This window comes from Pseudomonas sp. ArH3a (genome assembly GCF_022648765.1).
Taxonomy (GTDB): Bacteria; Pseudomonadota; Gammaproteobacteria; order Pseudomonadales; family Pseudomonadaceae; genus Aquipseudomonas.
The window spans coordinates 4,980,111-5,208,060 of sequence record NZ_CP080330.1 but is presented as its reverse complement, the minus strand read 5'-3'; the positions used below and the strand labels follow the sequence as shown (position 1 = coordinate 5,208,060).

The following is a 227,950-nucleotide window of genomic DNA, read 5'->3' as shown; positions in this document are numbered from 1 at the left end:
CTCAAGGTCCTCGACGAAGAAGCGTTCGTCGCGTTCCTGGCCCAGCACAACATCACCGTCTGACGGCGCGCGTGGGCAGAGAGCTTAGTGTGGCGAGCGGGCTTGCCCCGCGTTGGGCTGTGCAGCAGCCCCATCACACGTTGAACGATTGCGGGCGGAATATGATCTAGTCTTGGTCACCCAGGGAGAGATCGCCATGTTCCGCTACTTCGAGCAACTCAGTTCGCGCATCGCCGCACCGTTCATGGCCGAGTCTTCGCGCAACAGCAAGGTGTGGCAATGCCGTTGCGGCCAAGCCCTGTTCTTTCGCAACAGCCAGTGCCTGGCCTGCCAGGCGCTGCTGGGCTACCAGCCACAACAGAGCCGATTATCGTCCCTGCAACCTGGCCCGGTCGCCGACACCTGGCTGGCGGACGACAACCTTGCTGCCGGCGCCTTCCGTCGCTGTGCCAACCTCGACACCCCGGCAGCCTGCAATTGGCTGATTCCGGCCCATAGCACCGCACCGCTGTGCGTGGCCTGCAGCCTCAATCGCACCATCCCCGACCTGTCCGTCCCGGAAAACCCCGATCGCTGGCGCAAAGTCGAAACCGCCAAGCGCCGGCTGGTGGCGCAACTGATCAGCCTGGGCCTGCAAGTGGTGCCCAAAAGCGTTGACGAAGACACTGGCCTGGCCTTCGACTTCGTCGGCATTGACCTTGAGGGCAACGCGCCCACCACTGGGCATGCCAACGGCTTGATCACCCTCGACATCAAGGAAGCCGATGACGCCCACCGCGAAAAAATCCGTGTGCAAATGCGCGAACCCTACCGCACCTTGCTGGGGCATTTTCGGCATGAAGTTGGGCATTACTACTGGGACCGGCTAATTGCCAATAGCCATTGGCTTGAGCCCTTTCGCAACCTGTTCGGCGACGAATGCGCCAGTTATGCCGAGGCGCTCGAGCGCCACTACCAGAACGGCCCGCGCCCGGATTGGCAGCAAACCTGTGTCAGCGCCTACGCCACCATGCACCCGTGGGAAGACTGGGCCGAAACCTGGGCCCACTACCTGCACATGATGGACGCCGTCGACACCGCCCTGGGCTTTGGCATGAGCGCCCGCGAGATGGACCTGGATTACCAGCCGTTTCCCCTCAGCACCCTTTACGATCCCGAACACCCCGGTGGCGCGGCGTTCCTGTCATTCGTCAATGCGTGGATCGAACTGGCCGGCATGCTCAACGAGCTGTCGCGCAGCATGGGCCAGCCGGATTTCTATCCCTTTGTGTTGCCGCCGGCGGTGATTGCCAAGCTGCACTTCATTCACTTGGTGATCCAGGAAGAGGGCGGCAGGGCGGATGAGGTATTACAGGCCCAGTGATCAAAATGTGGGAGGGGTGACATTCAAGGCTATGGCAAGTGCTTGAGCCCCTTCATATTTTAATCCGGCATCAACGGTTGTAACTTCCGATCAGATCGGTACAATGGCGCGGCTTGCCGAGAGGCTAGCGTCGTTATGGTGACCCCATCGGTCCCCCCGCAACGATTACCCGTGAACCTGGTCAGAGCCGGAAGGCAGCAGCCACAGCGGGAACATTGTGTGCCGGGGTGTGGCTGGTGGGGTTGCCTCCATAACGCTCTCCTTGCAGATCCCCCTATTCCATTTCTTATAGTTTTTGCCGGCATTCACTGCCTGCGAATCGATTTGTGCTGTGCGCTCAAGAACGATCACCTGCGCTGAAGGGTGGCATACTTCGGGTTCGGTCTCTGAAACGACGTATGCGTCAGATGAAAATCTCTAAATGAATGAAGCGTGGCCCCGTCTTCACTGGCTTTCGAGGATGTATGCACCCTGAACATTTTGATTTAGCCAGCCCCGTTTTCCTGCCCATCACTGTTGAAACCGCCAAGGGGGTGCTGGAAGCCGCTGATGCAAAAGCCCTCGTCACCCTGACCGACCCCGAGTTGGCAGCGCTGCTGGTCATCCAGAACCTGGCGCAAGTGGCTGAAACAGAGCTTACCGCGCAGGCTGCCGAGAAGGTGCTGGCCAAACTGATTGGCTGGGCTGTCGACAACCGCAAGGCCGGGGGTGAAGGTTTACAGTCAGAAGCACGGCGTCTGTTCGACCCGCGCAAGGTGTACTTCGGCCTGGAAGTGGTCAAGAAGTTGAAGCTGCGTTTTCTGCTGTCGGACGAAGTCCTGGCGCAGGAGTATCTGTTGCCTGATGGCAAGTGGGACGCGCAGTACAAGCTGCGACACCTTCAGGGAAACAACCCGTTCAGTCAGCAAATGGTCACGCCCAGGCATCGCGAGCGCTGGTTGAGCGCCGAGCAAGACAAACTGGTCAGAACCTTTCGTGCCAACCTGGACGAGAACCTGCATGTGCAAGGCTATGCAGGGATCGGCAAGAGCCATGTGCTGGTTGCCTTGATGGAACATCTACAGCCGGCCAAGACACTGCTGCTGGCGCGTACAGAGGAAAAGTTGGAAACGCTGCGCCGGCGCATGGTGACGCCGTCTGAGAAGCGAGCGGGCCAGACGTTCGAAGGCTTTGCGAGAACCCTGTTGTACGGTCCAAGGCCACAACCGGCGAAGGCGCCGTTGAGGGGGCCGAGCAGGGAAGCGCTGGCGCAGGAACTGACTATCCTGGGGTTTCGTCACCTCGATGCACCCGCCGCCTTGGAGGTTTGCCTCAAGGTGCTCGAGTGCTATTGCCGCTCCCGGGATTACAGCCTGTCGGAACGCCACCTACCGTTTTTCAAACTGCCTCTGACTGGCGTCGATATCAGGGTGCTGCTTGAGTATGCGAGCCGAGTGTGGCGCTACCTTGAAGCGAACCCGCTGTGGGCCAGCCAGACGGGGTTTGAAGCGTTGCTGATGATAAAGCGCGCAAGTTTGGCGGGTTATGTGGTGCCCCCTCGTTATACGCACGTACTGATTGACGAGAGCCAGGATGTTCCCGAGTCGCTGTTGCACATCATCGAGGGTGGCCGCCAAGTGCTGATCACCCTTGGCGATCAGTATCAGCAAACGCGTGGGGGCCTGCCCAACCGAACGCGTGATGTTCGACAAAGTAATATCAGCTATTCCGTGCGCTCAGGCCGCAATGTCGAGCAACTGGTCAATCCGTTGATTTACCGGCACTCGCAAAATATCAAGGTGCCCTTCGAAGGGGCCCGTGACGCTGACGTCGGGATTGAGTTTTACCCGATAGGCTTCGTGCCACCACTCGGTTGTGTGGTCCTGACTGCGTCCAAATGGGACATGATGAAGTGGGCCCTGCAACTGCACGATGCCCAGTGTGCGTTCAGTTTTGCGCAGCCACGGGCGCATCGGGATCTGGTCTATTTCATGACCACCGCCATCGAGTTGTTCAAGTCGGACTTCTACAGCCCAGGCCAGAGCACCCAGGGCGTGCACGCCTACTTCAGCGACCTGCCAGACTGGAAACAGGTGCGTGAGGCCAACCAATTCGATGAGTCGTTTCTGTGGGTTGAAGCCAAGTTGGAAAGCGGCTTCAAAGTAGCCGATCTGACCCAATTGAACAGGATGATTGGCCCGCCCGGCCAGAGCTGCTTGCTGATGCTGGCAGAGGAGGCCGGGGGGATGGAGTTTGACCAGGTTCTGCTGACCACCGAACTGCTCACCAACGTGAAATTCAAGAATGCTTATGCGCTGGACGAGCGGATCTGTGCGGTGTACATCGCCATTTCTCGTGCCAAGCAGCAGCTTTATCTTCCTTACGATGTGGTTGAGTGGATTGAGTACCAAAGCCAACAGCAGTACCGCGAAACCCTTGGTTTTTGAGTCCTACAAAGCCAATACGTTGTGGAAACCTTGGCGCTTTTCACAACGTTCAATCTCATTGCTGGACAACGCCGAGCCACCTGCTAGCGTCAGTCATGCGTATTTTTTAAAAATGACTGTGATGCTGGAGTAGTAAAGAAGTGATGGCACTCACTTTCCTTAACAAGGATGATTGCCATGCCCAGCCTCCAAGCTTTACCCAGTCTTATCAGTGCTTCCGTTGGCACGCCAGGCAAGGCCCGCAATGTGCCTGCTGATGTTCAAAACATTCAACGCCTGTTTAATCTGATCACGCCCCAATCCGCTTCGCGGTTAGTGGAGGACGGCAAGTGCGGCCCCTTGTTGGTCCAGCGCATCAGCGAATATCAGTTAAATCGTATCAAGGTTGCCAAACCCGATGGGGTGATTGACCCGGCAGGCCGAACGTTCAACAGCTTGGTTGAGGATGCGCGCAAGGCGAGTCTTGATACCCAAACCAGTGAAACGCCCGCTGCCAAGGTTAATCAGGGCCTTGAGCGCACCTCGGCGCCGATCCAAGCTGTTCCAGACAAACAGCAGTTGGTAACGCAGGCCACGTGCGATGGTGGCGTGAACCTGACTGACGCTGACTATCAGAACGCTGCCACTCAGTTGGGTGGGGCTATTGCTGTGAATATCATCAAGGCTTTCGCCAGCGTTGAGTCCGGTGGGCGTTCCGGGTTCGGGCCAGCGGGAATGCCGATGATCGCGTATGAGCGGCACATCTTTCACAAGTACACCAAGAATAAATACGACAGGAGCCATCCCCATTTGTCGGCCCCTTATCTGACCAAGGCCGACATGCAATGGCGGACCAATAACAAGGACCAGGCGACAGCATGGCGGACACTGGTCGATGCGTTTAAGTTGGATCAGCAGGCGGCGCTGATGTCGGCCTCCTATGGCATGTTTCAGATCATGGGTTTTAACTATGCCGCTTGTGGTTACAAGAACGTGTTCGATTTTGTCGCCGCGATGAAGCTCAATGCCAGCCAGCAATTGAAGGCGTTCGTCGGGTTTTGCAGCAAGAACCCGGCCTTGTTCAAAGCCATGAAGAGTAAGGACTTTGCTGGCATGGCCAGCAACTACAATGGGAGCGACTATGGCGATTACGACAAGCGAATCCAAAAAGCTTTTGAGGCGTTTGAACGAAAAAAATAGCCGCGCATGCTGGCTGTCTCACAACGCTCGACACCCCTACTGGACAACTTAAAAGCATCTTGTTAGCGTGCGCCGGCCACTTGTTTCAAGGTGTAACAAGTGTGCTGGCTTGATATTGAAGTGCCATCACTTCTTTAACTAACAAGGATGTCTGTGATGAAAAGCCTGCAAGGGTTGCCCCGTCTTATCAGTGCATCGGTAGGCGCGCCCGGTAAAGCGCGCAACTTGCCTGCCGATGTTCAGTGCATCCAGTATTTATTCAATTTGATCATTCCCAAGATGGGCTTTACGCTCGCCGAAAACGGCAAGTGCGACGGCCAGTTGGTGCAATGCATCAGCCAATATCAGTTTCGCCATCTCAAGTACGCGCACCCCGATGGGGTGATCGACCCCACGGGTCGGACCTTCAACAGCCTGATCGAAGAAGCGGTGAAGGTGCCGGTGAAAGCCTTCCCGACGATGCGCATCCCGAGCTTTCTCAACGTGTTCGGCAATAACAATGGCGACGCCGTGCAGGCCACGGTCAATGTGTACCTGGACCGCATGCGCGCGATGGTCGAGGCCGAGCGGCGTAACCGGCAATTGATGCTCCAGGCCACGTGTGACGGGGGGATGACGCTCACCGAGAGCGACTTCCAGAACGCTGCCACGCAGTTGGGCAGCGGTATTTCGGTGAATATCATCAAGGCCTTCGCGACCGTGGAATCCGGCGGGCGCTCCGGTTTCGGGCCGGCCAAGTTGCCGGTGATCGCTTTTGAAGGGCACCTGTTTCGCAAATACACCAAGCATATCTACGACCAGGCGCACCCGTTGCTGTCCTACCCTTACGTGAAAAAGGCCGGCCCGCAGTGGCAGGCGAATAACAAGGATCAGACCAAGGCGTGGGAAACCATGGCTACCGCGTTTGCCCTGGACCAGGAAGCGGCGTTGATGTCGGCGTCCTGGGGTATGTTTCAAATCATGGGGTTCAACTACACCTCCTGTGGTTACAAGACGGTGTTTGAGTTCGCGGCGGCATTAAAGATTAATGCCGGTAATCAACTAAAGGCTTTCCTCGGTTTTTGCAGCAAAAGCCCGGCGTTGATAAAGGCCATGAAAGACAAAGACTATGTCGCCATGGCGCGTAACTATAACGGCAAGGATTACGGCGACTATGACAGCCGTATCAAAAAGGCCTACGAAGCACTGGAAGGGAAGAAATAAGATGACCCGTTTTTTAGCGATTGGTGTGTTGTCGTTATGTGCCGTGGCGCCCGTGTTTGCCGACGCCACCGCGTTGCACTCGGGTAAGTACGAAGGGTTGATGCTGGCGGTCACGCCGCAGCATCAGGTCGAAGGTTATTACGCCGAAGAGCTGGGCGAGGGCGTGACTCGCAGCTGCGCGTTCTACCTGCAAGGCCCGCCCGAAGCGCTCACCACCTGGCTCGATGAGGCTTACCCCGGCAGCGTCGCGCCTTCATCCGACGGTGTGATCCTGACCGTGGAGCAGGGCCGTCAGCATCCGGGCTGCCTGAGCGTGCTGATGCCGGAAATCGCCACCGGCCTGGACCTGACTCAAACCGCCAGCAACCCATGGATCGGCCTGGTGACGGTGACTGCCGAAAAGGCCTCCCTGCTGGAAAAGCCTGGCGAGACTGCGGGCAAACACCCGTACATCGTCAAGGATGATGTGGTCGGGGTGCTGGCCTTCAAGGATGGCTGGGCTCAGGTTGAGTTCACCAATGCCAAGGACCATACGTTTACCGGCTGGATCAGCCAGGATCAATACAGTCGCTTGTCTGCACCAAAAAACTGAGCCAACCCTCTACGCCGCAACGTGTTATGCACGTTGCGGCGTTTTTATATCCGGGGTTCAGGCCTTGTTGCGGTTGAACAGCTTGCGGATCACAGCGAGCAGCGCCACCACGCCGATCACCAGAAACTTCTTCGCCGCCAGCAGGAATATGCCGATCTTGGCAAACAACCCGGCCTTGGCCGCTATCCCGCCCGCGACCAAAGCCGCCAGACCGTAAGTGGCAAGTTTGTCGGTCTTCGGGTTGAAGTCCGTGTACAGGTTGCCATCGGTAAAGTTGGTAAAGGCCAAGACCTTGGGCATTTCCTGCTGGATGGTGGCCAGGTCGGCCATGGCGGCGACGGCGTTGAGTTCCAACACGCCTTCACGGCCCAGCACGCGGATGCTGTAGTTGAGGGTGGTCTGCTGGGCGTCGTCGGCCTTAAGCTCGCGTGCCCAATACATCTTGTGAGTGGTGTCGTCGTAGCGCGGCGGCTCGGCCCAGCCGAGCAGGTGCAGGCCCGCGTAGCCTTGTTTCTGGCGCTGTTTATTGTCTTCTTCGTCTTCTTCCTGCATTTGCTGGAGCAGTTCGGCGTAGTCGATTTTCGCCGCGTCCTCGTCGGAAACGTGCCCGTCAGCCTTATAGCTGACGATCACACCCCAGCCGCGTTCCGACAACGGGCTGACGGCTTTTGGCACGATCATGCCCAAGGTCTTGAAGCCGGGCGGGTTACCCCAGCCATCGGTCAGCAAGCGCTCGGTGTCGGCGGGGTCGAGGTAGTAGAACTCATTGTTGAGCTTGAGGGTTGCAATGCCACTGGGCAGCGTGACTGTGCCGGTCTTCTGCTTGAGAGAGGCGAGGAAGTGTTCGGCCGTTTCGGCGGGTCCGCTGGCTTCTTCGGGCACAGGCGTGGGGGCAGCCAAAGCGGGTATGACAGACAGGCTCAGCGCGGCCGCCGCCATCAACGTGCGGAGGTAATTCATGGTAGTCCCTTACATTTTGAATTAATTTCGCGGGAGAATATCTGAAATTCGCTGCGTGAGTTAGCCAAACGTCTCGCGCAGCAGCCCGGCAAACGCATCCCGTGCCAAGTGCCGCTGGGTGTCCTTGTGCCAGAACAGCAGGTTATCCACGGCCTGCAGTTCCTCAAATCGATAAGATGCCAACTGATTCGCCTGCTCATAGCGGGCCAGGATGCCTTCCGGCGCCAACGCCACGCCAATCCCGGCGCTGACGCAGCCGATGATCGTGCCCCAGCTGGCATAGCTGGCGATGCTGGGCTTGAAGTCATGGGGCTTGACCCAGTTTTCCAGCGCTGCGCGATAGGGGCAGCCGGGCGGCCAGACCAGCAACGTGCGCCCGGCCAGGTCTTCGGCGTTGTTGATCGGTGCACTGGACGCGCTGGCGATCAGCACCAGGCGTTCGCTGTAGACCACGCTGTGTTCGAGTTTGGCGCGTTTGCCACCCGAGGCCACCAGCGCCACGTCGAGGCGGTGATGTTGCAAGTCGTCCAGCAGTTGCGCCCAGGCGCCGGTGACCAGTTCGAGCGAGACGTCCGGGTAACGCCGATGGTATTCCGCCAGCAGCGGCGGCAGGCGGCCGCTGGCGCTGGACTCGACGGCGCCGATGCGCAAGGTGCCACGGGGAATGGCGTTGGCGTCCACGGCGCGTTTGGATTCGTCCACCAGCGCCAGGATGCGTTCGCAATAATCCAGGAAGATCTCACCGGCGGCACTGATCGCCAGCCCGCGGCCCGCACGAATAAACAGCGGCGTGCCCAACTCACTTTCCAGCTGCTTGATCCGCGTGGTGATGTTGGACGGCACGCAATGCAAGTGCAGGGCGGCCTGGGCCACGCTGCCGGTTTGCGCCACGGCTCGCACCATTTTCAGTTGGGCCAGTTCCATTGCTCAGTTCCAGTGATTTCAGAAGTCAGAAACGCTTAATTGTCCTGCGCCGTGCCCGGGCCAAGACTGGCGGCATTCCTTCTCAGTTGCCGGACGCCGTCGATGAATACCCCGTCACCCGTAAAGCTTACGCTAGTCATCGCCAGCGTCATCCTCTGTTGGGCCTATTCGCCGATTGGCGTGCACATGGGCTTGCACAGCTACAGCCCCGGCCAGCTGGCGCTGCTGCGGTTTCTGATTGCGTCGGTATTCATGGGCGGCGTGGCCTTGGTGGTGGGCATCGGCCGGCCGCGCTGGCGGGACATGCCGTGGCTGCTGGTGCTGGGTTTCTTCGGCGTTTTTTTGCACCACACCAGCCTCAATTACGGGCAGCAGTGGGTGACGGCGGCGGCGTCGAGTGTGCTGGCGCAGTCGGCGCCGCTGTTCAGCGTATTAATCGCGTTTTTCTGCTTGAAGGAGCAGGTCAGTGCCTGGCGTTGGGGTTGTGTGTTGCTGGGCCTGCTCGGCGTGTTGGTGGTGATCTGGGGCGATCATGGCGTGGCGGATATGGACCCGCGCGGTCTGCTGATTCTGGTGGCGGCAGTGTCGTGGAGCCTGTACTTCGTGATCCAGAAACACTACGCCCATCGCTATAGCCCGCTGACCATGGCGTGTTACATGGTGTGGGCGGGCACGCTGATGCTGTGTGTGAACCTGCCAGGCTTGCCAGCCGCCGTAGCGCGGGCACCGCTGCCGGAAAACCTGTCTGTGTTGGTGCTCGGTATCTTTCCCAGCGCCTTGGCGTATGTGGCCTGGGGGTATGTGTTGAAGCATGTCGAGGTCAGCCGCGCATCGGTGGCGATGTACCTGATTCCGCCAGTGGCGATGGTGATGGCTGCGACACTGTTGGGTGAGCACATTGCCGTGCAGGTGATGCTCGGCGGTGTGATGGTGCTGGCCAGCGTCGCGGCCATCAGCCTGGAAGGCCGTTGGCGGTCAATCGCTCAGGCTGAACGCGCGCAGCCGGTGGCCGTCGAGGTCCTGGGCGACAAAGGTGTAGCCGAAATCCACAGGGGCCGGTGACTGAATAATCGTCGCGCCGCATGCTGCCCATTGATCATGCAGCGCATCGACACCAGCCTGGTCTGGCAGTGAGAAGCCCACTTCGCTACCGCCGCCGGTCATTTGCGCCGCCGGCTCCACGGTGTGCCGCGACCACAGCCCCAGCTTCACGCCGTTGTCGAGGATGAACAGGGCAAACGTCGGGTTGAGCTCCACCGGCGGCTTGCCCAGCAGGCGGCTGTAGAAGTTGGCGCTGGTGGCCGGGCTGTCGACATACAGCAGGAAGTAGTGGGCGACGGTGTTCATGCAGGCTCCTTGAGAACAGGCGGTTAAGTGCGCCCAGTCTATAAGGCGGTGCTGTCAGTTCTTGTCAGGAGTCGGCAGGGGTTGCGGATCTTCCCCGGTGTAAAGCTTGATGATGTCATCGATTTCGCCGGACATTTTCATCCGCAACAGCGTGCGCAAGATCCGCTGCACCGGCACGTTCGGGTCATTGCGCACGATGCAGCCCAGGCTTTGCTCGTCGATCACTGCAACCTTGTGCAGCCGCTTATCCTGGGGCATCTTCAGGTTGAAGCGGTCCAATATCCATTCGTTGATCACCGCGTATTCGAAACGCCCGGCCACCAGCTTGTGCAGCACCAGCTCTTCGCTGCGCGAGTCGTCGCGGGTCAGTTGGCCTTGGGCGAAGAGGGGGGCGAGGGCGGCGTAGTGGTAATTGAGCACGGTGCCGATTGGCTGAGGGGCCAGCAAGGTGACCTCTACTGGCTGCTCACGAGCGCTGACCAGCACATTACGCAGCACCATCAGCGGCACGCTCCAGGTGTAATCACCGGACAGGTTGTCGACCCAGGCCTGGGCGACATAACAGCGCACATCAATGTCGCCGTGCTCCATGGCATTGGCGATCCGCGCGCGGGCCAGGACGTGGAACTCGGCCGGGCGCTCGACCTGAGTGGCCAGGCTTAACATCACGTCATACAAAATGCCCTGGGTCGGCCGGTTGTCCTCAATCTGGGCCATGGGCATCCCCCAGCTGTCGGAAACCGAGAAGCGCAACGGCGCGGGTGCCGCGAGGCTGGCAAGGGAAATCATCCATAAGGCGCCCAGGACTACGCGCATACACTCTCCGGGTTCAGGCCTTTGTGGGGCCATTCAGGCAAGCTTAGTCAGATTAGACGAGCGTGCCGGATGCAATTTCCCCCTTGCTCCGCTAGCATTACCGGCTTCCGCTTCCCAGTTGCGACGGTTTTCGATGAGTTATCAGGTTCTTGCACGTAAATGGCGTCCGCGCTCGTTCCGCGAAATGGTCGGCCAGACCCATGTGCTCAAGGCTCTGATCAATGCCTTGGACAGCCAACGGCTGCACCACGCCTACCTGTTCACCGGTACTCGGGGGGTGGGCAAGACCACCATTGCACGCATCATCGCCAAATGCCTGAACTGTGAAACCGGCATCACCTCCACGCCTTGCGGCACCTGTTCGGTGTGCCGGGAAATCGATGAAGGGCGTTTCGTCGACCTGATCGAGATCGACGCCGCCAGCCGCACCAAGGTCGAAGACACCCGCGAGCTGCTCGACAACGTGCAGTACGCGCCGAGCCGTGGCCGCTTCAAGGTCTACCTGATCGACGAAGTGCACATGCTCTCCAGCCATTCCTTCAACGCCTTGTTGAAAACCCTGGAAGAGCCGCCGCCCTACGTCAAATTCATCCTGGCCACCACTGATCCGCAGAAACTTCCTGCAACGATTTTGTCGCGGTGCCTGCAGTTCTCCCTGAAAAATATGACCCCCGAGCGTGTGGTCGAGCATTTGACCCACGTGCTGGGTGTCGAGAACGTGCCGTTCGAAGACGACGCCCTGTGGTTGCTCGGCCGCGCTGCCGATGGTTCGATGCGCGATGCCATGAGCCTCACCGACCAGGCCATCGCCTTTGGTGAAGGCAAGGTCATGGCCGCCGATGTGCGCGCTATGCTCGGCACCCTCGACCACGGGCAAGTCTTCGACGTGCTGCACGCGCTGATCGAAGGCGACGCCAAGGCGTTGCTCGAGGCCGTGCGCCACTTGTCGGAGCAAGGCCCGGACTGGAACGGCGTGCTCTCGGAAATTCTCAATGTGCTGCACCGCGTCGCCATCGCCCAGGCCTTGCCTGAGGGTGTCGACAACGGCCATGGCGACCGCGATCGCGTATTGGCGTTGGCCCAGGCATTGCCGGCCGAAGACGTGCAGTTCTACTACCAAATGGGCCTGATCGGTCGCAGGGACTTGCCCCTGGCACCGGACCCGCGCGGTGGCTTTGAAATGGTCCTGCTGCGAATGCTGGCGTTCCGGCCGGCTGATACGGCAGACGCACCGAGACAGCCGCTAAAGCCAGTGGGGATCAGCCAGGCCACAGTTGATTCCGCCAAACCAGTGGCTGGCGCGGCGGTGGTTGCGCCAGTAGTGGCTGCGCCTGCGCCTGCGCCGGTTGTGCCTGAGCCTGAGCCCGAGCCCGAGCCTGTAGCTGTCGCGCCTGTGGTCGCACCGGAACCGGTGATCGAGCCCGAGCCCGAGCTGGCCGCGGTGGTCGATTTGCCGTGGAACGAGCCTGTAGAGGCCGAAGCCGAACTGCAGCCTTTCGTTGAGCCGGTGCTTGAGACAGCCGGTGAACAGCCCGACTTGACGCCAATGCCAACGCCGACGCCGGACAGTGTGGTGCCCGCCGCGCCCGAGTGGGTGTCCGCCCCAGTGCCGGAGCCGACCGTTGCCCAAGTCGAAGCCGCCACCCCAGGTATTGACCTCGACGACGAGCCACCGCTGGACGAAGACTACATCGAGCCGGACATAGATTCGGCCTACAGCTACCTGGACGACCTGGCCAGCGAGCACACCGCTGAACCGGCGCCTGAGCCCGAAGCCGAACCCGCTGCGGCCCCGGCCACCGGCCTGGCGTTGCAGTGGCTGGAGTTGTTCCCGAAACTGCCGATCTCCGGCATGACCGGCAGCATCGCGGCCAACTGCACCTTGATAGCCATCGATGGCGACCACTGGCTGTTGCACCTGGACCCGGCTCACAGCGCACTGTTCAACGCGACCCAGCAGCGCCGGCTCAACGACGCGCTGAACCAGTACCATGAGCGCACGCTGACCGTCGCCATCGAGTTGATCAAGCCTGAGCAGGAAACCCCGGCCCAGGCCGCGTCACGCCGACGCATCAACCGCCAGCGTGACGCAGAAAATTCGATCCAGGCGGATCCGCTTATCCAGCAAATGATGCAACAGTTCGGTGCGGTCGTCCGTCACGATACTATTGAACCTGTCGAAGCCCCGGTGGCAGCGTCATAACACCGGGCTACTAACTTGATCCACGTACTTTTGAGGTGATTCCCATGATGAAAGGTGGCATGGCCGGCCTGATGAAGCAGGCACAGCAGATGCAGGAAAAGATGGCCAAGATGCAGGAAGAACTGGCCAACGCCGAAGTCACCGGTAAAGCCGGTGGCGATATGGTCAGCGTGGTGATGACCGGCCGTCACGACATCAAGCGCGTGAGCATCGACCCAAGCGTGTTGCCAGGCACCAGCGAAGATGACCTGGAAATGCTTGAAGCGCTGTTCGCCGCGGCCGTCAACGATGCCGTGCGCAAGATCGAAGCCAACAGCCAGGACAAAATGTCCGGCGTGACCGCTGGCATGCAACTGCCGCCGGGCATGAAGCTGCCGTTCTGATCGGCAGCCAATAGCTAGACTCAAATGCCAGGCGTCGCGCCTGGCATTTTTGTCTGTGGCGAGCGGGCTTGTCGAATCGGCGCACCGCCCGCGTTGGGCTGCGAAGCGGCCCCAGTACGTCACTCGAGCTGAACCTCGGTCGAGTCAGCGTGGTCTGCACCCTATACCGATGGATTCGATAAAGGAGCCTCCTCATGCCTCAAGAACCAATTCTCAACCAGCGCATCGTCCTGGTCTCGCGCCCGCAAGGTGCGCCGACCCCGGAAAACTTTCGCCTGGAGCGTGTGAATCTGCCGGAGCTGGCAGACGGTCAGGTCCTCTTGAAAACGCTGTACTTGTCCCTCGACCCGTACATGCGCGGCCGTATGAGCGACGCACCGTCCTACGCCGCGCCGGTGGAAATCGACGAAGTGATGACCGGTGGCGCTGTCAGCCGTGTCGAGCAGTCGCGGTCTCCGAAATTTGCAGTGGGCGACCTGGTGGTCGGCTCCACCGGCTGGCAAAGCCACAGCATTTGCGATGGCCGCAACCTGATGCCGGTGCCCAAGGGCCTGCTCAGCCCGTCGATGGCGTTGGGTGTGCTGGGTATGCCGGGCATGACCGCGTACATGGGCCTGATGGACATCGGCCAGCCCAAGGCCGGGGAAACCCTGGTGGTCGCGGCGGCGTCTGGTGCAGTGGGTTCAGTGGTGGGTCAGGTGGCCAAGCTCAAGGGCTTGCGTGTGGTAGGGATCGCCGGTGGCGCGGACAAGTGCCGCTACGTGGTGGACGAGCTGGGGTTTGACGCCTGCATCGATCACAAGAGCGCCAACTTCGCCAATGAGCTGGCCCTGGCGTGCTTCGAAGGCGTGGATATCTATTTCGAAAACGTCGGCGGCAAGGTGTTCGACGCGGTGCTGCCGCTGCTTAACCCCAAGGCTCGGGTGCCCCTGTGCGGCTTGATCGCCGGCTACAACGCCCATGAAGCGCCCAGCGGGCCTGACCGCTTGCCGGCGCTGCAACGCACCTTGCTGACCAAGCGCGTGCGCATCCAGGGCTTTATCGTGTTTGACGACTATGGCGATCGCCAGCCGGAATTCCTCAGCGCCATGGCGCCATGGGTGCGCGATGGCAAGATCAAGTTCCGCGAAGACGTGGTCGACGGCCTGGAGCAGGCGCCCGAGGCCTTTATCGGTTTGCTCGAGGGGCGCAACTTCGGCAAGTTGGTGGTACGCGTCGCGCAGGATTGACCATTTGACGCTAATCCGAGGCGCGGGTATAAACCGCGTCTCGTTGTTTTGTCGGACCATTCGCTCATGAGCTTCAGCCCCCTGATTCGCCAACTGATCGACGCCCTGCGCACCTTGCCAGGCGTGGGCCAGAAAACCGCCCAGCGCATGGCGCTGCAACTGCTGGAGCGTGATCGCAGTGGCGGCACACGGTTGGCCCAGGCCTTGAGCCAGGCCATGACCGGTGTGGGCCACTGCCGCCAGTGCCGCACCCTCACCGAAGAAGACCTTTGCCCGCAATGCGCTGACACACGCCGCGATGACACGCTGCTGTGTGTGGTCGAAGGGCCGATGGACGTGTACGCGGTGGAGCAAACGGGTTATCGCGGGCGCTACTTTGTGCTCAAAGGGCACCTGTCGCCGCTGGACGGCCTGGGGCCAGAGGCGATCGGCATTCCGCAACTGGTGGCGCGTATCGAAGAACAGGGCACGTTCACCGAAGTGATCCTGGCGACCAACCCGACCGTGGAAGGTGAAGCAACCGCGCATTACATCGCCCAGTTGCTGAGCAATAAAGGCTTGATCACCTCGCGTATCGCCCATGGCGTGCCGTTGGGTGGTGAGCTGGAGTTGGTGGATGGCGGGACGTTGGCGCATTCGTTTGCGGGTCGCAAACCGATCGCGCTTTAAAGAACAGCACAGTCCAAAATGTGGGAGCTGGCTTGCCTGCGATGGCGGTGGATCAGGGACAGTGATGTCGCCTGACACGCCGTTATCGCAGGCAAGCCAGCTCCCACATTGGTTTTGTGTTGCAAGTGAGCTCTTGAAAACCAAGCAAGCGCTTGGTAAGTTCGCTCCACCTCACCGTGGAGCTTGCCGATGTCTGCCTATCAGGACTACTTCGACCCCAGCCACCAATTGGTCCGCGACAGCGTGCGCCGTTTTGTCGAGCGCGAGATGTTGCCGGGCATCGAGCAATGGGAGGAGGCCGAAAGCTTTCCCCGTGAGCTGTACCTCAAGGCCGGTGCGGCGGGGATCCTGGGCATCGGTTACCCCGAAAGCCTGGGCGGCAGCCATGAAGGTGATCTGTTCGCCAAGGTCGCCGCCAGCGAAGAATTGATGCGCTGCGGTTCCGGCGGTGTGGTAGCCGGCCTGGGTTCGCTGGATATCGGCCTGCCGCCGGTCGTCAAATGGGCGCGCCCCGAGGTGCGTGAGCGTGTTGCGCCCCAGGTCTTGGCCGGCGAAAAGATCATCGCCCTGGCCGTGACCGAACCCGGTGGCGGCTCCGATGTGGCCAACCTGCAAACCCGCGCCACCCGTGACGGTGAGCATTACCGCGTGAGTGGCAGTAAAACCTTTATCACCAGCGGCATCCGTGCCGATTTCTACACCGTGGCTGTACGCACCGGCGGGCCGGGCTTTGGCGGCATCAGCTTATTGCTCATCGAAAAAGACACGCCGGGTTTTACTGTCGGCCAACCGCTGAAGAAAATGGGCTGGTGGGCGTCGGACACGGCTGAACTGTTCTTCGATAATTGCAAGGTGCCAGTGGGCAACCTGATCGGCGTCGAGAACATGGGCTTTGCCTGCATCATGGGCAACTTCCAGAGCGAGCGCCTGGCCCTGGCGTTGATGGCCAATATGACCGCGCAGCTGGCGCTGGAGGAAAGCCTCACGTGGGCCGCCCAGCGCGAAGCCTTCGGCAAGCCCATCGGCAAATTTCAGGTACTCAAGCATCGGTTGGCGGAAATGGCCACTGCGGTGGAGGTCTCGCGGGAATTTACCTACCGCCAGGCGGCGAAGATGGCGGCCGGCAAGAGTGTGATCAAGGAAATTTCCATGGCCAAGAACCTGGCCACCGACACCGCTGACCGCGTGACCTACGACGCCGTGCAGATTCTCGGCGGCCAGGGCTATATGCGCGGCAGTCTGGTGGAGCGGCTGTACCGCGACAACCGCATCCTCTCCATCGGCGGCGGGACGCGTGAGGTGATGAATGAAATCATCAGTAAGCAGATGGGGCTTTGATCGGTGGTGCTCTTTCGAACGCTATCGCAGGCAAGTCGAATCGTCGCACCTCAGCTCCCACAGGTGGCCGCGTTCCAATGTGGGAGCCGGGCTTGCCCGCGATGAGGCCCTAACAGACGACCTTTAACGCTCAGTCAGCGCAAACTGCGTCAGGCAAAACGTTGGAATCCCCATGTCTTCCAGGCGCTGCGAGCCACCCAGCTCCGGCAAATCGATAATTGCCGCCGCTTCGAAGATCTTCGCCCCCATGCGCCGCACCAGATTAGCCGCGGCGATCAAGGTGCCGCCCGTGGCGATCAGGTCATCGAACATCAATACCGAGTCGCCTTCACACAAGCTGTCTGCGTGCACTTCAAGGAAGGCTTCGCCGTATTCGGTCTGGTAACCCTCGGCCAGCACGTCAGCTGGCAACTTGCCCTGTTTGCGGAACAGGATCAGCGGTTTGTTCAGTTGGTAGGCGATGATCGAACCGATCAGGAAGCCACGCGCATCCACCGCGCCGATATGGGTGAAGTCGGCTTCGACATAACGCTGGGCAAAACTGTCAGCGACCAGGCGCAGGGCGCGCGGCGATTGGAACAGCGGCGTGATATCGCGAAAGATCACCCCTGGCTTGGGGAAGTCGATGACAGGGCGGATCAGGGATTTGATGTCGAACGAATCGAAGGTCATCGTCGAAGAGTCCTGGAAGCGGAAAACGGACTCGAAGTATACCTGCGGCCTCGCCGATTGGCGCGGCCGCAAGCGTCTGGATCAGACCTCCAGCGAGCCCCCGGCCAGCGCACACAGCTGGATCGGGTCGAGGATGTGTACTTCCTTGCCTTCGGCGGCAATCAGCTCGTTCTGCTGAAAACGGGTGAATACGCGGGACACGGTTTCCACCGCGAGGCCCAGGTAATTACCGATTTCATTGCGCGACATGCTCAAGCGGAACTGGTTGGCCGAGAACCCACGGGCACGGAAACGTGCCGACAGGTTGACCAGGAACGTGGCGATGCGCTCGTCGGCGGTTTTCTTCGATAACAGCAGCATCATCTGCTGGTCGTCGCGAATTTCGCGGCTCATCACGCGCATCAGTTGGCGACGCAACTGTGGCAATTGCAGGGCCAGTTCATCCAGGCGCTCGAAGGGGATTTCGCACACCGAAGTCGTCTCCAGCGCTTGGGCCGACACCGGGTGAATCTCGGTGTCCATGCCCGACAGCCCAACCAGTTCGCTGGGCAGGTGGAAACCGGTGATCTGCTCTTCGCCGCTGTCGCTCAGGCTGAACGTCTTTAATGCCCCCGAACGCACTGCATAAACGGAATCGAATTTGTCGCCCTGGCGGAACAGAAACTCGCCTTTTTTCAGCGGGCGGCCGCGTTTAACGATGTCGTCCAGCGCTTCCATGTCTTCCAAATTCAACGAAAGTGGCAGGCAGAGGGGAGCCAGGCTGCAATCCTTGCAGTGAACCTGGCTGTGAGCGCGCAGTTTAGCTGGCTCGGACATTTCTTAAATCCTTGTGGGAAAACACACATAAGACGTAAGGGTAACGCACTGGGGGGCGATCAGGCCAGCGTGTACAAAAAAGCAGCAGGGTATAAAGATTTTGAGAAAATAGTCGATAAGGAGCTATCGATCATGAACTCGGAGGTTCAAGAGATGCTTCCCCTTAGTACTGAACTCGCCTCTCGCACTTTGATTCAGAAGCTGCCCGAGACGACCAAAAAAGAGCCAGCTCAGAGCGACGCGATCAAGCCCGCTGCTGAAGAGTCCAACCCCGCAGTGTCGGTGACCATTTCCGGTGCGGCGATGAAAGCGGCAGCGGCTGAAAAAACGTCTAACAGTGATATTGACGACAGCGGCCTGTCTGACACCGTCAAAAATCTGCTGAAGATGATTCGCGAGATCAAAAAACAGATTGCCGAGAAACAAGCCGAAATGGCTGCGGTGATGGCTGACAGAAGTCTTAGCCCTGAGCAGGCCCAGGCCAAGGCGGCCAGCCTGCAATCTGCCTTGGCTGGGCTGCAGAGCGCGCTGGGCACTGCCCAGGCGTCCCTGTCCAAGGCGATGAAAGACATGAGCGCTGAGACTGCGGCCAAGACCGCCAGCCTGGCAATGAAGTAACTGCCCTCAGATCACCCGCGAGAATCGCTGCCTGTTCTGATGCTCCAGGTAGGCATCGAACACCATGCACACCGAGCGCACTAACAAGCGCCCGGCGGGCAGTACGCGAATGCCCTGTGCGTCCAGTTCGATCAGCCCGTCTGCGGCCATTGTCTCCAGTTGCGGCCATAGTTCGTCGAAATAGCCGCGAAAATCGATATTGAAAGTCTGTTCGACCTGCTCGAATCTCAGGCTGAAATTGCAGATCAACTGCTGAATGACCTCACGCCGTAACCGATCGTCCGTGGTGCACACCAGGCCACGGCTGGTAGCCAGTTGCGCGCCGGCCAAGGCGTTCTGGTAGTGGTTGAGGTCGCTGCTGTTCTGGCAGTACAGGTCGCCGATCTGGCTGATCGCCGACACGCCCAGGCCAATCAAGTCGCAATGCCCGTGGGTGGTATAGCCCTGGAAGTTGCGTTGCAGCGTGCCTTCTTCCTGGGCGATGGCCAGCTCATCATCCGGCAGGGCGAAATGGTCCATGCCGATGTAGCGATAGCCGGCGCGGGTCAACTGCTCGATGGTGGTTTGCAGCATCAACAGTTTTTCCGCCGGGGAGGGCAGGTCGTCGGTGTTGATGCGCCGCTGCGGCATGAAACGTTCCGGCAGGTGTGCGTAGTTAAATACCGACAAACGATCCGGTTGCAGGTTGATCACTTCTTCAACGGTGCGCGCGAAGTTGATCGGCGTTTGCTTGGGCAAGCCGTAGATCAGGTCGATGTTGATCGAGCGAAATTGCAGGGTGCGCGCCGCATCAATCACTGCGCGGGTTTCTTCCAGGCTTTGCAAGCGGTTGACCGCGCGCTGGACCTCGGGGTCGAGGTCCTGCAGGCCGATGCTCACGCGGTTGAAGCCTAGCTCGCGCAGCAGGCCCATGGTTGCCCAGTCGGCTTCACGTGGGTCGATCTCGATGCCGTAGTCGCCCGAGTCATCGTCGAGTAAGTTGAAATGCTGACGCAGGCTTGCCATCAACTGGCGCAGTTCGTCGTGGCTGAGAAAGGTCGGCGTACCACCGCCGAAGTGCAACTGCTCCACCGGTTGTTTCGGGTCGAGGTGGCAGGCTACCAGCTGGATTTCCTGCTCCAGGCGTTGCAGATAGGCCTGGGCGCGGCCACGGTCCTTGGTGATGACCTTGTTGCAGGCGCAGTAGTAGCAAATGTTCGCGCAGAACGGCACGTGCACATACAGCGACAAGGGACGCACGGCCTTGCGGCTGTCGCGCAGGGCATGGAGCAGGTCGAAAGTGCCGACCTGGCTGTCGAATTGTACGGCGGTGGGGTAGGACGTGTAGCGCGGCCCCGCCAAGTCGTAACGGTGAATAAGATCTGTGTCCCAACGAATGGCGTCGAGCATGCGGGCGGTCCCCGGGATTGGCTAGTGGGCCGAGTCTAGGGGCGTGGCGGGTATGGCATCTTGATTTGCATCAACGGGGAGCGGCGCTATGCCACATGGCCTTTTAGTGGCCCATTAGCCAGTGCTGGTGTGGACCTGGCAACGTCCAGATACCGAACAGGATCACCAACAGTCCCCCGGCCACGCGCACACTGCGTTTGCGCAACAACGCCGTAACGCGCTCGGCGGCCAGCCCGGTAGCCAGCAACACCGGCCACGTGCCCAGCCCAAACGCCAGCATCAGCAATGCACTGTCCAACGCATTCCCCTGGCTCGCGGCCCACAGCAGCGTGCTGTAGACCAACCCGCACGGCAGCCAGCCCCACAGCGCGCCCAGCAGTAACGCGCGCGGCAGGCTGGACACCGGCAGCAAACGGTTGGCGACGGGCTGTATGTAGCGCCACAGGCCGCGCCCGAGGCTTTCAATACGGGTGAGCCCGCTCCACCAGCCGGCCAGGTACAGGCCCATGCTGATCAGCAGCAAGCCGGCGAGCACGCGCATGAACATCGCCGCTGGGCTGTTGGCCACCGCCCAGCCGGCCAAGCCGATCAATAACCCGGCAGCGGCATAGCTGAGGATGCGACCCAGGTTGTACGCCAGCAGCAGGCGAAAGCGGCGGCTGCGTTGCTCCTTGGGGATCGCCAGGGTCAGCGCGCCCATCAGCCCACCGCACATGCCCAAGCAGTGGCCGCCGCCCAGCAGGCCGAGGATGAGTGCGGAGACCAGCAGCGGCGCCAGTTCAAGCATGGGGCGGGTCTTTGGGCGGTTGCTCTGGCCCGTTGGCTTCGTCGACAGCCGCCAAGTGATTCGGGTCCTGGTCGTCGAACAGCACGCTGTGGGCAGGGCCGTCGAGGTCGTCGTACTGGCCGCTGTCCACTGCCCAGAAGAAGATGTAAATGGCCACGCCCACTAATAGCAGCGCCGCCGGAATCATCACGTATAGAGCTGGCATCTGCACTCCATGCCCGCGCGGCTCAAGCCGGCAACGGGCGGTTTACTAAAGTGGCGCTTTTAGCCGGCGCGCTCGGCAGGCGAGTCAGGCGTAAGGCGTTGAGCACCACGGTCAACGAGCTGAGGGACATGCCGATCGCCGCCCAGATCGGAGTGATCCAACCGAGCGCCGCAAACGGCAGCATAAGGCCATTGTACAGCCCGGCCCACAGCAGGTTTTCGATGATTACCCGCCGCGTGCGCCGCGCCAGGGTAAACGCCTGCACCAGCGCGTCGAGGCGGTTGGACAGCAGCACGGCATCGGCGTTGGTTTTTGCCAGGTCGGTGGCCGAACCCATCGCCACGCTGATATCGGCGGCGGCGAGCACCGGCACATCGTTGACGCCATCGCCGAGCATCAGCACCTTGCGGCCTTCCTTGTGCAGTTGTTGCAGCACCTGCAGCTTGTCGTCGGGGCGCAGGCCGCCGTGAGCTTCGTCGATGCCCAATTCGGCGGCGACACTGGCGACCATCGGCGAGCTGTCCCCCGACAGCAGCAACGTGCGCCAGCCCCGCGCCTTGCACGCGGCCAGCAGGGCAGGCGCGTCGCTGCGCAGGCGGTCATCGAGCACAAACCAGGCGAGGGCGCCGTTACGGTCGCCGAGCAGCAGCAATTGGCCGGCCTCGTCCGGTGACGCGGGGATCGGGCAACCGCTCAGTTCGCAGACAAAACCGGGCTGGCCGATACGCAACGGGCGCTCACCCACGCAGCCTTCCAGGCCCAGGCCGGGGAAACTCAGGACTTCTTCGGCCGCCAGCGGCGCTCGGCCGAAGGCGCGGGCAATCGGGTGTTCGGAGCGGTTTTCGAGGGCGGCGGCGAGGCCCAGGCATTCATCGCTGTTCAGTGCGCTCAAGGGCCGGATCGCACGTAACGCCAGGCGACCTTCCGTCAGCGTGCCAGTCTTGTCGAAAATCACCGTATCGATCTGGTTCAAGCCTTCCAGCACATGGCCACGGGTCAGCAATAGCCCGAGTGTGTGCAGGGTGCCGGTGGCGGCGGTGAGGGCGGTCGGCGTGGCCAGCGACAGCGCGCACGGGCAGGTCGCTACCAGCATCGCCAGCACAATCCAAAATGCCCGCGACGCGTCCAGCTCCCACCACAACAGGCCGATCAATACGGCGGCGATCAGCGAACACAACAGGAACCACTGCGCGGCACGGTCGGCGATTTGCGCCAGGCGCGGTTTCTCGGCCTGGGCGCGTTCCAGCAGGCGCACGATGGCGGACAGGCGTGTGTCATGGCCCAAGGCGCGCACCTCGACGGTCAGCGCGCCTTCGACATTGAGCGTGCCGGCGGTGACCGCATCGCCCACGTGGCGTGGTTGCGGCAGGTACTCGCCGGTGAGCAGCGATTCATCAACGCTCGACTGGCCATCGAGGATCACCCCGTCCGCAGGCAATACCGCGCCGGGATGCACCAATACGCGGTCACCCACGGCCAATTCGCTGAGCAGAATGCGTTCGCTCTGGCCATCCTGTTTGAGGCGCAGGCACGAGGCGGGTAACAGGTTGACCAACTGCGCGGTGGCGGCGGCCGTGCGTTCCCGCGCTCGGCGCTCCAGGTAGCGGCCGGCCAGCAGGAACAGCGCGAACATGCCCACTGCGTCGAAATACAACTCGCCGACGCCAGTGATGGCGGTCCAAATGCCCGCCAGGTACGCGCCGCCAATCGCCAAGGACACCGACACATCCATGGTCAGGTGGCGCGTGCGCAAGTCACGCAGGGCACCTTTGAAGAAGGGTGCACAGCTGTAGAAGACGATGGGCGTGGTCAGAAACATCGCCACCCAGCGCAGGATCACGTGCAGCTCGGGGCTCAGGTCGACATTGAATTCCGGCCAAGTGGCCATGGTCGCCATCATCGCCTGGAACCACAGCAACCCTGCCACACCCAGTTGGCGCAGGGCCAGACGGTTCTCGCCAGCCAGTTGCTCGGCGGCGCGATCCGCCTGGTAAGGGTGGGCGGCATAGCCGATGTGGCGCAGCTCGCTGAGCAGTTGGCTCAACGGCAATTGCCCGTCGGCCCAGCGCACGTGCAGGCGGTGGTTGGACAGGTTCAGCCGCGCCTCGGCCACAGCGGGCAGGCTGCGCAGGTGTTTCTCGATCAGCCAGCCACAGGCGGCGCAACTGATGCCTTCCATCAACAGGATGGTTTCGGCAAGGTCGCCGTCGTGGCGCACAAAGGGTTTTTGCACATCGGCGCGGTCGTACAGCGCCAGTTCATCGACCAGTTGCACCGGCAGCGCCTCGGGGTTGGCTGAGGCTTCGCTGCGGTGTTGGTAATAGCTTTCCAGGCCACCGGCCACGATGGCCTCGGCCACCGCCTGGCAACCCGGGCAGCAGAGTTCGCGGCGCTCGCCGAGGATTACGGCGGTAAACCGGCTGCCGGGCGGCACGGGCAGGGCGCAGTGGTAGCAGGGGGTTGGGGTGCTCATGGGTATAGATCTTAGTCGGCTGTCCGATGATCGCTCCCACGCTCTGCGTGGTAACGCCTCGCTGGACGCTCCGCGTCCGCTGTTGTGACGCAGAGCGTCACGGGCTGCATTCCCACGCAGAGCGTGGGAACGATCTAAGCGCAGGCTGTTTAATTCTTCAGGTCTTCAGCGCCCTGCAACGGCTCATCACCCAGCAGCAAGTCCTTGTCGTGGCTGACCTGTTCTTCTTCGAACATGCGCCAGGTTCTATCGCCCTCGACACCGAGCAGTTCCACGAAGCGCCGACCTTCGACTTTGTCGGTGACCTGGCCGATGTAGCGGCCGGGTTCGCTGTCACTGCGGGCCAGGTTGATCTTGCGATCCTTCTCTGGCTGGGTCGGGGAAATCAGGTTCAGCTCCAGGGTCGACGGGTTGCTGTTGCCGGTCAGGTGCAATTCGACTTCACCGGTCAACTCGTCCAGGTGCACCTTGGCGCGCAGTTGCAGGGTCTGGGCCAACAGCTCGCGGTCCAGAGAGCGGTTGATACCTTTGCCGGCCTCGTAGTAGTTGTCGTTGACCAGGTTGTCCGGGTTCTTCACTGCAATGGTCACCATGGACAAGGTCAAGGTCACCGAGCAGGCCAGGATCCCAATGATGATCCAAGGCCAGAGGTGTTTGTACCAAGGGCTTTCGGCAGTGGCTGCGGGCATTGTTGTGCTCTCTAGTTAACGGAGTTTTTTATTAACGAACCTGGGGGCCGATGAATCGGCTCTTGGCTTCAATGTGGACGCTGTCGTCGTCGGCATCCCTGAGGATGAATTGCACCTCGTTGGTGCTCGACGGTAATTGTTCCGGTGCGCTGGAAAGCTCCACCGGCATGCTGAAGATTTCTCCGGCGGCGACCTTGATCTCGCGACGGCCTTGCAGCTTGAGGTCCGGCAGGCCCGAGGCGTCTAGCACGTAGGTGTGGTCGCGCTGGTCCTTGTTCATGATCTTCAGGCTGTAGACGTTTTCGATCCGGCCTTCGGCGTTTTCGCGGTACAGCACACGGTCCTTGCTCACATCAAAGCCCACCAGTGAGCGCATGAAAAATGCGCCGGCCAACAAGCTGATCATCGCCAGCAACACCAACGCATAACCGATCAGGCGCGGGCGTAGCTTGTGGGTTTTCTGCCCGGAAAGGTTGTGCTCGGTGGTGTAGCTGATCAGGCCGCGCGGGTAGTCCATCTTGTCCATGATGTTGTCGCAGGCGTCGATACACGCGGCGCAGCCAATGCACTCGATTTGCAGGCCGTCGCGGATGTCGATACCGGTGGGGCACACCTGCACGCACATCGTGCAATCGATGCAATCGCCCAGGCCTTGGGCTTTGTAGTCGATGCCTTTTTTGCGCGGGCCCCGCACCTCACCACGGCGCGGGTCGTAGGACACGATCAAGGTGTCTTTGTCGAACATCACGCTTTGGAACCGGGCATACGGGCACATGTAGATGCACACCTGTTCGCGCAGCCAGCCGGCGTTGCCATAGGTGGCGAGGGTGAAAAAACCGACCCAGAAATACGACCAGCCATCGGCCTGGCCGGTGAAGAAATCGAACACCAATTCACGGATCGGCGAGAAGTAGCCGACGAAGGTCATGCCGGTGACAAACCCGATCAACAACCACAGCGTGTGCTTGCTGAATTTGCGCAGGAATTTATTCGCGCCCATCGGCGCTTTATCCAGCTTGATGCGCTGGTTACGGTCGCCTTCGGTGACCTTTTCGCACCACATGAAGATCCAGGTCCACACGCTTTGTGGGCAGGTATAGCCACACCATACGCGCCCGGCGTACACCGTGATAAAGAACAGGCCAAAGGCAGCGACGATGAGAATGCCCGACAGCAGAATGAAATCCTGGGGCCAGAAAGTCGCGCCAAAAATAAAGAATTTACGCTCCGGCAGGTTCCACCACACGGCCTGATGGCCACCCCAGTTCAGCCACACAGTGCCGAAGTAGAGCAGGAATAAGCCAGCGCCACCGAGCATGCGTAAATTGCGGAACAGGCCGGTGAAGGCACGGGTGTAGATCTTCTCTCGCGACGCATAGAGGTCGACGGATTGGCTCGAGTTTTTGGCAGGCGGGGTAACGTCATGTACCGGTATTTGGTTGCTCATCATTGCATCCCACGGCGGTGGAGATTTGCCTCGGCCAGTACGTGCCAACCGGGGTCAAAAATAGGCTGTTGCAGTGGCGTAATGATACGCCCCTGATACTGCTGAAAGGGTGCGACCTTTGGTCGCGTTGGGGGAAATCAATTGATGGTGTAGGTGACGTGGATCAATTGACTTGTGAAGTATGGCTGGTTTTTGCGCGCAGGCTGGTCATTCGCCCCACGGATTAAGCAATGGAACGCCGCTCGATTTGAAGTCACTGACATTGCGCGTGACGACAGTAAGTCCATGAACCAGAGCAGTGGCAGCAATCAGCGCATCACGTTCATTCGCCTGGTCTGGCACATGCAGATGGGCGCAACGCAAAGCGACTGCGGCATCGACCGGCAGGATTCTGGCATCGAATGCCGGCAGGACATGACGCTTGAGCCAGGTACGCAAAACCTTTCCCTGGGCCGGGTCTTTGCGCTCCATGCGCAGTACCCCGGTTTCCAATTCTTTAAGCGTAATCGCGGAGATAAACATACGCAGCGCAATGACGCTTTTGGCCCAGGCGACCACGTTTGCGTCGGCCTGGGGTTTACGAAGTTCAGAGATTACGTTGGTGTCGAGTAGATACATCAAGAGAGGTCCACGGGTCGATGAGTGATCACGGCGCGTTCGGTTTCGAAGTCGATTTCGGCCGCTTCTGGCATCACCAACAGGTCAACGATGTCGGCGTTGAGGCCTGTCAGTTTCTGGTAGTCCTCAATGCTTAGCAGTACATGGGCAGGCTTGCCGCGGTCGGTGATAAAAACCGGCCCCTGACGGGCGGCTTTTTTGGCACCGCTTGTGTCTTGATTGAATTCACGGCTGGAAATGGTGGTGATGGTCATGGGGAATCCCCCTTCGGCAGGCTATATGTAGTTACGTTACTACTTGCCGATGGCAGGCATCAAGCTCGTCGTTACCAGCGGTCATGCGTCCATTGAATCGCTCAGGCGTTAGAAACGAAAAAGCCCCGCAATGCGGGGCTTTTTCGTTGCCGAGGCCTTACTGCTCCTCAGCTTGCTTATCGCCATGGGACAAGCTGTAAACATACGCCGCCAGCAAGTGCACCTTGTCATTGCCCTGCAACAACTCCTGCGCAGGCATCTGACCCTGACGGCCGTAACGAATGGTCTGCTGCAGTTGCGCGAAGCTCGAGCCGTAGATGAATGCGCCCGGGTGTGTCAGGTCGGGTGCGCCCATCGCGGGTGTGCCTTTACCGGCAGGGCGGTGGCAGGCCACGCAGTTGGCGGCGAAGAGTTTCGCGCCGTTGGCCACATCGGCCTTGGCACCTTCCGGCAGTTTGCGGCCGTCGAGGTTGGTCAGCACAAAGGCTGACACGTCGGCCACGCCTTGCTCGCCAATGACTTCGGCCCAGGCCGGCATCACCGCGTGGCGGCCTTTCATGATGGTTTCCTTGATGGTCGCGGGTTCACCGCCCCAGCGCCAGTCGGCATCGGTCAGGTTGGGGAAGCCGTAGGCGCCCTTGGCGTCGGAACCGTGGCACACCGAGCAGTTGGAGGCGAACAGGCGGCCACCCATCTTCAAGGCTTTCGGGTCCTTGGCGACTTCTTCAATCGGCATCGAGGCGAACTTGGCGAAGATCGGCCCGAACTTGGCGTCCGACTTGGCCATTTCCTTTTCCCACTCGTGCACGCCGGTCCAGCCGGTCCAGCCGGTCTGGCCGTTGGCGAAGGCCGTTTGCTTGTCATTGTCGAGGTAGTTGTAGCCCGGCAGCAGGCCTTTCCAGTTGCCCAAGCCTGGGTACAGCACCAGGTAGCCGAGGGCGAAAATGATGGTGCCGACGAACAGCATGAACCACCATTTTGGCAGCGGGTTGTCGTACTCCTCGATGCCGTCGAACGAGTGGCCGACGGTCTCGTCCGTTTGTTCGGTGCGCTGGCCCTTGCGGGTCGACAGCAGCAGCCAGGTCAGGGCGAAGATGGTACCCAGACTGAGGACTGTGACGTACAGACTCCAGAACGTAGTCATTCTTTGTTACTCCTAGACGCTTGCTCGACGTGCTTGATGGCTTCGGGGTCATCCGCAAAGGGCAACAGGGTTGCGTCGTCAAACTCCGACTTGCGCTTTGGGCTGAACACCCACAGTGCCAGGCCGATAAAGGCCACCATCACCACAACGGTGCCCAGGCCACGAATCATCCCGATATCCATGTAGGTCACCGTTTGCTTTTGATGATGGTGCCAAGGCCTTGCAGGTAGGCCACCAATGCGTCCATTTCGGTCTTGCCCTTGACGGCTGCGGCTGCACCGGCGATGTCTTCGTCGGTGTAGGGCACGCCCAGCGTGCGCAAGACTTCCATCTTCTTCGCGGTGTCCTTGCCGTCGAGCTTGTTTTCCACGAGGAACGGGTACGCCGGCATTTTCGACTCCGGCACCACGTTGCGCGGGTTGTACAAGTGCGCACGCTGCCAGTCATCGGAATAACGCCCGCCGACACGGGCCAAGTCCGGGCCGGTACGTTTGGAACCCCACAGGAACGGGTGGTCCCACACACTTTCACCGGCGACCGAGTAGTGGCCGTAGCGTTCGGTTTCGGCGCGGAACGGGCGGATCATCTGCGAGTGGCAGCCCACGCAACCGTTGGCGATGTAGACGTCGCGGCCTTCCAGTTCAAGCGCGGTGCGCGGCTTCATGCCTTCGACCGGCTTGTTGGTCACGTCCTGGAAAAACAGCGGAACGATCTGGGTCAGGCCGCCGATACTCACGGCGATAACCATGAAGAAGGCCAGCAGGCCGATATTCTTCTCGACTACTTCATGCTTCATCAGTGAGCTCCCACAACGGCGATCTTGGCGGCGGCTTCAGCCTCTACAGGGTCGGAGGCACGCACGGTGCGCCACACGTTGTAGGCCATGAACAGCATGCCGCTGGCAAAGAATGCACCACCGATGGCGCGGACGATGTAGCCCGGGTGACTGGCTTGCAGCGCTTCGACGAAGGAGTAGGTGAGGGTGCCGTCATCGTTGATCGCACGCCACATCAGGCCTTGGGTGATGCCGTTGACCCACATCGAGGCGATGTAGAGCACGGTGCCGATGGTGGCCAGCCAGAAGTGCGCATTGATCAGCCCGACGCTGTGCATCTGCGCACGGCCGAACAGTTTAGGGATCATGTGGTACAGCGCGCCGATGGAGATCATCGCCACCCAACCCAGAGCGCCGGCGTGGACGTGGCCGATGGTCCAGTCGGTGTAGTGGGACAGCGAGTTGACGGTCTTGATCGCCATCATCGGCCCTTCAAAGGTCGACATGCCGTAGAACGCCAGCGACACCACCAGGAAACGCAGGATCGGGTCGGTGCGCAATTTATGCCAGGCGCCCGACAGGGTCATCATGCCGTTGATCATGCCGCCCCAGCTTGGGGCCAGCAGGATGATCGACATCGCCATGCCCAGCGACTGGGCCCAATCGGGCAGCGCGGTGTAGTGCAAGTGGTGAGGGCCGGCCCAGATGTACAGGGTGATCAGCGCCCAGAAGTGCACGATGGACAGGCGATACGAGTAGATCGGACGCTCGGCCTGTTTGGGCACGAAGTAATACATCATCCCCAGGAAGCCGGTGGTGAGGAAGAAGCCCACGGCGTTGTGGCCGTACCACCACTGAATCATTGCGTCCGTCGCCCCGGCGTAGGCCGAGTAGGACTTGAATAGGCTGACCGGCAACGACGCGTGGTTGACGATGTGCAGCATCGCCGTGACCAGGATGAAGGCACCGTAGAACCAGTTGCCCACATAAATGTGCTTGGTCTTGCGCTTGACGATAGTGCCGAAGAACACCACGGCGTAGGTCACCCAGACGATAGCGAGCAAAATCGCGATCGGCCATTCCAGCTCGGCGTATTCCTTGGTGGTGGTGTAGCCCAGCGGCAGGGTGATGATGGCGCCGAGGATCACGGCTTGCCAGCCCCAGAAGGTGAAGGCGGCCAGGCCATCGGAGATCAGTCGCGTCTGGCAGGTTCGCTGCACGACATAGTAGGAGGTGGCAAACAACGCACAGCCACCGAAGGCAAAAATCACCAGGTTGGTGTGCAGCGGGCGCAGGCGGCCGAAGGTCGTCCATGGCAAACCGAAATTCAACTCCGGCCAAACCAATTGCGAGGCGATGAACACCCCGAGCCCCATGCCAAGGATCCCCCAGACCACCGTCATGATGGCGAACTGGCGGACTACCTTATAGTTATAAGCAGTCGGACTGATTGCTGTGCTCATTCTAAGGTTCCACGGTTTAGGTTTTTTTATAGGTAAAATCGGCCGCAAGTATGTAGAAAGCGAGGGGTCATTGCAACGCAATGGCTGACCTGTATCAATACGTTCCACGCCAGATTCTGCGCCCTTTCCATGTTTGGTGTAAGGACAAAACCAGAAATAAAAAGCTGATCGAGTAGACAGGAAAAATTTCAGGTCGCAACGCCAGCAGCTACGTGCGCCAAAACCGGCCCGCTGTTGGGCAAGCGTAGACCCGAATGGCAGGAGGGGAAAGTGGATGTCGGGAAGGGTGCGACACTTGGTCGCTTAGAAAGGTAGTGCTGCCGCCCCACATTGGGGCGGCAGTCACCGGTTACTGCGGTTGGCTTTCTGGCGTTGCGCCATCAGCGTTGTGGGACAGGCTGTAAACATAGGCTGCGAGCAGGTGCACCTTGTCATTGCCTTGCAGCACTTCCTGCGCTGGCATCTGGCCTTGGCGGCCGTGGCGGATGGTCTGCTGCAGTTGCGCCAGGCTGGTGCCGTAAATGAAACCGGCGGGCTCGGTCAGGTTCGGCGAGCCCATCGCTTCCATGCCGTGGCCTTGTGGGCCGTGGCAGGCGACGCAGGTGGTGTTGAAAGCGGCTTGACCGGCCGCCAGATCGGCGGTGCTGTCGGCGGGTAATGGCAGCTTGGCCAGGTCGTGACGCACAAAGGCGGCGACGTTCTTCACACCGTCTTCGCCCAGTATTTCACCCCAGGCGGGCATTGCCGCGTGGCGACCATTGAGGATGGTCGTCTTGATTGCTTGCGCCGAACCGCCCCAGCGCCAGATGTTGTCCGCCAGGTTTGGGAAACCGTAGGCGCCCTTGGCATCCGAGCCGTGGCACACCGCGCAGTTGGAGGCAAACAGGCGGCCACCCATTTTCAGCGCTTGCGGGTCTTTGGCGACTTCTTCCACCGGCATGGCCGCGAATTTGGCGAAGATCGGCCCGAACTTGGTATCGGCCTTGGCCATTTCCTTGTCCCATTCCTTGGCCGAGGTCCAGCCGTCTTCATAGCCCGGCAACACGCCTTTCCAGTTGCCCAGGCCCGGGTAGAGGATCAGGTAGCCAACGGCAAACACCAACGTGCCGGCGAACAACATGAACCACCACTGCGGCAGCGGGTTGTCGTATTCCTCAATGCCATCGAAGGCGTGGCCCATGGTCTGGTCGACGCTGCCCTTGGTCTCGCCCTTGCGGGTGCCGACCAATAGCCAGGTCAGGCCGATCAGGCTGCCGAGGGTCAATACGCAGATCCATGTACTCCAGAAGGTAGTCATGGGCGAGTGCTCCTTGTTACAGGCTCTTCTTGAGCGTCGGATGGAGAAGGTTCATCGGCGAAGGGCAGCAGGCGGGCCTGCTCGAATTCCTCATTGCGCCGGTTGTTGAACACCCACAGCGACAGGCCGATAAAAGCGATGGCGACCACCAGCGTGCCAAGGCCGCGGATGGTGCCTGCATCGAATTCAAATCCCATGGCTCACCTCTTGCTCTTGATGGCAGTGCCGAGCACTTGCAGGTACGCAACCAGCGCGTCCATCTCGGTCTTGCCCTTGAGGCTGGCGACGGCGCCACTGATGTCGTCGTCGGTGTACGGCACGCCGAGGGTACGCATCACTTTCAACTTGGTCTCGGTGTGGCTGTTGTCGACCTGCGCGGTGACCAGCCATGGGTACGCCGGCATTTTCGACTCCGGCACCACGTTGCGCGGGTTGTACAAATGCGCGCGGTGCCAGTCGTCCGAGTAGCGCGCGCCGACGCGGGCCAGGTCCGGCCCAGTGCGCTTGGAGCCCCACAGGAATGGGTGGTCCCACACGCTTTCGCCGGCGACCGAGTAGTGGCCGTAGCGTTCGGTTTCGGCGCGGAACGGGCGGATCATCTGCGAGTGGCACTGTACGCAGCCTTCGCGGATGTAGATGTCGCGGCCTTCCAGTTGCAGCGCGGTGTAGGGCTTCATGCCTTCGACCGGTTTGTTGGTCACGTCCTGGAAGAACAGCGGGACGATCTGGGTCAGGCCGCCGATGCTCACGGCGAGCACCATCAGCAGCATCAGCAGGCCGACGTTCTTTTCAATCGTTTCGTGTTTCATCACAGACTCCTCAGGCCATCTGCGCGGCGGTGGCGACTTCAGCGGGTTGCGCCGAACGCACGGTGCGCCAAGTGTTGTAAGCCATCAGGAACATGCCGCTGAGGAAGATCGCTCCGCCCACCAGCCGCACGATGAAGCCTGGGTGGCTGGCCACCAGGGTTTCGACGAAGGAGTAGGTCAAGGTGCCGTCCTCGTTGACCGCACGCCACATCAGGCCCTGGGCGATGCCGTTGACCCACATCGAGGCGATGTAGAGCACGGTGCCGATGGTGGCCAGCCAGAAGTGCGCGTTGATCAGGCCGAGGCTGTACATCTGCTCGCGGCCGAAGATTTTCGGGATCATGTGGTACAGCGCGCCGATGGAAATCATCGCCACCCAACCGAGCGCCCCGGCGTGTACGTGGCCGATGGTCCAGTCGGTGTAGTGGGAGAGGGCGTTGACCGTCTTGATCGCCATCATCGGCCCTTCGAAGGTCGACATGCCGTAGAAGGCCAGGGACACGACGAGAAAGCGCAGGATCGGGTCGCTGCGCAACTTATGCCAGGCGCCCGAGAGCGTCATCATGCCGTTGATCATGCCGCCCCAGCTTGGCGCCAGCAGTACCAGCGACATCACCATGCCCAGCGACTGTGCCCAATCGGGCAGCGCGGTGTAGTGCAGGTGGTGAGGGCCGGCCCAGATGTACAGGGTGATCAGCGCCCAGAAGTGCACGATGGACAAGCGATAGGAATACACCGGCCGCTCGGCCTGTTTCGGCACGAAGTAATACATCATGCCAAGGAAGCCGGCGGTGAGGAAAAAGCCTACCGCGTTATGCCCATACCACCACTGCACCATGGCATCTGTCGCACCACCGTAGAGGGAGTAGGACTTGGTCAGGCTGACCGGGATTTCCAAGTTGTTGACGATGTGCAGGATGGCCACGGTGATGATGAACGCACCGAAGAACCAGTTGCCGACGTAGATGTGCTTGGTGTTGCGCTTCATGATCGTGCCGAAGAACACGATGGCGTAGGCAACCCAGACGATGGTGATCAGGATGTCGATCGGCCATTCCAGCTCGGCGTATTCCTTGGAACTGGTGTAGCCCAGCGGCAAGCTGATCGCGGCCAACAGGATGACCAACTGCCAGCCCCAGAAGCAGAACGCGGCGATTTTCGGCGCGAACAGCTGTGTTTGGCAGGTACGCTGCACCGAGTAAAACGAGCTGGCGAACAGCGCGCAGCCGCCGAAGGCGAAGATCACCGCGTTGGTGTGCAGCGGGCGCAAGCGGCCGAAGCTGGTCCAAGGCAAATCGAAGTTGAGTGCAGGCCAAACCAATTGAGCGGCGAGAAAAACCCCGAGCCCCATGCCGACGATGCCCCACACCACCGTCATAATGGCGAATTGGCGGACCACCTTGTAGTTATAGGCGGTACTTAAAGTAGTGTTCATGGTTCCCCATCCACGGTTCAACCCAAGCAAATGCGGCACTTGGGCTGGAGTTATAGGCAGACTAAAAAGCGAGGCAAGCATGGGCAAAGAGCACAAGGCCAGTATTGACGGGGATCAATGGGCGCAGTGTGTGCGGGAACGTGGCTGGTTGTGGGATGCGGCGACGGGGTCTATCGCGCGCGAACCTGTGACGTTGATCCTGGCCCACGGTGCAGGCGCACCGATGGACTCAGCCTTTATGAACGACATGGCTGCACGCCTTGCCGGGCATGGCGTGAACGTGTTGCGCTTCGAGTTTCCATACATGGCTCAACGCCGTTTGGACGGTGGCAAACGCCCACCGAACCCGGCGCCGAAACTGCTGGAATACTGGCGTGAGGTGTATGCCGAGGTGCGACGTCATGTCGCGGGTAGACTGGCCGTTGGCGGCAAGTCCATGGGCGGGCGGATGGCGAGCATTTTGGCTGATGAGTTAGGCGCTGATGGGCTGGTGTGCCTGGGTTATCCGTTTTACGCGGTGGGCAAACCGGAAAAGCCACGGGTCGAGCACTTGGCCGGGCTGAAGACGCCGACGTTGATTGTACAGGGCGAGCGCGATGCCCTGGGTAATCGGGCGGCGGTGCAGGGCTATGACTTGTCGCCGAGCATCGAGGTGATGTGGCTGGTGGCGGGGGATCATGACTTGAAACCGTTGAAGGCTTCGGGGTTCACGCATGAGCAGCATTTGGAGGCGGCGGCGGTGGAAGTGGCTGGGTTTCTCCACTGATCATTCCCACGCTCCGCGTTGGAATGCAGCCTGGACGCTCTGCGTCCGCTTCTAAAGTCGTAACGCAGGGCGTCACGGGAGGCGTTCCCACGCAGAGCGTGGGAACGATCTGTATCAGCGGTTAAAACGTTCCACCAGCGAATACTGGGTATTCGCCGTATGCGTCAGCTCTTCACTCAACTGCGCCGAGTTCATCGCCTGTTCCGAGGTCTGGTCCGCCAACAGCGCAATCGTGCTGATATTGCGGCTGATCTCTTCGGCCACCGCGCTTTGCTCTTCGGTGGCAGCGGCAATCTGCGTGGTCATGTCGGTGATATTGGCCACTGCTTCACTGATGCCTACCAACGCCTGATCCGCCTCCAGCACCCGCGCCACACCTTCTTCGGCCTGGCGATGCCCGGCGTCCATGGCTTGCACGGCAACGGAGGCCGTCTGCTGCAGCTTGGCGATCAAGGCATGGATCTGCCCGGTCGATTCGGCCGTGCGCTGCGCCAGTTGGCGAACTTCGTCAGCCACCACCGCAAAACCACGGCCCATCTCCCCGGCACGGGCCGCTTCGATGGCGGCGTTCAGTGCCAGCAGGTTGGTCTGGTCGGCGATGCCCTTGATCACATCCACCACGCCGCCGATTTCGTCGCTGTCTTTGGCCAGTTGGGTCACGGTCACACCGGTTTCACCCACGGCAACCGACAGCCGCTGGATCGCTTCGCGGGTTTCCCCGGCGATATCGCGGCCACGGCCCGTCAGGCGATTGGCTTCCTGGGTGGCGTCAGCCGTGCGCTGCACATGGCTGGCCACTTCCTGGGTTGTCGCCGCCATCTGGTTGACGGCGGTGGCCACCTGCTCGGTTTCCACGCGCTGGCGTTCCAGGCCGCTGGAGCTGTTATGCGCCAGGGTATTGGACTGCGCCGCTTGGGCGTTGAGGTGTTCAGCAGTGTCCTGCAAGCGCGTAAGGCAGGTCTTCAAGCGCGCTTCCTGGCTGAGAATCGACATCTCCAAGCGTGCTTGTGCACCCCGGCTGTCGGTGTACATCTGCGCGATCAGCGGGTCGGAAGTGGTCTGCTCGGCCAAGCGCAGCAAACGCTTGAGCCCACGCTGCTGCCAGCTCAGGCCCAGCAGGCCCAACGGCACCGACAACCCTGCAGCCAGGGCAAAGCCCCAGTGAGAGTTGAGTGACGCACCGATCATGAAGCTCAACTGGCTGACCAAGATAAACGGCAGCCAGTCCTGCAACACCGGCAGCCACTTATCACGCCGAGGAACAGCCGACTTGCCTTGGTTGATACGTTGATAAAGCGCTTCGGCCCGGCGGATCTGCTCGGCGGTGGGCTTGATGCGCACCGATTCATAGCCGACCACCTGGGTGCCATCGAAAACCGGCGTCACATAGGCGTTAACCCAATAGTGATCGCCGGTCTTGCAGCGGTTCTTAACGATGCCCATCCATGGCAAGCCTTGTTTGAGCGTGGACCACATATGCGCGAACACCGCCGGCGGCACATCCGGGTGACGCACCAAGTTGTGCGGTGCCCGGATCAGTTCTTCACGGGTGAACCCACTGATATCGACAAACGCGTCGTTGCAGTAGGTGATGACCCCTTTGGCATCTGTGGTGGAGATCAACCGTTGCTGAGCGGGGAAGGTACGTTCGCGCTGGGTAACGGGTTGGTTATTACGCATGGTTGTTCAATCCGCAAGGCTTTCAGGGGTTGTCGGCCGTAGCGGGCTTTTATTTAGCTTAATTTTGTAATAATCAGCTGGCCAGCATCGGGTAGGTAAACAACCCGAAGTGAAGCAGGTTCAGGCCAAAGTGCGTGGCAATGGCTGCACCCAGTCCGCCAAAGCGATAAGCCAGGCCATAACCGACGCCTGCAATGCTCGCCAGTAGCACCCACTGCCAACCTGCGCCAAGGTGCACCAAGCCGAATAACAGCGAAGCCAGCAGTAACGCGAGGTTCTCGCCGTAGGGCAGGTGCTTCAAGCGTTGGCTCAGCCCCCCTTGGATGTAACCGCGGAACAGCGCTTCTTCCACCAGTGTCACCAACAGCAGGTTATTCAGCACCCATAGCCAGGCCTGCTCCGGCCATTTCGGCGCCCAACTGATAATCCCCATCAAGGCTGCGCCGCCTAGCGCAGCGATCGCCGTCAGAGTTAACGCCAGCGCCGTGACGCAGATTGCCAGGCGCCACGAACGCCGCGCCACGATCCATGGGCAAGCCAGCAGTAGCCAGAAGCCAATCAGTGGCTTGTCCTGGTTCAGGTACATTGAAAATGGCACTGAATCAGGCGTGAAGCGCTTGGGCGCAATGCCACGCCCGTTGTAGAAGCCCGGCAGCCAGTGCATTGCCAACCCCAAGGCCAAAACGATGAACAACCCGTGGCCGAGATAGCGTGTCCACGGGTTGCGTTGCTGGCGTACGGCATACCCGGCGATCAGCAGCATGGCTACAGAGACTGCCGCCAGCAAGCCGAGTTGACCGTAAGTCAAGGCAACCACATAGCCAATGGAAAGAAGGGTCAGGTACAGCCAGGGCAGAGCGATCATGTGAAATCCTTGGAAAAAACTGGTCGGCATTATAGCGACCAGTGTGATTCGCAGGCATGAAAACTCCGCTACGCAAAACACCTGAGTGAAGCGATTGCAAAATTTGATCTCGGCTGGTTATAGTCGTCGCTTGTTCATCCCTTCACACAAGATCAGCCCATGCCAGCTTCCCCTCGCATAGCGGTATTCGATTCAGCGCTCAACGCTGTGGTCGTGCCGTGCGGGAATCAGCAGCCTGCGCAGATCAGTCACTACCCCCCACCTGTCAGTAGCACGCCGGTGTACGCAGTCGTATCACCGCCGGGTGTTGGCATTACGGGCTGATCAGCGAATCGCTGTTCCCTCCTGCCCGCCTGAAAAAAACCTACTGAGTTTCAGCCTTGGCTGAATTGGCTTTTTTGCCTGATTACAGGTGGTATCCATGTCTGTTCTTTCGAAACAATCCGTGGCCGCGGCGGCCTCGACGAGCCTGTTTGTCCTGCTGTGGAGCAGTGGCGCGATTTTCTCCAAGTTGGGCCTGGCCCATGCTTCGCCCTTTGCTTTTCTGTTGATCCGTTTTGCCATTGCCCTGGCGGGGTTAGTGGTTCTGGTACCGATGCTCAAGCTCAAACTTCCACGCCCCGGCAGGCCGATGCTGTATGCGGCAGCAACCGGGCTAGTGCTGTTGGGGGGTTATCAGATTTTCTATTTGCTGGCCCTGGACCTCAAAGTGACGCCCGGTGTGATGGCAACCATCATGGGCGTGCAGCCGATCCTCACCGTGGTGCTGATGGAGCGCCAGCGTTCCTGGAACCGGATGTTCGGCCTGGGCCTGGGGTTGGCAGGTTTGATCATGGTGGTTTACCAAGGCATCGGACTGTCCGGCATGTCGATGGCCGGGATGTTGTTTGGGCTGCTGGCGCTGGCGAGCATGACCTTTGGTTCTATCATGCAGAAGCGCATTACTGACAACCCTTTGGGCACGCTGCCGGTGCAGTACCTCGCCGGGCTATTACTGTGCTCAGTGTTTGTGCCGTTCCAGCCATTTCACTTTGAAAACAACGCCAGCTTTTACCTGCCGGTGCTGTGGATGGGGTTAGTGGTGTCATTGCTGGCGACACTGTTGCTGTACCGCCTGATCGCTCGGGGCAATCTGGTGAATGTCACCAGTCTGTTTTACTTGGTGCCGGCGGTGACGGCGGTGATGGATTACCTGATTTTTGGTAATCGGCTTGCATTTATGAGCGTGCTGGGAATGGGGCTGATCATTGTTGGGTTGGTGTTCGTGTTCCGTAAAAACTAGAGATCTGCGCCTCCCTCCTTCGCTTTGGGGCGAGGGGGGCTCAATAAGTGCACGGCGAGGTGTAGCCACAGCTGCCAGCGTCAATAATTTTTAATGGCCTTCATTCATGCTCCAATTTGATGCAATGACTTTATGATTTAATCACTGGCGTATTTGATCGCACCAAGACGGGGATTAAGTGCATGAAAATTTCGTTTGTTTAAATGAAGTGCGGTGACGCATTGGGCAGGATGATGAGGGTGAACCTATGCGTTACTCGAGTGTTTGGTTAGGTTCTTTGAGTGTTTCTGGTTTGGAGCACTCAGCCGTGCCGCAGGGGAGGGTGCCTTCACAATTGCAATAATATGACGCACCACTATGTGGATATTTCGAACTCCGTTACTGAATATGTTTAATGAACTTTCGCATGAGTGGAGTGTCTTCGGCGCTCATCAGGGTTTGATAGGCAGGGCCACCTCAGTGGTTGGCTCGCAGCGGTTGCGGGGTGTAGCACAATGACATTTATCTTTCGCGACGAATATATTCAAGCCTGTCAGTAAGGCTCGGCTCTAGGTAGTGCTGTGCGCGCTGGTCAAAGTGTGCGCGGTTTTGAGGCCCGACAACTGGTTGTAATGTAAGATTGTTCCTGCGGAAAAAAGCTGCAATAATTCCGTCTTTCTCAGGGCCCGTATCCGTGTTTCCTACATGGTATTAAGTTCGCCGCGAAGGAATATTGGTGTCTATTTATACATTGCGTAGTCCTTCTGCTGTGGAATCGCACGATTTTTGCACCGCAAAAGTGGCGGTATTGATGTGCACGTACAACGGCGAATCCTATCTGGCCGAGCAGCTCGACTCGTTTGAGCGGCAGACATATGCTAATTGGGCCTTGGTGGTCTCTGACGACGGCTCCCATGACGCAACGCTGTCGCTTCTTAACGATTACAGCGCTCGCTGGGGAGCTGAACGGCTTAAGGTTGTCGGCGGGCCGAAGAGGGGCTTTGCAGCCAATTTTCTCTCCCTGACGTGCCGTGATGATATCGAAGCCGACTTTTTTGCATGGTCAGACCAAGACGACATCTGGACTGACGACAAGCTTGAGGTTGCGCTTGCTTGGCTGCAGACTATTCCCACGGATGTTCCTGCTCTCTATTGCGGGCGTACCCAATTGATCAGTGAGCTGGGTGAGCCTATAGGGTTTTCACCTCGGTTCCTTCTGCCGCCTGGTTTCCCCAATGCGCTTGTTCAGAGTATCGCCGGTGGCAACACCATGGTGTTCAATCAGGCTGCTCGCGACCTGCTGCGCGAGGCAGGGGCGGACCTGGTTCTTCCTGCTCATGATTGGTGGGCCTATCAGTTGGTCTCGGGGGCGGGGGGCGTCATACACTATGACCCTGAACCCAAGATGCTCTACCGACAGCACAGTGAGAACCTGATCGGCAGTAACTCGGGCTGGACTGCACGCTTGGTTCGCCTGCGCATGGTCTTTCAAGGCCGATTCTATGAATGGAATGAGCAGAATATTCGCGCACTTGAGTCCATGGAGCATCGGCTTTGTGAGGAGCATCTGGCGACTCTTGTGCGGTTCAAGGTAGCAAGGGGCCAAACATTCATTCGACGCGTCCTGGGTATCCGGTTGGCTGGTCTGTATCGGCAAACTTTTATGGGAAACCTTGGGCTGACTCTCGCAACATTACTAAAAAAGATCTGACTTAATGACCATCTTAGTAACCGGCGGTGCTGGCTTTATCGGTTCGAACTTTGTATTGGATTGGGTCGCCCAGACGGACGAGCCGGTCATCAATTTGGATAAGCTGACGTATGCTGGCAACGTTGAAAACCTCAGCTCGCTCGAGGGTGATAAGCGCCACGTGTTCGTGCAAGGCGATATTGCCGACACCCAGTTGGTCGAGCGTTTGCTTGCAGAGCACACACCACGCGCCATCCTGAACTTCGCTGCCGAGTCGCACGTTGATCGTTCGATCCACGGCCCGGAAGATTTTATCGAGACCAACGTTGTCGGTACCTTTCGCTTGTTGGAGGCTGTGCGCGCTTACTGGAAAAAACTACCTGGCGAAGCGCAACAGACTTTCCGTTTTCTGCATGTGTCGACTGACGAAGTCTACGGCTCTCTGGCCAAGGATGATCCTGCGTTCACCGAGCATCACCAGTACGAACCCAATAGCCCTTACTCGGCGAGCAAAGCAGCGAGTGACCATTTGGTGAGGGCCTATCACCATACGTATGGCCTGCCGGTACTGACTACCAATTGCTCGAACAACTACGGTCCGTATCACTTCCCGGAAAAGCTGATTCCGTTGATGATCGTCAACGCATTGGCAGGCAAGGCGTTGCCTGTGTATGGCGATGGCCAGCAGATCCGCGACTGGCTCTACGTTAAAGACCATTGCAGTGCTATTCGCCGTGTCCTGGAGGTGGGTACCGTCGCAGAGGTCTACAATGTCGGTGGTTGGAACGAGAAGCCCAATTTGGATATCGTCCACACTGTTTGCGCCTTGCTCGATGAGCTGCGTCCGCGCTTAGACGGTAAACCCTACAGCGAACAAATCGCCTATGTGACGGATCGCCCGGGGCATGACCGCCGCTACGCCATCGACGCTCGAAAGCTTGAGCGCGAACTGGGTTGGAAGCCGACAGAAACGTTCGAAACCGGTATCCGCAAAACGGTCACTTGGTACCTGGAAAACCAGGAGTGGGTCAGCAACATACAATCCGGATCTTATCGCGAATGGGTAGAGAAAAATTACACCGAGCGCACGGTATGAGGATCCTTCTACTGGGTAAAAATGGTCAGGTGGGATGGGAGCTTCAGCGAAGTCTGGCGCCTTTGGGGCAAGTACTTGCGTTGGACTCCAGAAACCAGGATTACTGCGGTGACCTTAACGACCTCCAAGGGCTGGCTACGACTGTGCAGCGCTTTGCGCCAGACATTATTGTCAACGCTGCCGCCTACACTGCGGTAGACAAGGCCGAAAGCGAGCCGGACCAAGCACTGCGTGTGAACGCAGAGGCGCCGGCGGTGTTGGCCGCAGAGGCGCTGAAGCTGAATGCTTTGCTGGTGCACTACTCCACTGATTACGTCTTTGCGGGTGATGGCGATACGGCGTGGCAGGAAAGTGACCCGGTCGGTCCCCTCAGCGTTTATGGTTCCACCAAGCTCGCAGGCGAGCAGGCTATCCAGGCGTCCGGTTGCGCGCACCTGATCTTTCGTACCAGTTGGGTGTATGCCGCCAAAGGTAATAATTTCGCCAAGACCATGCTTCGCCTGGCACAGGAGCGAGACAGCCTGAATGTTATTGACGATCAGTTTGGTACGCCCACCGGCGCCGACCTGCTCGCCGATGTGACCGCACACGCTATTCGGGCGATGCGCCAGCAGCCGCAGCTGGAGGGTATCTACCACCTTGCGGCAGCGGGTGAAACCACCTGGTATCGCTATACGTGTTTCGTGCTGGAGCAGGCGCAGGCGGCTGGAGTGCAACTCAATGTCGCTCCAGCTTCCGTGGGGGCGATCGCGACCGCGGCATACCCCACACCTGCCAAGCGGCCCAGTAACTCCCGACTCAACACCCAAAAACTGCAGAATGCCTTTTCATTGCGCTTGCCTGAATGGCAAGCAGGTGTGGCACGGATGCTCATAGAAACACTAGAGAAATGAACATGCTTAAACGTAAAGGAATTATTCTGGCTGGCGGCTCAGGCACGCGTCTGCACCCTGCAACTTTGGCTATCTCCAAGCAATTGCTGCCGGTCTATGACAAACCGATGATCTACTACCCGCTGACCACGCTGATGCTGGCCGGGATCCGTGACATCCTGATCATCTCGACGCCGCAGGATACGCCGCGTTTTGAGCAATTGTTGGGCGATGGCAGCAATTGGGGGTTGAATATCTCTTATGCGGTGCAGGCCTCTCCAGATGGCTTGGCCCAGGCATTCATCATTGGTGAAGACTTTATCGGTAACGATCTGTCGGCACTGGTGCTGGGTGACAATATCTACCACGGCCATCATTTCAATGAGCTGCTCAAAAGCGCGATGCAACGCCAGGATGGTGCCAGCGTCTTTGCTTATCATGTGAATGACCCAGAGCGTTACGGCGTCGTTGAGTTTGATGCCCAAGGCAAGGCAATCAGCCTGGAAGAGAAGCCGCTTCAGCCCAAGTCGAACTACGCGGTAACGGGGCTCTACTTCTATGACCAGGACGTGGTCGAGATTGCCAAGAGCATCAAGCCTTCGCCACGCGGCGAGCTGGAAATCACCGATCTCAACCGTATTTATATGGAGCGCGGCAAGCTTTCTGTAGAAATCATGGGGCGCGGTTATGCTTGGCTGGATACGGGTACGCATGAGTCTCTGCTTGAGGCCAGTCATTTCATTGCTACACTTGAGCATCGTCAGGGGCTTAAAGTTGCCTGCCCTGAGGAGATAGCGTTTCGACAGAAGTGGATTGATGCTGAGCAGTTAGAGAGATTAGCGGCGCCTCTTTCTAAAAATGGATATGGTCAATATTTAAAGCGCCTCTTGCATGAGAAGATTTATTGATGAAAGCCACACCTTTAGAGATAGCTGAAGTTGTACTGCTCGAGCCCAAGGTGTTTGGAGATGAGCGTGGTTACTTTTATGAAAGCTTTAATCGGCGTGGTTTTGAAAGTGCCATAGGTCGTTCGGTTCAATTTGTTCAGGATAACCATTCATGCTCGGCTAAAGGTGTTCTGCGTGGTTTGCACTACCAGATCAAGCAAACACAAGGGAAACTTGTGCGGGTTGTGCGTGGTGAAGTATTTGATGTCGCAGTTGATATTCGTCATAGCTCCAAGACCTTTGGGAAATGGGTGGGTGTTTATCTTTCGGCAGAAAACAAGAAGCAACTGTGGGTGCCTGAAGGGTTCGCTCATGGATTTGTTGTGCTGTCGGAAACGGCAGAATTTCTGTATAAAACTACTGATTACTATGCGTCTGAACATGAGCGAAGCATTCGTTGGGATGATCCGGAAATCGGCATAAAGTGGCCATTCTATGGGGAAGTCACTTTGGCTTCGAAAGACCGTACGGCACCTCTGCTAAAAAATGCTGAGTTGTTTGATTAGCCCTAGCAAAAAAAGACCTTAGGCCGATTAATGTTTTTTAATCGGCCAGCGGTTGAATTAAATTCGGCGTCATCACCCCAAACACTCGTTTACCTGCGGCATGATTTTTATAAGCAGTTGAGTCCTGCTGTTTGCTTTAGGTTTATCTCCCCCCCCCGTCCTCAAGAATACCTATATCCAATCATCAGAATACCTTTTGCGTCTCGATGCGTCGAAATATAGGCGTTTCTATAGGGCGTGTGTCAAATTTTAGAGGCCCAGGCATAACCCATGAAGTGAGTCTTGGGTGTATGAGGCTGTAGCATCGTAACCGCTCCATGAGCTCCACATTCCAAGCCGAAATTTGATGTTCGATGCTGTGCTCCCGATCTCTTTCTGGAGCCAGCCCCTCATGATGCGACCCGACGCTAAAGTCGAAAAAGTCTATCTCTGCCCCAAACCCGTGGACTTTCGAAAATCCATTGACGGCTTGGTCGCTCTGGTTGAGTTGGATATTAAAGTCGCGGTATTCGATCCCGTGCTTTTCGTTTTCCTGAATCGCCCACGTAATCGTGTGAAAATCCTCTATTAAGAGCGCAACGGCTTTTGCCTTTGGCTCAAACGCCTCGAATCCGAACGGTTCAAAACATCGCCCGATAAAAGTGACTAAGCCATTGTGTTGAGCGTTCAAGAGCTGAACTGGCTGCTCGACGGCAATCATCCGCATCAGGTTTTAACGCCTCGCTTCGTGGCCTGAGCCGGTATAATCCTGGGCATGATTTCCCGGCCCGATGACCTCCCAGATGATCCTGCTTTGCTCAAGGAGTTGCTGCTTGAGGCGCTGGCTCGTCAGGCAAAAACAGCCGAAGTGTTGCAAGCGCATGAGGGCCATATCGTCTACCTGAAAGAGCAGATCGAGCTGCTGCGTGGCAGTTTGTTCGGGCGCAAATCCGAACAAACTGCCGAATCCAACACCCCGCAACTAGCCCTGTTCAACCAGCCGGAAAGCGACCAGATGTTGGCGGTCGAGCACGCGGAAGAAGAAGTGGTGGCGCCCACTGCGCGCCGTGGCAAGCGCAAGCCGTTGTCGGCAGACCTGCCGCATATCGAAGTCATTCATGAGCTGCCCGAGCACGAACTGACCTGCGCCTGCGGTTGCCGCAAACATGCCGTCGGCGAAGAAACTAGCGAGCAGTTGGACATCGTGCCGATGCAGATCTTGGTCATTAAGCACATTCGCAAAGTCTACGGTTGCCGTGACTGTGAAACCGCCCCGGTCCCCGCCGACAAACTCGCGCAGTTGATCGAAAAGAGCATCGCTAGCCCCAGCGTATTGGCGATGCTGCTGACCATCAAGTATGTCGATGGCTTGCCGTTGCATCGCTTTGAAACAGTACTTTGCCGACACGGTATCGACATGCCGCGTCAGACCCTGGCGCGTTGAGTGATCCAGTGCAGTGAACACTTCCAGCTGTTGCTGAACCCGATGCGCGACCGGTTACTGGAAAACCCAGTGATTCAGTGCGATGAAACGCGGGCGCAGGTGCTGAAAGAACCGGATCGCGACTCGACCAGCCAATCCTGGATGCGAGTACAGGCCAGTGGGCCGCCGGACAGAAAAGTTGTGTTGTTCGACTACACCTCCAGCCGTGCGCAGGAATTACCGTTGTGCCTGCTGGACAGTTATCGCGGCTACGTGATGGCCGAGGATTACGCGGGTTATAACACTTTGGCGTTGCAATCGGGCGTGGAGCGACTGGCGTGCATGGCGCATGTGCGCATGCAAGTTTGTTGATGCGCAAAAAGTCCAGCCCAAGGGTAAGATAGGGCGTGCAGATATCGCCCTGAACTTGATCAACAAGTTGTATGACATTAATCGTGAACTCAAGGACGCCAGTGATGAACAACGCTTTATCGGGCGTCAGGAAAAAAGCCTACCAATCCTGACCCAGTTGAAAAGCTGGCTGGAGAAAACCCAGCCACAGGTCACGGCGCAAAGCGCTCTGGGTAAAGCGGTACATTATCTGGCGAACAACTGGAGTCGGCTGGAACGTTACGTGGAGGTCGGTTTTTTACCGGTCGACAACAACGCCGCCGAACGAGCGATCAAGCCATTTGTCATCGGCCGCAAGGCTTGGCTGTTCAGCGATACGCTCAAGGGCGCCACGGCCAGTGCGCAGATCTATAGCCTGGTCAAAACCGCCAAGATCAACGGCCAGGAGCCCTATACGTGGCTGCGCCACGTACTGGAACGGTTGCAGCATGCCTCTCGGTCGAAGACTATGAAGCCTTACTGCTGTGGAACTGCTCGCCAGAGATGCCACGGTAAGCCGTTGCTCCGTCTTGCGGTAGGTGGGGTTCATGGATCGTATACGTAGCATCTAGAGTTCAAGATGGTATGATTGGAAGCGAGTCGTAACTCAATAATTTGTGTCTCAAGTGAAATGAGCTAAAAATCGGATGGGTTTATTATGCTAGGGAGAAGAGTGTCGATTGTTGCGCCTTTTTATAATGAGGCTGACAACGTAATGCTGTTCTACAATGCTGTCAAGGAAGTGATTGATAGTATTAAGTCGGTAACATTTGAACTGATTTGCGTTGATGATGGAAGCAGGGATGATACCCTAATTAGATTGATTGAGCTTTCCAATCAAGATGCTCGTGTACATGTTATCGAGCTGTCTAGAAATTTTGGGAAAGAGGCAGCACTGACGGCCGGGATTAGCGAAGCAATAGGTGATGCAGTAATTCCAATTGATGCTGATTTACAAGACCCTCCTGAGTTAATCGAGGCAATGATTAAGGAGTGGCAGTCAGGTTTTGAAGTTGTTTTGGCGAGGCGCGTTGATCGGAGCTCCGATACGTTCTTAAAACGAAAGACTGCTGAAATGTTCTACAGCTTTCACAACAAGCTGTCGAATGTTAAAATTCCAGAGAATGTCGGCGACTTCAGGTTGATGGACAGGGTTGTCGTTGATGCTGTTTTGCAGCTTTCGGAGCAGCAGCGGTTTATGAAAGGTTTGTTTGCCTGGGTAGGATATAAAACCACAACAATTGACTATGTAAGGAGCTCGCGCGCTGCGGGAGATACAAAGTTTTCAGGGTGGAAGTTATGGAATTTTGCACTTGAGGGTATAACAAGTTTTACATCCGTCCCGTTAAAACTATGGACCTATATTGGGAGCGCGGGGGCGCTAGGTTCGTTATTGTATACTGTGTTCATTGTCGTTAGAACACTGGTGCATGGGGTTGATATTCCCGGTTATGCTTCTCTCTTAGTAGCTGTTCTGTTTATGGGCAGTCTGCAGTTAATTAGTATTGGTGTCTTGGGTGAATATGTCGGGCGGGTATACGCAGAATCCAAACATCGGCCCATCTACTTCATTAGAAAAAAATATAGAAAATAATCTGGTTGGATAGCATGACGCTATCCAAGTTACACAACAACATTTTGGGGCGAAACGTAAATGATTAAGGGTGATGAGTTGGGGCAAGCTCAGAAGGGAGGGGCGACAGACGAAGATAAAAATACTCCGATACCCCTAGCAAAACTATTGCTATTGGTTTCCATTATCGTCGTCTTAGGTATTGCTGCGTCCTTTGCTAAGGCACCGTTTGCATTCGGTGCTGCCGGAGACCATGCGTTATTTCACGCGTTTGGGCACTGGATTGCAAATGGTGATGTCTTTATCAGGGATTTTATCCATTTCCGAACGCCTGGCCCCTATTACTATTATGCATTGGTGCAGAGTGTGTTGGGGCAAACTTACTATGCTACAAGCTTCGCTCTTCTATTTGAAGCGCATGTAGGGCAAGCGGTGGCTAGTTTTTTTCTTGCGCTTGCCGCATCTAGAGTTTTTTGGGGGCGCGCATCATTGCTGCTGGCGTTTGTCGTAGGGCTATTGGTCGTCGCCTTACCACCTATTTATCAATTCAGAACTGCCATCCCCGCATTAGCGCTTGCACTCTATCTATTTTCTTTATTCAAGAGTGATAAGGATCATTTCGATAAGCCCGCAGCGCTTTTTGGTACAGGTTGTTTATTGGGGCTGAGCTATTGGTTTGGGCAGGAAGTTTTTGTCTTTCTGGCTCTGTCAATTGGAGTTGCAGAACTTTCCGTCTATGAGCGTAAGAAGACAAAGTCCGTCGCAGTGCGTGCACTGTTTCTGGTAGTTGGGGTGGCGATAGTCATCGTACCGGGTCTCTTATACTTTGCTAGCGTTGGCGTAAATCTGAAGGAATATTTTTATATAACGTTCTATTATGCTTTTTTTGTTCAGCCTAAAGGCATGGATATACCTTTTCCTACGCTGAGTATTCAGAATTCTATTTTTTATGTTTGGCTCGCTGTATATGTACTCGGAGCATCGCTATTTGCGTTGAGAGGAAAGTTGTTCACTCCCGCAGGTATCGTATTTTTTAGCTATATTGGGCTAAGATTGATATCGATGTTGGGTCGCGCAGACACGCTACATCTTCTATTTGCGATTTCTGAACTATTCATCTTGTTGCCTGTTGGTGTGCTGCTTTATTGGCAGAAACGAAAAGAAGTGCAGCGCTATCATTCGGCAATTATCGTGCTAGTGATGCTGTCTGTAATAATCGCCTTTGGCGTGAATGGTAAGTCCAGTGCACTGCTGCTAATACCTTTTGTGTTGTTGGCTATTGGCGTCTTTCAAAACAGAAAAGAAGTGCTCTTACTGGAATCCCATCTGAAGTATCCTGCTACTGGTTATTCAGGTTATATGGGGATGGCGAGTGTGCTAGGCGGCGCATTGGTCGTAATATTTACCTACCCATTCTCGTTTGACTCTCCGAATACGACGCTTCATGCGTTTAAGCAATTGCCGCAAAATAAGGTGCTTGGAGTTCAGGTCCCCATTGAGCGGAGAAACGAACTTGAGGCGGTTAGGGATATAATTCAACAGCGTAAAGCTTCTAGCATATTTAGCTATCCTGTGCGTGCTGAGTTTTATAGCTTTGCCTCGAAGCATGGGACCCGGTACGTTGAGTTTGCCCCTCAGACGACTGAAAGTGATGTAGAAGCTGCTATACGCGATCTCAAAAAGAACAAGCCAGAAATTGTGATCAAAGACCTTGATCAAGCTGCTTCACTTTCACCTATTTTGCATAAGCTCTCAGACTATATAAGCTCCGCTTACATACCAATCACTATACTTGAGATAAACAGTAAAATTGAGATACTGGTTCCGCGAGATATGCCGCAATCGGTCTCTCGGTTTTTTGACAGTGCGTACACCTATAACTTAGACCGAACACAAGTGACGGCTGGACTTCGTAGTTATGGGGGGGGACGTTCAGTACTCGTTCTCGCCGTCAATCGTGGAGTGGGGAGTTTTGTATTTAACCCTCCGTCTGCGGAGTATGTTGAGATCAAGGTTTATCCGGAGCCAGGAGCAGCAACAATAGGCCTGGTAGAAGTGATTCGCGGAGAAGCGGTGACTCGCAGGGTAGTCAGTGTGTTGGATGGGATAGTCCAAGTACCCGTGCCTTTAGGGACCGGGGAGGTGCGGGTGGAGCTGCAGAGTGCTGAGCCCGGAAAAGCTGTCTTGTGGGAGGACCCCAAGCTCGTGGGGGCGTCATTAAATGAATAAGCGATGGGCCTATCTTTTTGAGCTGTTCGTTAAGTTCGCGAGCGCAGGGCTGGTGGGCACCTGTGCCCATTATTCGCTACTTATACTGCTTGTGCAGGGTTTTTCTTTTAGCCCGGTGACTGCTTCGCTGGTAGGTGCAATAGTAGGGGCTTCAATTAACTATTGCCTGTCCTATTGGTTTGTTTTCAAAAGTGTTCGTAGGCATCGAGAGACGCTGTTGAAGTTTGCAATTATTGCAAGCGGTGCAGTCGTATTTAATACTTTGTTGATGTATGTATTGGTTAAGGCGGTAGGGCTACCTTATGTCTTTGCTCAGATACTCACAACGCTGACTACGTTAATTTACGGGTTTGTTGCAAACACGATTTGGACATTCGGGCACAAGGCGAAGTAAGGGTTTATTTATTGGTGCGCCGACGAATGTTGGCGCACTTTTTATATGAGGCGGGTTATTGTAGCTCGCAGCGTTAGAGGTTTGAACCTTTAACCCATAGTAACGTTTGAGCAATCGCTTCATTGAAAGGGGTATGGGGTGACCATCCCAAGTGGGTATGAGCTCTTGTAATATCCAATATGCTTATAGGTACATCCATGTTGCGACTTGGTAAGTAGTTGACGGAAATTGACTTTCCGAGGCTTGACTCAAGTGTGGATATGATCTGATTAATGCTTAATCCAACGCCTGAACCGATGTTAAAGATTTTCTGTTCCCCGGAGTGTGCTATAGCAAGATCAATCGCGTTGATCACATCATCTATAAATATATAGTCACGCACAACTGATCCATCTCCCCATACATCTATTGGCTCGTTATGAATCGCATGTTGCAAAAATGCGGCGATCGCCCCTTGATTTTTCTTATTTGTTTGATAAGGGCCGAATGGGTTTGCTACACGCAAAACGCAATAATCCAATTTATATAGGTGGTGATAAAGAGAAAGATACTTTTCGATCGTAAGTTTGCTTACTCCGTACGCGGTTATGGGGTTGTTTTCAGCGGTTTCTGGGGTGGGAATTATAGACGGAGCACCATACACCGTACCGCCAGAAGATATGAATATTATTTTCTTTACGCCAGAGTTAACGCATGCATCCAGCAGGTTTAATGTTGATACGACATTTGCCTTTAGGTCTGCAACTCTATTGATGTTTGCGCTCGCGGGCGTCGTTGCGTTGACTAAGTGTATTACTGTGTCGCAGTCAGTTATAGCGTTTGCAATTTGGTTGACGTCGGAAAAGTCACCTTCTACCCATTTGCACTTGCTGAACGCAGATGGATACATGGGGTTACGACCAAAAGCTTTTAGGTTTTGGTATTTGTTTCCCAGCTTTTCGCACAGGCGAGAACCTATGAAACCGCTGGCGCCGAAAACTATGCATCGCTGACTAGTGGGCATTGGGAAATCCTATTTCTCAGCTGTCTATTTCAATCAAGGCATTTTTTAGTTTCATCGCTTCTGCATCCCAACTGGAGAGGTTGGCTGTTTTTAACCCTTGCTCTCGGATGGTCGCACTCAATTCGACGTCGGTTAAAATACTGCAAATGGCGGACGCTAAGTCTTCTGGAGTCGCCTTGGTAAGCACCGAGTTTTCGTCATTTAAGAGCCATTCAGTGCAAGGGCTTTTGTTGCTGACGACGGGTACGCCGCATGCCATTAGCTCAAGTGGTAGTAGTGATAAGTTCGTAAAGGAAAGCACAAGTGCCACGTCACATTGGTTGTACAGGTCGGGTAGCTCATTTACGTTTAACGTGCCCGCATTGAGATGCTCAAAGGGTATCTCGTAAGTGGATACGTCCCAGCCGGCAAAGATGACTTTGACGTCGGGCAGCTTCTTAACGACCTCATTGAGGGTGAGAAGTCCTAATTCAAACGCGCGCCTTGGCGTAGGCGGACGCGCATAGAAAAACACCCTTTTAATTTGAGGTTCTCTACGCGTCATCAGGCGATAGTGATCGCGATCAAATGAGAAACTGAGAGCATACGCCTTAGCTTGGTGTTTTTGCTCAAGCTTTTCGGCTAACCAGCCGCCCGCAGTGATGCACGTGAAACCAAATGAGTACGTTGCTTCTGCCATCGCAGACTCTGCGCCCGCAGCATAGAAGTAAGGCTCATAATCCTGTACGAAATAACACTTGTGATGGGTGTTGGAAAAATTTCGGACGTAATACGCCGTTTGCCAAGATGTGGCCATTGTATAATACGCAGCCGGAGCACTTTCTAAGTTGTCGTATATGTCTGCCTTGATAGGAAAGAACCATTCGGTAATTTGGTTCTTTGCTTCCACTAGATCATATTTCGAGTGCGCACCCACAATAATGACTCGGCAGTCATAGCCAAGCTGTTCAAGTTGGTATACAAACCTGAATATATTTAAGTGGCCGCCTGAGCCCCTTCCGTACGGAGGGATGACCCAGTTGATTGTGTTGCTCTTAGCGTTCCCATCTTTATATTTTTCTGTTGTGGGCTTGTACAGAACGAAATCGTAAAAACCTAATACGTCAGTTTTTTGGAAAAGCGAGACCGACGTTTTTTGAATATTATCAGATGTCTTTCTAAGCAGTGAAAGAAAGCCATGTGTTCGATAGTAGGCAGTTGCCTGTTTTAGTTTCTGCTTTAACATTTTGATGCTCATAACCACTCCCTATTGAGCAAAAAGTTTTTTGTCGCGTGAGATTCTATTTCTTATAAACGCAGGGATACGCTCTCCCCTGGCCCCGAGGTAGTGTCCGACAACACGCATAACATTATCCAGTACAGCAAAAATAATGACGCTAGGCGATTTTCTCAGCAGTCCCAAACTGCGTCCATAGGCGATATCACGCTGGCTTAATGCAGCAATTGATTTGCACATGGATGATAAGTTTGGACACAGGATATAGCCAAAGAATCGCTTGAATGCATAGCTTTCATCGAAGCTGCGTTGAAGGCGCTCATAAAGGGTGTAGTCGTGGGAATGATATACCACGCCTTCTTCGGAATACGCTTTGTAGTAACCGGCTTCTATAATTTGCTTGGCCCAAGACTGATCTTCAGCGAAGTCGACGTCAGGGTAGGGTATAAGTGCCCATACCGATCTGCGAATCAGTGCATTATTGTCGGAAAAGAAGTGAAGGAACTGCCGGTAGCCTACGTCAGTTGAGTAGCGTGCCGGATCATCCATGAACACGATGGGCGCAGCTTTGAAGCCACTGAAATGCATCTCCAATTCTCTAGTAGTAAAGAGTGAGGCATGGGGGTAGGCAATGTGGCGACCGAACACGCCGGCAATTTTTTCATCGCTTTCGGCAATGTCAACAAGATGCTGCAGCCATTGGCTCGTTGCTGGTTTTGCATCATGTGTTATAACCGCAATGTACTCACCTGACGATTGAGATATTGCGAAATTCCTGGATCTTCCATGACCGAACTCGTGGGCAGGAATTTCCAGCAATGTCACTTCAGGGTACTGTTTTACAAAGTCGACTGTTCCATCTTTGGAGCCTGAATCGATTACGACTATTTCAAATGGCCAATTAGTCTTCTGCGCGAGCACGGCATGTAATACCTCCTTGAATATAGCTCCAGGATTTTTGGTGGGTATTATCACCGATGCTTTAATAGTGCTCATATGTTGCTCGCTTGAAATGAAACGTTATTCATATGGTTTCTGGTTTTCTTGAAGCTTTTGAATAAGAGAATCTTTAGCTTGTATTTGCTCAGCGGCATTTTCTTTTTCTTTTACGTTGATGAGTTTAAGCTCGTCAATTAATTTTTCGCGATACTGTATTTGTTGTTGGGCATTTTCTTTTTCTTTGCTGAGCAATTCATTGAGATCGTCAATCATTGCTTGGCGATAATTGATCTGCGCGACTGCGTTCTCTTTCTCTGCACCTAGCATCTTTTGAAGGTCTGCCAGTTGTGCTCTGACGATACCCTCTCGATAGCAGGCTTTGCCATGGCCAAGCTTATAGAGGTTATCTATAGATGAAGAAAATTCAGTCGTTTCTTGAGGCGAATGGCTGAATAAACTTCTTAGGAAGGAAAATATTTTATCATGCTTGCCGCTGTCGAGCGTCGATACAGAAGTGGGAGCAGTTAGAATTTCTACTATCTTGCCGACGTCTTGGGAGCACGTTGCAAAATTATTAAACAGAACACCGTTTTCGGGGTCTGAGAAGTATTCTGTTATTTTATGTGAATAGTCGCCCACATAGGAGATATTATTAATACCATAGGAATTGGAGATGATGTTTCCGTGGAGGCTAGAACCAATAAAGCCTTCGCAGCCCGCGATGATAGACACTTTTTGTTCCAGCGTGATATTGCTGTATCTTTGTTGGCTGACGACGATATAGCCTGTGAGTTCGCTTAGTGCATGTAAGAATTCAGTGTCACCCAGGCACCCACCGATCTCAATCAGAACGAAGCGTTTCCCCGTCAACGCTTCCACTTCTTTTAGCGTCTGTGCGACTTCTGAAAGTGTACCGCACACGTCAGCATGGCCTTGAAAGCAGAAGTACCCGGGTTGGTGGTCTGGTAATAACGACAGTGCGTTATTTTTGCACTCGTCTCTGCTTAGGAATATCGGCAAGCAGTGAACGAAGTCAGGCACTATCTGCAGGTCAATAGTGGGTGCTGTGCTTCTTAACAGTTGTGCGCTACGCTCATCTCTGACGCCTACAGAAATGGCACGAGATAAGCTGTTAGCTATAAAAATAGAGAAGTCTTCCTCAATGACGTAGGGCAGACCCACTCCCAGCAGCGCCAGGCGCCGTTGCGATGTGGCGGTAGGCGACAATATATGGCTGAATGTGAGCTGTGGCGAGTGGGTACCGTATATAGGGTACAGTGAATAATCATCGTCGCGGATCAGGTCGCCTCCGCCGATGAGGATAAGATCGAAGCTGCCCTCGCTGTCATCTTTATCTAGCTTGTTGAGCGCGTTATAGGGGACTTGGTCGGAGTAAAGTAATGCTGTCGGTTCGGTAGGGCTATAGGCCTTGAAAACCAATTCTGTGTCGCTCGGCAATAAATGCTTTAGTATCCGAACAGTGACCCAGGGAAAAAGTAAGTCACCAAGATTGTCTAGGTCGAATGTACCAATCTGTGCGATTTTCATCTACTTTAAGTACTCAAGTTGGACTTTTGATTTCAGATCAAATAAACCAATAATCACTTGATCTGAGAGTATTGTCAGTTTTGCCGCCTCATAGCGCCGATCGAGAGGCGTACTGACTCCATCTATGTAGTTAGAGAGGCCGAGTGATAAGGAATATTCTGCCGGAGCAAGGCTGATGACCTGCCGAAATGAAACCTGGATAGAGTTGCCTTTGGACTGTTTGCCAAGAGGATATCCAAGGTAATGTGTATTGCCACTGTACAGTTCTATACCGCGTCTATCTTTAATGTAGAAACCCGCGACAGGGTTCTCAATATCATCGAAGAATTTTATCGTCAGTCTGATCTCAACGGGTTCGTCATTGTGAATACTGCCGTCGAGCAATACCCCTTGCTCGTTGTACACTGCAAATTTTTCGATAATCGCCGATTTGTTGCCGTATCGATATTCCGATTCCTCGTCCGTGCTCGAGCTTACAGGTCCATTCAGTGTGGGGGGGGGGGCGACCGTGCTGGATGGATTTTGTACCTCGTTAACCGGCTCTTCAGGTGCGGCAAGCAACTCATCGTCTTTTGAGTTGATTTTTATGTATTCGTTGACGACGTCTTTTGGGTCGCCAATTTTAATCAAATTGCCTTTGTGAAGGAGGATCGCTTTATCACACAGTAGTTTTACTGAGGTGACATCATGCGAAACGAACAGTAATGTAATTCCCGCTTCTTTAAGTTGCTTGAGTCGTTCAAAGCACTTTTGTTGAAAAAAAACATCCCCGACTGCAAGTGCCTCATCGATAATGAGTATTTCCGGATTACTGTGAATGGCAACAGAAAACGCCAAGCGGATGAACATGCCACTAGAATAAGTTTTGACTTGTTGGTCTATGTATTGTTCGATTTCAGAAAAATCAACGATGGCTGAAAAGCGCTCGTCAATTTCTTTTTTACTCAGGCCCAGTATCGATCCATTTAGGTATATGTTTTCACGGCCAGTGAAATCGGGGTTAAAGCCTGCACCTAATTCCAAAAGCGCTGCGATTCGGCCATTTTTTTGGATGGTGCCAGTGCTTGGCGTCAACGTACCGCAGATCATTTGAAGAAGTGTGGATTTCCCCGACCCATTTCGACCGACAATTCCGACAGAGTCGCCTTTGTTTACGTCAAAACTAACAGGGTTGAGGGCCCAGAAGTCTTTATAAAAAAGATGCTTTTTGTCGCCAAAAACGCGAGAGAATATAAATTGTTTTAGGCGGTCTTCTGGTTTTGCGTAGATATGATAGTTTTTGGATACGCCAATAACTGAAATGGAAGGCATATTTTTATCTACTGTAATATTAGAGGACATCTGCGAAACCCTTCCGTGCTTTTTGGAATAGTGCATATCCCACTACAAACAATATTATGCTAGGCCCAAACGAAATTATATAGGTCTGCCAGTCGATAGTATGGCCTTCAATAAGCACCGCTCTGGTTTGTTCGATTATGTTTGTCAGGGGGTTAAGTCGCAGCCAGGATTGAAAGGCGATAGGTAGGGCGCTGACAGGGTAAAAAATAGGGCTTAAAAACATTAACACGCTGGTCAGTACGGCGATAAGTTGTCCTATGTCTCGCAGGTATACACCCGCGGCAGCAAGGATCCATAGAATGCCGGCAGTTGAGAGCAGCAGGGGGAGGATAATCAAGGGGAACAACAGTGCTGTAACGTGAATGCTCTCGTTGACGAAAAGCTGGGCGGCGAGCAGTACGCAGCAGCTAATCGCTAGCTGGAATAGCGCAGACCCGATGGCAACAAATGGTAGGATTTCGAGGGGGAAAACGATTTTTTTAACATAGTTAACGTTTGATGTGATTATTTGTGGGCCTCGCAATAGGCATTCTGCGAAAAAAGTGTAAATCATCAGGCCTGCAAATAACATGATTGCAAAATCTGCTTTGCTGGTGGGAATAACATTGTTCCAGCGTGACTTGAATACTTCTGAAAAGACAAATGTATAGATGCCCAGCATAAATAAGGGAGTAAAGAATGCCCAGCCGAGCCCGATGAGTGATTCTTTGTATTTAACTTGGATCTCTCGCCTCACCATTCCGTAGATGAGTTGTCGATGGGTTGACAAGGTTTTCACGATCGCAAGCATTACAATTCCTACTTGATTAAAAGCTAAATAATTTGATGTATAGGTTTAATGTGGAAGCTTTAAGACGATTGGCGTCATCATATTTATGTTTTTTCAAAGATTTTTGCATTGTCTACACTAAATTTCATTATTATTCACTTTGTGCAAATCTGTCAAATTGTTTCTTTCGTCTGAATTCATGTGACGGCATTCAAAATCATCAGGCAACGATTGGCCGCCGACTCCTATTTTGATTGATGGAGCTTTATGATTTAGCCTGCTCCGCACTGTGTTTGTATAGACCTGCTGCAGGGGGGTCGAGGGTTAGAGGTTGGCAGTGACCATAGTTTCAAAGTCCGTGTTGTTGTTCGGGTTTTTTGCAACTTATATTTGTCAATTCGACAGTTTACGGCGCTTGATTGATCCTAAGTGTGTATTCCCCCTAGCACTGTTGGGGCGATGGGCTAACGCTAAACTCGGATTGGGTGCTGGGCATTCATTTTTTGCATTTTCTTAGGCATCACGTTCCATGCTGCGCTTTTCATAACCAGTGGACCGGGTTTTCACTTCGGACATAGCCAATTGTTTAAAGTTTCGTGTCTGATATAGGTCGAGAGCAAGGATTGGCGGCTTGCCGTGGGGGATTTAGCAGTGGCCACGCTTTCTGAGGGGAGTGTAATGTTTACGAAAATGCTTTCTTTAGCCTGTTTAGGTTCTAATCGGCGCGCCCATGAAAAATCCGACACTTTTCTCTTAAGTCCATAGAGACCTCCCATCTCCCTACAACGCTTTAGCCAATTTCCCAGGCCGCAACACCAACCACAACGCCCCCGCAATCAACACCCCGCCATACACATGCGCCATCGACAACGGCTCATCCAACAGCAACGCCCCCCACAGCACCCCAAACGGCGGAATCATAAACGTCACCGTCATCGACTTAACCGGCCCTATGGACGACAGCAAGCGGAAGTACAGAATGTAGGCAAACGCCGTACACACCAATCCCAATCCCAGCAAAGACGCCCACACCTGCCAGCCACCCCAGCTCGCTGGCGGATGGCTGATGGCGCTATAGGCGAAGAAGGGCAGCAGAAACAAGGTGGCGCCGAGCATGCTGCCCAGCGCCGCGAGTCGGCTGTCCAGCCCGCCGCGTTGATCCAGCCAGCGCCGCGCCAGGAACCCGGCAAAGCCATAGCAGGTGGTCGCCAGCAAGCAGGCCAGCGCGCCCATCAACAGTTGCAGGTCAAACGCCACTGGCCCGGCGCGAGTCAGTACGCCCACGCCGAACAGGCCCAGGCTCACCCCGGCGATTTTCGACGGCGTCAGGCGTTCGCTGAAGAACAGCCCGCCGATCAGCACGCCCATCAGCGGCGTGGTGGCGTTGAAGATGGCCGAGTAGCCCGCCGGCAGTACTTGGGCCGCCACCGAGTACATGGTCGCGGGGATGCCGGAGTTGATCACGCCTAGCAGCAGTACGGTCTTGAATTTGCCCTGGAAGTCCCAGTTCACGCGCATTGCGGTCAGGATCACCAGCAAACCGGCGGCGGCGATCGACACGCGGAAAAACGCCGTCGGTACGCTGCCGATTTCTGGCGCGATGATGCGCATGAACAGGAAGCTTGCGCCCCAGATGGCAGCCAGCCCCAGTAGGTACAGGGTGTCGACAGGTCTCACGGAATACTCCTACATCAATAAGGCGGCGAGTGTTGCGCAGAGGCCTGTTCGACACAATTGCTAATTACAGGACAAACCGCGTCACCATGCCGTTGAGGTCCACGGCCAGGCGCGAGAGTTCCTGGCTGGCCGCTGAGGTCTGGGTGGCGCCGGCGGCGGTTTGGGTGGACAGGTCGCGGATGTTGACCAGGCTGCGGTCGACGTCACGCGCCACCAGTGCCTGTTGCTCGGCGGCACTGGCGATCACCAGGTTGCGCTCGCTGATCTGCGAGATTGCGGCGGTGATTTTCTCCAGGGCGCTGCCCGCGCTGTTGGCGCGTTGCAGGGTTTGGCCGGCATGTTCGGCGCTGCTGTTGAGGGCGTCGACGGTGTCTTGGGTGCCTTGTTGGATGCCGGTGATCATCTGCTCGATTTCTTCGGTGGAGTCCTGAGTGCGTTGCGCCAGCGAACGCACCTCATCGGCCACCACCGCAAACCCACGCCCGGCTTCGCCTGCACGCGCAGCTTCGATGGCGGCGTTGAGGGCCAACAGGTTGGTTTGCCCGGCGATGCCGCGGATCACTTCCAGTACCTTGCTGATGTCCTGGGCCTGCACCGCCAGGCCTTCGGCTTTGTTCGAGGCGCCGAGCACTTCGTCCACCAGGTTCTGGATCGAACTGATGGTTTCGCTGATCTGATAGTGGCCGTGCTTGCTGTCTTCGTCGGATGCCTTGGACGCCTCGGCGCTGGACACCGCATTGCCTGCCACTTCGTCCACCGCTGCGCTCATTTCGGTCACGGCAGTCGCGGCTTGTTCGATTTCATCGTTCTGCGCTTGCAGGCCACGGGTGCTCTGTTCCATCACCGAGCTCATCTCTTCGGTGGCGCAGGCCAGTTGCTGCGCTGACTCGCTGATGCCGCGGACTGTGGTCTGCAGTTGCGCTTGCATGGTGGCCAGGGCGCTGAGCAATTGCGCCGCTTCGTCGCTGCCGTGCACCTTGATCGGTTGGCTCAAGTCGCCACCGGCGATGGTGCGCGCTACGGCCAGGGCCTGGCTGATGGGGGTTGTGATGCTGCGGGTCAGCAGCCAGGCCAGTAGTAAGGTGGCGATCAACGCGCAAGCGATGATCAGGCCGACCACCCATTGCGCGCGGGAATACATCTGTGCGGCTGAGCTGGCTGCGTCTTCCACGCCTTTTTGATTGAAGGTGATCATGTCCTCCAAGCGCTTGTTGAGGACGCTACCTTGTGGCGCAAGGCGGCTGGTGAGCAGGTCGATGGCGTCTTGCTGCTGATCCTTGTCCACCAGGGCAACCATCTGGCCAACGATCGTGAGGTAGGTGGCTACGTCGCCTTTGAGCTTTTTCAGCAGGTCGGCTTCTGCCTCGCCACTGGTCAGGCCTTCGTGATGGGTCAGCAGCGTTTGCAGCTCGTTGCTCTGGCGGCTGATCAGGTTTTTGCTGTTGTCGCGAATACGCGACTCGTCGGTGCTCGCCAGGCGCAAGGCTTCCAGGCGAATACTGGCCACAGAGGCTGCGGCGTCGTGGATATTCTCGATGCTCGGCATCCACGATTCCTCGATAACCAGCGCGCTTTCGCGCAACTTGGCCATCTGCCCCAGGCCAAACAATCCGACAACGACCAACATACTGGCCAAAACCGAAAAACTCAGACTGGCACGCAGTCCGATCGGCATATTCCTCAATGACATCTCAATGCTCCTTAGGCGATTAGAACCTGTTCCCGGATCGGTCTTCAGACCTTGTTAGGATGGGAGGGGGCGCGCTGTATATCAAAGTGCCACTAAGGTGGTAATCAGGGTTTCCCCTACGCTGTATCAATTCGGTTGCACATGTTGTGAAAGGTCGGTTTCGCAGGTTTTTTCGGCGTAAAGCGCCAGGCCACGCGGTTGCAGGCCTGTAAGTGATGGCAGTGCGACGTGTTGCTGTGTTTATTGACCGTACGGTCGAATTATGGAATCTGAAAATAAATCTGCGATGTGTACACACTTGTACAAAGTGACCCGAAAAATCCTCCTTCTCCTGCCCCCGTTCACTGGCTAAGCTCAGGGCTTCCAGATGCCCGCTAGAGGTTTCCCGCATGTCGCAATCCGCCCTCGCTATCGCCCGTATGATCCTCGACGGCTTCGACGATTACCGTGAGCACTTCCGCCAGATCACCGACGGCGCCCGTGAACGGTTCGAAAAGGCCCAGTGGCAGCAGGGGCAGGCGGCTTCGGCGGCGCGCATCAACTTGTATGAGGAAAAAGTCGCTGAAGTGACGGCGCGCCTCCAGGCCAGCTTCGATGAGGCTGCGTTGCTGGAGATCGACATGTGGCCGGTGGTCAAGAGCGCCTATATAAGCCTGATTGACCTGCGCTTCGACGATGAACTCTCCGAGACTTGGTACAACTCGATCTTCTGCGGCCTGTTCAGCCATGACTTGATCAGCGACGGCTGCATGTTCATCCACACCACCCGGCCGAGCCTGCGCCGCGCGCGGGCGGCGCAAACCCGCACCTATAAACCAGCCGGCGACCTCGCAGCGATGCTGGCGCAGGTCTTCGCCGATTACGCGTTCAGCGAGCCCTACGCCGACCTGGCGGCCGACCTGCGCCGCCTCGAAACCCAACTGCGCGAGAACCTGCCCGACTGGGTGTGCAAAGACCCGGACCTCAACGTCGAGCTGTTTTCCTCGGTGCTCTACCGCAATAAAGGTGCCTATCTGGTAGGGCGCATCTACACCCGCGACGAACAATGGCCCTTGGTGATTCCGCTGCTGCACCGTGAAGGGCGCGGCATCCAGATCGATGCGCTGATCACTGACGAAGCCGATGTGTCGATCATCTTCTCGTTCACCCGTTCCTATTTCATGGTCGACGTGCCGGTGCCGGCGGAGTTCATTGGCTTTCTCAAGCGCATCCTGCCGGGCAAGCACATCGCTGAGCTCTACACGTCCATCGGCTTCTACAAGCACGGCAAGTCGGAGTTCTACCGCGCGCTGATCAACCACCTGGCGACCACCGATGATCAGTTCATCATGGCGCCCGGCGTACGCGGCATGGTCATGAGCGTGTTCACGCTGCCGGGCTTCAACACGGTGTTCAAGATCATCAAGGACCGTTTTTCGCCGTCGAAAAACGTCAACCGCGCCACGGTGATCGAGAAGTATCGCCTGGTCAAAAGTGTCGACCGCGTAGGGCGCATGGCCGACACCCAGGAGTTCGCCGACTTCCGCTTCCCCTTGAGCAAGTTTGAACCCGAGTGCCTGGCCGAGCTGTTGGAAGTCGCCGCCGGCACCGTCGAAGTGGAAGGCGACACGGTGCTGATCCGCCACTGCTGGACCGAGCGGCGCATGACCCCGCTCAACCTCTACCTCGAGAACGCCAACGACGCTCAGGTGCGCGAAGCCTTGGACGACTACGGCCTGGCCATCAAGCAACTGGCGGCGGCGAATATCTTCCCAGGCGACATGTTGCTGAAGAACTTCGGCGTCACCCGCCACGGCCGCGTGGTGTTCTACGACTATGACGAAATCTGCTTTCTCACCGAGGCCAACTTCCGCCACATCCCCGCACCGCGCACGCCGGAGGATGAAATGGCGTCGGAGCCCTGGTATTCCATCGGCCCGCTGGATGTGTTCCCCGAAGAATTCCCGCCGTTCCTGTTTGCTGACGCCGGCCAGCGCAAGCTGTTCAATGAACTGCATGGCGAGTTGTACAACGCCGACTACTGGAAAGGCCTGCAGGAAGCGATTCGCGCCGGCAAGGTCATCGACGTGTTCCCGTACCGGCGCAAAGACCGCGATAACGAATGAGGGGCGCGCGCGTTGGCGGTTTTCTGCGACAATCCGCCCCCTGCATAAATAGACGACCCATACGTACCTGATGACTGACCAAGCGCCCGCTATCGACCCACTGCTGAAAAACCTCGATCACGCCATGCTCGCCGACCGCCACCGCTTGCGGCGCCAGTTGCTCGAGCTGCGCAAGAAGCCCGATGAGGAGAAGCTGGCGCAGTGGGTTACGCGCATGCAGGCGTCCTGCGCCCAGGTCACGGCGCGGCGTGCCAGCCTGCCGGTGATCCGCTATGACGACAGCCTGCCGATTGCCGCCAAGCGCGACGAGATCAAAGAAGCGTTGCTCAAGCATCAGGTGCTGATCATTGCCGGCGAAACCGGCTCGGGTAAAACCACCCAGCTGCCGAAAATCTGCCTGGAAATCGGCCGTGGCCAGTACGGCCTGATCGGCCACACCCAGCCGCGCCGAATTGCCGCGCGCAGCGTCGCCAGCCGCGTCGCCGAAGAACTGGCCACGCCGTTGGGCGCATTGGTCGGCTATCAGGTGCGTTTCGAAGACCAGAGTGACTCCAACACCCTGATCAAGTTGATGACCGACGGCATCCTGCTGGCGGAAACCCAGAACGACCGTTACCTGGAACGCTACGACACGATCATCGTCGACGAAGCCCACGAACGCAGCCTGAACATCGACTTCCTGCTCGGCTACTTGAAAACCCTGCTGCCGCGTCGCCCGGACCTGAAAGTCATCATCACCTCGGCGACCATCGACCTGGAGCGTTTTTCCAAGCACTTCGACGATGCGCCGATTGTCGAGGTCTCGGGCCGCACGTTCCCGGTGGACACGTGGTATCGCCCGCTGACCCTGGAGCAGGACGAGGAGGGCAACCGCGTCGAAGACGACTTGACCGTCGACCAGGCGATCCTCGCCACCCTCGATGAAATCGCCGCTTACGAGCGCAGCGAACGCCGCAGCCCCGGCGATGTGCTGGTGTTCTTGCCGGGTGAGCGCGAGATTCGCGACGCCGCCGAAATGCTGCGCAAGGCCCAGCTCAAGCACACTGAAATTCTGCCGCTGTACGCGCGCCTGTCACCGGCCGAACAGCAGCGTATTTTCCAGTCCCACCCAGGCCGTCGCGTGGTGCTGGCGACCAACGTCGCGGAAACCTCGCTGACCGTGCCGGGCATTCGTTATGTGATCGACAGCGGCACTGCGCGCATCAGCCGCTACAGCTACCGCGCCAAGGTGCAGCGCCTGCCGATCGAGGCGATTTCCCAGGCCAGCGCCAACCAGCGTAAAGGTCGGTGCGGGCGGGTCGAACCGGGCATTTGCATCCGCTTGTACAGCGAAGAAGACTTTATCGGCCGCCCGGAATTTACCGACCCGGAAATCCTGCGCACCAACCTTGCCGCCGTGATCCTGCAGATGCTGCACCTGCGTCTGGGTGAGATCACCGATTTCCCGTTTATCGAACCGCCGGACGGCAAGGCCATCAGCGACGGTTTCAACTTGCTGCAAGAGCTCTCGGCGGTGGACCGCAACAGCCAGCTCACGCCGTTGGGCCGCCAGCTGGCGCGCCTGCCGGTGGACCCGCGCATGGGCCGCATGCTGCTCGAAGCCGCCAAGCTCGGCAGTTTGCAGGAAGTGCTGATCGTCGCCAGCGCGATGTCGATCCAAGACCCGCGCGAGCGCCCGCCCGAGCGTCAGCAGGCAGCCGATCAGGCTCACGCCCAGTGGAAGGATGCGGATTCCGACTTCGCCGGTTTGGTTAACCTATGGCGCGGTTTTGAAGAGCAGCGCCAGGAACTGACGGCCAGCCCGTTGCGTAACTGGTGTCGTAAGAACTTCCTGAATTACTTGCGGCTGCGCGAGTGGCGCGACTCGCATCGCCAGTTGAGCCTGATTTGCCGCGACATGCAGTTGACCGTCAATAAAGAGCCGGCGGACTTTGCCAAGCTGCACAAGGCCGTGTTGTCCGGCCTGCTCAGTCAGACCGGGCAGAAAACCGAAGACGGTGATTACCTTGGCGCGCGGCAGCGGCGCTTCTGGATTCATCCGTCCTCGGGCATCGGCAAAAAGCGCCCGCAATGGCTGATGGCCGCCGAACTGGTGGAAACCACCAAGCTGTATGCGCGCATGGTGGCGAAGATTGATGCCGACTGGATCGAGCCGTTGGCTGGGCACCTGATCAAGAAAAACCATTTCGAACCGCACTGGGAAAAGAAGCGCGGCCAAGTGGTGGCGTTTGAGCAGATCACCCTGTTCGGGTTGATTGTGGTCGGGCGCCGCCCTGTGCATTACGGGCCGATTGACCCGGTGGTGTCCCGCGAGCTGTTTATCCGCGAAGGCTTGGTGCGTGGCGAGATTCAGTCCCGGGCCAAGTGCCTGACGGCCAACCAGCAACTGCTGGAGCAGCTCGACGAACTGGAAGCCAAGGCGCGCCGCCGCGACATCCTGGCGGACGAAGAAACCCTGTACGCCTTCTACGATGCGCGCCTGCCGGCAGAGATCCACCAGACCGCCACGTTCGACAGCTGGTACAAGGTCAACAGCCAGAAAGACCCGCAACTGCTGATCATGCGCGAGGAAGACGTGCTGGCCCGCGAGGCCAGCGAAGTCACCGCCGCGCATTACCCGGACACCTTGCACTTGGGCGATTTGGCCCTGGCCTTGAGTTACCACTTCGAACCCAACCACCCGCGCGACGGCGTGACCCTGCGCGTGCCGGCGCCACTGCTGCCGGCATTGCCGCCGGAGCGCCTGGAATGGCTGGTGCCGGGTGTGATCGAGGCCAAGTGCATCGCGCTGGTGCGCAACCTGCCCAAAGCGTTGCGCAAAAACTTTGTACCGGTGCCGGATTTCATCAAGGCGGCGCTGCAACGCATCGAATTCGGCCAGGGCTCGCTGCCCCAGGCGCTGGGGCGCGAACTGTTGCGCATGACCGGCGCGCGGGTCAGCGATGAAGCCTGGGCGGAAGCGGCGCAGCAGGTGGAAAACCACCTGAAGATGAACCTGGAAGTGGTCGACGGTCAGGGCAAGTTCCTCGGCGAAGGCCGTGACCTGGCCGAGCTGACGGCACGTTTTGCCGAGGCCAGCCAGGCCGCATTGGCCGTACCGCAGACCGCGAAAAGCCAGCAGCCGGTGGAGGCTAAGGTGTTTGCGGCGGTGGCCGAGAAGACCCAGCAAAAGATCGCCGGCCTGTCGATGACGGTCTATCCGGCGCTGGTCGAAGAGAATGGCACGGTCAAGGAAGGGCGGTTCTCGACGGCCGCCGAGGCCGAGTTCCAGCACCGCCGCGCCTTGCAGCGTCTGCTGATGCAGCAATTGGCCGAACCGGCGAAATTCCTGCGCGGCAAATTGCCCGGCCTGACTGAGCTGGGCCTGATGTACCGCGAATTGGGGCGCATCGATGCGCTGGTCGAAGACATTCTGCTAGCCAGCCTGGACACCTGCGTGCTGGAAGGCGAAGCCAGCTTGCCGCGTGACGGTGCGGGTCTGGCCGCTTTGGCCGAACGTAAGCGCGGCAGCTGGACCGAGCACGCCGAACGCCTGGCACGCTTGACCCTGGAAGTGCTGAAGCTGTGGCATGGCTTGCAAAAACGCTTCAAAGGTAAGATCGATCTGGCCCAGGCCGTGGCCTTGAATGACATCAAGCAGCAGCTGAGTCATTTGGTGTACCCGGGTTTTGTGCGCGAAACCCCGGCGCAGTGGTTCAAGGAACTGCCGCGTTTCCTCAAGGCCATCGAGTTGCGCCTGGAGAAACTGCCAAGCCAGGTGCAAAAAGATCGGGTGTGGAGCACCGAGCTGAGCGGCCTGTGGGCGCAGTACCAGAACCGCCTGAACAAACATACCCAGGAAGGCAAGCGCGACCCGCAGTTGGAGCTGTATCGCTGGTGGTTGGAGGAATATCGCGTGTCACTGTTTGGCCAGCAATTGGGCACCAAAGTGCCGATTTCTGACAAGCGATTGAGCAAGCAGTGGAGCCTGGTGGAGGCCTGACGTGGTGCTTGGCTCCCCAGACAAACCCCATCCAATGTGGGAGCTGGCTTGCCCGCGATGGCATCACAGTGGTTTGACTGATACACCGCGGTGTCTGCATCGCAGGCAAGCCAGCTCCCACAGGTGTACGGGGTTTATCCGGGAAATGGCGCCAAATCCTTGGGGTTGTGGCAAACTTCGCGGTTATAAATGCCGGGATCGCCGTGAAGGGCTGTTGCAACCACGGTGCGATGGAATAAAGCGTTGCCAGTTTGATGCCCGCTGGACGGAATCGAACGACTTAAAGTTTGGTACGACGGTACCAATATCTTCTGCCTGACAGATTTAGAGGAACGACCGTGCATAACGTCGTCATCAGCGGCACTGGCCTGTACACCCCGGCCAACAGCATTTCCAACGAAGAGCTGGTGCAGTCTTTCAATGCCTATGTGCAGCAGTTCAATACCGATAACGCCGCCGCCATTGAGTGCGGTGACGTGCAGGCACTGACCGAGTCCAGTGCGGCCTTTATTGAAAAGGCGTCGGGCATCAAGAGCCGTTTTGTCATGGACAAAGACGGCATTCTCGACCCGCAGCGCATGGCTCCGCGCCTGCCCGAGCGCAGCAATGATGAATGGTCGGTACTCTGCCAGATGGCCATCGGCGCTGCCGAACAAGCCCTGCAGCGCGCCGGCAAGACCGCCGCCGACATCGATGGCGTGATCGTCGCCTGCTCCAACCTGCAGCGCGCCTACCCGGCCATCGCCATTGAAGTCCAGGAAGCCCTGGGCATCGAAGGTTTCGGTTTTGACATGAACGTGGCCTGCTCGTCGGCGACCTTCGGTATCCAGAACGCCGCCAACAGCATCAAGCTGGGCCAGGCGCGGGCGATCCTGATGGTCAACCCGGAAGTCTGCACCGGCCACCTGAATTTCCGCGACCGTGACAGCCACTTCATCTTCGGTGATGCGGCCACGGCGGTGATTCTTGAGCGCGCTGACCTGGCGACCTCCGAGCACCAGTTCGATGTGGTGAGCACCAAGCTGCTGACCAAGTTCTCCAACACCATCCGCAACAACTTCGGCTTCCTCAACCGCGCGGCGGAAGAGGGCATCGGCGCGCCGGACAAACTGTTCGTGCAGGAAGGCCGCAAGGTATTCCGTGATGTTTGCCCGATGGTTGCCGAACTGATCGGTGTGCACCTGGAAGAAAATCAGTTGAATGTGGCCGATGTGAAGCGCTTCTGGCTGCACCAGGCCAACCTGAGCATGAACCACCTGATCGTGAAAAAACTGCTCGGCCGCGAAGCCTCGGTGGAAGAGGCTCCGGTGATTCTCGACACCTACGCCAACACCAGCTCGGCGGGCTCGGTGATTGCGTTCCACACCTACCAGGACGATCTGCCCAAGGGCTCTGTGGCGGTGCTCAGTTCGTTCGGTGCGGGTTACTCAATCGGCAGCGTAATCCTGCGCAAACGCTAAACGCGGTCAATGTGGGCGCTGGCTTGCCTGCGATAGCATCACCTCGGCGCATCATAACTACCGAGGTGCCTGCATCGCAGGCAAGCCAGCTCCCATAGGAGTCGGTTTGCCACATTGATTGGGTTTGCATTTTGAAATCGAGGTTCTGAATGGCAGTAGCGGACGACGCGCACCTGCTCGAACGGCTGCTCAAGGGCGAGCAGCGGGCTTATAAAGAATTGGTTACCACCTACCAGAGCGCCATGCGCGCGGTGGCCTATGCCATCGTCGGCCAGCGCCACGCCGACGAAGTGGTGCAGGACGCCTGGCTGTCGGTGGTGCGCAACTTGGCCAAGTTCGAAGGGCGCTCCAGCCTCAAGACCTGGCTGCTGACTATCACCGCCAACTCTGCCAAGGGCCGCTATAAACGCAATCGCCGAGAAGTATTGCTCGACGATTTGCCCTCACCCCACGGCACCATTGGCGATGACCGCTTCGTGCCCGACGATGGCCATTGGGCCGTCGCGCCGTACGCCTGGCACCAAGACACCCCGGAAGCCTTGCTGACCGAAGATGAATTGCGCAAATGCCTGGAGCATACGTTGCTGAGTTTGTCGGAGTTGCAAAGCAGCGTGCTGGTGTTGCGTGAACGCCAAGGATTGGAGTTGGAAGAGATCTGTAATCTTCTGACGCTCTCGCTCTCCAATGTTCGTGTGCTGTTGCATCGAGCACGGCTTAAAGTCTTCGCGACGGTGGAGCATTTTGAGGAAACGGGCGAATGTTGACCTGTAAAGAGCAAGTGGCGCGTTCCAGTGATTACCTCGACGGGCAATTGACCTTTCGTGAGCGCCTGCTGGTGCGTCATCACCTGATGTTTTGCCCTAACTGCCGGCGATTTATCCGTCAGATGCGCCTGATGCAGGCGACATTGAAGCTCATGCCGGAGGAACCGGTAAGCGACGCTGATGATTTGGCTACACGGTTGGCAGCCGAGCGGTTGAAGGATCAGTAAAGTCTGCGAAGGGCAGGCTCGCGTGGGGGAGTCGAACGGATGATGGGGATCGAACCACCCACGCAAGGCTGTTAAAAACGACCTCGGGCCGTCCTGGCCCAAGGCTTATTGCATGCACATTTAGAACTTGGCTTCGGCATCCAACTGCAGGGTGTTGGTGTTGGCATCACGCTGCGTGCGGCTGGCGTAGTCAGCCTTGGTCAGGAAGTACGTGGCGCCGAGGGCGAAGTTCTTGTCGATGTCGTAGCTGACCTTCATCTTATGACCGCGCGAACCGGTGGTGCCGTTGGCGAAGTCCGAGTCAGTGAAGGCGCCAACCACAGCGTTACGCTGGATATCGCGGTAGTTGTAGTCGAGGTTGAAGCCAAACACTTTGGACTTGGCACCGATCAACCAGGCCGTGTCCTGGTCGGTCACAGCATCGTTGTTTTTCACGTACTGGCCGTAGAACGCCAGCGGTACCGCCAGGCCACCGATGTCAGCCTGGGCAAACCCTTCATACAGGCGGAATTGGTTGTCGGCCGAGTTGCCGTTAACCGCCAATGCGCAAGGCGTGGTGGTGGTTGTGCAGCGGCTGTCTTTGTCGTTCTGGTAGGCGTAGACACTGCCGCCCAGGGTCATTTTCAGGTTGTCGGTCACCGAGAAACGCGTGCCCAACTGGCCGGACGTCAGGCGCAGGTCGTGGCGAAATTGCACGCCGTCGCCGTCAACGTTGTCCTTGAGGTTGTAGTTACCCAGGCTACCAAACAGCTCCGCGCTGCTACCCAGTGGGTATTTGTAGGTCAGGGCCAGACCTTCCGGGTTGATGTCGCTATCCCAGATCACGTCGCCCATGTTGACCCACGGCTGGAGCATCTTGCCCCCGATCACGTGCAGGTTTTTGATCTGGTCCGGGTGGTAGTCGATGTAGCCGAGGTCCAGCCAGATCGACTTCTTGTCGAAGTAGTTGTCCTGGTCCTGGTTGGTGGAGCGCGCGTCGTCGCTGCTGCCGGTGGCGATACGAATGCCGGTGTCGACTTGCGAGTTGATCTCGGTGTAGGCACCCAGGCGGGCACGGATGCGCTGACGGTCTTTGTCACGGCCGCCGTTGTTGGATTCGCCCTGGATCTTCACGGTTTCCTGACGGAAGCGTACGTCACCCTTGAACTGGGTCTTGGCAGCCCAGGCCAGCTTCTGGTCGAACACGCTCAAGTCATTGGTTTTTTTCGCGGTGGCCGCGATCTGCTCGTTGGTCTCTTGTTGAGCTTGCCGTGCGATCTGCTTTTCTTTCTGGTCCTTGGCCAATTCCGCTTGCAGTTCGGTGTACTGCGCAGCGGTGATCTGGCCGTTGGCCTTGAGCATGTCGAGCAACTTAGCGTCGACTGCGGCGCTGGCCGGAACGCTCAGGGCCAGCAACAGGCCGCCACACAGGAGCGCCGCAGTTTTAGTGGAAGCAAGACGCATATCAATCTCCGAAAGTGAGGAGGGATGGCAAACCATCCAGGACACAACCGACCGATGACGGACGGAAAATAGCTGCCTGGTAGAACCTGGCGCTCTAAAAACAAGCGTCAGTATCGCGATCACTTATGACGAAAGAGTGGCTAAGTGATGTCATCTAGATGACAAAACATTTAGAAACGGAACTATTGGTTTTAGCCCTTGTCCCGCGATTTGAAGATGTGTAAAGCCCGTCGATAAGCGATACTCGCCAGGCTTTCACGCCCCGAAGTAGTGAGGATGCCGATGCCGTTGCAACGCCTGGATAACCTGTCCGAAATCGCCCCCGAGGTATGGGACGCCCTCGTGCCGCAGGCCCAACCGTTTGTGCGGCATGCGTTCCTGAGCGCGCTGGAAGACAGCGCCAGCCTGGGCCCGCACTCGGGTTGGCAGCCGGAGCATTTGCTGCATTGGGAAGGCGATCGTCTGGTGGCGGCGTTGCCCAGTTATCGCAAATGGCATTCCTACGGCGAGTACGTGTTTGATCACGGCTGGGCGGATGCCTGTGAGCGCGCCGGTATCGATTACTACCCCAAGTTGCTGACGGCGGTGCCGTTCAGCCCGGTCAGTGGGCCGCGCTTGCTGGCGAGAACGGTTGAGGACGGTTTCGAGTTGCTGAACAGCTTGCCGGGCTACCTGGAAATCGAAGGGCTCTCCAGCGCTCATATCAATTTCACTGACCCTTTGGCCGATGCGGCGCTGGCGGAGCAAGCGGGCTGGCTGCAGCGCTTGGGCTGCCAGTTTCATTGGCAGAACCGCGGTTATCGCGACTTTCAGGACTTTCTCGACGCCTTGAGCTCACGCAAGCGCAAACAGATGCGCAAAGAGCGCGAACAAGTGGCGGGGCAGGGCATCGAGTTCGAATGGCTGCAAGGCCATGAGCTGAGTGAAGCGCAGTGGGATTTTGTCTACGCCTGCTACGCCAACACCTACGCCGTGCGTCGCCAGTCACCCTACCTGACCCGCACCTTTTTCAGCCTGCTGGCCGAGCGCATGCCCGAGGCGATCCGCGTGGTACTGGCCAAACAAGGCACACGCCCGGTGGCCATGGCCTTCAGCCTGATCGGTGGCGATAGCTTCTACGGGCGTTATTGGGGCTGCCTGGCGGAGTTCGACCGCCTGCATTTCGAAACCTGCTTCTACCAAGGCATGGACTACGCCATCGCCCATGGCCTGCAACGCTTCGACGCCGGCGCCCAGGGCGAGCACAAATTGATTCGTGGGTTTGAGCCGGTGATTACCCGTTCATGGCATTACCTGCGCCATCCAGGGTTAAAGAGTGCCGTGGAGGACTTCCTGCAGCGCGAGCGCGTGGGGATTCTGGCGTATGCCGAAGAGGCGAGGGCAGCCCTGCCTTATCGGCAGGGCTGAACCATCGGTCTGGCGAGCCCACCCAAAAGTAACGAAATCTTTTATGCTGTATGTACAAAAGTACATACAGGATGTGCCATGCTTTTTGAGTGGGATGACTCCAAAAATAAAGCCAATATTGCCAAGCACGGCATCGATTTTAATGACGTTCCAGATATCTTTCGGCATCCAATGCTGGCCTTACGCGATGATCGGGCAGATTATGGCGAAGAGCGTTGGATCAGTATTGGCTGGATAAAACTGTTAATGGGTGTGGTCGTATACACCGAACGGTGTGGTGATGTGATCCGAATCATCTCTGCCCGAAAAGCAACCAAGAAGGAGGCCAAATACTATGACGCAAACATCGAAAACTGATTGGGAGCGCCTGGCCAAGATGAGTGATGAAGAAATCGATACCAGCGATATTCCTGAGCTGGACGCCGAGTTTTTCCGGCGTGCGGAGCTACGTGTGCCGGTGAAGCAGGCGGTTACTATTAGACTGGATGCTGATGTTCTGGAGTGGTTCAAAGGTCAGGGTACTGGCTACCAGACGCGCATAAACCAGCTATTGCGCCAGTACATGCAGGCCCATCAAGGCTGACGACAGCTTATTTAACTCAGCCCTGCCTTATCGGCAGGGCTGAACCCGTTTGCCTCAGGCCGGTTCCTCCTTGCCCAGCCATCGATAGGTCACGCCGCCGATTACCGCGCCAAGGATCGGCGCGAGCCAGAACAGCCATAACTGCTGAAGCGCCCACCCGCCGACGATCAGTGCCGGGCCGGTACTGCGCGCCGGGTTGACCGAAGTGTTGGTCACGGGAATGGAGATCAAGTGGATCAGGGTCAAGGCCAGGCCAATGGCGATGGGCGCCAGGCCCGGCGGGGCACGACGGTCGGTGGCGCCGAGGATGATCAGCACGAACATCGCCGTCATCACCAGTTCACAGACAAACCCTGCTGCCAGTGAGTAACCACCGGGCGAATGCTCGCCATAGCCATTGGAAGCCAGGCCCGACGCCAGTTCGAACCCCGGTTTGCCGCTGGCAATGAAGTACAACAGCGCAGCGGCGACGGTGCCGCCGATCACCTGCGCGATGATGTAAGCCGGTAACTCCTTGGCCGGAAACCGCCCGCCCACGACCAGCCCCACTGACACTGCCGGGTTGAGATGGCAGCCGCTGATATGCCCGATGGCGAACGCCATGGTCAACACCGTGAGCCCGAATGCCAAGGCTACACCCAGCAGGCCTATCTCGACGGCGGGAAACGCTGCGGCCAACACCGCACTCCCGCAACCGCCCAACACCAGCCAAAACGTACCTAACCCCTCTGTGACTGAACGTTTGAACAAAGACATGCAGCACGTCCTTGATAGATCGCTCTACCCAATCAGTAAATCAGTGATGCTCCCTGCAGATTTACTTCAGCGCCCCTCTGGGCACTGCTTTGATTGAAGCAGGCTTTGTAGGCAAGTCCAGGCCATAAAAAAGCGCCAGGGCCCATGAATAGGGAACCTGGCGCTGATTGAGTGTGGGAGCTGGCTTGCCTGCGATTGCGGTTATTGAGCGACAATGATGTCGCCTGATGCACCTTCATCGCAGGCAAGCCAGCTCCCACATTGTTCATCGGTGTACTTTTAATCGATGCCGACAAAACCCCCGGTCTGGTGTTGCCACAACCTTGCATACAACCCGCCATGGGCCAGCAACTCAGCGTGGTTGCCGGTCTCGGCGATTTGCCCTTTCTCCAGCACCACCAATCGGTCCATCCGCGCAATCGTCGACAACCGGTGCGCGATCGCAATCACCGTCTTGCCCTGCATCAGCGTTTCCAGGCTTTCCTGGATCGCCGCTTCCACTTCCGAGTCCAGCGCCGAGGTGGCCTCGTCCATGATCAGGATCGGCGCGTCCTTGAGCAGCACCCGCGCGATGGCGATGCGCTGGCGTTGTCCGCCGGACAGTTTTACCCCGCGCTCACCCACATGGGCATCCAGCCCGGTACGCCCTTCGGCGTCCGACAGCAACGGAATGAACTCATCGGCGCGTGCCTTGCGGATGGCGGCGGTGAGTTCCTTGTCGGTGGCATCCGGCTTGCCGTACAGCAGGTTGTCACGGATCGAACGGTGCAGCAGCGAGGTGTCCTGGGTGATCATGCCGATCTGTGCGCGCAGGCTTTCCTGGGCAACCTCGGCGATGTTCTGGCCATCGATCAGGATGCGTCCGCCTTGCAGGTCATACAGGCGCAACAGCAGGTTGACCAGGGTCGACTTGCCCGCGCCGGACGGGCCGATCAGGCCGATCTTTTCCCCAGCCTTGATGTTCAGGTTCAAGCCGCCAATGATCCCGCTTTTCTTGCCGTAGTGAAAATCCACCTGCTCGAAGCGCACTTCGCCATGCGGCACGTTCAGGCGCGGGGCATTCTCGCGGTCGGTGACCGCCAGCGGCGCAGCGATGGTTTTCAGGCCGTCTTGCACGATGCCGATGTTTTCGAAAATGCCGTTGACCACCCACATGATCCAGCCGGACATGTTGACGATGCGAATCACCAGGCCGGTGGCCAGGGCAATCGCGCCCACGGAGATCAGTGACTGCGTCCACAACCACAACGCCAGGCCGGTGGTGGTGACGATCAGCAGGCCGTTCAAGATGGCAATCGTCACGTCCATGCTGGTCAGCACGCGGGCGGCCAGTTGGGTTTTTTCGGTCTGCTCGATGATCGCTTCCTTGGCGTATTCCTGCTCATTCTGCGTATGGGCGAACAGCTTCAAGGTGGTGATGTTGGTGTAGCCGTCGACAATGCGGCCCATCAGCTTGGAACGCGCTTCGGAGGAGATCACCGAACGTTCTTTCACCCTTGGCACGAAGTAGCGCAGGGCCAGGCTGTAGAAGATGATCCAGGTGATCAGCGGGATCATCAGGCGCCAGTCGGCCTCGGCAAACAAAACCAGGGCGCTGATCGCGTAGATCGACACGTGCCAGATGGCTTCCGCCGTCGCCACCGCCGAGTCACGCAGTGAGTTGCCGGTTTGCATGATGCGCTGGGCGATACGCCCGGCGAAATCGTTCTGGAAGAAATTCAGGCTCTGCTTGAGCACGTAGCTGTGGTTCTGCCAGCGAATCAGGCTGGTCATGCCGGGGTTGATGGTCTGGTGCACCAACAAGTCATGCAGGCCGTTGAAAATTGGGCGCAGCAGCAGGGCCACCACGGCCATCCAGATCAGCTCGGTGCTGTGAATTTGGAAAAAGTTGGCGGGCGGCGTGCCTTGTGCCAGGTCGATGATGCGGCTCAGGTAGCTGAACAACGCCACTTCGATCAACGCACCGATCAGGCCCACCACCAGCAAGGCGGCAAAGCTTGGCCACACCTGGCGCAGGTAGTAGAGGTAGAAGGGCAGGACTTTGTCGGGAGGGGCGTCGCTGGGGGCGGCGCGGAAAATATCGATCAGTTGTTCAAAACGACGATAGAGCATTAGGTTGACGCCCGCCTGGCGGGCTCTCCTGTTCAAATGCGCGCGGTGCCTTGTGGGCGCCGCGCGGGGCTACCTGAAGAACGCCCTGCAGACCTCAGTCGATGCGCTTGGCCGACTTGATCAGAACAGGATCGATAGGCACGTTCTGCATGCCCTGCTTTGTGGTGGTTTGCGAGTTGACGATGACGTCGACCACGTCCATGCCTTTGACTACTTTGGCGAACACGGCATAACCGGCGTCACGGCCTGGGTCGAGGAAAGCATTGTCGGCGACGTTGATGAAGAACTGGCTGGTGGCCGAGTTCGGGTCATTGGTGCGTGCCATCGACAGGGTGCCACGCACGTTATGCAGGCCGTTGCTGGCTTCGTTCTTGATCGGTGCTTCGGTTGGCTTCTGCGACATCTGCGCGTTGAACCCGCCGCCCTGGACCATGAAGCCCGGAATGACGCGGTGGAAAATCGTGTTGGTGTAGAAACCTTTGTCGACATAGGCCAGGAAGTTCTTGGTGCTGATCGGCGCCTTGACCGGGTCCAGTTCGATTTCAATGTCGCCGTTGGTGGTGGTGATCAGTACGTGAGGCGCCTTGACGGGCTCGGCGGCCATCAGGTTGGCAGCGAACAAAACAGAACCGGCAAAGAAGGCGATTTTTTTCAACATAGGTCAGTGATCCTGGGTAGTGGTTTCGACTGTCTTTAGAAAATCGAGCAAGGTAGCGTTAAAGACTTCGGGTTGATCCAAGGGCGTGGCATGGCGGGAATCTTCGATCACCACCAGTCGCGCATCGGGCAGCAGTTTTACATAGTTTTCTTTCTGCGCCACGGGCGTGTAGTCGTGGTCGGCGCTGATGACCAGCGTAGGACAGGTAATCCTGGAAAGTTGTCCCTGCACGCCCCAGCCTACAATCGCGTCGAAGCTGGCGAGATAAGCACGTTTGTCGTTTTTTGCCCAGCGTTCTGCCATCTTGCGACGCAGGTCGGCCTGATGCGGTTTGGGGAACAATCGCTCGCCCAACGCCTTGCCGATGGTGGCCAGGCTGAGCAATCGCGCCAGGCTCCAGCGCTTGGCCCACTGCCAATAGTCATCGGCACTGCGCACCTTGACCTCGGGCGCGCTGTTGACGATGCACAGACTCTTGACCAGGCCGGGCTCGTCCACCGCCAACTGAAAGGCGATCATGCCGCCCATGGACAAGCCCACCACATGGGCGGGCGGCAGGTTCAGGTGTTCGATCAGGGCCAGCAGGTCGAAGGTGAAGCCCTGGATGCTGTAGCGCTCGCGGGGTTTGTCCGAGCGCCCATGGCCGCGTACATCCACCACGATCAGGCGGTAGTGACGGGCCAGCACCGGGATCTGCAACTCCCAATCCTGGCTACTGGAGCCCAGGCCATGGATCAGGATCAGCGGAATACCGTGGCCGTATTCCTCGTAATGCAGGTTGCAGCCTTCATGGTCGAACCAGGCCATGCATGAACTCCGTTTCAGGCTTGCTCGGGGGCGGCGAAAGGCGCGTCCAAGGGAGCGGTGTCAAAGGTGCGCAGCAATTCCACGAGGATCTGTGTGGCTGGGCCCAGGGGTTTGTCCTTGTTCGCGTACAGGTAGAACGTCGGGTTGCGGCTGCCGCCCTTTTCCAAGGGTAGCTGCTTGAGCAGACCTTCGTTGAGTTCGCGTTCGATCATGTGCCGGGGCAACCACGCAAAGCCCAGGCCGCTGCTGACGAAGGTCGCGGCGGTGGGCAGGCTGCCGACGGTCCAACGCTGTTCGGCGCCCAGCCAGCCCACGTCCCGCGGCTGCTGGCGGCCGGAGTCGCGGATCACCACCTGCATCTGGCTTTCCAGGTCCTGGAAGCTCAGCTCGCGGTTGAGGCGATGCAGCGAATGGTCGGGATGGGCCACGGCGATAAACTCCACGTCGCTCATTTCCGTGCCCAGGTAGCCGGGTATGATGAAGCCGCTGATGGCGAGGTCGGCCATGCCATCAATCAACAACTCTTCTACGCCCGACAACACTTCTTCGCGCAGGCGCACGCGGCAACCACGGCTTTGCGGCATAAAGGCGGTGAGGGCACGCACCAGGCGCGCATTCGGGTAGGCGGCATCCACCACCAGCCGCACTTCGGCTTCCCAGCCCTGTTCCATATGGTGGGCGAGGTCTTCCAGTTGGCTGGCGTTTTTCACCAGTTGCCGGGAGCGGCGCAACAGCACTTCACCGGCGTCGGTGAGCACCGCCTTGCGCCCGTCGATGCGCAGCAGCGGCACGCCGAGCTGGTCTTGCATGCGCGCCACGGTGTAACTCACCGAGGACTGCGAGCGGTGCAGCGCTTCAGCCGCCTGGGCGAAGCCGCCATGGTCGACTACCGCTTGCAGCGTGCGCCATTGATCGAGGGTAACGCGGGGCGCTTTCAAGATGAGCTCCTCTTGTCCTAAGCTGGCGGTCCTTATTGGAGACTGCCGAATGAGAAAATTCTGTTGTGTGTTGCTGGCGCTGCTGCCGATGAGCGCGTTTGCCTACCCCATCGACGTGACGAAAAAGATCGACGGCGTGAAAGTGGACTACATCGCTTCCGACGTGGACGGCGACATCAGTTCGATCCGACTAAACAACTACGGCACCAACGACGCGCAGTGTTCGGTAACCTTCAGCAATGGCCCGGAATCGCCGCGTACTCGCAAGGTCACGGTCCAAGCGGGCAAAAGTACCAACACCACGGTCAAGTTCAGCCGCGCCATTATCAAGATGCGTATCGCGCTGGCGTGTGCCCCAAAATAAAGCGGTAGCGGAGCATGCCTACAGCAATACTCCGCTTATAAACAAATTTCTAGATGGGTTGTAGCAGTTTTTTGCGCTTTTTTATCGAATGAGCCATGGTTAATCTTTTCTCCATCGTCTTACAGCACTTACAGATGGAGCCTACCTAGCCATGTCCAACGTTCTGATCATTGAAAGCAGCGCCCGCCAGCAGGATTCGATCTCCCGCCAGCTGACTCAACAGTTCATCAGCCAATGGCAGGCCGCCCATCCGCTGGATCAAATCACCGTGCGCGACGTGGCCCTTAACCCGGTCCCGCACCTGGATGCCAACCTGCTCGGTGGCTGGATGAAGCCCGCCGAACAGCGCAGCGGCATTGAACAGGCTTCTTTGGACCGCTCCAACGAATTGACTGACGAACTGCTGGCTGCCGACGTGCTGGTGATGGCCGCGCCGATGTACAACTTCGCCATCCCCAGCACCCTCAAAGCCTGGCTGGACCACGTGTTGCGTGCCGGTGTGACCTTCAAGTACACACCCACCGGCCCTCAAGGGTTGCTCACCGGCAAGCGCGCTATCGTGCTGACCGCGCGTGGCGGTATACACACCGGCGCGACCTCTGATCACCAGGAACCCTACCTGCGTCAGGTCATGGCGTTTATCGGGATTCACGATGTCACCTTCATTCACGCCGAAGGGGTGAACCTGAGCGGGGACTTCCAGGAGAAGGGCATCAATCACGCGAAAGCGCTGCTGGCCCAGGTTGCTTGATCGTTTAATCGCCACATAATCGCGTGGTGTTTATATCGCCCCACGCAAACCCTTCAAGTACGCGTATCGAACCTCCCTTTGCACTTGTTGCTCCTGAGTGCTCCTGCCCGACTGCCGCTTTAGCGAGGTCGGGTTTTTTTTGCCTCGAGTTTCGTCAAACACCGAAAACCCTTAAAGTCGCGCCCATTCGAAATGAGGCGCGCATGGGCTATCTACTGGTTGTCACCCTGATTCAGGCATTTTCTTTCAGCTTGATCGGCGAATACCTCGCCGGTCACGTCGACAGCTACTTCGCCGTGCTGGTGCGCGTGGTGCTGGCCGGGCTGGTCTTTATCCCGCTGACGCGCTGGCGCTCGGTAGAGCCACGGTTCATGCGTGGCATGCTGGTGATCGGCGCGCTGCAGTTCGGTGTGACCTACGTGTGCCTGTACCTGAGTTTTCGTGTGCTCACCGTGCCGGAAGTGCTGCTGTTCACCATTCTCACACCGTTGCACGTGACCCTGATCGAAGACGCGCTCAATCGACGCTTCAACCCTTGGGCGCTGATCGCTGCACTGGTGGCGGTGGGCGGCGCGGCGGTGATCCGCTTCGACCAGATTACCCCGCACTTCCTCGGCGGCTTTTTGCTGCTGCAACTGGCCAACTTCACCTACGCGGCCGGGCAGGTGATGTACAAGCACCTGGTGGCGCGTTATCCGAGTGATTTGCCGCATTACCGGCGCTTCGGCTATTTCTACCTGGGCGCCTTGATCGTGGTGTTGCCGGCATTCGTGCTGTTCGGCAAGGCCGACTTCCTGCCGCAAGCGCCACTGCAATGGGGCGTGTTGGTGTTCCTCGGGTTGGTCAGCACCGCGCTGGGCATGTACTGGTGGAACAAGGGCGCCTGCCTGGTCAACGGCGGCACCTTGGCGGTGATGAACAACCTGCATGTGCCGGTGGGGTTGTTGCTGAACTTGCTGATCTGGAACCAGCACGAGCCGCTGGGGAGGCTGGCGTTGGGCGGGTTGGTGATTTTGGGGGCGGTGTGGATCAGTCGGTTGGGTGTGCGCAAGGAGGCGATCAGCCGTTGAACTCTTGCGGGCGCGGGCTTGCTCGCGAAAGCGGTAGGTCAGCCATTGATGGGCTGACTGATACTCCGCTATCGCGGGCAAGCCCGCTCCCACAGGGGGAGGGTGGTGTTAGACAGCGCTGCGTTCGGGCGCCGGCAAATGACTGGCCCCCAACACCGCCGGCAACATCCCCGCCCGCAAGTCATTGCCACTCGGCTGCTGATACAGGCTCAAGCCGAACTCCGGCAGCACCGCCAGCAAATAATCAAAAATATCCCCCTGAATGCGCTCGTAATCGGCCCACGCCGTGGTGCGCGTGAAGCAGTAGATCTCCAGCGGCACGCCTTGGGCGGTGGTTTGCATCTGGCGCACCATGCAGGTCATGTTCGGCTGGATGTCTGGGTGGCTTTTCAGATAGGCCAGGGCATAGGCGCGGAAGGTGCCCAGGTTGGTCATACGGCGGCGGTTGGCCGACAGTTGCGCGCTGTTGCCCTGGGCTTCGTTCCAGGCCTTGAGTTCGGCTTGTTTGCGGCTGATATAGTCGGTGAGCAGGTGCACCTGGGTCATGCGCACTTCTTCGTCGTCGCGCAGGAAGCGCACGCCGCTGGCGTCGATGTACAGGCTGCGTTTGATGCGACGCCCACCGGACGCCTGCATGCCGCGCCAGTTCTTGAACGACTCGGACATCAAGCGCCAGGTAGGAATGGAGACGATGGTCTTGTCGAAGTTCTGCACCTTGACCGTGTGCAGGGTGATGTCCACCACGTCACCGTCGGCGCCGACCTGGGGCATTTCGATCCAGTCACCGACCCGCAGCATGTCATTGCTGGTCAGTTGCACGCTGGCGACGAACGACAGCAGGGTGTCCTTGTACACCAACAGAATCACCGCCGACATGGCACCCAGGCCCGACAGCAGCAACAGCGGCGAACGGTCGATCAGGGTGGCGACGATGATGATCGCGGCGAATACGAACAACACCATCTTCGCCAGTTGCACATAGCCCTTGATCGAGCGGGTGCGGGCATGTTCAGTGCGCGCGTAGATATCCAGCAGCGCATTGAGCAGGGCGCTCACGGCCAGCGTCATGAACAGGATGGTGAACGCCAAGGCCACATTACTGATAAACAGCGTGGCGGTCTTGCTCAGCTCTGGCACCAAATACAGGCCGAACTGAATCACCAGGGATGGGGCCATCTGCGCCAGGCGGTGGAAGACTTTGTTGTGCCGCAGGTCATTGAGCCAGTGCAGCGCCGGTTGCCGGCCGAGCAATTTGACGGTGTGGAGGATGAGGTAGCGTGCGACCCGTCCGAGCAGCAGGGCCACCACCAGCAATACCACCAAACCTAAGCTTGCATGCAGCAGCGGGTGTTGATCGAGGGCGCCCCAAAGGTCTTGGACGTTGAGCCAGAACTGTTTGATATCCATGGATGAAACCGATTCTTCTGTAAGACAACACGGACCGATTAGAGCATTTAAGTGCGACAAAGTTGACGTTGTAGACAAATGTCCTGACAAAAAAGCAGCTGATTAGCGCCGTTCGCGTAAAGAAACTCGGTTTGGACGCCCGAAACCGTTACCCTATGCAGCTGATATTTTGTATTTCTTCGAGGTAGCACCCGTGTTTTCCCAATTCGCCCTGCACGAACGCCTGCTCAAAGCCGTGGCCGAGCTTAAATTTGTCGAGCCTACGCCTGTGCAAGCAGCGGCCATCCCGCTCGCGCTCGAAGGGCGTGACCTGCGGGTGACGGCTCAAACCGGGAGTGGCAAAACCGCCGCTTTCGTCCTGCCGATTCTGCACCGCCTGATTGGCCCGGCCAAAGTCCGCGTCAGCATCAAAACCCTGATCCTGCTGCCGACCCGCGAGCTGGCCCAGCAGACCTTGAAAGAAGTGGAGCGCTTCTCGCAGTTCACGTTCATCAAGTCCGGCCTGATCACCGGCGGCGAAGACTTCAAGGTCCAGGCCGCGATGCTGCGCAAGGTGCCGGATATTCTCATCGGCACCCCAGGGCGCATGATCGAGCAACTCAACGCCGGCAACCTCGACCTCAAGGAAGTCGAAGTGCTGGTGCTTGATGAAGCCGACCGCATGCTCGACATGGGTTTTGCCGATGATGTGCAGCGTCTGGTAGCTGAATGCGTGAATCGCCAGCAAACCATGCTGTTCTCCGCCACCACCGGCGGCTCGACCCTGCGCGACATGGTCGCCAAGATCCTGAACAACCCTGAGCACCTGCAGGTCAACAACGTCAGCGACCTGAACGCCACCACGCGTCAGCAAATCGTCACCGCCGACCACAACGTGCACAAAGAACAGATCCTTAACTGGCTGTTGGCCAACGAGACCTATCAAAAGGCCATCGTGTTCACCAACACCCGGGCTGCAGCTGACCGCATCTACGGTCGTCTGGTGGCACAGGACTACAAAGCGTTCGTGCTGCACGGTGAGAAGGACCAGAAGGACCGCAAGCTGGCTATTGACCGCCTTAAGGCCGGCGGCGTGAAGATCCTGGTTGCCACCGACGTTGCCGCCCGCGGCCTGGACGTGGATGGCCTGGACATGGTGATCAACTTCGACATGCCTCGCAGCGGCGACGAATACGTGCACCGTATCGGCCGTACCGGGCGCGCCGGCAACGATGGCCTGGCGATCTCGCTGATCTGCCACGGTGATTGGAACCTGATGTCGAGCATCGAACGCTACCTGAAGCAGTCGTTCGAGCGCCGCACCATCAAGGAAGTCAAAGGCACCTACACCGGGCCGAAGAAGGTCAAAGCGTCGGGCAAGGCCGTTGGCGTGAAGAAGAAAAAGGTCGACGCCAAGGGCGACAAGAAAAAGGCCGGTGCCAAGTCGCCGACCAAGCGCAAGATTGCCAACCGGCCGAAGACCGACAACCTGTCGCTCGTCAGCAAGGACGGCATGGCGCCGCTCAAGCGTCGCAAGCCAGAAGCGCCAGCTGCCGAGTAAGGCTGCGCGGGTATGAAAAAAACCGGACGATGTCCGGTTTTTTTATGCCTTCAGTTTTTTGTCTCGGCAGCCGCTTTTTTGAGATCTTTAAGGCGCTGATCGATCAACTGGCATTTATCGGGTAAATCAGCGGCCGTCGTGTCCATGTCCATTTTCTGCAGCTCTGCATTCATTTCCTTGGCCTTGGTCGGGTTCTGCTCAGTGAGTTTGGTCACTTCCTGTGCCAGTTGTTCGCGCTTCGCCGTGGCCTCCTCCGGCGTGCACGCCCAGGCGGGCAGGGCAGTCAGCAGCGTGGCGGCAATGGCCAGGTTCATCAGGGTTTTCATGATCGGTCCTCCTTGGCAGTGGTGTTCAGTTGAGGTGGCGAACGTCTGGAAAGTTCAGAGAAATGACGCCGGTCTATTCGGCTGAACGCCCGGTGACGGGGCATGTCACACCTCTAGACAGGCTACTTTTCCATCGGCCTGCAGGAGGAATCAGGATGACGACTTACAACTGGGATTTGATCGAACGTCTGCTGCATGAAGTGCAGAACGGCGAAGGCAGCTTTGCACCGCGTAAATATGCCGAGCAGGAAGCTGCCGAGAAGGCCACCGCGGGCGAGTCCACTGGCAATCTGGATACGTTGAAAGAGACCGCTGCGGATTACGAAGCGCTGCTGTTCAAGCGTGGGTTTATTGAATCGCGGCCTGAGGAAGAGGGCGGAAACGGTGAGAACTTCATCTTGACCGCTCGCGGTGCGCAACTGCTGGCGCTGATTGACAGCTCCATCCCGGGCAACGATCACCCGCGCCAGGTGTTGGATGACCAGCCGGATGCGCTGGAGCCGGCGACGTTTGATGAAGTGGCCTCAAAGGCGCAGATTGCTTGATCTAACAGGCGCTGTATGACCCTGTGGGAGCGGGCGTGCTCGCGATGCGGAGTGTCAGGCAATCAATCTGCCGGCTGATCTACCGCTATCGCGGGCAAGCCCGCTCCCATATTGGCTTCCTTGCAGATCAGGTATTGCCGGCAGCCTTTAGGCATTTGAGTGCCTTGAAGTCGCTGCGCACACCGCCAATCTTCTGCGTCAGCTTCATGCGCTGCTGCACCGTGCTTTCGGCCATCAGGTCGACAATCAGGCTGCGTGCCGCCGTTTCCGTCTGGGCATAGGCGACCTTGTATTGCGCGGGCCACAGGCTTTCACGGTCCACCAGTAACTGCTGCATTTTCTGCGCGAAGTCCGCGCTCTGACGCTGCTGCACCGCGTCGATAAACTGCGCCTGCCAACGGGCGCGGTTGCCGATCCACTGCTCGTTTTGCTCCCCGAGGCTAATTGACCAGGCGGTGACCCGATTCTGCTGGCTGGCACTGAGCGGGCCCATCCAAGCGTCCAGGCGTTTGCTCATGCGTTGGGCGCGTTCCTTGATTTGCTGCTCCAGGGGCGGCTTGAGGTATTCGTCCTGACGCTTGCGCAGGTCCTTGGCCAGGGCGTCGCTCATGTCCTTGACCTGCTGATCATCCAGGCCTTGCAGCAATTGAATGGCCGACGGCGTGATTTCCCGTGCGACTTCGGCAATCGCCTGCTTGGCTTCCACAGTGCGCGTTTGCAGCGCGTCGTCAGTGACCTGGTTGTTGTCGACCATCTGTTGCAGGCGATCAAGCCAATCCAGATAGCCCGGCAATTGCGTGGTGCAGTGCCAGGCCAGGTGTTCCTTGAGTGTGTCGTTGAACCAGCTCTTCTGCCCGGCGTGCATGTCCAGGTAGTCGTTGAGGCTCCAGGGGATGATGATATCCAGGTTGCGGTAGGCCAGGCCCACGCGACTGCAGCCGCTGAGCAGCAAGCTCAGGCTCAGCAATACGATTAATAGTTTGAGCCGACGCAGCATGGGCGAGTCCTTGCGCAAAGGGAGTTAATGCATGTGAACTCGTGCTGTGGGCGACAGTTCAGCCCATCAATAAAACGATCGCGCAGCCTTTAAGGTCAAGAGACCGTCGCATTGCGAATTGTGTCCGGAGTAGGCCGAGCAGTCACCGCCGCTGAGGCTGGAGTCGCTGTAGATCAGGTCCAGGTCGACGCCCTTCCACGCGCGGGAAAGTTGTATCGACCAATCACTGAAGCTGCTGATGGCACCGCCTTCCACCGAGGCCGGGGAGCCCAGTTGGTGCGTGGTGTACTTCATGCTGACGCCGATGCCGAAAGGCTGCGTGCCGCCAAGGTCGGCAAACAGGGTGCTGTCCTGGCGGTCCGGGTCGTTGCTGAAGGAGGCGCCGAAGCGATTGCCCAACAGGTTCAAGCCGCCGTAGAACTCTTGGCTGTTGAGTGGGCTGAGCTTGGGGTAGCTGTAATGAATCAGTCCCACTTCATAACCCAGGGTCTTGTCGAAAGGGCGTTTGAAGCCCATGTAGGAGTCGACTTCGAGGTTATTGGCGGGTGAAAGCCCCATGTTCGGTGAGAATTGGCCGAAATACAGGCCGCTGTCGTGGCTCAGGTCGAGGCCGCCGTGGAATGAGTCGCTGCCCGGAGGGGTAGGCTTTACAAGGCCCTGGGCCATGCTACGGCTTGGCGTAGTGCCCAATTTCAGGTCGAAATCGCCCAATTCACGCTGAAAAATCTGCGCTTGCGCAAAGGGGCTTGCCGCAAGGGCAGTTATCAGAAAAATGCAGGGCTTGAGCAAGCTTCACTCCATGAAAAGCGAGGAGCAGTGACAGGGAAAATTGGGCAGATGCCCGTGCTAGACGTGTGCAAGCATACCGGCGAAAACCTGCAGGTGAGGCCCGTTCGTCGATTAGCGCACTATGGTGTGATGCAGGGGGGGTATTTCGGGCTCTAGTCTTGGCGCCTTGAGGGCAAGACGCTTAGGGACTAGATGCAACGCAGGGGGTGTTGCGCGAATTTTACTTTTTGCCCAGGCTGATCTGCTTGGACGGGCCGAAAGTCTGGCCGCTCACGCCCTTGGCAATTTGCTGGATTTCGCCGCCGGACTTGAGGAAAGCAGCAATCTGGCTGTTGATCGATTCGCTGGTTTCAACGGCTGGAGCTGGCTTTGCTTTGCTGTTGGATGCTTTTACGCGCATGGCGGCCACTAACCTGTAGAAAATTAACTTGGCCATGCATCGTACAGGAAACACTTGACAATTGCTTGGCAAATATCCCCCTGGAATAATGGGTGTGGCCGCAATTAGCCGAAGTTTACCGTTGAAATAACCCCTAACTTACTGTTTTAACTAGAAAGCCCGGGAGATGGCCGCCACTGGCCAGCGGCAAAATTCAGTGACCTGATCAGACGAGCGGGGCGATGCCATCGGGAGACCACGTCAGCCCGTGATTTTTCAGGTGCGCGCGCGCGGGGCGCAACTCGGGTAGAATGCCGCCCACGTAACGAGGGTATTTGGAAATGGCTTTAGTCGGGCGCTACAACAGCTTGCAAGTGGTTAAACACACTAACTTTGGTTTGTACCTGGACGGTGCGCAAGAGGGCGAAATCCTCTTGCCTAATCGGTACATTCCTAAAGATATTCCCAGTGAAGATGAAGACTGGCTTAACGTTTTCATTTATCTGGACAGCGATGACAAACTTATCGCGACGACCGAGAAGCCGAAAGTACAAGTCGGCGAATTCGCCAGTTTGAAAGTCGTTGAAGTCAACAGCATTGGCGTGTTCCTTGACTGGGGTTTGCCAAAAGATCTGTTGCTGCCGTATTCGGAAGAAAAACGTCAGATGACCGCCGGTGAATATTGCGTCGTGCACGTCTACCTCGACAAGCACACCAAGCGCATCACCGCCACCGCACGTCTTGACCGCTACCTGGACAAGACGCCTGCCAACTATCAGGTGGGCCAGGAAGTCGACCTGCTGGTGGCTGAAGCCACGGACATGGGCTTCAAGGCGATCATCAACAACAAGCACTGGGGCCTGATCCACAAGAACGAAGTGTTCAAGTTCCTGCGCCCGGGCAAGGAAGAGAAAGGCTTTATCAAAGAGATTCGCGCCGATGGCAACATCAGCCTGAGCCTGCAACCGGTCGGGCAGGAAGCGGCCTCCAGCCTGAACTCGAAGATCCTCGCCAAGTTGCGTGAAAACAACGGCACCCTGCCGGTCAGCGACAAAAGCGACCCGGCAGTGATCAGCAACTTGTTCGGCGTGAGCAAAGGCAACTTCAAAAAGGCCATTGGTGCGCTCTACAAGCAAGGTCAGATTGTGATTCACGCGGATCGCATTGAACTAAGCTGAGTGCGGTTTGCTCTTCTGTAGGAGCAATTGGGCTCCTGCAGAGGTTGCGTAAATGACCAAGAAAACACTGTTCGCTTACCTCGCCACCTTGCTTGCCTTCCTGGTGCTCGACGGCCTCTGGCTCGGTGTCCTTATGGGCCCGACCTACAAATCCCTGCTCGGCCCATTGATGCTTGACCAACCCCGCCTGTTGCCCGCGGTGTTGTTCTATCTCCTGTATGTGATCGGTTGCGTGGTGTTCGTGGTGCTGCCAAGCGGCAGTTGGCAACGCGCCGCACGCCTGGGTGCCTTGCTCGGGCTGGTGGCCTACGGCACGTATGACCTGAGCAACTGGGCCACGCTGCAAGGCTGGTCCGCTGGGTTGGCCATCATGGACATGGCGTGGGGCACCTTCCTGACAGCGGCGTGCTGCACGGTTGGCTACCTGTGTGCAGATCGGGTGCACCACTGATTGTGTACAGGATTTATGTGCACCGTTGCTGAGCGTAGTGCCGGAATTTAGCCCTGCATAAACCCCTTTGGAGCGCCGATCCAGAGGGATTGTGTGCCATTGGCACGCATTCTGCTGAAAGCCTCGTATACAAACCATGCCGCGTCCCGTATGCATCCCGTTACGGCAGCGCAGGCCGGTATTTCGAGGAGCCAAGTGATGACCGATCAATTGCCCAAAGGCTACAGCCCGCGCCTGTACAACCAGGACCTTGGCCCACTGCCGCAAAACTGGAACTGGTACAACATCTTCGCCTTCTGGATGAGCGACGTGCACAGTGTCGGCGGCTACGTGTTCGCGGCCAGCCTGTTCGCCCTCGGGCTGGCCAGTTGGCAGGTGCTGATCGCCTTGCTTGCGGGTATTTGCATCGTGCAGTTGATCGCCAATCTGGTGGCCAAACCGAGTCAGCAAGCGGCGGTGCCGTATCCGGTCATTTGCCGGCTGGCCTTTGGCGTGTTTGGGGCCAATATTCCGGCGGTGATTCGCGGCCTGATCGCCGTGGCCTGGTACGGGATTCAGACCTACCTGGCGTCGAGTGCCTTGATCATCGTGGTGCTGCGCTTCTTCCCACAGATGGCGGTGTATGCAGAACCGCATTTTGCCGGCCTGTCCTACCTGGGCTGGTTTGGTTTCTTAAGCCTTTGGGCGTTGCAGGCTGCGGTGTTCTGGGCCGGCATGGAATCCATCCGGCGTTTTATCGACTGGGCGGGGCCGGTGGTCTATGCGGTGATGTTCGCCCTGGCCGGCTGGATTGTCTGGAAAGCCGGCTGGGCCAACATCAGCTTTACCCTGGCGGAGAAATCCTTGTCGGGCTGGCAGGCTTTCGGCCAGGTGATCGTGGCAACGGCGCTGGTGGTTTCGTACTTCTCCGGGCCTACGCTGAATTTCGGCGATTTCAGCCGCTACTGCCGCAGCATGCGGGATGTGCGTCGCGGTAATTTCTGGGGGCTGCCGGTGAATTTCCTGGCGTTCTCGCTGGTCACCGTGGTGATCGTTTCGGGCACCTTGCCGGTGTTCGGCGAAATGCTGCATGACCCGATTGCCACCGTCTCGCGAATCGACAACAGCATGGCCGTACTGCTCGGCGCCTTTGCCTTTGTCACGGCGACCATCGGCATCAACATTGTCGCCAACTTCGTGTCGCCTGCGTTTGACTTCGCCAACGTCGCGCCGAGCAAAATCAGCTGGCGGGCCGGAGGGATGATCGCGGCGGTGGCTTCGATCTTCATCACTCCGTGGAACCTGTTCAATAACCCGCTGATGATCCACTACACCTTGGACATCCTCGCGGCGTTTATAGGGCCACTGTTCGGGATTCTATTGGTGGACTTCTACCTGATCAAAAAACAGCAGGTCGATGTGGACGCGCTGTTCGATGACAGCCCAAGCGGGCGCTATTACTTCGACGGCGGCGTGAACTGGACGGCCGTCAAAGCCTTGGTGCCGGCGACGCTGGTGGGCGTTGCGATCACCTTCACGCCGGCGTTGCAGGGCATGGCCAACTTTTCCTGGTTTACCGGGTGCTTCCTGGGAGGGCTGTTTTTCCTGGTTCTTTCGCGACGAGAACAGGTTCGCGTACCGGCGCCGATGGTTGCTGGCTGACAGCAGCGCCAGGGCGCAGTGACACCGCACCTGCCAACACCAGGCCTGCACCTGCGATCACCAACGCCGGTTGCAGGCCGCCGCTAAGGTGGCTGCTTATCGAGGCCAGCAGCGGGCCACTTAATTGGCCGATGGCAAAGCAGGCGGTCAACAGGCCGGCGCTGCATCACCAGCATCATGCACGCCAGAAACGGCGTCCCGCACAGCAATACCCCAGCGCCAGGCCCCAGCCATTGCCCAGCAAGCAGGCGAACACGCCGGCCGCTTGCAGCCACAAAGTGCTCATCAACCAACGACGGGGGGGGCTATGACGGCGCACGCTCACCACCACGACCCCGAGAGCGGCAGCCAGACCAAAACAGGGCCAGAACAGATCGGCCTGCCAGGCGCCCTTGAATTGCGGCATCTGCGGGGTGAGGGCGAAGCGGCCAATGCCCATGGCCATCATCAGGGCAATAGAGCTGACGAGTAAGCGAATGAGCGGTGACATGTTCAGGTTTCCTGCAAGGACGCGAAGACCTTCAGGCTAAAGTGAATTGACTTTCTGTAAAAATGAATAATAGTGAGTAACTTGTTCAGTTTTGGAGAAAGGTATGGAGTTCAGTCAATTGCGGATTTTCCAAGCCGTAGCGCAAGAGGGCTCCATTACCCGTGCGGCCGAGCGCCTGCACCGTGTACCGTCGAACCTCTCGACCCGGCTCAAACAGATGGAAGAGCAGCTCGGCGTGGAACTGTTCGTGCGCGAACGCCAGCGGTTACAGCTTTCTCCTGCTGGCAAAGTGTTGTTGGACTACAGCACTCGCCTGATCGCGCTGCATGACGAAGCCCACGGCGCCGTTCAAGGCGGGCAACCGGCCGGCGACTTTGTGCTGGGTAGCATGTACAGCACCGCCGCGATTCACTTGCCGAAGCTGTTGGCGCGCTATCACAAGGCGTATCCGAGGGTGAACCTGCAGGTGCAATCGGCGCCCAGCGGTGAATTGCTGGAAGGCCTGATCACCGGGCGTTTGGACGCGGCGTTGGTGGACGGCCCGCTGACCATCGCTACGTTGGACGGCGTGCCGCTGTGTGAAGAACGCCTGGTGCTGATCTGTGAAGCCGATCACCCACCAGTGCGTGGGCCGCAGGACGTAGCGGGGCGTTCGGTGTTCACCTTCCGCCGCAGTTGCGCCTATCGTACACGCCTGGAAACCTGGTTTTCCCATGAGCGTGTGGCCATGGGCCGGGCAATCGAGATTGAGTCCTATCAGGGCATGCTTGCCTGCGTGATCGCGGGTTCCGGGGTGGCATTAATGTCCGAATCGATGCTCGACAGCCTGCCGGGCAAGGACAGCGTGTCCGTTCATCCCCTTACAGGGCCTTTTGCTACTGCAACGACCTGGCTGATGTGGCGAAAGGGTATGCTCGGCGCTAACCTCAATGCATGGATCGAGCTGCAGCAAGAAGGCAACGCCGGGTTCTTGCAGGAGGCGCGCTATATCGCTTGAACGATCCGTCAGCATTTGGATCAATTCAGTAATAGTTCGTTGTGGTTTCGTTCAAGCATTACGTAGGACTTAGGGCTACTATCACTGTAGGAAAGGGCGATAAAACTCTCGCCAACTCGCATTACCCGCAAAGGGAGCAACCATGAAAGAGAAAATTCAAACCTGGCTCCATGACGTTGGAGTCGCGCTCGGCTTGATCGAGCCTCCGCTGCAACCTGTGCCGATTCGCACAGATGATGAGCAGCGCCGCCCGCGTCGCCGCTAGAGCTGGTAGCGCCGCAGAATTAATGTGGGAGCGGGCTTGCTCGCGAAGACGGTGCGTCAGTTAACGAAATATTGACTGACACACCGCTTTCGCGAGCAAGCCCGCTCCCACAGTTGTTTTTGTGTCAGGCAAAAAAAACGGGCGCGATATCCGACGTCGCACCCGCTGAAGAAACTGCTCTAGATTCTTTTATAGCTCAAATCGCCCGAGCCGCCACCGTCTCTGGCCGGGGCGACAACACACTCACCACTACAAAACTCACCAGCCCAATCGCTAGGCTGTAGTAGATCGGCGTGTTCGCATCCAAGCCATCCTTGAACATAAACACCAGTGCGGTCACGAAGCCCAAGGTCATCGACGCAATGGCGCCCGATGTGGTCGCCCGTTTCCAGAAAATCGCCCCCATCAGCGGGATCAGCATGCCGCCCACCAACAGGTTGTAAGCCAGGGTCAGGGCGCTGATCACATCGTTCACGACCAATGCGATACCCAGCACGGCAATGCCCGTGAGCATCGTGAACAGACGGTTGATGTTCAGGCTCGACTGCTTGCCCCCGCGCAAACGCGGCAGCAGGTCTTCGGTCAAGACGGTGGAGGCGGCGAGCAAACCGGCGCTGGCGGTGGACATCATCGCGGCCAGTGCGGCGGCAATCACCAGGCCGCGAATGCCGTCCGGCAACGAGGCTTTGACGATGGCGGCGAAGGCATTGTTGACGTTGTCCAGGTCCGGTAGCAGCACGTGCGCCGCCATGCCGATCAAGGCGCACGCCAGGCCGTAAAGGATGCAGTAGAAACCGGCGAAGGTGCCGGCGTACTGGGCAACCTTTTCGTCACGGGCGGTGAACACCCGTTGCCAAATGTCCTGGCCGATCAGGATGCCGAAGAAGTAGATCATGAAGTAGGTGATGATCGTGTCCCAGCCGATTTCGGTGAAGCTGAAATTCGACGCTGGCAACTTGGCCACCAGTTGGTCCCAACCGCCGACGCGGTAGAGGCAAATCGGCAGCAGGATGAACATCAGGCCGACGGTCTTGATCACGAACTGCACGATGTCGGTCAGGGTCAGTGACCACATGCCGCCGATGGTCGAATACACCACCACTACGCCACCGCCCAGCAGCACCGAGACCCAAAATGGCAGGCCGAACAGTACTTGCAGTACGGTGCCGATGGCCAGGATCGAGGTCACGCCGATCATCAGCGCGTAGGCCAGCATGATCACCGCGCTCGCCTGGCGGGCCATGGGGTTGTAGCGTTTTTCCAGGACCTGGGTGACGGTGAAGATCTTCAGCTTGAGCAGCGGTTTGGCCAGGAACAGGTTCAGCGCGATGATCCCGGCGCCCAGTGCGGCGCACAACCAGAAGCCGGAGATGCCGTGCACATAACCCAGGCGCACGGTGCCGACGGTGGATGCACCGCCCAGTACCGTGGCGGCCATGGTGCCCATGTACAGCGACGGGCCCAGGTTACGTCCGGCTACCAGGTAGTCTTCGTGGGTCTTGGCGCGGCGCATGCCGTAATAGCCGAGCACGAGCATGCCGGCGGCGTAGATGAGTACGACGAATAAATCCAAAGCCATGACGGCGGGTCTCCGATTATCGTTTTTATGGGCGATCAGGCGGCTTGTTGCAGCGCCGGTTTAATGCGCGCATCCGTGCGCTGGCTGCGAGGGTCGGCCGGGCCGTAGACGGCGGCCGGTTCCGGGAACACGCGAAGCAAGCTCAGGTACACCACCGAGGCCAGCCCCAGCGTCACTGGCAGGCTGATATCGATGCCATCGGCCAAGTTGCCCAGTGGCCCGACAAACTGCCCCGGCAAGTTGACGAAGCACAGGCCCACCAGCGCACTCGGGATCCAGGCGCCCAGGCCGCGCCAGTTCCAGCCATGGCTGAACCAGTAGCGCCCGCCGGTTTCACCGCGGGTGAACACTTGCAGATCATCCGGGCAGTAAAAGCCTCGGCGTACGATCAGGCCGATGATCATCATCACCATCCACGGCGTGGTGCAGGTGATGATCAGCACGGCGAAGGTCGACACGCTTTGCACCAGGTTGGCGGCGAAACGTCCGATAAAGATGAAGGCAATCGACATCACCCCAATCAGCAGCGTGGCCTTGACCCGCGACAGCAGGCGCGGGAACACGCTGGACATGTCCAACCCGGTGCCATACAGCGACGTGGTGCCAGTGGACATGCCGCCGATCACCGCGATCAGGCACACCGGCAGGAAGAACCAGCTCGGCGCGACTGCCAGCAAACCGCCGACATAGTTGTTGGCTGCGATGTAGTCCGGAGCCTTGACCGCCACGATGGTCGCGGTGGCCAGGCCGAACAGGAACGGAATCAAGGTGGCGATCTGGGCCAGCACCACCGCCAGCATGATGCGTATTTTCGGCGTCTCACGTGGGATGTAGCGTGACCAATCACCCAGGAACGCGCCGAAGGAAATCGGATTGCTCATGGCTACCAGCGCCGCACCGATGAAGGCGGCCCAGAAGCCGGTCTGGTCAATGGCGACGGTGCCGGCAAAGTGGCTGTCGAAGGCCGGCGCAAACGCGAAGATCCCCAGCAGGAACAGCAGGCTCGCCGCCCACACGGCAATGCGGTTGACCCACAGCATGAAGCGAAAGCCATAGATGCACACGGTGAGCACCAGCAGGGCGAACAGGCCGTAGGCCAGGCCTAACGTCAGGTCGGTTTCTGGCAAACCAATCAGGCGTTTCGCACCACCGACCAACGCATCGCCTGAACTCCACACCGACAGTGAGAAGAAGGCAATCGCCGTCAGCAGCGACAGAAACGAGCCGACAATCCGCCCGTGCACACCAAAGTGCGCACCGGAAGACACGGCGTTGTTGGTGCCGTTGATCGGCCCGAACAGGCCCATCGGCGCCAGGATCAGCGCGCCCACCAGCACGCCCAACACAATCGCCCAGACACCGGCCTGGAACGACAAGCCGAACAGCACCGGAAACGCGCCCAGCACAGCGGTGGCAAAGGTATTGGCTCCGCCGAAGATCAGTCGAAACAGATCCTTGGGGCTGGCGGTACGTTCGTGGTCCGGGATCTGCTCGACCCCGTTGGTTTCTATCTTTCGAATACTTTTATCGTTGTTTTTATTATTCATGATCAGCTCCGATCACATTGGCTAAGGGGGCGGCAGCCCTTCCGGCATAGCGGACAAATGTTCGTGACAGGCCAGCCACAGGCCTTGTTTTTGTTGTGCGTCTGACCCTTGTCGGGTGAAGACAATGGTCTCGCGTTCCTGGCTAAAAAATTGCTCCCCGTTCATGCGCAGCTCGGTGGCCACGTCATGCATAAAAATCGCCACGGCACCCTGCAGGCTGACAAAGGCGTTGCTTGAAGTGCAGGACAGCACCTCAAACCCCTCGTCCCGGCGCCAGCGGTCCCACAACGCCTGGTAGGCATCGCGACTGAGCAGCGGCTGGGGGAGGGTGTAGAACACGAAGCTGGCATCCACCGTGAACGCGCCGAAATAGGCGGCGCGGTCATTGCGGGCGAAGGCCGACACCAGGTCGGCCGCCGCTTGCAGCACGGCTTGCGTGCTCATCAGCGATGCGCCACGCCGGGCAGTACGCAGAGCATCTCGTACAGCAGGTTGGCGCCGAGCAGCGAGGTGTTGCCGGTGGTGTCGTAAGGCGGCGAAACTTCTACCAGATCGCAACCAATCAGGTCGAGGCCTTGGCAGCCACGGATGATCTCGATCGCCTGGATGGTGGTCAGCCCGCCGATTTCCGGGGTGCCGGTGCCAGGCGCCCAGGCCGGGTCTATACCGTCGATATCGAAGCTCAAATACACCGGGCCGCCGCCGACTTTTTCACGCACTTCAGCCATCAATGGCGCCAGCGAGTGGTGCCAGCATTCTTCGGCCTGGACCACACGAAAGCCCTGCTTGCGGCTCCAGTTGAAGTCTTCGGCGGTGTAGCCCTGGGCGCGCAGGCCGATCTGCACCACGCGGTCGCAATCGAGCAAGCCTTCTTCCACGGCGCGGCGGAAGGTGGTGCCGTGGGCGATTTTCTCGCCGAACATATGGTCGTTGACGTCGGCGTGGGCATCAATGTGCACCAGCCCGACCTTGCCGTGTTTCTTGTGAATCGCCCGCAGGATCGGCAGGGTGATGGTGTGGTCGCCGCCCAGGGTCATCGGGACGACGTTGTGCTCGAGGATCTCATCGTAAGCTTCTTCGATGATGCGCACAGCGTCCAGCAGGTTGAAGGTATTGATTGCCACGTCGCCGATGTCGGCAACCGACAGCGAGTCGAACGGCGCGGCGCCGGTGGCCATGTTGTAGGGGCGGATCATCACCGACTCGGCGCGGATTTCACGCGGCCCGAAGCGGGTGCCGGCGCGCAGCGAGGTGCCGATGTCCAAGGGCACACCGACAAAGGCGGCGTCGAGGCCTTTGGCCGACTGCAGATGGGGGAGTCGCATCATGGTGGCGATGCCGGCGAAGCGCGGCATTTCGTTGCCGCCCAGTGGTTGGTGAAAAATCTTGTCCACGGGATTGCCTCATCGTTGTTTTGTTTATTAGAGGCCGATTCTGCGAAAAGCCCGGGACGGGAAGAATCGGCAGGGGCAAATACTTAGTTCAGATTTTTCTAAACTAATGCCTGAGGTAAACTCGGTTCAAATGTGGGAGCGGGCTTGCTCGCTCCCACAGGTTTTTGTGTTATCTGGAGAACCCATGGCCAACGCCTTGCCCGACCTGAAACTCCTGCGCATCTTCGTCAGCGTCGTGCGGCACCAAGGGTTCGCCAATGCCCAGCACGAACTCAACTTGTCGACGTCGGCCATCAGCACCTACATGAGCCAGCTGGAAGCAGCTTTGGGCCTGGTGCTGTGCCATCGCGGGCGCGGCGGGTTCAGCCTGACCAGCAAAGGCGAGTTGTTCCACCAGGAAACCCTGCGTCTATTAGGCGAGCTGGAAGGGTTCGAGCAATACGCCGCCGCGTTAAAAGGTGAGTTACGCGGCACCCTCAAGCTCGGCGTGCTCGACTCCACCGTCAGCGACAAGGCCCTGCCGTTCGCCGAAGTGATCGGCGCCTATAGCCTGGAACACCCGGCTGTGCATTTGAATTTGTCGGTGATGAGCCCTTATGAGCTGCAATTGGGCGTGCAGGACAACCGCCTGGACCTGGCCATCGGCGCGTTCTCCAACCGCATGAGCGGGTTGATCTACATGCCGCTGTACCGCGAGCAACACTGGCTGTATTGCAGCACGCGGCATCCGTTGTTCAGCGAACGGCGCATCCCCGAACAAGTGATCACCCAGCAGCGTATGGTCGGGCGCGGCTACTGGAGCCAGGCAGAATTGGCGCGCCACGGCTTCAAACACAGCGCCGCCACGGTGGAAAGTATGGAGGCGCAGTTGATCCTGGTGCTGTCCGGCGCCTATATCGGCTACCTGCCTGAGCACTACGCCCAAGCCTGGGCCGACAAGGGCGACTTGCGTGTGCTGCTGCCGGCGACCTTCGGCTATCAGGCGCCGTTCTCGATGATCATGCGCCGTGGCCGTAGCCGCGAGCCGCTGATCCAGACCTTTCGCGACTTACTCAAAGCCCAGCTCAACCAGGCCTGAAAAAACATGTCCAGACCCCAATGTCCAACTTGCCAGCGGCCCGCCACTCATTGCCTGTGCCCGCTGATCCCCAGCCTCGACAGCCGCACCCGTGTGTTGCTGCTGCAGCACCCGAGTGAGGTCAACCATGCGCTCAATACCGCGCGGTTGGCGGCGTTGGGGTTGAGCAATGCACAGTTGGTGGTGGGTGAGGTGTTTGACGATTTGGCGACCTTGTTAAACCCGCCCGGTTATCAAGCGCGCCTGCTGTTTCCCGCTGATGACGCCCAGCCTTTGCAGGTGTATGCGCCCGACGACCAACCGCTGTTGTTGGTGGTGCCCGACGGCACCTGGCGCAAAGCGCGCAAATTGCTGCACCTCAATCCTTTATTGGCCGCATTGCCCCGGGTGACCCTGGCCGAGGGTGGCGTTTCTCGCTACCGGTTGCGCAAAGCGCCGGGGCCAGGGGCTTTGTCGACGGTAGAGGCAATTGTGCAGGCGTTGCAGGTGCTGGAAGCGCCGACCTCTTTTGAGGCGCTGCTTAAACCGTTCGAGGCACTGATTGACGGGCAGATTTCGGCGATGGGGGACGAGGTGTTTCGTAAGAATCATGGCGACGGGCAATTGGGTTAGTCGGTTTACCGAGGTGCGGCTTTTGCAGGCAAGCCAGCTCCCACATTGATCTGCACGCTGTCCTTTGGGGCGGCGGGCTTGCCCGCGATAGCGCCCTCACAGGCCACACGCCACTCGCTTATTCCTGTAAGCCATAAGCACCACACTTTGCGTGATATGGCCCGCCAGCCTTTCCCGGTATGATGGTCGCCCCCGCAGTCTGGATTGCGAATACGCCATGACCTTGCAGTACCCTACAATCGCCGATTGCGTCGGCAACACGCCCCTGGTCCGCTTGCAACGCATGGCGGGTGAAACCAGCAATATTCTGCTGCTCAAGCTTGAAGGGAACAACCCGGCCGGCTCCGTCAAGGACCGCCCGGCGCTGTCGATGATCACCCGCGCCGAGCTGCGCGGGCAAATCAAGCCCGGCGACACCTTGATCGAAGCCACCTCGGGTAACACCGGGATCGCCCTGGCCATGGCCGCGGCAATCAAGGGTTACAAGATGGTGCTGATCATGCCCGACAACGGCAGCGCCGAACGCAAGGCGGCAATGACCGCCTATGGCGCCGAGTTGTTGCTGGTCACCCAGGAAGAAGGCATGGAAGGCGCGCGCGACCTCGCCGAGCGCATGGCCGCCGAAGGCCGTGGCGTGGTGCTGGACCAGTTTGCCAATGGCGATAACCCAGAGGCGCACTACACCAGCACAGGCCCGGAAATCTGGCGCCAGACCCAAGGCACCATCACCCATTTCGTCAGCTCCATGGGCACGACCGGCACCATTATGGGCAACTCGCGCTACCTCAAGGAGCAGAACCCGGCGATCCAGATCGTCGGCCTGCAACCGATGGAAGGCGCGGCGATTCCCGGTATTCGCCGTTGGCCCGAAGAGTACCTACCGAAGATCTACAACGCCACGCGCGTGGACCGCATCATCGACATGGCCCAGCGTGAAGCCGAAGACACCACCCGCCGCCTGGCGCGCGAAGAAGGCATCTTCTGCGGCGTGTCCTCCGGCGGCGCCGTGGCCGGTATGTTGCGGTTGTCCAAAGAAGTGGAAAACGCGGTGATCGTCGCGATCATCTGTGACCGGGGCGACCGTTACCTGTCGACCGGCATCTTCGACGAACCCAACTGATGGCCAAGCACGAGAGAGGCCTGCGCTTCCAACCGACAGGCGGCAGCCGGGCCCCGCAGATTCCGGTAGGCAAGAAACAACGCCTGACCATCGAGCGCCTGGCCAACGATGGCCGCGGCATCGTGTTCTTTGAAGGCCGTACCTGGTTTGTAAACGGTGCGCTGGCCGGCGAAGAAGTCGAAGCGCGGGTATTGGGCGCCCACGGCAAAGTGGTAGAAGCGCGCACCGAGCGTGTGTTCAAGGCCAGCGAACTGCGCCGCCCGGCGCCGTGCGCGCATTTTGGCCGCTGCGGCGGCTGCAGCGTGCAGCACTTGCCCCATGACGAACAGCTCGCCCTGAAACAGCGCATGCTCGCCGAACAACTGTCGCGTGTGGCCGGTGTCGAACCGCAAGCGTGGGCCGCCCCTTTGAGTGGGCCGGAATTCGCCTACCGTCGTCGCGCCCGCGTGGCCGTGCGCTGGGACGCCAAGGCGAAAAAGCTTGAGGTGGGTTTTCGCGCCGTGGCCAGCCAGGACATCGTCGCCATCGATGATTGCCCGGTGCTGGTACAGGCCTTGCAACCGATCATGCAGCGCTTGCCGAACATGCTGCGCCGCCTGAGCAAACCGCAGGCGCTGGGGCATGTGGAGTTGTTCAGCGGCTCATCCATCGCCGTGTTGCTGCGGCATATGGCGCCGTTGTCCGAGGCGGACCTGCTGATCCTGCAAGAATTTTGCACCTTCCATGAAGCGCAGTTGTGGCTGCATGGCGAGGGCGAGCCGGAGCCCGTCGAGGCGAACTCGGCGTTGGGTTATCGGTTGGAACAATGGGATCTGGAACTGGCTTATCGGCCCGGGGACTTTGTGCAGGTCAACGCTGGCGTCAACGCCGCGATGGTCGCCCAGGCCCTGGAATGGCTGGCGCCACAGCCCGAGGAACGGGTGCTGGACCTGTTCTGCGGGCTGGGTAACTTTGCGTTGCCGCTGGCCAAACACGTGCGCGAAGTGGTCGCGGTAGAAGGTGTACAGACCATGGTGGACCGCGCGGCGCAGAACGCTGTCAGCAACAATTTGCATAATGTGCAGTTTTTTCAGGCCGATTTATCCCAGCCTTTGACTGACGCGGAATGGGCCAAACAGGGCTTTTCTGCGGTACTCTTGGACCCACCCCGCGATGGTGCCCTGGAGGTTGTGCGTAAGCTCGCCACGCTGGGAGCCAAGCGTTTGGTGTATGTGTCCTGCAACCCGGCCACGCTGGCGCGGGACACGGTTGAGTTGGTCAAGCAAGGCTACCGGCTAAAACGTGCCGGGATCCTCGACATGTTTCCACAGACATCTCATGTCGAGGCCATGGCGTTATTTGAAGCGGGCTAGGATGCCCGTTTAATCCGACTGGCCTGTAGTCTCCTGGGCCGTGACCTGTCAGGGAGTTGCACGTAGCCTTGGTTGCAGAGCTAGGGTTACGCAGCAGGTCAGCGATGATTTTTGGCGCATCAAAGGTGCGTCGTAGGGAAGGTAAGCAAGATGGTACAGGTGAGAGCACACCAGCCGATCAACACCGACGGCAGTATCAATCTCGAGGCATGGCTGGATCATGCCGTCAGTGTCGACCCGGCACTGGACCGTGAAGCCTTGAAAGCAGCCTGCGAGTTCGCTCGTGAGTCTGAACAGCAAGACAATGCGGCCAAGAACCTGTGGGCGGAGGGCACATCAAGCTTTCGCACCGGGTTGGAAATCGCCGAGATCCTCGCCGATCTCAAGCTGGACCAGGATTCGCTGATCGCCGCCGTGCTCTATCGCGGCGTGCGCGAAGGGCATATTGCGTTGCCGCTGGTCAGCCAGCGCTTCGGCGCCGTGGTCGCTAAGTTGATCGACGGCGTACTGCGCATGGCCGCCATCAGCGCCAGCCTCAGCCCACGCCAGTCGATGGTGCTGGGCACCCAGGGCCAGGTCGAGAACCTGCGCAAGATGCTGGTGGCGATGGTCGACGACGTGCGCGTCGCGCTGATCAAGCTGGCAGAACGCACCTGCGCGATCCGTGCGGTAAAAACCGCCGACGACGAAAAGCGCAACCGCGTTGCCCGCGAGGTGTTCGACATCTACGCGCCGCTGGCGCACCGCCTGGGTATCGGCCATATCAAGTGGGAGCTGGAGGACTTGTCCTTCCGCTACCTCGAACCCGATCAATACAAACAGATTGCCACGCTGCTGCACGAGCGGCGGCTTGACCGTGAGCGCTTTATCTCCGATGTGATGGGGCAGTTGCGTTCCGAGTTGCAGGCCACCGGCGTCGATGCCGATATCAGCGGCCGGGCCAAACACATCTATTCCATCTGGCGCAAAATGCAGCGCAAAGGCCTGGCATTCAGCCAGATCTACGACGTACGCGCCGTGCGTGTGCTGGTGCCGGAAATGCGCGACTGCTACACCGCGCTGGGCATCGTGCACACCTTGTGGCGGCACATTCCCAAGGAATTTGACGACTACATCGCCAACCCCAAGGAAAACGGCTATCGCTCGCTGCACACCGCAGTGATCGGCCCTGAGGGCAAGGTGCTGGAAGTGCAGATCCGCACCCACGCCATGCACGAAGAGGCTGAGCTTGGGGTGTGTGCGCACTGGCGTTACAAGGGCACCGACGTCAAGGCCGGGTCCAACCAGTACGAAGAGAAAATCTCCTGGCTGCGCCAAGTGCTTGAGTGGCACGAAGAACTCGGCGACATCGGCGGCCTGGCCGAACAGCTGCGCGTGGATATCGAGCCGGACCGCGTCTACATCTTCACCCCCGACGGTCACGCCATCGACTTGCCCAAAGGCGCTACGCCGCTGGACTTTGCCTACCGCGTGCACACCGAAATCGGCCACAACTGCCGGGGCGCCAAGATCAACGGGCGCATCGTGCCGCTCAACTACAGCCTGCAGACCGGTGAACAGGTCGAGATCATCACCAGCAAGCACGGCACGCCGAGCCGCGACTGGCTGAACCCGAACCTGGGCTACATCACCACGTCGCGGGCACGGGCGAAGATCGTCCATTGGTTCAAATTGCAGGCGCGCGACCAGAACGTCGCCGCCGGTAAAACCTTGCTTGAGCGCGAATTGGCGCGCCTGGGCTTGCCGCAGGTGGACTTCGACAAGCTGGCCGAAAAGGCCAACATGAAGATCGCCGAGGACATGTTCGCAGCCCTGGGGGCCGGCGACCTGCGCCTGGCGCAGCTGGTCAACCTGGCCCAGCAACTGGTCGAGCCGGAGCGCGGCAGCGAGCAGCTGGAGCTGATCCCACGCAAAGCCACCGGCTACAAACCGGGCAAGCGCGGCGATATCCAGATTCAGGGCGTGGGCAACCTGATGACGCAAATGGCCGGCTGCTGCCAGCCGTTGCCGGGCGACGCCATCGTCGGTTACATCACCCAGGGCCGTGGCGTGAGCATTCACCGCCAGGATTGCGCCTCGGTGCTGCAACTGGGCGGGCGCGAGCCGGAACGCATCATCCAGGTCAGCTGGGGCCCGGTGCCGGTGCTCACCTACCCGGTGGACATCATCATTCGCGCCTACGACCGTTCCGGTTTGCTGCGTGACGTGTCGCAAGTGCTGCTCAATGAGCGGATCAACGTGCTGGCGGTCAACACCCGCTCGAACAAAGAGGACAACACCGCGTTGATGTCCCTGACCATCGAGATTCCGGGGCTGGACGCGTTGGGGCGGTTGTTGGGGCGGATTTCCCAGTTGCCGAACATCATCGAAACCCGGCGTAATCGCACACCATGATGCGGTCTGAAAATATGTGTGGACTGCTTTCTGGGGGCGCCGGGCTTGTGTGGGAGCGAACAGAGATTGACTGATGTATTCACTTGAAGACCTGCTGCACCTGATGAACCGCCTGCGCGACCCCAAATACGGGTGCCCGTGGGACATCAAGCAAACCTACGCGACCATCGTCCCGCACACCCTGGAAGAAGCCTACGAAGTCGCTGATGCCATTGAACGCGGCGACTTTGATCACCTGCAAGGTGAGCTGGGCGACCTGTTGTTCCAAGTGGTGTATTACAGCCAGTTGGCGCGGGAGGAGGGCCGTTTTGAGTTCGCCGGGGTGGTCGACAGCATTACCCGCAAGTTGATCCGCCGCCATCCTCACGTGTTTCCTACGGGCGATTTGTATGCGCCCTTGGATGTTCCTCAGTTGAGCGAAGAGCAGGTCAAGGTGCGTTGGGAGCAGATCAAAGCTGAGGAACGCGCGGAAAAGTCCGACGCACCGCAGCAATTGTCCCTGCTGGATGACGTGCCCACGGCTTTACCGGCGCTGTCCCGTGCCGCCAAATTGCAAAAGCGCGCCAGCCAGGTCGGTTTCGACTGGCCATCAGCCTTGCCGGTGGTGGATAACGTGCGCGAAGAGCTCGATGAAGTGCTCGAAGCCATGGCCGATAACGACTCGGTGGCGATTGCCGATGAAGTCGGTGACCTGCTGTTTGCGGCGGTCAACCTGGCGCGTCACCTCAAGGTTGACCCGGAGACTGCGCTACGTGGCGCCAATGCCAAGTTCGAACGACGTTTCCGATTTATCGAACAGGCATTGCGCGATACGCACCAATCCATAGAAGATTGCACCCTCGAAGAGTTGGACGCCCTGTGGGGCGAAGCCAAACGTCAGGAAAAGAATGTGTCCAGCTGCGGTTGAGCAGTTGCCTAAGTGAGTAAGCACCATGAGCCTTTCCCTTCGCGACCAGTTGCTTAAAGCAGGTTTGGTCAACCAAAAGCAGGCCAAGCAGGTCGGCAAAGAGAAGCAGAAGCAGCAGCGCCTGGTCCATAAAGGCCAAGCCGAAGTTGATGACACCCAGGCGCGTTTGGCTGCCGAGGCGCACGCCGAGAAGGTCAAGCGTGACCAGGAACTGAACCGCCAGCAGCAGGAAAAAGCCGAGGCCAAGGCCCGCACGGCCCAGGTCAAGCAACTGATCGAGACCTCGCGCCTGCCCAAGCTGACGACTGAGGACTACTACAACTTCGTCGACGACAAGAAGGTCAAACGCCTGTCGGTCAACACGTTGATGCGTAACAAACTGAGCAACGGCTCCCTGGCGATCGTGCACCACGGTGGCAGTTACGAGGTGATCCCGCGTGAAGCGGCGCTGAAGATCCAGGAGCGTGCGCCGGAGCGTATCGTGCAGCTCAACATCCTGACTGAAAGCCAAGTGCCGGATGAAGATGATCCGTACGCTGCCTACCAGATCCCGGATGACCTGATGTGGTAATACGGTAAAAACGAAAAACCCCGCTCAAAAGGCGGGGTTTTTTTTGCAGGTAATCCAGCTGCTGTGTGGGGCCGGATGCCTGCGCGATATCAGAGTTTCAGGAGCTTTGTGCCTGGCGCTTCATCTCAAGAGTTTCGAGCTCGTTTTTATAATTGTGGGCTTCGCTCTCGTCGTGGAACATGCCGACCAGTTGGTCTTGTTGATGTACATCCCAGATGTGAATCCCATGGCCCAGTGCTTCGTGAGACATGTGTGCATCGTCGCGTTCAGTTACTTTTACAGTCATCTGCTTGCTCCAATCTCTGGTTGATCTGCGGCAAGTCGTCGCAGGCCTCTTTTATATGTTTTGTTAGCTTGCTAAGTAAACTGGTTTTGCACGCAACAATTCATTGCACAAAACGCAACAGTGCCGCAGGCCCCGTAAACCGTGACATTGCGTCGCAGGCTGCTGAGTTTTATGACAAAAGTTTCATGTTTGAGTGGGGTTTCAAGCTGGGTTATCTGGGCTGACGGCATCGCGGGCAAGCCAGCTCCCACCGTTGAAATGCATTCCAATGTGGGAGCTGGCTTGCCTGCGATAGCGGTAGAGCGTTCAGCACAAAACCTGCAGGCGAAAAAAAGCCCCGCATTCAGCGAGGCTCCTTTTTCAACTCATCAGCCCATCAGCTACCTTTGACAGCCTTGCCGTCAACGGTGCCGTCCAACAGCATGATGTTGTATTCCTTGCCGTCGGTTTCCACCTGACGCAGGGCAACCAGGATGCCGCCCCAGTCCTTGGCAAACCACATCTGAGTGATGCGCTTGCTCTGCGACGGGTCGCGCACGCGCTCGACCTTGATAGCATCGATAGCGCCGGCTTTGGTCTGGACCTTTTCCGGGCCGATCACGCGGAAGTCGTAGGTATCGACATCGGTGCCTTCAACCACGCGGTAGCTCATGCTTTTCTTGCCGGCGGCAACATCGCGCTGCAGGGCAAGCTGGTAGGTCGATTTGTCGAGCATGCCACTTTCGAGGGTGACGTTGACCGGGTCTTTGTTTTCGAAACCAGTTACTTTTTTGCTCGTCTGGTCGAAGTCCAGGTTGATCTTTTTCGCCTTGCCCAGACCGCCGCGTTCGAAGCTGTAGCTCTTCGGTTGCAGGGCGTCCTTGTCGAACAGGATCACACTGGTCTCGGTGAGGCTGGCGATCATCATGGAAGCCTTGAAGTTCAAGGTCCAGGAGCCATTGTCATTTTTGGTCAGGCTGCGTTCGGCCGAACCACTCATGGGCAACTGTTTCCAGTCGGCGGTGTAGCTGGCGGAGAAAGGGTGAAGGTCTGCTGCTTGCACGGCGGGCAAGGCGAACAGCGCAAAAGCGAAGAGCAAGGCGCGACGCATAAAATCTCCTAGGTTCGAATCAAGTGGCCGCTGGCCGCGAGTAACTGACCGTCCAATAATGCACCCTGTTCGCCAAGAATCAATCGCCCCTCGGCAAACCAGCGAACAGCCAGTGGGTAAATCCTGTGTTCCTGGGTGTGAACCCGTTGCGCAAGTGTCTGCGCTGAGTCTGCAGACTCTACCGGAACCACAGCCTGTACGACCAGAGGCCCGCCATCGAGTTCCTCGGTGACGAAGTGCACACTGCAGCCGTGCTCGGTGTCACCGGCCTCGAGGGCGCGTTGGTGAGTATGTAACCCTTTGTATTTGGGCAACAGGGACGGGTGGATATTCAGCAGGCGCCCTTGGTAGTGCCGCACGAAATCAGCGCTGAGAATGCGCATGAAACCGGCGAGGACCACGAGCTTGGGGTTGAAGGCGTCGATCAGTTCGACCAAGGCGCTATCGAAGGCCTCGCGGCCTTCGAAAGCCTTGTGATCCAGGGCGCGGGTAGCGATACCCGCGTCCGTGGCGCGTTGCAGGCCGTAGGCGTCGCTGCGGTTGGAGATCACCGCAGCGATGCGCACCGGGCTGTCGCCGATGCGCGCGCTGTCGATCAAGGCCTGCAAATTACTGCCGGTGCCGGAGAGCAGCACCACGACATCACATGTAGCGGGCATCCGCTCTTGCATCAATGTGCCTTAAGGTTCTTCAGTTCAACTTGAGCCGCGCCTTCGGCAGCGGTGGCGATCTGGCCGATGACCCACGGCTGCTCGCCTGCTTCGCGCAGTACGTTCAGTGCGCTTTCAACGTGCTCTTGAGCCACGCAGATCACCATGCCCACGCCGCAGTTCAGCACGCGGTGCATTTCGGTTTCGTTGACGTTGCCTTGCTCTTGCAGCCAGTCGAAGACTGCCGGGCGCTGCCAGCTGGCCACGTCGACGATCGCCTGGGCGCCTTTTGGCAGAACACGCGGAATGTTGTCCAGCAGGCCGCCACCGGTGATGTGGGCCATGGCTTTGACCGCGCCAGTGTCCTTGATCAGCTTGAGCAGTGGCTTGACGTAAATGCGTGTCGGGGCCATCAGCAGGTCGGTCAGCGGCTTGCCGTCGAGTTGGATGGTCTCGATGTCGGCGCCGGACACTTCGATGATCTTGCGGATCAGCGAGTAGCCGTTGGAGTGCGGGCCGGAGGATGGCAGGGCGAGCAGGGCGTCACCGGCAGCGACTTTGGAGCCGTCGATGATTTCGGATTTCTCTACAACACCGACGCAGAAACCGGCCAGGTCGTAGTCTTCGCCTTCGTACATGCCTGGCATTTCAGCGGTTTCGCCGCCGACCAGAGAGCAACCCGACAGTTCGCAGCCCGCGCCGATGCCAGTCACGACCTGGGTCGCGGTTTCGACGTTGAGTTTGCCGGTGGCGTAGTAGTCGAGGAAGAACAGCGGCTCGGCGCCGCACACCACCAGGTCGTTGACGCACATGGCAACCAGGTCGATGCCGATGCTGTCGTGCTTGTTCAGGTTCAAGGCCAGGCGCAGCTTCGTGCCCACGCCGTCGGTGCCGGAGACCAGTACAGGCTGTTTGTAGCCGGCCGGGATTTCGCAGAGGGCGCCAAAACCGCCCAGGCCGCCCATGACTTCGGGGCGCGCAGTGCGCTTGGCGACGCTCTTGATGCGTTCGACCAATGCTTCACCGGCGTCGATGTCTACACCGGCGTCCTTGTAGCTCAGGGAGGGTTGCTTGCTCATGATCCAGGCCTTTAGGGGGGATTTCTGGGTAACGACCGAGCGGCGGGCGCTTTTGATAAAAGGCCCAGCCGTTGACGGTCTGCGAAGGCGCGCGATTTTATCAGGCTTGAGAGGCAGCGGCCATCCTCGGGCCGACGGGCAGGGCCATATAGGTTAAAAAAGCCGGTTAAAAAAATGCTAATGGGGTCTGCTTTGGCGTGTATTAAGGTATAGCCTTTAAACCGCTACCGTTATGACGTTGCGAAAACTTACCAAGACCCTGTGAATGTTTTACCGGCTGCTGTGGTCACAGCCATGCTAAGCCGAGTTCACGCGGTCTGTTCCAGCCGCTAAATTTGTTGTTCGGGAATCTTCCATGCGTCTGTGTAAATTCTTCTTTGTAGGCTGCTTGTCGTTGGTCAGCCTGGCGAGTCATGCCGAAACCCTCAATGGCCTGTATCAAGTACTTGAACCTGTCAGCAACCAGTCGCCGCAGGAGCGCGACCAAGCCACCCAGCGCGCCGTGCAAACCCTGGTGATCCGCCTGGCGGGAGACGCCAAGGCCGCCGATGGCCCGGGCCTGGCGGCGATTCGCAAGGACCCGCAACAAATCATCAGCCAGTACGGCTACGACGCCGGCCCACCGGAAAGCCTGCAAGTGGATTTCGACCCGGTGAGCACCGATCGCGCGCTGCGTGAGGCGGGCTTGTCGATCTGGGGCAGCAATCGGCCGTCGATCCTCGGCTGGTGGCTGAACGACTCCACCGAAGGCAGCAGCCTGGTCGGTGATGGCCAAGCCGTCGCCGGCGCGCTGCGTCGGGCGGCGCAACACCGTGGCTTGCCGTTGCGCCTGCCGCTGGGTGATCTGGACGAACAGGTAGTCGCCACAGCACCGAATCTGGAAAGCGCCGACGCCACGCCACTGCGCGCAGCTTCTGAGCGCTACGGTGCCGACGCATTGCTCGCCGTGCACGCGCGCCAGGAAGGTAACCAGTGGCAGGCCAAATGGCGCCTGTGGCTGGGCGACAAGAGTGAGCAGGGCACCGCCCAAGGTGCCGACACCGCCGCCGTGGCCGATGCCGTATTGCTCGCCGTCAGCCAAAAGTTGGCGCCACGTTTTGCCGTCAAACCCGGTGTGAGCAGTGAGCAGTTGCTCGAAGTGCAGGGCATGACCCTGGAGCGCTACGCCGCACTGGGCCATCTGCTCGAACCTTTTGGTGGTCAGCCGCAGCGCGTGGATGGCAACCGTATTGTGTATCGCGTCAACGGCAGTGCCGATCAGTTGCGTACCCAGTTGAGCCTGGCCAAGTTGCAGGAAGTGCCTGCGGGTGAGGCGCCGGCCCAGCAGCCGGTGGTGGACGGTACACAGCCCGCTGTTGCGCCTGAACCTCAGGCACAGCTGCGTTTTCGCTGGTAATTGTTCTTCCTTTATAGATAGAAGCAAATAATGGAGTGGTTTATGGCGGATACGCGTCGTTGGGTGTGGCTTGGCGGGATTGTCCTGCTGTGCGTTTTTGTGTTCTTACTGCATTCGATCCTGACGCCGTTCCTGGTGGCGCTGCTGCTCGCCTATCTGTTCGATCCGGTGGTGGATCGCCTGGAGAAAGCCGGCCTGTCGCGGACCTTGGGTGTGGTGGCGGTGTTTGCGCTGTTCACGTTGGTCATCACAGCATTGGTACTGGTATTGGTGCCGATGCTGGCCAAGCAGCTGTTTCGCTTGTATGAACTGGCGCCGCAGATGCTCGATTGGTTGCAGCACACGGCAATGCCGTGGGCCCAGGCCAAGTTGGGCCTGGCTGATGGCTTCTGGAAGTTCGACAAGGTCAAGGCGGCGATCAGTGAGCACATGGGCCAGACCACCGATATCGTCGGTGTCGTGCTCAGCCAGGCCACGGCATCCAGCCTGGCGTTGATTGGCTGGTTGACCAACTTGGTGCTGATCCCAGTGGTGGCGTTCTACCTGCTGCGTGACTGGGACCTGATGATGGCCAAAATCCGCAGCCTGCTGCCGCGCAACAGCGAAGAGCGCATCGTTTCCCTGGCCGAAGAGTGCCATGAGGTACTGGGCGCGTTCGTGCGTGGTCAGTTGCTGGTGATGCTGGCCCTGGGGATTATCTACGCCGCCGGCCTGATGGCGATTGGCTTGGAGCTGGGCCTGTTGATCGGCTTGATCGCCGGCCTGGCCGCTATCGTGCCTTATATGGGCTTCGTGATCGGCATTGGCGCGGCACTGGTGGCCGGGTTGTTCCAGTTTGGCGGCGACCTGTACCCGATGCTCGGGATTGTTGCGGTGTTCATGGTCGGCCAGGCCCTTGAAGGCATGGTGTTGACGCCGCTGCTGGTGGGTGACCGGATCGGCCTGCACCCGGTGGCGGTGATCTTTGCGATCCTGGCGGGCGGTGAGCTGTTTGGTTTCACCGGCATCCTGCTGGCGCTGCCGGTGGCGGCGGTGATCATGGTGCTGGTGCGCCATGTGCACGATTTGTATAAAGATTCGGATGTGTATACCGGGGCTGAAGACCCCGATCTGTAACCGCTTCGTCACAAACCCGGCCCAGGCCGGGTTTGTTGTTTTTGGAAGGTGGTGTCAAACTATTTGCGCAAATCGCCCCAAGTTAACGCAAACCTTTGATTTTGCTTGTGGTCTGCTGCATTGTGCGCCCGGCGTCACGGGTATAAACTTTGCAAACTTTACACAGAGGCCACTAACGGTTCGTTTGGAGCCGTTCAGTCAGCATGAAACCGATTCAGCTGCCCTTGGGTGTGCGTCTGCGTGACGACGCCACCTTTATCAATTACTACCCAGGCGCCAATGCCGCTGCACTCGGCTATGTCGAGCGGCTCTGCGAAGCCGACGCCGGGTGGACTGAAAGCCTGATCTACCTGTGGGGCAAGCACGGCGTGGGGCGTACCCACCTGTTGCAGGCCGCGTGCCTGCGCTTCGAGCAAATGGGTGAGCCGGCGGTGTACCTGCCATTGGCTGAGTTGATGGACCGGGGTATCGGGATCTTCGACCACCTGGAGCAATACGAGTTGGTGTGCCTGGATGATCTTCAGGCGATTGCCGGTAAGGCGGATTGGGAAGAGGCGCTGTTTCACCTGTTCAATCGCTTGCGTGACAGCGGCCGGCGCCTGTTGATCGCCGCGTCCACCTCGCCACGTGAGCTGCCAGTGAAGCTGGCCGACCTCAAGTCGCGCCTGACCCTGGCGCTGATCTTCCAAATGCGCCCGCTGTCCGACGAAGACAAACTGCGCGCCTTGCAATTGCGCGCATCCCGTCGCGGCTTGCACCTCACCGATGAGGTCGGGCACTTTATCCTCACCCGTGGCACCCGCAGCATGAGCGCGTTGTTCGATTTGCTCGAACAACTCGATCAGGCCTCTTTGCAGGCTCAGCGCAAGCTCACCATTCCTTTCCTCAAGGAAACCCTCGGCTGGTAGCCAGCCCTTGTATTACGGGGCTTTCGGCAAATTTCAGGCGCCAGAAAACCTGCGTTTGGGCCGCTTTGGCCACGCAAAAGGCGCGTATAGGGTATTAAGGGCTTAGATGTCATAGTCCAAACAAGAAGTCACATAGATCACGATTGAATTTGCAAATCGATGTGATAGAGGGCATAGTCTCGGCTTCTTTACACATCAGCCACGGTCGTGCCCATGCTAAATCGCTTCGCACCCCTCGTGCCTCTCGCACTCGTTACCCTGTTGTTTGGTTGCGCCACCCACACTCAAAACGTGGCTGAGCAGCAAAAACCAGCACAACAGTCTCAGGCAAAATTCGTTGCAGCGCAGTCTTCCACTGTCTATCAGGAAGCTCTCTATAAAGAAGAGCAGGCAACTGAGAAAGAACTCGCCGCCTTCGCCGGCAGCAAGCCTTACCAGCTTCCAGTTCTGGCCGACAGCATCCTCGAACGCGGCATGTCCCTGATCGGTACCCGTTACCGTTTCGGCGGCACCTCCGAAGCCGGTTTCGACTGCAGCGGCTTCATCGGCTATCTGTTCCGTGAAGAAGCGGGCATGAATCTGCCTCGCTCCACGCGCGAAATGATCAACGTGGATGCACCGTTGGTCGCACGCAAGAACCTCAAGCCCGGTGATCTGCTTTTCTTTAGTACGGCTGGCCGTGGTCGTGTGAGCCATGCCGGTATCTACTTGGGCGATAACCAGTTTATCCACTCCAGCAGCCGTCGCAGTGGCGGTGTTCGAGTCGACAACCTGGGTGACAGCTACTGGAGCAAAACCTTCATCGAAGCCAAGCGTGCACTCGCCATGGCCCCGACTACGGTTACCGCTAGTAAGTAAAGTTAAAGTGATACTTGAAGTTTGACGTGTAAGCGCTAGAATCCCTGGACATTGTTGTAATCCGTTCGCGCGAGCTTTGCTTGCGCGTTCTGGTTTTCAGCGCTCGGCAGCGAAAGCCGCATCCAGACCAGGATTGTTCTGCCCATGTCGACCTCAGCCCGCCTCATTCTTCTGGTGTGCGCCGCGCTTCTCAGCGCCTGCGCAAGCCGACCACCGCCGCCCGCCCCTGTAGCGGTCAAGCCTAAGCCGGTGTTCAACTACTCCACGCAAAATTTCTCGCCGGCAGCCGAAGACGTGCTCTTCCGTGCGCTGGGCCTGGTCGGCACGCCTTATCGTTGGGGCGGTAATACGCCGGACTCCGGGTTTGATTGCAGCGGCTTGATCGGGTTTGTCTACCGTGACGCTGCGGGCATCAGCCTGCCGCGCACCACCCGTGAATTGATCGTGATGCGTGCCCAGGATGTGAGCGAAAACAACCTGCAGACCGGTGACCTGATCTTCTTCGCGACCGGCGGCGGCTCACAGGTAAGCCACGCGGGTATCTACGTGGGCGAAGGGCGATTCGTACATGCACCGCAAACCGGCGGTACGGTGAAGCTCGATACCCTGTCCAAGGCCTATTGGCAGAATGCTTATTTGAGCGCCAAGCGTGTATTGCCTGCGAATCTGGCGCGCAACCCCTAGAAATCAAAATGTGGGAGCAGTGCTTTTGTGGGAGCCGGGCTTGCCCGCGATGCAGGCACCTCGGTCTTATCGTTAAACCGAGTTGATGCCATCGCAGGCAAGCCAACCCCCAAAAAAAGCCCGCTCCCACATTGGTTTTATGGCGTCTTACTTAGCCGCCGACACCCGCCACACCTTATTCCCCACATCATCGGCCACCAGCAAATCCCCCTGCTGATCAATTACCACGCCCACCGGCCGGCCCATGGCTTTTTCATCACTGTTGAGGAACCCCGTCAGCACATCCACCGGCTGCCCTTTAGGCTGACCACCCTCAAACGGCACGAAAATTACCTTGTAGCCACTGTGCGGCTTGCGGTTCCACGAACCATGCTGGCCGATAAACGCGCCGTTGCTGAACTGCGCCGGGAGTTTGCTGCCCTCAGCGAAGGTCAGGCCTAAAGACGCAGTGTGCGGGCCCACCGCATAGTCCGGGGCGATGGCCTTGGCGACCAGGTCCAGATTCTGCGGTGAAACGCGTATATCCACATGCTGCCCGTAGTAACTGAACGGCCAGCCATAAAACGCGCCGTCCTTGACCGAAGTGATGTAGTCCGGCACCAGGTCGCTGCCGATTTCATCGCGTTCATTCACCGCCGTCCACAGCTTGCCACTCTGCGGTTCCCAAGCCATGCCGTTGGGGTTACGCAAGCCGGAGGCAAAAATGCGGTGCTGGCCGGTGGCGCGGTCGACTTCCCAGATCGCCGCGCGACCTTCTTCCGCCGCCAAGCCGTTCTCGCCGACGTTGCTGTTGGAGCCGACACTCACATACAACTTGCTGCCGTCCTTGCTGGCCACCACGTTTTTCGTCCAGTGGTGGTTAATGCTACCGCCGGGCAAGTCGACCACTTTGGTGCCGGCGGCCTTGATTGCGGTTTCGCCCGGCTGATAAGGAAAGCGCAACAGCTTGTCCGAGTCGGCGACATACAAGTCGTTGCCGACCAAGGTCATGCCGAACGGCGAGTTGAGGTTCTCCAGGAACACCGTGCGCGTTTCGGCGACGCCGTCGTGGTTGGCATCACGCAGCAGCGTGATGCGGTTCGGGCTCGGCACGCCGGCGCCGGCGCGGCCCATGACCTTTTCCATCACCCAGCCGCGAATGCCCTTGGAGTCATCCGGCTTGGGCGGGGCGTTGGTTTCTGCCACCAGTACATCACCGTTGGGCAACACATACAGCCAGCGCGGGTGGTCCAGGCCTTCGGCAAATGCCGCGACCTGAGTACCGGCTGCGGCTGTCGGCTTCGCGCCCTCTGGCCAGCCAATCGCCGGGGCGATATTCACGGTGGGGATCAGGGTTTTGTTCGGCTCCGGCAGCTTAGGCGAGGGCCCGGTGCCGTCTGAGACCTTCAGAGTAGAGCTTTCACCGCAGGCGGCGAGGGTGCCTGCCAGCATGATCAGTAGGGCGAGTCTGGTTTTATGCATGGTTTTCTCCTTAATACCTGTAAGGGTAGAGGTGTTTGCCGGTCAGATCGTTCCAGTACAAGGCCAGCTTTAATTGACGCTCCACCCCCAACCCACTAACCTTCGCGGCTTGTTCCAGGTGCTCTGTGACCGGTGGGTCGACAGAGTGAAACAGGGAAGCCGGTGAGTGAGCGCACTTCTACACAGTGCTGCCGCAATTCCGGCGCTGCCCCCGCAACGGTAAATGAGTGAAAACGGTGCCTTTTGCCACTGTATCTACGTGATATGGGAAGGCGCACCGTTGGCCTGCTTTCTATAAAGGGAGGCCACTCATGAGTCCGGAGACCGGCCTGAAACATCCAACAGCATCACGGTGGGCGATGCTTGGCTGTCTGTTATTTCTTTTTCCTGCCCGCCGTTTTTGTCCAGCCCCAACGGAGAGCTGTCATGACCGATTCCCCCGACCGCGACGAACGCCACCTGGCGCGCATGCTGCGCAAAAAAGCCGTGATCGATGAACGTATCGCCAATTCCCCGAGCGAATGCGGCTTGCTGCTGGTATTGACCGGCAACGGCAAAGGCAAGAGCAGCTCGGCGTTTGGCATGCTCGCCCGCGCCATGGGCCACGGCATGCAGTGCGGCGTGGTGCAGTTCATCAAGGGGCGCAACAGCACCGGTGAGGAACTGTTCTTCCGCCGCTTCCCCGAGCAAGTGCGCTTTCACGTGATGGGCGAAGGCTTCACCTGGGAAACCCAGGACCGCCAGCGCGACATCGCCGCCGCCGAAGCCGCCTGGGCAGTTTCCCGCGAACTGCTGCAAGACCCTTCCATCGGCCTTGTGGTGCTGGATGAACTGAACATCGCCCTCAAGCACGGCTACCTTGATCTGGACCAGGTACTCAGCGACCTGCAAGCCCGCCCGCCGATGCAGCACGTGGTGGTCACCGGCCGTGGCGCTAAGCCTGAGCTGATCGAAATGGGCGACACCGTCACCGAAATGGGCATGCTCAAGCACGCGTTCCAGGCCGGTATCAAGGCACAGAAGGGCGTCGAACTTTGAATCAGCCCCGTCATTGCCCGGCCGTCCTGATCGCCGCACCGGCGTCCGGCCAAGGCAAAACCACCGTCACCGCCGCGCTGGCGCGTTTGCACCGCAACCTGGGGCGCAAGGTGCGCGTGTTCAAATGCGGGCCGGACTTTCTTGACCCGATGATCCACGAACGCGCCAGCGGTGCGCCGGTGTATCAATTGGACATGTGGATGGTCGGTGAGCAGGAAAGTCGCCGTTTGCTGTGGGAGGCGGCGGGCGAAGCCGACCTGATCCTGATCGAAGGCGTGATGGGCCTGTTCGACGGCACGCCCTCCAGCGCTGACCTGGCGCGGCACTTTGGCGTGCCGGTGCTCGGGGTGATCGACGGCACCGCCATGGCCCAGACCTTTGGTGCGCTGGCCTTGGGCTTGGCGCGCTATCAGCCCGACCTGCCGTTCGCCGGCGTGCTGGCCAACCGCGTCGGCACCCTGCGCCATGCACAATTGCTCGAAGGCAGCCTCACCGAAGGCCTGCGCTGGTACGGCGCGCTGTCGCGGGAAACCGGGATCGAATTGCCCAGCCGCCACCTGGGTCTGGTGCAAGCCAGCGAATTGAATGACCTCGACGTGCGCCTGGACGCCGCCGCCCAAGCCCTGGGCAGCAGTTGCGAAGTAGCCTTGCCGCCACCGGTGACCTTCGCCGCGCCTGAAGTGATCGAAGCCGAGCCCTTGCTGGCCGGCGTGCGCATCGCTGTCGCCCGTGACGAAGCCTTTGCCTTCACCTATGGCGCCAGCCTCGACCTGCTGCGGGCGATGGGCGCCGAGTTGTGCTTCTTCTCGCCGATTCACGATAGCGAATTACCTGACGCCGACAGCCTCTATTTGCCCGGTGGTTACCCGGAATTGCACCACCAGGCGCTGTCGGAAAACACCCCGATGCTCGACGCGATCCGCGCCCATCACGCCGCCGGTAAACCCATGCTCGCTGAATGTGGCGGCATGCTTTATTTACTGGACTCGCTGACCGATGTCGACGGCACCCGTGCCGAACTGGTCGGCCTGCTGCAAGGGGATGCGGTGATGCAAAAGAAACTCGCAGCCCTGGCCCTGCAAAGCGTCGAGTTGCCGGAAGGCGTACTGCGCGGTCACACCTATCACCATTCCCTGACCAGTACTGAGTGGCAGCCAATTGCTCGTGGGCTTAGCCCTAACGGCGGGCGCGGTGCTGAGGCGGTTTACCGACAGGGGCGGATGACGGCTTCCTACGTGCACTTTTACTTTCCCTCCAACCCTACGGCGGTGGCTGCTTTGTTTGCGCCGAGCCTTGAGAGTGCTATCGCAGGCAAGCCAGCTCCCACATCGACAGCGTTCGCAAATCAAAATGTGGGAGCGGGCTTGCCCGCGATAGGGCCATGACTGACAACGCCTACCCCCAAGCCGAACGCGACGCCGTCTACCGCGCCATCGCCGAACGCCGCGACATGCGCCACTTCACAGGTGGCAGCGTGGCCCCCGACTTGCTGCACCGCCTGCTCCAGGCCGCGCACCAGGCGCCCAGCGTCGGCTTGATGCAGCCCTGGCGGTTTATCCGCATCAGCGACCGCCCATTGCGCGGGCAGATTCAGCAACTGGTGGAAGAAGAGCGCGTGCGCACCGCCGAGGCGCTGGGCGAGCGCTCCGATGAATTCATGAAGCTCAAGGTCGAAGGCATCCACGACTGCGCCGAAGTGCTGGTGGCGGCACTGATGGATGACCGCGAACGCCATATCTTTGGCCGTCGCACCTTGCCGGAAATGGACATGGCGTCGTTGTCCTGCGCGATCCAGAATCTGTGGCTGGCGGCTCGTGTCGAAGGCCTTGGCATGGGCTGGGTCTCGTTGTTCGAACCGCAAGCCCTGGCCGACCTGCTGGGCTTGCCGCCCGGTGCCAAACCCCTGGCGGTGTTGTGCCTGGGCCCGGTCGCCGAGTTCTACCCGGCACCGATGTTGCAGCTCGAAGGCTGGACCGAACCACGGCCGCTGAGTGACATGTTGTATGAGAATGTGTGGGGAGTGAGTCAATGAGTGTGGCCTTGCTGTGTGTCGCTGCCGTGGCGCTGGATGCGCTGCTGGGCGAGCCCAAGCGCTGGCATCCGCTGGTGGCGTTCGGCAACTTCGCCGGGCGCATCGAGCAGCGTTTCAACAGCGGTGGCCGCGGCTGGCGCAGCCACGGCGTGACCGCGTGGTTTGTCGCGGTGGTGCCGCTGACCCTGCTGGCCACCGCGTTGTCATGGGCGCCGTATATCGGCTGGGCGTTGGAGATTCTGGCGTTGTACCTGGCGCTGGGCATGCGCAGCCTTGGCGAACATGTGATCCCGGTCGCCCAGGCGTTGCGCAGTGATGACCTGGATGAAGCGCGCAAGCGCGTGAGTTACCTGGTCAGCCGCCAGACCAGTGAACTGGACAGCACCGAAGTCGCGCGTGCCGCCACCGAATCGGTGCTGGAGAACGGCAGCGATGCGGTGTTCGCCGCACTGTTCTGGTTTGTCGTCGCTGGCGTGCCGGGCGTGGTGCTCTATCGCCTGAGCAACACCCTCGACGCCATGTGGGGCTATCGCAACGAGCGCTTTGAGCGCTTCGGCTGGGCGGCGGCAAAGATCGACGATGTACTCAACTATATTCCCGCGCGCTTGGTGGCTTTGACCTACGCCGTACTCGGCAAAACCCGCCTGGCGCTCAAATGCTGGCGCACCCAGGGCCCGACGTGGGACAGCCCTAACGCAGGGCCAGTGATGGCCGCCGGTGCGGGCGCATTGGGGGTGGAACTGGGTGGCGCGGCGATTTATCACGGTGAGCTGCATCAGCGCCCGCAACTGGGCGAAGGCCCGGCGGCGGATGCCGACGCTATCGACCGCGGCTGGCAACTGGTGCAGCGCGGTGTGTGGTTATGGCTGTTGATCCTCTGCGCGGGGGCGCAATTCTATGCTTGAACACGGTGGCCGGCTGCGTAAGGCAGTGATTCAGTACGGGATTGCCGAGGCGGATTGGCTCGACCTGTCCAGCGGCCTGGCGCCCTGGCCGTGGCCGATCCCTGAGATCCCGTTGCGGGCCTGGGCGCGCTTGCCGGAAACCGATGACGGCCTGGAGAAGGCCGCCAGCGAATACTACGGCGCTGCTCACGTGCTGCCGGTGGCGGGTTCCCAGGCAGCCATCCAATTGCTGCCGCGCTTGCGTCGTTCCGGCAAGGTCGGCGTGCTGTCGCCGTGTTATGCCGAGCACGCCGAAGCCTGGCGTCGCGCCGGTTACGTGGTGCGCGAGGTGCAGGAGCAGGAAGTCGACTTCTTTCTCGACAGCCTCGATGTGCTGGTGGTGGTCAACCCCAACAACCCCACTGGCCTGAGGCTGCCCCCGCAGCGCCTGCTGGAGTGGCACTCGCGACTGGCCCAGCGCGGCGGCTGGCTGGTGGTGGACGAAGCGTTTATGGACGTCACCCCGCACTTGAGCCTGGCCAGCCAGACCCACCAAGTCGGCCTGATTGTGTTGCGCTCGTTCGGCAAATTCTTCGGCCTGGCCGGTGTGCGCCTGGGCTTTGTGCTGGCGGAGCGCAAGCTGCTCAAATTGTTGGCCGAACAGCTCGGCCCGTGGACGGTCAGCGGGCCGACGCGGGTGCTCGGCCAAGTGTGCCTGCGCGATACGGCGGGGCATGCCCATCAGCGTAATCGCTGCATCGAAGCCGGCCAGCGCCTATTTGAACTGCTGGAGCGCCACGGCTTTCAACCCCAAGGCGGCTGCGCGTTGTTCCAATGGCTGATCACGCCGCACGCCGAACGCCTGCACGAATTCATGGCCCAGCGCGGCATTCTGTTGCGTCTGTTTATCCACGACAGCAGCCTGCGTTTCGGCCTGCCCGACACTGAGGCGGATTGGCTTCGACTTGATGAGGCCCTGGCCGCCTACAAGGACGCCGCATGAGTACGCTGATGGTGCAAGGCACCACCTCCGACGCCGGTAAAAGTACCCTGGTGACCGCGCTGTGCCGCTGGCTGGTGCGCCAGGGCGTGGCGGTGGCGCCGTTCAAGCCGCAGAACATGGCGCTCAACAGCGCCGTGACGGCTGAAGGCGGCGAGATCGGCCGCGCCCAGGCCGTGCAAGCCCAGGCCGCTAACCTCGCGCCGCACACAGACATGAACCCGGTGCTGCTCAAACCCAACAGTGACACCGGCTCCCAGGTGATCATCCATGGCCGCGCCGTGACCAGCATGAACGCCGTGGCCTATCACGACTATAAAGCCATTGCGATGCAGGCAGTGCTGGCCTCCCACGCGCGGTTGAGCGAGGCCTACCCGGTGGTGATGGTGGAAGGCGCGGGTTCCCCGGCAGAGATCAACCTGCGCGCCAATGACATCGCCAATATGGGCTTCGCCGAAGCGGTGGATTGCCCGGTGCTGCTGATCGCCGATATCAATCGCGGTGGCGTGTTTGCCCATCTGGTCGGCACCCTGCAATTGCTTTCGCCGACCGAGCAGGCGCGGGTCAAGGGCTTCATCATCAACCGCTTTCGTGGCGATATTGCGCTGTTGCAGCCAGGTTTGGATTGGCTGGAAGCGTGCACCGGCAAGCCAGTGGTGGGCGTGTTGCCTTACGTCATGGACTTGCATCTGGAAGCCGAAGACGGCATCGACCAGCGCCAGATCGACAAGGCCGCGCAGGTGCTCAACGTGGTGGTGCCGGTGTTGCCGCGTATCAGCAATCATACGGATTTTGATCCGTTGCGCCTGCATCCGCAGGTGGATTTGCAGTTTATCGGCCCGGGCCAGCCCATTCCGGCGGCTGACCTGATTATCTTGCCGGGTTCGAAAAGTGTGCGCAGCGATTTGGCGTACCTGCGCGCTAATGGCTGGGACACGGCCGTGGCGCGGCATTTGCGTTATGGCGGCAAGGTGTTGGGGATTTGCGGTGGGTTGCAGATGCTCGGTGAGCAAGTGCATGACCCGCTGGGGTTGGAAGGGCTGGCCGGGTCCAGCGATGGGCTGGGGTTGCTGGCGTTCAGCACGACGCTGGAGCAAGAGAAGCAGTTGCGCAATGTGCGTGGGCGGTTGTTGCTGGAGGATGCTGAGGTCAGTGGCTATGAGATCCATGCGGGTGTGACCTCGGGCAGTGGCTTGTCGCGTGCCGCGGTGTTTTTGGATGATGGCCGAAGTGATGGCGCGCAGAGTGAGGACGGGCAGATTCTTGGCACCTATCTGCATGGGTTGTTTGAGACGCCGGCCGCTTGCAGCGCCCTATTGCGCTGGGCTGGTTTGGAGTCTGTGCAGGAAGTGGATTACCACGCTTTGCGCGAGCGTGATATTGAGCGGTTGGCGGACTTGGTGGAGAACCATCTGGATACCGGCTTATTGCGCAAGCTGTGCGGGATTTGACGGTGTACACATGGACTTTAGGTGGGAGCGGGCTTGCCCGCGATGGCGCCCGGCCAGCCAGCCACTATTCAACTGATGCACCGCACCCTAAATGTGGGAGCGGGCTTGTTCGCGAAGGCGGTGGGTCGGTGTACATATCCATTTCTTTGGTAACGGCGACCTATGGTTCCGCTCTTACAGCGGGTCACTTTTGGAAAGACCCAAAAGTAACCAAAAGGTCTTCGCCCCACCACTCGGCACCTCGCCTAGGCTCGGTGTGCCCGAACGCAGGCTTGAATCCGTGGGCCGCCGCGATGGGCCATCCTTGGCCCAGCGCGGCTAACCCGGCGTCCTGCCGGGTTACCCACGTATTCAAGCCTGCGTTCGGCCAGCGTGGTTTAACGGGGCGACTGAGATCAAAGTCAAAAGCCAGATCAACAGCCAGATCAAAGGCCAGATCAAAAGCAGATCTGCTTTTCTGTGGGAGCTGGCTTGCCTGCGATGGCGGCCTGCCAGCCAGCCACTATTCAACTGATGCACCGCTCCCACATTTGACGGTGCCCACTTCAAGCGACCGGCCGGCCAATAAAGGTGCCTTCCCATGTATCAGTTGATCCTCGGCGGTGCCCGTTCCGGTAAGAGCCGTCTCGCCGAAAAGCTCGCCAGTGAGAGCGGTTTGCCCGTTACCTATATCGCCACCAGCCAGCCGCTGGACGGTGAGATGAACAAGCGCGTCGCGCTGCATCGCCAGCGTCGCCCCGATCACTGGGGCTTGATCGAGGAACCCATCGAGTTGGCGCGCGTTCTGCGTGAAAACGCCGCCGCCGAGCACTGCCTGTTGGTGGATTGCCTGACCCTGTGGCTGACCAATCTGCTGATGCTCGAAGACCCGGCGCGTCTGGCGCTTGAGCGTGACCAACTGCTGGAAACCCTGGCTTCGTTGCCAGGTGAAATCATTTTTGTCAGCAACGAGACCGGTCTGGGTGTCGTGCCGCTGGGCGAATTGACTCGCCGCTATGTGGATGAAGCCGGTTGGCTGCATCAAGCCTTGGCTGAGCGCTGTCAGCGTGTTGTCCTGACCGTCGCCGGCCTGCCCCTGACTTTGAAAGGTACTGCGTTATGACTGACACTTGGTGGCTCAACCCCTGCAAGGCCGTCGACGCTTCGGCGCATGAACACGCGCTGGCTCGCCAACAGCAACTGACCAAACCGACCGGTTCTCTCGGTCAGCTGGAAGCCGTGGCGGTGCAGTTGGCCGGCTTGCAAGGCCAGGTCAAGCCGTTGGTGGACCGCGTGTGGATCGCGATTTTCGCCGGTGATCATGGTGTGGTCGCAGAAGGCGTGTCGGCGTTTCCCCAGGAAGTGACCGGGCAGATGCTGCACAACTTTGTCACCGGCGGCGCGGCCATCAGCGTATTGGCGCGGCAGTTGGATGCGCAGCTGGAGGTGGTCGACCTGGGGACGGTAACGCCGTCGCTGAACCTGCCGGGTGTGCGTCACCTGAACATCGGCGCGGGCACGGCCAATTTCGTCAACGGCCCGGCGATGACTGAGGCTCAGGGTCGCTTGGCCCTGCACGCCGGTCGCGACAGCGCGCGCCGTGCCTTGGAGAGCGGCGCGCAGTTGTTTATTGGCGGTGAGATGGGCATCGGCAACACCACCGCTGCCAGCGCCTTGGCCTGCGCGTTGCTCGACTGCCAGGTCGGCGATCTGACCGGTCCGGGCACCGGTTTAAATGCCCAAGGCGTCAGTCACAAGGTGGCCGTCATCGAGCGCGCATTGGCGTTGCATGCCGGGCAGCGTGGCGACGCGTTGCAGACCTTGTTCAACCTCGGCGGGTTTGAAATTGCCGCGCTGGTTGGTGCCTACCTGGCCTGCGCCCAGGAAGGCATCGTGGTGCTGGTGGATGGGTTTATCTGCACGGTTGCGGCGTTGGTTGCCACCCGCTTGAACCCAGCGTGCCGTGAGTGGCTGGTGTTCGGCCATCGCGGCGCTGAGCCGGGTCATCGTCATGTGCTGCAACGCCTTGACGCACAACCGTTGCTGGAATTGGGCCTGCGCCTGGGTGAGGGCAGCGGTGCAGCGCTGGCGGTGCCGTTGTTGCGCCTTGCGTGCGCATTGCACGGGCAGATGGCGACCTTCGCCGAAGCCGCCGTGGCGGACCGCCCGGCATGACCTTGCACCTGGACCTGCTGCGCCACGGCGAAACGGAGCTGGGCGGTGGCCTGCGCGGCAGCCTGGACGACGCACTCACCGCCAAGGGCTGGGAGCAGATGCGCGCCGCTGTGGTGGAGCAGGGGCCGTGGGATCGGTTGGTCAGCTCGCCACTGCAACGCTGCGCGCTGTTCGCCCAAGAGTTAGGTGCTCGGCTCAAGCTCCCCATGAGCCTGGAAAAGGATCTGCAAGAGCTGCACTTCGGCGCCTGGGAAGGGCAGAGCGCGGCCGCGCTGATGGAAACCGATGCCGAAGGGTTGGGCTTGTTCTGGGCCGATCCCTATCGCTTCACACCGCCTGAAGGCGAGCGTGTCAGCGACTTTTCCGATCGTGTTCTCGGCGCTGTCTCACGTTTGCATCAAGCTTATGCCGGCGAGCGCGTGTTGCTGATCAGCCACGGTGGCGTCATGCGTCTGCTGCTGGCGCAAGCGCGCGGTTTGCCTCGCGAGCAACTGCTGAATGTCGAAGTCGGCCACGGTGGGCTGTTCAGCCTGCAGGTGGCGCCCGACGGCGTGTTGAAGGAAGGACGCTGACGATGCTGCCATTCTGGATCGCCCTGCAATTTCTCAGCAGCCTGCCGATTCGGCTGCCGGGCATGCCACAGCCTCAGGAGCTGGGGCGTTCGCTGCTGTTTTATCCGCTGGTCGGGTTGTTGTTCGGGCTGCTGCTGTGGGCCCTGAACACGGCGTTGATGGGCGCCCCGTTGTTGCTGCACGCCGCGCTGTTACTGACGGCGTGGGTGCTGCTCAGTGGAGGCTTGCACTTGGACGGCCTGGCCGACAGCGCGGATGCCTGGCTCGGTGGTTTCGGCGATCGCGAGCGCACCCTGACCATCATGAAAGACCCGCGTAGCGGACCGATTGCCGTGGTCACCTTGGGCTTGGTGTTGCTGCTCAAGTTCACGGCATTGGTGGCCTTGATCGAGCAACACAACAGTGCCGCGCTGATCCTCGCGCCACTGATCGGGCGTGCATCGATGCTGGCGCTGTTCCTCACCACGCGCTATGTGCGTGCAGGAGGTCTGGGGCAGGCGTTGTCAGATCATTTACCGCGGATCGTCGGCCAACAGGTGCTGATCCTCAGCGGCCTGGCCTGCATCCTGATCGGTGGTTTCAGCGGCGGGATCGCTGTTTTACTCGCGGCCCTGTGCTTTATCGGCCTGCGCCAACTGATGGTCAATCGGCTCGGCGGCACCACCGGCGACACGGCCGGCGCACTGTTGGAGCTGCTGGAAGTCGCGGTGTTGGTCGGCTTGGCGTTGTAACACTTTCTTGCATTTCCATAATCGCGGGTATATACACCTTCCATGCTTGCCTCCCAATGTTTATGCACCAACCTGCGACGCGCCGCCCGTGGCGTCAGCAGGCACTACGACGGCGCTCTCGACGGCTTCGGGATCAACGTCGCCCAGTATTCTTTGCTGTGTAACTTGCAACGCCTGGATCAACCGAGCATTTCCAGCCTGGCTGAAGCCATGGGCCTGGATCGCAGTACCTTGGGGCGTAACCTGCGGGTATTGGAAGGCGAAGGCCTGGTGCAGTTGGTCGAGGGTGATGACTTGCGCAACCGCCTGGTGGTGTTGACCGTCGCCGGCGAGCAACGTCTGGCCGCCGCATTGCCGGCATGGGAAGCGGCGCAGCAGAAATTGATTGATCAGTTAGGCGCCGAAAAGCGCGAAACCTTGTTGGCCTTGCTGGACGAACTCGCCTGAGCGCGAGTTTATTCGAATACAAGCGGGTATATACCCGCGACGGAGAATAAGAATGACCTCGATGTGGCGCACCAGTGGCTGGGTTCTTGTGGGGAGTGCGCTGATCCTGGCGTTGTCCTTGGGTGTGCGGCACGGCTTTGGCCTGTTTCTGGCGCCGATGAGCAGCGAATTCGGCTGGGGCCGTGAGACGTTTGCCTTCGCCATTGCACTGCAGAACCTGATCTGGGGCCTGGCACAGCCGTTTACCGGGGCCCTGGCCGATCGTTTCGGTGCGACCAAAGCCGTGTTTGTCGGCGGTGTGCTGTACGCCGTGGGGCTGGTGTTGATGGGCATGTCCGATTCGGCGTGGTCGTTGTCGCTCAGTGCAGGCTTGTTGATCGGGATCGGCCTGTCGGGCACCTCGTTTTCGGTGATTCTCGGGGTGGTCGGCCGCGCGGTGCCGCCGGAAAAACGCAGCATGGCCATGGGCATTGCGAGCGCCGCAGGTTCCTTCGGCCAATTCGCCATGGTGCCCGGCACCTTGGGACTGATCGGCTGGCTGGGCTGGTCGGCTGCATTGCTGGCGTTGGGCCTGATGGTGGCGCTGATCCTGCCGCTGGTGGCGATGCTCAAGGACAAACCGCTGCCGGTGATGGCCGGTCAGCAAACCCTGCGCGAAGCGTTGAAAGAGGCCTGTTCCCACTCTGGGTTCTGGCTGCTGGCCATTGGTTTTTTTGTCTGCGGTTTCCAGGTGGTGTTTATCGGCGTGCACTTGCCGGCGTATCTGGTCGACCAGCATCTGCCGGCCACGGTGGGCACCACGGTGCTGGCCTTGATCGGGCTGTTTAACGTGTTTGGCACCTACACCGCCGGCTGGCTCGGCGGGCGCATGTCCAAGCCGCGCTTGCTCACCGGCTTGTATCTGCTGCGCGCGGTGGTGATCGTGCTGTTCTTGTGGGCGCCGGTGACCGAAGTCACGGCCTACCTGTTCGGCATGGCGATGGGCTTTTTGTGGCTGTCCACCGTGCCGCTGACCAACGGTACCGTCGCCACCTTGTTTGGCGTGCGAAACCTCTCGATGCTGGGTGGGATTGTGTTCCTGTTCCACCAACTCGGTTCGTTTCTCGGCGGCTGGTTGGGCGGGGTGGTCTATGATCGAACCGGCAACTACGATTTGATCTGGCAGGTGTCGATCCTGCTGAGCCTGCTTGCAGCGGCCCTGAACTGGCCAGTGCGTGAGCGGCCAGTGGCGCGCCTGACGCAAATGGAGGCGGCATGAGTGTAACGGTACGCGGGTTGGCCCTTTCGGCAGGCCTGGTTTTGTTGTGGCTGGCCTGGTGGGGCTGGCAACAGGGTGGGCTCGCGTTGATGCAACTGGGTATGTCCATCTGTTAAGTTCTGTGTCTGAACTGAATTAAGGACTTTCGACATGCTGATGCGCTGGCTCGCTGTACCCGTCCTGATGGCTGCTGGCAGTGTAGCAATGGCTGCCAACTGCCCGCCGTTGCTGGAGGGCCAATTGCCCAAGTTGCGGGCCAAGGAATCCATTGATCTGTGCCAGCGCTTTGCCGGCAAACCCCTGGTGATCGTCAATACCGCCAGCTTCTGTGGCTTCGCGCCACAGTTCAAAGGCCTCGAAGCCCTGTATCAACGCTATAAAGAACAAGGGTTGGAGGTGATCGGCGTGCCGTCCGATGACTTCAAGCAGGAGGCCAAGACCGGCGAAGAGACCGCCAAGGTGTGTTACGTGAATTACGGCGTGACCTTCACCATGACCGAGCCGCAGAAGGTCAAGGGGCCGGATGCGGTGCATTTGTTCAAGGTCCTGGCGCAGCAGACCAACGCGCCGAAGTGGAATTTCTATAAGTACGTGGTCGACCGCCAGGGTAAGGTGATCGCCAATTTCTCCAGCCTGACCAAGCCGGACAGCCCGGAGCTGATCAAGGCGGTTGAAGAGGCGATTGCGTCTAAACCCTGATCATCGCCGACTAAAAAGCCCCGCCTCCTTTGCAGGAGAGCGGGGCTTTTTTATACGGTTTGAATCAGAACTTGTACGTCATGCCCAGGCCGAAGCCGTTGGCGCTGTTTTCGTACTTGGACGCATAGGTCTGGCCCAGCGCGTTCTGTTTGTTCACCTTGACCGGCTCTTCCTTGAGGTAGGAGTAAGCCAGGTCGATGGTCATGTTATCCATCACCGCGTAGCCCAGGCCGACACTGAAGATAGTCCGGTCGCCGGTAGGAATACGCGGCGAACGGTCAGTGTTGTTGGTCGGTGACTGGTCGAAGGTCAAGCCGGTACGCAGGACCACTTGCTTGGTCACTTGGTACGAGGTACCCAGGGCGTAGGCCCAGGTGTCGTGCCAGTTTTGCGGCTCTTGGATCTGGCCGACGATCCGCGGTGCGAGTGCACCACCGGTCGTTGCCGTCACACCTTCGTTGTTGACGGTAATGTCTTTCAGGCGGCTCCAGCGCGTCCAGGTCGCACCACCGTAAACCTTCCAGGCATCGCTCAGGTCTTGAGTAACCGAAGCGTCCCAGGATTCAGGGGTGTCGACTTTCAGCGAAGCGTCGTAGCGGTTGGCACGCAGGTAACCGCCAGGAACGCCGGCGCCTGGCGTTACGTCGGTGTGGCCTTCGAGCTTGTATTTCACTTTCGAGTGGTAAGTCAGGCCGACACGGGTGGTGTCGGTGGCTTGCACCAGGATACCGGCGTTAAAGCCGAGCGCGGTGTCGTCGCCTTTGACTTTGATTTTGCTGTCGCCGGTGCCTGCCAGACCTGGGAGCGGCAGCCCCGCGAGGCTTGGTTGCGACTCCAGGGTGCCGGAAATGCGGTTAATGGTCGGACCAAAACCGATCGACACCTTGTCGTTGAAGGCGTAGCTCACAGTCGGCTGGAAGGTGATAACAGCCACTTCACTCTTGTTGCCGAATGCGCGGCCTTGGAAGCCACGTTCGTAGTCAGTCTTCAGGCCGAACGGTGCGTAAACACCGAAGCCGACTGCCCACTGGTCGTTAAGTTTGTTGGTGTAGAAACCAAAAGGAACAGCGGTGAACGGCACCATGTCCCCTTTGTTACTGCCGCGTGAGCGGCCGCTGGCGTCTTTGATGTCGGTCGATGCATCGATAGCGGCGACGCCACCGGTGATTTGCTGGCCTTCGAGGCGAGCCATACCGGCAGGGTTACCAAAGACAGTGCTGGCGTTTTCGGCAGAAGAAGACCGGCCTGCGAAACCCGTACCCATACCGGCGACGTCTTGTTCGTTGAGGGCGAAGCCGCTTGCGAACAGTTGGGAGGAAGCCATGGCAACGGCGAGGCTAAGTGTGGTCTTGAGCATTACTTTTTTCATTATTAGAACTCCGTGGTGATCACCGCTGCGGAAAGTATCAATAAATTTAAGTTAGCGCTATAGGCTGTAATGTAGGAGATAGAGCGGTTTTGTAGGACAATCAGACCAAAATCAGCGTTTTTAGCCGAATCTTGCAAAACGCCTGATCAACAAGTGACCTGATTCATGGGTGAAACACAGGTTTGCCAGGCTTGGGTGAAATCCCGCAGCCGACCTTGAGGGTGAAATATTTCTTTCCAGATACGCGCCATGCCCAGTACGTCGCCCGGTGGCGGCAGGGCAGGGCGGTGTTGCTCCACCAGCAGCCAGGCGATGGCTGTGGCGTAACGCAGGTTAACCGTGAGTTCCAGCTGGGGCGCGCTGAGGAAGGCGTGTTGGCTGGCCAGGCCGCGCACCAGGCTGGCGCGTTCGGGGTCGCGTGCAAGGTAATCGTCCCAGAGGGCGCGGTGGCGTGGCTCGGTGATGCTGTACAAGCCGTGGCCGCGGCGGTCATGCAGGGCCGAGCCGAGTTCCGATTGGCTGGCGGCAATGCCCAACAGCAGGGCTTCAGCTGCAGGGTTATGGCGGCCGAGGTAAATCAACGTCGGCCTGATCACATAACGACACAATTCGCTGGCGGCGATACCCATACAAGCCTCAGTCCATGAAAGTGGTCGACGATGCCTGAGACGGTGGGGGCTTGGCAGCAGTGGATCGGATCTCAGGCTCGTCGCAAGCGGATCATGCCGCTTGAGTTGAAGTGTAGTGTCATATTTGTGATGTAAAGGACTGTTTTTAAAACATCTTCTTCATTTAGTTATAACGTTTATATCTATTCGTACTGAGTACTTGTGTTCCGATGCTGAATTTCAGGCAATAAAAAACCCTGCGTTTTAAGCAGGGTTTTTGTGTTTCAGCGACTCGGGTCGATCAGGCAGTCAATGCCTGACGGGTACGCTCGATCACGGCCTGCAGCGGTTCTGCGCTGGAGTATTGATCGGGGTACAGGCGTTCGCTGTGACGAGCGATGCCGTGTTCGTTGACCAGGGTGAAGCTGAAGCAGCCTTTGCGAGCGGCCATGATCAGGCAGTTCATTGGTGCAAAAGCGTTAGTGAGGGTGCGAATGGCATCCTGAGTGTGGATTTGAGTGGACATATTATTGGTGTTCCTACAAATGACACGGATAAGAACCGTGCAACGTTAAAACGTTCCAGTGACGCTGATCACCATTGATCAAACGAAGAACCCGACTGGAACAAAGCAGCCAGTTTGAAGCGCTAATAAGTTAGGCGCGCTTGGGCTGGCAGGTAGGTACTTAGGAGGGCAGGCAACACAACATGGGCAAAGGTTCTGGGCCCGGGGTGAAGATCCTGATCAATTTGCAGGCTGGTTCGGTCAGAGTATTGAAACTTCGCGACACCCTTTGCTTGTTCAAAGGCAGTGTCGTCGCAAGAAATACCTGGAAACCATCGAGGTGGTCGATCCCGTGTTGTTCAGGGGAGTTGTTCGACCAGAATTGACTTTCAGCTTGGTACTAACGTTGCGGATAGTAACGGATTGAAGCACGCAAGGGAAGTGTGCTAACCAAAAAACTTCAATCAGCCGCCCAGCAGCCCGCGATACACCAGCACCGTCGCGGCCGCCACCAGTGAGCAGCCCAGCCCGTAGGCCGCCAGGGTCAGGCGCCAGGAGCGGCCGGTTTCGATTACCTTCATCACGTCGCGCATGTCATTGATGCGGCCATCGCCCAGTTCGATGCACAGGCTCACGGCGGTAAACGCTGCCGATAGCAGGATCGCGATGGCAAACAGTGCACCGTCGGGTGAGGGCAGCGCTGCGTTGATGCCCAATGAGATCGCACAGATGGCCAGCAGCAACATGGCGAATAAGAGAATTCCTTTCATCGAGCCTTACAAGGTTGCGTGGAGGTCAGGCAGTGTGGCGAGCCGAAGCAATTTTGAAAAGGCCCCCGGTTTGTACCGCCGGTAACATTTTTCGGACGCATTGAAGTAAAAAACGGCGGAGATATAACCAGTGGATGGGTACTTGTGCACATTAGTTGCGAGGTGTGTAACCCCGCCGGCAACCGCCTGGAAGCAGCGCTGTTTGCCTGCGATGAAAATTTAAGTCAATGAAAAATATCGCTTTTTTTTATTGGTGAAAAAATCGTCAGTTTGACTGCAGCCCCCGTTCCATGGGGCTTTGCGCGAGTTAAAGGCGGGTTGTCCACTGAGTTATCCACAGCTTCTGTGGATTGTCCCAAGCGCTTGCTCTAGGACGGGCGTGCTGAGATTTTTCAGCTTTACCTGTAGGAAAAAAAGAGTAGAGTGGCGCGCCTTCCGTTCTGTCCCGCAGTGCTTTATGAAGTTTCGCTCAGTACCACCTTCTGTTACCGACACCCCTCAAACTGTTACCGCACCCAAGCGTTTCTCCTTGAAAGTCGCCTTGTGGCTGCTCGACAGCCCGCACCTGGGGCACAACACCAACATCAAGCATTTCGCCGGGCGTTTACTCAAGCAGCCGGCCCGTGAAGGCGTGGTCGCCGCGCAGAGCCGCCTGGGCCAGTTGATGTGCCGTGAGTGCGGCAACGCTCGCGACCGCCGTATCGGCCACGACCTGTTGCGCCTGGCCGCCCGTGCCGGCGACCACCGCGCCCAGCGCGAATTGGGGCAGGTCGAAGACTGAGCTGTCCTCAAGCCCTATGCTTGGTTAACCTTGCTCTTTTTCGGTGATGGCAGAAATGGCTATGGTGTTTGACTGGACCAGCATTGCCTTGGGCCTCGCTGGCGCTGCAGTGCCGTTATTGGCCGTGTGCTGGCAGATCCAACGGCGGCTGAGTGCGCGCATGAGCGGTTGGGAGCTGCTGGAAGAGCGCCTGGCCACCGCGCAATTGGCCCAGGAGGGCTTGGCCGCGCAACTGGATGCCAGCCGCGATGAAATCAGTGACCTGAGCCAGGCCAACGCCGCCAAGCAAGCGGACCTGGCCGCGGTGCGCCGTGAAGTCGAACTGCTGCAGATCGACCGCGATAACGCCCGCGACGCCGCCCACGCCTGGAACCTCGACCGCAGCGCCAAAGAAACCGAGCTGCGCCGCCTTGATGCGCTGTCGGCGTCACTGCGCGCCGAACTGCGTGAGCAGCAGGAAAGCCATCAACAACGCCTCGCCGACCTGCAAGGCTCGCGGGACGAGCTGCGCGCGCAATTCGCCGAGCTGGCCGGGAAGATCTTCGACGAGCGTGAACAGCGTTTTGCCGAAACCAGCCAGGAACGCCTGGGCCAGTTGCTCGACCCGCTCAAAGAACGCATCCAGTCCTTTGAAAAGCGCGTTGAAGAAAGCTACCAGAACGAAGCGCGCGAACGCTTTTCCCTGGCTAAGGAGCTTGAACGCCTGCAGCAACTGAACCTGCGCCTGTCGGACGAAGCCACCAACCTCACCCGCGCGCTCAAAGGCCAGAAAACCCAGGGCAACTGGGGTGAACTGATCCTTGAGCGCGTGCTGGAACATGCCGGGCTGGAGAAGGGCCGCGAGTACCAAACTCAGGTGAGCCTTAAAGGGCCGGACGGCGAGCGCTTCCAGCCGGACGTGTTGATCATGTTGCCCGGCGACAAACAGGTGGTGGTCGACTCCAAGGTCAGCCTCACGGCCTATCAACAATACGTGGCGGCGGATGATGACGTGATAGGCCAGGCGGCGCTCAAGCAGCATGTGCTGTCCCTGCGCAATCACGTCAAAGGCCTGGCCGGTAAGGATTACAAACGCCTGGAAGGCTTGCACAGCCTCGATTTCGTACTGTTGTTCGTGCCGATAGAGGCGGCGTTTTCCGCCGCGTTGCAGGCTGAGCCGAACCTGTTTCAGGAAGCGTTCGACCGCCATATCGTCATCGTCAGCCCCACCACCTTGCTGGCCACCCTGCGGGTGATCGACAGCCTGTGGAAGCAGGAGCGCCAGAGCCAGAACGCGCGGGAAATCGCCGAACGCGCCGGTTGGCTGTATGACAAGTTTGTGCTGTTTATCCAGGACCTGGATGAGGTGGGTAACCGTCTGCAACAGCTGGATAAGGCTTACAGCGCGGCACGCAACAAGCTGACGGATGGACGCGGAAATCTGGTCAGTCGTACCGAGCAATTAAAGTTGCTGGGTGCGCGCGCCAGTAAAAGCCTGCCGGCGGATTTGCTTGAGCGTGCCATGACCGATTCAGACGGTGTGGCGCCTCTACCGGAATAAACGCAATCCAAAATATGGGAGCTGACAAGCCAGCTCCCACAGGGCATTGTGCTCAGCCGTCCTACAGCGGCAAATGCCGACTCAACAGCGCCCGCAACGCCGCAGGTTTCACCGGCTTGGCCAAATAATCCAACCCCGCCGCATGCACCTCGGCCACCATCTCCGGCCGGCCATCGGCGCTGATCACCACCCCGGGAATCGGCTCGGCCAATTGCGCCCGCAGCCAGCCCATCAGCTCAGTACCCGTTTCGCCATGGTCCAGGTGGTAATCCACCAGCGCCAGTTGCGGGCGCATGCCTTCGGCCAGCAATGCTGCGCACTGCGCCTGATCGGTGGCGGTCCACACCTCGCAGCCCCAGCGCGTCAGCAGGCTGCGCATGCCGATCAGGATGCTCTCTTCATTGTCTACGCACAGCACCTGCGCGCCACTCAATGGCAGCCCATTGTCTAGCGTCGGCTTGACCTTTGGGCTGGCCTGGTTACGCGCCAACGGCACGCGCACGCTGAACACGCTGCCTTTGCCCGGCCACGAACGTACGCTTAAGCGATGGCCCAGCACTCGGCACAAGCCATCGGCGATCGCCAGGCCCAGGCCCAGGCCTTTTTCGGCGCGGGTCTGGTGGCTGTCGAGGCGCTTGAACTCTTCGAAGATTACCTGCTGTTTATCCAGTGGAATGCCCGGGCCGCGGTCCCACACTTCCAGGCACAGCTCACCCTTGCGCCGGCGTACGCCAAGTAGTACTGGGCCGTCGGCATAGCGGAAGGCGTTGGTCAGAAAGTTCTGCAGGACTCGCCGCAGCAACTTGATGTCACTGTCCACCCGTAAACGGCTGCCACGCAGGCGGAAACGCAGGCCTTGTTCGTGGGCCAAAGCCTTGAATTCGGCGCCCAGGGTGTCGAACAGCTCGTTAAGCACAAAGGGCTGGCGCTGTGGGTTGATCTTGCCGTTTTCCAGGCGCGAGATATCCAGCAGGTCGCTGATCAGGTCTTCGGCGGAACGCAGCGAGCTGTCCAAGTGCTGCACCAACTGGCGGGCTTCGGCAGACAGACCGTCGTTCTGGTGGGAGAGGGCGGCGGAGAACAGCCGTGCCGCGTTCAGCGGTTGCATCAGGTCATGGCTCACCGCTGCCAGAAAGCGCGTTTTCGACTGGCTGGCGGACTCGGCCACGCCTTTGGCATCGGTGAGCGCCACATTCAGTTGCGACAGTTCATGGGTGCGCTCGGTCACCCGTTGCTCAAGGCCCTCGTTGGCCTCGGTCAGCGCCTGCTCGGCTTCACGGAACGCGGTGATATCGGTGAAGCTCATGACAAACCCACCGCCGGGCATCGGGTTGCCGATCAGCTCGATCACGCGTCCATTCGGGAACAAACGTTCGGAGGTGTGCGCGCGGCCCTGGCGCATCCAGTGCAGGCGCCGTGCCACGTGCACTTCAGCTTCGCCCGGCCCGCACAGGCCGCGCTCGGCGTTGTAGCGAATGATGTCGGCAATCGGCCGGCCGACGCTGATCAAGCCGTCGGGGTAGTTGAACAGTTCCAGGTAGCGCCGGTTCCAGGCCACCAGTTTCAGCGACTGGTCGACCACGCTGATGCCCTGGGTGATGTTTTCAATCGCGCCTTGCAGCAGCGCGCGGTTGAACTGCAGCACCTCGGAGGCTTCGTCGGCGATGCGTACGACGTCCTCCAACTGCATTTCCCGCCCTTCAATCGCGGCTTTTACTACAGCGCGCGTCGAAGAAGCGCCGAGCACACCGGCCAGCAGGCGTTCGGTGTGGGCGATCCAGTCGTTATCGGCATTCTGATTCGGGTTAAAGCCTTTGCCCTGACGATAGGCGAAGCGGATAAAGCTCTGCTGCGCGCGCTCTTCACCGACAAAGCGTGCGGCCAGGCTGAGCAGGTCGCTGATCTGTACCGACAACATTGAGCGCGCGCTGGCGCGTTGGCTGGTCTCTTGACCGATAAAACGTCCGGCCTGCCAATGCTCGGAAACCCTTGTGCGCGACAGCATCGAGACCCACACGAACAGCGTGAAGTTACCCGCCAGCGAGAACACGGTGCCCAGGGTCAGCGAGGTGACGGAAAAGCCAAAGGGGTGTGAATGCATCCACGTCAGGCCGGGGAAAAGGCTGAGCGACCAGCCAAGACTTTTCGCGGTCACTGGTAGGACCAAGGTGTAGAACCACAAAAAGGTGCCTGCCGCTAACCCAGCAAATACACCCCGCCGGTTGGCCTGCTTCCAGTACAGTGCGCCGAGCATCGCCGGGGCTAGTTGGGTGACGGCGGCGAAGGCAATCTGGCCGATGGTCGCCAGGCTTGCGGTGGAACCGAGCAGCCGATAACTCACGTAGGCCAGCAGCAGGATGATCACAATGCTGACCCGGCGTACCGACAGCATCCAGTGGCGGAACACTTCGAACGGCCGTTCGGCGCCGGAGCGGCGCAGCAACCACGGCAGCAACATGTCGTTGGACACCATGGTCGACAAGGCAATGCTGGCCACGATCACCATGCCGGTTGCCGCCGACGCGCCGCCGATAAACGCCAGCACGGCGAGGGCCGGATGCGATTGGGCCATGGGCAGGCTGATCACGTAGGAGTCGGGCAATACCGAACCGGGCAGCAGCATTTTGCCGCCCAGGGCAATGGGTACGACGAACAGCGCGGCCAGGATCAGGTAGGCCGGGAATACCCACTTGGCCAGGCGCAAATCCTGCGGGTCGATGTTTTCTACTACGGTGACGTGAAACTGGCGAGGCAGGCAGATAATCGCCATCATTGCCACGCCGGTTTGCACCACCATCGACGGCCAGTTGATGGTTTCTTTCCAGTACTCCTCAAGGCGCGGCGCCAGCATCGCCTGGCTGAACAGGTCACCGAAACCGTCGTACAGGCCGTAGGTCACGAACGCACCGACGGCGAGAAAGGCGAACAGCTTGACCAGTGATTCAAACGCAATCGCCAGCACCATGCCGCGGTGGTGTTCAGTGGCGTCGAGGTTGCGTGTACCGAACACGATGGTGAACAGCGCCAGCACCAGCGACACGATCAGCGCGGTGTCCTGGGCGCGGGTGCCGGTGGTGTCGGGGCCGGAGCCGATCAGCAGGTTCACGCCCAGCACGATGCCTTTGAGCTGCAGGGCGATGTAGGGCAGCACGCCGACCAGGCAGATTAGCGCCACCACCACCGCCAGGGACTGGGATTTGCCGTAGCGCGCGGCGATAAAGTCGGCGATCGAGGTGATGTTTTCCTGCTTGCTGATCAGAATCATCTTCTGCAGCACCCAAGGTGCCAACACCAGCAGCAGTACCGGTCCTAAGTAGATCGGTAAAAATGCCCACAGTTGTTCGGCGGCCTGGCCTACCGCGCCGAAGAACGTCCAGCTGGTGCAGTAGACGGCCAGCGACAGGCTGTACACCCACGCACGCACCTTCGGCGGCAACGGCGCGTGGCGGCGGTCACCGTAAAAGGCGATGGCAAACATAATGGCCATATAGGCCAGGGCAACGGCGGCGATCAGCCCGCTGGACAGCGTCATGGTAACTCCGAGCATAAAAACACCCAGGCATTCCAGGCCCGGTGAGACAGTCTCGCATGATGCTTGGGGTTAGTCAGTGTCGACCAAGGTCGTGTGGGAGCTGGCTTTCCTGCGATGCGCATGGGTATCTACGCAAATTTTTGTGTTGCAATGAGTTTTTGACGGGGTTTTTAGGTAGGTATGAGTACATATCCGTTGATGCGGTAACGGCGGCTATTGGTTCCGCCCTTACGGCGGGTCACTTTTGGAAAAGAGCCCGGAATGCCGGCCCAGCCAAAAGTAACCAAAAGGGCTCTTGCCCCACCACTCGGTGCCTCGCCTAGGCTCGGCATGCCAGAACGAAGGCTTGAATCCGTGGGCCGCCGCCATGGGCCATCCTTGGCCCATCGCGGCTAACCCGGCGTCCTGCCGGGTTACCCACGGATTCAAGCCTGCGTTCGGCCATCGTGGTTTAACGGGGCGCCTGAGATCAAGATCAAGATCAAGATCAAAAGCAAGAGCTCGGCGGCCTAGTAGCCGACCTGAGTGGTAGAAGCAAAAGCAGGGCAAAAGCAGGGCAAAAGCACAGCAGAAGCAGATCTGCTTTTCTGTGGGAGCTGGTTTGTCGGATCGCCGCACCGCTGCGATGCAGACACCTCGGTGTATCAGGCATAACCAGTTGATGCCATCGCAGGCAAGCCAGCTCCCACATTAGATTGAGTTCAGTTTCAGAGATCAGGTCGGCTGTCAGGCCGCCTCGGTTTTGCTTTTGATTTAACCACTCAGGTCGGCTACTAGGCCGCCGTGCTTTTGATCTTGATCTTGATCTCAGGCGCCCCGTTAAACCACGATGGCCGAACGCAGGCTTTGGAGCGGGGGTAAACCGGCAGGACGCCGGTTTAGCCGCGATGGGCCAAGGATGGCCCATGGCGGCGGCCCCCGCTCCAAAGCCGGAGTGAGGGCACACCGAGCCTAGGCGAGGTGCCGAGTGGTGGGGCAAGAGCCCTTTTGGTTACTTTTGGCTGGGCCGGCATTCCGGGCTCTTTTCCAAAAGTGACCCGCCGTAAGAGCGGAACCAATAGAGGCCATGGCCCAAATAACGGATATGCACCCAGCGCCCCCGCGACAACCAAAGAACCCAACCCATAAAAAGATGTGTAGATACCTATGCTGCGATGCGGGCAGCGCGGTCTATCAGTGGCACCCGGTTGATGCGATCGTAGGCAAGCCAGCTCCCGCAGAATTCAGCCTCCACCGCTACCTCGGTGGCAAGGTCTTCTGACGCAAGATATAGATCGTCACCAGCACCGCACTGGTCAGCATAAACCCGCGTGCCCACGGCAGCGGCACCAAGTAGCAGGAGACGCCAATACTCAGCCACATCAAGCCGATTGCATAGACTTTGCCCTTGAGCGGGATACCGTTGCCGTCCAGGTAGTCTTTGATCCACGGGCCCAGGCGCGGGTGTTCCACCAGCCAGTGGTAGAAACGCGGGGAGCTTCGAGCGAAGCAGGCGGCGGCGAGAAGCAGGAAGGGTGTGGTCGGCAACACCGGTAGGAAAATGCCGATCACCCCTAGCGCCACGCTCAGCCAGCCGATGGCCAGGAGTGCGTAACGCAGGAGCGGCGAGCGGTTGCCCATGGGTGTCACGGGCAAACGACTCAGTGGTGACGTGGCTTGAGGATCGCCGGTTTTTCGTCAGGCGCGTTGCACAGCAGGTACAGCGCAGTCAGGGCTTCCGGGATCTGTACGATCATGTCATCCATCAGGTTGGCATCGGCAGCGATGTCGGAAAACTCCGGCTGGTCGTCGAACAGGCCCGAACCGACCATGATCGGCAGCAGCATTTCGCTGACTTCTTCCTCGGCGGTCTCAAACCAGGCGGCTTCGCGCAGGAACACGCCTTCCATGAAGCCGATGCACCAGCCGCGCAGGTCGGAGTCATCCGGCTCTTCGCCGAGGTCCAGGTCGCACGGCAGCTCGAATTCCTCATCGGAGGCCAGTTGGCGACCGATGTGGGCTTTGAGGGCCAGCAGGGTGGATTCGATTTCTTCGCGCTGGGCGGCATCGGCGTAATGCGGTTCTTCGGCGAACAAGGCGTCGATCCACTCACGGTCCGGCACGATGTCGGAAGAGATCGACAGGGCGGTCAGGTAGCCGTGGGCGGCCACGTAGTCCAGCGCCTCGTCATGCAGCTCATCGGCGTCGAGGAAGGCTTGCAGGCGGGTTAGTTGCTCAGCGAAGGACATTACGGGATACCTTGGGAATAAACGATGCGCAATTCTAGGCTTTCTTGAGCGCCCAGGCCAGCCACACGGCATATTTGCCAGGTTTTAGATAGCGCTCGCAATTCGTCGGTGGCGCCCTTTGCACAGTAACGCTCGGGTATACTGCCGCGTTTTGTGATGCCCCTGCAGGCCAAGCGCCAACCCGTGAAAACTTCGCTTACGGATTATTTCCCGTGAAGCCGGGTTTTTTCGGCCAGCCTGTACAGAGGGATTTCGGCACCATTTTGGAGTTTTACATGCTCGAGCAGGCTCAACGCGTCCTCAAGGACATCTTCGGCTACGACAGTTTTCGTGGCCGCCAGGGTGCGATCATTGAGCGCGTGGCCAATGGCGGCGACGCCCTGGTATTGATGCCTACCGGCGGCGGCAAATCCCTGTGCTTCCAGGTGCCGGCGCTGTTGCGCAACGGCCTGGCCGTGGTGGTGTCGCCGCTGATCGCGCTGATGGACGACCAGGTCGCCACCCTTGAAGAGCTCGGCGTCGCCGCCGCGGCGTTGAACTCCACCCTCAGCGCCGAGCAGCAACGCGACCTGGCCGCACGCATCAAGCGCGGTGAAGTGAAGATGCTCTACCTCGCCCCCGAGCGCCTGGTGCAGCCGCGCATGCTGGCGTTTTTGCAGAGCCTGGAAATCGCATTGTTCGCCATCGACGAAGCCCACTGTGTGTCGCAATGGGGCCACGACTTCCGTCGCGAATATTTACAGTTGGGCCAGTTGGCGGAATTGTTCCCCGACGTACCGCGTATCGCCTTGACCGCCACCGCCGACAAACGCACCCGTGAAGAAATCGTCGAGCGCCTGCATTTGCAGAACGCCGAGCGCTTCCTGTCGAGCTTCGACCGGCCGAATATTTTCTACCGCATCGTGCCCAAGGAGCAGCCGCGCAAGCAGTTGCTGGCATTCCTGTCCGAGCGGCGCAGCGACGCGGGCATTGTCTATTGCCTGTCACGCAAGAAGGTCGATGAAGTCGCCGCGTTCCTCTGCGAGCAAGGCTACCCGGCGCTGCCGTACCACGCCGGCCTGCCCAATGAAACGCGCTCTGCCCACCAGAAACGCTTCCTCAACGAGGAAGGCCTGATTATGGTGGCCACCATCGCGTTCGGCATGGGCATCGACAAATCCAACGTGCGCTTTGTGGCGCACATGGACCTGCCCAAGTCCCTCGAGGCGTATTACCAGGAAACCGGTCGCGCCGGCCGTGATGGCCTACCGGCGGATGCCTGGATGGTCTACGGCCTGCAAGACGTGGTGATGCTCAAGCAGATGCTGCAGAACTCCGAAGGTGACGAGCGCCACAAGCGGTTGGAACAACACAAGCTCGACGCCATGCTGTCGCTGTGTGAAGAGACCCGCTGCCGCCGTCAGACCCTGCTGGCGTATTTCGACGAGGACATGCCCGAGCCGTGCGGCCACTGCGACAACTGCGTCGACGGCGTGCAGACCTGGGATGCCACCGAGCCGGCGCGCCAGGCGTTGTCGGCCATCTACCGCACCGGCCAGCGTTATGGCGTGGGCCATCTGGTGGATGTGTTGCTGGGCAAGGACAACGAAAAAGTGCGCAGCTTCGGCCATCAGAAGCTCTCGGTCTATGGCGTCGGTAAAGCCCGCGCCGAAGGCGAGTGGCGTTCATTGTTCCGCCAGATGGTCGCGCGCGGCCTGGTGGACATCGACCTTGAAGGGTATGGCGGCCTGCGCCTGAACGACAGCTGCCGGCCATTGCTCAAAGGCGAAGTGAGCCTGGAGTTGCGCCGTGACCTTAAGCCGCAAACCACGGCCAAGAGCAGCACCAGCCAGGCCAGCCAGTTGGTGCGTGGCGAAGAACGCGAGCAGTGGGAAGCCTTGCGCACCCTGCGCCGCAAGCTCGCGCAGGAACACAGCGTGCCGCCTTACGTTATTTTCCCCGACTCCACCTTGCTGGAGATGCTGCGCGAGCAGCCCACCACCATGGCCGAAATGGCCCGGGTCAGTGGCGTCGGTGCGCGCAAGCTGGAACGCTACGGGCAGGCCTTCCTCGAAGTGCTCGGCGGCCAGGTCGAAGCGCCGAAGGAAGTCGCCGATATTCGCCACGAACTGATCAGCCTGGCGCGTGCTGGCATGACCCCGATCCAGATCGCTGGCCAGCTGCAATGCTCGGAAAAAAACGTCTACACCTTGCTGGCTGAATCCATCGGCAAGCAGCAGCTGTCTTTAGAGCAGGCCCTTGATTTGCCGGAAGATCTGCTCGGTGAAATCCAGGACGCATTCCTCGACGGGGAAGGCGAATTGCCACCGGTTGCGGAGATCGCGCCGCTGTTTACCGGGCGTGTTCCAGAGGGCGTTTTGTACTGTGTGCGTGCCGCTTTGCAGTCTGAATTCGAAATTTAGTGTGCTAATTGCGCCAATGTAACGAATCAGTACATAGCGGTGCTTGCCTCATGGCATGGCTCATGCTTAGCTGACTAATAATTAGCCACACTTTATTTTCAGTCTAAACCACGAGTTTTTTATGCCGTTAACCGATCAACACCGCTTTGGCATGCAATTGGCGCAAATGTCCCGAGGTTGGCGCGCCGAGCTGGACCGCCGTTTGGCGGGGCTGGGTTTGTCCCAGGCGCGTTGGCTGGTGCTGTTGCACCTGGCCCGTTTCACCGAAGCGCCCACCCAGCGTGAGCTGGCGCAAAGCGTCGGGGTAGAAGGGCCGACGCTGGCGCGTTTGCTCGACAGCCTCGAAGGCCAAGGCCTGGTGCAACGCCAGGCCGTGCTGGAAGACCGGCGTGCCAAGCGTATCTTGCTGTGCGACACCGCCTGCCCTTTGATCGAGCAGATCGAAACCATCGCCACGGCGTTGCGCCATGAGCTGTTTGTGGGCGTGGATGAAGAAGATTTGCGCGTGTGCATGCGTGTGCACGGGCATATTTTGGCGAATCTGGAAAAGCCCTAAGGTAGCGCCTGATTAGTGTCGAGCGGGTTGTTGTGGCGAGGGAGCTTGCTCCCTCGCCACAAAAGCCAGCCCCCACAGTTGTTTTGTGTACTGTCTAGAAGGTTTGGCCCAGGTTCAGGTACACCGCCTGCTGCTTATCATCATTGAACCCATAGCTGAAATTCAGCGGCCCCAGCGGCGTATCAAACCCCAGGAAAACACTCGCGGCGTTGATGTAGCCACTGTCGAATTGATTGTCGTTGTTCCACGCCCGGCCGCGTTCTAACGAGGCGCCCAGGTACAGCGGAAAATCCAGCGGCAGGTACGAGCGCGGCGTCAGGCGGCGATAGTACACCGCGCGCATCAAAGCAATGTTTTGCCCCGAGATCGAATCTTCGCGAAAGCCCGACAGCTGCCGCGCACCGCCCAGCAGGAAGCTGGAAATCACCACGTCGGATTTATCCAGGGTGCGTCCGTAACGCCCGCCCAGTATGAGTGTGTCCGGGCCGTGGCTCATGGCCTTGTCCAGCTTGAACTCCCACTGCCGGTAGCGCTGGTCCGAGCCTAGGCCAGGTTCGAATTCGCGGAAGGCCAGGCTGATGTCTTCGCCGGTATGGGGGAAGTACACGTTGTCCAGGGAGTCGAAGGAGTACTTCAGCCCATAGAAGCCTTCATTGAAGTTCACGCTTGGCAGGTCGCGCTCGCCAATGCGCACGTCCGCCTTGCCCCAGGCTTCGCCCACGCCGAAGCGGATCTCGCCGCTGTTGCCGATCTGGCGCCCCACATTCAAGCCAAAACCGTAGCGCTCCAGCCGATACTCGGCGATAGGGTCGTTGTCCAGAACCAGGTCAACGTTCTGCGCCTGGGCACTGATATAGGGCGCGACGAAGTAGCGAGAGCCGACATCCAGCGGTTGGTAGAACTCGCTGTACAGCTCTTGGCGATCACCGATCTGCACCCGCGTCAGCCATTCGGCGCCGAGGCGGTTGATGCCGTTCATGCGGTAGCTGGCGCCGAGGTTGAAGGCGCTCTCGCCGCGCATGTCATCCGACAGGTTCAAGCCCAGGCGTAAGTAATCGGTGCCGCTGCGCTTGCCGCGTGCGCTGATCACCAAGGTGTTGTCCTGGCCCTTTTTCACCACGCGGTATTGCACCTGCTCGAAGTAATCCAGGCCGTACAGGGTGCCCATGTCGGTTTGCAGGCGATCCAGGTTCAACGGCTCGCCCAGGTTTTGGCGGATGTAGTAACGGATCACGTCATCGCTGACTTTCGAATCGTTCTCCACCTTGATCGCAGTGATCACCGGGGTACGTTCGCCCGGCGTACGCGCGGCGAGCAGTTGCGGGTCTACCGGTTCCGCGGGGCGCAGATGCGCCAGGCGCACATCGAGGGCGCGGGTGGCGCGGTAGCCGGCGTCGATCATGTCCTTGGCGCGGCCGAAATCCGTCACGCCGTAGGCGGCCAGCGGCGGCTGGATCAGTACGTCTTTGGGGTGCAGGGCCTTGAGTTGCTCCTCGGAATTGCGCCGGGTCATCAGGGTGATGGACTGGTTGAGCACGTCGACCACGGTGGCCAGTTGTTTGCGCGTGCGCAGCGGGGTGCCGATGTCGACGACGATGGCAATGTCGACGCCCATCTCGCGCGCCACATCCAGCGGGATGTTGTCGGTCATGCCGCCGTCCACCAGCAGCCGGCCGTCTATTTCCACCGGGGCGAACACCGCCGGGATCGACATGCTGGCGCGGATCACCTGGGGCAGGTGGCCTTTGTTGAACACCACTTTTTCGCCGGTGGTGATATCGGTGGCGACCGCGCGGAACGGGATCGGCAGCTTGTCGAAGTTACGCGTGTTACTGCTGTGGGCGAACATGCTTTCCAGCAGCAGTGCCAGGTTCTGGCCCTGGATCACACCGAGCGGCAAGCCGAGGCTGCCGTCGTCGCGAAAACTGAGCTTCTGCTTGACCAGGAAATCGCGGTCATCCTGCTTGCGCCGAAACGGCACGTCTTCGCGTGGCGGTGCGTCGGACAGGGCCTGTTGCCAATCAATATCCAGCGCGAGCTTTTCCAGCTCATCGATCTTGTAGCCCGACGCGTACAGCCCGCCAATCACCGCGCCCATGCTGGTGCCGGCAATCGCATCGATGTGAATGCCTTGTTCTTCCAAAGCCTTGAGCACACCTATATGCGCCAGGCCACGCGCGGCGCCGCCAGACAGCACCAGGCCGATTTTGGGGCGCGGTGTTTCAGCGGCGTCGGCGAGGAGAGGGAGCAGGCACAGGAACAGGCAGGACAACAGGCGGCGCATCACGAATCTCAGGGCTGGGCGATAAAGGTCGGTATTATAGCCACTCGAACCTCCGAGCCTGTCATACCTGGAACCTCTCAAATTATGTCGCTGAGCAAACCCGAGATCGTCATCACCTATTGCACCCAGTGCCAGTGGCTGTTGCGCGCCGCGTGGCTGGCCCAGGAATTGTTGAGTACGTTCGCTGACGACGTGGGCCGTGTGGCGCTGGAGCCAGCCACCGGGGGCACGTTTCGCATCACTTGCGACGGTGTGCAGATCTGGGAGCGTAAGGTCGACGGTGGTTTTCCGGAAGCCAAGGTGCTTAAACAGCGCGTGCGTGATCAGATCGACCCACAGCGGGATTTGGGCCACAACGATCGGACGCAATAAAGGCCACCGCCGCTTGACGGTGGCCCGTAAGGCGCTACTTGTCGGCCAACTTTTGCTTGATGAACCCCGCAACCCACGTCAGCACCAGGCCGCCGATACCACCGCCGACGATATTGCTGCCAACCGCAGCCACATGCAGCGCTTCGCCGCCTGAAGCCCCGGTGAGTACCGAGACGATCTGCCCCAGCACCAGCCCACCCACGCCGCCAACCAGCGTATTGAGCCCAGTCCCCAGGCTTTGTTTGCTCATACCGGCCACCTTACCGCCGATGGCACCGCTGATGATCTGAACCACCAAACTGATGAGTGTTTCCATGGTAAAGCCCCTGCATAGCGTTAATGGAATGACCACTCGCTTGCAGCAACTTCAAGGCGCATGGCTGTCGTCGAGGGGTCTTTATCCGTTGAACGACGACAGACTGTTGCGGATGTTTAAAGTGTAGATCACGCCGCTGCCGCAGGCACTTTGGCCTGGCTGGCGCTGCCCATCAAGCCGGAGAGCACGATGGCGACGATAATCAGCGCGCCACCCAGCAGCATGCGCAAGGTTGGGGTTTCGGCAAACAGCAGCCAGGCCACGGTGATGCCATAGACCGGCTCCATGGCGAACACCACCGAGGCGGTGCGCGCCTTGATCACTGCGAGGCTGGCGACAAACAGGCTGTGGGCCAGGCCGGTGCAGAACACCCCCAACAGGCCGATCCACAACCAGTCGATGGCGCGCACCTCTGCCAGCCCGGGCGCCGCCACGGGCAACAGGCAGGCCGCGACCACCACGTTTTGGCACAGGGCGGCCTGCACTGCTGGAATCCGCCCGGAACTGGCGCGATTGTTCAGCGATAACAACGAAAACAGCAGGCCGGAAACGATGCCCCAGAGCAGGCCGCCCGTAGCCGCGCTGGCGAGGTCGAAGTCTGGCGTCACCAGTATCAGGCCGATGCTGACCAGCACCACCAGCAGCACTTCATTGGCGCGAATGCGCTCGCGGAAGATCAGGCCTTCGAGAATCACGGTAAACGCCGGGAACGCAGTAAACCCCAGAGTGGCGACGGCGACCCCGGCGACTTTGACGGCAATGAAGAAGGTTACCCAATGCGCCGCGAGCAGCACGCCGCTGATTAGCAGGCGACGCCAGTCGCGCATCTCGAGTTTTTTCCAAGTGGTGTTGCTGGCGAATCGCGCGAATACGGCGAGGGCCAGCACGGCAAAAGCGGCGCGGCCAAATACGATGATGGCGGGCGAGGCGGCCGCCAGCTTGCCGAATACGCCGGTGAGGCCAAACATCAATGCGCCGATATGCAGGGCGCCGAGGGCTGAGCGGGGAGTCATTGCGATCCTTGAACCAACGGGAGTGACAGAGTCGCAGTCTAGAGGGTGGAAGGTGCGGGCGTCTGTCGCCCGGCTCGCGATTTTTATCGCAGGGCTCTTCTTGCGGTTCTTACGACGAGCGCCGCAATGCGCCGGGGGATGCGCCAAATTCGCGCAACATCGCAGCGGCAAACGCACTTTGCGAACTGTAGCCGACGCGCTCGGCGATTTCACCGATGGGCAGCGGCGTTTCGCGCAACATGCCCAAGGCCATCTGCAGGCGACGGCTGCGGATATAGTCCATCGGCGTCTGCCCGCACTCAGCGATAAAGCGCGCATGCAAGCGCGCTACCGACAAGTCGGCAATGCGCGCGAGGTCCGCGACCTGTAACGGGTGCGCAACATGCCGCTCGATATGTGCATTGAACGCCGCATACGGCAGGCGCCGGCCCGGCACCGTTTGGGTAATCGGGTGATTAAGGCTGGCCAACAACAGCACCGCACCTTGCTGCACGATCAACGGGTCATCCACCGGGCTGTGGGCCAGCCATTGCACCAACTGGCTTTGCCGGGAATCCAGGGCCAGGCGCGCCGGTTGGTCGAGCAAGCGCCGGCTGGCCTCGGCATGCTCGCCCAAGGATTGCAGCACCCAGTGCTCGGTGGGCACATCCAGCACCAGGCAACGGCTGCCATCGCGACTGCCACAGGCGTGGTGGGCAGAGAAGGGCAGCACCATCACGCTGTTCTCGCGCACCTGGCTGCCACGGCCATCCACTTCCAGATCCAAATGCCCCGACAGGCCGAACACCAGTTGTGCGTGGTCATGGCTGTGGGCGAGGGGTTCTTCGAGGTAGTGGCGCAGCGTGAGGGTTGGGCTCATCGCGGTCTCCTGGGCGAGCAGGCTCCTGGCCTAGTCGCGCCAGTCTACAACGCTTCAAGGGCGCCAGGCGCTGTCATCAGATTGACGCACAGTTGTCATGGGCTATTAACCGCCAGGGCGCAAGCTCGCGAAAACACCGTTGAGGGATGCCCATGACCCGTGCCGAGTTCGCCAAACCCAGCCGTAAACAACGGGTTCGTACCCTGTGGATTTCCGACGTGCACCTAGGCACGCGCGATTGCCAGGCCGAACACTTGTCGCAGTTCCTCAAGGGCTACCACGCCGACAAGGTGTACTTGGTTGGCGATATTATCGACGGTTGGAAAATGCGCGGCGGCATGTATTGGCCCCAGGCCCACACCAACGTGATTCGCCGCCTGCTGACCATGGCCAAGCGCGGCACCGAGGTAATCTACGTCACTGGCAACCATGACGAGTTTCTACGGCGCTATTCCAAGCTGATTCTGGGCAATATCCAACTGGTGGACGAAGCCGTGCACGTCACCGCCGATGGCCGTCACCTGCTGGTGATCCACGGCGACCAGTTTGATGTGATCACCCGTTACCACCGCTGGCTGGCGTTCCTCGGCGACTCGGCCTACGAGTTCACCCTCACGCTGAACCGCTGGCTCAACCACTGGCGAGCGCGGTATGGCTATGGCTACTGGTCGCTGTCGGCGTACTTGAAGCACAAGGTGAAGACGGCGGTGAGTTTTATCAGCGATTTCGAAGAGGCGATCGCCCACGAAGTGACCAAGCGCGAGTTGCACGGCGTGGTCTGCGGGCATATTCACCATGCGGAGATTCGCAAGGTGGGCGAGGTGGACTACCTCAACTGCGGGGATTGGGTGGAGTCGTGCACGGCGTTGATCGAGCACTGGGATGGGCATATCGAGTTGTATCGGTTGGCAGATGCGCAAGCCAAAGAGGCGCAGTTGAAAGCCGAGATGGTCGCAGGCTAGCCGCCAACACACTCCAACTGTGGGAGCAGGCAAGCCAGCTCCCACAGTTTGATTCGGTTTCTTCAGTTGCAGACGTCAGCGATGGCTTGGGCCAACAGCGTCAAGCGCGTGGCATCAATGCCAGCCACGTTAGCCCGCCCCGAACTGACCATGTACACGCTGTGCTTCTCGCGCAGTTGCTTGACCTGCTCGGCACTTAGGCCGGTATAGGAAAACATCCCACGCTGCGCACCAATATGCGCAAACCGTTCGGCCAGCCCGTGGGGCGTAAGCGCTTCCACCAGCCCGGAGCGCAGTTGCGCAATCCGCGAACGCATGGCTTCGACTTCGTCGCTCCAGCGCTTTTTCAGCTCGGCATCGCCGAGGATGGTCGCAACCACGGCTGCGCCATGATCCGGCGGGGTCGACCACAAATTACGCGCCGTGTTTGCAAGCTGGCTGCGCACATCGGTGAGCTTCTCGGCATCCGCCGCGCACACGATCAACGCGCCGACTCGATCACGGTACAGGCCGAAATTCTTCGAGCAGGAGCTGGTGATCAGCACCTCCGGCAGTTCGGCTGCAAACAGCCGCACCGCCCAAGCGTCTTGCTCCAGGCCGTCGCCAAAGCCCTGGTAGGCGAAGTCGATCAGCGGCAGCAGTTGGCGTTCGCGGACGATCTTCAGCACCTGGCGCCAGTCATCCTGGGACAGGTCGAACCCGGTCGGGTTGTGGCAGCAAGCATGCAGCAATACCACGTCGCCCTTGGGCACGTTGGCGAGTGTTGCCAGCATCGCGGCCACGTCCAGGCGGTTATCAGTACCCACATAAGGGTAGTGGCTGACCGTGAGCCCGGCCTTGGCGAAGATGGTTTCGTGGATCGGCCAGGTTGGGTTGCTCAGCCATACGCCACGGCCGGGCAGGGTGTGGGCGATAAAGTCGGCGCTCAGGCGCAGGGCGCCGGTGCCGCCTGGGGTTTGCGTCGCGCCGGCACGGCGGTCGCGGATCAAGGCGGAGTCGGCGCCGAGCACCAGTTCGCTGATCAACGCACCGAACGCTGCATCGCCGTGGCCGCCGATGTAGGTCTTGGTGGTCTGAGTGTCCACCAGGCGCTGCTCGGCCAGCTTCACCGAGTACGGAATCGGCGTCAGGCCTTGGTCATCCTTATAGACGCCCACGCCGAGGTCGAACTTGTTCGGGTTGCTGTCCTGGGCATACAGGTCCATCAGCCCGAGAATCGGGTCGCCGGGCACGCGGCCAATAGCATCGAAATGCATTACTTGCGGCCCTCGGCGTCCTTGGCCACTTCGTCAGTGCGCGCGGCCATGATGAAGTCGTTGCGATGCAAGCCTTTGATCGAGTGGCTCCACCAGGTCACGGTGACTTTGCCCCACTCGGTGAGCAGGCCTGGGTGATGGCCTTCGGCTTCGGAGATTTCACCCATGGCATTGGTAAAGGCCAGGGCGAATTTGAAGTTCTTGAACAGGAAAACCTTTTCCAGCTGCATCACGCCATCGCGTACTTCGATGTTCCAGTCGGGAATCTGCTTGATCAGTACCGGCAGCTCTTCGTCGCTGACTTGCGGGGCATCGGCGCGGCAGGCTTCGCAGTGGGCTTGGTTCAAGGTGGTCATGTGGGGTGTCCTGAATTCGAATGATTGAAGATCAGTGGGCGTTACCCTAAAGCAACGCGCGGCCAGGGAACAGACTCACCTGGCCTCAAAACGTAAGTGTCACGCGGCTTTGGGTTTGGGTGGAAACGTCGGCGCGTGCAGACCCAGCTGCATACCGCGCTCGACCATGCCCATGATGTCTTCCTGCGCCACGTCGAACAGGCGCTTGAGCTCAGGCAGGACGAAATACAGCGGTTGCAGGATGTCGATGCGGTACGGCGTGCGCATCGCTTCCAGCGGGTCGAAGGCTTGGTGCTTGGGCTCATCCGACAGGCAGTACACGCTCTCTTTGGGCGACGACAAAATGCCGCCACCGTAGATGCGCCGACCTTGTGGCGTGTCCACCAAGCCAAATTCGATGGTCATCCAGTACAAACGCGCCAGGTACACGCGCTGTTCCTTGGTCGCGGCCAGGCCGAGCTTGCCATAGGTGTGGGTAAATTCGGCGAACCACGGGTTGGTCAGCAGCGGGCAGTGGCCGAAGATCTCGTGGAAAATATCCGGTTCTTGCAGGTAGTCCAGTTCTTCTCGAGTACGAATAAAGGTCGCCACCGGAAACTGCTTGCTGGCGAGTAATTCGAAGAAGGTCTGGAAGGGGATGAGTGCGGGTACACGGGCGACTTGCCAGCCGGTAGTTTCAGCCAGCACCTGGTTGATTTCGCCCAGTTGTGGAATGCGGTCCAGGGGCAGGCCGAGCTTGTCGATGCCGTCCAGGTATTCCTGGCAGGCGCGACCCTCGATCACTTTCAGCTGGCGCGTGATCAGCGTGTTCCACACCGCGTGTTCTTCCGGCGGGTAGTGGATAAAACCTTGCGCATCGGGCTCGCGGGCCACGTAGTGCGTCTGCTTCATACGGCTCTCCTGCTAGGCATTCGTTCTTGTTATGTGCGGCGTATGGCCTATTGATAACCCGGAAGGCGGAGGATTCCATCGGGCCTTGGCTTGGGCTTGTAGGAAAAATTACCGATATTCGTAAAGTATTCGTTACGATCCTGTGGCTCTGCGATGTATTGGGCTGTGAAAAGGTCACGTACTGTCACATAATCTTGACGACTATCTGCGCCCAGCGGCAAAAAGACGCGGCGCTTTCCCACTTTTCGGGCCTTTTCATGCGTATTAAAGTGCACTGCCAGAACCGCATCGGCATCCTGCGGGACATTCTCAACCTGTTGGTGGAGTACGGCGTCAACGTCGCCAAGGGCGAGGTCGGCGGCGAACATGGCAACGCGATTTACCTGTTTTGCCCGAACCTGGTGAACATGCAATTCCAGGCGCTGCGCCCGCAATTTGAAGCAATTGCCGGTGTGTTTGGCGTCAAGCGGGTAGGGCTGATGCCCAGCGAACGTCGGCATATGGAGCTGAATGCGCTGCTTGGCGCGCTGGAGTTTCCGGTGCTGTCGATCGACATGGGCGGCTCCATCGTCGCCGCGAACCGGGCGGCGGCGCAGTTGCTCGGGGTGCGCGTGGACGAAGTGCCGGGCATTCCGTTGTCGCGGTATGCCGAGGATTTCGACTTGCCGGAGTTGGTGCGCGCGAGCAAGTCGCGGATCAACGGCTTGCGGGTCAAGGTTAAGGGCGACGTGTTCCTGGCGGATATTGCGCCGCTGCAATCCTCCGAGCACGACGACAGCGAAGCCATGGCCGGCGCCGTGTTGACCCTGCACCGCGCCGACCGCGTCGGTGAGCGCATCTACAATGTGCGCAAGCAGGAACTGCGTGGCTTCGACAGTATCTTCCAGAGCTCCAAGGTGATGGCGGCGGTGGTGCGCGAGGCTCGCCGCATGGCGCCGCTGGATGCGCCTCTATTAATAGAAGGCGAAACCGGCACCGGTAAGGAGCTGTTGGCGCGTGCTTGTCACCTGGCCAGCCCGCGCGGGCAATCGCCGTTGATGGCGCTTAACTGCGCAGGCCTGCCGGAATCGATGGCCGAGACCGAGCTGTTCGGCTACGGCCCAGGCGCGTTTGAAGGCGCGCGGGCCGAAGGCAAATTGGGCCTGCTGGAACTGACGGCGGGCGGTACGTTGTTTCTCGATGGCGTTGGGGAAATGAGCGCGCGCTTGCAGGTGAAGTTGCTGCGGTTTCTGCAGGACGGTTGCTTTCGCCGGGTGGGCAGTGATGAAGAGGTCTACTTGGATGTGCGGGTGATCTGTGCGACCCAAGTGGACTTGTCGGAGCTTTGCGCCCGAGGGGAATTTCGCCAGGACCTTTATCACCGGCTGAATGTGTTGTCGTTGCATATACCGCCGCTGCGCGAATGCCTGGATGGTTTGGCGCCGTTGGTTGAGCACTTTCTTGATCAGGCCAGCCGGCAGATTGGTTGCCCATTGCCCAAATTGGCGCCCGCGGCGATGGATCGGCTTAGCCACTATCACTGGCCGGGCAATGTGCGGCAGTTGGAAAACGTGCTGTTTCAGGCGGTGTCGTTGTGCGAGGGCGGGACGGTCAAGGTTGAGCATATTCGTCTGCCGGACTACGGCGTGCGTCAGCCGCTTGGCGATTTTTCTCTGGAGGGTGGGTTGGAGGCGATCGTCGGTCGGTTCGAGAAGGCGGTGCTGGAGAGCTTGTATGCCGAGCACCCGAGCAGCCGACAGCTGGGTAAGCGGCTGGGAGTGTCGCATACCACCATCGCCAATAAGTTGCGTGATTACGAGATTCTCAAGGGCGATAAATAATCACAGACACACTGCAGTTAAAACTGTGGGAGCGAGCAAGCGCGTTCCCACATTTGATCTTTGTCATTTTCAAGACCGATGCTTGCCGCAGGCGGCAGTAGTCCGCCGTTTTTTCGACTCTTACCCATCCCTTAAATCCTCGCGCCTGTCAGCAAACCCCCGCCCCGCCTGGATTTTGCCCTCTTTTAAAAAGTTGGTTCGCAAATTGCTTAAGCCTCATCAGTACAACGGTGGGCGGCAAGCGTCCGTCAGAAAGAGGATAGAGCGTGGACAAGTACCTTTATGTGGCAATGACCGGCGCCAGCCAGAATGCACTGGCGCAGAAGGCCCATGCCAACAATCTGGCGAACATCTCCACCAACGGTTTCCAGCGTGACCTGGAGCAGGCGCGTTCGATGCCGGTGTTCGGTGACAGCTTTCCGGCGCGTGCCTTTGCCATGACTGAGCGGCCGGGTACTGATTTTTCCCCGGGCGCCATGATCGAAACCGGTCGTGACCTGGATGTGGCGGTCAACGGCAACGGTTGGATCGCCGTGCAAACCCCCGATGGCAGCGAGGCCTACGTGCGCAGCGCCAGCATGAACGTTGACGCGCTGGGTGTGCTGCGCGCCGGCAACGGCATGCCGGTGATGGGCAACGGTGGCCCGATTGCCGTGCCGCCCCAGCAGAAAATCGAAGTGGGCGCCGACGGCACCATCAGCATCCGCGCCATGGGCGAAGGCCCACGGGTGATGGCTGAAGTGGACCGCATCAAGATGGTCCAGCCGGACCTCAAGAACATGAACAAAGGGTTGGACGGCACCATCCACACCAAGGATGGCCAGCCCGCCCAGGCGGATGCGAACGTCAAGCTGACATCGGGCTTCCTGCAGGCGAGCAACGTCAACGCCGTGGAAGAAATGACCGCAGTGCTGTCGCTTTCCAAGCAGTTCGAGCTGCACATCAAGATGATGAACAGCGCCAAAGAAGACGATCAGGCCATGACTCGCGTTCTGTCGATGAGCTGATAGCGGCCTCACTGAACCAACACTAATTTTGCAACACGGCGCCAACAAACAGGCGCACGAAGGAGAACAGCATGCTTCCGGCTCTATGGGTTGCCAAAACAGGTTTGTCCGCCCAGGACACTAACCTGACCACCATTTCCAACAACTTGGCGAACGTGTCGACCACGGGTTTCAAACGTGACCGCGCTGAGTTCCAGGACTTGCTCTATCAGATCAAGAAGCAGCCTGGCGCGCAGTCGACCCAGGACAGCGAACTGCCGTCGGGCCTGCAATTGGGTACCGGTGTGCAGATCGTCGGCACCCAGAAGAACTTCAGCGCCGGTAACCTGCAGCAAACCGGCCAGCCGTTGGACATGGCCATCAACGGCCGTGGTTTCTTCCAGATCCTGCAACCGGATGGGACTACGTCCTACACCCGTGACGGTACTTTCCACCTCGACTCCAATGGCCAAATCGTCACGGCCAACGGTTTCGCCCTGGAACCGGCTGTCGTCGTGCCTGCGGATGCTAAGACCTTCACCGTCGGCAACGACGGCACCGTGTCGATCACCGTGGCCGGCAGCCCGGCGTCGCAAGTGATCGGCAACCTGCAAACCGCTGACTTCATCAACCCGGCCGGCTTGCAGGCCATGGGTAACAACCTGTTCCTGGAAACCGCCTCCAGCGGCGCGCCGCAGATCGGCACCCCTGGCCTGAACGGTTTCGGTACCACCCTGCAAAGCACCCTGGAAACGTCCAACGTGAGCACGGTTGAGGAGATGGTCAACATGATCACCACCCAGCGCGCCTATGAGATGAACTCCAAGGTGATTTCCACCGCCGACCAGATGCTTTCGTTCGTAACGCAGAATCTGTAATCAAGTCTATGGGGCGCCGTTGACGGCGCCTGCAGCACCGTGAGGTAAGGGTCATGAATCGCTATGTTTCTGTTCTGGCATTGAGTGGGATCGCCGTGCTCGCGGGCTGTGTCGCCCCGACGCCAAAACCCAATGACCCGTACTACGCGCCGGTGTTGCCACGCACGCCGCTGCCTGCGGCGGCCAACAATGGCTCGATCTACCAGGCCGGTTTCGAACAGAACCTGTACAGCGACCGTAAGGCGTTCCGAGTGGGTGACATCATCACCATCACCCTGAACGAAAAGACCCAGGCCAGCAAGAACGCCAACTCTCAAGTGGGCAAGACCAGTAAGGCCGGCATTGGCTTGACCTCGTTGTTTGGTGCTGTACCCAATGTCAACAACCCGCTGGGCAATGGTGATCTGAGCTTGAATGCCGGCTACAGCGGCGACCGTGCCACCAACGGCAAGAGCGCGGCGGGGCAGGGCAACAGCCTGACCGGTTCGATCACCGTAACCGTGGCCGATGTATTGCCCAACGGCATCATCGCGATACGCGGTGAAAAGTGGATGACCCTCAATACCGGTGATGAGTTGGTGCGTATTGCCGGGATGGTGCGGGCCGATGACATTGCGACTGACAACACCGTACCGTCGACGCGGATTGCCGATGCGCGCATTACCTACTCGGGTACGGGTTCGTTTGCTGATGCGAGTCAGCCAGGCTGGTTCGACCGTTTCTTCCTTAGCCCGCTGTTCCCTTTCTAGGTGGCCACTTTGAAACTCAAACAGCTGATGGCTGCCGCGTTATTGCTGGTCTTGAGCGCAGGGGCCTTTGCTGAGCGGTTGAAAGACATCGCCAGTATTTCCGGCGTGCGCTCCAACCAATTGATCGGGTACGGCCTGGTGGTGGGGCTCAACGGTACGGGTGACCAGACCACCCAGACCCCGTTCACCCTGCAGACCTTCAACAACATGCTCTCGCAGTTCGGCATCAAAGTGCCGGCGGGTTCGGGCAACGTGCAGTTGAAGAACGTCGCGGCCGTGTCGATCAGTGCCGACTTGCCAGCGTTCTCCAAGCCGGGCCAGGTGGTGGACATCACCGTGTCGTCGATCGGTAACTCCAAAAGCCTGCGTGGCGGTACGCTGTTGATGACGCCTCTTAAAGGTATCGACGGCAACGTCTACGCCATCGCCCAGGGCAACCTGGTGGTGGGCGGTTTTGACGCCGAGGGCCGCGACGGCTCGAAAATCACCGTTAACGTGCCATCGGCCGGGCGTATTCCGGGCGGTGCCATGGTGGAACGGACCGTTCCCAGCGGTTTCAACCAAGGCAACAGCCTGACCTTGAACCTCAACCGTTCGGACTTCACCACCGCCAAGCGCGTGGTCGACAAGATCAACGACATGCTCGGCCCTGGCGTGGCCCAGGCCATCGACGGCGGTTCGATCCGTGTTACTGCGCCATTGGACCCAAGCCAGCGCGTCGACTACCTGTCGATCCTGGAGAACCTTGAGGTCGACCCAGGCCAGGCGGTGGCCAAGGTCATCATCAATTCGCGTACCGGCACCATCGTGATCGGCCAGAACGTCAAGGTGTCGCCGGCAGCAGTGACCCACGGCAGCCTGACCGTGACCATCACCGAAGACCCGATCGTCAGCCAGCCTGGGCCATTGTCCAACGGCCAGACGGCGGTGGTTCCACGCTCGCGTGTGAATGCTCAGCAAGAAGCCAAGCCGATGTTCAAGTTCGGCCCCGGCACCACGCTGGATGAGATTGTCCGCGCGGTGAACCAGGTGGGCGCCGCCCCAGGCGACTTGATGGCGATCCTCGAAGCTCTGAAACAGGCCGGCGCCTTGCAAGCCGACCTGATTGTGATCTGAGGCCATGGCCATGGATATGCGCAAGAGCGGGATCAGCAGCACAGCGGACTCGGGGTCTTACTCCGACCTGAATCGGCTTAACCAGCTCAAGGTCGGTGCCGACAAGAACAGCGAAGGCAACATGCGCAAAGTGGCGCAGGAGTTTGAGTCGCTGTTTTTGAGCGAGATGCTCAAGTCCATGCGCTCGGCCACCGAGGCGCTGGGCAAGGACAACCCGATGAACACCCCGGCCGCCAAGCAGTATCAGGAAATGTACGACCAGCAGTTGGCGGTCTCGATGTCCCGCGAGGGCGGCGGTATCGGCTTGGCCGACGTGCTGATGCGCCAGATGCAGAAGAACAAACCGGTGGACGCCCAGGCGGCCACCTTGCAAGGCCCAGAGGCGGCGCAGGCGCCCGCGAAAAAAGTCGATGTGCCGACTGAAATTGCTGCAGGCACCACAGCCGAAGGGCCGTTGGGCCGCTCCAATGGCCAGCGCCCGCTGTGGGCTTACCGCGTGGCCGTGCCTGAAGGCGCCAGTGCTCACGCCAACGATATGGAGCTGATGAACCAGCGCCGTATCGCTTTGCCAAGCAAGCTGACTGACCGTCTGTTGGCCGGCATTGTGCCTAACGCACCGGTCGCCATCGATGCCAAGAGTGCGCCGCTGCGTAATAGCGCCGCCGCCGACAACGTGATCAACAGCACCGCGCACAGCTTTGCCGTGCCGAGCGGGCGCATGCAGGTGTATGGCCGCGCCATCGCCCAGCCACCGCTGGCACCGGCGAAGAAAGCCTTCAGCTCGCAGGATGAGTTCGTTGCCACTATGTTGCCGATGGCCAAGGCCGCCGCAGCGCGTATCGGCGTCGATCCGAAGTACCTGGTGGCCCAGGCCGCCCTGGAAACCGGTTGGGGTAAATCGGTGATGCGCGCCGAAGACGGCAGCAGCAGCCACAACCTGTTCGGCATCAAGGCCGGGCAGAGTTGGCAGGGCGGCCAGGCGCGTGCAATCACCAGCGAGTTTCGTGATGGGTCGATGGTCAAGGAGACGGCGCACTTCCGCTCCTATAACTCCTATCAGGACAGCTTCCACGACCTCGTGACATTGCTGCAAAGCAATGATCGCTATAAAGAAGTTGTGAAATCAGCCGATAACCCGGAGCAGTTTGTACGCGAGTTGCAAAAAGCCGGATATGCAACCGACCCGGACTACGCCAGCAAGATTTCGCAGATCGCCAAAACGATGAACAGTTACCAGAACTACGCTGCCGCTGGCGCGACCACTCATTTATAAGGTCTGAACCATGAGTTTGCTCAATATCGGGATGTCGGGGCTTAACGCCGCTCAAGGATCGTTGTCGGTCCTGAGTAACAACATTGCCAACGTCAACACCCCGGGATACTCGCGTCAGCAGACCACCCAGAACGCCAGCGCCAATAACCAGTACGGTGGTGTGTTTATCGGCACTGGCACCACGCTGGCGGACGTTCGCCGGGTGTACAACGAATACTTGGACACGGCGTACCAGAACAGCACGGCGCTGAATAACGACGCCAAGGCTTATCAGGATCAGATCAGTGCGGTCGATAAGGTGCTGTCGGACAAGACCACGGGCCTGTCCTCGGTGCTCAGTTCTTTCTTCGCTACCTTGCAGACATCGGCGTCCAACCCCAGTGATCTGTCGGCTCGCCAATTACTGGTGACCAACGCCCAGACCTTGAGCAGCCGGTTTAACGCGATCTCGACGCAGTTGACTCAGCAGAAAGAGACCATCAATAACCAGTTGGGCAGCATGAGTGAGCAGGTCAATCAATTGACCGCCTCGATTGCCTCGCTCAATAAGCAAATTTCCCAGGTGCAGGGCGCTTCGGGCAATGCCCCGGCCAACCTGTTGGACTCGCGTACCGAGGCCGTACGCTCGCTCAATGAATTGATCGGCGTGACGGCTACCGAGAAGAATGGGCAGTTCAGCGTGACTACCGGCAGCGGTCAGTCTTTGGTAGAGGGCGGGATTTCCAACACCATTTCCGCAGTGCCGAGCAAGACCGATAACAGCCAGTACACCATCCAGTTGGACATGAACGGTACTACCATGGACCTGGGCGGGGTGATCAGTGGCGGTAGCATTGGTGGCCTGTTGCGTTATCGCAGTGATGCCTTGATGCCCGCCATCAATGATCTGGGGCGCATCGCTATCGCGACCGCAGACACCATCAATAATCAGCTGGGCCAAGGCCTGGACCTGAATGGCGACTTTGGTATTTCGCTGTTCAAAGACATCAACAGTGCCGCCGCCATTGCCTCGCGCAGCCAGGGTGCGGCGGGTAACAGCAGCGGTGCGGGCAACCTTAATGTGTCGATCAGCGACAGCAGCAAGCTGACGACCTTCGACTACAAGGTGACCTTCAGCGATAGCGCCAACCCTAACAAGGTCACGGTACTGCGCTCGGATGGCAAGGCCATGGGCACCTTTGATATGAGCTCCACACCCCCGCCGACGATGGATGGCTTTACCCTCGCGCTGGATGGTAAAGGCACAATGGCGTTTGGCGACAGCTTCAAAGTCAGCCCGACCGCGACCGGGGCCAGCGGTATTGGCGTGGCGATCACTGATCCGAACAAACTGGCGTTTGCCGGCCCGTTGGTGGGTACCAGCGGCAAGACCAACAGCGGCACGGGCACCTTTACTCAACCGTCCTTGACCGTGCCACTGGATATTCATGGCGGTGCCGACACGGCCCAACTGCGCACGGGCATCGAAAACTCGATGCCGGTGAAAATGGTCTTCGGCAAAGCGGCTGCTGACGGCACGCAGCCTTATACCCTCAACGATGCGCAGGGTAACGCGATCGGCACCGGCAGCATCATTCCGGGGCAGGGCAACAAGATCACCGTCAATGTGCCGATGCGTGATGCCAGCGGTGCGGTCATCCCCGGCAAGAGCTTCAGTTTCGACACCACCGTCAACGGCTCCCCGGCTGCCGGCGACAACACGACCTTTGCCTTTAACAGTGGCGGCAAATCCGATGGCCGCAATGCCCAGGAACTGCTGAACCTGCAGACCAAGGCCAGCGTGGGCATGAGCGACGGCAACGCGGGTGTCAGCCTGGTGGGGGCTAATAGCAAGCTGGTTTCGACCGTGGGCTCCAAGACTAGCCAGGCTAACGTCGACAGTGCGGCCACCGGCGCTTTACTGAGTGCGAACAAAGAGGCGCGCAACTCAGTGTCGGGCGTCAACCTGGATGACGAGGCGGGCGACATGATCAAGTTCCAGCAGTACTACACCGCGTCGTCGCAGATCATCAAGGCTGCGCAGGAAACCTTCACCACACTGATTAATGCCCTTTAAAGGAGGCTGGGACGATGCGTATTTCTACACAGCAATATTTCGAGACCAGCTCCGCCAAGTATCAGAGTAACTATTCCAGTGTGGTGAAAGCCCAGGATCAGGCAACCACCGGTGTACGCGTGCAAACGGCTGCGGATGATCCGGTCGCGGCGGCGCGGTTGTTGATGCTCCAGCAGCAGAAAGACATGTTGGGGCAGTTCAACGGCAATATCGACACGCTGAAAAACTCGCTGGCCACGCAAGAAAGCGTGATGGAAAACATCAATATTGCGATTCAGAGGGCCAGTGAGCTGGCGCTGAAGGCGGGTAACGTTGGCATCAGTGACGCTGACCGCACATCGATTGCCGCCGAAGTTGGCTCCATTGAGGACCAAGTCCTGGGTCTGCTCAATACCAAGGATGCCAGCGGTAACTATTTGTTCTCGGGGAGCAAGACCGACACCCCTCCTTACGCGCGCAACAACGATGGCACCTACAGCTATCAAGGCGATGACACGCAGTTGAGCCTGAAGGTTGCGGAGAATTTGTCGATCGCCATGGGCAATACCGCAAAAAGTATGCTTGAAGGCTCGGCGAACACGGGCCGTACGCAAACGGCGCCTATTCTTGTACCGCCAGCGGTCGATGATGGCAAAGTCACCCTATCGGCCGGTCTGATTGCTGCCAACACCAGCTATAACAGCAGCTTTTCGGACGGTCAGCCTTATAAGCTGACGTTTACCAGCAGCACCCAGTACGTGGTGACCGACAACGCTGGCAAGGACATCACTTCCGAGATTCCGGGCAACGGCACTTTTGACTCTACCAAGGAAGGCGCGTCAACGGTCAATCTGCGCGGGGTCAAGTTCGACATCGGGCTGAACCTGGGCAAAGATGCGCTGGGCAAAGACATCCTGCCCGGTGCGCCAGCGGATGCCATCGTCAAAGACCGCGAGTTCAGCCTGTCGGTCAAGCCTGACAGCTTCAGTGTCTCGCGCACCCCGAGCAATCCGAGCACGGCACAGCTGAGCAACGGCACGGTGAGCGATCCGGCGGCTTATGCCAGCACCTTTCCCAACTCTGGCGTCATCGTCAAGTTTGGCGCAGCCGGCGCCTACGATCTTTATGCGCAGCCTTATACGGCAGACAGCAAATCCATCGCCAGCGGTACCTTGGCTGCTGGCGCCACGTCGATTATGGCGGCAGGTGTGACGTTTGATGTCACTACCGCGCCGGCGCCGGCAGCCGGCGACCAGTTTTCGATTGGTGCCACCAGCAACAAGAACGAGAACGTACTCGACACCCTGAGCCATTTGCGCAAAACCCTGGAAACGCCGTCAGACGGCAACCCGGCGGCGCAGAAGGAACTTAAGGATGTGGTGGCCAGGTCCATTGGCAACCTGACCAATGCTTACACTCAGATCGACCAAGCGCGGGGCTCCATTGGTGCGCGCCTGAATACCCTGAGCATCCAAAGCCAGGAAAACATTAGCTTGGATCTGGCAAACACCACGACCATGAGCGCGCTGGGCAATATCGACTTCGCAGAAGCCGCCATCAACTTGAGCCTGCAGCAAACCATGCTGCAGGCCTCGCAGCTGGCCTTCGTGAAAATCTCCCAGTTGAGCCTGTTCAACAAGATGTAATCGGCGTCACCCCAAACGGCCCACCCTGGAAACACGGTGGGCCGTTGTCGTTTCTGCGACTTAATTGTTTGAAGGTTTTGCATAAAGCACACAAAATTGAGTGACCTGTGAGTCATAAAGCGCATCTTCACTGTATCGTGTGAAAAGGATAAGTCGTCGCCAGGTCGTTGCGCGCAGGCTTTCAGCGAGATTTTTGCGGGGTTATCCCCTTTATTGTCAGCGCCCCCGAGGCAGTTCGCGGGGTGTTCTCCAGCTATTTAGTATTGGGAAGCCACAATGATTGGCATAAAAAGCATCGCCAGTTACGTGCCGGCAGACGGGATCGATAACTACGCCCAGGGTGCCAAATTCGCCAAGGATGAAGAATTCATCATTGGCAAGATCGGGTCGGCGTTCCTGCCGCGCAAGGAAGCTGCACAGGAAACCTCTGATCTGTGTGTCGAGGCGGTCAACGCTTTGTTTGCCAACAACCCGAATTTGAAGCGCGAGTCGATTGACGCGCTGATCGTCGTCACCCAGAACGGCGACGAAGAGGGTCTGCCCCACACCGCCGCCATCGTCCAGGACAAGCTTGGCCTGCCGACCCACGTCGCGGCGTTCGATATTTCCCTGGGCTGCTCCGGCTACGTCTACGGCATCTACGCGATGAAGGGCTTCATGGAAGCCGCGGGCCTGAAAAACGGCCTGCTGATCACCGCCGACCCGTATTCGAAGATCGTCGACCCGGAAGATCGCAACACCACCATGCTGTTCGGCGACGCCGCCACCGCCACCTGGATGGGCGAGGACGCGCCGTGGTTGCTCGGCAAAGCCAAGTTCGGCACCGACGGTTCCGGCGCGCCGCACCTTAAGGTCAGCGACGGCGTGTTCTTCATGAACGGCCGCCAGGTGTTCAACTTCGCCTTGCTCAAGGTGCCGGCGCATTTGCACGAACTGCTCAATGAGTCGGACCTCAAGGCTGACGACATCGATGCGTTCTGCATTCACCAGGGCAGTGCGGCGATTGTCGACGCCGTGGCGCGCCGTTTCGAAGATGCGCCGGTGGATAAGTTCATTAAGGACATGGTCGAGACTGGTAACACCGTGTCGTCGAGCATTCCGCTGCTGCTGGAAAAGCACGTGATGGATGCCACCTGGAAGCGCGTGGCAATCAGTGGTTTTGGTGTGGGCCTGTCGTGGGGCTCGGCGATTCTCTATCGTCCGTGAGATCTTAATAGGCTGAACAACAAAACGCCGATGATCAAACGATCATCGGCGTTTTTTTATTGGCGCCAGAAAAGCCAATGAAACCGGGGTTTTAAGCCGCGCTAAAGCCTTGAATTGCAGGGGGTGGCACGGTGCTAGTAAAAAATTTCAAAAAAACCCTCAAGCAACCGCGCGACACGACGATAACTATTACGAAGGTTCTCTAGGCCACACCCGGCGGTTGCCAGGGCCGGAAGCCGCAGTATCCAACTCACGAGGATTTCGTCATGGCATTATCAGTAAACACCAACATCACTTCCCTGGGTGTCCAGAAGAACCTGAACAAAGCTTCCGACGCTCTGAGCACCGCGATGAACCGTCTGTCGACCGGCAAGAAGATCAACAGCGCCAAAGACGACGCCGCCGGCATGCAGATCGCTAACCGTCTGGGCAACCAGGTTAAAGGCTTGAACGTTGCAATTGCCAACGCCGCCAACGGTACTTCGATCGCCCAGACTGCTGAAGGCGCGATGCAAGAATCCACCAACACCCTGCAGCGTCTGCGTGAACTGGCCCTGCAAGCGGCGAACGGTGATAAAAGCGACGCTGACCGTGTTTCCCTGCAGCAAGAATTCACCGCGAAAGTGGGTGAGCTGACCCGTATCGCCAACACCACTACTTTCGGTGGTCGTAACCTGCTGGACGGTTCGTTCAACAACGTTGCTTTCCAAATTGGTGCCAACGCCAACGAAACGATTTCGTTCGGCATGAGTGACACCAGTGCTACTGCCCTGAAAGGTTCGTACAGCGAAGCCAGCGTTAACGGTGCCGCTCTGGCCGGTATCAGCGCTACTGCAATCGGCGCTTCCCTGTCGGGTGCCAAAGTGACGGGTGCTGCTACCGCCGCGTTGAACTCTACTGGTGCTGGTGCTGCTGCCGCATCGACCCTGACCATCAACGGCAAAGACGTTGCGATTTCGGCTGCCGACAAAGGCGCGGCTATCGCTACCGCGATCAACGCTGCAAACACCGGTGCAACCGCTGTTTGGGATGATACTGCCAACAAAATGAGCCTGAGCTCTGCTGGCGCACTCACAGTGAGCGGTGGCGCTGCTGTTGGCTTGACCGACGCGACTACACCTTCAACGGCTGCAACGGGTGCCACTACCCTGAACGCCGCCGGCGCAATCAGCGTCAACGGCAAAGCTGTGACCTGGGCTGCCAACGCAACCATCACTTCCGTGCTGAGCAGCATCAAAACTGCTGTAGGCGGCAGTGGCGACGCGACTATCGGAACCGATGGCCGTATCCAAGTTAAATCCGCTGGCGGCGCTGACGTAGCGCTGTCTAACACCACTGCTGGCTCCCTGTCGGCGCTGGGTCTGTCGGCCGGTACTTCCCAGGCCAAATTGAGCGCAGACACTTCGATCAGCCTGAACGGCGTTGAAGTGAAGTTCAAGGCGGGTGACAACACTGATTCGATCGTTTCCTCGATCAACAGCGCAAGCACCGGTGCTACTGCCAGCAAAAACTCGGACGGCAGCCTGGCTCTGTTCTCCAAGAAAGACATCGTTATCGCCGACGGTAGCGCAGGTACTGGCCTGGTTGCGCTGGGCCTGACTGCTGGTTCGAGCAAAGCCACTACCCTGGAAACTACCGTTTCCAACCTTAGCGTTCTGACCGCGGCCAGCTCGCAACAGGCTATCCAGGCTCTTGACGGCGCCATGCAGCAGATCGACAGCCAGCGTTCGCAGCTGGGTGCCGTACAAAACCGCTTCGACAGCACCACTGCTAACCTGCAGAGCATTTCGCAGAACTCCAGCGCTGCCAAAGGCCGCGTAGAAGACGCTGACTTCTCTGCAGAAGCTGCTGAACTGACCAAGCAACAGACCCTGCAACAGGCGTCCACTGCGATCCTGGCACAGGCCAACCAACTGCCATCTGCTGTACTGAAGCTGCTTCAGTAATAGCCTAGCGGTTAACTAACGGAAGGGTGCGTTTACGTGCCCTTTCGTTTTTTCAGTTTTGAGGTGATGACATGGACATGAGCATCAAGCTTAACCCGTCTTACCCGGCTGGCGCAGCTCAGGCCAGTGGTGCTGTGGCCGCCCAGGCCAAGCCCGCGAAAGAGGCTGAGCCGGCACCTGCCGCTGAACCGCAGCGCGCGGCACTGGAAAAGGCCGTCACTGATATTCGTGAGTTTGTGCAGGCGAGCCAACGCAACCTGGACTTCTCCATTGACGACACTACGCACAGAGTTGTCGTTAAAGTAATCGCCACCGACAGCGGTGAAGTGATTCGACAAATTCCCTCGGAGACTGCGCTGAAGTTGGCCCAGGATTTGAGCAAAGCCAGTAGCCTATTATTTGATACCAAGGCTTGAGTTGGCACGAAACATGTTTCTAATAGCTGCTTAGGTATTTGTGCGCCAATAAAGCGGCGACCGTAGGACAAGGAGGATAGCAAATGGCTAGTTCAACGATTTCCGGCCCGGGTTCGGGCTACGACACGCAAGCCATCGTCAAGGCGCTGGTGGGTGCTGAAAAGGCACCCAAGCAGACCCAGATCACCAACCAGCAAAAAGATGCGACCGTTAAGCTGTCGGCTGTTGGTACGGTGAAGACTGCGTTGGAGGCCTACCGAGCGGCAATCACCAAGTTGAACAACGTCTCCTCGTTCAACGGTCTGGCAGCGACCAGCTCGGAAGACAAGAACGTCAAGGTCACCTTGGGTGATGGTGCGTCGAGTGGTAAATACACCCTTGTGGTGACCAACCTGGCGACAACATCGAAAGTTACCAGCAAGGTCTTCGAGGGCGGTACCTCTGCCAAGGCAAACAGTAGCGACGACAACCAGACGCTGACGATCAATCAGTCGGGTAAAAGTTACGATGTGACGATACCGGGCGGGGCGACCTTGCAGCAGGTACGTGACTCCATCAACACTCAACTGTCGGCCCAGGGCATCAACGCTAACGTGCTGAGCGATTCTAAAGGCGCACGCCTGGTGATCGGCTCCAGCAACAGCGGCGACGGTACAGGTATCACGCTCAGCGGCAACTCGGAGCTGGCGAGCGGTTACGATCCAGGCCAATTGCCAAAGAATGCCAAATATTCGATCGACAACGTTGCCATGGAGTCCACCACAAACAAGATCACTTCGGCGATCAGTGGTGTGAGCTTGGAGCTGTTGAGCGAAGACCCGACGAAGCCGATAACGACCACGATCACTGTGGGCAGTAGCACCGACACCTTGAAGGCGTCGGTGCAGTCGTTCGTTACCGCCTATAACACGCTGATGACTTCGATCAATACGCAGACCAAGGTTACGGCCACTGGTGATGCGTCGACCACCACGGCAGCCGCCCTGACTGGCGACTCGTCTATGCGCCAACTGGTCAACAGCCTGCGCGGCGAGCTGGTCAATGGTTCGGGTAGCGGTACCATAAGCAGCCTGGCGCAAATGGGTATTTCCACCGACCAGAAGACTGGCTTACTGAGCTTGGATGACAAGGCGTGGGACAAGGCAGTTGTCACTGGCGCCAGTGATATCGCCAAGCTGTTCACGGGTGACAAAGGCCTGATCAGTCGTATGAACAATGCGACTTCCGGCTATGTGGGTACTACTGGGACGTTGGCTACGCGGGCGACAGACCTCAACAACACGTTGACGGACCTGACCACTCAGCAATCGGCCCTGGATCGGAGAATGGAGGATTTGCAGACATCTCTGACGGCCAAATATGCCGCAATGGATGCAATGATTGCGAAAATCAACAACACCAGCTCCAGCATCATGACCACCCTTAATGCACTGAACAATCCGAAGTCGAGCTGATTGAAGGGGCGTCCTGCGCCCCGTCAAAGAGCGTTTGTGAAAGTGGGCAGCTAAGGTCCTGAATTAAAGTTTTTGCCATTACAGTCGAAAGACTGGGTAGATCAACACTTTTCGCGCGTGTCCTGTTCGAGGTAGCAAGATGAACCCTATGAGAGCCCTTCGCCAATACCAGAAGGTTAATTCCCATGCTCAAGTGTCCGAAGCCAGCCCTCATCGCTTGATCCAGATGCTGATGGAGGGCGGGCTTGAGCGCCTTGCTCAGGCCAAGGGCTCAATGGCGCGCGGTGATATTCCGCAAAAGGGTTTGTTGTTGACCAAGGCTATCGACATTATCACGGGCTTGCGTCAGGGCCTGGACGAAACCAAGGCGGAAGATCCTGCCACGATCCAGCGTTTGGCTAACTTGTATGACTATATGAATGTGCGCCTGCTGAAAGCTAATGCCGACAACGATCCGGAAATCATCGACGAAGTTGCCCGTCTGCTGATTACCGTAAAAGAAGGCTGGGATGCCATCGCTCCACAATAAGGCGGATCGCCTTGAGGTACACATCATGAGCCACGCACTGCAACGCATCGACGAAACCCGCGAAGCCCTGATCGGCGCGCTGGCGGAGCGCAACTGGGAGGCCGTTGGCGAGTTGGACCTGGGTTGCCGCGCAGTGATTGATGAGGCGCTCAGCGAGGCGCCGGAGGATGAAGACGCGCTGCGGGAAAAGCTGGAAAGCCTGCTGGCGGTTTATCAGCAGTTGCTTGAGGTGACGATGGGCGAGCGTCAGGCGATTTTCGAAGAGATGTCGCAGATCAACCAAGCTAAAAATGCGTCAAAGGTTTACCATCTGTTCGGCTGAATGGGCTCAGTTAATCCGAACGGCGCGTCATATATTTGACTGTGCTCGCATTTTTGACTTAACTAGTGCTGTTTTCAGATTTCAGACGTCTAGTAAGGTAATAAGTCTTACGGGCGTCTTGATTGCCCTCACTCTGGGGCAGGAAGTTTTACTAGGGAAGTTGCTATTGCATGTGGCGTGAAACCAAAATTCTGCTGATCGATGACGATAGCGTCCGCCGCCGCGATTTGGCGGTGATTTTAAATTTTCTTGGTGAAGAAAATTTTCCCTGCGGCAGCCATGATTGGCAGCAGGCGGTCAGCTCTTTGTCATCGAGCCGTGAAGTCATTTGTGTGCTGATCGGGACGGTAAACGCTCCTGGCGCAGTTCAAGGCCTGTTAAAGACACTGGCGACCTGGGATGAGTTCCTTCCCGTGTTGCTGATGGGCGATATTTCTTCCGTGGACCTGCCGGAAGACCAGCGCCGCCGCGTGCTTTCCACCTTGGAAATGCCGCCCAGCTATAGCAAATTGCTCGACTCGCTGCACCGTGCCCAGGTCTACCGCGAGATGTACGACCAGGCCCGCGAGCGCGGCCGTCACCGTGAACCCAACCTGTTCCGCAGCCTTGTCGGCACCAGCCGTGCGATCCAGCACGTGCGCCAGATGATGCAGCAAGTGGCCGACACCGACGCCAGCGTGCTGATCCTCGGCGAGTCGGGCACCGGCAAGGAAGTGGTTGCGCGCAACCTGCACTATCACTCCAAGCGCCGCGACGGGCCTTTTGTGCCGGTCAACTGCGGGGCGATCCCGGCAGAGCTGCTCGAAAGCGAATTGTTCGGCCACGAGAAGGGCGCCTTTACCGGGGCGATCACCAGCCGTGCCGGGCGTTTCGAGCTGGCCAATGGCGGTACCTTGTTTCTCGACGAAATCGGCGACATGCCGCTGCCGATGCAGGTCAAGCTGCTGCGCGTATTGCAGGAGCGCACCTTCGAGCGCGTGGGCAGCAACAAGACCCAGAGCGTCGACGTGCGCATCATCGCGGCCACGCACAAGAACCTCGAAAGCATGATCGAGGTCGGCACCTTCCGCGAAGATTTATACTACCGCCTCAACGTATTCCCCATCGAGATGGCCCCGCTGCGTGAGCGCGTGGAAGACATCCCGTTGCTGATGAACGAACTGATTTCGCGTATGGAACACGAAAAGCGCGGCTCGATTCGCTTCAACTCCGCTGCAATTATGTCGCTGTGCCGCCACGGCTGGCCGGGCAACGTCCGCGAGCTGGCCAACCTGGTGGAGCGTATGGCGATCATGCACCCCTACGGTGTGATCGGCGTGGTCGAGCTGCCGAAGAAGTTTCGCTACGTCGATGACGAAGACGAGCAGTTGGTAGACAGCCTGCGCAGTGACCTGGAAGAACGCGTGGCCATCAACGGCCATGCGCCGGACTTCGGTTCCACCGCCATGCTGCCGCCCGAAGGCCTGGACTTGAAAGACTACCTCGGTAGCCTCGAACAAGGCTTGATCCAGCAGGCGCTGGACGATGCCAATGGCATCGTTGCGCGTGCCGCCGAACGCTTGCGTATCCGCCGAACCACCCTGGTTGAGAAGATGCGCAAGTACGGCATGAGCCGTCGAGAAGGTGATGAACAGGCAGATGATTGACGCCTGTTTTTTAAGTCGCTGAAATATAGATAGTTTTTTTTCGGCACGGGTATTGCTACAGCCCTCGCAACGTTCCGTTTAACTGACGGTCAGCCAAGCGAGAGAGCATGATGCCCCACGCCGCCCAACTTTCTTCAGGCCCTGCTATCCCAGGGCTCGTTCCGTCCGCAGAGCCGCTTACCCGGCAAGGTCTTGAACAGGCGTTCTCGCAGTTCAGCCAGATGTCGAACCAGCTCACCGACTCTTACAGCCTGCTCGAAGCCCGGGTTTCCGAGCTTAAAGGCGAGCTGGCGGTGGTCAGTGCCCAGCGCATGGAAGAGCTGGCCGAGAAAGAGCGCCTGGCCAACCGCCTGCAAAACCTCCTCGACCTGTTGCCCGGTGGCGTGATCGTCATCGATGAAATGGGCCGTGTCCGTGAAGCCAACCCGGCCGCGAGCGACTTGCTCGGCGAACCGCTTGAAGGCGAGCTGTGGCGCCATGTCATTACCCGCTGCTTTGCGCCGCGCGAAGACGATGGCCACGAAATTTCCCTCAAGGACGGCCGCCGACTTTCGATCGCCACCCGTTCCCTGGACGCTGAGCCCGGCCAACTGGTGCTGCTCAATGACTTGACTGAAACCCGTCACCTGCAAGACCAACTGGCGCGCCATGAACGGTTGTCGTCACTGGGGCGGATGGTCGCTTCTTTGGCGCATCAGATCCGCACGCCGTTATCGGCGGCACTGATCTACGCCAGTCATTTGACTGATGAGCAATTGCCCGCGGCCACCCACCAACGATTTGCTGGCCGCCTCAAGGAGCGCCTGCATGAATTGGAGCACCAGGTGCGCGACATGCTGGTGTTTGCCCGCGGCGAATTGCCGCTGACCGATCGCGTCACGCCGTGCGCACTGATGCAGTCGCTGCAAGCGGCCGCCGCCACGCATATTCAAGAGGCGAATGTGCGCTGGCAGTGCGACAGCCACCAAGGCGAGTTGCTGTGCAACCGCGACACGCTGGTCGGCGCCTTGCTCAACCTGATCGAAAACGCCACCCAGGCCAGCGGCCCGGGTGCACAGCTTAAAGTGCACCTGTACTGCCGTGAGCAAACCCTGCGCCTGTGCATCAGCGACAACGGCAGCGGCATCGACCCGGCGGTGTTGCAGCGCCTGGGCGAACCTTTTTTTACCACCAAGACTAACGGCACTGGCCTGGGCCTGACCGTGGTCAAGGCAGTGGCGCGTGCTCATCAGGGAGAATTGCAACTGCATTCCCGATTGGGGCGTGGCACCTGTGCATTGATGACCTTGCCGCTGTTTTTCGGCGCGGCAAGCGCGGAGTAAAACGACTATGGCTATCAAGGTTTTATTGGTGGAAGACGATCGCGCCCTGCGTGAAGCATTGGCTGACACGCTGCTGTTGGCGGGCCATGACTACCGGGCGGTCGGTTCTGCCGAGGACGCCTTGGAGGCCGTGGAGCAGGAGCCCTTCAGCCTGGTGGTCAGCGACGTGAACATGCCCGGCATGGACGGCCATCAGTTGCTCAGCCTGCTGCGTGCGCGCCAGCCGCAACTGCCGGTGCTGCTGATGACCGCCCATGGCGCCGTGGAGCGTGCGGTGGACGCCATGCGCCAAGGGGCGGCGGATTACCTGGTCAAACCGTTCGAGCCCAAAGCCTTGATCGAGCTGGTCGCCCGTCACGCACTCGGCGTGATTTCGAGCGTCGAAGGCGAGGGTCCGATTGCCTTCGAGCCGGCCAGCGCGCAACTGCTGGACCTAGCGGCCCGTGTGGCGCGCAGTGATTCCACTGTGTTGATTTCCGGCGAGTCCGGCACCGGTAAAGAAGTGCTGGCGCGGTATATCCACCAGCAATCCGGCCGTGCCAAACAACCGTTTATCGCGATCAACTGCGCGGCGATTCCCGACAACATGCTCGAAGCCACGCTGTTCGGCCATGAAAAAGGCTCGTTCACTGGCGCCATCGCCGCCCAGGCCGGCAAGTTCGAACAGGCCGACGGCGGCACCATCCTGCTCGACGAAATCTCGGAAATGCCCTTGGGCCTGCAAGCCAAGCTGCTGCGGGTATTGCAGGAGCGCGAAGTCGAGCGCGTGGGGGCGCGCAAGCCGATCCAGTTGGACATTCGCGTGGTCGCCACCACCAATCGTGATTTGGCGGGCGAAGTGGCGGCGGGGCGCTTCCGTGAAGACTTGTTCTACCGACTCTCGGTGTTCCCGTTGGCCTGGCGCCCTTTGCGCGAGCGCCCGGCGGACATCATCCCGCTGGCCGAGCGCCTGTTGAACAACCACGTCAAGAAAATGAAGCATGCCCAGGCGCTGCTGTCGGCTGAGGCTCAGGCCTGCCTGATCAGCTACCCATGGCCCGGCAACGTGCGTGAATTGGATAACGCCATCCAGCGCGCGCTGATTTTGCAGCAAGGCGGGCTGATCCAGCCGCAAGACTTCTGCCTGGCCGTTGGCAGTGGCGCAGCACCGTTGCCGAGCCTGGCGCCGGCGCCTGTGGTGGTCGCCGAAGCCGAGTCCGCTGGCGCCTTGGGCGACGACCTGCGCCGCCGCGAATTCCAGATGATCATCGACACCCTGCGCGCCGAGCGCGGCCGCCGCAAAGAGGCCGCCGAACGCTTAGGCATCAGTCCGCGCACCTTGCGCTACAAGCTGGCGCAGATGCGCGACGCGGGAATGGATGTGGAAGCCTACCTTTTCGCCACCTAAAAAATGTGTAGGCCGACAGGGTTTGTCGCCTTTTCTTACAAGCTGCCCTGGAGCTGGCACCCTTGTTGCACTACCCCCAGTAACCGCTGCGTAGTGTCAAAAAATTGCGGGTCGTCGGAGAGAGAAGGTCATGAGCCAGGGTATTGAGTTCAATCGGTTGATGTTGGATATGCGCTCCATGCAAATGGATGCCATGGCTCAACCGAAATCCGTCGCGCCAGCGCCGGAATTGGGCCAAAGCAGTTTTGCCGACATGCTCGGTCAGGCAATCAACAAAGTCAGTGATACCCAGCAAGCCTCGAGTCAGTTGGCCACCGCCTTCGAGATCGGCAAAAGCGGCGTGGACCTCACCGATGTGATGGTGGCCTCGCAAAAGGCCAGTGTTTCCTTTCAGGCCTTGACCCAAGTGCGTAACAAGCTGGTTCAGGCTTATCAAGACATCATGCAGATGCCGGTTTAAGGACGAGATTTAAGTCATGGCAGAAGCAGTCGTGGACAACGTACCCGCCAAGGCAGACGGCAAGCCGCCGCTGTTTGGCCTGTCGTTCCTGGAAAACCTTTCCGAAATGACCATGTTGCGTCAGGTGGGCCTGATGGTCGGCCTGGCTGCCAGCGTGGCGATTGGTTTTGCCGTGGTGCTGTGGTCGCAGCAACCTGATTACCGCCCGCTGTACGGCAGCCTGGCCGGCATGGATTCCAAGCAGATCATGGAAACCCTGGCCGCCGCCGACATCGCCTACACCGTGGAACCCAACTCCGGTGCCTTGCTGGTCAAGGCCGATGATGTGGCCCGTGCACGGATGAAACTGGCCGCCGCCGGCGTAACGCCGTCCGACAGCAATATCGGTTTTGAAATCCTCGACAAGGACCAAGGCCTGGGCACTAGCCAGTTCATGGAAGCCACCCGCTACCGTCGTGGCCTGGAAGGCGAACTGGCGCGCACCATCTCCAGTTTGAATAACGTCAAAGGCGCCCGCGTGCACCTGGCGATTCCGAAAAGCTCGGTGTTCGTGCGTGACGAACGCAAGCCAAGCGCCTCGGTATTGGTCGAGCTGTTTTCCGGCCGCTCCCTGGAGCCTGGCCAGGTCCTGGCGATCATCAACCTGGTGGCCACCAGCGTTCCCGAATTGAGCAAGTCGCAAATCACCGTGGTCGACCAGAAGGGCAACCTGCTGTCCGACATGGCGGAAAACTCCGCGCTGACCCAGGCCGGCAAGCAGTTCGACTACAGCCGCCGTATGGAAAGCATGCTCACCCAGCGCGTGCACAACATCCTGCAACCGGTATTGGGCAATGACCGCTACAAAGCTGAAGTGTCCGCCGACGTCGACTTCAGCGCCGTCGAGTCGACGTCCGAGCAGTTCAACCCGGACCAGCCGGCCCTGCGCAGCGAGCAGTCGACCAGCGAACAACGTACCGCCAGCAATGGCCCGCAAGGTGTGCCGGGTGCCCTGAGCAACCAGCCACCAGCCCCGGCCTCGGCGCCGCAAACCACCGGTGGCGCCGCCGCGGCCGCAGGCGCGATTCAGCCTGGCCAGCCACTGTTGGACGCCAACGGTCAGCAGATCATGGACCCGGCCACCGGCCAGCCGATGCTCGCGCCGTACCCAGCCGACAAGCGTAACCAGTCGACCAAGAACTTCGAGCTCGATCGCTCCATCAGCCACACCAAGCAGCAACAGGGCAAAATCAATCGCCTGTCGGTGTCGGTGGTGGTCGATGACCAAGTCAAGGTCAATGCCGCTGACGGTGCAGTGACCCGTGCGCCATGGAGCGCCGACGAATTGGCGCGCTTCACGCGCCTGGTGCAGGACGCCGTCGGTTTTGACGCCAGCCGCGGTGACAGCGTCAGCGTGATCAACATGCCGTTCTCCGTCGAGCGTGGTGAAGTCATCACCGACCCGGCGTTCTACACCCAGCCGTGGTTCTGGGACATCGTCAAGCAAGTGCTGGGTGTGTTGTTCATCCTGGTGCTGGTGTTTGGCGTGCTGCGCCCGGTGCTCAACAACATCACCGGGCATGGCAAGAAACAGCTGGCCCTGGCCGGCAGCGACGTCGAGTTGGGTGGCATGGGCGGCCTGGACGGCGAACTGGCCAACGACCGCGTCAGCCTCGGTGGCCCGCAAAGCATTCTGTTGCCAAGCCCGAGCGAAGGCTATGACGCTCAGTTGAACGCAATCAAGAGTCTGGTGGCAGAAGACCCGGGCCGTGTGGCCCAGGTCGTGAAAGAGTGGATTAACGCAGATGAATGATCGAGCCGCTGTTGCCAAGCTCACCAAAGTCGACAAAGCCGCAGTGTTGCTGCTGTCTTTGGGTGAGACCGACGCCGCACAAGTGCTGCGCCACATGGGCCCCAAAGAGGTTCAACGCGTAGGCGTGGCCATGGCGCAAATGCGCAATGTGCACCGTGAGCAAGTCGAGCAGGTGATGAGCGAGTTCGTCGAGATTGTCGGCGACCAGACCAGCCTGGGCGTCGGCTCCGACAGCTATATCCGCAAGATGCTCACCTCGGCCCTGGGCGAAGACAAAGCCAACGGCCTGATCGACCGCATCCTGTTGGGCGGCAACACCAGCGGCCTCGACAGCCTGAAATGGATGGAGCCGCGCGCCGTCGCCGACGTGATCCGCTACGAGCACCCGCAGATCCAGGCCATCGTCGTCGCTTATCTGGACCCGGACCAGGCCGGTGAAGTGCTCGGCCACTTTGACCATAAAGTGCGCCTGGACATCATCCTGCGCGTGTCGTCGCTGAACACCGTGCAGCCGGCGGCGCTGAAAGAACTCAACACGATTCTCGAGAAGCAGTTCTCGGGTAATTCCAACGCCTCGCGCACCACCTTGGGTGGCATCAAGCGCGCGGCCGACATCATGAACTTCCTCGACAGCTCGGTCGAAGGCCAGTTGATGGACTCGATCCGCGAGATCGACGACACCCTGTCCGGCCAGATCGAAGACCTCATGTTTGTGTTCAACAACCTCTCCGATGTCGACGACCGTGGCATCCAGGCGTTGTTGCGCGAAGTCTCCTCCGATGTGCTGGTACTGGCACTCAAGGGCTCCGACGAAGGCGTCAAGGAAAAGATCTTCAAGAACATGTCCAAGCGTGCTTCCGAACTGTTGCGCGACGACCTGGAAGCCAAAGGCCCAGTGCGCGTCAGCGACGTGGAAACCGCCCAGAAGGAAATCCTCACCATTGCCCGCCGTATGGCCGAAGCCGGAGAAATCGTTCTCGGCGGGAAGGGCGGCGAAGAAATGATCTAAGGCGCTGCCCATGTCGAACAAAGATGAGACGCCCAGCGATCTGATTCGCGCACGGGATGTCGGCGGGTTCGACATCTGGTCGTTGCCCAGCTTCGACCCGCACGTGCCGGAGCCTGAGCCTGAGCCGGTGGTTGAAACGCCTGCTGAGATGGAAGAAGTGCCGCTGGATGAAGTCCAGCCACTGACCCTCGAAGAATTGGAAGCTATCCGCCAGGAGGCCTACAACGAAGGCTTCGCAGCGGGCGAAAAAGACGGTTTTCGCAGCACCACCCTCAAGGTCCGCCAGGAATCCGAGGCGGCGCTGGGCCTCAAGCTGGGCAGCCTGGAACGCTTGATGCGCAGCCTGTTCGACCCTATTGCCGAACAAGATTCGCAACTGGAAAAATCCATGGTCGGCCTGGTCGAGCACATCGCCCGCCAGGTGATCCAGCGCGAACTGGCGCTCGATTCCAGCCATATCGAAAGCGTGATGCGCGAAGCCCTCAAGCTGCTGCCTTTGGGCGTTGGCAATGTGCGGCTGTACATCAACCCGCAGGATTTCGAACAGGTCAAAGCCCTGCGCGAGCGCCATGAAGAAACCTGGCGCATCGTCGAGGACGCGGCGCTGCAGCCCGGTGGTTGCCGCGTCGAAACCGAACACAGCCGTATCGATGCCACCGTCGAAACCCGCATCAGCCAGATCATGGCCAAACTGTTTGACCAGCTCCACGAACAAGTCCTGCACCCGGCCGAGCCCGACCTGAGCGTGGACCTGGACGCCCCTGATGCGCCTTGATCGCACCAGCTTCGCCAAGCGCCTGAGCGGCTACGCCGAGGCCACTGAGCTGCCCGGCCAGCCCATCCTCGAAGGGCGCCTGTTGCGTATGGTCGGCCTGACCCTCGAAGCCGAAGGCCTGCGCGCCGCCATGGGCAGCCGTTGCTTGGTGATCAACGACGACAGCTACCATCCGGTGCAGGTCGAAGCTGAAGTGATGGGCTTCTCCGGCAGCAAGATTTTCCTGATGCCGGTGGGCAGCCTGGCGGGTATCGCGCCCGGTGCCCGGGTGGTGCCGCTGGCCGATACTGGCCGCCTGCCGATGGGCATGAGCATGCTCGGCCGCGTGCTGGATGGCGCCGGTCGTGCGTTGGACGGCAAAGGCGGCATGAAGGCTGAAGACTGGGTGCCGATGGACGGCCCGACCATCAACCCGCTTAATCGCAACCCCATCAGCGTGCCGCTGGACGTGGGCATTCGCAGCATCAACGGTTTATTGACGGTCGGTCGCGGCCAGCGTCTGGGCCTGTTTGCCGGTACCGGCGTGGGTAAATCCGTGCTGCTGGGCATGATGACGCGCTTCACCGAAGCCGACATCATCGTGGTCGGGCTGATCGGTGAGCGGGGCCGTGAGGTTAAGGAGTTCATCGAGCACAGCCTCGGTGAAGAAGGCCTCAAGCGCTCGGTGGTCGTCGCGTCCCCGGCCGATGACGCGCCGCTGATGCGCTTACGCGCCGCCATGTATTGCACGCGCATCGCCGAATATTTTCGCGACAAGGGCAAGAACGTCCTGTTGCTGATGGACTCGCTCACACGTTTCGCCCAGGCCCAGCGGGAAATCGCCCTGGCCATCGGCGAGCCGCCCGCCACCAAAGGCTACCCTCCGTCAGTGTTCGCCAAGCTGCCCAAGCTGGTGGAGCGCGCCGGTAATGCCGAGGCCGGCGGCGGTTCGATCACCGCGTTCTATACCGTGTTGTCCGAAGGCGATGACCAGCAAGACCCAATTGCCGACTCGGCGCGGGGCGTGCTCGACGGCCACATCGTGCTGTCGCGACGCTTGGCCGAAGAAGGGCACTACCCGGCCATCGACATCGAAGCGTCGATCAGCCGGGTAATGCCGGCGGTGGTCACGCCGGAACACATGGCTCGCGCGCAGCATTTCAAGCAACTGTGGTCGCGTTATCAGCAGAGCCGTGACCTGATCAGCGTCGGCGCCTATGTGGCCGGTGGTGATCGCGAGACCGACCTGGCGATTGCCCTGCAACCGCAGTTGGTGACCTACCTGCGCCAGGGCCTCAACGACAAGATCAGCATGGGCGAAAGCGAAGCGCACCTGGGTTCGATTTTCGCCCCGGCGCCAGGCGGTTAAGCCATGGCCAGTACGCGTTCTTCACGCTTGGCACCGGTGGTGGACATGGCCGAAAAGGCCGAGAAAACTGCGGTCCAGCGCCTGGGTTATTTCCAAGGCCAGGTGCGCCTGGCGCAAAGCAAGCTCGGCGACTTGGAGCGCTTTCGTGGTGAATACCAGCAGCAGTGGATCGAACGCGGCAGCAAAGGTGTGTCCGGCCAATGGCTGATGGGCTACCAAGGCTTCCTCAACCAGCTGGAAACCGCTGTCGGCCAACAGCGCCAGAGCCTGGCCTGGCACCAGAACAACCTCGATAAAGCCCGTGAAAGCTGGCAAGCGGCGTTTGCTCGAGTCGAAGGCTTGCGCAAGCTGGTGCAGCGCTATATCGACGAAGCGCGGGCGATTGAAGATAAACGCGAGCAAAAGCTGCTCGACGAGCTCTCACAGCGGCTTCCACGCCAATCACCGTACTAACGGCCACCACCGGCCCACTGTGGGCGTCGGGCTTGCCCGCGATACAGGCACCGAGGTGGATCAGGCACACCGCAGTGATGCTATCGCAGGCAAGCCAGCTCCTACATTTGGTCGTCTGTGTTGCCCATACCCGGTTCACCTGCTAAACCTTGTTGCATATTGCCAATGACAAGGAAGCAGTCGTATGTCAGTCGAATCAGAAGTATCCCTGGATGGGACGAAGTTGATGATCACCGTCACGGGGCGGTTCGATTTCGGTAGCCACCAAGCCTTTCGTGATGCCTACGAGCGGTTCTACAAGGTGCCCGAGGTCTACGTGGTGGACTTGAAAGACACCACCTACATGGACAGCTCCGCCTTAGGCATGCTCCTGCTGTTGCGTGACCATGCCGGTGGCGATAATGCCGAAGTGCAGGTGATCAACAGCAACTCCGATGTGCGTAAGATTCTCGCCATCTCTAACTTCGACAAACTGTTCGACATCAGTTGAGCACCCTGGCCCCGGTTCTCGAACCGCTGACGATCCTGATCGCCGAAGACAGCGCTGCCGATTTGCTGTTGCTGTCGACCATCATTCGGCGCCAGGGTCATCAGGTGCTCACCGCCGCCGACGGCGCGCAGGCCGTCGAGGTGTTTACCCGCGAGCGCCCGCAACTGGTGTTGATGGACGCGCTGATGCCGGTGATGGACGGCTTTGAAGCCGCGCGGCGCATCAAGCAGCTTGCCGGGGAAGCACTGGTGCCGATCATCTTCCTCACCTCGCTGCGCGAGAGCGAAGCCCTGGCCCAATGCCTGGATGCCGGCGGCGATGACTTCCTGCCCAAGCCCTACAACCAAGTGATCCTGGCGGCGAAGATCAACGCCATGGACCGCCTGCGCCGCCTGCAAGCCACGGTGTTGCAGCAGCGTGACCTGATCGCCAAGCACCACGATTACCTGCTGCATGAGCAGCGCGCGGCTAAGGCGGTGTTCGACAAGGTGGCGCATTCGGGCTGTATCAACGCGGCGCCGAACATTCGCTACCTGCAATCGCCCTATGCGCTGTTTAACGGCGACCTGCTGCTGGCGGCATACACGCCCTCCGGTGACATGCACGTGCTGCTTGGTGACTTTACTGGGCACGGCCTGCCTGCCGCCGTCGGTGCCATGCCCCTGGCGGAAGTGTTCTACGGCATGACCGCCAAGGGCTACGGCCTGGCGCAGACCCTGCGCGAGATGAACGCCAAGCTCAAGCGCATCCTGCCGGTGGACATGTTCTGCTGCGCCACCCTGATAGGCCTGAGTGCCCAGCGGCGTGTGGTGGAGGTGTGGAACGGCGGCATGCCCGAAGGTTATGTGCATGAAGTCGCCACGGGCAAGCGTACGCCGTTGGTGTCGCGGCACTTGCCGTTAGGTGTGCTCTCGGCCGAGAGGTTTGATGACAGCACCGAAGTCTGGCCCATGGCCTTGGGCGACCGTGTGTTTTTGCTCTCCGATGGCGTGCTGGACACCGCTAATGCCAATGACCAGCTGTTCGGCGCCGAGCGCTTGCAGCAGGTGTTCGCGGCCAACCGTGAGCCTGATCGCTTGTTCGAAGATATCGAACTGGCACTGGCGGCGTTTCGTGGCCAGGCGCGGGATGACGTCAGCATGGTCGAGATCACCTTGCAGGCCGGCCAGCCGTTGCGGGCGGCCGAGCCGATATATGCCGACAGCGGGCAGTCGTGCCCGCTGGACTGGTCGGTGAGTTTCGAGTTCCGCGCGCAGACCCTCAAAAGCTACAACCCGTTGCCGTATCTGCTGCAATTGTTGCTGGAAATTCATGGCATGCGTGAGCAGAGCGGGGCGCTTTACAGTGTGATGGCCGAGTTGTATTCCAATGCACTGGAGCATGGGGTACTGGGGTTGGATTCGCGGCTCAAGCGCGATGCACAGGGGTTCGCCGACTATTACCGCCAGCGCAATGAGCGGCTGGGGCAATTGAGCAGCGGTTATGTGCGTGTGCATGTGCAGGTCGTGCCGACGGGCACTGGCGGCACAATGACGCTGCGTATCGAGGACAGTGGTCTTGGGTTTGACGTGGAACAGGTGTTGGCGCGGCCGCTGGATATCGACCGTCTGTCTGGCCGGGGCTTGAGCCTGGTGCGGCAGTTGAGCAGCAATGTACGCTGGTCGGATGGCGGGCGTAGCGTATGCGTGGAGTTTTGCTGGGGGGCTCTGGCATAATCCGCCGATTCTTGATCAAGGAGCGAACAAGTGGCAGAGATTCATTTGGACCCTGATGTGTTGTCGGGTTTGCAGGAGGTTATGGAGAGCGAGTATCCCAAGCTGCTCGATACCTTTCTGGACGATTCGCAGAAGCGTGTCGAGGCGTTGCGCAAAGCGCGCGATGATGCCAAGGCGTTGGGGCAGATTGCGCACAGCTTCAAAGGCAGCAGCGGCAACCTTGGGGCGGTACGGTTGGCACAATTGTGTCAGCGCTTGGAAGCTGAATCGGGCCAGTCGACGGCGGACCTTGGGGCGTTGGTTGATCAGATTGATCATGAGTTTGCTTTGGTGCGGCCGTTGTATGAGTCGGAACGGCAGCGGTTCAGTCTCTGAGTCACCTTCGTAACAGCTATTAATGGCGACCCAACTGTGGGAGCTGGCTTGCCTGCGATAGCGGTGAGTCAGTCAGCCCATCTGGCACTGTTACACCGCAATCGCAGGCAAGCCAGCTCCCACATTAAGCGAGTCATTTGCCTGCGAAGTGTAATCTGGCCCGACTCTTGCTCTATCTCCCAATACTGCATCCCCGACCCCCAATGCAGTGGAGACCTTTACCTATGCCAGTCGCCCCGAATTCGCTCCTTCAGGCTGCCCCTGCGGCCAAGCCTCAAGCGTCTGTCTCTACGCCCCCAGTAGCGGCTGCGAGCCCGCGAGACAAGGGGCCTGGCTTCGCTCAAGTGTTTGCAAATCAAAGCCCGAAACCGACGCTGAAGATCGACGACGCCCCGGCCAAAGTCACGCGTGACAAGTCGCCGGACACCAACTCCAAGCCCGTTTCCAGCAACGACAAGCCTGCCGCCAGTAAGCCAGCCGTTGCCGATAGCGGCAATCCCTTGCCTGCCAAACCGCCGACTAAATCCGACGACGCCAGCAGTGACGACAACAAGCCCACCGACCCATCCCTGGCGCAACAACCCCCGGTTGACCCCGTCGTCGACCCGGCAGTGATTGCCACCGTCACCCCGGTTGCCGTGCCTGTCCCCGTGGAAACGCCGGCGCCTGTAGCCGCCAAGGACGACAAGGCGTTGCCGGTTGTTGTGGCGACGGATGAGGTCAAGCAGCCTGCCTTCGACCCTGACGCCGACCCGCTGGACTCGATGCCGGCCGTGCGCCTGGCGATGGAGCAGGGCGGTCACGTCTCGGCCAGCAGCCAGACGCCGCAGAAGGCCGCCCCGACGTCTCAGGACCAGCCGACCGCTGCACAGAGCTTCGCTGCCGGCCTTGCCAATATGGTCGACCAGCAAGCCACCAAAGACAGTACTGACCAGGGCGGCGACAAGGCCTTCAGCGGGCTGATCGAAGGCGGCCTCAAGGATCTGAAAGACGCCAGGAGTGACACCCGCGTCGATGATTTCGCCAACCGCCTGGCTGCGCTGACACAGGCCGCCACGCCGAAAACCGCGAATGCCTTGCCGCCGGTGGCGAATGCGCCGTTGGCCATGCACCAGAGCGGCTGGACCGAAGAAGTGGTCAACCGCGTGATGTACCTGTCCAGCGCCAACCTCAAGTCGGCAGAGATCCAGTTGCAGCCGGCTGAGCTGGGGCGCCTGGATATCAAGGTCAACATGGCGGCGGACCAACAGGCCCAGGTCACCTTCATGAGTGGCCACGCCGTGGTGCGTGAAGCGCTGGAAAGCCAGTCCGGCCGCCTGCGCGAGATGTTTGCCCAGCAAGGCATGGGGCAGGTTGACGTGAATGTGTCCGACCAGTCCCGTGGCTGGCAGGGGCAAGGTCAGGAGCAACAACAGCAGAACCAGGCGCGCGGTGTGAGTGGTGGCGGTGGGCGGGGTGATGGCGGTGATCATGCTGAAGTGGCGGCGGCCGTCGCGCCGGTGACCCAGACCGTCGTGGGCTCCAGCGCGGTTGATTACTACGCCTGATTTCAGCCTTATGAAGATCAAAATGTGGGAGCTGGTTTGTCTGCGATGGCCTTAGGTATCTACACATCTTTTTATGGGTTGAGTTCTTTGGTTGTCGCGGGGGCGCTGGGTGCATATCCGTTATTTGGGTAACGGCGGCTATGGGTTCCGCTCTTACAGCGGGTCACTTTTGGAAAAGAGCCCCAAAAGTAACCAAAAGGGCTCTTGCCCCACCACTCGGCACCTCGCTTAGGCTCGGTGTGCCCTCACTCCGGCTTTGGAGCGGGGGCCGCCGCCATGGGCCATCCTTGGCCCATCGCGGCTAAACCGGCGTCCTGCCGGTTTACCCCCGCTCCAAAGCCTGCGTTCGGCCAGCGTGGTTTAACGGGGCGCCTAAGATCAAGATCAAAAGCAAGAGCACGGCGGCCTAGTAGCCGACCTGAGTGGTTAAATCAAAAGCAAAATCGAGGCGGCCTGCTAGCCGACCTGATCTTGGTGGCTGAACTCAATCTAATGTGGGAGCTGGCTTGCCTGCGATGCAGACACCTCGGTCTATCAAGTACACCGAGTTGATGCCATCGCAGGCAAGCCAGCTCCCACAGAAAAGCAGAGCATTGCAGTGCTGGCAGCTAAACTCGGTCAAAATTGTGGGAGCGGGCTTGCTCGCGAAGGCGGTGGGTCAGCCAGCTCATGTGTAACTGACCCACCGCCTTCGCGAGCAAGCCCGCTCCGACAGTTGGATCTCGGTACATCAGACAGAGAGTGTGCTGCTGTGCTTTTGCCCTGCTTTTGCTTCTACCACTCAGGTCGGCTACTAGGCCGCCGTGCTCTTGCTTTTGATCTTGATCTTGATCTTGATCTGAGGCGCCCCGTTAACCACGATGGCCGAACGCAGGCTTGAATCCGTGGGTAACCCGGCAGGACGCCGGGTTAGCCGCGATGGGCCAAGGATGGCCCATGGCGGCGGCCCACGGATTCAAGCCGGAGTGAGGGCACACCGAGCCTAGGCGAGGTGCCGAGTGGTGGGGCAAGAGCCCTTTTGGTTACTTTTGGGGCTCTTTTCCAAAAGTGACCCGCCGTAAGGGCGGAACCAATAGCCGCCGTTACCGCAGCAACGGATATGTACTCATATCTACCTAAAAACCCCGCCAAAAGCTTAGCGCAACACAAAAAGTTGCGTAGATACCTATGCTGCGATACCGGTGTATCAGTCACAGAAATTCCAACTGACCCACCGCTATCGCAGGCAAGCCAGCTCCCACATTTGTTTTGTAGTGTTCGCTCTTCCCGAATTACCAGACAACTCTGGCATAACACTTGCTCTTGCCTTTCCGTAGATCTATGAATCCCCGAATAGTGACGGATTATTGGCATGGCGAAGAGCGACGACGCAGCAACACCACCCGCAAGCAAGGGCAAGCTCAAGCTTATCCTGTTGATTGTGCTGGGCCTGCTCCTGGCCATCGGCGCCTCGGTTGGCGGCACCTGGTACATCATGCACAGCAGCGCGAGCAAACCGGCACCCGCCGCCGAAACCGCCAGTAACGTCAAGCAACCGGCAATCTTCGAGCCGATGCTTCCGGCCTTTGTGGCCAACTTCAACCAAAATGGGCGTCAACGCTACCTGCAGGTGAGCATCACCTTGCTGGCGCGTAACCAGGCGGACCTGGATGCGCTCAAAGTGCACATGCCGGTGATTCGCAACAACCTGGTGATGCTGTTCTCCGGGCAGAGCTTCGACAGCCTGGCCACCCCGGTCGGCCAGGAAATGCTGCGCCAGAAGGTCACTGCCAGCGTGCAGGAAGTGTCCCAGAAAGAGCTCGGCAAAGTCGTGGTCGAGCAGGCGCTCTTCACTAACTTCGTATTGCAGTAGGATCACGACATGGCCGTGCAAGACCTGCTGTCCCAGGATGAAATCGACGCGCTGTTGCATGGTGTCGACGATGGTCTGGTACAGACCGAAATGGCTGCCGAGCCCGGCAGCGTCAAAAGTTATGACCTGACCAGCCAGGATCGCATCGTCCGTGGACGCATGCCGACGCTGGAGATGATCAACGAACGTTTCGCCCGCTACACCCGTATCAGCATGTTCAACATGCTGCGCCGCTCGGCGGACGTGGCGGTGGGCGGTGTGCAGGTGATGAAGTTCGGCGAGTACGTGCACTCGCTGTACGTGCCCACCAGCCTCAACCTGGTCAAGATCAAGCCGTTGCGCGGCACCGCGCTGTTCATCCTCGACGCCAAGCTGGTGTTCAAGCTGGTGGACAACTTCTTCGGCGGCGACGGCCGTCACGCCAAGATCGAAGGCCGTGAGTTCACCCCCACCGAGTTGCGGGTGGTGCGCATGGTGCTGGAGCAGGCCTTCATCGACTTGAAGGAAGCCTGGCAGGCGATCATGGAAGTCAATTTCGAGTACATCAACTCGGAAGTGAACCCGGCCATGGCCAACATCGTTGGCCCCAGCGAAGCCATTGTGGTGTCCACCTTCCACATCGAACTCGATGGCGGTGGTGGCGACCTGCACGTGACCATGCCGTACTCGATGATCGAGCCGGTGCGCGAGATGCTCGACGCCGGTTTCCAGTCCGACCTGGACGACCAGGACGAACGCTGGGTCAAGGCCTTGCGCGAAGACCTGCTCGACGTCGACGTACCCCTGAGCGCCACCGTGGCCCGTCGCCAGCTGCGTTTGCGCGATATTTTGCATATGCAGCCGGGGGACATCATTCCCGTCGAGTTGCCGGAAGAACTGATCATGCGTGCCAGCGGCGTGCCGTCGTTCAAGGTCAAGCTGGGTTCGCACAAAGGCAACCTGGCGTTGCAAGTGATCGAACCGATTAACCGTCGCTGAAACGCCGCTACTGTTGCACCCCTATTTATGAAAGCTGCTTCGCCGAGGACATGTAATGGCTACCGAACACGAAAACACTTCCGCCGAAGACCAGGCCCTGGCTGACGAATGGGCTGCGGCCCTGGAAGAAACCGGCGATGTCGGCCAAGACGATATTGACGCGCTGTTGGCCGCCGATGCCGCCACCGCGCCGGCCGGTAACCGCATGCCGATGGAAGAATTCGGCAGCGTGCCGAAGAACAACGACCCGGTGTCCCTCGACGGCCCGAACCTGGATGTGATCCTCGACATTCCGGTGTCGATTTCCATGGAAGTGGGCAGCACCGACATCAACATCCGCAACCTGTTGCAGCTCAACCAAGGCTCGGTGATCGAGCTGGATCGCCTGGCGGGTGAGCCGTTGGACGTGCTGGTCAACGGCACGCTGATCGCCCATGGCGAGGTGGTGGTGGTCAACGAGAAGTTCGGCATCCGCCTGACGGACGTGATCAGCCCGAGCGAACGCATCAAGAAGCTGCGCTGATATGAAGTATTCGATGGCGGGACTTTTTCTGGCGCTGCCATTGAGCGCCCTGGCGGCTGAGCCGATTGCGCAAGCGACGGCTGCGGCGCCTGTCGTCAGCAGTGGCATCGGCGGGCAACTGACCCAGCTGGTGCTGGGGCTGTTGCTGGTGGTCGGGTTGATTTTCGTGCTGGCCTGGTTGATGCGCCGCGTGCAGCGCATCGGCCCGGGCGATGGCCAGGTCATCGAGATGATCGGTTCGCGTGCCCTTGGCCCGCGTGATCGGCTGGTGCTGGTGCAAGTCGGTGAGGAACAGATTCTGCTGGGTATCACGCCCGGCCGCATCACCCCGCTGCACGTGCTCAAGTCGCCGGTGGAGGTGGCCAAGACCGAGGGTGCCACGCCAGAATTCGCTCAGCGCCTGATGGAATTGCTGGGCAAGGATCAGAAGGATAAGAAGTAATGCGCGTTTTATTGACGCTCATGCTGTTGCTGGCCGCGCCGTTGGCGTTTGCGGCCGACCCGTTGTCGATCCCGGCGATCACGCTGGGTACCAACGCTGCCGGCGCTCAGGAATACTCGGTCAGTCTGCAGATCCTGCTGATCATGACCGCGCTGAGTTTTATCCCGGCGTTTGTCATGCTGATGACCAGCTTTACGCGGATCATCATCGTGTTCTCGATTCTGCGTCAGGCTTTGGGCCTGCAGCAGACGCCGTCGAACCAGATCCTGACTGGCATGGCCTTGTTTTTGACGCTGTTCATCATGGCGCCGGTGTTCGATAAGGTGAACCAGCAAGCCCTGCAACCGTACCTGGCCGAGAAACTCAGCGCCCAGGACGCGATCGACAAGGCCCAAGGCCCGATCAAGGACTTCATGCTGTCGCAGACCCGTTCCAGCGACCTTGAGCTGTTTATGCGCCTGTCCAAGCGCACCGACATCGCCACCCCGGATCAGGCACCGCTGACCATCCTGGTGCCGGCGTTTGTCACCTCCGAATTGAAGACCGCGTTCCAGATCGGCTTCATGATCTTCATCCCGTTCCTGATCATCGACTTGGTGGTGGCGAGCGTGCTGATGGCCATGGGTATGATGATGCTGTCGCCGCTGATTATTTCGCTGCCGTTCAAGATCATGCTGTTTGTGCTGGTGGACGGCTGGGCGCTGATTATCGGCACGCTGGCCAGCAGTTTCGGCGGAGTGTAGCGCCATGACTCCCGAAGTAGCCGTCGACCTGTTCCGTGAAGCGCTGTGGCTGACCACCATGATGGTCGCCGTGCTGGTGGTGCCGAGCCTGTTGGTCGGCCTGCTGGTGGCGATGTTCCAGGCCGCCACCCAGATCAACGAACAGACCTTGAGCTTCCTTCCGCGTTTGCTGGTGATGCTGATCACTCTTATCGTCGCTGGCCCGTGGCTGGTGCAAACCTTTATGGAATACATCCTGCAGCTGTACGGCAGTATTCCGCAGTTGATCGGCTGAGCCGATGCAGTCTTTGTTGGCGTTGACCGACACCCAGATCAGTACCTGGGTGGCGTCTTTCATCCTGCCGATGTTCCGCGTCACGGCGGTGCTGATGACCATGCCGGTGTTCGGTACAACCTTGGTGCCACGGCGCATTCGCTTGTATTTCGCCTTCGCGATTACCGTGGTGATCGTGCCCGGGCTGCCGCCGATGCCGCCGGTGAACGCCCTGGACTTGAGTGCATTGCTGCTGATTGCCGAGCAGATCCTGATCGGCGCGCTGTTGGGCTTCTCGCTGACGTTGTTCTTCCAGGCGTTTGTGATTGCCGGGCAAATCATCTCGGTGCAGATGGGCATGGGCTTCGCCTCTATGGTCGACCCCACCAACGGCGTGTCGGCGGCGGTGATCGGGCAATTCCTGACCATGCTGGTGACCCTGCTGTTCCTGGCCATGAACGGCCACTTGGTGGCGTTCGAGGTGATGACCGAAAGCTTCACCACCTTGCCGGTCGGCTCAGGGTTGGTGGTCAGTCATTTCTGGGAACTGGTAGGGCGTCTCAGTTGGGTCATGGGCGCCTCATTGTTGCTGGTGCTGCCGGCGATCACCGCGCTGCTGGTGGTCAATATCGCGTTCGGGGTGATGACCCGTGCGGCGCCGCAGCTGAACATTTTTTCGATTGGTTTCCCGTTGACCCTGGTGTTGGGCATGGGGATTTTCTGGGTCGGCTTGGCTGACATTCTCAATCAGTATCAACCGCTGGCGACCGACGCCTTGCAGTTCTTACGTGATCTGGCACGGGCGCGCTAAGCCATGGCCGAGAGCGAGAGTGGTCAGGACAAAACAGAAGACCCCACGGAGAAACGTAAAAAGGACTCCAGGGAAAAGGGCGAGATTGCGCGCTCTAAAGAACTCAATACCTTCGCGACCATGATGGCCGGTGCCGGTGCCTTGCTGATTTATGGCGGTGGTCTGGCGCTGGACCTGATGGAGTTGATGAAACACAACTTCGCCTTGCCGCGTGAGGTGTTGCTCAACCCCGACGCCATGGGTCAATACCTGCTGCATTCGGGGAAAATAGCGCTCCTGGCGGTACAGCCGATCCTGATCACCTTACTGCTGGCGGCGCTGATCGGCCCGGTCGCCCTTGGCGGCTGGCTGTTTGCTGCGGGTAGCATGGCGCCCAAATTCAGCCGTATGAACCCGGGCGCCGGCCTCAAGCGCATGTTTTCGGCCAAGGCCCTGATGGAATTGCTCAAGGCGCTGGCCAAATTCATCCTGATTCTGTTTGTGGCCATGGTGGTGCTGACCTCCGACATCGACGACCTGCTGCGCATCGCTCATGAGCCGCTGGAGTCAGCAATCATTCATAGCGTGCAAGTGGTGGGCTGGAGTGCGCTGTGGATGGCCCTCGGGCTGATCCTGATTGCCGCCGTGGATGCGCCGATCCAGTTGTGGGAGAGCCACAAGAAGCTGCTGATGACCAAGCAGGAAGTGCGCGATGAGCACAAGGACCAAGAGGGTCGCCCGGAGGTCAAGCAACGCATTCGCCAACTGCAGCGGGAAATGTCCCAGCGCAAGATGATGGCGGCGGTGCCGGACGCCGACGTGGTCATCACCAACCCGACCCACTACGCCGTGGCGCTCAAGTACGACCCGGAGAAGGGCGGCGCGCCGATGTTGCTGGCTAAGGGCAGCGACTTTACCGCGCTGAAAATCCGCGAAATTGCCGTGGCAAACAACATTCTGTTGCTGGAGTCTCCGGAACTGGCGCGGTCGATCTTCTATTCCACTGACCTGGACCAGGAAATTCCTGCCGGGTTGTACTTGGCGGTGGCGCAGGTGTTGGCGTACGTCTATCAGATCCGCCAATACCGCGCGGGCAAGGGCAAGCGGCCTGACCCCCTGAAAGACCTGCCGATTCCGCCGGATTTACGTCGCGATTCCTGAGCCATCCTGCGCCGACGCTATCGCGGGCACGCCCGGCTCCCCCCCTTGAGCGCATTCCCCTGTGGGCACAGGGCTTGCCCGCGATGGCGGCATAACAGCCAGCGGGATACCCAGGGTTTGCCCCTACCATTTGTCTAAAGTCTGGCCTTACCTGGTAACTTTGACAGTACCCATTGCACGGCCTTCACTGTTTGATAGAGCGGCGAGGCGCGCCTTTATGCGCGGCTCGGGAGAGCGGTCATGGACAGGGGTACGGTCAGGTGGTTTGACGCAGTCAAGGGCATTGGTTTTATCGCCCAGGACCGCGATGGCAATGCGGTGCCCGTTGAGTCGGCGGGCAATAAATGCAGCGCAGTCGATGAGTTGCTGGCGCCGCCCAAGGCGCGAAAATCTCGTCAGCGAAAAAAATCATCCGAGGTCTGATCCGGCGACGCTCAAAACCGCGAGCGCAGTTCCTGTGGCGAGCGGGCCTGTTGTGGCGCGCGGGCTTGCCCCGCGTTGGGCTGCGAAGCAGCCCCAATAGGACCACCACATTCCTTCAGGCAAACCACACCTTCAGGTTTTAGGGCCGCTTCGCAGCCCAGCGCGGGGCAAGCCCGCTCGCCACAGGAAGCCTTTACCACCCGCCGCTAACACTCGTCTACCTGTCAACTTTGACAGTAGCCAGCGACGCCTTCCTGCGGTTCCATGACAGCACACACTGCGCACAAGTCGTTATGAGATGCAGAGGGAGCGGTGATGGAAGCGGTGACGGGCACGATCAAGTCGTATAGCCAAAAAACCGGGGAAGGTTGGATTGCACTAGATAGCGGCGAAGAGCCCGTGCGTGTGGATCTGAGGAGTTCGGGTGAGCGTTGGCTGAAAAATGGCCAGCGCGTGCAATTCGCGAGGATTCATCGGCCCACGGGCATCTTCGCGTTCCATATCAAGATTATTTAGCGACGTGCGTACGGGGTCTCGAACGCGAAGTCAGGAGAACGGCAATGGCAAAAGGCAAAGTGAAGTGGTTTAACGCGGAAAAGGGCTTTGGTTTTATTACGCCTAACGATGGGAGCCCGGATGTTTTCGTCCATTATTCGGCAATCACAGCGGCTGGGTTCAAAACGTTGGAAGAGCAACAAGAGGTAGAGTTCGACACTGCCCAGGGGCCAAAAGGGCTGCAGGCCGAGAATGTGAAGGCTCTATGATCATTTCCACGCTCCCGCGTGGGAACGATCAGTCTGTTGATCCTACCTAGAGTTTGCCCGGTTGGGCCTCGCGTGACGGCTCCCTGTCATCCAGCAATCGCCCCACTTCAATCAACTGCGCAATGCCCAGCGCGCCTTCTCGCTGTGTGCCTTCCAGGTCAAAGGCGAAGTCGCAGGTCAGGGCGTGGGCGGAAGCCAGGGTTTCGGTGAGGTTGACCAGCAGGTCTTCGGTGCTGATGTTGTCGATGAGGGTGAAGAGTACGGTGGGCGGGGGGTTTGGGGTGGGTTTGATCATTGTGAGGCTCCTTACGAAAGTGGAGCCGCCACTGATCGCCGCGACGCGATGGAGGGTGGCAGCTGTACGCAGGTTCGCGGACCGGTCAAGGAGCAACCCGGCATACCCGAAGGTATCCCGCGCACAGCCGCCATAGCGCCGCACAGTAGACGATAAAAAACCGCTTACTGAAAGGGAGATGGTGCTTTTGCTCCGTAGTAAACCGGGCCGCGACGCCCGGCCGCTGCGGTTGCAGCGGTGTACGGAGACTAGAGAGCGAGTTTCCTAGGGGCAACCTTAAAACCCTGTCGGAAATTTCCTCAATGGCAGCAGATGTACACAGATCCAAATGTGGGAGCTGGCTTGCCTGCGATGACTGACTCATGGCTGGCCCTTGAGGTGACTGGCACACCGCAATCGCAGGCAAGCCAGCTCCCACCCTTGAATCGGTTCCCACGCGACGATCGTCGGCCTGAATCCAAAGTTGGAAGGCTTCTTGCAATACCGCTTCCAGGACGCCTCACAGCGTCAAAACTTTGCTTCAAGGAACACGAGGAATACCGGTGGTAGATCGCTCTCAAATGCTCAACACGGCCCGTGGCACCCTGACTGACTTGTCGCGGGGCAACCTGGGTGTGCCGTTGTTGTTGCTGGTGATGCTGGCAATGATGATGTTGCCGATGCCGCCGTTCCTGCTCGACGTGTTTTTCACCTTCAACATCGCCCTGTCTGTCGTCGTGCTGCTGGTCTGCGTCTACGCCCTGCGGCCGTTGGATTTCGCGGTGTTCCCCACCATTCTGTTGATCGCAACCCTGCTGCGCCTGGCGCTGAACGTGGCGTCCACGCGGGTGGTCATGCTCCACGGCCAGGACGGCCACGCCGCCGCCGGTAAGGTGATCCAGGCCTTCGGTGAGGTGGTGATCGGCGGTAACTACGTGGTCGGTATCGTGGTGTTTGCGATCCTGATGATCATCAACTTCGTTGTGGTGACCAAGGGCGCCGGGCGGATTTCTGAGGTGAGCGCGCGGTTTACCCTCGACGCCATGCCCGGTAAGCAAATGGCGATCGACGCCGACCTCAACGCCGGCCTGATCGACCAGAACCAAGCCAAATCCCGTCGCCTGGAAGTCGCCCAGGAAGCCGAGTTCTACGGCTCCATGGACGGTGCCAGCAAATTCGTACGCGGTGATGCCATCGCTGGCCTGTTGATTCTGTTCATCAACTTGATCGGCGGGATAGCCGTCGGCATCTTCCAACACGGCATGACCTTCGGCGATGCGGGCAGGGTGTACGCCTTGCTGACCATCGGTGACGGTTTAGTGGCGCAATTGCCATCACTGTTGTTATCCACAGCGGCGGCCATCATGGTCACCCGTGCTTCGGGCTCCGAAGACATGGGCAAGCAGATCAGCCGGCAGATGTTCGCATCGCCCAAGGCCCTGGCCGTGGCGGCCGGCATCATGGCGATCATGGGCATCGTGCCGGGCATGCCCCACGTATCATTCCTGACCATGGCGGCCCTGGCCGGTGGCGGCGCCTACCTGTTCTGGAAAAAGCAAAACGCCGTCAAGGTTCAAGCGTTGCAGGAGGTCGCGCGTCAGCAGGAGTTGCTGCCATCCCCGGCCCGCACCCAGGAAACCAAGGAGCTGGGCTGGGACGACGTAACCCCGATCGACATGATCGGCCTGGAAGTCGGCTACCGCCTGATTCCGCTGGTGGACCGCAACCAAGGTGGGCAATTGCTCGCGCGGATCAAGGGCGTGCGTAAGAAGCTGTCCCAAGACCTGGGCTTCTTGATGCCCACCGTGCATATCCGCGACAACCTCGACCTGGCACCCAGCGCCTACCGCCTGACCCTGATGGGCGTGATCCTCGCCGAAGCCGAGATTTACCCCGACCGCGAACTGGCGATCAACCCCGGTCAAGTCTTCGGCACGCTCAACGGCATCACCGCCAAAGATCCGGCTTTTGGCCTGGAAGCGGTGTGGATCGAAGTCAGCCAGCGCAGCCAGGCGCAATCGCTGGGGTACACCGTGGTCGACGCCAGCACGGTGGTCGCCACCCACCTTAACCAGATTCTGTACAAGCACTCCCACGAGCTGATCGGCCATGAGGAAGTCCAGCAATTGATGGGGTTGCTGGCCAAAGCCTCGCCAAAATTGGCCGAAGAGCTGGTGCCGGGCGTGTTGTCGCTGTCGCAATTGCTCAAGGTGTTGCAGGCGTTGCTCGCCGAACAGGTGCCGGTACGCGACATTCGCAGCATTGCCGAGGCCATCGCTAACAATGCCGCTAAGAGTCAAGATACTGCCGCGCTGGTGGCGGCGGTGCGCGTCGGGTTGTCCCGCGCAATCGTGCAAAGCATTGTAGGGGTTGAGTCTGAGCTGCCTGTGATCACCTTGGAGCCAAGGTTGGAACAGATATTGCTCAATAGTATTCAGAAGGCCGGACAAGGCCAGGAAGAAGGCGTTCTGCTGGAGCCAAGCATGGCTGAAAAGCTGCAGCGTTCGTTGATCGAAGCCGCTCAGCGCCAGGAAATGCAGGGCCACCCAGTGATTCTGCTGGTGGCAGGCCCGGTCCGCGCGATGTTGTCGCGGTTTGGACGCCTGGCAGTGCCGAATTTGCACGTTTTGGCTTATCAGGAAATTCCTGACAACAAGCAAGTGACTATCGTCGCGACAGTAGGGCCCAACGGCTGAGGTAGTGGGATATGCAAGTTAAGCGTTTTTTCGCCGCCGATATGCGTCAGGCCATGAAACTGGTACGTGATGAGCTGGGCGCCGATGCCGCGATTATCGGTAACCGTCGTATTGCCGGCGGTGTCGAGCTGACGGCTGCCCTGGATTACACGCCCTCGGCGCTGGCGCCGCGCGTGCCGAACATGGAACTCGAAGACGAGTTGCGCAAGACCGCCTCGCGCATTGTCTCGGCCCAGGCTGAGCTGAGCATGCGTGGCGACAGCGACGCCACCACCAATCGCCAGCTGTTCGCCGGCCTGCCGCTTACTGCTTCCGAGCCGCTGGTGGAACCAACATTCAAAGAGCCGCCACGTCCTGCAGCGCCGGCACCGGCCGCCGCAGTCGACCAACGCGTGTTTGATTCGATGCGTTTTGAACTCAATGGCCTGCGTGAGCTGCTCGAAGTACAGTTGGGCTCCTTGGCGTGGAACCAGTTGCAAGGCAGTAAGCCGCAACAGGCTAACCTGTGGCGTCGCCTGCAACGGATCGGCCTGTCCGGCCCGTTGTCCCGTGACTTGCTGGCGCTCACCGCCGAGGTCGAGGAGCCGCGCCAAGCCTGGCGCATGTTGCTGGCGCACTTGGCGCGCATGATCGTCACCCCGGAAATCGAACCCCTGGAAGAGGGCGGTGTGATTGCCATGGTCGGCCCTGCCGGCATGGGCAAGACCACCACCCTGGCCAAGCTGGCGGCGCGTTATGTGCTCAAGTACGGCGCGCAGAACATCGCGCTGGTGAGCATGGACAGCTACCGCATCGGCGCCCAGGAGCAGCTCAAGACCCTGGGCCGCATCCTCAATGTGTCGGTGACCCACGTCGACCCGGGCCAGTCCCTGGCCAACGCCCTCGACCCGCTGCTGCGCAAGCGCGTGGTGCTGATCGACACCGCCGGCCTGCAAGCCAGCGACCCGGCGCTGCGCATGCAGCTGGAAAGCCTGGCCGGGCGTGGCATCAAGTCGAAGAATTACCTGGTGCTTGCAACCACCAGCCAGAAACAGGTTCTTACCGCTGCCTACCACAGCTACAAGCGCTGCGGCCTGGCCGGTTGCATCCTCACCAAGCTCGACGAAACCGCGAGCCTGGGCGAAGTGCTGAGCCTGGCTATCAGTCATGAATTACCGGTTGCTTACCTGACCGACGGGCCGCGGATTCCGGATGATCTGCATCTGCCGCGCCGTCATCAGTTGGTCAGCCGTGCTGTCAGCGTGCAAATGCAAGAAGAGCCTAGCGAGGAAGCGATGGCCGATATGTTCGCCGACCTTTACCACCACCCGGCAAAACGGGTCGGTTGAGGCGGGATGAACACCGTGAAATGTACCTACATCGATGGTCTGCAAGCGATTCACGCGGCCAAGCCATGTAGCCTGCGTCTAAGCAAGACAAGGTAAAGAAATAAAATGGGCAGCATGCATCCCGTACAGGTGATCGCGGTGACCGGCGGCAAAGGTGGCGTCGGGAAAACTAACGTGTCAGTGAATTTGTCCCTGGCCCTGGCAGAGCTTGGCCGTCGCGTCATGCTGCTGGATGCTGACCTGGGCCTGGCGAACGTCGACGTTCTGCTGGGGCTGACACCCAAACATACCCTTGCCGATGTGATCGAAGGCCGCTGCGAGCTGCGCGATGTGCTGCTGCAGGGCCCCGGTGGCATTCGTATCGTGCCGGCCGCCTCGGGCACCCAGAGCATGGTGCACCTGAGCCCGGCGCAGCATGCCGGCCTGATCCAGGCGTTCAGCGATATCGGCGACAACCTCGACGTGCTGGTGATCGACACCGCCGCCGGGATCGGCGAGTCGGTGGTCAGCTTTGTGCGCGCCGCGCAAGAAGTGTTGCTGGTGGTCTGCGACGAACCTACGTCGATCACCGACGCCTACGCCCTGATCAAATTGCTTAACCGTGACTACGGCATGAATCGCTTTCGCGTGTTGGCCAACATGGCCCAAAGCCCGCAAGAAGGGCGAAACCTGTTCGCCAAGTTGACCAAGGTCACGGATCGCTTCCTCGATGTCGCCCTACAATACGTGGGCGCAGTTCCCTATGACGAGTGTGTACGCAAGGCTGTGCAAAAGCAGCGTGCAGTCTACGAAGCGTTCCCTCGTTCCAAATGCGCATTGGCGTTCAAGGCTATTGCTCAGAAGGTCGATACTTGGCCGTTGCCCGCTAACCCTCGGGGGCATCTGGAGTTTTTCGTCGAGCGATTGGTGCATCAGACGAGCGCAGGACCGGTGCTATGACAGCCAGCGGCTACAACCTTTACAAAAAGTCGGCACGTGACAGCCAGGGCGAGTTGATCGAGCGCTATGCGCCGCTGGTCAAGCGCATTGCCTACCACTTGCTGGCACGCCTGCCCGCCAGCGTGCAGGTCGAAGACCTCATCCAGGCCGGCATGATTGGTTTGCTCGAAGTGTCGACCAAATACGACGCGAGCAAAGGCGCGAGTTTCGAGACGTATGCGGGTATTCGTATACGTGGCGCGATGCTCGATGAGGTGCGTAAAGGGGATTGGGCGCCGCGTTCGGTACACCGCAACACGCGAATGGTCAGTGACGCAATTCGCTCAATTGAAGCAAAAACCGGTCGTGACGCTAAAGATCATGAAGTTGCGGCCGAACTCCAATTGAGTCTCGACGATTACTACGGGATTTTGAACGATACCTTGGGCAGCCGCCTGTTCAGTTTCGACGACCTGTTGCAGGACGGCGAACACGAAGGGCTGCACGAGGATGGCGCGAGTGCACATCTGGAGCCGTCGCGCGACCTGGAAGACGAACGTTTCCAGGGGGCGTTGGCGGACGCGATTGCCAATTTGCCGGAGCGTGAGCGACTGGTGTTGTCGCTGTACTACGACGAAGAGCTGAACCTCAAGGAAATCGGTGAGGTCCTGGGGGTCAGCGAATCGCGTGTCAGCCAGTTGCACAGCCAGTGCGCAGCCCGCTTGCGGGGGCGATTGGGAGAGTGGCGCACGCGCTGACAGGCAGTGTGGGGACACTGCAGACGCTACCGCGAAGGCTGCATGCTTTCGCGGGTTCGTTGCGTGGTGCCCTGGGCAGTCCTTTTTGTGTAACGCCTGTTGATTGAAATGGCGCGTCCAGGTGCTGGGCGCGTTTAAGACTGCTTGGAGGTCGAATTGGACAAGAACATGAAAATCCTCATCGTTGATGACTTCTCAACGATGCGGCGGATCATAAAAAACCTGTTGCGTGACCTTGGGTTCACTAACACGGTCGAGGCGGATGACGGCATTACGGCGATTCCGATCCTCAACAGCGGGAGCATTGACTTTCTGGTAACCGACTGGAACATGCCGGGCATGACCGGCATCGACTTGCTGCGCCACGTGCGCGCCGATGAAAAACTGCGCAGCCTGCCTGTGTTGATGGTGACCGCCGAAGCCAAGCGTGAACAGATCATCGAAGCCGCCCAAGCTGGGGTAAACGGCTACGTGGTCAAGCCATTCACTGCACAGGCCTTGAAAGAGAAGATCGAAAAAATCTTCGAACGCATCGGTCATTGATGCTGCCACGGGGGAGCTATGGAGCATAAAGAAACGTCACAGGGAGACTTTGAGTCGACCCTGAAAAAGCATGCTCACCAGTTGGTTGAAAGCCTTGAAAAAGGCCAGTTCGGCGACGCGGTGCAGTTAATCCATGAGCTTAACCAGACCCGTGACCGCGGCCTGTACCAGGAAGTGGGCAAGCTCACACGCGAGCTGCACAGTGCGATCGTCAATTTTCAGATTGACCCGCACATGCCCCAGGCCGAAGAAATTTCGCAAATTACCGATGCCACCGAACGCCTGTCCTATGTGGTCAGGCTGACAGAGGCGGCGGCCAACCGCACCATGGACCTGGTGGAAAACGCAACGCCCTTGGTCAATGGCATGACCACCGAAGCACAAGCCCTGAGCGTTGACTGGGGCCGCTTCATGCGTCGCGAAGTGGGGGCCGAAGAGTTTCGTGATTTGGCGCGTCGGGTCGACGGCTTTTTGTCGCGCAGCGAGCAGGACAACCGTACGGTTGCCAGCAACCTCAATGACATTCTGCTGGCCCAGGATTACCAGGACCTCACCGGTCAGGTGATCAAACGCGTGACCCAACTGGTCACCGAAGTGGAAAGCAACCTGCTCAAATTGGTGCTCATGGCCGGCCAAGTTGATCGTTTTGCCGGCATCGAACATGACCGCGAAGCGATCCTCTCGGAAAAAGATCCACAAAAACATCTCGCCAAGGGTGAAGGTCCGCAGATTCATGCCGATAAACGTGAAGACGTTATGTCAGGTCAGGATGACGTAGATGACCTGTTATCCAGTTTAGGCTTCTAAGGAGCACCCACATGAGCTTCGGCGCCGATGAAGAAATCCTTCAGGATTTCCTTGTAGAGGCCGGCGAAATTTTAGAGCAACTGTCCGAACAACTGGTCGAGCTGGAAAGTCGACCGGATGATGCGAACCTGCTCAATGCAATTTTTCGCGGTTTTCACACTGTAAAAGGGGGCGCCGGCTTCCTCCAGCTCCATGAGCTGGTGGAGTGCTGTCACATCGCCGAGAACGTGTTCGACATCCTGCGTAAGGGTGAGCGCCACGTCGACTCGGAACTGATGGACGTGATTCTGGAAGCATTGGATGCGGTCAACGGCATGTTCAGCGAAGTGCGCGAACGTGCCCCGATCACAGCGGCCACGCCGGAACTGCTGGCCGCCCTGGCGCGCCTGGCAGAACCTGCCGCCACCCCGGCTGCGCCGGTGGTGGAAGCAGCGCCTGCTGCGGTTGCTGAGCCGGAAGCGGATGTGACCGACAGCGAGTTCGAGCAGTTGCTCAACTCCCTCAGTGCGGTGAAGGCCGAGGCTGAGGCGCCGCAAGCGCCGCAAGCGCCTGCTGCGCCCGCAACGCCGACCAGCGAAGACATCACCGACGCAGAGTTCGAATCCCTGCTCGACCAGTTGCATGGCAAAGGCCAGTTCGCCGCTGACGTGGTGGCACCCGCCGCCGAGTCGAAAGCGCCAGCGGCCCCGGCCAGCAACGACATTACCGACGACGAATTCGAAGCGTTGCTCGACCAGCTGCATGGCAAAGGCACGTTTGTCGCTGAAGCCTTGCCGCAAGTTGCCGCGACCGCCGCAGCCCCAGTCGCCGGTGCAGCACCTGCCAGTGCGGCACCAGCGGGCGACGGGCTGATCTCTGATCACGAGTTCGAAGCCCTGTTGGATGATTTGCACGGCAAAGGCAAGTTCACCGAAGTGGCCCCGGCCGCTGCGGCGACTGCCGCCCCGGTAGCGGCGAAACCCGCACCGGCCGCCATCCCGGCTGCCGCCAAACCCGCTCCAGCCCCTGCAGCCGCCCCGGCACCTGCGCGAGCTGCGGCGGCGCCGGTGGCCGACAAGCCTGCCAGTGAAGCCGAAACCACCGTGCGCGTTGATACCGCGCGCCTGGACGACATCATGAACATGGTCGGCGAGCTGGTGCTGGTGCGTAACCGTCTGGTGCGCTTGGGCTTGAACAGCGGCGATGAAGCCATGCAAAAGGCTGTGTCGAACCTCGACGTGGTCACCGCTGACTTGCAGACCGCGGTGATGAAAACGCGGATGCAGCCGATCAAGAAAGTCTTCGGCCGCTTCCCACGTCTGGTTCGCGACCTGGCACGCCAGCTCAAGAAAGAAATCAACCTGGAACTGGTGGGTGAAGAAACCGACCTCGACAAAAACCTTGTCGAGGCCCTGGCCGACCCGCTGGTCCACTTGGTGCGCAACGCCGTTGACCACGGCGTGGAAACCCCGGAAGAACGCGAAGCCTCGGGCAAGTCCCGTAACGGCAAGGTGATTCTGGCGGCCGAGCAAGAAGGCGACCATATCCTGCTGTCGATCACCGATGACGGCAAAGGCATGGACCCGGCGATTCTGCGCAATATCGCGGTCAAGCGTGGCGTGATGGACAAAGACGCCGCCGACCGCCTGACCGACACTGAGTGCTACAACCTGATCTTCGCCCCGGGCTTCTCGACCAAGACCGAGATTTCCGACGTGTCTGGCCGTGGTGTGGGCATGGACGTGGTGAAGACCAAGATCAGCCAGCTCAACGGCTCGATCAATATTTACTCGACCAAGGGCCAGGGCTCGAAAATCGTCATCAAGGTGCCGTTGACCTTGGCGATCATGCCGACCCTGATGGTGATGCTGGGCAACCAGGCGTTCGCCTTCCCGCTGGTCAACGTCAACGAGATCTTCCACCTCGACCTGTCACGCACCAACGTGGTGGACGGCCAGGAAGTGGTGATTGTGCGCGATAAGGCGTTGCCACTGTTCTACCTCAAGCGCTGGCTGGTGGCATCGGCCAAACATGAAGAGCAGCACGAAGGCCATGTGGTGATCTTGTCCGTGGGCACCCAGCGCATCGGCTTTGTCGTCGATCAGTTGGTGGGCCAGGAAGAAGTGGTCATCAAGCCTTTGGGCAAAATGCTGCAGGGAACCCCGGGCATGTCGGGTGCGACCATTACCGGTGACGGTCGGATCGCGCTGATTCTTGATGTTCCGAGCATGCTCAAGCGTTACGCCGCACGGCGTATTTGATTCTGGTGGGGCAGGGCGGTATTGCCCGCCCCGCCTAACGGAGTGTTTATGGCAGTCAAGGTCCTGGTGGTGGACGATTCGGGTTTCTTCCGCCGCCGCGTCTCGGAAATTCTTTCCGCCGATCCAACGATCCAGGTGGTCGGCACGGCCACTAACGGCAAAGAGGCGATTGATCAAGCCATTGCGCTGAAGCCGGACGTGATCACCATGGACTACGAGATGCCGATGATGGATGGCATCACGGCAGTTCGACACATCATGCAGCGCTGCCCTACGCCGGTGTTGATGTTCTCCTCGCTCACTCATGAAGGCGCCCGGGTCACCCTGGATGCGCTGGATGCGGGTGCGGTGGACTTCCTGCCGAAGAATTTCGAAGATATCTCGCGCAACCCCGAGAAGGTCAAGCAGATGCTGTGCGAGAAGGTGCACAGCATTTCGCGCAGTAACCGTCGCAGCCTGTTCAGTGCGCCGGCGCCTGCACCGGTTACGCCGCCGCCCGCAGCCCCGAGCACCTTTGGTCGCCCGGCACCTGCGCCGGTTGCGCGTCCGGCCGCCGCTCCTGCGCGTGCAGCTGCGCATTCGCCTGCACCCAAGCGCAAAGCCTACAAGCTGGTGGCCATCGGTACGTCCACGGGCGGCCCGGTTGCCTTGCAGCGGGTGTTGACCCAGCTGCCAGCCAACTTCCCGGCGCCGATCGTGTTGATCCAACACATGCCGGCTGCGTTCACCAAGGCATTTGCCGAGCGTTTGGACAAACTGTGCCGCATCAGCGTCAAGGAAGCCGAGGATGGCGACATCCTGCGTCCTGGCCTGGCGCTGCTGGCCCCGGGCGGCAAGCAGATGATGGTGGATGGCCGTGGTGCGATTAAAATCCTGCCGGGCGACGAGCGTTTGAACTACAAGCCGTGCGTGGACATCACCTTCGGTTCGGCTGCCAAGTCCTACGGCGACAAAGTTCTGGCGGTGGTGCTCACCGGCATGGGCGCCGACGGCCGTGAAGGCGCACGCCTGCTCAAGCAGGGCGGCAGCGCGATTTGGGCCCAGGACGAAGCCAGCTGCGTGATCTATGGCATGCCCATGGCCATCGTCAAGGCTGACCTGGCCGACGCCGTCTACAGCCTGGACGACATCGGCAAGCATCTGGTGGAGGCCTGCCTCTGATGGATGTCTTGAGCCTGATTGGCATCACCATGGCGTTTGTCGCGATTATCGGCGGCAACTACCTTGAAGGCGGCCACCTTGGCGCCTTGGCCAACGGCCCGGCGGCATTGATCGTGATTGGCGGCACGGTGGGCGCAGCGTTGTTGCAATCGCCGATGAGCTCGTTCAAACGTGCGATGCAGATCCTGATCTGGATTATCTTCCCGCCGCGCGTCGACCTGCCCGGTGGCATCGATCGCGTGGTCAATTGGAGCCTCACCGCGCGCAAGGAAGGCCTGCTGGGCCTGGAAGGCGTGGCCGATGCCGAGCCCGACAGCTACGCGCGCAAAGGTCTGCAGTTGTTGGTGGACGGCGCCGAGCCGGAAGCGATTCGCAGCATCCTGGAAGTGGACTTTCTCACCCAGGAAAGCCGCGACATCAACGCCGCCAAAGTCTTTGAAAGCATGGGCGGCTACGCGCCGACCATCGGCATTATCGGTGCGGTGATGGGCCTGATCCACGTGATGGGTAACCTGGCCGACCCGTCGCAGTTGGGCAGCGGGATTGCCGTGGCGTTTGTCGCCACCATTTACGGCGTGGCGAGTGCCAACCTGGTGTTGTTGCCGGTGGCCAGCAAGCTCAAGTCGATTGCTATGCGTCAGTCGCGTTACCGCGAAATGTTGCTGGAAGGCCTGTTGTCGATTGCCGAGGGTGAGAACCCGCGCTCCATCGAATTGAAGCTCCAGGGCTTCATGGATTGATGGGAGGGATTGAGTGTGAGCCGTCGCCGCCGCGAGCCTGAAGAACACGTCAACCATGAACGCTGGCTGGTGTCCTACGCCGACTTCATTACCTTGCTGTTCGCGTTTTTCGTGGTGATGTACTCCATCTCATCGATCAATGAAGGCAAGTACAAAGTCATTTCCCAGGCGCTGGTCGGCGTGTTCAACGACACCGACCGTGCCCTCAAGCCGATTCCAATCGGCGAAGAACGACCCAAGACCGTGACTCCGGCCAAGCCGCTGGTCAACGACAGCGATGAAACCGCCGCTGGCATCGGTGGCACCAGCGACCCTCTGAAAAGCATCGCCGACGACATCAGTGCCGCATTTGGCGACCTGATTAAATCGAACCAGATGACCGTGCGTGGCAATGAGTTGTGGGTGGAGATCGAGCTTAACTCCAGCCTGCTGTTCGCCAGCGCCGACGCGATGCCGAGCGACCAAGCGTTCACCATCATCGATAAGGTGGCGGCGATCCTCAAACCGTTTGAAAACCCTATCCACGTCGAAGGCTTTACCGATAATTTTCCGATTGCCACCGCGCAGTACCCGACCAACTGGGAGCTGTCGTCGGCACGTGCCGCGAGCATCGTGCGCATGCTTGCGATGCAGGGCGTGAACCCTGGCCGGTTGGCGTCGGTGGGCTATGGTGAGTTCCAGCCGGTGGCCAATAACGCCACGGCGGAAGGCCGCGCGCGTAACCGTCGCGTGGTGCTGGTGGTGTCGCGCAACCTAGATGTTCGCCGCAGCCTGACCGGTACCGGCACCGCTAATGCAACACCGGATGCGGCCTTGAAGCGGGCTGGCACACAAACTGCACCGCCAACCGTTAAGCCGTCGGTTCGTCAGAGTGCCGTCAATTCTCCGTCACCGGCTCAATAACTTTATGCATTGTCTCGGTCGCGCTTTAGCCCACCGGGAGGAATCAACCGAATGAGAGTCTGGGCAGTTGCCAATCAAAAGGGTGGGGTCGGCAAGACCACCACCTCCATCGCCTTAGCCGGCTTGCTGGCTGAGGCGGGCAAGCGTGTGGTCGTGGTCGACCTCGACCCGCATGGCTCGATGACCAGCTATTTCGGCTACGACCCTGATGCGCTGGAGCACAGCTGCTACGACCTGTTTCTGCACAAGGGCAGCGTGCCTGCCGACCTGCCTGGGCAACTGCTGCTGCCCACCAGTAACGAAAGCATTTCCCTGCTGCCGTCCAGCACCGCGCTGGCCACCCTTGAGCGCCAGTCGCCGGGGCAGAGCGGCTTGGGCTTGGTGATCGCCAAGACCCTGGCGCAGCTGTGGCAGGACTTCGACTACGCCATCATCGACAGCCCGCCGTTACTCGGCGTGCTGATGGTCAACGCCTTGGCGGCCAGCCAGCAACTGGTGATCCCGGTGCAGACCGAGCACCTGGCGGTCAAAGGCCTGGAACGCATGGTCAGCACCTTGGCGATGATCAACCGTTCGCGCAAACAGGCGCTGCCGTTCAGCATCGTGCCCACCCTATTCGACCGTCGGACCCAGGCGTCTCTCGGCACTTTACGTGTGTTGCGTGACGCTTACCCCGAGACCATCTGGAATGGCTATATTCCGGTGGACACGCGCCTGCGTGACGCCAGCCGCGCGGGCCTCACGCCTTCGCAGTTCGACGGCAAAAGCCGTGGTGTGCTGGCCTACCGTGCGTTGCTCAAGCATTTGCTGTCGCAGCAACTTGTGGCGCAGGTGGCGTGATGAACCGTCCCGTTCAACTCAAGACCCGGCCGCAACTGGCACTGGAATCCTACCTGGATGCGTTGCTGCAGGACGCGACCGAGGAGGAACTGCCGGAACCGATTCTGGTACTTGAGCCTGCCGTCGTAGAGCCCGAAAGCACGCTGGATGAATTCCAGTTGGCGGTGCTCGAAGAACAAGCCCGCGATGCGCACGTCGTGCCGGTTGTTGTGCCGGTTGCGCCGGTTCTTGTGGCGCCTGTTGTGGTCGAGCCTGTGGTGGAAGTCCATCTGCCACCGAGCATCACGCCGCCGCCGGTGACCGGTGATGGCCGACCGTCGTGGGCCGCCGAGCCGTTCGAATGCCTGCTGTTCGACGTCGCCGGGTTGACCCTGGCGGTGCCGCTGGTGTGCCTGGGTTCGATCTATTCGCTGGAAGGCCAGGAGCTGACGCCACTGTTCGGGCAGCCGGAGTGGTTCCTCGGCATCCTGCCAAGCCAAGCCGGCAACCTCAAGGTGCTGGACACCGCGCGTTGGGTCATGCCCGACCGTTACCGCGATGACTTTCGCCAGGGCTTGCAATACGTGATCTCGGTGCAGGGCTACGAGTGGGGGCTGGCGGTGCATCAAGTCAGCCGCTCGTTGCGCCTGGACCCAAATGAAATCAAATGGCGCAGCCACCGGGGCCAACGGCCGTGGTTGGCGGGCACCGTGATTGAACACATGTGCGCGTTGCTGGACGTCGCTGAGCTGGCCGAGTTGATCGCCAGTGGCGCCGTCAAGGCGATGGCGCCGAACACACACAGTTGATTGAATAATAAGGCCCGCATGCGAGTGCGGTCAGCGAAGTACACACGCCGAGTAAAACGGCATTTGAAGGGGTCAGTGGTATGAATAAGTCAGCGTCCGCACAAGGTTTGGATGATCCGATCCTGCAATGGGTTACCTTCAAACTGGACAACGAGTCCTATGGCATCAACGTGATGCGCGTGCAAGAAGTGCTGCGCTACACCGAGATCGCGCCGGTTCCGGGTGCTCCAAGCTATGTGCTGGGCATCATCAACCTGCGCGGCAACGTCGTGACCGTGATCGACACCCGCCAGCGTTTTGGCCTGGTGCCGACCGAAGTCAACGACAACACCCGTATCGTTATCATCGAAGCCGACAAGCAAGTGGTCGGGATCATGGTCGACAGCGTGGCCGAAGTGGTTTACCTGCGCCAATCGGAAGTGGAAACCGCGCCGAACGTCGGTAATGAAGAGTCGGCCAAGTTCATCCAGGGCGTGTGCAACAAGAACGGCGAGCTGCTGATTCTGGTTGAGCTGGACAAGATGATGAGCGAAGAAGAATGGTCGGATCTGGAGAACATCTGATTGTTTCTTGAAGCAGCGGTGATTGTCCTGGCCCTGTTGTGGGCTGGGACGGTGGCGTTCCTGCTGCGCTATATGCGCCAGCAACGGGAATTGGCCTTGCAACAGGCCGAGCGCGATGCCGTGCGTGACCGGCGCATCCTCGACCTGGTCAAGCGTGTGGATCACTTCCAGCAGAGTGCGGTGAAGGTCGGGGACGAGGTGCATGAACTGCGCGCGGTCCTGGCGCCGTTGCCGGACAAGCTGGCGCAGATCGAACAGCGCGACCCTTCGAGCCTGTCGTTTGCCCAGGCGGCGAAGCTGGTGGGCATGGGCGCGACCGTGGATGAGCTGACCCAGTCGTGCGGGTTGACCCAGGCTGAGGCGCAGTTGATGAGTAAGTTACACAAGAGCTGATAGCGGATTTTTCCGGTCAACTGGAGCCCGATACAGTCCTTGTAGCAAGGTTGCTCGCTGACATCGGGCCTGTCGTCGACGTAGAAGCCATTGCGATTGGGCATCTCCAAGTGGGTGAGGGTGGCCGCATCAACGGTGGCGCTCGCTTCCAGTAGCTGGTTCTGGTTCAGGATATACCCCACCACCGCGTACACCTGATCATTGCTCAATGATTGTGGTTGTTGGAACGGCATGGTGCGCCGCACGTAGTCGAACAGGGTGGTGGCGCAGGGCCAATAACTGCCGACGGTTTTTATCGGCTTGGGTGTGGGCAGGGAGCCAGCTCCACCCGCTAGCGCGGGGCCCATGCCGCCTTCCAGGTGGGCGCCATGACAGCCAAGGCAGGCTGCCTGATACACCTTCTCACCTTCCTTGACGGTGCCTTGGCCGGGCGGCAGGTTGTTGCCATCGGGTGCAACGTCAATGTTCCAGCTGGCGATGTAGTGTTCGGTCACGGGGCGGCCCACGCCGCACGAACAAACGGCGCAAAAGCAGTGCCCAGCGCCGCTGTGCCGACAAGCCTGCTGGTTTACTGAGGAAGTCGCGGCGAGCCAAGGGGGCTGCCATCGCGGGTTTATCGTCAGCTGAGTCGTTATTCATTTTTGCTCTCCTGATCAAAAATATTTAGGCGACTTACCAGCGCTACGCTGCACCTATCTGTTCAAGATAGTCGCTTTTAATGGCATGCCTTGAAATCAACTCCCACATAACGAACGGCCAGTTTACTTATTATTAAATGCACTAAAAAACTGTCATTTTTAACAGTATTCGGGCGGCGGCCCACTCGCTACATTTCAGTGCGTGATGATAACGCGCAAACAATCCGAGCCACCCACAGGTCATCCGTATCCAAGCGATAAGAGGATCGACAGTAAAAGAACGTTGAAGGCACCCGATCAAGTTGCATGGACGCTTCTTTAATACCTTCGATGGAACTGAATATGCCGAGTAAAAAGTAATGCCTAGCGCCGCTAATGAACAGAAAGCCAAGGCCCTGACCGTGCCATCTATTTCTTTGTTCTCAGACCCTGATAATAGCGATCAGGCAAACTTGCTTATTCAGTTTCTTGATCAGTTCGATCAGTTACCACACACTCGCATCTTACGTGAGCATGCCTACGCAAGGCTGGGCACCCCTGGCGGATGGGGATCAACGTAGGGTGTGGTTGTGGCTCCGTCGTCGACGGGCTTTTTCAGCGTGGTTTGTCATCCGTGGGTGTTGATTTGAGTTGCGCGATGATCGAAACGGCACAGTCACGCTACCCTGAGCAGTCTTACCGTATGAGCGATGCACTGACCATCGATGCGCCGGATGAAGCGTACGGCTGGTAGTGGTCGGAGCGCGTCTATCAGCACATCAGCACCCCCAAAATTGCACTTAAAGAGGCATGGAGAGTGCTGGCTCCCAACGGTCGGATATTATTAATAGACCCGGTTTGGGAGGCGTATGTCATTTACTCACATTACCCTGAACTGACGCGCGCCATCGTGCGTGCGTTTGCAGACAGCTTGGCGAATAGTCACGCCGCCATCAGCGCTGCGGATCATTTGTCCGAGCTTGGCTTTGTCGATGTACAGGTGAGCGTTGTGCCTGCGTTGCACACAGAACTGTCGGATGTATACCCGTTACTTATCGCGCCTTTGGCAAGTCATGCGGTCGACAGCAAGGTCATCAGTGTTGAAGAGTCTGCTCAGTGGTTAAATGATCTTCAACGCCTCGCTGAGCGGGGCCGTTTTTTTGCATGCATGTCCAGACTGATCACCACGGCTCAACGGCCAAGTTGCTAGTGTTCCGCTCGAATCCCTCGCCTATCGCTCGCAGTTGAATCTGCGGGACATGTCATAGCACCATGCATGAGCATGGCACTTTTGCGTCTTTGTGCTGACCAAGCCTGTAACTGTAGGAAGTTTTACGCACAAGGATTTGAAATGTCTTTCCACGCTTTTGTTGGCATAAAACTGTCTGGTTTGCGGCGGCCCTGTGCCGCCGTCTGCGCTTGTATGGGCGCTATTTTTCTCGCGGGCTATTAAAAGGACACAGGGATGAACGCCACACGTAATGGAGTGTACGGCGCCGCTTTGATGCTGGCGGCAGCAGCGCTGGGCGGTTGCGCCTCGTCGATGAGCGTCACCAACGAGCCCGGGGTGAAAATGGGCGACAGCTATGCGCAGGTGCTCGCCGTAGTGAGCCGCAACAATACCGTGACCAAGCAGGTCGAGGGTCAAGGCTTCCGAGCGCAAGGCTACTCGAAGATGTTCCAAGATTGCCGCACCAAGTACTTCATCTTCCAGGGCGCCGATGGCTTGCAGATGGTGAGTTTTGAGCCGGCGCCGCAGTTGTCGGTCGAGCAAAATTGCCGCCAGCCGTAACCGGCCCTTTCTTCCCCTGCGAGTTGAATGCTGATGACTGTTTTGCGTGTTATTCCCGTGGCGCTTCTGGTGCTGCTGACGGGGTGCGGCCAGGTGGCGAACATCCGTTCCTTGTCCACCGGCTACGCCCCACCGCAGTCAGGCGAGACCGCTCGTGTGCGGTTGATCACCGACGGCCTGGTGCGCGCAGTGCCGGGGCGCGATTGCCTGGACTGGAATGTGCCGGGCGCCGGGGTGATGGCGTCGACCAAATCCGGCTTCCCTGACCACAACGGCGAAAGCCTTGGCATGCCCGGGCCGATTTATACCTGGAACGGCGCGGTGACCACGGAGCTGGTGGTGCCGGCGAACAAGCCCATCGCGCTGCATTACCTGGGGCAATTGCAGTATTCCCGACAATGCTTCAGCAGCATGAGCTTCGTGCCGCGCCCCGGAGTGGATTACATGGTGCAGGCGACTATCTACGCGAACTGTTCCATCCAACTGCATGAACTGCCTGCGCACGGTCAGCAATGGGAGCCTGTAGAGCCCACGCCCAAGGGCAAGCTGTCGATGTGCAACGCGATGGATAACTTCTAGCCGGGCAATTAATTTGCAACCTCGATGGCTTTTTTTCCCACCGCAAAGGTCCACATCCTTCAAGCATCTTTGACTCCAGGAGTAAGCCCACCATGACCACCCCCAAGGCACTGTTGATTCTGCACGGCAAGCAAGCCCTCAATGAGGACGTGCGCGCCGCCGTGCAGGCCCGGCGCGAACAGGGCTGGGAGCTGGCGGTGCGGGTGACATGGGAGGGCGGTGACGCCCAGCGGCTGGTCAACGAAGCCTTGGCCGATGGCTATACCCACCTGATTGCCGGTGGCGGCGACGGCACCTTGCGCGATGTGGCCGAGGCGATGGCATTGGCCAAAACCGACGCCAGCCTGGTGCTGATGCCACTGGGCACTGCCAATGACTTCGCGCGCGCCGCCGGTGTGCCGCTTGAGCCTGCCCAGGCGCTGGCGCTGCTGGATGTGCCGCCAAGGGCCATCGACCTCGGCCAGGCCGGTGGGCAAATATTCCTCAACATGGCCACGGGCGGCTTCGGCAGCCAGGTCACCGCCAACACCTCCGAAGATCTGAAGAAAGTGCTGGGCGGCGCGGCCTACCTGTTCACCGGGTTGACGCGTTTCAGTGAATTGAAGGCCGCCTATGGCGAGCTGGAAGGGCCGGGCTTCCATTGGAAAGGCGACTTACTCGCGCTGGGTATCGGCAACGGTCGTCAGGCGGGCGGTGGGCATGTGCTATGCCCCGGCGCGTTGGTCGATGATGGCTTGCTGGATATCAGCATTCTGCCCGCGCCCCAGGAGGTGGTCGGCACGCTGATGACCCTGATGAGCCAGGGCTGGGGCCTGGACACTATGTTTGTGCGGGCGCGCCTGCCCTGGGTCGAGATCAAGGTGGCCGAAGGGCTGTACATCAACCTCGATGGCGAACCGTTGAAGGGCGATGACCTGCGTTTTTGCGCACTGCCCAAAGCCTTGCGCGTGCACCTGCCGCTGGGTTCGCCGTTAGTCGTCCAAGCTGATGATCTGCTCGCGAACGGCGAATAACACCAGGCCCGCCACGTCGAAAATCTGCAGGCGCTTCATGATCTGCGAGCGGTGCGCTTCCACGGTCTTGATGCTCAGGCCCAGGCCGTGGGCGATTTCCCGGGTGGACTTGCCGCGCACGATCAAACGCAGGATTTCCAGCTGGCGCGCCGTCAGGTTATGGCTGTGGGCGACAGGGGCGCTCTGGCCCTGGTTGCGAATCAGCGCCTGATTGATCACCGTGTGGGCAATCGCGGGGCTCAGGTAACGCTCGTTGTTGCGCAAGGCCTGCAGGGCGTGTTCCAGCTCGCTGGCGGTGGTGTCTTTGAGCAGGTAGCCATGGGCGCCGGACTCCAGCGCACGCATGATCAGCTCCGGGTCGGTGTTCATCGACAGGATCAGCACCTTGCTCTTGGGGTAGGCCGCCTTGAGTTGCTGCAAGGCATCCAGGCCACCGACGTGCTTCATTGACAGGTCCAGCAGCACGATGTCTGGCTGCAGGGTGCTGAACCTCTCCAGCAACTGCGCGCCATCGCTGGCTTCGCCGATCACTGTGTAGCCGGGCGTATCTTGGATCAGCGCACGTACGCCGGCCCGAATCAGTGCGTGGTCATCCACCAAGAGTAAATTGCAGGTCACTGGAGAACCTTAGGGGAACTGGCCCGTTCGAGGGCGCGCGGCGCCCAGGGGAAAAGCGCGTCGATCCGGGTCCCTTTGCCAGGCTGGCTGGTGACGGACAAGGTGCCCCCCAACTGATCTATCCGCTCGGACATACCGGCCATGCCCCGTTGGCCTTCTAGCCCTGGGTTGATGGCAGGCGAGAAGCCCAGGCCGTCATCGCAGATCATCAGCGACAGGCCTTCGGGCAGGCGTTGCAGGCGTACCAACAAATTGTGTGCCTGGGCGTGGCGAAGCATATTGGTCACCGCTTCCTGGGTGATGCGAAAGGCCGCCACGGCCATTTCTTCCGGGATGCCGGTCAGCCGTTGCTGGCATTCGAGGCTCCAGTGCACTGGGGTGTTTTCCAAGGTCTTGAGCAGGTGCGCGCGCAGGCTCGCCTCCAAACCCAGGCTGGCCAGCTGCCTTGGGTTGAGGATGGCGGACACGTCGCGCACCTTCGCCAAGGTTTCATTCAGGGTGTTGCACAGCACAGTACATTGGCTTTGCAGGTCGTCAGGCAAGCGGCGTATGAGCCATTCGCTTTGCAGCTTGGCGGCGGTGAGCAATTGGCCGATGTCGTCATGCAATTCGCGGCTGAGGCGATGGCGCTCGTTTTCTTGCACTTGCAGCAAGCGATCGGCCAATTCCTGCGGCTGGAATTTTATCGATTTGCGCGAACTCCACTGTTGCAGGCCCACCACCAGCAACGTGGCCAGGTTCAGCAGCAGGACCGATAGCGGCAACGGCGCGGATTGGGTGTAGGCCCACAGGCTGACCAGCAATGAGCAAAGGCACAGGGCGAGAACGATGCGACGGGCATTGCTGCGGGACACGGATCTGGCGATGAGTGACTTTAGGCTGGCGTACATAGCGGATGGAGCCAATGAAGGTTCGCTGCGGGAAGACCGGTCACGGCAGCTGACAGGGCTCTGTTTGGAATACGGGGCCGAAACATTTGCATACTTTATGAAGTTGAGTCACTTCGAGCGGTGCATAGTACCACCACTATTACCGTTGGTCGCCTGGCGCCTCGCGTGACCGGTTTATTAACCACACGGACACGCCCTGGGCCTAATTCTAGAGTTAGAGAATCCCAGAGTTCAAAGAGGGCAGATATAGAGGGTGTAATTGTATTTATTAAGTTGCTTTGTAGCGTTATAGCGTTGATGGCTAATTGATATGTCTTGCGTCGTTTTTAGATAACTCGCCGATTAAAGACGACCTCGCCAACACTCAAAACGTGTGATGCAGGCGCTGCTGCGGTTTAAAGCCGTAGTCTTTCTGCGGGATCTGCAACGTGACTGTCGCGATCAATTTAGTTTGCTCGCTTTCATCCAGGGTCAACTCACCGGTCCGGGAGTCGATCAATTCCAGTTGCCAGGCCAGCAGCGTCAAGCAGTCATGCAGGGCATTCAACGCCTGGTCATGCAGTTCCATAGGGCTTACGGCATTGGCAATCAGGTACTGAATATGCCGGGAGAATTCGCTGATGGCCTGCAGCGCCTGGCCTTCGGCCTTTTCAGCCAGCTTGGCCAGGCTGGCTTTCATGCAGTCGATGGCATCGCTGTCGTTGCGGATCAAATGCAAGTGGTTCAAGCACTCCTGCGACTTGGCCAGGAGCGTCTCGGCTTCGAGCAGGAATTCGGGAAGTGCTGTTTGCCATTCGTTAGCATTATTCATCATGCAAGTCTCCGCAACATAAGGCCGGGTGATGAGATGCCGCACCGGGTGAATGGCGTAAAACTACCGCTGAAATATGACTGGAATCTGTAGCCCGTTTCTGAGATTTCAGTAGGACCGATACTTGATTGATTACGATTGCCGCGCGAGGCTCTGGGTATCAGGGGCGACTGCACAACTTCAGCTGCCGCCACGTGAATCACTGGAAGACCCGTGGGCCGAGGGCTTGGGATGGCAAACAAAAGCCTGACTCCATTCATGCAATGAGAATGGTGTCACATTAATGGCTATTAGATATTGCGAATATCAGGTTGGGCCTGATTGTGCATAGGGGAATCCCTTACGCAGCGGAACCTTGCGTCTATTTGCGTGTCGCGTAACGTTGCTATAGAGCCGTTTGGACAGGCCGTTGCAGTAAAGCATGATGTCAGTGTGACATCAATGCATTTACGTGGCAATTTATCAGGGTCAAGGTCTGGCGCTTGCCGCCGATAACAGCCTTAAGTGAGCAGCACAATCCCATATCAGGAGCTTTCAATGGCCGGCATTCTCGACACGGTAGATCAACGCACGCAACTGGTGGGTGAGAATCGCCTGGAGATTCTTATGTTTCGCCTGGCCGGGCGGCAGCTGTTTGCGATCAACGTGTTCAAGGTGCAGGAGGTCTTGCAACTGCCCAAGCTGACCCTGATGCCCCAGCGCCACCCGTTCGTATGCGGCGTGGTCAACCTGCGCGGCCAGACCTTGCCGGTGATTGACCTGTCCCAGGCCATTGGCATGCGCCCGCTGGTGCCGGGGCCCAACAGCACGATTATCGTCACCGAGTACAACCGTTCGGTGCAGGCGTTCCTGGTGGGCGGCGTGGACCGCATCGTCAACATGAACTGGGAAGCCATCCTGCCACCGCCGGTCAGTGCCGGTCGTCAGCATTACCTCACCGCCATCAGCAAGGTCGATGACCAGTTGGTGGAAATCATCGACGTGGAAAAAGTCCTCGCCGAAATCGTGCCGTACAACGCCAAGGTTTCCCGCGAAAAACTCGAAGACCCAGTGCTGGAACGCGCCCGTGGTCGCGAAGTACTGCTGGTGGACGACTCCAATGTGGCCCTGTCGCAACTGCGCGACACCCTTGGCCAACTCGGGGTGAAGATGCACATCGCCAGCGACGGCCTCAAGGCGCTGAACATGCTCAAAGCCTGGGCCGACAGCGGCGATGTCATGACCGACAAACTGCTGATGATCTTTACCGACGCCGAAATGCCTGAGATGGACGGCTACCGCCTCACCACCGAGATCCGCAACGACCCGCGCCTGCGTGGGCTGTATGTGGTGCTGCACACCTCGCTGTCGGGCAGCTTCAACGATTCGATGGTCAAGAAGGTCGGTTGCGATAACTTCCTGTCCAAATTCCAGCCCGACAAACTGGTGGATGTGGTGCGCCAACGGCTGATGCTGGACGTAGTGCCGGCTTGACCTACTGTGTGGTAACCCGGCCTGCTCGCCATCAGTAACTTCGCCACACTGACATCCAGCGCCCTTTGATTCTGGGAGCGCCGTCCTATAGGGTGACGCTTCGTCCCCTTCAGGAAAGCAGGCCCATGCTTCGTCTCAGCGCGCTGTACCGTTACCCCTTGAAGTCCGGCAAGGCCGAAGTCTTGCAACACATCGGCCTGGATAAACTCGGGCTGGACGGGGATCGACGCTGGATGCTGGTGGACGAAGCCAGCGGGCGCTTTCTCACACAACGGGCCGTGGCGAAAATGAGCCAACTGGCGGCGTTGTGGAACAGTGCCGGTGGCCTGACCCTGAGTTCGCCGGGTTTCGCGCCGCTGGACGTGGCGCTGCCCGGCAATGATGCCGAGTTGCGCGGCGTGACCATCTGGCGCGATACCTTGCGGGTGCCGGATGCAGGCGATGCAGCCGCCGCCTGGGTCAGCGACTTTATCGGCAAGCCTACGCGGCTCGTGCAAATGCCGCTTGAGCGCGCGCGTACCACCGAGGCCGGTTTCGGCAACGATGATGACCAGGTGGCGTTTGCCGACGGTTACCCGCTGTTACTAATCGGCCAGGGCTCTCTGGACGACCTTTCCCAGCACGTTGGGCGGCCCATGGAAATGCTGCGTTTTCGTCCCAACCTGGTGATCGAAGGCGCTGAGGCGTTCGCCGAAGACGGCTGGAAGCGCCTGCGTATCGGCGATGTCGAGTTGCGCGTGGTCAAGCCTTGCTCACGCTGCATTCTCACCACCATCGACCCCGCCACCGGCGAACGCAGTGCCGACCGCGAACCCTTCGTCACGCTCGATGCCTATCGTAAGACGGAAAATGGCGCGATGTTCGGCCAGAACTTGGTCAACGATGGCCCAGGGCGCCTGGAAGTCGGCATGCCGGTGACTGTTCTCGAGTAATTTGCGCTGCCCACAAAAAATGCCCGTCTCCTGCGAGACGGGCATTTTTTTGACCGAGGCAAACTTAGCCGCGGTATTCGCACAGGTAAGCCGTATCCACCGCGACCTTCAGCTGGAACTTGCTGTTGGCCGGTACGTTGAACTGGCTGCCGGCGGCGAAGGTTTCCCACTCGCTGGCGTCAGGCAGTTTGACGCTCAGGGCGCCGGACACCACGTGCATGATTTCACGCTGGGCGGTGCCGAATTCGTATTCACCCGGAGCCATCACGCCGATGGTCGCCGGACCTTCTGCGGTGCCGAAAGCGATCGACTTGACGGTGCCGTCGAAGTATTCGTTGACTTTAAACATGGGTGAATCCTCGGAAAAGGGTCTGGAAAGGTTGGCCAGTATGCCCAAGGCCAGGGGAGCTGCCTAGACCGGCAAAATCAACGGCAGCAGGCGTGCGGTGTTGCGTGCATCCTCCAGCGCCCGGTGTTGCTGGCCATGGAACTGCATCCCGGCCAATTGCAGGGCGCCGTTAAGCCCCAGTGGCTTATCCAGGCGCCGCGCCTTGGCGAAGCGCTGCTTGAGGTTCACATGCGGCGTTTGCGCGAGCGCGCTGGCCAGGCCATGGCGTTGCCATTCCAGCTCTAGCTGCTTGCGGTCGTAGTCACCCCAGCTGGCCCAGCCTTCCAGGCGGGTTTGATGCTGGCCCAGCCAGCGCTCAAACAACGGCCACACCTCGGTCATCGGCGCAGCGCCGTCGATGTTGGCCTGGGTGATATGGGTTAATTGGCGGCAGAAGGGCGTCAGCAAAGGCCGACGCAGCGGCCGCACAAAGCGCTGGAAGTGATCCAGCTCACGGCCCTGGCGGTTTACCAGGCTCGCGCCGATCTCGATGACTTCCATCTCCGTCACGGGCCAGCCGCCTTCATCCGTTGTGGCTTCCAAGTCAATAATCAGCCAATGAGGCATCGCGCAGGTTCCCGTACTCTTCCCGTCCTGATGGGGATAGAGCGTAGCCCGGCCTTGTAGTTCCGCCTAGGGCTTTTCAATCTCCAACAAAACCTGGCGATTACGCACCTGATCGCCTGCAGTCACCTGCACGCCTTTGATTACCCCATCGATGCCGGCCGTCAGCGGGTGTTCCATTTTCATCGCTTCGAGCACCAGCAGCAGTTGGCCTTTAGTGACCGTCTCACCGGTGCTCACGCGTACATCGACGATGGCGCCGTCCATCGGCGCCTTGACGATGCCGCTGCCGGCGTCGGGCTGGCGGCTGGCGACTTGCTGGGTGCGGTCGATCACCTTTACGCCGGGCAGCCAAAGCTGGGTATCGTCGAGGTGGTAGGCGACGCGGCGGCGGATGCCGTTGATCACCAGCGTGGCCCAGTGGCCGTCGGTGCTGAGGCTGCTGATGTCGATGCCGTTGGCCTGCAGGCGATTATCTTCCAGCACGCTGACGGCGATGTGGTGGGTCTGCTCGTTAATCTCCAGGCGATAGGTCCAAGGCACGCTGGCGTTGTTGCGCCAGCCCGCTAAACCTTGGCGGTGCGCGCGGGCGCTGTGTTGATAAAACAGCGCGGCGGCCAAGGCGATCTGCTCGTCCGTCGCGGCCTGGCGGGGGATTTCGTTGAAGTGTTCGGCGATAAACCCGGTGCTGAAGTCGCCGGCGATAAAGTCTTCTTGCTTGAGCAGGTCAATCAACAGCCGCTGATTGGTGGTCACGCCCAGCAACACTGTGTCCTCGACCGCCCGCAGCAATTTGCGCCGGGCCTCTTCGCGAGTGGCGCCATGGGCGATGATCTTGCCCAGCATCGCGTCATAGAACGGGCTGATGCGTTGGCCTTCGAGTACGCCGTGGTCAATTCGCACGCCGGCGGCGGGTTCCCAGCGCAGTACGTCACCGGTTTGCGGCAGGAAGCCTTGGGCCGGGTCTTCGGCGTACACGCGTACTTCCATGGCATGGCCGTGCAAGGTTACGTCCGCCTGGTTCAGTGGCAGCGGCTGGCCCGCGGCGATTTGCAGTTGCCAATCCACCAGGTCGAGGCCGGTGATCAGTTCGGTCACCGGGTGCTCTACTTGCAGGCGGGTGTTCATTTCCAGGAAGTAGAACTGCCCGTTGCGGTCGAGCAGGAACTCCACGGTGCCGGCGCCGACGTAATTGACCGCGCGCCCGGCCTCTAACGCGGCTTCGCCCATGGCTTGGCGCAGCTCGGCTGTCATCACGGGGCAGGGGGCTTCTTCGATGACTTTCTGGTGGCGGCGTTGGATCGAGCAGTCGCGTTCGCCCAAGTAGATGAGGTTACCGTGGCTGTCGCCGAACAGTTGGATTTCCACATGGCGTGGGTCGATCAGGGCGTGTTCGAGGATCAGCTCGTCGCTGCCGAAGGCGTTCATCGCTTCAGAGCGCGCGGTGCGCAGTTGGTCGAGCAATTGCGTGCTGTCGTGCACCAGGCGCATGCCGCGCCCACCGCCGCCGGCACTGGCTTTGATCATCAGGGGGTAGCCGATGCGCTGGGCTTCTTGTTGCAGGGTGGCGTCGTCTTGCTGGCTGCCTTGGTAGCCGGCGATGCAGGGCACGCCCGCCTCGAGCATGGCCAGTTTGGACTGGCGTTTGCTGCCCATCAGTTCGATGGCCTCGGGGCTGGGGCCGATGAAGGTAATGTTCGCGTGTTGGCAGGCGCGGGCGAACTCGGCGTTTTCGGAGAGGAAGCCATAGCCGGGGTGGATGGCGTCGGCGCCTGTGATTCTAGCGGCTTTGAGGATGGCCGCGATGTTGAGGTACGACTGCTGGACCGGGGCTGGGCCGATGTTGACGGCTTCGTCGGCCATCTGCACATGCAGGGCTTGGGCGTCGGCGTCGCTATAGACGGCGACGGTGCGGTAGCCCAAGCCTTGAGCGGTGCGCTGGATGCGGCAGGCGATTTCGCCGCGGTTGGCGATCAGGATTTTGCTGAATGTGGGCATTGGTTTATCCCTGGGTAATCGGGTGTTTGTTCTGGCCCCATCGCAGGCAAGCCAGCTCCCACTTGTTGAAATGCGTTCTCCCTGTGGGAGTTGGCTTGCCTGCGATGGCGTCACTTGCACCAACTCGGCTTACGCTTCTGCACAAAAGCCTGCGTCCCCTCTATCCCTTCCACGCCAGTCACGGCCTCAGCAAACCACTGCGCCCCGCGATCCAATACGGCCTCAAGCGGCTCATCGGCACTGGCCAGTAACAAGGCTTTCGTCCGTCCATTCGCCCCCGGCGCGCACTGCAACACTTGCCCCAGCACCTCATCCAGGCGCTCCGCCAATGCCTGCGCATCGCTCTCGGCAAAATGCACCACCCCCAACCGGTGGGCCTCAACCCCATCAAATCGCGCTGCCGTCAGCGCCAGCCGTCGTGCCTGGGTCAGGCCGATACGCTTGACCACAAACGGCGCAATCTGCGCTGGCAACAAGCCCAGGCTGGTCTCCGGCAGGCCGAACTGCGCCTTATGATCGGCAATCGCAATATCACTCACACACGCCAGCCCAAACCCGCCGCCCAGCACGGCGCCTTGCAGCACGACGATCACCACCTGCGGCACGGCCTCGACTTCTTGCAGCAAGGTGCCGAACGCGCGGTTCAGCGCCTGTAACTGTTGCTTGCCGCCTGCGGTGACCATGTCCTTCACATCCGCCCCGGCACAGAAATGCCCGCCGGCGCCGCTGATCACCAACGCGCGCACTTGGCTGTCGAGCTGCGCCAATACCGCGCGCAGTTCATTAACCATCTCAAGGCTCATGGCGTTACGGTTTGCCGGGCGGTTGAGGGTGATGTGCAGCACGCCGTTATGCGGTTCGAGCAGCAAGGTGTTCATGATTTTTTCCCAGGCAAGGTGCCCATCAATTTGCAGATGATGCCCAGCATGATTTCGTCGGCGCCGCCGCCAATCGAGACCAGCCGCACGTCGCGGTAGGCGCGGGCTACGGGGTTGTCCCACATGAAGCCCATGCCGCCCCAGTATTGCAGGCAGCTGTCGCTGACTTCGCGGCCCAGGCGCCCGGCTTTGAGCTTGGCCATGGAGGCCAGGCGGGTCACGTCCTGGCCTTTGATGTATTGCTCGGTGGCCTGGTAGACCAGCGCGCGCAGGCATTCGATTTCGGTGGCCAGTTCTGCCAGGCGAAAGTGGATGACCTGGTTGTCGATCAGCGCCTTGCCAAAGGTCTGGCGCTCTTTGCAGTACTCAATGGTGCTGTCGATGCAGTACTCCAGGCCCTTGATCATGTTGGCCGCGCCGAATAGGCGCTCTTCCTGGAACTGCAGCATTTGCATCATGAAGCCCGCACCTTCATGGCCGATGCGGTTGCGCTGCGGCACGCGCACGCCGTCAAAGAACACCTGGGCGGTCTCGGAGCTGTGCATGCCGAGTTTTTCCAGGGGTGGGCTGACGCTGATGCCTGGCGTGTTCATCGGCACCATGATCAGCGACTTGTTGATGTGCGGCTTGTCGTCCGAGGTGTTGGCCAGCAGGCAGATAAAGTCGGCGCTGGGCGAGTTGGTGATCCACATTTTGCTGCCGTTGATCACGTAGTCGCCACCGTCCTTGCGTGCATGGGTTTTCAGCCCGGCCACGTCGGAACCGGCGCCGGTTTCCGAGACGCCGATGCAGCCCACTTGCTCGCCGCTGATGGCCGGGCGCAGGAACTCGTCGCGTAGCTCATCGCTGCCGAAGCGGGCGAGGGCGGGGGTGCACATGTCGGTCTGCACGCCGATGGACATCGGGATGCCGCCGCAACGAATGGTGCCGAACTCTTCGGCCGCGACGATGGAGTAGCTGTAGTCGAGGCCCATGCCGCCGAATTTTTCCGGCTTGGAAATGCCCAGCAGGCCGAGGTCGCCGGCCTTGCGGAAAATAGCGTGGATGGGAAAGCGCCCGGCTTTTTCCCATTCGTCCACATGCGGGTTGATTTCGCGGTCGACGAAGGCGCGGACGGTGCGGCGCAGTTCCTGGTGTTCTTGGGTGAAGATCATTGTTCTTGTTCTCCCTGTGGGGACGCGGAGCGTCCTGGGCTGCATTCCCACGTGGAGCGTGGGAACGATCACGTTAAAGGCGCGCTACACCGAAGCTGTTGGGCTGCAACTGCCGCACCTCGGCTTCATGGCAAATATCCAGCAGGTAACCCAGCAGCGTGCGGGTATCGCGTGGATCGATCAGCCCGTCGTCCCACAGATTCGCGCTGCCATAGAGCGCGGTGGACTGGCTGTCGAGCTTCTGCGCAGTGACCTGCTCGAGCATGTCCAGCACCTTGGGGTCGGGCACCAAACCCTCCTTGAGTTGTTTGGCCTCGGTGACGATACGCAGCACCTTGCCCGCTTGCGCGCCGCCCATCACCGCCGTGCGGCTGTTGGGCCAGGCGAAGATAAAGCGCGGGTCCAGGCCACGGCCGCACATCGCATAGTTGCCGGCGCCGTAAGAACCGCCAACCACCACCGTGAGTTTAGGCACCCGCGCGTTGGCCACCGCCTGGATCATCTTCGCGCCGTGCTTGATCACGCCTTGCTGCTCCGACTCGGTGCCCACCATAAAACCGGTGGTGTTGTGCAGGAACAGCAGCGGCGTGCGGCTCTGGTCGCACAGCTGGATAAACTGTGCGGCCTTGCTTGCGCCTTTGGGTGTGATCGGGCCGTTATTGCCGATCACGCCAACGGCACGGCCTTGGATATGCAAATGGCCGCAGACGGTGTGGGCATCGAACTCGGCCTTGAATTCGAGAAAGTTGGAGCCGTCCGCCAGGCGCGCGAGGATTTCGCGCACGTCGTAGGGTTTTTTCGGGTCGTCGGGGATCAGCCCCAGCAGCTCTTCGATGGGATACAGCGGCGCAGTGTAAGCTCGTTGCGGCGCAGGTGGCTGGCGATCATCCCAAGGCAACAGGCTGACGATTTCGCGCACGATGCGCACGCCATCAGCATCGTTTTCGGCCAGGTATTCGGCCGTGCCGGCGGTTTGCGCATGCATCTCGGCGCCGCCCAATTCTTCATCCGTCGCCACTTCACCAGTGGCGGCTTTGAGCAGCGGCGGCCCGGCGAGGAACAGCTTGGCCTTGCCGCGCACCACCACCACGTAATCCGATAGCCCCGGCTGATACGCACCGCCCGCCGTGGCCGAGCCGTGCACCACGGTGATCTGCGGCAGGCCCATGGCCGACATGCGCGCCTGGTTGGCAAAGCTGCGCGCGCCTTCGACGAAAATCTCGGCGGCATAGTTGAGGTTGGCGCCGCCGCTTTCGGCGAGGGTCACCACCGGCAGTTTGTTTTCCATGGCGATCTGTTGCAGGCGCAGGGATTTTTTCAGCCCCGTGGGGGAAATGGTGCCGCCCTTGATCGCGCTATTATTGGCCACCACCAGCATGCGCACGCCGCTGACGTAGCCGATGCCGGCGATCAAGCCGCCGCCGGCCGCGCTGCCATCTTTGTCGTCGTGGAGTTTGTAGCCGGCCAGGCTCGCCAGTTCCAGGAACGGCGCGCCGGGGTCCAGCAGCAGGTTGAGGCGCTCGCGCGGCAGCAGTTGGCCGCGCTTGTCGAACTTGGGTTTAGCTTCCTGTGCCTTGCTCAGCAGGGTGTGTTCCAGCTGGCGCAGCTGCGCGATGGCAGCCAGCATCGCTTCGCGGTTTTGCGCGAACTGCGGGCTGTGGGCGTCGATCAAGCTTTCAATCACCGGCATGCTTTATTGCTCCACCTTGAGTACATCCGGCAGGTAAGCGCGGTGAAAACCATTGAAAGGTTCACTCGGCGGCTGCGCTTTGGGCAATGGCCAGGCGCGGCTGCCCAGGCTGGCGGCGCCGTCGATGCGCAAGGTGCTGCCGCTGATGAAGGCGGCGGCGGGGCTGAGCAGAAACACGATGGCCGCGCTGACTTCCGATTCGGTGCCGATACGCTTGAGCGGCACGTGTTCACGCAAGGTCGGGATCACCGCCTTGAACGCGCCTTCGTAGGTGTCCATGCCGCTTGAGGCAATCCAGCCCGGCGCCACGGCGTTGACGCGCACCCCGGCATAGCCCCATTCGAACGCGGCGGTCTTGGTGAAGTTGTCCATGCCTGAGCGCGCCGCGCCCGAGTGGCCCATGCCGGGCATGCCGCCCCACATGTCGGCGAGCATGTTGACGATGGCGCCGCCGTGCTTGCTCATCGACTGGTTGAACACTTCCCGCGCCATCAGGAACCCGCCGACCAAATTGGTGCGCAGTACGGTTTCAAAGCCCTTTTGGTTGATCGAGGCCAGGGGCGATGGGTATTGGCCGCCCGCGTTATTCACCAGCCCGTGAATCGGCCCGTGTGCGTGAATGACCTGTGCCACCAGCGCTTTCACCGCCTCTTCATCGCGAATATCGCAGGCCTGCCAATGGGCCGTGCCACCGTCTTCGGCAATTTCCGCCGCCACCGCTTGCAGTTTTTCCGGCTTGCGGCCCACCAGGATCACACGGGCGCCGAGGGCCGCCAGTTCATGCGCGGTGCAGCGGCCAATGCCGCTGCCGCCACCGGTGACGATCACGGTTTGCCCTTGGAACAGGTCGCTTTTGAAGATTGAGGCGAAGGCCACGGCAACGCTCCTTTATTTGAATTGATCGGCGATGTGTTGCGGCACAGCAATGGGGATTTCCAGCAGTTGCTGGGCGAAGGCTTTGCCCTGCGGGTCGATGCGCAGGCTGGCGATACCGCCGCCGCCCAGGGCGTTTTCCAGCAGAAAGTTCAGGCTGTGGCTGCCGGGCAAGTACCAGAGCTCGACGCGGCCGTGGACGGGGTCGAGCACGTGGCTCATCCAGTCGACGATCACTTGCGGGGTCAGCACTTCGGCGATCCACGGCAGGTAGTCGGGGTGGCGGGCGATCACGCCGATATTGCTGTGGTTGCCCTTGTCGCCGGAGCGTGCCACGGCCAGTTTCACCAGCGGCACGCTGGCATCGGCGCGGCCCTGGGGCTTGGGCGGATCAATCGGCGCGGCCGGGGTGCGCAGTGCATCGGCCACTGGCAGTTCACAGCGGTGGTGCTGGCCTTGGAGGTCGATCACCAGCTCGCAGGAGGATTTATCAACGAGGAACGAAAACAGCCGAATCAGCGGATACACCGTCGGCCGTCCACCGACGATCCCGGTCAGCCCAGGCGCCATGCCGGTCGCCGCCTGGGCGATCTCGCGGGCGAATAGCACCAGCGCCTGTTTGCTCGGGTGGCGCACCGCGAGTTTGACCACCACTTCGCGGCAGTCCTGGCGTTGGGCGTGGGCGCCGTAGGTGGCTTCGCTGCCGAGCAATTCAATGTTCACTTCGGTGTAAGGCGCCCAGCCGCGCTGGCTGAACAGTTCCGAGGTCTTGTTGATGATCGCCTGGCTGACCCGCTCGGCCTTGGCCACCGCGTCGATCCCGGCGATCAGGCAACTGGCGGTGCAACGAAAGCCGTCCGGGTAGGTGGCGCTGACCTTGTATTGATTGGTCGGCGGCAAACCCTTGGCTCCGTGCAGGCGCACGCTGTGTTTACCTTGCTGCTGCAATTTGACCTGGCTGAAATCGCAGATCACGTCGGGCAGCAAGTAGGCGCGCGGGTCGCCGATCTCATACAGCAACTGCTCGGCCACGCTGAGTTCGCTGATCAGCCCACCCGTGCCGTCGACCTTGTTGACGGTGAACTGGCCGTCGGCGCTGACCTCGACGATGGGGAAACCGATGTGCTCGTAGTCCGGCACGTCGCGCCAATCGGTGAAGTTGCCGCCGGTGCACTGCGCGCCGCATTCGATGATATGCCCGGCGAGTGCGGCCTGGGCGAGGCGGTCGTAGTCTTGCCACGACCAGTTGAATGCATGCACCAGCGCGGCGCTGACCACGGCGCTGTCGACCACGCGGCCGGTGATGACGATGTCTGCGCCCCGTTCCAGCGCGGCGGCAATGCCTGGCGCGCCGAGGTAGGCGTTGACGGAGACGCACATCGGCGGCAGCGGCGCGCCATTGAACATATCGGTGACGCCGTGCAGGTGCTTGAGCTGCGGTTGCAGGTCATCGCCCAACAGTACGGCGATTTTCAGCGGGATTTGCGCCTTATCGCAGGCCGCTTGCAGGGCGGCGGCGCAGGCCTGCGGGTTGATGCCACCAGCATTGCTGATCACGCGGATGCCCTGGCGTTGGATATCGCCCAGCAGCGGCGTGAGCACCTCGACAAAATCGGTGGCGTAGCCGGCCTGGGGATCTTTCATCCGCGCACCGGCGAGGATCGACATCGTGACTTCTGCCAAATAGTCGAACACCAGGTAATCCAGCGCGCCGCCGTGCACCAATTGGGCGGCAGCGGTGCAGGTATCACCCCAAAAGGCGCTGGCGCAGCCGATACGAACCGTCTTGCTCATGAGAAATCCTTCCTCTAATGGCTGGTGCCGAGACTACCAAGCAAGCGCTTGGTTTGTAAACTGGGCGCATAAGTTTTGCCCAAGCGCTTGCTTGGCTGGCGGCCACGGCCTAAATTGCCGCCCAAGACGTCAGCACACGTGAAGGAGAGAGGCATGGATGAGCAGAAAGCCCTACGGGTGATGCGCACCATGGTCGACGGCGGCCAATTGACCGACCCCGACAGTGCCCGGGGCAAATTGCTGCAAACCGCAGCTCACCTGTTTCGCAACAAAGGCTTTGAGCGTACCACCGTACGTGACCTGGCCAGCGCGGTGGGCATTCAGTCCGGCAGCATCTTTCATCACTTCAAGAGCAAGGACGAGATCCTGCGCGCGGTGATGGAGGAAACCATCCACTACAACACGGCGATGATGCGAGCATCGTTGGAAGAAGCGAACACCGTGCGTGAGCGTGTATTGGCGCTGATCCGCTGCGAATTGCAGTCGATCATGGGCGGCAGCGGCGAAGCCATGGCGGTGTTGGTCTACGAATGGCGCTCACTGTCGGCCGACGGCCAGGCCCAGGTGCTGGCGCTGCGTGACGTGTATGAAGAGATCTGGCTGCAGGTGCTGGGCGAGGCCAAGGCCGCCGGTTACATCAGGGGCGATGTGTTTATCACCCGGCGCTTCCTGACCGGTGCGTTGTCTTGGACCACCACTTGGTTTCGCGCCCAAGGCAGCCTGACTTTGGAGCAATTGGCCGAAGAAGCCCTGCTGATGGTGCTGAAGGCCGATTGAGGTGCAAGCCATTAATTTGCCGATGGAAAGTTGTCTCACCTGACAAAAACGCCTAGCTTATCGCCATCAGAGTATTAAACGGTGTGTGTCTCAATGTTTTCGCCATCGCGGCTGGCTGCAGGACTAACTATATGGGCACTGGGCACCGCGTGGGGTGTGCCGGCTTCGGCTGCGCAATTGGTGAGGATCGGCGCCGCGCATTTCCCGCCCTACACCGTACGCCCTGAGCAAGGCGCCGACACCGGTTTACTGCCGCAACTGGTCGAAGCCCTGAACGCCTCGCAAACCGACTACCAGTTTGTGCTGGTGCCGACCTCCATTCCACGGCGCTTCCGCGATTTCGAGCAAGGCCGGGTCGACATGGCGATCTTCGAAAACCCCGACTGGGGCTGGCAGAACATTGCGCATACCGCGGTGGACATGGGCCTGGAAGACGCGGAAATCTTCGTCGCCCAGCGTGGGGCCGGTCGCGACCAACACTATTTCGCCGACCTCAACGGCAAGCGCCTGGCCTTGTTCAGCGGTTATCACTACGCCTTCGCCAACTTCAATCCTGACCCCAAGTACATGGCCGAACACTTCAACGCCACGTTGACTTATTCCCATGACAGCAACTTGCTGATGGTGGCGCGTGGGCGTGCCGATATCGCGCTGGTCACGCGTTCGTACTTGAGTGATTTCATGGTGCGCAATGCGGACATGGCCGGGCAGTTCCTGGTCTCGGAGCGTATTGACCAGGTGTATCACCACTACGCGTTGCTGCGGCCCAAGGCACCGATTACCGGGGCGGCGTTTGCCGAGTTGCTCAAGCGCCTGCGCGATAATGGGCAGATGTTGAAGATCTTCGAGCCGTATCGCATTGATGTGACGTCGATGCGCTGAGGTCTATGTGTTGAAGAGGGCTCCTGTGGCGAGCCCACTCGCCACAACAAGCCTGTTCACTCTTTGATCAATCAAACCCTGCGCGCAAACGTATCGCTGTGGTTGCCCGACACCTTGCGGCAATGCACCAGCGCATCCCGAATCATGAAGTTCACCAGGGTCGGTGACACACCGAGTTCCTTGGCGATGTCCTTTTGCGGTACGCCGTGCAGGCGGTACATCTCGAACGCATAGCGGGTGCGTTGTGGCAGCTCCGTCAGGGCGTCGGCGATGTTTTCCAGGGTGTTGAAGTTGATGTGGGAGGTTTCCGGTGATGCGCCGTGAATAACCACATTCAAGCCTTCCTCTTCCGTCCCGGAGTATTTGAGCTCCAGGGCCTGCTTGCGGTAGTGATCGATCGCCAGGTTGCGCACGATCTGGAACAGATAACTCAATTGGGCCTTGAACGATGACGTGATCGTCGGCGCCGATTGCAGCCGGAAGTAGGCGTCCTGCACGACGTCTTCGGCACGCGAGCGGCAGCCGGTAATGCGTGCCGCGATCTTCACCAGAATCAAACGATTGTCGACGAATGCCTGGAGAAGCGGTGAGTCGCACCTGCCTGTGGATACTTGTTCCGTCATGGAAATCACCTTGTCGCAAAAGAGTTAGGGGAGGGCATCCTTGCTGAGGCCTCCTACACATCGGGCAACAAATTATGCTTAATGATAATGATTGTCAAATGAGAAGGCGAACTAATCTTATGCCTGTTTGGAAGGTGTGAACCGCGTCTCGCTCCTCTCCCGCGACTAATTATTTGCCCGCTCCGTCCGTTCTCATGGGTGACAGGTCCGTTAACAAACGGCCAAGGATCAGCGCCCGCAGGAGGACGACATGGGTTTGTATCGTGCATACAGCGTGTTTTTGTTTGGAGACCTAAATTGATGAGTGCCTCCACGCGACTGCGCCTGTTTTGCCTGCCCTATTCGGGGGCCAGCGCCATGGTTTATGCGCGTTGGCGCCGGGCTTTGCCGGATTGGTTGCACGTGTGCCCGCTGGAGTTGCCGGGGCGTGGCATGCGCATGGATGAACCGTTGCAGCGCGATATCAAGGCCTTGGCAGCGCAGCTTGCGGATGAGATCAGCCGTGACCTGAGCGGCCCCTATGCTCTGTTCGGCCACAGCCTCGGCGGCTTGCTGGCATTTGAACTGGCCCACGCACTGAATGAGCGCGGCGTGCCTGCGCCACTGGCTTTATTCGCCTCTGGCACCGCCGGCCCGGCGCGCCGTGATGTGAGCGAATACGCCATCGCAAAGACCGACCAACAACTGATCGCCCGCCTGCGCGAACTGCAAGGCACTGCCGAAGAAGCCCTGGCCAACCCCGAGCTGATGCAGTTGATGCTGCCGATTCTGCGCGCCGACTTCCTGCTCTGCGGCAGCTTCACCTACGGCCAGCGCGAGCCGCTGGGCATGCCGATCCATGTGTTCGGCGGCAAGCAAGACAGCGTGCGCGCCGAGCAGTTGCTCGACTGGCAGGCCGACACCGCCAGCGGCTTTTCCCTGGACATGTTTGATGGTCACCACTTCTTCCTCGTGCAGCACGAAAGTGCCGTGCTGCGCTGCCTGCGGCGCTATGCCGACGAACACCTGGCGCGCTGGCGCAATGGCGCGGCGCGGCCACTGGCCGCCGGCTAAGCGCTCTCTAATTCTCGATTTTCCCGTAAGCCGATTTCAGGCAGGAACCCCATGATGGACGCCTTCGAACTTCCCCGCACATTGGTCCAGTCCCTTCAACGTCGTGCCGCGCAGACCCCGGATCAGGTAGCCCTGCGCTTCCTCGCCGAGTCGGCCGAGCACAGCGTCGTGCTCAGTTACCGTGACTTGGACCAACGCGCCCGCACCATCGCCGCCGCCTTGCAGGCCAACGCGGCGTTGGGCGATCGCGCGGTGCTGTTGTTCCCCAGCGGCGCGGACTACGTCGCGGCGTTCTTTGGTTGCCTGTACGCCGGGGTCATCGCGGTGCCGGCTTATCCGCCCGAATCCACGCGTCGGCATCACCAGGAGCGCCTGCTGTCGATCATCGCCGATGCCGAACCTCGCCTGCTGCTGACCATCGCCAGCCTCGGCGGCGGCCTGTCACAGATCGACAACGCACCGCCGGTGCTGAGCGTCGACACCCTGGATGCGCAGATCGCCGACGGCTGGGTCGAACCCGAACTACACGCCGACGACATCGCCTTCCTGCAATACACCTCCGGCTCCACCGCATTGCCCAAAGGTGTGCAAGTCAGCCACGGCAACCTGGTGGCCAACGAAGTGCTGATCCGTCGCGGCTTCGGCATCGACCTCAACCCGGATGACGTGATCGTCAGCTGGCTGCCGCTGTACCACGACATGGGCCTGATCGGCGGCCTGCTGCAACCGATCTTCAGCGGCGTGCCGTGTGTGTTGATGTCGCCGGCTTACTTCCTCGGACGGCCATTGCGCTGGCTCGAAGCGATCAGCGAATACGGCGGCACCATCAGCGGGGGGCCGGATTTCGCTTATCGCCTGTGCAGCGAGCGGGTCAGCGAATCCGCCCTGGAACGCCTGGACTTGAGCAAGTGGCGCGTGGCGTATTCGGGCTCCGAACCGATCCGCCTCGACACCCTGGAACGCTTCGCTGAGAAGTTCGCGGCCTGCGGGTTCACCTCGAACAATTTTTTCGCCTCCTACGGCTTGGCCGAGGCAACCCTGTTTGTCGCCGGCGGCACCCGTGGCCACGGCATCCCGGCCTTGCGCCTGGACGAACAAGCGCTGGCGGCGAATCGTGCCGAGCCGGGGCAGGGCAGCGCGATCATGAGCTGCGGCACCTGCCAGCCGGAACACGCGGTGTTGATTGCCGACCCGCACACGTTGAACGAGCTGCCGGATAACCGCGTCGGCGAGCTGTGGGCCACCGGCCCGAGCATCGCCCACGGCTACTGGCGCAACCCTGAGGCCACTGCCAAGACGTTCGTAGAACAGGCCGGCCGCACCTGGCTGCGCACCGGCGACCTGGGTTTTATCCGCGAGGGCGAGGTGTACATCACCGGTCGCCTGAAAGACCTGCTGATCGTGCGCGGCCACAACCTGTATCCCCAGGACATCGAACAGACCATCGAGCGCGAAGTGGAAGTGGTGCGCAAGGGCCGCGTCGCCGCCTTTGCCGTGAATGATCAGGGCCTGGAAGGCATCGGCATCGCCGCCGAAATCAGCCGCAGCGTGCAGAAAATCCTGCCACCCGAAGCGCTGATCAAAGCTATCCGCCAGGCCGTGGCCGAGGCCTATCAACAAGCCCCGAGCGTGGTTGTATTGCTCAACCCCGGCGCCTTGCCCAAGACGTCCAGCGGCAAGGTGCAGCGCTCGGCGTGTGCCCTTCGCCACGCCGACGGCAGCCTCGACAGCTATGCGCAGTTCCCCGACCTGCACGTGCAAGCGAGCGATGCGGCGTTGGAAACCGAACTGCAAAGCCAGATCGCAGCGATCTGGTGCGAGCAGTTGCAGGTCGCAACTGTCGCGGGCGATGACCACTTCTTCCTGCTCGGCGGTAACTCCATCACCGCCACCCAAGTGGTTGCGCGCCTGCGAGAAACCCTGGGCCTGGAGCTGAACCTGCGCATGCTGTTCGAAGCGCCGACGCTTGCGAGCTTTGCCGCAAACGTCGCGCAATTGCAGCAGGACGGCGGCATCGCTCAAGGCGCGATTCATGCCTTGTCGCGCCAAGACGACCTGCCGCAATCCCTGGCACAAAATCGCCTGTGGATCACCTGGCAACTCGACCCGCAGAGCAGCGCCTACACCATCCCCGGCGCCTTGCGCTTGCGCGGTGAGCTGGACGAAGACGCGGTGCGCGCCAGCTTCCAGCGCCTGATCCAGCGCCACGAAGCCCTGCGTACCCGCTTCTACGAGCGCGACGGCCAGGCCTTCCAGCGTGTGGACGCAAGCATCGAATTCGACCTGCACGTCATCGACCTCAGCGACCTGCCCGCCGCCGAGCGTGAAGCGCGCGCGCAACAGATCCGCGAAGACGAAGCGCGCACCCACTTCGACCTGGAAAAAGGCCCGCTGCTGTGGGTGACCCTGGTACGTCTGGACGATGAAGAGCACCAATTGTTGGTCACGCTGCACCACATCATCGCCGACGGTTGGTCGCTGAATATCCTTATCGATGAATTCTCGCGCCTGTACGCTGCCGCGACCCAGGGCCAAACCCTGGCGCTGCCGCCATTGGCCCTGCAATACGCCGACTACGGCAACTGGCAGCGCCAATGGCTGGCAGAAGGCGAAGGCCAGCGGCAATTGGCGTATTGGAAAGCGCAGTTGGGCGAGGAGCATCCAACCCTGAGCCTGGCCACCGACCACCCGCGCTCGGCGCAGCAACGCAACAGCGCCTCGCGCCATAGCGTGCGCCTGGATGCAGGCCTCAGTGCCGCGATTCGCCAGACCGCCCAGGCCAACGAATCCACACCGTTCATGTTGCTGCTGGCGGCGTTCCAAAGCCTGCTCTACCGCTACAGCGGCCAGCGTGATATTCGCATCGGCGTGCCGAATGCCAACCGCCCGCGCCAGGAAACCCAAGGCCTGGTCGGCTTCTTCATCAACACCTTGGTGCTGCGCGCCGAGCTGGATGGGCGACTGCCGTTCAACCAGCTGTTGGCTGCAACCCGCCAAACGGCGTTGGGTGCCCAGGCCCATCAGGACCTGCCGTTCGAACAACTGCTGGAAGCCTTCCCGCAAGCCCGTGAACAAGGCCTGTTCCAGGTCATGTTCAACCACCAGCAGCGCGACTTGAGTGCCTTGCGCCGCCTGCCGGGGATGCTCGCCGATGAGCTGGCGTGGCACAGCCGCGAGGCCAAGTTCGACCTGCAACTGCACAGCGAAGAAGACCGCAACGGGCGCCTGAGCCTGTCGTTCGACTACGCCGATGAATTGTTCGACAGTGCAACCATTCAGCGTCTCGCCGAGCACTTCATCAACCTGCTGCACGCCGTCTGCGAGCAACCGCAACAGGCCATCGGCGACCTGAAGCTGATGCAAACCGACGAGCAGCAGCCGTGGAGCGAAGCGCCGTGCGTGCCCGCGCAGCAGTGGTTGCCCGAGTTACTTAACCGGCACACCTCGGACAGCACCGCACTGGTCTGGCAGGGCGCCAGCCTGACCTTCGCTCAACTGCACACCCAGGCCAACCGCCTGGCCCATTACCTGCGTGACAAAGGCGTCGGCCCGGATGTGTGCGTGGCCATCGCCGCCGAGCGTTCGCCGCAACTGTTGATCGGCTTGCTTGCGATCATCAAGGCCGGTGGCGCCTACGTGCCGCTGGACCCGGATTACCCCGCCGACCGCCTGGCCTACATGCTTCAGGACAGCGGCGTACACCTGCTGCTGACCCAAACCTCGCTGCTGGAGCTGTTACCGGCCACCGAAGGCGTGTGCGTGATCGCGATGGACAGCCTGCACCTCGACAGTTGGCCGACCCAGGCGCCGGGTCTGCACTTGCACGGCGATAACCTCGCCTACGTGATCTACACCTCCGGCTCCACTGGCCAGCCCAAAGGCGTGGGCAATACCCATGCGGCACTGGCCGAGCGCTTGCAGTGGATGCAGGCCACGTATCAACTCAACGAAACCGATGTGCTGATGCAAAAGGCGCCGATCAGTTTCGACGTGTCGGTGTGGGAATGCTTCTGGCCGCTGATCACCGGTTGCCGGTTGGTGCTGGCCGGCCCCGGCGAGCATCGCGACCCGCACCGCATCGCGCAGTTGGTGCAGGAGCACGGCGTGACTACCTTGCACTTTGTGCCGCCGCTGTTGCAGCTGTTTATCGATGAGCCGTTGGTGGCCGAATGCACCAGCCTGCGCCGCCTGTTCTCCGGCGGCGAAGCCTTGCCCACCGAGTTGCGCAACCGCGTATTGGCACGCCTGCCGGCAGTGCAACTGCACAACCGTTATGGCCCGACCGAAACCGCGATCAACGTCACCCATTGGCAATGCAACGCCGAGGATGGCGAGCGCTCGCCGATTGGCCGGCCGCTGGGCAATGTGACCTGCCGTGTGCTGGACGAACACCTCAACCCACTGCCCGCCGGTGTGCCGGGCGAACTGTGCATCGGCGGCATCGGCCTGGCGCGTGGTTACCTCGGCCGCGCCGGGCTGACCGCCGAACGTTTTGTCGCCGACCCGCTGGGCGAGTCGGGCGCACGCCTGTATCGCACTGGTGACCGTGTGCGCTGGAGCGCTGACGGCGTGCTCGAATACCTCGGCCGCCTTGATCAGCAGGTCAAACTGCGTGGCTTTCGTGTGGAACCGGAAGAAATCGAAGCGCGCCTGCTGGCCATGGACGGCATCGCCCAGGCCGTGGTGCTGGTGCGCGAGCAGCAGTTGATCGGCTATTACACCGCCGGTACCGAGTTGGACGAACAAGCGGTAAAAACCGCCTTGGCCGCCGAGCTGCCGGAGTACATGGTGCCCGCGCAACTGATGCGCCTGGACGCCATGCCCCTGAGCCCCAGCGGCAAACTCGACCGTCGCGCATTGCCCGAACCGGTGTGGCAAACCCGTGAACACATCGAACCCGAAACGCCGTTGCAGCAGCAGATTGCGGCGATCTGGCGCGAAGTCCTCGGCCTGCCACGTATTGGCTTGAGCGACGACTTCTTCGCCCTCGGCGGCCACTCGTTGCTGGCCACGCAAATCATCTCGCGCACCCGCCAGGCCTGCGACGTCGAGTTGCCATTGCGCACCTTGTTCGAAGCCAGCGAGTTGGGCGCGTTTGCCGAGCAAGTCGGGCTGATCCAAGCCTCGGGCCAGCGCAACCAGCAAACCGCCATCGCCAAAGTCGACCGCAGCGCGCCGGTGCCGCTGTCCTATTCGCAGCAGCGCATGTGGTTCCTCTGGCAGATGGAACCGGACAGCCCGGCCTACAACGTCGGCGGCATGGCGCGCCTGCGCGGCGTGCTGGATGTGGGGCGTTTCGAGGCCGCGTTGCAAGCCTTGATCATGCGCCACGAAACCCTGCGCACTACCTTCCCGAGCGTCGACGGCGTGGCTTATCAAAAGGTCGCGCCGCAAACCGGCCTGCGCATGGATTGGCAGGACTTCTCGGCGCTGAACGACACCGAGCGCCAGCGGCGTCTGCAACAGCTTGCCGACCACGAAGCCCACACGCCCTTCAACCTGGAAACCGGGCCACTGCTGCGCGCATGCCTGGTCAAGGCCGGCGAGCAGGAACACTACCTGGTGCTGACCCTGCACCATATCGTCACCGAAGGTTGGGCGATGGACATCTTCGCGCGTGAACTCGGCGCGCTGTACGAAGCCTTTATCGACGAGCGCGACTCGCCGCTGGCGCCGTTGCCGGTGCAGTACCTCGACTACAGCGTGTGGCAGCGCCAGTGGCTGGAGTCCGGTGAGCGTCAGCGCCAACTGGATTACTGGATCGCACAGCTTGGGCATGAGCATCCACTGCTCGAACTGCCCGCCGATCGCCCACGCCCGCCGGTGCAAAGCCATCAGGGCGAGCTGTACCGCTTCGACCTGAGCGATGAACTGGCCGCCCGCGTGCGTGCCTTCAATGCCGAGCGTGGCTTGACCCTGTTCATGACCATGACCGCCACCCTGGCCGTGTTGCTCTACCGTTATAGCGGCCAGACCGACCTGCGCATCGGCGCGCCGGTGGCCAACCGGATTCGCCCGGAAAGCGAAGGGCTGATCGGCGCCTTCCTCAACACCCAGGTGCTGCGTTGCCAGCTCAATGGGCAGATGAAAGTGGGGGAGTTATTCGAGCACGTGCGCCACACCGTGATTGAAGGCCAGTCCCACCAGGACCTGCCGTTCGACCACGTGGTGGAAGCCCTGCAACCCCCGCGCAGCGCGGCGTACAACCCGCTGTTCCA

At 59.5% G+C, this 227,950-nt stretch carries 216 protein-coding genes, 1 other RNA gene, 3 pseudogenes and 1 riboswitch (2 of these 221 only partly in view); of the genes and pseudogenes, 139 read left to right on the top strand and 81 right to left on the bottom strand.

Translation table 11 applies throughout. From position 1 onward, the window contains the following. The 7 genes from ligA to K0P33_RS23775 all read left to right on the top strand — a co-directional run. Window positions 1-63 carry the end of an NAD-dependent DNA ligase LigA gene (gene ligA, locus K0P33_RS23805; RefSeq protein WP_242151844.1) on the top strand. Its footprint begins 2,304 nt before the window's first position, so only the last 63 of its 2,367 coding nucleotides appear in the window; its start codon lies beyond the left edge, outside the window; its stop codon occupies window positions 61-63. Between the two features lie 133 nt (window positions 64-196). Further along, complete coding sequence (locus K0P33_RS23800; RefSeq protein ID WP_242151840.1) at window positions 197-1,363, top strand: putative zinc-binding metallopeptidase; 1,167 nt, start codon at window positions 197-199, stop codon at window positions 1,361-1,363. 145 nt (window positions 1,364-1,508) lie between these two features. Then, window positions 1,509-1,605, top strand: an RNA gene (ffs, locus tag K0P33_RS23795) — signal recognition particle sRNA small type. Between the two features lie 222 nt (window positions 1,606-1,827). Continuing rightward, window positions 1,828-3,789, top strand: coding sequence for an AAA family ATPase (locus K0P33_RS23790; protein WP_242151837.1), 1,962 nt, complete (start codon window positions 1,828-1,830; stop codon window positions 3,787-3,789). A 177-nt stretch (window positions 3,790-3,966) separates the two neighbouring features. Beyond that, window positions 3,967-4,968 (top strand): N-acetylmuramidase family protein, encoded by a 1,002-nt coding sequence (locus K0P33_RS23785; protein ID WP_242151835.1) that lies wholly within the window; start codon window positions 3,967-3,969, stop codon window positions 4,966-4,968. Window positions 4,969-5,124: 156 nt separating this feature from the next. Continuing rightward, a complete protein-coding gene (locus K0P33_RS23780) occupies window positions 5,125-6,171 on the top strand; it encodes an N-acetylmuramidase family protein (protein ID WP_242151833.1) in 1,047 nt (348 codons plus the stop codon). 1 nt (window position 6,172) lies between these two features. Beyond that, a complete protein-coding gene (locus K0P33_RS23775; RefSeq protein ID WP_094949590.1) occupies window positions 6,173-6,763 on the top strand; it encodes a hypothetical protein in 591 nt (196 codons plus the stop codon). Window positions 6,764-6,820: 57 nt separating this feature from the next. Here the strand turns inward: K0P33_RS23775 and K0P33_RS23770 are convergent, their stop codons facing one another. Both K0P33_RS23770 and K0P33_RS23765 read right to left on the bottom strand, forming a co-directional pair. Then, window positions 6,821-7,723 carry a DUF2167 domain-containing protein gene (locus K0P33_RS23770; RefSeq protein ID WP_242151831.1) on the bottom strand — a complete coding sequence of 301 codons (903 nt, stop codon included), beginning with the start codon at window positions 7,721-7,723 and terminating at the stop codon, window positions 6,821-6,823. A gap of 60 nt (window positions 7,724-7,783) precedes the next feature. Next, complete coding sequence (locus K0P33_RS23765; protein WP_094949592.1) at window positions 7,784-8,647, bottom strand: LysR substrate-binding domain-containing protein; 864 nt, start codon at window positions 8,645-8,647, stop codon at window positions 7,784-7,786. 102 nt (window positions 8,648-8,749) lie between these two features. Here K0P33_RS23765 and K0P33_RS23760 point away from each other — a divergent pair, with 102 nt between their 5' ends. Beyond that, window positions 8,750-9,709 (top strand): DMT family transporter, encoded by a 960-nt coding sequence (locus K0P33_RS23760; RefSeq protein WP_242151828.1) that lies wholly within the window; start codon window positions 8,750-8,752, stop codon window positions 9,707-9,709. On the opposite strand, the gene K0P33_RS23755 is transcribed toward K0P33_RS23760, so the two are convergent. Next, window positions 9,623-9,994, bottom strand: a complete 372-nt coding sequence (locus tag K0P33_RS23755) for a VOC family protein (RefSeq protein ID WP_242151825.1) — start codon at window positions 9,992-9,994, stop codon at window positions 9,623-9,625. The genes K0P33_RS23760 and K0P33_RS23755 overlap by 87 nt on opposite strands. A gap of 54 nt (window positions 9,995-10,048) precedes the next feature. Next, window positions 10,049-10,810: a transporter substrate-binding domain-containing protein gene (locus K0P33_RS23750; protein WP_094949595.1), complete on the bottom strand. Its 762-nt coding sequence runs from the start codon at window positions 10,808-10,810 to the stop codon at window positions 10,049-10,051. Between the two features lie 133 nt (window positions 10,811-10,943). Between K0P33_RS23750 and dnaX the strand changes: the two genes are divergently transcribed. From dnaX to K0P33_RS23725, 5 genes are all read left to right on the top strand, one after another. Next, a complete protein-coding gene (gene dnaX / locus K0P33_RS23745) occupies window positions 10,944-13,013 on the top strand; it encodes a DNA polymerase III subunit gamma/tau (protein WP_242151822.1) in 2,070 nt (689 codons plus the stop codon). 44 nt (window positions 13,014-13,057) lie between these two features. Continuing rightward, entirely contained in the window at window positions 13,058-13,396 is a 339-nt protein-coding gene (locus K0P33_RS23740) for a YbaB/EbfC family nucleoid-associated protein (protein WP_094949597.1), read from the top strand. 194 nt (window positions 13,397-13,590) lie between these two features. Next, window positions 13,591-14,625: an NADP-dependent oxidoreductase gene (locus tag K0P33_RS23735; RefSeq protein WP_094949598.1), complete on the top strand. Its 1,035-nt coding sequence runs from the start codon at window positions 13,591-13,593 to the stop codon at window positions 14,623-14,625. Window positions 14,626-14,691: 66 nt separating this feature from the next. Next, window positions 14,692-15,294, top strand: a complete 603-nt coding sequence (recR, locus tag K0P33_RS23730) for a recombination mediator RecR (RefSeq protein ID WP_094949599.1) — start codon at window positions 14,692-14,694, stop codon at window positions 15,292-15,294. A 189-nt stretch (window positions 15,295-15,483) separates the two neighbouring features. Next, on the top strand, window positions 15,484-16,632 hold the full coding sequence (locus K0P33_RS23725; protein WP_242151819.1) for an acyl-CoA dehydrogenase family protein: 1,149 nt from the start codon (window positions 15,484-15,486) through the stop codon (window positions 16,630-16,632). Between the two features lie 123 nt (window positions 16,633-16,755). On the opposite strand, the gene K0P33_RS23720 is transcribed toward K0P33_RS23725, so the two are convergent. Further along, on the bottom strand, window positions 16,756-17,304 hold the full coding sequence (locus K0P33_RS23720; RefSeq protein WP_242151816.1) for an adenine phosphoribosyltransferase: 549 nt from the start codon (window positions 17,302-17,304) through the stop codon (window positions 16,756-16,758). An 81-nt stretch (window positions 17,305-17,385) separates the two neighbouring features. Then, the gene (fnr, locus tag K0P33_RS23715) at window positions 17,386-18,120 is read right to left on the bottom strand and encodes a fumarate/nitrate reduction transcriptional regulator Fnr (RefSeq protein ID WP_242151813.1); all 735 of its coding nucleotides are present in this window, start codon (window positions 18,118-18,120) and stop codon (window positions 17,386-17,388) included. Window positions 18,121-18,273: 153 nt separating this feature from the next. Here fnr and K0P33_RS23710 point away from each other — a divergent pair, with 153 nt between their 5' ends. Next, the gene (locus tag K0P33_RS23710) at window positions 18,274-18,738 is read left to right on the top strand and encodes a hypothetical protein (RefSeq protein ID WP_094949635.1); all 465 of its coding nucleotides are present in this window, start codon (window positions 18,274-18,276) and stop codon (window positions 18,736-18,738) included. A 6-nt stretch (window positions 18,739-18,744) separates the two neighbouring features. Here K0P33_RS23710 and hemN read toward each other — a convergent pair whose 3' ends face one another. From hemN to ccoN (K0P33_RS23630), 16 genes are all read right to left on the bottom strand, one after another. Continuing rightward, window positions 18,745-20,127: an oxygen-independent coproporphyrinogen III oxidase gene (gene hemN / locus K0P33_RS23705; RefSeq protein ID WP_242151809.1), complete on the bottom strand. Its 1,383-nt coding sequence runs from the start codon at window positions 20,125-20,127 to the stop codon at window positions 18,745-18,747. Window positions 20,128-20,230: 103 nt separating this feature from the next. After that, complete coding sequence (locus K0P33_RS23700; protein ID WP_094949604.1) at window positions 20,231-20,914, bottom strand: sulfite exporter TauE/SafE family protein; 684 nt, start codon at window positions 20,912-20,914, stop codon at window positions 20,231-20,233. After that, complete coding sequence (gene ccoS, locus K0P33_RS23695; RefSeq protein WP_017735332.1) at window positions 20,907-21,119, bottom strand: cbb3-type cytochrome oxidase assembly protein CcoS; 213 nt, start codon at window positions 21,117-21,119, stop codon at window positions 20,907-20,909. Before ccoS ends, K0P33_RS23700 begins: the two co-directional genes overlap by 8 nt. A 22-nt stretch (window positions 21,120-21,141) precedes the next feature. Then, entirely contained in the window at window positions 21,142-23,592 is a 2,451-nt protein-coding gene (locus tag K0P33_RS23690; RefSeq protein WP_242151804.1) for a heavy metal translocating P-type ATPase, read from the bottom strand. Between the two features lie 149 nt (window positions 23,593-23,741). Then, a complete protein-coding gene (locus K0P33_RS23685; protein WP_242151801.1) occupies window positions 23,742-24,281 on the bottom strand; it encodes a FixH family protein in 540 nt (179 codons plus the stop codon). Window positions 24,282-24,312: 31 nt separating this feature from the next. Continuing rightward, a complete protein-coding gene (gene ccoG, locus K0P33_RS23680) occupies window positions 24,313-25,728 on the bottom strand; it encodes a cytochrome c oxidase accessory protein CcoG (RefSeq protein WP_242151798.1) in 1,416 nt (471 codons plus the stop codon). A gap of 207 nt (window positions 25,729-25,935) precedes the next feature. Next, window positions 25,936-26,346, bottom strand: a complete 411-nt coding sequence (locus K0P33_RS23675) for a type II toxin-antitoxin system VapC family toxin (protein WP_242151795.1) — start codon at window positions 26,344-26,346, stop codon at window positions 25,936-25,938. After that, window positions 26,346-26,600, bottom strand: a complete 255-nt coding sequence (locus tag K0P33_RS23670; protein ID WP_016979309.1) for a type II toxin-antitoxin system Phd/YefM family antitoxin — start codon at window positions 26,598-26,600, stop codon at window positions 26,346-26,348. The genes K0P33_RS23675 and K0P33_RS23670 overlap by 1 nt, the downstream gene beginning before the upstream one ends. Before the next feature lie 157 nt (window positions 26,601-26,757). Beyond that, on the bottom strand, window positions 26,758-27,744 hold the full coding sequence (ccoP, locus tag K0P33_RS23665) for a cytochrome-c oxidase, cbb3-type subunit III (RefSeq protein ID WP_242151791.1): 987 nt from the start codon (window positions 27,742-27,744) through the stop codon (window positions 26,758-26,760). Continuing rightward, a complete protein-coding gene (locus K0P33_RS23660) occupies window positions 27,741-27,926 on the bottom strand; it encodes a CcoQ/FixQ family Cbb3-type cytochrome c oxidase assembly chaperone (RefSeq protein ID WP_003183474.1) in 186 nt (61 codons plus the stop codon). The genes ccoP (K0P33_RS23665) and K0P33_RS23660 overlap by 4 nt, the downstream gene beginning before the upstream one ends. Window positions 27,927-27,931: 5 nt before the next feature. Further along, the gene (gene ccoO / locus K0P33_RS23655) at window positions 27,932-28,540 is read right to left on the bottom strand and encodes a cytochrome-c oxidase, cbb3-type subunit II (RefSeq protein ID WP_003193167.1); all 609 of its coding nucleotides are present in this window, start codon (window positions 28,538-28,540) and stop codon (window positions 27,932-27,934) included. Then, window positions 28,540-29,982, bottom strand: coding sequence for a cytochrome-c oxidase, cbb3-type subunit I (gene ccoN / locus K0P33_RS23650; RefSeq protein ID WP_094949610.1), 1,443 nt, complete (start codon window positions 29,980-29,982; stop codon window positions 28,540-28,542). The genes ccoO (K0P33_RS23655) and ccoN (K0P33_RS23650) overlap by 1 nt, the downstream gene beginning before the upstream one ends. A 349-nt stretch (window positions 29,983-30,331) precedes the next feature. Continuing rightward, a complete protein-coding gene (gene ccoP / locus K0P33_RS23645) occupies window positions 30,332-31,279 on the bottom strand; it encodes a cytochrome-c oxidase, cbb3-type subunit III (protein ID WP_094949611.1) in 948 nt (315 codons plus the stop codon). Then, entirely contained in the window at window positions 31,276-31,476 is a 201-nt protein-coding gene (locus K0P33_RS23640; RefSeq protein WP_094949612.1) for a cbb3-type cytochrome c oxidase subunit 3, read from the bottom strand. Before K0P33_RS23640 ends, ccoP (K0P33_RS23645) begins: the two co-directional genes overlap by 4 nt. 3 nt (window positions 31,477-31,479) lie before the next feature. Beyond that, on the bottom strand, window positions 31,480-32,088 hold the full coding sequence (ccoO, locus tag K0P33_RS23635; protein ID WP_094949613.1) for a cytochrome-c oxidase, cbb3-type subunit II: 609 nt from the start codon (window positions 32,086-32,088) through the stop codon (window positions 31,480-31,482). Between the two features lie 10 nt (window positions 32,089-32,098). After that, window positions 32,099-33,523 carry a cytochrome-c oxidase, cbb3-type subunit I gene (gene ccoN, locus K0P33_RS23630; RefSeq protein ID WP_094949614.1) on the bottom strand — a complete coding sequence of 475 codons (1,425 nt, stop codon included), beginning with the start codon at window positions 33,521-33,523 and terminating at the stop codon, window positions 32,099-32,101. 79 nt (window positions 33,524-33,602) lie between these two features. Between ccoN (K0P33_RS23630) and K0P33_RS23625 the strand changes: the two genes are divergently transcribed. Continuing rightward, a complete protein-coding gene (locus K0P33_RS23625) occupies window positions 33,603-34,289 on the top strand; it encodes an alpha/beta family hydrolase (protein WP_242151788.1) in 687 nt (228 codons plus the stop codon). 114 nt (window positions 34,290-34,403) lie between these two features. Here K0P33_RS23625 and K0P33_RS23620 read toward each other — a convergent pair whose 3' ends face one another. Further along, entirely contained in the window at window positions 34,404-35,969 is a 1,566-nt protein-coding gene (locus K0P33_RS23620) for a PAS domain-containing methyl-accepting chemotaxis protein (protein ID WP_094949616.1), read from the bottom strand. Window positions 35,970-36,042: 73 nt separating this feature from the next. Continuing rightward, a complete protein-coding gene (locus tag K0P33_RS23615; protein ID WP_242151786.1) occupies window positions 36,043-36,834 on the bottom strand; it encodes a CPBP family intramembrane glutamic endopeptidase in 792 nt (263 codons plus the stop codon). Window positions 36,835-37,255: 421 nt separating this feature from the next. Here K0P33_RS23615 and K0P33_RS23610 point away from each other — a divergent pair, with 421 nt between their 5' ends. From K0P33_RS23610 to K0P33_RS23560, 11 genes and pseudogenes are all read left to right on the top strand, one after another. Then, window positions 37,256-38,116: a DMT family transporter gene (locus K0P33_RS23610; protein ID WP_242151784.1), complete on the top strand. Its 861-nt coding sequence runs from the start codon at window positions 37,256-37,258 to the stop codon at window positions 38,114-38,116. 715 nt (window positions 38,117-38,831) lie between these two features. Further along, on the top strand, window positions 38,832-39,806 hold the full coding sequence (locus K0P33_RS23605) for a glycosyltransferase family 2 protein (protein ID WP_242151781.1): 975 nt from the start codon (window positions 38,832-38,834) through the stop codon (window positions 39,804-39,806). A 4-nt stretch (window positions 39,807-39,810) separates the two neighbouring features. Then, window positions 39,811-40,881 carry a dTDP-glucose 4,6-dehydratase gene (gene rfbB / locus K0P33_RS23600; protein ID WP_242151778.1) on the top strand — a complete coding sequence of 357 codons (1,071 nt, stop codon included), beginning with the start codon at window positions 39,811-39,813 and terminating at the stop codon, window positions 40,879-40,881. Continuing rightward, window positions 40,878-41,774, top strand: coding sequence for a dTDP-4-dehydrorhamnose reductase (rfbD, locus tag K0P33_RS23595; RefSeq protein WP_242151775.1), 897 nt, complete (start codon window positions 40,878-40,880; stop codon window positions 41,772-41,774). Before rfbB ends, rfbD begins: the two co-directional genes overlap by 4 nt. A 2-nt stretch (window positions 41,775-41,776) precedes the next feature. Then, window positions 41,777-42,661: a glucose-1-phosphate thymidylyltransferase RfbA gene (gene rfbA / locus K0P33_RS23590; RefSeq protein ID WP_242151772.1), complete on the top strand. Its 885-nt coding sequence runs from the start codon at window positions 41,777-41,779 to the stop codon at window positions 42,659-42,661. Further along, on the top strand, window positions 42,661-43,206 hold the full coding sequence (gene rfbC / locus K0P33_RS23585; RefSeq protein WP_242151769.1) for a dTDP-4-dehydrorhamnose 3,5-epimerase: 546 nt from the start codon (window positions 42,661-42,663) through the stop codon (window positions 43,204-43,206). The genes rfbA and rfbC overlap by 1 nt, the downstream gene beginning before the upstream one ends. 346 nt (window positions 43,207-43,552) lie before the next feature. Beyond that, complete coding sequence (gene tnpB, locus K0P33_RS23580) at window positions 43,553-43,777, top strand: IS66 family insertion sequence element accessory protein TnpB (RefSeq protein WP_347341834.1); 225 nt, start codon at window positions 43,553-43,555, stop codon at window positions 43,775-43,777. Window positions 43,778-43,960: 183 nt separating this feature from the next. After that, window positions 43,961-45,514 (top strand): annotated as a pseudogene (locus tag K0P33_RS23575) (IS66 family transposase). Between the two features lie 142 nt (window positions 45,515-45,656). Next, window positions 45,657-46,592, top strand: coding sequence for a glycosyltransferase family 2 protein (locus K0P33_RS23570; RefSeq protein ID WP_242151765.1), 936 nt, complete (start codon window positions 45,657-45,659; stop codon window positions 46,590-46,592). 60 nt (window positions 46,593-46,652) lie between these two features. Further along, the gene (locus tag K0P33_RS23565) at window positions 46,653-48,800 is read left to right on the top strand and encodes a hypothetical protein (protein ID WP_242151762.1); all 2,148 of its coding nucleotides are present in this window, start codon (window positions 46,653-46,655) and stop codon (window positions 48,798-48,800) included. Next, window positions 48,793-49,194, top strand: a complete 402-nt coding sequence (locus tag K0P33_RS23560; protein ID WP_242151759.1) for a GtrA family protein — start codon at window positions 48,793-48,795, stop codon at window positions 49,192-49,194. The genes K0P33_RS23565 and K0P33_RS23560 overlap by 8 nt, the downstream gene beginning before the upstream one ends. Before the next feature lie 73 nt (window positions 49,195-49,267). Here the strand turns inward: K0P33_RS23560 and K0P33_RS23555 are convergent, their stop codons facing one another. From K0P33_RS23555 to K0P33_RS23520, 8 genes are all read right to left on the bottom strand, one after another. After that, entirely contained in the window at window positions 49,268-50,197 is a 930-nt protein-coding gene (locus K0P33_RS23555) for an NAD-dependent epimerase/dehydratase family protein (protein ID WP_242151756.1), read from the bottom strand. A 16-nt stretch (window positions 50,198-50,213) separates the two neighbouring features. Continuing rightward, window positions 50,214-51,434 carry a glycosyltransferase family 4 protein gene (locus K0P33_RS23550; protein WP_242151753.1) on the bottom strand — a complete coding sequence of 407 codons (1,221 nt, stop codon included), beginning with the start codon at window positions 51,432-51,434 and terminating at the stop codon, window positions 50,214-50,216. Window positions 51,435-51,443: 9 nt separating this feature from the next. Further along, a complete protein-coding gene (locus K0P33_RS23545) occupies window positions 51,444-52,409 on the bottom strand; it encodes a glycosyltransferase family 2 protein (RefSeq protein WP_242151749.1) in 966 nt (321 codons plus the stop codon). Window positions 52,410-52,433: 24 nt separating this feature from the next. Then, window positions 52,434-53,900, bottom strand: a complete 1,467-nt coding sequence (locus K0P33_RS23540; RefSeq protein ID WP_242151747.1) for a polysaccharide pyruvyl transferase family protein — start codon at window positions 53,898-53,900, stop codon at window positions 52,434-52,436. Then, entirely contained in the window at window positions 53,901-55,241 is a 1,341-nt protein-coding gene (locus K0P33_RS23535) for an ABC transporter ATP-binding protein (protein ID WP_242151743.1), read from the bottom strand. Further along, window positions 55,231-56,031, bottom strand: a complete 801-nt coding sequence (locus tag K0P33_RS23530; RefSeq protein WP_242151739.1) for an ABC transporter permease — start codon at window positions 56,029-56,031, stop codon at window positions 55,231-55,233. Before K0P33_RS23530 ends, K0P33_RS23535 begins: the two co-directional genes overlap by 11 nt. Window positions 56,032-56,790: 759 nt before the next feature. Further along, on the bottom strand, window positions 56,791-57,687 hold the full coding sequence (locus K0P33_RS23525; RefSeq protein WP_242151736.1) for a DMT family transporter: 897 nt from the start codon (window positions 57,685-57,687) through the stop codon (window positions 56,791-56,793). Window positions 57,688-57,751: 64 nt separating this feature from the next. Beyond that, entirely contained in the window at window positions 57,752-59,377 is a 1,626-nt protein-coding gene (locus K0P33_RS23520; protein ID WP_242151733.1) for a methyl-accepting chemotaxis protein, read from the bottom strand. A gap of 389 nt (window positions 59,378-59,766) precedes the next feature. On the opposite strand from K0P33_RS23520, the gene aceK reads away from it, so the two are divergent. The 5 genes from aceK (at window position 59,767) to K0P33_RS23495 (ending at window position 67,915) form a co-directional block, all read left to right on the top strand. Next, on the top strand, window positions 59,767-61,482 hold the full coding sequence (gene aceK / locus K0P33_RS23515) for a bifunctional isocitrate dehydrogenase kinase/phosphatase (protein WP_242151729.1): 1,716 nt from the start codon (window positions 59,767-59,769) through the stop codon (window positions 61,480-61,482). A gap of 70 nt (window positions 61,483-61,552) precedes the next feature. After that, on the top strand, window positions 61,553-65,464 hold the full coding sequence (gene hrpA, locus K0P33_RS23510; protein WP_242151726.1) for an ATP-dependent RNA helicase HrpA: 3,912 nt from the start codon (window positions 61,553-61,555) through the stop codon (window positions 65,462-65,464). Between the two features lie 338 nt (window positions 65,465-65,802). Beyond that, entirely contained in the window at window positions 65,803-66,924 is a 1,122-nt protein-coding gene (locus K0P33_RS23505) for a beta-ketoacyl-ACP synthase III (protein WP_242151724.1), read from the top strand. A 149-nt stretch (window positions 66,925-67,073) separates the two neighbouring features. After that, window positions 67,074-67,688, top strand: a complete 615-nt coding sequence (locus K0P33_RS23500) for an RNA polymerase sigma factor (RefSeq protein ID WP_094950245.1) — start codon at window positions 67,074-67,076, stop codon at window positions 67,686-67,688. Next, window positions 67,682-67,915: a zf-HC2 domain-containing protein gene (locus K0P33_RS23495; protein WP_094950246.1), complete on the top strand. Its 234-nt coding sequence runs from the start codon at window positions 67,682-67,684 to the stop codon at window positions 67,913-67,915. The genes K0P33_RS23500 and K0P33_RS23495 overlap by 7 nt, the downstream gene beginning before the upstream one ends. Window positions 67,916-68,035: 120 nt before the next feature. On the opposite strand, the gene K0P33_RS23490 is transcribed toward K0P33_RS23495, so the two are convergent. After that, window positions 68,036-69,358 (bottom strand): putative porin, encoded by a 1,323-nt coding sequence (locus tag K0P33_RS23490; RefSeq protein ID WP_094950247.1) that lies wholly within the window; start codon window positions 69,356-69,358, stop codon window positions 68,036-68,038. A 282-nt stretch (window positions 69,359-69,640) separates the two neighbouring features. Here K0P33_RS23490 and K0P33_RS23485 point away from each other — a divergent pair, with 282 nt between their 5' ends. The 3 genes from K0P33_RS23485 (at window position 69,641) to K0P33_RS23475 (ending at window position 71,348) form a co-directional block, all read left to right on the top strand. Beyond that, a complete protein-coding gene (locus K0P33_RS23485) occupies window positions 69,641-70,765 on the top strand; it encodes a GNAT family N-acetyltransferase (RefSeq protein WP_242156105.1) in 1,125 nt (374 codons plus the stop codon). A gap of 78 nt (window positions 70,766-70,843) precedes the next feature. Continuing rightward, window positions 70,844-71,122: a BrnT family toxin gene (locus K0P33_RS23480; RefSeq protein WP_083357402.1), complete on the top strand. Its 279-nt coding sequence runs from the start codon at window positions 70,844-70,846 to the stop codon at window positions 71,120-71,122. Next, on the top strand, window positions 71,100-71,348 hold the full coding sequence (locus K0P33_RS23475; protein WP_083357403.1) for a BrnA antitoxin family protein: 249 nt from the start codon (window positions 71,100-71,102) through the stop codon (window positions 71,346-71,348). The genes K0P33_RS23480 and K0P33_RS23475 overlap by 23 nt, the downstream gene beginning before the upstream one ends. 54 nt (window positions 71,349-71,402) lie before the next feature. On the opposite strand, the gene aqpZ is transcribed toward K0P33_RS23475, so the two are convergent. The 5 genes from aqpZ to K0P33_RS23450 form a co-directional block, all read right to left on the bottom strand. Then, window positions 71,403-72,104: an aquaporin Z gene (gene aqpZ / locus K0P33_RS23470; protein ID WP_242151721.1), complete on the bottom strand. Its 702-nt coding sequence runs from the start codon at window positions 72,102-72,104 to the stop codon at window positions 71,403-71,405. Window positions 72,105-72,383: 279 nt separating this feature from the next. After that, window positions 72,384-74,216 carry an ABC transporter ATP-binding protein gene (locus K0P33_RS23465; protein WP_242151718.1) on the bottom strand — a complete coding sequence of 611 codons (1,833 nt, stop codon included), beginning with the start codon at window positions 74,214-74,216 and terminating at the stop codon, window positions 72,384-72,386. A 94-nt stretch (window positions 74,217-74,310) separates the two neighbouring features. Next, window positions 74,311-74,874, bottom strand: a complete 564-nt coding sequence (locus K0P33_RS23460) for a peptidylprolyl isomerase (RefSeq protein WP_094950251.1) — start codon at window positions 74,872-74,874, stop codon at window positions 74,311-74,313. 3 nt (window positions 74,875-74,877) lie between these two features. After that, window positions 74,878-75,681 carry an alpha/beta hydrolase gene (locus tag K0P33_RS23455; RefSeq protein ID WP_242151715.1) on the bottom strand — a complete coding sequence of 268 codons (804 nt, stop codon included), beginning with the start codon at window positions 75,679-75,681 and terminating at the stop codon, window positions 74,878-74,880. 14 nt (window positions 75,682-75,695) lie between these two features. Next, window positions 75,696-76,619, bottom strand: a complete 924-nt coding sequence (locus tag K0P33_RS23450) for a LysR family transcriptional regulator (RefSeq protein ID WP_094950253.1) — start codon at window positions 76,617-76,619, stop codon at window positions 75,696-75,698. 49 nt (window positions 76,620-76,668) lie between these two features. On the opposite strand from K0P33_RS23450, the gene K0P33_RS23445 reads away from it, so the two are divergent. From K0P33_RS23445 to K0P33_RS23435, 3 genes are all read left to right on the top strand, one after another. Beyond that, window positions 76,669-76,983 (top strand): 3-phosphoglycerate kinase, encoded by a 315-nt coding sequence (locus K0P33_RS23445; RefSeq protein WP_094950254.1) that lies wholly within the window; start codon window positions 76,669-76,671, stop codon window positions 76,981-76,983. 151 nt (window positions 76,984-77,134) lie between these two features. Next, entirely contained in the window at window positions 77,135-77,734 is a 600-nt protein-coding gene (locus K0P33_RS23440; RefSeq protein ID WP_242151712.1) for an FMN-dependent NADH-azoreductase, read from the top strand. 203 nt (window positions 77,735-77,937) lie between these two features. Then, on the top strand, window positions 77,938-78,804 hold the full coding sequence (locus K0P33_RS23435) for a carboxylate/amino acid/amine transporter (protein ID WP_094950256.1): 867 nt from the start codon (window positions 77,938-77,940) through the stop codon (window positions 78,802-78,804). Window positions 78,805-78,912: 108 nt separating this feature from the next. Here the strand turns inward: K0P33_RS23435 and K0P33_RS23430 are convergent, their stop codons facing one another. Beyond that, window positions 78,913-80,211, bottom strand: a complete 1,299-nt coding sequence (locus tag K0P33_RS23430; protein WP_242151709.1) for a mechanosensitive ion channel family protein — start codon at window positions 80,209-80,211, stop codon at window positions 78,913-78,915. A gap of 193 nt (window positions 80,212-80,404) precedes the next feature. Here K0P33_RS23430 and K0P33_RS23425 point away from each other — a divergent pair, with 193 nt between their 5' ends. After that, a complete protein-coding gene (locus K0P33_RS23425; protein ID WP_094950258.1) occupies window positions 80,405-81,751 on the top strand; it encodes a DEAD/DEAH box helicase in 1,347 nt (448 codons plus the stop codon). A 50-nt stretch (window positions 81,752-81,801) separates the two neighbouring features. Here K0P33_RS23425 and K0P33_RS23420 read toward each other — a convergent pair whose 3' ends face one another. Next, window positions 81,802-82,077, bottom strand: coding sequence for a hypothetical protein (locus K0P33_RS23420; RefSeq protein WP_094950259.1), 276 nt, complete (start codon window positions 82,075-82,077; stop codon window positions 81,802-81,804). Window positions 82,078-82,232: 155 nt separating this feature from the next. Between K0P33_RS23420 and K0P33_RS23415 the strand changes: the two genes are divergently transcribed. Further along, window positions 82,233-82,622 (top strand): transcriptional regulator, encoded by a 390-nt coding sequence (locus K0P33_RS23415; RefSeq protein ID WP_094950260.1) that lies wholly within the window; start codon window positions 82,233-82,235, stop codon window positions 82,620-82,622. A gap of 127 nt (window positions 82,623-82,749) precedes the next feature. On the opposite strand, the gene K0P33_RS23410 is transcribed toward K0P33_RS23415, so the two are convergent. The 3 genes from K0P33_RS23410 to K0P33_RS23400 form a co-directional block, all read right to left on the bottom strand. Continuing rightward, window positions 82,750-83,619, bottom strand: a complete 870-nt coding sequence (locus tag K0P33_RS23410) for a DUF6279 family lipoprotein (RefSeq protein WP_094950261.1) — start codon at window positions 83,617-83,619, stop codon at window positions 82,750-82,752. A gap of 66 nt (window positions 83,620-83,685) precedes the next feature. Further along, a complete protein-coding gene (locus K0P33_RS23405; RefSeq protein WP_242151705.1) occupies window positions 83,686-84,408 on the bottom strand; it encodes a TorF family putative porin in 723 nt (240 codons plus the stop codon). A 220-nt stretch (window positions 84,409-84,628) separates the two neighbouring features. Continuing rightward, window positions 84,629-84,808 (bottom strand): hypothetical protein, encoded by a 180-nt coding sequence (locus tag K0P33_RS23400; RefSeq protein ID WP_003193095.1) that lies wholly within the window; start codon window positions 84,806-84,808, stop codon window positions 84,629-84,631. 320 nt (window positions 84,809-85,128) lie between these two features. Between K0P33_RS23400 and K0P33_RS23395 the strand changes: the two genes are divergently transcribed. The 3 genes from K0P33_RS23395 to K0P33_RS23385 all read left to right on the top strand — a co-directional run bounded on the left by K0P33_RS23395 (window position 85,129) and on the right by K0P33_RS23385 (window position 88,057). Then, window positions 85,129-85,965 carry a S1-like domain-containing RNA-binding protein gene (locus tag K0P33_RS23395; RefSeq protein ID WP_094950263.1) on the top strand — a complete coding sequence of 279 codons (837 nt, stop codon included), beginning with the start codon at window positions 85,129-85,131 and terminating at the stop codon, window positions 85,963-85,965. Window positions 85,966-86,017: 52 nt separating this feature from the next. Then, window positions 86,018-86,416 (top strand): DUF2177 family protein, encoded by a 399-nt coding sequence (locus tag K0P33_RS23390; protein ID WP_094950264.1) that lies wholly within the window; start codon window positions 86,018-86,020, stop codon window positions 86,414-86,416. A 198-nt stretch (window positions 86,417-86,614) separates the two neighbouring features. Then, window positions 86,615-88,057, top strand: a complete 1,443-nt coding sequence (locus K0P33_RS23385; RefSeq protein WP_242151702.1) for an NCS1 family nucleobase:cation symporter-1 — start codon at window positions 86,615-86,617, stop codon at window positions 88,055-88,057. Here K0P33_RS23385 and K0P33_RS23380 read toward each other — a convergent pair. Next, window positions 87,969-88,463: pseudogene (locus K0P33_RS23380) on the bottom strand (YbfB/YjiJ family MFS transporter). The gene K0P33_RS23385 and the pseudogene K0P33_RS23380 sit on opposite strands and share 89 nt — an antisense overlap. A 187-nt stretch (window positions 88,464-88,650) precedes the next feature. Between K0P33_RS23380 and K0P33_RS23375 the strand changes: the two are divergent. Then, window positions 88,651-89,544: a LysR family transcriptional regulator gene (locus K0P33_RS23375; RefSeq protein ID WP_242151699.1), complete on the top strand. Its 894-nt coding sequence runs from the start codon at window positions 88,651-88,653 to the stop codon at window positions 89,542-89,544. Window positions 89,545-89,686: 142 nt separating this feature from the next. Continuing rightward, window positions 89,687-89,809, top strand: a complete 123-nt coding sequence (locus K0P33_RS31390) for a PA1414 family protein (protein WP_256589246.1) — start codon at window positions 89,687-89,689, stop codon at window positions 89,807-89,809. Between the two features lie 196 nt (window positions 89,810-90,005). Here K0P33_RS31390 and K0P33_RS23370 read toward each other — a convergent pair whose 3' ends face one another. From K0P33_RS23370 to speB, 4 genes are read right to left on the bottom strand one after another with little or no spacing between them, the layout of a single operon-like run. Next, window positions 90,006-91,388, bottom strand: a complete 1,383-nt coding sequence (locus K0P33_RS23370) for a sodium:solute symporter (protein ID WP_242151696.1) — start codon at window positions 91,386-91,388, stop codon at window positions 90,006-90,008. A gap of 35 nt (window positions 91,389-91,423) precedes the next feature. Beyond that, window positions 91,424-92,935, bottom strand: a complete 1,512-nt coding sequence (locus K0P33_RS23365) for a cytosine permease (RefSeq protein WP_242151693.1) — start codon at window positions 92,933-92,935, stop codon at window positions 91,424-91,426. A 21-nt stretch (window positions 92,936-92,956) separates the two neighbouring features. After that, a complete protein-coding gene (locus tag K0P33_RS23360) occupies window positions 92,957-93,379 on the bottom strand; it encodes a nuclear transport factor 2 family protein (protein ID WP_242151690.1) in 423 nt (140 codons plus the stop codon). After that, window positions 93,379-94,329 carry an agmatinase gene (speB, locus tag K0P33_RS23355; protein ID WP_083357426.1) on the bottom strand — a complete coding sequence of 317 codons (951 nt, stop codon included), beginning with the start codon at window positions 94,327-94,329 and terminating at the stop codon, window positions 93,379-93,381. Before speB ends, K0P33_RS23360 begins: the two co-directional genes overlap by 1 nt. Before the next feature lie 184 nt (window positions 94,330-94,513). On the opposite strand from speB, the gene K0P33_RS23350 reads away from it, so the two are divergent. The 7 genes from K0P33_RS23350 to K0P33_RS23320 all read left to right on the top strand — a co-directional run bounded on the left by K0P33_RS23350 (window position 94,514) and on the right by K0P33_RS23320 (window position 102,363). After that, window positions 94,514-95,407, top strand: a complete 894-nt coding sequence (locus tag K0P33_RS23350) for a LysR family transcriptional regulator (protein WP_242151687.1) — start codon at window positions 94,514-94,516, stop codon at window positions 95,405-95,407. A gap of 6 nt (window positions 95,408-95,413) precedes the next feature. After that, entirely contained in the window at window positions 95,414-96,019 is a 606-nt protein-coding gene (locus K0P33_RS23345) for a DTW domain-containing protein (protein ID WP_094950271.1), read from the top strand. A 217-nt stretch (window positions 96,020-96,236) separates the two neighbouring features. Further along, window positions 96,237-97,139, top strand: a complete 903-nt coding sequence (gene cysM / locus K0P33_RS23340; RefSeq protein WP_094950272.1) for a cysteine synthase CysM — start codon at window positions 96,237-96,239, stop codon at window positions 97,137-97,139. Beyond that, window positions 97,139-98,491, top strand: coding sequence for a 23S rRNA (uracil(1939)-C(5))-methyltransferase RlmD (gene rlmD / locus K0P33_RS23335; protein ID WP_094950273.1), 1,353 nt, complete (start codon window positions 97,139-97,141; stop codon window positions 98,489-98,491). The genes cysM and rlmD overlap by 1 nt, the downstream gene beginning before the upstream one ends. A gap of 150 nt (window positions 98,492-98,641) precedes the next feature. Beyond that, the gene (gene relA, locus K0P33_RS23330) at window positions 98,642-100,885 is read left to right on the top strand and encodes a GTP diphosphokinase (RefSeq protein WP_094950274.1); all 2,244 of its coding nucleotides are present in this window, start codon (window positions 98,642-98,644) and stop codon (window positions 100,883-100,885) included. A gap of 73 nt (window positions 100,886-100,958) precedes the next feature. Beyond that, the gene (mazG, locus tag K0P33_RS23325; RefSeq protein ID WP_094950275.1) at window positions 100,959-101,792 is read left to right on the top strand and encodes a nucleoside triphosphate pyrophosphohydrolase; all 834 of its coding nucleotides are present in this window, start codon (window positions 100,959-100,961) and stop codon (window positions 101,790-101,792) included. Between the two features lie 25 nt (window positions 101,793-101,817). After that, the gene (locus K0P33_RS23320) at window positions 101,818-102,363 is read left to right on the top strand and encodes a DUF2058 domain-containing protein (RefSeq protein ID WP_003230516.1); all 546 of its coding nucleotides are present in this window, start codon (window positions 101,818-101,820) and stop codon (window positions 102,361-102,363) included. Between the two features lie 97 nt (window positions 102,364-102,460). Here the strand turns inward: K0P33_RS23320 and K0P33_RS23315 are convergent, their stop codons facing one another. Continuing rightward, window positions 102,461-102,649, bottom strand: coding sequence for a hypothetical protein (locus tag K0P33_RS23315; protein WP_064453511.1), 189 nt, complete (start codon window positions 102,647-102,649; stop codon window positions 102,461-102,463). Window positions 102,650-102,790: 141 nt separating this feature from the next. Here K0P33_RS23315 and K0P33_RS23310 point away from each other — a divergent pair, with 141 nt between their 5' ends. Next, the gene (locus tag K0P33_RS23310) at window positions 102,791-103,039 is read left to right on the top strand and encodes a hypothetical protein (protein WP_242151684.1); all 249 of its coding nucleotides are present in this window, start codon (window positions 102,791-102,793) and stop codon (window positions 103,037-103,039) included. Here the strand turns inward: K0P33_RS23310 and K0P33_RS23305 are convergent. Genes K0P33_RS23305 through purM form a run of 3 tightly spaced genes read right to left on the bottom strand, consistent with a single transcriptional unit; the run spans window position 103,026 to window position 105,468 of the window. Continuing rightward, window positions 103,026-103,739, bottom strand: coding sequence for a DUF3108 domain-containing protein (locus tag K0P33_RS23305; protein ID WP_094950276.1), 714 nt, complete (start codon window positions 103,737-103,739; stop codon window positions 103,026-103,028). The two genes, K0P33_RS23310 and K0P33_RS23305, sit on opposite strands and share 14 nt — an antisense overlap. A gap of 8 nt (window positions 103,740-103,747) precedes the next feature. Then, a complete protein-coding gene (gene purN / locus K0P33_RS23300; RefSeq protein WP_242151681.1) occupies window positions 103,748-104,398 on the bottom strand; it encodes a phosphoribosylglycinamide formyltransferase in 651 nt (216 codons plus the stop codon). A gap of 11 nt (window positions 104,399-104,409) precedes the next feature. Continuing rightward, the gene (purM, locus tag K0P33_RS23295; protein ID WP_094950277.1) at window positions 104,410-105,468 is read right to left on the bottom strand and encodes a phosphoribosylformylglycinamidine cyclo-ligase; all 1,059 of its coding nucleotides are present in this window, start codon (window positions 105,466-105,468) and stop codon (window positions 104,410-104,412) included. A gap of 355 nt (window positions 105,469-105,823) precedes the next feature. Here purM and K0P33_RS23290 point away from each other — a divergent pair, with 355 nt between their 5' ends. The 5 genes from K0P33_RS23290 (at window position 105,824) to K0P33_RS23270 (ending at window position 110,430) form a co-directional block, all read left to right on the top strand. Continuing rightward, window positions 105,824-106,864 (top strand): DUF2066 domain-containing protein, encoded by a 1,041-nt coding sequence (locus K0P33_RS23290; protein WP_242151678.1) that lies wholly within the window; start codon window positions 105,824-105,826, stop codon window positions 106,862-106,864. Window positions 106,865-106,906: 42 nt separating this feature from the next. Next, window positions 106,907-107,980 carry an AI-2E family transporter gene (locus tag K0P33_RS23285; protein WP_094950279.1) on the top strand — a complete coding sequence of 358 codons (1,074 nt, stop codon included), beginning with the start codon at window positions 106,907-106,909 and terminating at the stop codon, window positions 107,978-107,980. Between the two features lie 203 nt (window positions 107,981-108,183). Beyond that, on the top strand, window positions 108,184-108,888 hold the full coding sequence (hda, locus tag K0P33_RS23280; protein ID WP_017134884.1) for a DnaA regulatory inactivator Hda: 705 nt from the start codon (window positions 108,184-108,186) through the stop codon (window positions 108,886-108,888). 213 nt (window positions 108,889-109,101) lie between these two features. Next, on the top strand, window positions 109,102-109,746 hold the full coding sequence (locus K0P33_RS23275; protein WP_242151674.1) for an NlpC/P60 family protein: 645 nt from the start codon (window positions 109,102-109,104) through the stop codon (window positions 109,744-109,746). A 144-nt stretch (window positions 109,747-109,890) separates the two neighbouring features. Then, on the top strand, window positions 109,891-110,430 hold the full coding sequence (locus tag K0P33_RS23270) for a C40 family peptidase (RefSeq protein WP_094950281.1): 540 nt from the start codon (window positions 109,891-109,893) through the stop codon (window positions 110,428-110,430). 147 nt (window positions 110,431-110,577) lie between these two features. Here the strand turns inward: K0P33_RS23270 and K0P33_RS23265 are convergent, their stop codons facing one another. Continuing rightward, on the bottom strand, window positions 110,578-111,891 hold the full coding sequence (locus K0P33_RS23265) for a sorbosone dehydrogenase family protein (RefSeq protein ID WP_094950282.1): 1,314 nt from the start codon (window positions 111,889-111,891) through the stop codon (window positions 110,578-110,580). A gap of 99 nt (window positions 111,892-111,990) precedes the next feature. Beyond that, window positions 111,991-112,239: riboswitch (cobalamin riboswitch) on the top strand. Window positions 112,240-112,317: 78 nt separating this feature from the next. On the opposite strand from K0P33_RS23265, the gene cobO reads away from it, so the two are divergent. From cobO to K0P33_RS23200, 13 genes are all read left to right on the top strand, one after another. Continuing rightward, complete coding sequence (cobO, locus tag K0P33_RS23260; RefSeq protein ID WP_242151671.1) at window positions 112,318-112,929, top strand: cob(I)yrinic acid a,c-diamide adenosyltransferase; 612 nt, start codon at window positions 112,318-112,320, stop codon at window positions 112,927-112,929. Beyond that, window positions 112,926-114,314, top strand: coding sequence for a cobyrinate a,c-diamide synthase (locus K0P33_RS23255; protein WP_242151668.1), 1,389 nt, complete (start codon window positions 112,926-112,928; stop codon window positions 114,312-114,314). The genes cobO and K0P33_RS23255 overlap by 4 nt, the downstream gene beginning before the upstream one ends. After that, window positions 114,311-114,961 carry a 5,6-dimethylbenzimidazole synthase gene (gene bluB, locus K0P33_RS23250; RefSeq protein ID WP_094950285.1) on the top strand — a complete coding sequence of 217 codons (651 nt, stop codon included), beginning with the start codon at window positions 114,311-114,313 and terminating at the stop codon, window positions 114,959-114,961. The genes K0P33_RS23255 and bluB overlap by 4 nt, the downstream gene beginning before the upstream one ends. Continuing rightward, complete coding sequence (gene cbiB, locus K0P33_RS23245) at window positions 114,958-115,866, top strand: adenosylcobinamide-phosphate synthase CbiB (RefSeq protein ID WP_094950286.1); 909 nt, start codon at window positions 114,958-114,960, stop codon at window positions 115,864-115,866. Before bluB ends, cbiB begins: the two co-directional genes overlap by 4 nt. Then, entirely contained in the window at window positions 115,859-116,848 is a 990-nt protein-coding gene (gene cobD / locus K0P33_RS23240; RefSeq protein ID WP_094950287.1) for a threonine-phosphate decarboxylase CobD, read from the top strand. The genes cbiB and cobD overlap by 8 nt, the downstream gene beginning before the upstream one ends. After that, window positions 116,845-118,296: a cobyric acid synthase gene (locus tag K0P33_RS23235; RefSeq protein WP_242151665.1), complete on the top strand. Its 1,452-nt coding sequence runs from the start codon at window positions 116,845-116,847 to the stop codon at window positions 118,294-118,296. Before cobD ends, K0P33_RS23235 begins: the two co-directional genes overlap by 4 nt. Before the next feature lie 580 nt (window positions 118,297-118,876). Continuing rightward, window positions 118,877-119,398, top strand: a complete 522-nt coding sequence (gene cobU, locus K0P33_RS23230) for a bifunctional adenosylcobinamide kinase/adenosylcobinamide-phosphate guanylyltransferase (protein WP_242151662.1) — start codon at window positions 118,877-118,879, stop codon at window positions 119,396-119,398. Then, entirely contained in the window at window positions 119,395-120,450 is a 1,056-nt protein-coding gene (gene cobT, locus K0P33_RS23225; protein ID WP_242151660.1) for a nicotinate-nucleotide--dimethylbenzimidazole phosphoribosyltransferase, read from the top strand. Before cobU ends, cobT begins: the two co-directional genes overlap by 4 nt. Then, on the top strand, window positions 120,447-121,022 hold the full coding sequence (cobC, locus tag K0P33_RS23220; RefSeq protein ID WP_094950291.1) for an alpha-ribazole phosphatase family protein: 576 nt from the start codon (window positions 120,447-120,449) through the stop codon (window positions 121,020-121,022). Before cobT ends, cobC begins: the two co-directional genes overlap by 4 nt. A 2-nt stretch (window positions 121,023-121,024) precedes the next feature. After that, entirely contained in the window at window positions 121,025-121,753 is a 729-nt protein-coding gene (locus K0P33_RS23215) for an adenosylcobinamide-GDP ribazoletransferase (RefSeq protein ID WP_094950292.1), read from the top strand. A gap of 42 nt (window positions 121,754-121,795) precedes the next feature. Continuing rightward, complete coding sequence (locus K0P33_RS23210) at window positions 121,796-122,200, top strand: MarR family winged helix-turn-helix transcriptional regulator (RefSeq protein ID WP_083357456.1); 405 nt, start codon at window positions 121,796-121,798, stop codon at window positions 122,198-122,200. Window positions 122,201-122,261: 61 nt separating this feature from the next. Further along, window positions 122,262-123,458: an MFS transporter gene (locus K0P33_RS23205; RefSeq protein WP_242156104.1), complete on the top strand. Its 1,197-nt coding sequence runs from the start codon at window positions 122,262-122,264 to the stop codon at window positions 123,456-123,458. Between the two features lie 150 nt (window positions 123,459-123,608). After that, window positions 123,609-124,157, top strand: a complete 549-nt coding sequence (locus K0P33_RS23200; RefSeq protein WP_242151657.1) for a redoxin domain-containing protein — start codon at window positions 123,609-123,611, stop codon at window positions 124,155-124,157. 64 nt (window positions 124,158-124,221) lie between these two features. Here K0P33_RS23200 and K0P33_RS23195 read toward each other — a convergent pair whose 3' ends face one another. From K0P33_RS23195 to K0P33_RS23180, 4 genes are all read right to left on the bottom strand, one after another. Continuing rightward, window positions 124,222-125,526, bottom strand: coding sequence for an outer membrane protein transport protein (locus K0P33_RS23195; protein ID WP_242151654.1), 1,305 nt, complete (start codon window positions 125,524-125,526; stop codon window positions 124,222-124,224). Between the two features lie 146 nt (window positions 125,527-125,672). Next, a complete protein-coding gene (locus tag K0P33_RS23190; RefSeq protein ID WP_242151651.1) occupies window positions 125,673-126,155 on the bottom strand; it encodes a hypothetical protein in 483 nt (160 codons plus the stop codon). A 280-nt stretch (window positions 126,156-126,435) separates the two neighbouring features. Further along, window positions 126,436-126,660 carry a hypothetical protein gene (locus K0P33_RS23185; RefSeq protein ID WP_071482924.1) on the bottom strand — a complete coding sequence of 75 codons (225 nt, stop codon included), beginning with the start codon at window positions 126,658-126,660 and terminating at the stop codon, window positions 126,436-126,438. A gap of 443 nt (window positions 126,661-127,103) precedes the next feature. Further along, the gene (locus K0P33_RS23180; RefSeq protein WP_094950297.1) at window positions 127,104-127,409 is read right to left on the bottom strand and encodes a hypothetical protein; all 306 of its coding nucleotides are present in this window, start codon (window positions 127,407-127,409) and stop codon (window positions 127,104-127,106) included. A 457-nt stretch (window positions 127,410-127,866) separates the two neighbouring features. Between K0P33_RS23180 and K0P33_RS23175 the strand changes: the two genes are divergently transcribed. After that, window positions 127,867-128,190 carry a sel1 repeat family protein gene (locus tag K0P33_RS23175; protein WP_094950298.1) on the top strand — a complete coding sequence of 108 codons (324 nt, stop codon included), beginning with the start codon at window positions 127,867-127,869 and terminating at the stop codon, window positions 128,188-128,190. Between the two features lie 175 nt (window positions 128,191-128,365). Beyond that, window positions 128,366-129,730, top strand: a complete 1,365-nt coding sequence (gene rmuC / locus K0P33_RS23170; RefSeq protein WP_242156103.1) for a DNA recombination protein RmuC — start codon at window positions 128,366-128,368, stop codon at window positions 129,728-129,730. A gap of 61 nt (window positions 129,731-129,791) precedes the next feature. Here the strand turns inward: rmuC and K0P33_RS23165 are convergent, their stop codons facing one another. The 3 genes from K0P33_RS23165 to K0P33_RS23155 all read right to left on the bottom strand — a co-directional run bounded on the left by K0P33_RS23165 (window position 129,792) and on the right by K0P33_RS23155 (window position 135,490). Then, a complete protein-coding gene (locus K0P33_RS23165) occupies window positions 129,792-133,262 on the bottom strand; it encodes a PAS domain-containing hybrid sensor histidine kinase/response regulator (protein WP_094950300.1) in 3,471 nt (1,156 codons plus the stop codon). A 1,236-nt stretch (window positions 133,263-134,498) separates the two neighbouring features. Then, window positions 134,499-134,882, bottom strand: coding sequence for a YbaN family protein (locus tag K0P33_RS23160; RefSeq protein ID WP_094951587.1), 384 nt, complete (start codon window positions 134,880-134,882; stop codon window positions 134,499-134,501). Between the two features lie 20 nt (window positions 134,883-134,902). After that, window positions 134,903-135,490 (bottom strand): YecA family protein, encoded by a 588-nt coding sequence (locus K0P33_RS23155; protein WP_094951588.1) that lies wholly within the window; start codon window positions 135,488-135,490, stop codon window positions 134,903-134,905. 275 nt (window positions 135,491-135,765) lie between these two features. Between K0P33_RS23155 and recQ the strand changes: the two genes are divergently transcribed. Next, window positions 135,766-137,892, top strand: coding sequence for a DNA helicase RecQ (gene recQ / locus K0P33_RS23150; protein WP_094951621.1), 2,127 nt, complete (start codon window positions 135,766-135,768; stop codon window positions 137,890-137,892). 121 nt (window positions 137,893-138,013) lie between these two features. Beyond that, window positions 138,014-138,448 (top strand): MarR family transcriptional regulator, encoded by a 435-nt coding sequence (locus K0P33_RS23145; protein WP_094951589.1) that lies wholly within the window; start codon window positions 138,014-138,016, stop codon window positions 138,446-138,448. Window positions 138,449-138,542: 94 nt separating this feature from the next. Here the strand turns inward: K0P33_RS23145 and K0P33_RS23140 are convergent, their stop codons facing one another. Beyond that, on the bottom strand, window positions 138,543-140,732 hold the full coding sequence (locus K0P33_RS23140; protein WP_242151648.1) for a patatin-like phospholipase family protein: 2,190 nt from the start codon (window positions 140,730-140,732) through the stop codon (window positions 138,543-138,545). Window positions 140,733-140,816: 84 nt separating this feature from the next. Between K0P33_RS23140 and K0P33_RS23135 the strand changes: the two genes are divergently transcribed. Then, complete coding sequence (locus tag K0P33_RS23135) at window positions 140,817-141,104, top strand: SelT/SelW/SelH family protein (protein WP_242151644.1); 288 nt, start codon at window positions 140,817-140,819, stop codon at window positions 141,102-141,104. Window positions 141,105-141,138: 34 nt separating this feature from the next. Here the strand turns inward: K0P33_RS23135 and K0P33_RS23130 are convergent, their stop codons facing one another. The 3 genes from K0P33_RS23130 to K0P33_RS23120 all read right to left on the bottom strand — a co-directional run bounded on the left by K0P33_RS23130 (window position 141,139) and on the right by K0P33_RS23120 (window position 143,292). Then, window positions 141,139-141,420 carry a hypothetical protein gene (locus tag K0P33_RS23130; RefSeq protein WP_242151641.1) on the bottom strand — a complete coding sequence of 94 codons (282 nt, stop codon included), beginning with the start codon at window positions 141,418-141,420 and terminating at the stop codon, window positions 141,139-141,141. A gap of 128 nt (window positions 141,421-141,548) precedes the next feature. Continuing rightward, window positions 141,549-142,433: a DMT family transporter gene (locus K0P33_RS23125; protein ID WP_094951593.1), complete on the bottom strand. Its 885-nt coding sequence runs from the start codon at window positions 142,431-142,433 to the stop codon at window positions 141,549-141,551. A 109-nt stretch (window positions 142,434-142,542) separates the two neighbouring features. Next, window positions 142,543-143,292, bottom strand: coding sequence for an AraC family transcriptional regulator (locus K0P33_RS23120; protein WP_242151638.1), 750 nt, complete (start codon window positions 143,290-143,292; stop codon window positions 142,543-142,545). Window positions 143,293-143,444: 152 nt separating this feature from the next. Here K0P33_RS23120 and K0P33_RS23115 point away from each other — a divergent pair, with 152 nt between their 5' ends. Further along, on the top strand, window positions 143,445-144,254 hold the full coding sequence (locus K0P33_RS23115; RefSeq protein WP_094951595.1) for a UDP-2,3-diacylglucosamine diphosphatase: 810 nt from the start codon (window positions 143,445-143,447) through the stop codon (window positions 144,252-144,254). 62 nt (window positions 144,255-144,316) lie between these two features. Here K0P33_RS23115 and K0P33_RS23110 read toward each other — a convergent pair whose 3' ends face one another. From K0P33_RS23110 to phhA, 3 genes are all read right to left on the bottom strand, one after another. Continuing rightward, window positions 144,317-145,510, bottom strand: coding sequence for an amino acid aminotransferase (locus K0P33_RS23110; RefSeq protein ID WP_242151635.1), 1,194 nt, complete (start codon window positions 145,508-145,510; stop codon window positions 144,317-144,319). Continuing rightward, entirely contained in the window at window positions 145,510-145,866 is a 357-nt protein-coding gene (locus tag K0P33_RS23105; protein WP_017134918.1) for a 4a-hydroxytetrahydrobiopterin dehydratase, read from the bottom strand. Before K0P33_RS23105 ends, K0P33_RS23110 begins: the two co-directional genes overlap by 1 nt. Window positions 145,867-145,965: 99 nt before the next feature. Then, the gene (phhA, locus tag K0P33_RS23100; RefSeq protein ID WP_094951597.1) at window positions 145,966-146,757 is read right to left on the bottom strand and encodes a phenylalanine 4-monooxygenase; all 792 of its coding nucleotides are present in this window, start codon (window positions 146,755-146,757) and stop codon (window positions 145,966-145,968) included. Between the two features lie 257 nt (window positions 146,758-147,014). Here phhA and K0P33_RS23095 point away from each other — a divergent pair, with 257 nt between their 5' ends. From K0P33_RS23095 to K0P33_RS22910, 38 genes are all read left to right on the top strand, one after another. Then, on the top strand, window positions 147,015-148,577 hold the full coding sequence (locus K0P33_RS23095) for a sigma-54-dependent transcriptional regulator (RefSeq protein ID WP_094951598.1): 1,563 nt from the start codon (window positions 147,015-147,017) through the stop codon (window positions 148,575-148,577). A gap of 266 nt (window positions 148,578-148,843) precedes the next feature. Further along, a complete protein-coding gene (locus K0P33_RS23090) occupies window positions 148,844-149,584 on the top strand; it encodes a flagellar basal body rod protein FlgF (protein ID WP_094951599.1) in 741 nt (246 codons plus the stop codon). A 71-nt stretch (window positions 149,585-149,655) separates the two neighbouring features. After that, window positions 149,656-150,441, top strand: coding sequence for a flagellar basal-body rod protein FlgG (gene flgG / locus K0P33_RS23085; RefSeq protein ID WP_094951600.1), 786 nt, complete (start codon window positions 149,656-149,658; stop codon window positions 150,439-150,441). 53 nt (window positions 150,442-150,494) lie between these two features. Continuing rightward, the gene (gene flgH, locus K0P33_RS23080) at window positions 150,495-151,190 is read left to right on the top strand and encodes a flagellar basal body L-ring protein FlgH (RefSeq protein ID WP_094951601.1); all 696 of its coding nucleotides are present in this window, start codon (window positions 150,495-150,497) and stop codon (window positions 151,188-151,190) included. Between the two features lie 27 nt (window positions 151,191-151,217). Next, window positions 151,218-152,306 carry a flagellar basal body P-ring protein FlgI gene (locus tag K0P33_RS23075; protein WP_242156102.1) on the top strand — a complete coding sequence of 363 codons (1,089 nt, stop codon included), beginning with the start codon at window positions 151,218-151,220 and terminating at the stop codon, window positions 152,304-152,306. A gap of 4 nt (window positions 152,307-152,310) precedes the next feature. After that, on the top strand, window positions 152,311-153,579 hold the full coding sequence (gene flgJ, locus K0P33_RS23070) for a flagellar assembly peptidoglycan hydrolase FlgJ (RefSeq protein ID WP_094951602.1): 1,269 nt from the start codon (window positions 152,311-152,313) through the stop codon (window positions 153,577-153,579). A 10-nt stretch (window positions 153,580-153,589) separates the two neighbouring features. Continuing rightward, window positions 153,590-155,635 carry a flagellar hook-associated protein FlgK gene (gene flgK / locus K0P33_RS23065; RefSeq protein WP_242151632.1) on the top strand — a complete coding sequence of 682 codons (2,046 nt, stop codon included), beginning with the start codon at window positions 153,590-153,592 and terminating at the stop codon, window positions 155,633-155,635. A 14-nt stretch (window positions 155,636-155,649) separates the two neighbouring features. Continuing rightward, the gene (locus K0P33_RS23060; protein ID WP_242151629.1) at window positions 155,650-157,260 is read left to right on the top strand and encodes a flagellar hook-associated protein 3; all 1,611 of its coding nucleotides are present in this window, start codon (window positions 155,650-155,652) and stop codon (window positions 157,258-157,260) included. Between the two features lie 276 nt (window positions 157,261-157,536). Further along, window positions 157,537-158,466: a ketoacyl-ACP synthase III gene (locus K0P33_RS23055; RefSeq protein ID WP_242151626.1), complete on the top strand. Its 930-nt coding sequence runs from the start codon at window positions 157,537-157,539 to the stop codon at window positions 158,464-158,466. A 266-nt stretch (window positions 158,467-158,732) separates the two neighbouring features. Next, window positions 158,733-160,412, top strand: a complete 1,680-nt coding sequence (locus tag K0P33_RS23050) for a flagellin (protein ID WP_242151623.1) — start codon at window positions 158,733-158,735, stop codon at window positions 160,410-160,412. Between the two features lie 71 nt (window positions 160,413-160,483). After that, entirely contained in the window at window positions 160,484-160,828 is a 345-nt protein-coding gene (locus tag K0P33_RS23045; protein WP_242151620.1) for a flagellar protein FlaG, read from the top strand. Window positions 160,829-160,911: 83 nt separating this feature from the next. Next, window positions 160,912-162,282: a flagellar filament capping protein FliD gene (gene fliD, locus K0P33_RS23040; protein WP_242151616.1), complete on the top strand. Its 1,371-nt coding sequence runs from the start codon at window positions 160,912-160,914 to the stop codon at window positions 162,280-162,282. A 139-nt stretch (window positions 162,283-162,421) separates the two neighbouring features. Beyond that, window positions 162,422-162,811 (top strand): flagellar export chaperone FliS, encoded by a 390-nt coding sequence (fliS, locus tag K0P33_RS23035; RefSeq protein WP_242151613.1) that lies wholly within the window; start codon window positions 162,422-162,424, stop codon window positions 162,809-162,811. A 25-nt stretch (window positions 162,812-162,836) separates the two neighbouring features. Then, window positions 162,837-163,133 carry a flagellar protein FliT gene (fliT, locus tag K0P33_RS23030; protein WP_242151610.1) on the top strand — a complete coding sequence of 99 codons (297 nt, stop codon included), beginning with the start codon at window positions 162,837-162,839 and terminating at the stop codon, window positions 163,131-163,133. Window positions 163,134-163,303: 170 nt separating this feature from the next. Further along, window positions 163,304-164,779 (top strand): sigma-54 dependent transcriptional regulator, encoded by a 1,476-nt coding sequence (locus K0P33_RS23025; protein ID WP_242151607.1) that lies wholly within the window; start codon window positions 163,304-163,306, stop codon window positions 164,777-164,779. Window positions 164,780-164,889: 110 nt separating this feature from the next. Then, window positions 164,890-166,101 carry an ATP-binding protein gene (locus K0P33_RS23020; protein WP_094951623.1) on the top strand — a complete coding sequence of 404 codons (1,212 nt, stop codon included), beginning with the start codon at window positions 164,890-164,892 and terminating at the stop codon, window positions 166,099-166,101. A 7-nt stretch (window positions 166,102-166,108) separates the two neighbouring features. Continuing rightward, entirely contained in the window at window positions 166,109-167,488 is a 1,380-nt protein-coding gene (locus K0P33_RS23015) for a sigma-54 dependent transcriptional regulator (protein WP_242151604.1), read from the top strand. A 130-nt stretch (window positions 167,489-167,618) separates the two neighbouring features. Further along, the gene (fliE, locus tag K0P33_RS23010; protein ID WP_017134937.1) at window positions 167,619-167,948 is read left to right on the top strand and encodes a flagellar hook-basal body complex protein FliE; all 330 of its coding nucleotides are present in this window, start codon (window positions 167,619-167,621) and stop codon (window positions 167,946-167,948) included. A 16-nt stretch (window positions 167,949-167,964) separates the two neighbouring features. Further along, window positions 167,965-169,740: a flagellar basal-body MS-ring/collar protein FliF gene (gene fliF / locus K0P33_RS23005; protein WP_242151602.1), complete on the top strand. Its 1,776-nt coding sequence runs from the start codon at window positions 167,965-167,967 to the stop codon at window positions 169,738-169,740. Next, window positions 169,733-170,749, top strand: coding sequence for a flagellar motor switch protein FliG (fliG, locus tag K0P33_RS23000; protein WP_053257308.1), 1,017 nt, complete (start codon window positions 169,733-169,735; stop codon window positions 170,747-170,749). Before fliF ends, fliG begins: the two co-directional genes overlap by 8 nt. A gap of 10 nt (window positions 170,750-170,759) precedes the next feature. Then, entirely contained in the window at window positions 170,760-171,524 is a 765-nt protein-coding gene (fliH, locus tag K0P33_RS22995) for a flagellar assembly protein FliH (RefSeq protein ID WP_094951615.1), read from the top strand. After that, complete coding sequence (gene fliI, locus K0P33_RS22990; RefSeq protein WP_094951616.1) at window positions 171,514-172,872, top strand: flagellar protein export ATPase FliI; 1,359 nt, start codon at window positions 171,514-171,516, stop codon at window positions 172,870-172,872. The genes fliH and fliI overlap by 11 nt, the downstream gene beginning before the upstream one ends. A gap of 3 nt (window positions 172,873-172,875) precedes the next feature. Beyond that, window positions 172,876-173,325 carry a flagellar export protein FliJ gene (gene fliJ, locus K0P33_RS22985; RefSeq protein WP_094951617.1) on the top strand — a complete coding sequence of 150 codons (450 nt, stop codon included), beginning with the start codon at window positions 172,876-172,878 and terminating at the stop codon, window positions 173,323-173,325. A 184-nt stretch (window positions 173,326-173,509) separates the two neighbouring features. Beyond that, window positions 173,510-173,815, top strand: coding sequence for an STAS domain-containing protein (locus K0P33_RS22980; protein WP_094951618.1), 306 nt, complete (start codon window positions 173,510-173,512; stop codon window positions 173,813-173,815). Further along, window positions 173,812-175,530, top strand: coding sequence for a fused response regulator/phosphatase (locus K0P33_RS22975; protein ID WP_094951619.1), 1,719 nt, complete (start codon window positions 173,812-173,814; stop codon window positions 175,528-175,530). The genes K0P33_RS22980 and K0P33_RS22975 overlap by 4 nt, the downstream gene beginning before the upstream one ends. A gap of 30 nt (window positions 175,531-175,560) precedes the next feature. Continuing rightward, window positions 175,561-175,905 (top strand): Hpt domain-containing protein, encoded by a 345-nt coding sequence (locus tag K0P33_RS22970; RefSeq protein ID WP_094951620.1) that lies wholly within the window; start codon window positions 175,561-175,563, stop codon window positions 175,903-175,905. A gap of 224 nt (window positions 175,906-176,129) precedes the next feature. Further along, on the top strand, window positions 176,130-177,452 hold the full coding sequence (locus tag K0P33_RS22965; protein WP_242151601.1) for a flagellar hook-length control protein FliK: 1,323 nt from the start codon (window positions 176,130-176,132) through the stop codon (window positions 177,450-177,452). A 1,351-nt stretch (window positions 177,453-178,803) separates the two neighbouring features. Beyond that, a complete protein-coding gene (gene fliL, locus K0P33_RS22960) occupies window positions 178,804-179,304 on the top strand; it encodes a flagellar basal body-associated protein FliL (RefSeq protein WP_094950747.1) in 501 nt (166 codons plus the stop codon). Between the two features lie 9 nt (window positions 179,305-179,313). Beyond that, window positions 179,314-180,282 (top strand): flagellar motor switch protein FliM, encoded by a 969-nt coding sequence (fliM, locus tag K0P33_RS22955; RefSeq protein ID WP_094950748.1) that lies wholly within the window; start codon window positions 179,314-179,316, stop codon window positions 180,280-180,282. Window positions 180,283-180,337: 55 nt separating this feature from the next. After that, entirely contained in the window at window positions 180,338-180,805 is a 468-nt protein-coding gene (gene fliN, locus K0P33_RS22950) for a flagellar motor switch protein FliN (protein WP_094950749.1), read from the top strand. A 1-nt stretch (window position 180,806) separates the two neighbouring features. After that, window positions 180,807-181,247 (top strand): flagellar biosynthetic protein FliO, encoded by a 441-nt coding sequence (gene fliO, locus K0P33_RS22945; RefSeq protein ID WP_094950750.1) that lies wholly within the window; start codon window positions 180,807-180,809, stop codon window positions 181,245-181,247. After that, window positions 181,247-181,990 (top strand): flagellar type III secretion system pore protein FliP, encoded by a 744-nt coding sequence (gene fliP, locus K0P33_RS22940; RefSeq protein ID WP_106576465.1) that lies wholly within the window; start codon window positions 181,247-181,249, stop codon window positions 181,988-181,990. The genes fliO and fliP overlap by 1 nt, the downstream gene beginning before the upstream one ends. A gap of 4 nt (window positions 181,991-181,994) precedes the next feature. After that, the gene (fliQ, locus tag K0P33_RS22935) at window positions 181,995-182,264 is read left to right on the top strand and encodes a flagellar biosynthesis protein FliQ (RefSeq protein WP_003214552.1); all 270 of its coding nucleotides are present in this window, start codon (window positions 181,995-181,997) and stop codon (window positions 182,262-182,264) included. A gap of 4 nt (window positions 182,265-182,268) precedes the next feature. Continuing rightward, window positions 182,269-183,054 (top strand): flagellar biosynthetic protein FliR, encoded by a 786-nt coding sequence (fliR, locus tag K0P33_RS22930; RefSeq protein ID WP_094950752.1) that lies wholly within the window; start codon window positions 182,269-182,271, stop codon window positions 183,052-183,054. 3 nt (window positions 183,055-183,057) lie between these two features. Further along, complete coding sequence (gene flhB, locus K0P33_RS22925) at window positions 183,058-184,194, top strand: flagellar biosynthesis protein FlhB (protein WP_242151599.1); 1,137 nt, start codon at window positions 183,058-183,060, stop codon at window positions 184,192-184,194. Between the two features lie 240 nt (window positions 184,195-184,434). Beyond that, window positions 184,435-184,617: a cold-shock protein gene (locus K0P33_RS22920; RefSeq protein ID WP_094950754.1), complete on the top strand. Its 183-nt coding sequence runs from the start codon at window positions 184,435-184,437 to the stop codon at window positions 184,615-184,617. A gap of 315 nt (window positions 184,618-184,932) precedes the next feature. Beyond that, window positions 184,933-185,133 carry a cold shock domain-containing protein gene (locus K0P33_RS22915; protein ID WP_094950755.1) on the top strand — a complete coding sequence of 67 codons (201 nt, stop codon included), beginning with the start codon at window positions 184,933-184,935 and terminating at the stop codon, window positions 185,131-185,133. A 44-nt stretch (window positions 185,134-185,177) separates the two neighbouring features. Next, a complete protein-coding gene (locus tag K0P33_RS22910) occupies window positions 185,178-185,381 on the top strand; it encodes a cold-shock protein (RefSeq protein WP_094950756.1) in 204 nt (67 codons plus the stop codon). Between the two features lie 46 nt (window positions 185,382-185,427). On the opposite strand, the gene K0P33_RS22905 is transcribed toward K0P33_RS22910, so the two are convergent. After that, complete coding sequence (locus K0P33_RS22905; protein WP_242151597.1) at window positions 185,428-185,676, bottom strand: DUF6124 family protein; 249 nt, start codon at window positions 185,674-185,676, stop codon at window positions 185,428-185,430. A 560-nt stretch (window positions 185,677-186,236) separates the two neighbouring features. Between K0P33_RS22905 and flhA the strand changes: the two genes are divergently transcribed. From flhA to K0P33_RS22835, 14 genes are all read left to right on the top strand, one after another. Continuing rightward, complete coding sequence (gene flhA / locus K0P33_RS22900; protein ID WP_094950758.1) at window positions 186,237-188,351, top strand: flagellar biosynthesis protein FlhA; 2,115 nt, start codon at window positions 186,237-186,239, stop codon at window positions 188,349-188,351. An 11-nt stretch (window positions 188,352-188,362) separates the two neighbouring features. After that, window positions 188,363-189,679, top strand: a complete 1,317-nt coding sequence (flhF, locus tag K0P33_RS22895) for a flagellar biosynthesis protein FlhF (protein ID WP_094950759.1) — start codon at window positions 188,363-188,365, stop codon at window positions 189,677-189,679. Window positions 189,680-189,784: 105 nt separating this feature from the next. Then, the gene (gene fleN / locus K0P33_RS22890; protein ID WP_003192912.1) at window positions 189,785-190,618 is read left to right on the top strand and encodes a flagellar synthesis regulator FleN; all 834 of its coding nucleotides are present in this window, start codon (window positions 189,785-189,787) and stop codon (window positions 190,616-190,618) included. Beyond that, window positions 190,615-191,355, top strand: a complete 741-nt coding sequence (gene fliA, locus K0P33_RS22885) for an RNA polymerase sigma factor FliA (RefSeq protein ID WP_094950761.1) — start codon at window positions 190,615-190,617, stop codon at window positions 191,353-191,355. Before fleN ends, fliA begins: the two co-directional genes overlap by 4 nt. Before the next feature lie 168 nt (window positions 191,356-191,523). Beyond that, a complete protein-coding gene (locus K0P33_RS22880; RefSeq protein ID WP_242151595.1) occupies window positions 191,524-191,898 on the top strand; it encodes a chemotaxis response regulator CheY in 375 nt (124 codons plus the stop codon). Between the two features lie 18 nt (window positions 191,899-191,916). Beyond that, entirely contained in the window at window positions 191,917-192,705 is a 789-nt protein-coding gene (locus K0P33_RS22875) for a protein phosphatase CheZ (RefSeq protein WP_094950762.1), read from the top strand. Between the two features lie 11 nt (window positions 192,706-192,716). Further along, complete coding sequence (locus K0P33_RS22870) at window positions 192,717-194,945, top strand: chemotaxis protein CheA (protein WP_242151593.1); 2,229 nt, start codon at window positions 192,717-192,719, stop codon at window positions 194,943-194,945. Between the two features lie 48 nt (window positions 194,946-194,993). Then, window positions 194,994-196,106, top strand: a complete 1,113-nt coding sequence (locus K0P33_RS22865) for a chemotaxis response regulator protein-glutamate methylesterase (RefSeq protein WP_094950764.1) — start codon at window positions 194,994-194,996, stop codon at window positions 196,104-196,106. Then, window positions 196,106-196,846, top strand: coding sequence for a flagellar motor protein (locus K0P33_RS22860; RefSeq protein WP_094950765.1), 741 nt, complete (start codon window positions 196,106-196,108; stop codon window positions 196,844-196,846). Before K0P33_RS22865 ends, K0P33_RS22860 begins: the two co-directional genes overlap by 1 nt. A gap of 15 nt (window positions 196,847-196,861) precedes the next feature. Next, the gene (motD, locus tag K0P33_RS22855) at window positions 196,862-197,749 is read left to right on the top strand and encodes a flagellar motor protein MotD (RefSeq protein WP_094950797.1); all 888 of its coding nucleotides are present in this window, start codon (window positions 196,862-196,864) and stop codon (window positions 197,747-197,749) included. A gap of 51 nt (window positions 197,750-197,800) precedes the next feature. Continuing rightward, window positions 197,801-198,589: a ParA family protein gene (locus K0P33_RS22850; RefSeq protein WP_017134961.1), complete on the top strand. Its 789-nt coding sequence runs from the start codon at window positions 197,801-197,803 to the stop codon at window positions 198,587-198,589. Further along, window positions 198,589-199,377 (top strand): CheW domain-containing protein, encoded by a 789-nt coding sequence (locus K0P33_RS22845; RefSeq protein ID WP_242151591.1) that lies wholly within the window; start codon window positions 198,589-198,591, stop codon window positions 199,375-199,377. Before K0P33_RS22850 ends, K0P33_RS22845 begins: the two co-directional genes overlap by 1 nt. A gap of 80 nt (window positions 199,378-199,457) precedes the next feature. Then, the gene (locus tag K0P33_RS22840) at window positions 199,458-199,940 is read left to right on the top strand and encodes a chemotaxis protein CheW (RefSeq protein ID WP_003236843.1); all 483 of its coding nucleotides are present in this window, start codon (window positions 199,458-199,460) and stop codon (window positions 199,938-199,940) included. Further along, complete coding sequence (locus K0P33_RS22835; protein WP_094950767.1) at window positions 199,941-200,333, top strand: DUF2802 domain-containing protein; 393 nt, start codon at window positions 199,941-199,943, stop codon at window positions 200,331-200,333. 176 nt (window positions 200,334-200,509) lie between these two features. On the opposite strand, the pseudogene K0P33_RS31385 reads toward K0P33_RS22835, so the two are convergent. Further along, window positions 200,510-200,827: pseudogene (locus K0P33_RS31385) on the bottom strand (cytochrome c); the annotation flags it as partial. 688 nt (window positions 200,828-201,515) lie between these two features. On the opposite strand from K0P33_RS31385, the gene K0P33_RS22825 reads away from it, so the two are divergent. From K0P33_RS22825 to yegS, 5 genes are all read left to right on the top strand, one after another. Then, window positions 201,516-201,704 (top strand): methyltransferase domain-containing protein, encoded by a 189-nt coding sequence (locus K0P33_RS22825; RefSeq protein ID WP_094950768.1) that lies wholly within the window; start codon window positions 201,516-201,518, stop codon window positions 201,702-201,704. Between the two features lie 63 nt (window positions 201,705-201,767). After that, the gene (locus tag K0P33_RS22820; protein WP_094950769.1) at window positions 201,768-202,160 is read left to right on the top strand and encodes a hypothetical protein; all 393 of its coding nucleotides are present in this window, start codon (window positions 201,768-201,770) and stop codon (window positions 202,158-202,160) included. Between the two features lie 255 nt (window positions 202,161-202,415). Then, window positions 202,416-202,742 carry a hypothetical protein gene (locus K0P33_RS22815; protein ID WP_094950770.1) on the top strand — a complete coding sequence of 109 codons (327 nt, stop codon included), beginning with the start codon at window positions 202,416-202,418 and terminating at the stop codon, window positions 202,740-202,742. A gap of 33 nt (window positions 202,743-202,775) precedes the next feature. Next, window positions 202,776-203,321 (top strand): hypothetical protein, encoded by a 546-nt coding sequence (locus tag K0P33_RS22810; RefSeq protein WP_094950798.1) that lies wholly within the window; start codon window positions 202,776-202,778, stop codon window positions 203,319-203,321. A gap of 92 nt (window positions 203,322-203,413) precedes the next feature. Then, on the top strand, window positions 203,414-204,334 hold the full coding sequence (yegS, locus tag K0P33_RS22805; RefSeq protein WP_094950771.1) for a lipid kinase YegS: 921 nt from the start codon (window positions 203,414-203,416) through the stop codon (window positions 204,332-204,334). Here yegS and K0P33_RS22800 read toward each other — a convergent pair. The 3 genes from K0P33_RS22800 to K0P33_RS22790 all read right to left on the bottom strand — a co-directional run bounded on the left by K0P33_RS22800 (window position 204,293) and on the right by K0P33_RS22790 (window position 206,656). Further along, window positions 204,293-204,952, bottom strand: a complete 660-nt coding sequence (locus tag K0P33_RS22800; protein WP_242151589.1) for a response regulator transcription factor — start codon at window positions 204,950-204,952, stop codon at window positions 204,293-204,295. The genes yegS and K0P33_RS22800 overlap by 42 nt on opposite strands. Further along, window positions 204,949-205,842, bottom strand: coding sequence for a sensor histidine kinase (locus K0P33_RS22795; RefSeq protein WP_242151587.1), 894 nt, complete (start codon window positions 205,840-205,842; stop codon window positions 204,949-204,951). The genes K0P33_RS22800 and K0P33_RS22795 overlap by 4 nt, the downstream gene beginning before the upstream one ends. A gap of 364 nt (window positions 205,843-206,206) precedes the next feature. Next, a complete protein-coding gene (locus K0P33_RS22790; protein ID WP_242151584.1) occupies window positions 206,207-206,656 on the bottom strand; it encodes a hypothetical protein in 450 nt (149 codons plus the stop codon). 534 nt (window positions 206,657-207,190) lie between these two features. Between K0P33_RS22790 and K0P33_RS22785 the strand changes: the two genes are divergently transcribed. Next, on the top strand, window positions 207,191-208,126 hold the full coding sequence (locus tag K0P33_RS22785) for a chemotaxis protein CheV (RefSeq protein ID WP_242151581.1): 936 nt from the start codon (window positions 207,191-207,193) through the stop codon (window positions 208,124-208,126). Window positions 208,127-208,251: 125 nt separating this feature from the next. Further along, window positions 208,252-209,058: an MOSC domain-containing protein gene (locus K0P33_RS22780; RefSeq protein WP_242151579.1), complete on the top strand. Its 807-nt coding sequence runs from the start codon at window positions 208,252-208,254 to the stop codon at window positions 209,056-209,058. A 64-nt stretch (window positions 209,059-209,122) separates the two neighbouring features. Here K0P33_RS22780 and K0P33_RS22775 read toward each other — a convergent pair whose 3' ends face one another. The 8 genes from K0P33_RS22775 to K0P33_RS22740 all read right to left on the bottom strand — a co-directional run bounded on the left by K0P33_RS22775 (window position 209,123) and on the right by K0P33_RS22740 (window position 218,397). Next, entirely contained in the window at window positions 209,123-209,407 is a 285-nt protein-coding gene (locus tag K0P33_RS22775; RefSeq protein WP_094950776.1) for a pyrimidine/purine nucleoside phosphorylase, read from the bottom strand. Between the two features lie 63 nt (window positions 209,408-209,470). Further along, window positions 209,471-210,013 carry an exonuclease domain-containing protein gene (locus tag K0P33_RS22770; protein ID WP_094950777.1) on the bottom strand — a complete coding sequence of 181 codons (543 nt, stop codon included), beginning with the start codon at window positions 210,011-210,013 and terminating at the stop codon, window positions 209,471-209,473. A 66-nt stretch (window positions 210,014-210,079) separates the two neighbouring features. After that, window positions 210,080-212,008, bottom strand: coding sequence for an acetyl/propionyl/methylcrotonyl-CoA carboxylase subunit alpha (locus K0P33_RS22765; RefSeq protein ID WP_094950778.1), 1,929 nt, complete (start codon window positions 212,006-212,008; stop codon window positions 210,080-210,082). Between the two features lie 110 nt (window positions 212,009-212,118). Further along, on the bottom strand, window positions 212,119-212,886 hold the full coding sequence (locus K0P33_RS22760) for an enoyl-CoA hydratase-related protein (RefSeq protein ID WP_094950779.1): 768 nt from the start codon (window positions 212,884-212,886) through the stop codon (window positions 212,119-212,121). Further along, on the bottom strand, window positions 212,883-214,040 hold the full coding sequence (atuD, locus tag K0P33_RS22755) for a citronellyl-CoA dehydrogenase (RefSeq protein ID WP_242151576.1): 1,158 nt from the start codon (window positions 214,038-214,040) through the stop codon (window positions 212,883-212,885). The genes K0P33_RS22760 and atuD overlap by 4 nt, the downstream gene beginning before the upstream one ends. A gap of 73 nt (window positions 214,041-214,113) precedes the next feature. Beyond that, window positions 214,114-215,730: an acyl-CoA carboxylase subunit beta gene (gene atuC / locus K0P33_RS22750; protein WP_242151573.1), complete on the bottom strand. Its 1,617-nt coding sequence runs from the start codon at window positions 215,728-215,730 to the stop codon at window positions 214,114-214,116. A gap of 3 nt (window positions 215,731-215,733) precedes the next feature. Beyond that, on the bottom strand, window positions 215,734-216,606 hold the full coding sequence (locus K0P33_RS22745; RefSeq protein WP_094950782.1) for an SDR family oxidoreductase: 873 nt from the start codon (window positions 216,604-216,606) through the stop codon (window positions 215,734-215,736). Window positions 216,607-216,618: 12 nt separating this feature from the next. Beyond that, the gene (locus tag K0P33_RS22740; RefSeq protein ID WP_242151570.1) at window positions 216,619-218,397 is read right to left on the bottom strand and encodes an acyclic terpene utilization AtuA family protein; all 1,779 of its coding nucleotides are present in this window, start codon (window positions 218,395-218,397) and stop codon (window positions 216,619-216,621) included. 153 nt (window positions 218,398-218,550) lie between these two features. Here K0P33_RS22740 and K0P33_RS22735 point away from each other — a divergent pair, with 153 nt between their 5' ends. Both K0P33_RS22735 and K0P33_RS22730 read left to right on the top strand, forming a co-directional pair. After that, on the top strand, window positions 218,551-219,174 hold the full coding sequence (locus K0P33_RS22735) for a TetR/AcrR family transcriptional regulator (protein ID WP_094950784.1): 624 nt from the start codon (window positions 218,551-218,553) through the stop codon (window positions 219,172-219,174). A 93-nt stretch (window positions 219,175-219,267) separates the two neighbouring features. Next, window positions 219,268-220,056: a transporter substrate-binding domain-containing protein gene (locus K0P33_RS22730; protein ID WP_242151567.1), complete on the top strand. Its 789-nt coding sequence runs from the start codon at window positions 219,268-219,270 to the stop codon at window positions 220,054-220,056. 71 nt (window positions 220,057-220,127) lie between these two features. On the opposite strand, the gene K0P33_RS22725 is transcribed toward K0P33_RS22730, so the two are convergent. Beyond that, window positions 220,128-220,679, bottom strand: a complete 552-nt coding sequence (locus tag K0P33_RS22725) for an RNA polymerase factor sigma-70 (RefSeq protein WP_027603895.1) — start codon at window positions 220,677-220,679, stop codon at window positions 220,128-220,130. Between the two features lie 300 nt (window positions 220,680-220,979). Here K0P33_RS22725 and K0P33_RS22720 point away from each other — a divergent pair, with 300 nt between their 5' ends. Further along, complete coding sequence (locus tag K0P33_RS22720; RefSeq protein ID WP_242151564.1) at window positions 220,980-221,732, top strand: alpha/beta fold hydrolase; 753 nt, start codon at window positions 220,980-220,982, stop codon at window positions 221,730-221,732. 51 nt (window positions 221,733-221,783) lie between these two features. Beyond that, window positions 221,784-227,950 carry the 5' portion of a non-ribosomal peptide synthetase gene (locus K0P33_RS22715; RefSeq protein WP_242151561.1) on the top strand. Its footprint extends 6,730 nt past the window's final position, so only the first 6,167 of its 12,897 coding nucleotides appear in the window; it begins with the start codon at window positions 221,784-221,786; its stop codon lies beyond the right edge, outside the window.

Bases quoted from the DNA above. Each gene is read 5' to 3' on its own strand.
- cobO (WP_242151671.1), top strand. From the start codon at position 112,318: ATGACCGATTCCCCCGACCGCGACGAACGCCACCTGGCGCGCATGCTG.
- K0P33_RS23025 (WP_242151607.1), top strand. From the start codon at position 163,304: ATGTGGCGTGAAACCAAAATTCTGCTGATCGATGACGATAGCGTCCGC.
- K0P33_RS22860 (WP_094950765.1), top strand. From the start codon at position 196,106: ATGGATGTCTTGAGCCTGATTGGCATCACCATGGCGTTTGTCGCGATT.
- rfbB (WP_242151778.1), top strand. From the start codon at position 39,811: ATGACCATCTTAGTAACCGGCGGTGCTGGCTTTATCGGTTCGAACTTT.
- K0P33_RS23050 (WP_242151623.1), top strand. From the start codon at position 158,733: ATGGCATTATCAGTAAACACCAACATCACTTCCCTGGGTGTCCAGAAG.
- fliD (WP_242151616.1), top strand. From the start codon at position 160,912: ATGGCTAGTTCAACGATTTCCGGCCCGGGTTCGGGCTACGACACGCAA.
- K0P33_RS23430 (WP_242151709.1), bottom strand. From the start codon at position 80,211: ATGGATATCAAACAGTTCTGGCTCAACGTCCAAGACCTTTGGGGCGCC.
- K0P33_RS23550 (WP_242151753.1), bottom strand. From the start codon at position 51,434: ATGAGCATCAAAATGTTAAAGCAGAAACTAAAACAGGCAACTGCCTAC.
- K0P33_RS22775 (WP_094950776.1), bottom strand. From the start codon at position 209,407: ATGTTTAAAGTCAACGAATACTTCGACGGCACCGTCAAGTCGATCGCT.
- cobC (WP_094950291.1), top strand. From the start codon at position 120,447: ATGACCTTGCACCTGGACCTGCTGCGCCACGGCGAAACGGAGCTGGGC.
- K0P33_RS23305 (WP_094950276.1), bottom strand. From the start codon at position 103,739: ATGCGTCGCGCCTTGCTCTTCGCTTTTGCGCTGTTCGCCTTGCCCGCC.
- K0P33_RS23710 (WP_094949635.1), top strand. From the start codon at position 18,274: ATGCTTCCCCTTAGTACTGAACTCGCCTCTCGCACTTTGATTCAGAAG.
- K0P33_RS23620 (WP_094949616.1), bottom strand. From the start codon at position 35,969: ATGCGTAATAACCAACCCGTTACCCAGCGCGAACGTACCTTCCCCGCT.
- fliI (WP_094951616.1), top strand. From the start codon at position 171,514: ATGCGCCTTGATCGCACCAGCTTCGCCAAGCGCCTGAGCGGCTACGCC.
- K0P33_RS22780 (WP_242151579.1), top strand. From the start codon at position 208,252: ATGCTTCGTCTCAGCGCGCTGTACCGTTACCCCTTGAAGTCCGGCAAG.
- K0P33_RS23670 (WP_016979309.1), bottom strand. From the start codon at position 26,600: ATGACCATCACCACCATTTCCAGCCGTGAATTCAATCAAGACACAAGC.
- K0P33_RS23495 (WP_094950246.1), top strand. From the start codon at position 67,682: ATGTTGACCTGTAAAGAGCAAGTGGCGCGTTCCAGTGATTACCTCGAC.
- K0P33_RS23145 (WP_094951589.1), top strand. From the start codon at position 138,014: ATGCCGTTAACCGATCAACACCGCTTTGGCATGCAATTGGCGCAAATG.
- K0P33_RS23725 (WP_242151819.1), top strand. From the start codon at position 15,484: ATGTCTGCCTATCAGGACTACTTCGACCCCAGCCACCAATTGGTCCGC.
- K0P33_RS23490 (WP_094950247.1), bottom strand. From the start codon at position 69,358: ATGCGTCTTGCTTCCACTAAAACTGCGGCGCTCCTGTGTGGCGGCCTG.
- fliH (WP_094951615.1), top strand. From the start codon at position 170,760: ATGTCGAACAAAGATGAGACGCCCAGCGATCTGATTCGCGCACGGGAT.
- K0P33_RS23345 (WP_094950271.1), top strand. From the start codon at position 95,414: ATGTCCAGACCCCAATGTCCAACTTGCCAGCGGCCCGCCACTCATTGC.
- K0P33_RS22785 (WP_242151581.1), top strand. From the start codon at position 207,191: ATGGCCGGCATTCTCGACACGGTAGATCAACGCACGCAACTGGTGGGT.
- dnaX (WP_242151822.1), top strand. From the start codon at position 10,944: ATGAGTTATCAGGTTCTTGCACGTAAATGGCGTCCGCGCTCGTTCCGC.
- K0P33_RS23625 (WP_242151788.1), top strand. From the start codon at position 33,603: ATGGGCAAAGAGCACAAGGCCAGTATTGACGGGGATCAATGGGCGCAG.
- K0P33_RS23385 (WP_242151702.1), top strand. From the start codon at position 86,615: ATGACCGATCAATTGCCCAAAGGCTACAGCCCGCGCCTGTACAACCAG.
- K0P33_RS23755 (WP_242151825.1), bottom strand. From the start codon at position 9,994: ATGAACACCGTCGCCCACTACTTCCTGCTGTATGTCGACAGCCCGGCC.
- K0P33_RS23195 (WP_242151654.1), bottom strand. From the start codon at position 125,526: ATGAAAAAAGTAATGCTCAAGACCACACTTAGCCTCGCCGTTGCCATG.
- K0P33_RS23315 (WP_064453511.1), bottom strand. From the start codon at position 102,649: ATGACTGTAAAAGTAACTGAACGCGACGATGCACACATGTCTCACGAA.
- ccoG (WP_242151798.1), bottom strand. From the start codon at position 25,728: ATGAGCAACCAAATACCGGTACATGACGTTACCCCGCCTGCCAAAAAC.
- K0P33_RS23800 (WP_242151840.1), top strand. From the start codon at position 197: ATGTTCCGCTACTTCGAGCAACTCAGTTCGCGCATCGCCGCACCGTTC.
- K0P33_RS23770 (WP_242151831.1), bottom strand. From the start codon at position 7,723: ATGAATTACCTCCGCACGTTGATGGCGGCGGCCGCGCTGAGCCTGTCT.
- K0P33_RS23545 (WP_242151749.1), bottom strand. From the start codon at position 52,409: ATGAGCACTATTAAAGCATCGGTGATAATACCCACCAAAAATCCTGGA.
- K0P33_RS23785 (WP_242151835.1), top strand. From the start codon at position 3,967: ATGCCCAGCCTCCAAGCTTTACCCAGTCTTATCAGTGCTTCCGTTGGC.
- K0P33_RS23110 (WP_242151635.1), bottom strand. From the start codon at position 145,510: ATGCATTTCGATGCTATTGGCCGCGTGCCCGGCGACCCGATTCTCGGG.
- recR (WP_094949599.1), top strand. From the start codon at position 14,692: ATGAGCTTCAGCCCCCTGATTCGCCAACTGATCGACGCCCTGCGCACC.
- cbiB (WP_094950286.1), top strand. From the start codon at position 114,958: ATGAGTGTGGCCTTGCTGTGTGTCGCTGCCGTGGCGCTGGATGCGCTG.
- K0P33_RS23675 (WP_242151795.1), bottom strand. From the start codon at position 26,346: ATGTATCTACTCGACACCAACGTAATCTCTGAACTTCGTAAACCCCAG.
- K0P33_RS23640 (WP_094949612.1), bottom strand. From the start codon at position 31,476: ATGGGATTTGAATTCGATGCAGGCACCATCCGCGGCCTTGGCACGCTG.
- ccoP (WP_242151791.1), bottom strand. From the start codon at position 27,744: ATGACTACGTTCTGGAGTCTGTACGTCACAGTCCTCAGTCTGGGTACC.
- K0P33_RS23690 (WP_242151804.1), bottom strand. From the start codon at position 23,592: ATGAGCACCCCAACCCCCTGCTACCACTGCGCCCTGCCCGTGCCGCCC.
- K0P33_RS23420 (WP_094950259.1), bottom strand. From the start codon at position 82,077: ATGAAAACCCTGATGAACCTGGCCATTGCCGCCACGCTGCTGACTGCC.
- ccoO (WP_094949613.1), bottom strand. From the start codon at position 32,088: ATGAAACACGAAACGATTGAAAAGAACGTCGGCCTGCTGATGCTGCTG.
- cobU (WP_242151662.1), top strand. From the start codon at position 118,877: ATGTATCAGTTGATCCTCGGCGGTGCCCGTTCCGGTAAGAGCCGTCTC.
- atuC (WP_242151573.1), bottom strand. From the start codon at position 215,730: ATGCCGGTGATTGAAAGCTTGATCGACGCCCACAGCCCGCAGTTCGCG.
- K0P33_RS22740 (WP_242151570.1), bottom strand. From the start codon at position 218,397: ATGAGCAAGACGGTTCGTATCGGCTGCGCCAGCGCCTTTTGGGGTGAT.
- K0P33_RS23045 (WP_242151620.1), top strand. From the start codon at position 160,484: ATGGACATGAGCATCAAGCTTAACCCGTCTTACCCGGCTGGCGCAGCT.
- fliM (WP_094950748.1), top strand. From the start codon at position 179,314: ATGGCCGTGCAAGACCTGCTGTCCCAGGATGAAATCGACGCGCTGTTG.
- fliA (WP_094950761.1), top strand. From the start codon at position 190,615: ATGACAGCCAGCGGCTACAACCTTTACAAAAAGTCGGCACGTGACAGC.
- K0P33_RS23660 (WP_003183474.1), bottom strand. From the start codon at position 27,926: ATGGATATCGGGATGATTCGTGGCCTGGGCACCGTTGTGGTGATGGTG.
- K0P33_RS23460 (WP_094950251.1), bottom strand. From the start codon at position 74,874: ATGTTGAAAAAAATCGCCTTCTTTGCCGGTTCTGTTTTGTTCGCTGCC.
- fliO (WP_094950750.1), top strand. From the start codon at position 180,807: ATGAAGTATTCGATGGCGGGACTTTTTCTGGCGCTGCCATTGAGCGCC.
- K0P33_RS23700 (WP_094949604.1), bottom strand. From the start codon at position 20,914: ATGCTTGAACTGGCGCCGCTGCTGGTCTCCGCACTCATCCTCGGCCTG.
- K0P33_RS22770 (WP_094950777.1), bottom strand. From the start codon at position 210,013: ATGCCTCATTGGCTGATTATTGACTTGGAAGCCACAACGGATGAAGGC.
- K0P33_RS23535 (WP_242151743.1), bottom strand. From the start codon at position 55,241: ATGTCCTCTAATATTACAGTAGATAAAAATATGCCTTCCATTTCAGTT.
- K0P33_RS23360 (WP_242151690.1), bottom strand. From the start codon at position 93,379: ATGAGCACGCAAGCCGTGCTGCAAGCGGCGGCCGACCTGGTGTCGGCC.
- phhA (WP_094951597.1), bottom strand. From the start codon at position 146,757: ATGAAGCAGACGCACTACGTGGCCCGCGAGCCCGATGCGCAAGGTTTT.
- ccoN (WP_094949614.1), bottom strand. From the start codon at position 33,523: ATGAACACTACTTTAAGTACCGCCTATAACTACAAGGTGGTCCGCCAA.
- fliS (WP_242151613.1), top strand. From the start codon at position 162,422: ATGAACCCTATGAGAGCCCTTCGCCAATACCAGAAGGTTAATTCCCAT.
- K0P33_RS23445 (WP_094950254.1), top strand. From the start codon at position 76,669: ATGAGAAAATTCTGTTGTGTGTTGCTGGCGCTGCTGCCGATGAGCGCG.
- K0P33_RS23530 (WP_242151739.1), bottom strand. From the start codon at position 56,031: ATGCTTGCGATCGTGAAAACCTTGTCAACCCATCGACAACTCATCTAC.
- K0P33_RS23275 (WP_242151674.1), top strand. From the start codon at position 109,102: ATGCTAAATCGCTTCGCACCCCTCGTGCCTCTCGCACTCGTTACCCTG.
- ccoN (WP_094949610.1), bottom strand. From the start codon at position 29,982: ATGAGCACAGCAATCAGTCCGACTGCTTATAACTATAAGGTAGTCCGC.
- bluB (WP_094950285.1), top strand. From the start codon at position 114,311: ATGACTGACAACGCCTACCCCCAAGCCGAACGCGACGCCGTCTACCGC.
- relA (WP_094950274.1), top strand. From the start codon at position 98,642: ATGGTACAGGTGAGAGCACACCAGCCGATCAACACCGACGGCAGTATC.
- K0P33_RS23140 (WP_242151648.1), bottom strand. From the start codon at position 140,732: ATGCGCCGCCTGTTGTCCTGCCTGTTCCTGTGCCTGCTCCCTCTCCTC.
- K0P33_RS23165 (WP_094950300.1), bottom strand. From the start codon at position 133,262: ATGACGCTGTCCAGCGGGCTGATCGCCGCCGTTGCCCTGGCCTATATG.
- K0P33_RS23565 (WP_242151762.1), top strand. From the start codon at position 46,653: ATGATTAAGGGTGATGAGTTGGGGCAAGCTCAGAAGGGAGGGGCGACA.
- K0P33_RS23735 (WP_094949598.1), top strand. From the start codon at position 13,591: ATGCCTCAAGAACCAATTCTCAACCAGCGCATCGTCCTGGTCTCGCGC.
- K0P33_RS23500 (WP_094950245.1), top strand. From the start codon at position 67,074: ATGGCAGTAGCGGACGACGCGCACCTGCTCGAACGGCTGCTCAAGGGC.
- K0P33_RS23105 (WP_017134918.1), bottom strand. From the start codon at position 145,866: ATGACCACCTTGAACCAAGCCCACTGCGAAGCCTGCCGCGCCGATGCC.
- K0P33_RS23020 (WP_094951623.1), top strand. From the start codon at position 164,890: ATGCCCCACGCCGCCCAACTTTCTTCAGGCCCTGCTATCCCAGGGCTC.
- K0P33_RS22875 (WP_094950762.1), top strand. From the start codon at position 191,917: ATGGAGCATAAAGAAACGTCACAGGGAGACTTTGAGTCGACCCTGAAA.
- K0P33_RS22920 (WP_094950754.1), top strand. From the start codon at position 184,435: ATGGACAGGGGTACGGTCAGGTGGTTTGACGCAGTCAAGGGCATTGGT.
- K0P33_RS23215 (WP_094950292.1), top strand. From the start codon at position 121,025: ATGCTGCCATTCTGGATCGCCCTGCAATTTCTCAGCAGCCTGCCGATT.
- K0P33_RS23200 (WP_242151657.1), top strand. From the start codon at position 123,609: ATGCTGATGCGCTGGCTCGCTGTACCCGTCCTGATGGCTGCTGGCAGT.
- K0P33_RS23765 (WP_094949592.1), bottom strand. From the start codon at position 8,647: ATGGAACTGGCCCAACTGAAAATGGTGCGAGCCGTGGCGCAAACCGGC.
- K0P33_RS23440 (WP_242151712.1), top strand. From the start codon at position 77,135: ATGTCCAACGTTCTGATCATTGAAAGCAGCGCCCGCCAGCAGGATTCG.
- K0P33_RS22760 (WP_094950779.1), bottom strand. From the start codon at position 212,886: ATGAACACCTTGCTGCTCGAACCGCATAACGGCGTGCTGCACATCACC.
- K0P33_RS31390 (WP_256589246.1), top strand. From the start codon at position 89,687: ATGAAAGAGAAAATTCAAACCTGGCTCCATGACGTTGGAGTCGCGCTC.
- K0P33_RS23775 (WP_094949590.1), top strand. From the start codon at position 6,173: ATGACCCGTTTTTTAGCGATTGGTGTGTTGTCGTTATGTGCCGTGGCG.
- flhF (WP_094950759.1), top strand. From the start codon at position 188,363: ATGCAAGTTAAGCGTTTTTTCGCCGCCGATATGCGTCAGGCCATGAAA.
- K0P33_RS23285 (WP_094950279.1), top strand. From the start codon at position 106,907: ATGGCGGATACGCGTCGTTGGGTGTGGCTTGGCGGGATTGTCCTGCTG.
- fliE (WP_017134937.1), top strand. From the start codon at position 167,619: ATGAGCCAGGGTATTGAGTTCAATCGGTTGATGTTGGATATGCGCTCC.
- K0P33_RS22905 (WP_242151597.1), bottom strand. From the start codon at position 185,676: ATGATCAAACCCACCCCAAACCCCCCGCCCACCGTACTCTTCACCCTC.
- K0P33_RS23180 (WP_094950297.1), bottom strand. From the start codon at position 127,409: ATGAAAGGAATTCTCTTATTCGCCATGTTGCTGCTGGCCATCTGTGCG.
- K0P33_RS23390 (WP_094950264.1), top strand. From the start codon at position 86,018: ATGACCAAGAAAACACTGTTCGCTTACCTCGCCACCTTGCTTGCCTTC.
- fliN (WP_094950749.1), top strand. From the start codon at position 180,338: ATGGCTACCGAACACGAAAACACTTCCGCCGAAGACCAGGCCCTGGCT.
- fliJ (WP_094951617.1), top strand. From the start codon at position 172,876: ATGGCCAGTACGCGTTCTTCACGCTTGGCACCGGTGGTGGACATGGCC.
- fliG (WP_053257308.1), top strand. From the start codon at position 169,733: ATGAATGATCGAGCCGCTGTTGCCAAGCTCACCAAAGTCGACAAAGCC.
- K0P33_RS23055 (WP_242151626.1), top strand. From the start codon at position 157,537: ATGATTGGCATAAAAAGCATCGCCAGTTACGTGCCGGCAGACGGGATC.
- K0P33_RS22825 (WP_094950768.1), top strand. From the start codon at position 201,516: ATGGGGATCAACGTAGGGTGTGGTTGTGGCTCCGTCGTCGACGGGCTT.
- K0P33_RS22850 (WP_017134961.1), top strand. From the start codon at position 197,801: ATGAGAGTCTGGGCAGTTGCCAATCAAAAGGGTGGGGTCGGCAAGACC.
- K0P33_RS23570 (WP_242151765.1), top strand. From the start codon at position 45,657: ATGCTAGGGAGAAGAGTGTCGATTGTTGCGCCTTTTTATAATGAGGCT.
- K0P33_RS23270 (WP_094950281.1), top strand. From the start codon at position 109,891: ATGTCGACCTCAGCCCGCCTCATTCTTCTGGTGTGCGCCGCGCTTCTC.
- purM (WP_094950277.1), bottom strand. From the start codon at position 105,468: ATGAGCAAGCAACCCTCCCTGAGCTACAAGGACGCCGGTGTAGACATC.
- cobT (WP_242151660.1), top strand. From the start codon at position 119,395: ATGACTGACACTTGGTGGCTCAACCCCTGCAAGGCCGTCGACGCTTCG.
- rlmD (WP_094950273.1), top strand. From the start codon at position 97,139: ATGGCCAAGCACGAGAGAGGCCTGCGCTTCCAACCGACAGGCGGCAGC.
- K0P33_RS23290 (WP_242151678.1), top strand. From the start codon at position 105,824: ATGCGTCTGTGTAAATTCTTCTTTGTAGGCTGCTTGTCGTTGGTCAGC.
- K0P33_RS22870 (WP_242151593.1), top strand. From the start codon at position 192,717: ATGAGCTTCGGCGCCGATGAAGAAATCCTTCAGGATTTCCTTGTAGAG.
- fliP (WP_106576465.1), top strand. From the start codon at position 181,247: ATGCGCGTTTTATTGACGCTCATGCTGTTGCTGGCCGCGCCGTTGGCG.
- K0P33_RS22810 (WP_094950798.1), top strand. From the start codon at position 202,776: ATGACTGTTTTGCGTGTTATTCCCGTGGCGCTTCTGGTGCTGCTGACG.
- K0P33_RS22730 (WP_242151567.1), top strand. From the start codon at position 219,268: ATGTTTTCGCCATCGCGGCTGGCTGCAGGACTAACTATATGGGCACTG.
- K0P33_RS22725 (WP_027603895.1), bottom strand. From the start codon at position 220,679: ATGACGGAACAAGTATCCACAGGCAGGTGCGACTCACCGCTTCTCCAG.
- K0P33_RS23435 (WP_094950256.1), top strand. From the start codon at position 77,938: ATGGGCTATCTACTGGTTGTCACCCTGATTCAGGCATTTTCTTTCAGC.
- cysM (WP_094950272.1), top strand. From the start codon at position 96,237: ATGACCTTGCAGTACCCTACAATCGCCGATTGCGTCGGCAACACGCCC.
- K0P33_RS23015 (WP_242151604.1), top strand. From the start codon at position 166,109: ATGGCTATCAAGGTTTTATTGGTGGAAGACGATCGCGCCCTGCGTGAA.
- atuD (WP_242151576.1), bottom strand. From the start codon at position 214,040: ATGATCTTCACCCAAGAACACCAGGAACTGCGCCGCACCGTCCGCGCC.
- K0P33_RS23155 (WP_094951588.1), bottom strand. From the start codon at position 135,490: ATGTCCTTCGCTGAGCAACTAACCCGCCTGCAAGCCTTCCTCGACGCC.
- K0P33_RS23185 (WP_071482924.1), bottom strand. From the start codon at position 126,660: ATGTCCACTCAAATCCACACTCAGGATGCCATTCGCACCCTCACTAAC.
- K0P33_RS23175 (WP_094950298.1), top strand. From the start codon at position 127,867: ATGAAGTTTCGCTCAGTACCACCTTCTGTTACCGACACCCCTCAAACT.
- flgG (WP_094951600.1), top strand. From the start codon at position 149,656: ATGCTTCCGGCTCTATGGGTTGCCAAAACAGGTTTGTCCGCCCAGGAC.
- hemN (WP_242151809.1), bottom strand. From the start codon at position 20,127: ATGCTCGACGCCATTCGTTGGGACACAGATCTTATTCACCGTTACGAC.
- ccoO (WP_003193167.1), bottom strand. From the start codon at position 28,540: ATGAAGCATGAAGTAGTCGAGAAGAATATCGGCCTGCTGGCCTTCTTC.
- fliQ (WP_003214552.1), top strand. From the start codon at position 181,995: ATGACTCCCGAAGTAGCCGTCGACCTGTTCCGTGAAGCGCTGTGGCTG.
- K0P33_RS23235 (WP_242151665.1), top strand. From the start codon at position 116,845: ATGAGTACGCTGATGGTGCAAGGCACCACCTCCGACGCCGGTAAAAGT.
- K0P33_RS23205 (WP_242156104.1), top strand. From the start codon at position 122,262: ATGTGGCGCACCAGTGGCTGGGTTCTTGTGGGGAGTGCGCTGATCCTG.
- tnpB (WP_347341834.1), top strand. From the start codon at position 43,553: ATGTTCGATGCTGTGCTCCCGATCTCTTTCTGGAGCCAGCCCCTCATG.
- K0P33_RS23610 (WP_242151784.1), top strand. From the start codon at position 37,256: ATGTCTGTTCTTTCGAAACAATCCGTGGCCGCGGCGGCCTCGACGAGC.
- K0P33_RS23790 (WP_242151837.1), top strand. From the start codon at position 1,828: ATGCACCCTGAACATTTTGATTTAGCCAGCCCCGTTTTCCTGCCCATC.
- K0P33_RS23685 (WP_242151801.1), bottom strand. From the start codon at position 24,281: ATGCCCGCAGCCACTGCCGAAAGCCCTTGGTACAAACACCTCTGGCCT.
- rfbA (WP_242151772.1), top strand. From the start codon at position 41,777: ATGCTTAAACGTAAAGGAATTATTCTGGCTGGCGGCTCAGGCACGCGT.
- K0P33_RS23465 (WP_242151718.1), bottom strand. From the start codon at position 74,216: ATGCTCTATCGTCGTTTTGAACAACTGATCGATATTTTCCGCGCCGCC.
- K0P33_RS23400 (WP_003193095.1), bottom strand. From the start codon at position 84,808: ATGCGCGTAAAAGCATCCAACAGCAAAGCAAAGCCAGCTCCAGCCGTT.
- K0P33_RS23720 (WP_242151816.1), bottom strand. From the start codon at position 17,304: ATGACCTTCGATTCGTTCGACATCAAATCCCTGATCCGCCCTGTCATC.
- K0P33_RS23520 (WP_242151733.1), bottom strand. From the start codon at position 59,377: ATGTCATTGAGGAATATGCCGATCGGACTGCGTGCCAGTCTGAGTTTT.
- K0P33_RS23190 (WP_242151651.1), bottom strand. From the start codon at position 126,155: ATGGGTATCGCCGCCAGCGAATTGTGTCGTTATGTGATCAGGCCGACG.
- fleN (WP_003192912.1), top strand. From the start codon at position 189,785: ATGGGCAGCATGCATCCCGTACAGGTGATCGCGGTGACCGGCGGCAAA.
- K0P33_RS23125 (WP_094951593.1), bottom strand. From the start codon at position 142,433: ATGACTCCCCGCTCAGCCCTCGGCGCCCTGCATATCGGCGCATTGATG.
- K0P33_RS23540 (WP_242151747.1), bottom strand. From the start codon at position 53,900: ATGAAAATCGCACAGATTGGTACATTCGACCTAGACAATCTTGGTGAC.
- aceK (WP_242151729.1), top strand. From the start codon at position 59,767: ATGTCGCAATCCGCCCTCGCTATCGCCCGTATGATCCTCGACGGCTTC.
- K0P33_RS22720 (WP_242151564.1), top strand. From the start codon at position 220,980: ATGAGTGCCTCCACGCGACTGCGCCTGTTTTGCCTGCCCTATTCGGGG.
- fliF (WP_242151602.1), top strand. From the start codon at position 167,965: ATGGCAGAAGCAGTCGTGGACAACGTACCCGCCAAGGCAGACGGCAAG.
- K0P33_RS23475 (WP_083357403.1), top strand. From the start codon at position 71,100: ATGACGCAAACATCGAAAACTGATTGGGAGCGCCTGGCCAAGATGAGT.
- K0P33_RS22880 (WP_242151595.1), top strand. From the start codon at position 191,524: ATGAAAATCCTCATCGTTGATGACTTCTCAACGATGCGGCGGATCATA.
- K0P33_RS23415 (WP_094950260.1), top strand. From the start codon at position 82,233: ATGACGACTTACAACTGGGATTTGATCGAACGTCTGCTGCATGAAGTG.
- K0P33_RS23060 (WP_242151629.1), top strand. From the start codon at position 155,650: ATGCGTATTTCTACACAGCAATATTTCGAGACCAGCTCCGCCAAGTAT.
- hrpA (WP_242151726.1), top strand. From the start codon at position 61,553: ATGACTGACCAAGCGCCCGCTATCGACCCACTGCTGAAAAACCTCGAT.
- K0P33_RS23320 (WP_003230516.1), top strand. From the start codon at position 101,818: ATGAGCCTTTCCCTTCGCGACCAGTTGCTTAAAGCAGGTTTGGTCAAC.
- K0P33_RS23115 (WP_094951595.1), top strand. From the start codon at position 143,445: ATGACCCGTGCCGAGTTCGCCAAACCCAGCCGTAAACAACGGGTTCGT.
- K0P33_RS22765 (WP_094950778.1), bottom strand. From the start codon at position 212,008: ATGCCCACATTCAGCAAAATCCTGATCGCCAACCGCGGCGAAATCGCC.
- rfbD (WP_242151775.1), top strand. From the start codon at position 40,878: ATGAGGATCCTTCTACTGGGTAAAAATGGTCAGGTGGGATGGGAGCTT.
- K0P33_RS22845 (WP_242151591.1), top strand. From the start codon at position 198,589: ATGAACCGTCCCGTTCAACTCAAGACCCGGCCGCAACTGGCACTGGAA.
- K0P33_RS22840 (WP_003236843.1), top strand. From the start codon at position 199,458: ATGAATAAGTCAGCGTCCGCACAAGGTTTGGATGATCCGATCCTGCAA.
- K0P33_RS22865 (WP_094950764.1), top strand. From the start codon at position 194,994: ATGGCAGTCAAGGTCCTGGTGGTGGACGATTCGGGTTTCTTCCGCCGC.
- purN (WP_242151681.1), bottom strand. From the start codon at position 104,398: ATGCCCGCTACATGTGATGTCGTGGTGCTGCTCTCCGGCACCGGCAGT.
- fliL (WP_094950747.1), top strand. From the start codon at position 178,804: ATGGCGAAGAGCGACGACGCAGCAACACCACCCGCAAGCAAGGGCAAG.
- K0P33_RS23455 (WP_242151715.1), bottom strand. From the start codon at position 75,681: ATGGCCTGGTTCGACCATGAAGGCTGCAACCTGCATTACGAGGAATAC.
- ccoS (WP_017735332.1), bottom strand. From the start codon at position 21,119: ATGCCAGCTCTATACGTGATGATTCCGGCGGCGCTGCTATTAGTGGGC.
- fnr (WP_242151813.1), bottom strand. From the start codon at position 18,120: ATGTCCGAGCCAGCTAAACTGCGCGCTCACAGCCAGGTTCACTGCAAG.
- K0P33_RS23350 (WP_242151687.1), top strand. From the start codon at position 94,514: ATGGCCAACGCCTTGCCCGACCTGAAACTCCTGCGCATCTTCGTCAGC.
- flhB (WP_242151599.1), top strand. From the start codon at position 183,058: ATGGCCGAGAGCGAGAGTGGTCAGGACAAAACAGAAGACCCCACGGAG.
- K0P33_RS23615 (WP_242151786.1), bottom strand. From the start codon at position 36,834: ATGATCGCTCTGCCCTGGCTGTACCTGACCCTTCTTTCCATTGGCTAT.
- rfbC (WP_242151769.1), top strand. From the start codon at position 42,661: ATGAAAGCCACACCTTTAGAGATAGCTGAAGTTGTACTGCTCGAGCCC.
- K0P33_RS23410 (WP_094950261.1), bottom strand. From the start codon at position 83,619: ATGCTGCGTCGGCTCAAACTATTAATCGTATTGCTGAGCCTGAGCTTG.
- K0P33_RS23095 (WP_094951598.1), top strand. From the start codon at position 147,015: ATGCGTATTAAAGTGCACTGCCAGAACCGCATCGGCATCCTGCGGGAC.
- K0P33_RS23560 (WP_242151759.1), top strand. From the start codon at position 48,793: ATGAATAAGCGATGGGCCTATCTTTTTGAGCTGTTCGTTAAGTTCGCG.
- K0P33_RS23780 (WP_242151833.1), top strand. From the start codon at position 5,125: ATGAAAAGCCTGCAAGGGTTGCCCCGTCTTATCAGTGCATCGGTAGGC.
- yegS (WP_094950771.1), top strand. From the start codon at position 203,414: ATGACCACCCCCAAGGCACTGTTGATTCTGCACGGCAAGCAAGCCCTC.
- flgH (WP_094951601.1), top strand. From the start codon at position 150,495: ATGAATCGCTATGTTTCTGTTCTGGCATTGAGTGGGATCGCCGTGCTC.
- K0P33_RS22815 (WP_094950770.1), top strand. From the start codon at position 202,416: ATGAACGCCACACGTAATGGAGTGTACGGCGCCGCTTTGATGCTGGCG.
- K0P33_RS23365 (WP_242151693.1), bottom strand. From the start codon at position 92,935: ATGAATAATAAAAACAACGATAAAAGTATTCGAAAGATAGAAACCAAC.
- K0P33_RS23265 (WP_094950282.1), bottom strand. From the start codon at position 111,891: ATGCATAAAACCAGACTCGCCCTACTGATCATGCTGGCAGGCACCCTC.
- K0P33_RS22965 (WP_242151601.1), top strand. From the start codon at position 176,130: ATGCCAGTCGCCCCGAATTCGCTCCTTCAGGCTGCCCCTGCGGCCAAG.
- K0P33_RS22910 (WP_094950756.1), top strand. From the start codon at position 185,178: ATGGCAAAAGGCAAAGTGAAGTGGTTTAACGCGGAAAAGGGCTTTGGT.
- K0P33_RS23740 (WP_094949597.1), top strand. From the start codon at position 13,058: ATGATGAAAGGTGGCATGGCCGGCCTGATGAAGCAGGCACAGCAGATG.
- K0P33_RS23480 (WP_083357402.1), top strand. From the start codon at position 70,844: ATGCTTTTTGAGTGGGATGACTCCAAAAATAAAGCCAATATTGCCAAG.
- ccoP (WP_094949611.1), bottom strand. From the start codon at position 31,279: ATGACTACCTTCTGGAGTACATGGATCTGCGTATTGACCCTCGGCAGC.
- aqpZ (WP_242151721.1), bottom strand. From the start codon at position 72,104: ATGTCTTTGTTCAAACGTTCAGTCACAGAGGGGTTAGGTACGTTTTGG.
- K0P33_RS22980 (WP_094951618.1), top strand. From the start codon at position 173,510: ATGTCAGTCGAATCAGAAGTATCCCTGGATGGGACGAAGTTGATGATC.
- K0P33_RS23760 (WP_242151828.1), top strand. From the start codon at position 8,750: ATGAATACCCCGTCACCCGTAAAGCTTACGCTAGTCATCGCCAGCGTC.
- flgJ (WP_094951602.1), top strand. From the start codon at position 152,311: ATGGCCATGGATATGCGCAAGAGCGGGATCAGCAGCACAGCGGACTCG.
- K0P33_RS23750 (WP_094949595.1), bottom strand. From the start codon at position 10,810: ATGCGCGTAGTCCTGGGCGCCTTATGGATGATTTCCCTTGCCAGCCTC.
- K0P33_RS23370 (WP_242151696.1), bottom strand. From the start codon at position 91,388: ATGGCTTTGGATTTATTCGTCGTACTCATCTACGCCGCCGGCATGCTC.
- K0P33_RS22795 (WP_242151587.1), bottom strand. From the start codon at position 205,842: ATGTACGCCAGCCTAAAGTCACTCATCGCCAGATCCGTGTCCCGCAGC.
- K0P33_RS22915 (WP_094950755.1), top strand. From the start codon at position 184,933: ATGGAAGCGGTGACGGGCACGATCAAGTCGTATAGCCAAAAAACCGGG.
- cobD (WP_094950287.1), top strand. From the start codon at position 115,859: ATGCTTGAACACGGTGGCCGGCTGCGTAAGGCAGTGATTCAGTACGGG.
- hda (WP_017134884.1), top strand. From the start codon at position 108,184: ATGAAACCGATTCAGCTGCCCTTGGGTGTGCGTCTGCGTGACGACGCC.
- K0P33_RS23485 (WP_242156105.1), top strand. From the start codon at position 69,641: ATGCCGTTGCAACGCCTGGATAACCTGTCCGAAATCGCCCCCGAGGTA.
- K0P33_RS23135 (WP_242151644.1), top strand. From the start codon at position 140,817: ATGTCGCTGAGCAAACCCGAGATCGTCATCACCTATTGCACCCAGTGC.
- flgK (WP_242151632.1), top strand. From the start codon at position 153,590: ATGAGTTTGCTCAATATCGGGATGTCGGGGCTTAACGCCGCTCAAGGA.
- fliR (WP_094950752.1), top strand. From the start codon at position 182,269: ATGCAGTCTTTGTTGGCGTTGACCGACACCCAGATCAGTACCTGGGTG.
- K0P33_RS23210 (WP_083357456.1), top strand. From the start codon at position 121,796: ATGCTTGCCTCCCAATGTTTATGCACCAACCTGCGACGCGCCGCCCGT.
- K0P33_RS23130 (WP_242151641.1), bottom strand. From the start codon at position 141,420: ATGGAAACACTCATCAGTTTGGTGGTTCAGATCATCAGCGGTGCCATC.
- K0P33_RS23375 (WP_242151699.1), top strand. From the start codon at position 88,651: ATGGAGTTCAGTCAATTGCGGATTTTCCAAGCCGTAGCGCAAGAGGGC.
- recQ (WP_094951621.1), top strand. From the start codon at position 135,766: ATGCTCGAGCAGGCTCAACGCGTCCTCAAGGACATCTTCGGCTACGAC.
- K0P33_RS23120 (WP_242151638.1), bottom strand. From the start codon at position 143,292: ATGAGCCCAACCCTCACGCTGCGCCACTACCTCGAAGAACCCCTCGCC.
- K0P33_RS23395 (WP_094950263.1), top strand. From the start codon at position 85,129: ATGGCTTTAGTCGGGCGCTACAACAGCTTGCAAGTGGTTAAACACACT.
- K0P33_RS22790 (WP_242151584.1), bottom strand. From the start codon at position 206,656: ATGATGAATAATGCTAACGAATGGCAAACAGCACTTCCCGAATTCCTG.
- K0P33_RS23160 (WP_094951587.1), bottom strand. From the start codon at position 134,882: ATGGGCAACCGCTCGCCGCTCCTGCGTTACGCACTCCTGGCCATCGGC.
- fliT (WP_242151610.1), top strand. From the start codon at position 162,837: ATGAGCCACGCACTGCAACGCATCGACGAAACCCGCGAAGCCCTGATC.
- flhA (WP_094950758.1), top strand. From the start codon at position 186,237: ATGCTCAACACGGCCCGTGGCACCCTGACTGACTTGTCGCGGGGCAAC.
- mazG (WP_094950275.1), top strand. From the start codon at position 100,959: ATGTATTCACTTGAAGACCTGCTGCACCTGATGAACCGCCTGCGCGAC.
- K0P33_RS23555 (WP_242151756.1), bottom strand. From the start codon at position 50,197: ATGCCCACTAGTCAGCGATGCATAGTTTTCGGCGCCAGCGGTTTCATA.
- K0P33_RS22735 (WP_094950784.1), top strand. From the start codon at position 218,551: ATGGATGAGCAGAAAGCCCTACGGGTGATGCGCACCATGGTCGACGGC.
- K0P33_RS23075 (WP_242156102.1), top strand. From the start codon at position 151,218: ATGGCTGCCGCGTTATTGCTGGTCTTGAGCGCAGGGGCCTTTGCTGAG.